This is a genomic window from Methylocella tundrae (genome assembly GCF_038024855.1).
Lineage (GTDB): Bacteria > Pseudomonadota > Alphaproteobacteria > Rhizobiales > Beijerinckiaceae > Methylocapsa > Methylocapsa tundrae.
In genome coordinates this window covers 1249641-1477437 of the sequence record NZ_CP139089.1, presented here as the reverse complement: position 1 = coordinate 1477437, position 227797 = coordinate 1249641, and the positions used below count along the sequence as shown (strand labels likewise).

At 61.1% G+C, this 227797-nt stretch carries 218 protein-coding genes, 3 tRNA genes and 11 pseudogenes (2 of these 232 only partly in view); 136 read left to right on the top strand and 96 right to left on the bottom strand.

The annotated features are described in order from the left end of the window. The 4 genes from rbbA to SIN04_RS09365 all read right to left on the bottom strand — a co-directional run. Nucleotides 1–2336, bottom strand: the 5' portion of a protein-coding gene (gene rbbA, locus SIN04_RS09380; protein WP_134488582.1) for a ribosome-associated ATPase/putative transporter RbbA. It extends 415 nt beyond the left edge of the window; 2336 of the gene's 2751 nt are visible here — the first part of the coding sequence; it begins with the start codon at nt 2334–2336; its stop codon lies off the left edge, out of view. Continuing rightward, the gene (locus SIN04_RS09375; protein ID WP_134488580.1) at nt 2333–3421 is read right to left on the bottom strand and encodes an HlyD family secretion protein; all 1089 of its coding nucleotides are present in this window, start codon (nt 3419–3421) and stop codon (nt 2333–2335) included. Before SIN04_RS09375 ends, rbbA begins: the two co-directional genes overlap by 4 nt. Nucleotides 3422–3635: 214 nt before the next feature. Next, the gene (locus SIN04_RS09370) at nt 3636–4487 is read right to left on the bottom strand and encodes an SDR family NAD(P)-dependent oxidoreductase (protein WP_244605745.1); all 852 of its coding nucleotides are present in this window, start codon (nt 4485–4487) and stop codon (nt 3636–3638) included. Nucleotides 4488–4494: 7 nt separating this feature from the next. Beyond that, entirely contained in the window at nt 4495–4719 is a 225-nt protein-coding gene (locus SIN04_RS09365) for a hypothetical protein (protein WP_134488576.1), read from the bottom strand. 67 nt (nt 4720–4786) lie between these two features. Here SIN04_RS09365 and SIN04_RS09360 point away from each other — a divergent pair, with 67 nt between their 5' ends. Further along, on the top strand, nt 4787–5371 hold the full coding sequence (locus SIN04_RS09360) for an NnrU family protein (protein ID WP_134488574.1): 585 nt from the start codon (nt 4787–4789) through the stop codon (nt 5369–5371). 111 nt (nt 5372–5482) lie between these two features. After that, entirely contained in the window at nt 5483–7639 is a 2157-nt protein-coding gene (glgX, locus tag SIN04_RS09355) for a glycogen debranching protein GlgX (protein ID WP_197731957.1), read from the top strand. Nucleotides 7640–7651: 12 nt separating this feature from the next. Here the strand turns inward: glgX and SIN04_RS09350 are convergent, their stop codons facing one another. After that, entirely contained in the window at nt 7652–8545 is an 894-nt protein-coding gene (locus SIN04_RS09350; RefSeq protein ID WP_134488570.1) for a LysR family transcriptional regulator, read from the bottom strand. 93 nt (nt 8546–8638) lie between these two features. Here SIN04_RS09350 and SIN04_RS09345 point away from each other — a divergent pair, with 93 nt between their 5' ends. Together SIN04_RS09345 and SIN04_RS09340 are read left to right on the top strand one after the other, a co-directional pair. Next, nucleotides 8639–9046 carry a CidA/LrgA family protein gene (locus SIN04_RS09345; protein WP_134488568.1) on the top strand — a complete coding sequence of 136 codons (408 nt, stop codon included), beginning with the start codon at nt 8639–8641 and terminating at the stop codon, nt 9044–9046. A gap of 24 nt (nt 9047–9070) precedes the next feature. Next, on the top strand, nt 9071–9778 hold the full coding sequence (locus SIN04_RS09340) for an LrgB family protein (protein ID WP_134488566.1): 708 nt from the start codon (nt 9071–9073) through the stop codon (nt 9776–9778). Nucleotides 9779–9902: 124 nt separating this feature from the next. On the opposite strand, the gene SIN04_RS09335 is transcribed toward SIN04_RS09340, so the two are convergent. From SIN04_RS09335 to SIN04_RS09325, 3 genes are all read right to left on the bottom strand, one after another. Beyond that, nucleotides 9903–10259, bottom strand: coding sequence for a DUF952 domain-containing protein (locus SIN04_RS09335; RefSeq protein ID WP_134488564.1), 357 nt, complete (start codon nt 10257–10259; stop codon nt 9903–9905). A 64-nt stretch (nt 10260–10323) separates the two neighbouring features. Continuing rightward, nucleotides 10324–12054, bottom strand: coding sequence for a lysine--tRNA ligase (locus SIN04_RS09330; RefSeq protein ID WP_134488562.1), 1731 nt, complete (start codon nt 12052–12054; stop codon nt 10324–10326). 146 nt (nt 12055–12200) lie between these two features. Further along, a complete protein-coding gene (locus SIN04_RS09325; protein WP_134488560.1) occupies nt 12201–13670 on the bottom strand; it encodes a cryptochrome/photolyase family protein in 1470 nt (489 codons plus the stop codon). Nucleotides 13671–13822: 152 nt separating this feature from the next. Here SIN04_RS09325 and guaA point away from each other — a divergent pair, with 152 nt between their 5' ends. After that, a complete protein-coding gene (gene guaA / locus SIN04_RS09320) occupies nt 13823–15427 on the top strand; it encodes a glutamine-hydrolyzing GMP synthase (protein WP_134488558.1) in 1605 nt (534 codons plus the stop codon). A 315-nt stretch (nt 15428–15742) separates the two neighbouring features. Then, nucleotides 15743–16999 (top strand): tyrosine-type recombinase/integrase, encoded by a 1257-nt coding sequence (locus SIN04_RS09315; RefSeq protein WP_134488556.1) that lies wholly within the window; start codon nt 15743–15745, stop codon nt 16997–16999. Nucleotides 17000–17098: 99 nt separating this feature from the next. On the opposite strand, the gene SIN04_RS09310 is transcribed toward SIN04_RS09315, so the two are convergent. The 7 genes from SIN04_RS09310 to SIN04_RS09280 all read right to left on the bottom strand — a co-directional run bounded on the left by SIN04_RS09310 (nt 17099) and on the right by SIN04_RS09280 (nt 21236). Then, entirely contained in the window at nt 17099–18004 is a 906-nt protein-coding gene (locus tag SIN04_RS09310; protein ID WP_134488554.1) for an alpha/beta fold hydrolase, read from the bottom strand. Nucleotides 18005–18022: 18 nt separating this feature from the next. Next, a complete protein-coding gene (locus SIN04_RS09305) occupies nt 18023–18463 on the bottom strand; it encodes a DUF1330 domain-containing protein (RefSeq protein ID WP_134488552.1) in 441 nt (146 codons plus the stop codon). Then, nucleotides 18460–19128, bottom strand: coding sequence for a DUF2239 family protein (locus SIN04_RS09300; RefSeq protein WP_134488550.1), 669 nt, complete (start codon nt 19126–19128; stop codon nt 18460–18462). The genes SIN04_RS09305 and SIN04_RS09300 overlap by 4 nt, the downstream gene beginning before the upstream one ends. 165 nt (nt 19129–19293) lie before the next feature. Beyond that, nucleotides 19294–19632 (bottom strand): TfoX/Sxy family protein, encoded by a 339-nt coding sequence (locus tag SIN04_RS09295; protein ID WP_134488548.1) that lies wholly within the window; start codon nt 19630–19632, stop codon nt 19294–19296. An 8-nt stretch (nt 19633–19640) separates the two neighbouring features. Next, nucleotides 19641–20006 carry a nuclear transport factor 2 family protein gene (locus tag SIN04_RS09290; RefSeq protein ID WP_134488546.1) on the bottom strand — a complete coding sequence of 122 codons (366 nt, stop codon included), beginning with the start codon at nt 20004–20006 and terminating at the stop codon, nt 19641–19643. Beyond that, the gene (locus tag SIN04_RS09285) at nt 19996–20544 is read right to left on the bottom strand and encodes a TetR/AcrR family transcriptional regulator (protein ID WP_134488543.1); all 549 of its coding nucleotides are present in this window, start codon (nt 20542–20544) and stop codon (nt 19996–19998) included. Before SIN04_RS09285 ends, SIN04_RS09290 begins: the two co-directional genes overlap by 11 nt. Nucleotides 20545–20693: 149 nt before the next feature. Then, the gene (locus SIN04_RS09280; RefSeq protein WP_134488541.1) at nt 20694–21236 is read right to left on the bottom strand and encodes a TetR/AcrR family transcriptional regulator; all 543 of its coding nucleotides are present in this window, start codon (nt 21234–21236) and stop codon (nt 20694–20696) included. Between the two features lie 89 nt (nt 21237–21325). Between SIN04_RS09280 and SIN04_RS09275 the strand changes: the two genes are divergently transcribed. From SIN04_RS09275 to SIN04_RS09265, 3 genes are all read left to right on the top strand, one after another. Next, nucleotides 21326–22849 (top strand): MFS transporter, encoded by a 1524-nt coding sequence (locus tag SIN04_RS09275; RefSeq protein WP_244605743.1) that lies wholly within the window; start codon nt 21326–21328, stop codon nt 22847–22849. Between the two features lie 23 nt (nt 22850–22872). Then, nucleotides 22873–23427 carry a GNAT family protein gene (locus tag SIN04_RS09270; RefSeq protein WP_341264391.1) on the top strand — a complete coding sequence of 185 codons (555 nt, stop codon included), beginning with the start codon at nt 22873–22875 and terminating at the stop codon, nt 23425–23427. Nucleotides 23428–23631: 204 nt separating this feature from the next. Further along, entirely contained in the window at nt 23632–24165 is a 534-nt protein-coding gene (locus SIN04_RS09265; protein WP_134488537.1) for a GNAT family N-acetyltransferase, read from the top strand. Between the two features lie 325 nt (nt 24166–24490). On the opposite strand, the gene SIN04_RS09260 is transcribed toward SIN04_RS09265, so the two are convergent. The 3 genes from SIN04_RS09260 to SIN04_RS09245 form a co-directional block, all read right to left on the bottom strand. Next, the gene (locus tag SIN04_RS09260) at nt 24491–24967 is read right to left on the bottom strand and encodes a GyrI-like domain-containing protein (protein ID WP_423136024.1); all 477 of its coding nucleotides are present in this window, start codon (nt 24965–24967) and stop codon (nt 24491–24493) included. 742 nt (nt 24968–25709) lie between these two features. Continuing rightward, nucleotides 25710–26366 carry a response regulator transcription factor gene (locus SIN04_RS09250; RefSeq protein ID WP_134488533.1) on the bottom strand — a complete coding sequence of 219 codons (657 nt, stop codon included), beginning with the start codon at nt 26364–26366 and terminating at the stop codon, nt 25710–25712. A gap of 46 nt (nt 26367–26412) precedes the next feature. Further along, a complete protein-coding gene (locus tag SIN04_RS09245) occupies nt 26413–27804 on the bottom strand; it encodes a histidine kinase (protein ID WP_134488531.1) in 1392 nt (463 codons plus the stop codon). Nucleotides 27805–28227: 423 nt separating this feature from the next. On the opposite strand from SIN04_RS09245, the gene SIN04_RS09240 reads away from it, so the two are divergent. The 5 genes from SIN04_RS09240 to SIN04_RS09220 all read left to right on the top strand — a co-directional run bounded on the left by SIN04_RS09240 (nt 28228) and on the right by SIN04_RS09220 (nt 34854). Next, entirely contained in the window at nt 28228–30126 is a 1899-nt protein-coding gene (locus SIN04_RS09240; RefSeq protein WP_341264390.1) for a methanol/ethanol family PQQ-dependent dehydrogenase, read from the top strand. A 123-nt stretch (nt 30127–30249) separates the two neighbouring features. Further along, nucleotides 30250–31995, top strand: a complete 1746-nt coding sequence (locus SIN04_RS09235; RefSeq protein ID WP_134488529.1) for a quinoprotein dehydrogenase-associated putative ABC transporter substrate-binding protein — start codon at nt 30250–30252, stop codon at nt 31993–31995. Between the two features lie 81 nt (nt 31996–32076). Further along, nucleotides 32077–32640, top strand: coding sequence for a c-type cytochrome (locus tag SIN04_RS09230; RefSeq protein ID WP_134488527.1), 564 nt, complete (start codon nt 32077–32079; stop codon nt 32638–32640). Nucleotides 32641–32644: 4 nt separating this feature from the next. Beyond that, entirely contained in the window at nt 32645–33889 is a 1245-nt protein-coding gene (locus SIN04_RS09225) for an ABC transporter substrate-binding protein (protein WP_341264389.1), read from the top strand. Continuing rightward, nucleotides 33871–34854 (top strand): PQQ-dependent catabolism-associated beta-propeller protein, encoded by a 984-nt coding sequence (locus SIN04_RS09220; protein ID WP_134488525.1) that lies wholly within the window; start codon nt 33871–33873, stop codon nt 34852–34854. The genes SIN04_RS09225 and SIN04_RS09220 overlap by 19 nt, the downstream gene beginning before the upstream one ends. 25 nt (nt 34855–34879) lie before the next feature. Here SIN04_RS09220 and SIN04_RS09215 read toward each other — a convergent pair whose 3' ends face one another. The 5 genes from SIN04_RS09215 to SIN04_RS09195 all read right to left on the bottom strand — a co-directional run bounded on the left by SIN04_RS09215 (nt 34880) and on the right by SIN04_RS09195 (nt 41731). Beyond that, nucleotides 34880–35500, bottom strand: coding sequence for a response regulator (locus SIN04_RS09215; protein WP_134488523.1), 621 nt, complete (start codon nt 35498–35500; stop codon nt 34880–34882). Then, nucleotides 35497–36858 carry a sensor histidine kinase gene (locus SIN04_RS09210; protein ID WP_341264388.1) on the bottom strand — a complete coding sequence of 454 codons (1362 nt, stop codon included), beginning with the start codon at nt 36856–36858 and terminating at the stop codon, nt 35497–35499. Before SIN04_RS09210 ends, SIN04_RS09215 begins: the two co-directional genes overlap by 4 nt. A 167-nt stretch (nt 36859–37025) precedes the next feature. Continuing rightward, nucleotides 37026–39440, bottom strand: coding sequence for a TonB-dependent receptor (locus SIN04_RS09205; protein ID WP_134488517.1), 2415 nt, complete (start codon nt 39438–39440; stop codon nt 37026–37028). A gap of 527 nt (nt 39441–39967) precedes the next feature. Next, nucleotides 39968–40312: a hypothetical protein gene (locus SIN04_RS09200; RefSeq protein ID WP_134488515.1), complete on the bottom strand. Its 345-nt coding sequence runs from the start codon at nt 40310–40312 to the stop codon at nt 39968–39970. A 63-nt stretch (nt 40313–40375) separates the two neighbouring features. Further along, nucleotides 40376–41731: an IS701 family transposase gene (locus SIN04_RS09195; RefSeq protein ID WP_423135984.1), complete on the bottom strand. Its 1356-nt coding sequence runs from the start codon at nt 41729–41731 to the stop codon at nt 40376–40378. A 130-nt stretch (nt 41732–41861) separates the two neighbouring features. On the opposite strand from SIN04_RS09195, the pseudogene SIN04_RS09190 reads away from it, so the two are divergent. Both SIN04_RS09190 and SIN04_RS09185 read left to right on the top strand, forming a co-directional pair. Next, nucleotides 41862–42615, top strand: a pseudogene (locus SIN04_RS09190) (IS5 family transposase). A gap of 70 nt (nt 42616–42685) precedes the next feature. Next, entirely contained in the window at nt 42686–44041 is a 1356-nt protein-coding gene (locus SIN04_RS09185; RefSeq protein WP_423135984.1) for an IS701 family transposase, read from the top strand. Between the two features lie 334 nt (nt 44042–44375). On the opposite strand, the gene SIN04_RS09180 is transcribed toward SIN04_RS09185, so the two are convergent. The 3 genes and pseudogenes from SIN04_RS09180 to SIN04_RS09170 all read right to left on the bottom strand — a co-directional run bounded on the left by SIN04_RS09180 (nt 44376) and on the right by SIN04_RS09170 (nt 45546). Further along, nucleotides 44376–44774, bottom strand: a complete 399-nt coding sequence (locus tag SIN04_RS09180; protein ID WP_341264387.1) for an EF-hand domain-containing protein — start codon at nt 44772–44774, stop codon at nt 44376–44378. Nucleotides 44775–45030: 256 nt separating this feature from the next. Next, nucleotides 45031–45167 (bottom strand): annotated as a pseudogene (locus SIN04_RS09175) (IS6 family transposase); the annotation flags it as partial. 73 nt (nt 45168–45240) lie between these two features. Next, nucleotides 45241–45546: a trypsin-like peptidase domain-containing protein gene (locus SIN04_RS09170; protein WP_134488511.1), complete on the bottom strand. Its 306-nt coding sequence runs from the start codon at nt 45544–45546 to the stop codon at nt 45241–45243. A gap of 223 nt (nt 45547–45769) precedes the next feature. Here SIN04_RS09170 and SIN04_RS09165 point away from each other — a divergent pair. Further along, nucleotides 45770–46902, top strand: a protein-coding gene (locus SIN04_RS09165; RefSeq protein ID WP_322847426.1) for an IS3 family transposase whose coding sequence is annotated in 2 segments (ribosomal slippage) — nt 45770–46034 and nt 46034–46902 — 1134 coding nt in all. Because the reading frame shifts where the segments join, the coding sequence is not laid out codon by codon here. Nucleotides 46903–46980: 78 nt separating this feature from the next. Here SIN04_RS09165 and SIN04_RS09160 read toward each other — a convergent pair. Then, the gene (locus SIN04_RS09160) at nt 46981–47496 is read right to left on the bottom strand and encodes a hypothetical protein (protein ID WP_341264386.1); all 516 of its coding nucleotides are present in this window, start codon (nt 47494–47496) and stop codon (nt 46981–46983) included. 376 nt (nt 47497–47872) lie between these two features. Here SIN04_RS09160 and SIN04_RS09155 point away from each other — a divergent pair, with 376 nt between their 5' ends. The 16 genes and pseudogenes from SIN04_RS09155 to SIN04_RS20250 form a co-directional block, all read left to right on the top strand. Beyond that, nucleotides 47873–49696, top strand: a complete 1824-nt coding sequence (locus SIN04_RS09155; RefSeq protein WP_423136023.1) for a methanol/ethanol family PQQ-dependent dehydrogenase — start codon at nt 47873–47875, stop codon at nt 49694–49696. A 142-nt stretch (nt 49697–49838) separates the two neighbouring features. Further along, nucleotides 49839–50753 carry a methanol oxidation system protein MoxJ gene (gene moxJ / locus SIN04_RS09150; RefSeq protein ID WP_134488505.1) on the top strand — a complete coding sequence of 305 codons (915 nt, stop codon included), beginning with the start codon at nt 49839–49841 and terminating at the stop codon, nt 50751–50753. Nucleotides 50754–50777: 24 nt separating this feature from the next. Next, nucleotides 50778–51368: a cytochrome c(L), periplasmic gene (gene moxG / locus SIN04_RS09145; protein ID WP_134488503.1), complete on the top strand. Its 591-nt coding sequence runs from the start codon at nt 50778–50780 to the stop codon at nt 51366–51368. A gap of 71 nt (nt 51369–51439) precedes the next feature. Then, nucleotides 51440–51742, top strand: coding sequence for a methanol dehydrogenase (locus SIN04_RS09140; protein WP_134488501.1), 303 nt, complete (start codon nt 51440–51442; stop codon nt 51740–51742). 168 nt (nt 51743–51910) lie between these two features. Beyond that, complete coding sequence (locus SIN04_RS09135) at nt 51911–52942, top strand: AAA family ATPase (RefSeq protein WP_134488499.1); 1032 nt, start codon at nt 51911–51913, stop codon at nt 52940–52942. Beyond that, the gene (locus tag SIN04_RS09130; protein WP_134488497.1) at nt 52939–53787 is read left to right on the top strand and encodes a DUF58 domain-containing protein; all 849 of its coding nucleotides are present in this window, start codon (nt 52939–52941) and stop codon (nt 53785–53787) included. Before SIN04_RS09135 ends, SIN04_RS09130 begins: the two co-directional genes overlap by 4 nt. Nucleotides 53788–53791: 4 nt before the next feature. Further along, a complete protein-coding gene (locus SIN04_RS09125; RefSeq protein WP_166795890.1) occupies nt 53792–54736 on the top strand; it encodes a nonribosomal peptide synthetase MxaA in 945 nt (314 codons plus the stop codon). After that, nucleotides 54733–55761 (top strand): vWA domain-containing protein, encoded by a 1029-nt coding sequence (locus tag SIN04_RS09120; RefSeq protein WP_341264385.1) that lies wholly within the window; start codon nt 54733–54735, stop codon nt 55759–55761. Before SIN04_RS09125 ends, SIN04_RS09120 begins: the two co-directional genes overlap by 4 nt. Continuing rightward, complete coding sequence (locus SIN04_RS09115) at nt 55758–56396, top strand: MxaK protein (protein WP_244605739.1); 639 nt, start codon at nt 55758–55760, stop codon at nt 56394–56396. Before SIN04_RS09120 ends, SIN04_RS09115 begins: the two co-directional genes overlap by 4 nt. Next, nucleotides 56396–57427 carry a vWA domain-containing protein gene (locus SIN04_RS09110; RefSeq protein WP_423136022.1) on the top strand — a complete coding sequence of 344 codons (1032 nt, stop codon included), beginning with the start codon at nt 56396–56398 and terminating at the stop codon, nt 57425–57427. Before SIN04_RS09115 ends, SIN04_RS09110 begins: the two co-directional genes overlap by 1 nt. Further along, nucleotides 57427–57960 (top strand): SRPBCC family protein, encoded by a 534-nt coding sequence (locus SIN04_RS09105; protein WP_134488495.1) that lies wholly within the window; start codon nt 57427–57429, stop codon nt 57958–57960. Before SIN04_RS09110 ends, SIN04_RS09105 begins: the two co-directional genes overlap by 1 nt. After that, nucleotides 57926–58930: a cytochrome D1 domain-containing protein gene (locus SIN04_RS09100; RefSeq protein ID WP_134488493.1), complete on the top strand. Its 1005-nt coding sequence runs from the start codon at nt 57926–57928 to the stop codon at nt 58928–58930. Before SIN04_RS09105 ends, SIN04_RS09100 begins: the two co-directional genes overlap by 35 nt. 1 nt (nt 58931) lies before the next feature. Next, nucleotides 58932–59453 carry a hypothetical protein gene (locus tag SIN04_RS09095; protein WP_134488491.1) on the top strand — a complete coding sequence of 174 codons (522 nt, stop codon included), beginning with the start codon at nt 58932–58934 and terminating at the stop codon, nt 59451–59453. Beyond that, entirely contained in the window at nt 59450–60937 is a 1488-nt protein-coding gene (locus SIN04_RS09090) for an ATP-binding protein (RefSeq protein ID WP_134488489.1), read from the top strand. The genes SIN04_RS09095 and SIN04_RS09090 overlap by 4 nt, the downstream gene beginning before the upstream one ends. Before the next feature lie 12 nt (nt 60938–60949). Then, on the top strand, nt 60950–61588 hold the full coding sequence (locus SIN04_RS09085) for a response regulator transcription factor (protein WP_134488487.1): 639 nt from the start codon (nt 60950–60952) through the stop codon (nt 61586–61588). A gap of 512 nt (nt 61589–62100) precedes the next feature. Further along, nucleotides 62101–62487: pseudogene (locus SIN04_RS20250) on the top strand (LysR family transcriptional regulator); the annotation flags it as partial. A 66-nt stretch (nt 62488–62553) separates the two neighbouring features. Here the strand turns inward: SIN04_RS20250 and trbF are convergent. From trbF to SIN04_RS09070, 3 genes and pseudogenes are all read right to left on the bottom strand, one after another. Further along, a pseudogene (trbF, locus tag SIN04_RS09080) lies at nt 62554–63060 on the bottom strand (conjugal transfer protein TrbF); the annotation flags it as partial. Nucleotides 63061–63062: 2 nt separating this feature from the next. Continuing rightward, nucleotides 63063–64301, bottom strand: a complete 1239-nt coding sequence (gene trbL / locus SIN04_RS09075) for a P-type conjugative transfer protein TrbL (RefSeq protein ID WP_341264384.1) — start codon at nt 64299–64301, stop codon at nt 63063–63065. 92 nt (nt 64302–64393) lie between these two features. Further along, the gene (locus SIN04_RS09070; RefSeq protein ID WP_134488485.1) at nt 64394–64669 is read right to left on the bottom strand and encodes a hypothetical protein; all 276 of its coding nucleotides are present in this window, start codon (nt 64667–64669) and stop codon (nt 64394–64396) included. Nucleotides 64670–64931: 262 nt separating this feature from the next. Here SIN04_RS09070 and SIN04_RS09065 point away from each other — a divergent pair. Together SIN04_RS09065 and SIN04_RS09060 are read left to right on the top strand one after the other, a co-directional pair. Further along, nucleotides 64932–66064 (top strand): IS3 family transposase gene (locus SIN04_RS09065; RefSeq protein WP_322847426.1). Its coding sequence is split into 2 segments (ribosomal slippage): nt 64932–65196 and nt 65196–66064, totalling 1134 coding nucleotides; the frame shifts between segments, so codons are not numbered across the junction. 489 nt (nt 66065–66553) lie between these two features. Then, on the top strand, nt 66554–66781 hold the full coding sequence (locus SIN04_RS09060; RefSeq protein WP_134488483.1) for a hypothetical protein: 228 nt from the start codon (nt 66554–66556) through the stop codon (nt 66779–66781). Between the two features lie 579 nt (nt 66782–67360). Here the strand turns inward: SIN04_RS09060 and SIN04_RS09055 are convergent. Further along, nucleotides 67361–68493, bottom strand: a protein-coding gene (locus SIN04_RS09055; protein ID WP_322847426.1) for an IS3 family transposase whose coding sequence is annotated in 2 segments (ribosomal slippage) — nt 67361–68229 and nt 68229–68493 — 1134 coding nt in all. Because the reading frame shifts where the segments join, the coding sequence is not laid out codon by codon here. 90 nt (nt 68494–68583) lie between these two features. Here SIN04_RS09055 and SIN04_RS09050 point away from each other — a divergent pair. Further along, nucleotides 68584–69066, top strand: a complete 483-nt coding sequence (locus SIN04_RS09050) for a hypothetical protein (protein ID WP_341264383.1) — start codon at nt 68584–68586, stop codon at nt 69064–69066. A gap of 45 nt (nt 69067–69111) precedes the next feature. Here SIN04_RS09050 and SIN04_RS09045 read toward each other — a convergent pair whose 3' ends face one another. From SIN04_RS09045 to SIN04_RS09035, 3 genes and pseudogenes are all read right to left on the bottom strand, one after another. Beyond that, nucleotides 69112–70074 (bottom strand): IS1595 family transposase, encoded by a 963-nt coding sequence (locus tag SIN04_RS09045; protein WP_134488479.1) that lies wholly within the window; start codon nt 70072–70074, stop codon nt 69112–69114. 56 nt (nt 70075–70130) lie between these two features. Continuing rightward, entirely contained in the window at nt 70131–70382 is a 252-nt protein-coding gene (locus SIN04_RS09040) for a hypothetical protein (protein ID WP_134488477.1), read from the bottom strand. A gap of 138 nt (nt 70383–70520) precedes the next feature. Next, nucleotides 70521–70956, bottom strand: a pseudogene (locus SIN04_RS09035) (conjugal transfer protein TrbE); the annotation flags it as partial. Between the two features lie 59 nt (nt 70957–71015). On the opposite strand from SIN04_RS09035, the gene SIN04_RS09030 reads away from it, so the two are divergent. The 5 genes from SIN04_RS09030 to SIN04_RS09010 all read left to right on the top strand — a co-directional run bounded on the left by SIN04_RS09030 (nt 71016) and on the right by SIN04_RS09010 (nt 75985). Continuing rightward, entirely contained in the window at nt 71016–71369 is a 354-nt protein-coding gene (locus SIN04_RS09030) for a hypothetical protein (RefSeq protein WP_134488475.1), read from the top strand. Between the two features lie 16 nt (nt 71370–71385). Beyond that, nucleotides 71386–71823, top strand: coding sequence for a 3'-5' exonuclease (locus SIN04_RS09025; RefSeq protein ID WP_341264382.1), 438 nt, complete (start codon nt 71386–71388; stop codon nt 71821–71823). 823 nt (nt 71824–72646) lie between these two features. Further along, a protein-coding gene (locus SIN04_RS09020) for an IS3 family transposase (RefSeq protein ID WP_341264381.1) occupies nt 72647–73836 on the top strand; the annotation gives its coding sequence in 2 pieces (ribosomal slippage) (nt 72647–72905 and nt 72905–73836; 1191 coding nt in all). Between the two features lie 29 nt (nt 73837–73865). After that, the gene (locus SIN04_RS09015) at nt 73866–75122 is read left to right on the top strand and encodes a tyrosine-type recombinase/integrase (RefSeq protein WP_134488471.1); all 1257 of its coding nucleotides are present in this window, start codon (nt 73866–73868) and stop codon (nt 75120–75122) included. A gap of 287 nt (nt 75123–75409) precedes the next feature. Then, nucleotides 75410–75985 carry an enoyl-CoA hydratase/isomerase family protein gene (locus tag SIN04_RS09010; RefSeq protein WP_244605738.1) on the top strand — a complete coding sequence of 192 codons (576 nt, stop codon included), beginning with the start codon at nt 75410–75412 and terminating at the stop codon, nt 75983–75985. 203 nt (nt 75986–76188) lie between these two features. Here SIN04_RS09010 and SIN04_RS09005 read toward each other — a convergent pair whose 3' ends face one another. Both SIN04_RS09005 and SIN04_RS09000 read right to left on the bottom strand, forming a co-directional pair. Further along, complete coding sequence (locus SIN04_RS09005; protein WP_166795886.1) at nt 76189–76602, bottom strand: GNAT family N-acetyltransferase; 414 nt, start codon at nt 76600–76602, stop codon at nt 76189–76191. 84 nt (nt 76603–76686) lie between these two features. After that, the gene (locus tag SIN04_RS09000; protein WP_134488467.1) at nt 76687–77340 is read right to left on the bottom strand and encodes a TetR/AcrR family transcriptional regulator; all 654 of its coding nucleotides are present in this window, start codon (nt 77338–77340) and stop codon (nt 76687–76689) included. 82 nt (nt 77341–77422) lie between these two features. On the opposite strand from SIN04_RS09000, the gene SIN04_RS08995 reads away from it, so the two are divergent. After that, entirely contained in the window at nt 77423–78157 is a 735-nt protein-coding gene (locus SIN04_RS08995; RefSeq protein WP_134488465.1) for an SDR family NAD(P)-dependent oxidoreductase, read from the top strand. A gap of 84 nt (nt 78158–78241) precedes the next feature. Here SIN04_RS08995 and SIN04_RS08990 read toward each other — a convergent pair whose 3' ends face one another. After that, a complete protein-coding gene (locus SIN04_RS08990; RefSeq protein WP_134488463.1) occupies nt 78242–78625 on the bottom strand; it encodes a putative quinol monooxygenase in 384 nt (127 codons plus the stop codon). Between the two features lie 11 nt (nt 78626–78636). Then, nucleotides 78637–79472 (bottom strand): annotated as a pseudogene (locus SIN04_RS08985) (oxidoreductase). Between the two features lie 121 nt (nt 79473–79593). Between SIN04_RS08985 and SIN04_RS08980 the strand changes: the two are divergent. The 5 genes from SIN04_RS08980 (at nt 79594) to SIN04_RS08960 (ending at nt 83002) form a co-directional block, all read left to right on the top strand. Next, nucleotides 79594–80247 carry a TetR/AcrR family transcriptional regulator gene (locus SIN04_RS08980; RefSeq protein ID WP_134488461.1) on the top strand — a complete coding sequence of 218 codons (654 nt, stop codon included), beginning with the start codon at nt 79594–79596 and terminating at the stop codon, nt 80245–80247. A gap of 22 nt (nt 80248–80269) precedes the next feature. After that, nucleotides 80270–80806, top strand: a complete 537-nt coding sequence (locus SIN04_RS08975) for a GNAT family N-acetyltransferase (RefSeq protein ID WP_134488459.1) — start codon at nt 80270–80272, stop codon at nt 80804–80806. A gap of 211 nt (nt 80807–81017) precedes the next feature. Beyond that, complete coding sequence (locus SIN04_RS08970; protein WP_423136021.1) at nt 81018–81140, top strand: hypothetical protein; 123 nt, start codon at nt 81018–81020, stop codon at nt 81138–81140. Between the two features lie 24 nt (nt 81141–81164). Beyond that, entirely contained in the window at nt 81165–82124 is a 960-nt protein-coding gene (locus SIN04_RS08965) for a helix-turn-helix domain-containing protein (RefSeq protein ID WP_244605737.1), read from the top strand. Nucleotides 82125–82252: 128 nt separating this feature from the next. Next, a complete protein-coding gene (locus SIN04_RS08960) occupies nt 82253–83002 on the top strand; it encodes an SDR family oxidoreductase (protein WP_134488453.1) in 750 nt (249 codons plus the stop codon). Nucleotides 83003–83549: 547 nt separating this feature from the next. Here the strand turns inward: SIN04_RS08960 and SIN04_RS08955 are convergent. Next, complete coding sequence (locus SIN04_RS08955; RefSeq protein WP_244605947.1) at nt 83550–83816, bottom strand: helix-turn-helix transcriptional regulator; 267 nt, start codon at nt 83814–83816, stop codon at nt 83550–83552. Between the two features lie 482 nt (nt 83817–84298). Here SIN04_RS08955 and SIN04_RS08950 point away from each other — a divergent pair, with 482 nt between their 5' ends. Beyond that, complete coding sequence (locus tag SIN04_RS08950) at nt 84299–84652, top strand: DUF2958 domain-containing protein (protein ID WP_134488451.1); 354 nt, start codon at nt 84299–84301, stop codon at nt 84650–84652. A 78-nt stretch (nt 84653–84730) separates the two neighbouring features. Here the strand turns inward: SIN04_RS08950 and SIN04_RS08945 are convergent, their stop codons facing one another. Continuing rightward, nucleotides 84731–85627, bottom strand: coding sequence for a LysR family transcriptional regulator (locus SIN04_RS08945; protein ID WP_134488449.1), 897 nt, complete (start codon nt 85625–85627; stop codon nt 84731–84733). A 169-nt stretch (nt 85628–85796) separates the two neighbouring features. On the opposite strand from SIN04_RS08945, the gene SIN04_RS08940 reads away from it, so the two are divergent. From SIN04_RS08940 to SIN04_RS08915, 6 genes and pseudogenes are all read left to right on the top strand, one after another. Beyond that, nucleotides 85797–86147 (top strand): DUF4260 domain-containing protein, encoded by a 351-nt coding sequence (locus tag SIN04_RS08940; RefSeq protein ID WP_341264380.1) that lies wholly within the window; start codon nt 85797–85799, stop codon nt 86145–86147. 302 nt (nt 86148–86449) lie between these two features. Further along, a pseudogene (locus SIN04_RS08935) lies at nt 86450–87100 on the top strand (ParB/RepB/Spo0J family partition protein); the annotation flags it as partial. A 131-nt stretch (nt 87101–87231) separates the two neighbouring features. Further along, a complete protein-coding gene (locus tag SIN04_RS08930; protein WP_244605736.1) occupies nt 87232–88623 on the top strand; it encodes a type I restriction enzyme subunit R domain-containing protein in 1392 nt (463 codons plus the stop codon). Between the two features lie 8 nt (nt 88624–88631). Beyond that, nucleotides 88632–89357 carry a M48 family metallopeptidase gene (locus SIN04_RS08925; RefSeq protein WP_166795885.1) on the top strand — a complete coding sequence of 242 codons (726 nt, stop codon included), beginning with the start codon at nt 88632–88634 and terminating at the stop codon, nt 89355–89357. Nucleotides 89358–89571: 214 nt separating this feature from the next. Beyond that, on the top strand, nt 89572–90135 hold the full coding sequence (locus tag SIN04_RS08920; protein ID WP_423136003.1) for a type IV toxin-antitoxin system AbiEi family antitoxin domain-containing protein: 564 nt from the start codon (nt 89572–89574) through the stop codon (nt 90133–90135). Then, complete coding sequence (locus SIN04_RS08915) at nt 90125–91048, top strand: nucleotidyl transferase AbiEii/AbiGii toxin family protein (protein WP_134488443.1); 924 nt, start codon at nt 90125–90127, stop codon at nt 91046–91048. Before SIN04_RS08920 ends, SIN04_RS08915 begins: the two co-directional genes overlap by 11 nt. A 427-nt stretch (nt 91049–91475) precedes the next feature. Here the strand turns inward: SIN04_RS08915 and SIN04_RS08910 are convergent, their stop codons facing one another. From SIN04_RS08910 to SIN04_RS08895, 3 genes are all read right to left on the bottom strand, one after another. Beyond that, complete coding sequence (locus SIN04_RS08910; protein ID WP_134492383.1) at nt 91476–91826, bottom strand: hypothetical protein; 351 nt, start codon at nt 91824–91826, stop codon at nt 91476–91478. Nucleotides 91827–91972: 146 nt separating this feature from the next. Further along, nucleotides 91973–92179 (bottom strand): DUF1778 domain-containing protein, encoded by a 207-nt coding sequence (locus SIN04_RS08905; RefSeq protein WP_244605946.1) that lies wholly within the window; start codon nt 92177–92179, stop codon nt 91973–91975. A 266-nt stretch (nt 92180–92445) separates the two neighbouring features. Continuing rightward, nucleotides 92446–93102 (bottom strand): SDR family NAD(P)-dependent oxidoreductase, encoded by a 657-nt coding sequence (locus SIN04_RS08895; protein WP_134488441.1) that lies wholly within the window; start codon nt 93100–93102, stop codon nt 92446–92448. Between the two features lie 217 nt (nt 93103–93319). Between SIN04_RS08895 and SIN04_RS08890 the strand changes: the two genes are divergently transcribed. Continuing rightward, a complete protein-coding gene (locus SIN04_RS08890; protein ID WP_134488439.1) occupies nt 93320–93526 on the top strand; it encodes a hypothetical protein in 207 nt (68 codons plus the stop codon). A gap of 410 nt (nt 93527–93936) precedes the next feature. Beyond that, nucleotides 93937–94365: pseudogene (locus tag SIN04_RS08885) on the top strand (transposase); the annotation flags it as partial. A 9-nt stretch (nt 94366–94374) separates the two neighbouring features. Here SIN04_RS08885 and SIN04_RS08880 read toward each other — a convergent pair. Beyond that, nucleotides 94375–95141: pseudogene (locus SIN04_RS08880) on the bottom strand (IS5 family transposase). A 516-nt stretch (nt 95142–95657) separates the two neighbouring features. Between SIN04_RS08880 and SIN04_RS08875 the strand changes: the two are divergent. Further along, nucleotides 95658–98528, top strand: coding sequence for an AAA family ATPase (locus SIN04_RS08875; RefSeq protein WP_134488436.1), 2871 nt, complete (start codon nt 95658–95660; stop codon nt 98526–98528). Nucleotides 98529–98707: 179 nt separating this feature from the next. Here SIN04_RS08875 and SIN04_RS08870 read toward each other — a convergent pair whose 3' ends face one another. The 7 genes from SIN04_RS08870 to SIN04_RS08840 all read right to left on the bottom strand — a co-directional run bounded on the left by SIN04_RS08870 (nt 98708) and on the right by SIN04_RS08840 (nt 106612). Next, nucleotides 98708–100825 (bottom strand): xanthine dehydrogenase family protein molybdopterin-binding subunit, encoded by a 2118-nt coding sequence (locus SIN04_RS08870; protein WP_134488434.1) that lies wholly within the window; start codon nt 100823–100825, stop codon nt 98708–98710. Further along, complete coding sequence (locus SIN04_RS08865; RefSeq protein WP_134488432.1) at nt 100822–101811, bottom strand: FAD binding domain-containing protein; 990 nt, start codon at nt 101809–101811, stop codon at nt 100822–100824. The genes SIN04_RS08870 and SIN04_RS08865 overlap by 4 nt, the downstream gene beginning before the upstream one ends. A 3-nt stretch (nt 101812–101814) precedes the next feature. Continuing rightward, nucleotides 101815–102306, bottom strand: a complete 492-nt coding sequence (locus SIN04_RS08860; protein WP_244605735.1) for a (2Fe-2S)-binding protein — start codon at nt 102304–102306, stop codon at nt 101815–101817. 85 nt (nt 102307–102391) lie between these two features. Continuing rightward, the gene (locus SIN04_RS08855; protein ID WP_197731954.1) at nt 102392–103552 is read right to left on the bottom strand and encodes a HoxN/HupN/NixA family nickel/cobalt transporter; all 1161 of its coding nucleotides are present in this window, start codon (nt 103550–103552) and stop codon (nt 102392–102394) included. A 31-nt stretch (nt 103553–103583) separates the two neighbouring features. Next, on the bottom strand, nt 103584–104615 hold the full coding sequence (locus SIN04_RS08850) for a DUF4331 family protein (protein WP_134488430.1): 1032 nt from the start codon (nt 104613–104615) through the stop codon (nt 103584–103586). A gap of 27 nt (nt 104616–104642) precedes the next feature. Continuing rightward, a complete protein-coding gene (locus tag SIN04_RS08845; protein WP_134488428.1) occupies nt 104643–105464 on the bottom strand; it encodes an alpha/beta fold hydrolase in 822 nt (273 codons plus the stop codon). Between the two features lie 98 nt (nt 105465–105562). Continuing rightward, nucleotides 105563–106612 carry an alpha/beta hydrolase gene (locus tag SIN04_RS08840; protein ID WP_134488426.1) on the bottom strand — a complete coding sequence of 350 codons (1050 nt, stop codon included), beginning with the start codon at nt 106610–106612 and terminating at the stop codon, nt 105563–105565. A gap of 501 nt (nt 106613–107113) precedes the next feature. Between SIN04_RS08840 and SIN04_RS08835 the strand changes: the two genes are divergently transcribed. After that, nucleotides 107114–108091: an AraC family transcriptional regulator gene (locus tag SIN04_RS08835; protein ID WP_134488424.1), complete on the top strand. Its 978-nt coding sequence runs from the start codon at nt 107114–107116 to the stop codon at nt 108089–108091. 166 nt (nt 108092–108257) lie between these two features. Here the strand turns inward: SIN04_RS08835 and SIN04_RS08830 are convergent, their stop codons facing one another. Continuing rightward, nucleotides 108258–108881, bottom strand: a complete 624-nt coding sequence (locus tag SIN04_RS08830; RefSeq protein WP_134488422.1) for a sensor histidine kinase — start codon at nt 108879–108881, stop codon at nt 108258–108260. Nucleotides 108882–108959: 78 nt separating this feature from the next. Here SIN04_RS08830 and SIN04_RS08825 point away from each other — a divergent pair, with 78 nt between their 5' ends. Beyond that, nucleotides 108960–109529 carry a hypothetical protein gene (locus tag SIN04_RS08825; RefSeq protein WP_166795884.1) on the top strand — a complete coding sequence of 190 codons (570 nt, stop codon included), beginning with the start codon at nt 108960–108962 and terminating at the stop codon, nt 109527–109529. A gap of 581 nt (nt 109530–110110) precedes the next feature. Here SIN04_RS08825 and SIN04_RS08820 read toward each other — a convergent pair. Beyond that, on the bottom strand, nt 110111–110866 hold the full coding sequence (locus SIN04_RS08820; RefSeq protein WP_134488420.1) for a LysR substrate-binding domain-containing protein: 756 nt from the start codon (nt 110864–110866) through the stop codon (nt 110111–110113). A gap of 26 nt (nt 110867–110892) precedes the next feature. Beyond that, nucleotides 110893–111111, bottom strand: a pseudogene (locus SIN04_RS08815) (transposase); the annotation flags it as partial. Nucleotides 111112–111197: 86 nt separating this feature from the next. Between SIN04_RS08815 and SIN04_RS08810 the strand changes: the two are divergent. The 3 genes from SIN04_RS08810 to SIN04_RS08800 all read left to right on the top strand — a co-directional run bounded on the left by SIN04_RS08810 (nt 111198) and on the right by SIN04_RS08800 (nt 113506). Further along, nucleotides 111198–112757, top strand: a complete 1560-nt coding sequence (locus tag SIN04_RS08810; RefSeq protein ID WP_322847415.1) for an ISL3 family transposase — start codon at nt 111198–111200, stop codon at nt 112755–112757. 75 nt (nt 112758–112832) lie between these two features. Further along, nucleotides 112833–113030 (top strand): VOC family protein, encoded by a 198-nt coding sequence (locus tag SIN04_RS08805; protein WP_341264379.1) that lies wholly within the window; start codon nt 112833–112835, stop codon nt 113028–113030. After that, entirely contained in the window at nt 113027–113506 is a 480-nt protein-coding gene (locus SIN04_RS08800; protein ID WP_134488418.1) for an EVE domain-containing protein, read from the top strand. The genes SIN04_RS08805 and SIN04_RS08800 overlap by 4 nt, the downstream gene beginning before the upstream one ends. A 163-nt stretch (nt 113507–113669) precedes the next feature. Here the strand turns inward: SIN04_RS08800 and SIN04_RS08795 are convergent, their stop codons facing one another. After that, nucleotides 113670–114398 carry a hypothetical protein gene (locus SIN04_RS08795; protein ID WP_341264378.1) on the bottom strand — a complete coding sequence of 243 codons (729 nt, stop codon included), beginning with the start codon at nt 114396–114398 and terminating at the stop codon, nt 113670–113672. A gap of 4 nt (nt 114399–114402) precedes the next feature. Continuing rightward, nucleotides 114403–115071, bottom strand: a complete 669-nt coding sequence (locus SIN04_RS08790; protein WP_134488414.1) for a hypothetical protein — start codon at nt 115069–115071, stop codon at nt 114403–114405. An 88-nt stretch (nt 115072–115159) separates the two neighbouring features. Here SIN04_RS08790 and SIN04_RS20245 point away from each other — a divergent pair. After that, nucleotides 115160–115399: pseudogene (locus tag SIN04_RS20245) on the top strand (transcriptional regulator); the annotation flags it as partial. Nucleotides 115400–115581: 182 nt separating this feature from the next. After that, the gene (locus tag SIN04_RS08780; protein ID WP_134488412.1) at nt 115582–115932 is read left to right on the top strand and encodes a c-type cytochrome; all 351 of its coding nucleotides are present in this window, start codon (nt 115582–115584) and stop codon (nt 115930–115932) included. A gap of 297 nt (nt 115933–116229) precedes the next feature. Here the strand turns inward: SIN04_RS08780 and SIN04_RS08775 are convergent, their stop codons facing one another. From SIN04_RS08775 to SIN04_RS08765, 3 genes are all read right to left on the bottom strand, one after another. Next, nucleotides 116230–118677: a S8 family peptidase gene (locus SIN04_RS08775; protein WP_341264376.1), complete on the bottom strand. Its 2448-nt coding sequence runs from the start codon at nt 118675–118677 to the stop codon at nt 116230–116232. After that, entirely contained in the window at nt 118583–119665 is a 1083-nt protein-coding gene (locus SIN04_RS08770) for an AAA family ATPase (RefSeq protein ID WP_134488410.1), read from the bottom strand. The genes SIN04_RS08775 and SIN04_RS08770 overlap by 95 nt, the downstream gene beginning before the upstream one ends. Nucleotides 119666–120151: 486 nt before the next feature. After that, nucleotides 120152–120430, bottom strand: coding sequence for a hypothetical protein (locus SIN04_RS08765; RefSeq protein ID WP_134488408.1), 279 nt, complete (start codon nt 120428–120430; stop codon nt 120152–120154). On the opposite strand from SIN04_RS08765, the gene SIN04_RS08760 reads away from it, so the two are divergent. Then, nucleotides 120430–120966, top strand: coding sequence for a hypothetical protein (locus SIN04_RS08760; RefSeq protein ID WP_134488406.1), 537 nt, complete (start codon nt 120430–120432; stop codon nt 120964–120966). The genes SIN04_RS08765 and SIN04_RS08760 overlap by 1 nt on opposite strands. Before the next feature lie 14 nt (nt 120967–120980). Here SIN04_RS08760 and SIN04_RS08755 read toward each other — a convergent pair whose 3' ends face one another. The 9 genes from SIN04_RS08755 to SIN04_RS08720 all read right to left on the bottom strand — a co-directional run bounded on the left by SIN04_RS08755 (nt 120981) and on the right by SIN04_RS08720 (nt 130032). Further along, nucleotides 120981–122249: a phage major capsid protein gene (locus SIN04_RS08755; RefSeq protein WP_134488404.1), complete on the bottom strand. Its 1269-nt coding sequence runs from the start codon at nt 122247–122249 to the stop codon at nt 120981–120983. 60 nt (nt 122250–122309) lie between these two features. Continuing rightward, entirely contained in the window at nt 122310–122864 is a 555-nt protein-coding gene (locus tag SIN04_RS08750; RefSeq protein ID WP_134488402.1) for a hypothetical protein, read from the bottom strand. 787 nt (nt 122865–123651) lie between these two features. After that, complete coding sequence (locus tag SIN04_RS08745; RefSeq protein ID WP_134488400.1) at nt 123652–125295, bottom strand: DNA primase family protein; 1644 nt, start codon at nt 125293–125295, stop codon at nt 123652–123654. Continuing rightward, the gene (locus SIN04_RS08740; RefSeq protein ID WP_134488398.1) at nt 125296–126468 is read right to left on the bottom strand and encodes a DUF7146 domain-containing protein; all 1173 of its coding nucleotides are present in this window, start codon (nt 126466–126468) and stop codon (nt 125296–125298) included. A gap of 116 nt (nt 126469–126584) precedes the next feature. Continuing rightward, complete coding sequence (locus SIN04_RS20240; protein WP_134488396.1) at nt 126585–126881, bottom strand: helix-turn-helix domain-containing protein; 297 nt, start codon at nt 126879–126881, stop codon at nt 126585–126587. 15 nt (nt 126882–126896) lie between these two features. Beyond that, a complete protein-coding gene (locus SIN04_RS08735; RefSeq protein ID WP_166795882.1) occupies nt 126897–127553 on the bottom strand; it encodes an ArsR/SmtB family transcription factor in 657 nt (218 codons plus the stop codon). A 110-nt stretch (nt 127554–127663) separates the two neighbouring features. Beyond that, the gene (locus tag SIN04_RS08730; protein ID WP_341264375.1) at nt 127664–128842 is read right to left on the bottom strand and encodes a tyrosine-type recombinase/integrase; all 1179 of its coding nucleotides are present in this window, start codon (nt 128840–128842) and stop codon (nt 127664–127666) included. Between the two features lie 148 nt (nt 128843–128990). Then, a tRNA-Ser gene (locus SIN04_RS08725) sits at nt 128991–129080 on the bottom strand. 166 nt (nt 129081–129246) lie between these two features. Continuing rightward, the gene (locus tag SIN04_RS08720; protein WP_134488392.1) at nt 129247–130032 is read right to left on the bottom strand and encodes a TIGR01458 family HAD-type hydrolase; all 786 of its coding nucleotides are present in this window, start codon (nt 130030–130032) and stop codon (nt 129247–129249) included. Nucleotides 130033–130350: 318 nt separating this feature from the next. Between SIN04_RS08720 and SIN04_RS08715 the strand changes: the two genes are divergently transcribed. Further along, complete coding sequence (locus SIN04_RS08715; RefSeq protein WP_341264374.1) at nt 130351–131445, top strand: sensor histidine kinase; 1095 nt, start codon at nt 130351–130353, stop codon at nt 131443–131445. Between the two features lie 45 nt (nt 131446–131490). Here the strand turns inward: SIN04_RS08715 and SIN04_RS08710 are convergent, their stop codons facing one another. Beyond that, the gene (locus SIN04_RS08710; protein ID WP_341264373.1) at nt 131491–132903 is read right to left on the bottom strand and encodes an APC family permease; all 1413 of its coding nucleotides are present in this window, start codon (nt 132901–132903) and stop codon (nt 131491–131493) included. A gap of 329 nt (nt 132904–133232) precedes the next feature. On the opposite strand from SIN04_RS08710, the gene SIN04_RS08705 reads away from it, so the two are divergent. The 32 genes from SIN04_RS08705 to SIN04_RS08550 all read left to right on the top strand — a co-directional run bounded on the left by SIN04_RS08705 (nt 133233) and on the right by SIN04_RS08550 (nt 153483). Next, nucleotides 133233–133481, top strand: coding sequence for a twin-arginine translocase TatA/TatE family subunit (locus SIN04_RS08705; protein WP_134488383.1), 249 nt, complete (start codon nt 133233–133235; stop codon nt 133479–133481). A gap of 38 nt (nt 133482–133519) precedes the next feature. Then, a complete protein-coding gene (gene tatB, locus SIN04_RS08700; protein WP_134488381.1) occupies nt 133520–134158 on the top strand; it encodes a Sec-independent protein translocase protein TatB in 639 nt (212 codons plus the stop codon). A gap of 138 nt (nt 134159–134296) precedes the next feature. Continuing rightward, the gene (gene tatC / locus SIN04_RS08695) at nt 134297–135082 is read left to right on the top strand and encodes a twin-arginine translocase subunit TatC (RefSeq protein WP_174512624.1); all 786 of its coding nucleotides are present in this window, start codon (nt 134297–134299) and stop codon (nt 135080–135082) included. A gap of 95 nt (nt 135083–135177) precedes the next feature. Then, nucleotides 135178–136524 carry a serine--tRNA ligase gene (serS, locus tag SIN04_RS08690; protein WP_341264372.1) on the top strand — a complete coding sequence of 449 codons (1347 nt, stop codon included), beginning with the start codon at nt 135178–135180 and terminating at the stop codon, nt 136522–136524. A gap of 399 nt (nt 136525–136923) precedes the next feature. Beyond that, the gene (gene rpsL / locus SIN04_RS08685) at nt 136924–137295 is read left to right on the top strand and encodes a 30S ribosomal protein S12 (protein WP_012589627.1); all 372 of its coding nucleotides are present in this window, start codon (nt 136924–136926) and stop codon (nt 137293–137295) included. An 81-nt stretch (nt 137296–137376) separates the two neighbouring features. Next, a complete protein-coding gene (gene rpsG, locus SIN04_RS08680; RefSeq protein ID WP_134488379.1) occupies nt 137377–137847 on the top strand; it encodes a 30S ribosomal protein S7 in 471 nt (156 codons plus the stop codon). Between the two features lie 37 nt (nt 137848–137884). Then, nucleotides 137885–139960 (top strand): elongation factor G, encoded by a 2076-nt coding sequence (gene fusA, locus SIN04_RS08675; RefSeq protein ID WP_134488377.1) that lies wholly within the window; start codon nt 137885–137887, stop codon nt 139958–139960. A 41-nt stretch (nt 139961–140001) separates the two neighbouring features. After that, a complete protein-coding gene (tuf, locus tag SIN04_RS08670; protein WP_134488375.1) occupies nt 140002–141192 on the top strand; it encodes an elongation factor Tu in 1191 nt (396 codons plus the stop codon). A 129-nt stretch (nt 141193–141321) separates the two neighbouring features. Then, on the top strand, nt 141322–141630 hold the full coding sequence (gene rpsJ / locus SIN04_RS08665; protein WP_026606368.1) for a 30S ribosomal protein S10: 309 nt from the start codon (nt 141322–141324) through the stop codon (nt 141628–141630). A gap of 84 nt (nt 141631–141714) precedes the next feature. Then, a complete protein-coding gene (rplC, locus tag SIN04_RS08660) occupies nt 141715–142443 on the top strand; it encodes a 50S ribosomal protein L3 (RefSeq protein WP_134488373.1) in 729 nt (242 codons plus the stop codon). Further along, a complete protein-coding gene (rplD, locus tag SIN04_RS08655; protein WP_134488372.1) occupies nt 142440–143060 on the top strand; it encodes a 50S ribosomal protein L4 in 621 nt (206 codons plus the stop codon). The genes rplC and rplD overlap by 4 nt, the downstream gene beginning before the upstream one ends. Then, entirely contained in the window at nt 143057–143368 is a 312-nt protein-coding gene (locus SIN04_RS08650; protein WP_134488370.1) for a 50S ribosomal protein L23, read from the top strand. The genes rplD and SIN04_RS08650 overlap by 4 nt, the downstream gene beginning before the upstream one ends. Nucleotides 143369–143395: 27 nt before the next feature. Continuing rightward, on the top strand, nt 143396–144235 hold the full coding sequence (gene rplB / locus SIN04_RS08645) for a 50S ribosomal protein L2 (protein WP_134488368.1): 840 nt from the start codon (nt 143396–143398) through the stop codon (nt 144233–144235). A gap of 2 nt (nt 144236–144237) precedes the next feature. Beyond that, on the top strand, nt 144238–144516 hold the full coding sequence (gene rpsS / locus SIN04_RS08640; protein ID WP_134488366.1) for a 30S ribosomal protein S19: 279 nt from the start codon (nt 144238–144240) through the stop codon (nt 144514–144516). A 1-nt stretch (nt 144517) separates the two neighbouring features. Further along, on the top strand, nt 144518–144904 hold the full coding sequence (gene rplV / locus SIN04_RS08635) for a 50S ribosomal protein L22 (RefSeq protein ID WP_134488364.1): 387 nt from the start codon (nt 144518–144520) through the stop codon (nt 144902–144904). A 9-nt stretch (nt 144905–144913) separates the two neighbouring features. Next, nucleotides 144914–145630: a 30S ribosomal protein S3 gene (rpsC, locus tag SIN04_RS08630; protein WP_134488362.1), complete on the top strand. Its 717-nt coding sequence runs from the start codon at nt 144914–144916 to the stop codon at nt 145628–145630. A 31-nt stretch (nt 145631–145661) separates the two neighbouring features. Beyond that, complete coding sequence (rplP, locus tag SIN04_RS08625) at nt 145662–146075, top strand: 50S ribosomal protein L16 (RefSeq protein WP_134488360.1); 414 nt, start codon at nt 145662–145664, stop codon at nt 146073–146075. 11 nt (nt 146076–146086) lie between these two features. Then, nucleotides 146087–146299, top strand: coding sequence for a 50S ribosomal protein L29 (rpmC, locus tag SIN04_RS08620; protein ID WP_134488358.1), 213 nt, complete (start codon nt 146087–146089; stop codon nt 146297–146299). Between the two features lie 64 nt (nt 146300–146363). Then, entirely contained in the window at nt 146364–146603 is a 240-nt protein-coding gene (gene rpsQ / locus SIN04_RS08615; protein WP_134488356.1) for a 30S ribosomal protein S17, read from the top strand. 108 nt (nt 146604–146711) lie between these two features. Next, a complete protein-coding gene (gene rplN, locus SIN04_RS08610; RefSeq protein ID WP_026606357.1) occupies nt 146712–147080 on the top strand; it encodes a 50S ribosomal protein L14 in 369 nt (122 codons plus the stop codon). Next, the gene (gene rplX, locus SIN04_RS08605; protein WP_134488354.1) at nt 147080–147397 is read left to right on the top strand and encodes a 50S ribosomal protein L24; all 318 of its coding nucleotides are present in this window, start codon (nt 147080–147082) and stop codon (nt 147395–147397) included. Before rplN ends, rplX begins: the two co-directional genes overlap by 1 nt. After that, nucleotides 147390–148112 carry a 50S ribosomal protein L5 gene (gene rplE / locus SIN04_RS08600; protein WP_134488352.1) on the top strand — a complete coding sequence of 241 codons (723 nt, stop codon included), beginning with the start codon at nt 147390–147392 and terminating at the stop codon, nt 148110–148112. Before rplX ends, rplE begins: the two co-directional genes overlap by 8 nt. Nucleotides 148113–148153: 41 nt before the next feature. Continuing rightward, complete coding sequence (rpsN, locus tag SIN04_RS08595; protein WP_134488350.1) at nt 148154–148459, top strand: 30S ribosomal protein S14; 306 nt, start codon at nt 148154–148156, stop codon at nt 148457–148459. A 12-nt stretch (nt 148460–148471) separates the two neighbouring features. Beyond that, nucleotides 148472–148870 carry a 30S ribosomal protein S8 gene (gene rpsH, locus SIN04_RS08590; protein WP_134488348.1) on the top strand — a complete coding sequence of 133 codons (399 nt, stop codon included), beginning with the start codon at nt 148472–148474 and terminating at the stop codon, nt 148868–148870. Between the two features lie 24 nt (nt 148871–148894). Then, a complete protein-coding gene (rplF, locus tag SIN04_RS08585; RefSeq protein WP_134488346.1) occupies nt 148895–149428 on the top strand; it encodes a 50S ribosomal protein L6 in 534 nt (177 codons plus the stop codon). A 27-nt stretch (nt 149429–149455) separates the two neighbouring features. Then, nucleotides 149456–149818 carry a 50S ribosomal protein L18 gene (gene rplR, locus SIN04_RS08580; RefSeq protein WP_134488344.1) on the top strand — a complete coding sequence of 121 codons (363 nt, stop codon included), beginning with the start codon at nt 149456–149458 and terminating at the stop codon, nt 149816–149818. Between the two features lie 141 nt (nt 149819–149959). After that, nucleotides 149960–150529: a 30S ribosomal protein S5 gene (rpsE, locus tag SIN04_RS08575; RefSeq protein ID WP_134488342.1), complete on the top strand. Its 570-nt coding sequence runs from the start codon at nt 149960–149962 to the stop codon at nt 150527–150529. An 11-nt stretch (nt 150530–150540) separates the two neighbouring features. Beyond that, nucleotides 150541–150750, top strand: coding sequence for a 50S ribosomal protein L30 (gene rpmD, locus SIN04_RS08570; protein WP_134488340.1), 210 nt, complete (start codon nt 150541–150543; stop codon nt 150748–150750). 26 nt (nt 150751–150776) lie between these two features. After that, nucleotides 150777–151265: a 50S ribosomal protein L15 gene (gene rplO / locus SIN04_RS08565; RefSeq protein ID WP_134488337.1), complete on the top strand. Its 489-nt coding sequence runs from the start codon at nt 150777–150779 to the stop codon at nt 151263–151265. Between the two features lie 173 nt (nt 151266–151438). Next, complete coding sequence (locus tag SIN04_RS08560) at nt 151439–151576, top strand: hypothetical protein (RefSeq protein WP_166795880.1); 138 nt, start codon at nt 151439–151441, stop codon at nt 151574–151576. Beyond that, nucleotides 151577–152905 (top strand): preprotein translocase subunit SecY, encoded by a 1329-nt coding sequence (gene secY / locus SIN04_RS08555; protein ID WP_341264371.1) that lies wholly within the window; start codon nt 151577–151579, stop codon nt 152903–152905. Continuing rightward, nucleotides 152902–153483, top strand: a complete 582-nt coding sequence (locus tag SIN04_RS08550) for an adenylate kinase (protein ID WP_134488335.1) — start codon at nt 152902–152904, stop codon at nt 153481–153483. The genes secY and SIN04_RS08550 overlap by 4 nt, the downstream gene beginning before the upstream one ends. Before the next feature lie 93 nt (nt 153484–153576). Here SIN04_RS08550 and SIN04_RS08545 read toward each other — a convergent pair whose 3' ends face one another. Then, on the bottom strand, nt 153577–154164 hold the full coding sequence (locus SIN04_RS08545; RefSeq protein ID WP_134488334.1) for an NAD(P)H-dependent oxidoreductase: 588 nt from the start codon (nt 154162–154164) through the stop codon (nt 153577–153579). A gap of 297 nt (nt 154165–154461) precedes the next feature. On the opposite strand from SIN04_RS08545, the gene proS reads away from it, so the two are divergent. The 4 genes from proS (at nt 154462) to SIN04_RS08525 (ending at nt 159352) form a co-directional block, all read left to right on the top strand. Beyond that, complete coding sequence (gene proS, locus SIN04_RS08540; protein ID WP_134488332.1) at nt 154462–155784, top strand: proline--tRNA ligase; 1323 nt, start codon at nt 154462–154464, stop codon at nt 155782–155784. Beyond that, nucleotides 155781–157052, top strand: coding sequence for a lipoprotein-releasing ABC transporter permease subunit (locus tag SIN04_RS08535; protein ID WP_134488330.1), 1272 nt, complete (start codon nt 155781–155783; stop codon nt 157050–157052). The genes proS and SIN04_RS08535 overlap by 4 nt, the downstream gene beginning before the upstream one ends. Nucleotides 157053–157054: 2 nt before the next feature. Next, complete coding sequence (locus SIN04_RS08530) at nt 157055–157738, top strand: ABC transporter ATP-binding protein (protein WP_134488328.1); 684 nt, start codon at nt 157055–157057, stop codon at nt 157736–157738. Nucleotides 157739–158395: 657 nt separating this feature from the next. Continuing rightward, nucleotides 158396–159352 (top strand): GNAT family N-acetyltransferase, encoded by a 957-nt coding sequence (locus SIN04_RS08525; RefSeq protein ID WP_134488326.1) that lies wholly within the window; start codon nt 158396–158398, stop codon nt 159350–159352. A gap of 11 nt (nt 159353–159363) precedes the next feature. On the opposite strand, the gene lipB is transcribed toward SIN04_RS08525, so the two are convergent. Beyond that, nucleotides 159364–160083 (bottom strand): lipoyl(octanoyl) transferase LipB, encoded by a 720-nt coding sequence (gene lipB, locus SIN04_RS08520; RefSeq protein WP_134488324.1) that lies wholly within the window; start codon nt 160081–160083, stop codon nt 159364–159366. 224 nt (nt 160084–160307) lie between these two features. Here lipB and SIN04_RS08515 point away from each other — a divergent pair. Further along, a tRNA-Leu gene (locus tag SIN04_RS08515) sits at nt 160308–160392 on the top strand. 53 nt (nt 160393–160445) lie between these two features. On the opposite strand, the gene SIN04_RS08510 is transcribed toward SIN04_RS08515, so the two are convergent. Further along, nucleotides 160446–161417, bottom strand: a complete 972-nt coding sequence (locus SIN04_RS08510; RefSeq protein ID WP_244605732.1) for a polysaccharide deacetylase family protein — start codon at nt 161415–161417, stop codon at nt 160446–160448. A gap of 120 nt (nt 161418–161537) precedes the next feature. Here SIN04_RS08510 and mgtE point away from each other — a divergent pair, with 120 nt between their 5' ends. Continuing rightward, entirely contained in the window at nt 161538–162953 is a 1416-nt protein-coding gene (mgtE, locus tag SIN04_RS08505; RefSeq protein WP_134488322.1) for a magnesium transporter, read from the top strand. 9 nt (nt 162954–162962) lie between these two features. Here mgtE and SIN04_RS08500 read toward each other — a convergent pair whose 3' ends face one another. From SIN04_RS08500 to SIN04_RS08490, 3 genes are all read right to left on the bottom strand, one after another. Continuing rightward, the gene (locus SIN04_RS08500; RefSeq protein WP_134488320.1) at nt 162963–164423 is read right to left on the bottom strand and encodes a multicopper oxidase family protein; all 1461 of its coding nucleotides are present in this window, start codon (nt 164421–164423) and stop codon (nt 162963–162965) included. A gap of 68 nt (nt 164424–164491) precedes the next feature. Further along, the gene (locus tag SIN04_RS08495; RefSeq protein ID WP_134488318.1) at nt 164492–165826 is read right to left on the bottom strand and encodes an AAA-associated domain-containing protein; all 1335 of its coding nucleotides are present in this window, start codon (nt 165824–165826) and stop codon (nt 164492–164494) included. Nucleotides 165827–165835: 9 nt separating this feature from the next. Continuing rightward, the gene (locus tag SIN04_RS08490; RefSeq protein ID WP_134488316.1) at nt 165836–167572 is read right to left on the bottom strand and encodes an ABC transporter permease; all 1737 of its coding nucleotides are present in this window, start codon (nt 167570–167572) and stop codon (nt 165836–165838) included. A gap of 680 nt (nt 167573–168252) precedes the next feature. Between SIN04_RS08490 and SIN04_RS08485 the strand changes: the two genes are divergently transcribed. Next, nucleotides 168253–168999 carry a GH25 family lysozyme gene (locus tag SIN04_RS08485; RefSeq protein ID WP_134488314.1) on the top strand — a complete coding sequence of 249 codons (747 nt, stop codon included), beginning with the start codon at nt 168253–168255 and terminating at the stop codon, nt 168997–168999. A gap of 400 nt (nt 169000–169399) precedes the next feature. Here the strand turns inward: SIN04_RS08485 and lhgO are convergent, their stop codons facing one another. The 4 genes from lhgO to SIN04_RS08465 all read right to left on the bottom strand — a co-directional run bounded on the left by lhgO (nt 169400) and on the right by SIN04_RS08465 (nt 175801). After that, the gene (gene lhgO, locus SIN04_RS08480; RefSeq protein WP_134488312.1) at nt 169400–170596 is read right to left on the bottom strand and encodes an L-2-hydroxyglutarate oxidase; all 1197 of its coding nucleotides are present in this window, start codon (nt 170594–170596) and stop codon (nt 169400–169402) included. A gap of 110 nt (nt 170597–170706) precedes the next feature. Further along, complete coding sequence (locus SIN04_RS08475) at nt 170707–171876, bottom strand: acyltransferase family protein (RefSeq protein ID WP_134488310.1); 1170 nt, start codon at nt 171874–171876, stop codon at nt 170707–170709. Nucleotides 171877–172016: 140 nt separating this feature from the next. Further along, complete coding sequence (locus SIN04_RS08470) at nt 172017–173510, bottom strand: hypothetical protein (protein ID WP_341264370.1); 1494 nt, start codon at nt 173508–173510, stop codon at nt 172017–172019. A 323-nt stretch (nt 173511–173833) separates the two neighbouring features. Continuing rightward, the gene (locus SIN04_RS08465) at nt 173834–175801 is read right to left on the bottom strand and encodes a hypothetical protein (RefSeq protein WP_341264369.1); all 1968 of its coding nucleotides are present in this window, start codon (nt 175799–175801) and stop codon (nt 173834–173836) included. Between the two features lie 482 nt (nt 175802–176283). Here SIN04_RS08465 and SIN04_RS08460 point away from each other — a divergent pair, with 482 nt between their 5' ends. Further along, nucleotides 176284–177867 carry a 2-isopropylmalate synthase gene (locus tag SIN04_RS08460; RefSeq protein ID WP_134488302.1) on the top strand — a complete coding sequence of 528 codons (1584 nt, stop codon included), beginning with the start codon at nt 176284–176286 and terminating at the stop codon, nt 177865–177867. A 95-nt stretch (nt 177868–177962) separates the two neighbouring features. Here the strand turns inward: SIN04_RS08460 and SIN04_RS08455 are convergent, their stop codons facing one another. After that, nucleotides 177963–178979 (bottom strand): phytanoyl-CoA dioxygenase family protein, encoded by a 1017-nt coding sequence (locus SIN04_RS08455; RefSeq protein WP_134488300.1) that lies wholly within the window; start codon nt 178977–178979, stop codon nt 177963–177965. A gap of 235 nt (nt 178980–179214) precedes the next feature. On the opposite strand from SIN04_RS08455, the gene SIN04_RS08450 reads away from it, so the two are divergent. Then, nucleotides 179215–179290: transfer RNA gene (locus SIN04_RS08450), tRNA-Lys, on the top strand. Nucleotides 179291–179712: 422 nt separating this feature from the next. Here SIN04_RS08450 and SIN04_RS08445 read toward each other — a convergent pair. Continuing rightward, nucleotides 179713–181098, bottom strand: a complete 1386-nt coding sequence (locus SIN04_RS08445; RefSeq protein WP_134488298.1) for a hypothetical protein — start codon at nt 181096–181098, stop codon at nt 179713–179715. A 294-nt stretch (nt 181099–181392) separates the two neighbouring features. On the opposite strand from SIN04_RS08445, the gene SIN04_RS08440 reads away from it, so the two are divergent. Next, nucleotides 181393–182130 carry a carbonic anhydrase gene (locus SIN04_RS08440; protein WP_244605731.1) on the top strand — a complete coding sequence of 246 codons (738 nt, stop codon included), beginning with the start codon at nt 181393–181395 and terminating at the stop codon, nt 182128–182130. A gap of 183 nt (nt 182131–182313) precedes the next feature. Here SIN04_RS08440 and SIN04_RS08435 read toward each other — a convergent pair whose 3' ends face one another. From SIN04_RS08435 to SIN04_RS08415, 5 genes are all read right to left on the bottom strand, one after another. Beyond that, on the bottom strand, nt 182314–183300 hold the full coding sequence (locus SIN04_RS08435; RefSeq protein ID WP_134488294.1) for an aldo/keto reductase: 987 nt from the start codon (nt 183298–183300) through the stop codon (nt 182314–182316). 199 nt (nt 183301–183499) lie between these two features. Then, complete coding sequence (locus SIN04_RS08430) at nt 183500–184684, bottom strand: glycosyltransferase (protein WP_134488292.1); 1185 nt, start codon at nt 184682–184684, stop codon at nt 183500–183502. Nucleotides 184685–184994: 310 nt separating this feature from the next. After that, nucleotides 184995–185333 carry a hypothetical protein gene (locus tag SIN04_RS08425; protein ID WP_134488290.1) on the bottom strand — a complete coding sequence of 113 codons (339 nt, stop codon included), beginning with the start codon at nt 185331–185333 and terminating at the stop codon, nt 184995–184997. A gap of 48 nt (nt 185334–185381) precedes the next feature. Further along, complete coding sequence (locus SIN04_RS08420) at nt 185382–186377, bottom strand: bifunctional riboflavin kinase/FAD synthetase (RefSeq protein ID WP_244605730.1); 996 nt, start codon at nt 186375–186377, stop codon at nt 185382–185384. 153 nt (nt 186378–186530) lie between these two features. After that, nucleotides 186531–187448, bottom strand: a complete 918-nt coding sequence (locus tag SIN04_RS08415) for a TIGR01459 family HAD-type hydrolase (protein ID WP_341264368.1) — start codon at nt 187446–187448, stop codon at nt 186531–186533. Between the two features lie 408 nt (nt 187449–187856). Here SIN04_RS08415 and SIN04_RS08410 point away from each other — a divergent pair, with 408 nt between their 5' ends. From SIN04_RS08410 to SIN04_RS08385, 6 genes are all read left to right on the top strand, one after another. Next, nucleotides 187857–188561 (top strand): hypothetical protein, encoded by a 705-nt coding sequence (locus tag SIN04_RS08410; protein WP_134488286.1) that lies wholly within the window; start codon nt 187857–187859, stop codon nt 188559–188561. Between the two features lie 155 nt (nt 188562–188716). Then, nucleotides 188717–189361 (top strand): molybdenum cofactor guanylyltransferase MobA, encoded by a 645-nt coding sequence (mobA, locus tag SIN04_RS08405; protein WP_134488284.1) that lies wholly within the window; start codon nt 188717–188719, stop codon nt 189359–189361. An 87-nt stretch (nt 189362–189448) separates the two neighbouring features. Then, on the top strand, nt 189449–189781 hold the full coding sequence (locus tag SIN04_RS08400; RefSeq protein WP_134488282.1) for a rhodanese-like domain-containing protein: 333 nt from the start codon (nt 189449–189451) through the stop codon (nt 189779–189781). 515 nt (nt 189782–190296) lie between these two features. After that, entirely contained in the window at nt 190297–190638 is a 342-nt protein-coding gene (locus SIN04_RS08395; RefSeq protein ID WP_341264367.1) for a septal ring lytic transglycosylase RlpA family protein, read from the top strand. Nucleotides 190639–190870: 232 nt separating this feature from the next. After that, nucleotides 190871–192634 carry a 30S ribosomal protein S1 gene (rpsA, locus tag SIN04_RS08390; protein WP_134488280.1) on the top strand — a complete coding sequence of 588 codons (1764 nt, stop codon included), beginning with the start codon at nt 190871–190873 and terminating at the stop codon, nt 192632–192634. A 201-nt stretch (nt 192635–192835) separates the two neighbouring features. Next, nucleotides 192836–194134, top strand: a complete 1299-nt coding sequence (locus SIN04_RS08385) for an Hsp70 family protein (protein ID WP_134488278.1) — start codon at nt 192836–192838, stop codon at nt 194132–194134. Nucleotides 194135–194138: 4 nt separating this feature from the next. Here SIN04_RS08385 and SIN04_RS08380 read toward each other — a convergent pair whose 3' ends face one another. Further along, complete coding sequence (locus SIN04_RS08380; RefSeq protein ID WP_134488276.1) at nt 194139–194375, bottom strand: hypothetical protein; 237 nt, start codon at nt 194373–194375, stop codon at nt 194139–194141. 105 nt (nt 194376–194480) lie between these two features. Beyond that, nucleotides 194481–195365 carry an alpha/beta hydrolase gene (locus SIN04_RS08375; protein ID WP_134488274.1) on the bottom strand — a complete coding sequence of 295 codons (885 nt, stop codon included), beginning with the start codon at nt 195363–195365 and terminating at the stop codon, nt 194481–194483. A gap of 396 nt (nt 195366–195761) precedes the next feature. Here SIN04_RS08375 and rsfS point away from each other — a divergent pair, with 396 nt between their 5' ends. Further along, nucleotides 195762–196076, top strand: coding sequence for a ribosome silencing factor (rsfS, locus tag SIN04_RS08370; RefSeq protein ID WP_341264366.1), 315 nt, complete (start codon nt 195762–195764; stop codon nt 196074–196076). 13 nt (nt 196077–196089) lie between these two features. Beyond that, nucleotides 196090–196572 (top strand): 23S rRNA (pseudouridine(1915)-N(3))-methyltransferase RlmH, encoded by a 483-nt coding sequence (gene rlmH / locus SIN04_RS08365; RefSeq protein ID WP_134488270.1) that lies wholly within the window; start codon nt 196090–196092, stop codon nt 196570–196572. Between the two features lie 45 nt (nt 196573–196617). Here rlmH and SIN04_RS08360 read toward each other — a convergent pair whose 3' ends face one another. Beyond that, complete coding sequence (locus tag SIN04_RS08360) at nt 196618–197205, bottom strand: hydrolase (protein WP_341264365.1); 588 nt, start codon at nt 197203–197205, stop codon at nt 196618–196620. A 109-nt stretch (nt 197206–197314) separates the two neighbouring features. Here SIN04_RS08360 and SIN04_RS08355 point away from each other — a divergent pair, with 109 nt between their 5' ends. From SIN04_RS08355 to SIN04_RS08340, 4 genes are all read left to right on the top strand, one after another. Then, nucleotides 197315–197956, top strand: coding sequence for a TetR/AcrR family transcriptional regulator (locus tag SIN04_RS08355; RefSeq protein WP_134488268.1), 642 nt, complete (start codon nt 197315–197317; stop codon nt 197954–197956). 73 nt (nt 197957–198029) lie between these two features. Next, on the top strand, nt 198030–199418 hold the full coding sequence (locus SIN04_RS08350; protein ID WP_341264364.1) for a murein hydrolase activator EnvC family protein: 1389 nt from the start codon (nt 198030–198032) through the stop codon (nt 199416–199418). Continuing rightward, nucleotides 199415–200758 carry a S41 family peptidase gene (locus tag SIN04_RS08345; protein WP_134492366.1) on the top strand — a complete coding sequence of 448 codons (1344 nt, stop codon included), beginning with the start codon at nt 199415–199417 and terminating at the stop codon, nt 200756–200758. Before SIN04_RS08350 ends, SIN04_RS08345 begins: the two co-directional genes overlap by 4 nt. A 352-nt stretch (nt 200759–201110) precedes the next feature. After that, nucleotides 201111–201605, top strand: a complete 495-nt coding sequence (locus tag SIN04_RS08340) for an RNA pyrophosphohydrolase (protein ID WP_423136020.1) — start codon at nt 201111–201113, stop codon at nt 201603–201605. Between the two features lie 170 nt (nt 201606–201775). On the opposite strand, the gene infC is transcribed toward SIN04_RS08340, so the two are convergent. Beyond that, nucleotides 201776–202303: a translation initiation factor IF-3 gene (infC, locus tag SIN04_RS08335; RefSeq protein WP_134488264.1), complete on the bottom strand. Its 528-nt coding sequence runs from the start codon at nt 202301–202303 to the stop codon at nt 201776–201778. A gap of 193 nt (nt 202304–202496) precedes the next feature. Then, nucleotides 202497–203720, bottom strand: coding sequence for a glycosyltransferase (locus tag SIN04_RS08330; protein ID WP_134488262.1), 1224 nt, complete (start codon nt 203718–203720; stop codon nt 202497–202499). A gap of 116 nt (nt 203721–203836) precedes the next feature. On the opposite strand from SIN04_RS08330, the gene SIN04_RS08325 reads away from it, so the two are divergent. After that, complete coding sequence (locus tag SIN04_RS08325; protein ID WP_244605944.1) at nt 203837–204661, top strand: alpha/beta hydrolase; 825 nt, start codon at nt 203837–203839, stop codon at nt 204659–204661. Between the two features lie 79 nt (nt 204662–204740). Continuing rightward, a complete protein-coding gene (gene rplS / locus SIN04_RS08320) occupies nt 204741–205190 on the top strand; it encodes a 50S ribosomal protein L19 (protein WP_134488258.1) in 450 nt (149 codons plus the stop codon). Nucleotides 205191–205239: 49 nt separating this feature from the next. Here rplS and SIN04_RS08315 read toward each other — a convergent pair whose 3' ends face one another. Then, on the bottom strand, nt 205240–205641 hold the full coding sequence (locus tag SIN04_RS08315; RefSeq protein WP_341264363.1) for a VOC family protein: 402 nt from the start codon (nt 205639–205641) through the stop codon (nt 205240–205242). Between the two features lie 135 nt (nt 205642–205776). Between SIN04_RS08315 and leuC the strand changes: the two genes are divergently transcribed. Continuing rightward, nucleotides 205777–207183, top strand: coding sequence for a 3-isopropylmalate dehydratase large subunit (leuC, locus tag SIN04_RS08310; RefSeq protein ID WP_341264362.1), 1407 nt, complete (start codon nt 205777–205779; stop codon nt 207181–207183). Nucleotides 207184–207378: 195 nt separating this feature from the next. Here the strand turns inward: leuC and SIN04_RS08305 are convergent, their stop codons facing one another. Further along, nucleotides 207379–208296 (bottom strand): anti-sigma factor family protein, encoded by a 918-nt coding sequence (locus SIN04_RS08305; RefSeq protein ID WP_134488256.1) that lies wholly within the window; start codon nt 208294–208296, stop codon nt 207379–207381. 13 nt (nt 208297–208309) lie between these two features. Beyond that, nucleotides 208310–208912 (bottom strand): sigma factor-like helix-turn-helix DNA-binding protein, encoded by a 603-nt coding sequence (locus tag SIN04_RS08300; protein ID WP_134488254.1) that lies wholly within the window; start codon nt 208910–208912, stop codon nt 208310–208312. A gap of 208 nt (nt 208913–209120) precedes the next feature. Between SIN04_RS08300 and fabI the strand changes: the two genes are divergently transcribed. Together fabI and SIN04_RS08290 are read left to right on the top strand one after the other, a co-directional pair. After that, nucleotides 209121–209969: an enoyl-ACP reductase FabI gene (fabI, locus tag SIN04_RS08295; RefSeq protein ID WP_134488252.1), complete on the top strand. Its 849-nt coding sequence runs from the start codon at nt 209121–209123 to the stop codon at nt 209967–209969. 254 nt (nt 209970–210223) lie between these two features. Next, the gene (locus tag SIN04_RS08290) at nt 210224–214309 is read left to right on the top strand and encodes a Pls/PosA family non-ribosomal peptide synthetase (protein WP_341264361.1); all 4086 of its coding nucleotides are present in this window, start codon (nt 210224–210226) and stop codon (nt 214307–214309) included. A gap of 28 nt (nt 214310–214337) precedes the next feature. On the opposite strand, the gene SIN04_RS08285 is transcribed toward SIN04_RS08290, so the two are convergent. Together SIN04_RS08285 and SIN04_RS08280 are read right to left on the bottom strand one after the other, a co-directional pair. After that, entirely contained in the window at nt 214338–215033 is a 696-nt protein-coding gene (locus SIN04_RS08285) for a uracil-DNA glycosylase (protein ID WP_134488250.1), read from the bottom strand. Then, entirely contained in the window at nt 215030–215650 is a 621-nt protein-coding gene (locus SIN04_RS08280) for an NYN domain-containing protein (RefSeq protein WP_134488248.1), read from the bottom strand. The genes SIN04_RS08285 and SIN04_RS08280 overlap by 4 nt, the downstream gene beginning before the upstream one ends. A 588-nt stretch (nt 215651–216238) precedes the next feature. On the opposite strand from SIN04_RS08280, the gene rpoZ reads away from it, so the two are divergent. The 11 genes from rpoZ to SIN04_RS08225 form a co-directional block, all read left to right on the top strand. Beyond that, nucleotides 216239–216634, top strand: a complete 396-nt coding sequence (gene rpoZ, locus SIN04_RS08275; protein ID WP_134488246.1) for a DNA-directed RNA polymerase subunit omega — start codon at nt 216239–216241, stop codon at nt 216632–216634. A 541-nt stretch (nt 216635–217175) separates the two neighbouring features. Beyond that, the gene (locus SIN04_RS08270; RefSeq protein ID WP_134488244.1) at nt 217176–219386 is read left to right on the top strand and encodes a RelA/SpoT family protein; all 2211 of its coding nucleotides are present in this window, start codon (nt 217176–217178) and stop codon (nt 219384–219386) included. Between the two features lie 192 nt (nt 219387–219578). Further along, a complete protein-coding gene (locus SIN04_RS08265; protein ID WP_134488242.1) occupies nt 219579–220331 on the top strand; it encodes a pyridoxine 5'-phosphate synthase in 753 nt (250 codons plus the stop codon). A 14-nt stretch (nt 220332–220345) separates the two neighbouring features. Beyond that, the gene (gene acpS, locus SIN04_RS08260) at nt 220346–220789 is read left to right on the top strand and encodes a holo-ACP synthase (RefSeq protein ID WP_134488240.1); all 444 of its coding nucleotides are present in this window, start codon (nt 220346–220348) and stop codon (nt 220787–220789) included. A gap of 354 nt (nt 220790–221143) precedes the next feature. Then, on the top strand, nt 221144–221938 hold the full coding sequence (gene lepB / locus SIN04_RS08255) for a signal peptidase I (RefSeq protein ID WP_134488238.1): 795 nt from the start codon (nt 221144–221146) through the stop codon (nt 221936–221938). Further along, entirely contained in the window at nt 221939–222652 is a 714-nt protein-coding gene (gene rnc, locus SIN04_RS08250; RefSeq protein ID WP_134488236.1) for a ribonuclease III, read from the top strand. Then, nucleotides 222649–223584 (top strand): GTPase Era, encoded by a 936-nt coding sequence (gene era, locus SIN04_RS08245; protein ID WP_134488234.1) that lies wholly within the window; start codon nt 222649–222651, stop codon nt 223582–223584. Before rnc ends, era begins: the two co-directional genes overlap by 4 nt. Before the next feature lie 144 nt (nt 223585–223728). Further along, complete coding sequence (locus SIN04_RS08240; RefSeq protein ID WP_134488232.1) at nt 223729–224613, top strand: YicC/YloC family endoribonuclease; 885 nt, start codon at nt 223729–223731, stop codon at nt 224611–224613. 103 nt (nt 224614–224716) lie between these two features. Next, complete coding sequence (gene gmk, locus SIN04_RS08235; protein ID WP_134492364.1) at nt 224717–225328, top strand: guanylate kinase; 612 nt, start codon at nt 224717–224719, stop codon at nt 225326–225328. Nucleotides 225329–225802: 474 nt separating this feature from the next. Continuing rightward, the gene (gene rfaD / locus SIN04_RS08230) at nt 225803–226783 is read left to right on the top strand and encodes an ADP-glyceromanno-heptose 6-epimerase (RefSeq protein ID WP_134488230.1); all 981 of its coding nucleotides are present in this window, start codon (nt 225803–225805) and stop codon (nt 226781–226783) included. Nucleotides 226784–227136: 353 nt separating this feature from the next. After that, nucleotides 227137–227797 carry the 5' portion of a glycosyltransferase family 9 protein gene (locus tag SIN04_RS08225; RefSeq protein ID WP_341264360.1) on the top strand. The gene runs 434 nt beyond the window's last position, so only the first 661 of its 1095 coding nucleotides appear in the window; its start codon is at nt 227137–227139; its stop codon lies beyond the right edge, outside the window.

Here is a 227797-nt window from a genome sequence, read left to right as displayed (position 1 = left end):
ACCATCGAAACGGCGACATAAGGAAGCTGCTTGCCAAACAGGAACTCGAATCTGCTGGTCGGCGTCGAGCGGAAGTTGGCGATGGAGCCGGTTTCTTTTTCGTGAACCACTGCGACTGCCGACATGATCGCGGGGATCAGAATCAACATCAAAACGATGACGCTCGGAACCATGGCGTTGACGCTCTTGAAGGCCTGATTATAGCGAAAGCGCGTTTCGATATTAACGCCGCCTACATAGGCGGTCGACAAGCCATTGGGGCCAAGGCGCTCCACTATTCGGTCCTTCGCATATCGAAGGGCCAGTCCCGAGACATAGCTCCTTGCGGTCTCGCCGCGGAACGGCATGGAGCCGTCGATCCAGATGGCGACGTCAGGCGAGCGCAGGCTTTCGAGATCGCGGCCGAAGCCTGGGGGAATTTCGATCGCGAGCTGCAGCTCGCCTTTTCTGAATCGATCCTCCATTTCTGCCGGGGATTGGATTGGAGGCTGTTCGGAAAAATATCGCGATCCTGAAAAGCTTTCGAGGAGGGTGCGGCTCTCGGGCGTGCGATCCTGGTCGAAAGCGGCATATTTCAGATTCTCGACATCGAAGGAAATGCCGTAGCCAAAAGCGAACATCAGGATGAACGGGCCGATAAAAGCGAAGATCAGCCGGATCGGATCACGCAACAGCTCCATGGTCTCCCGGCGCGCATAAGCCCAAAGCCGTCTGTAATCGAACCTCTTTGAGCGGCCTGCAAAAGGCGCCTCGATCGGCGGCGCGACAGGCGCGGGCGGCGAGGCGTCTCGCGCGCGACCGGATCCCGCGGCATCGACGAGATAGCCGATGAAAGCGTCTTCGAGCGAGCTGGCGGCGCGTTCTTTGACGATATCGGCCGGCGTTCCGACGGCAAGCACTTTGCCCGCGTGCATGAGCGAGATTCGATCGCACCGCTCGGCTTCGTTCATGAAATGGGTGGACAGAAAGATCGTCACCTTGTCGTCGCGTGAGAGGTCGATCAAGCTAGTCCAAAAGGCGTCGCGCGCGATCGGATCGACCCCCGACGTCGGTTCGTCGAGGATAAGGATCGCCGGCCGGTGCAGCACGGCCACGGCGAGTTGCAACCTTTGCTTGATGCCGAGGGGAAGATTATCCGGCTGCTCGTCCGCCGCGTGCAGCAGATCGAAGCGTTGTAGAAGTTGCTCTATGCGGCCTTCTATTTCATGATCCGGCAAATGATAGAGATGGGCGTGCAGATAGAGGTTTTGCCGGACGGTGAGCTCGCTGTAGAGGGAAAAGGACTGAGACATATAGCCGACATGGCTACGCATTTCCATGTCATTGGAGCCGATCGGATTTCCAAACAGCTTCGCGGACCCTTCGCTTGAAGGCAAAAGCCCGGTGAGCATTTTCATGGTGGTGGTTTTTCCGCAGCCGTTCGAACCGAGAAAGCCAAAAATCTCGCCGGGCGCGATGCGGAAGCTGACGTGATCGACAGCGACGAAATCGCCGAAACGGCGGGTTAGTCCCTCTGCTTCGATCGCGGGAGACTCGTCATCGCTTGCGGGGCGCGGCCGCACCACGACCTTGTGATGCTGGGCGCGCTTTTGTTCTGGAAGAAGGGCGATGAAGGCCTCCTCCAGCGAACGCTCGTGGGTTTGGGCGAGAATCTCCTTTGGGGCGCCTTGCGCGATGATTTTGCCATCGTCCATGGCGGCGAGCCAGTCGAAGCGCTGGGCCTCCTCCATATAGGCGGTCGCTACGATGACGCTCATGAGCGGACGCCGCGCCCGGATCGAATCGATGAGGTCCCAGAACTGGCGGCGCGAAAGCGGATCGACGCCCGTTGTCGGCTCGTCGAGAATGAGAAGATCTGGATCATGCATCAGCGCGCAGCAGAGGCTGAGTTTCTGCTTCATGCCGCCGGAGAGCTTGCCGGCCGGGCGGTCTTCGAATGGATCGAGGTCCGTCGCCTGCAAGAGTTCGGCGATGCGCGCGCGGCGCTCAGGCTCGGATTGCCCGAACAACCGCCCGAAGAAATCGATGTTTTCGAAGACGCTGAGCGTTGGGTAGAGATTGCGACCGAGCCCTTGTGGCATGTAGGCGATGCGCGCGCAATTCGCCCTGCGATGGGCGGCGTTCGCCATGTCTCCATCGAAGATGATGACATGACCGCTCTGAATCTTTCGAACGCCGGAGGCAAGCGCGAGAAGCGTGGATTTGCCGACGCCGTCCGGCCCGATCAGTCCCGCCATGCAATGAGCCGGAATATCGAGGCTCACATTGTCGAGCGCAACAGTCGCCGCATATTTGTGCGACACATGATCGAGCCGTGCGATAGGGCCGTTCGTCATTGCGGAAGCTTCACGGCGAGATCATTGGGCCACGCGATGCTCGGGCTGAGGCGCACAACGCCGATGCCGCGAACGCCCGTCTTCACCTGCCGACGATATTTCTCCAGCACTTTTGGATCGATCTGAAGTTTCACCCGGAACATCAATTTCTCGCGCTCCTCATCGGTCTCGACGCTCTTTGGTGTGAACTGCGCGTCTGTCGCAACGAAGCTGACCGTCGCGGGGATAACATATTCGGGAACGGGATCGGCGATGATGCGGGCGTCGTCGCCAAGAGCGAGCCTGCCGGCGTCCGCAGCGGGCAGGTAGATCGTCATATAAACATCATTGAGGTCGAGGATCGTCAGCACGCGCTGTCCCGGCAGGATGACCTCGCCGGCGCGGGCGAGCCTGTATTGCACGCGTCCGCTTCTTGGCGAGATAAGCACCATATCGACCAAAATGGCCTGGTACCGATCGACGTCGGCCTCCGCTGATTTGATTTGAGACTCGGCCTGGTTGCGCTGGTCGGTGGCGGCGTGAAATGCCGCTTCGGCGACTTCGAACCTGTTACGCCGCTGATCGTAAATTTGTCGGGTTATGTTCCCTGAGTCGAGGAGGTTCGTCCCGCGCTCCAGATCGGTTCTTGCGAAGGCCAGATCGCTGCTGCGCTGGACAATGAGCGCCTCGGCCGCCGCCAAAGCCTGCTTTGCGCCCAGCACCTGAGCCTGCGCGCCCCTCAGCTGGGCTTCGACTTCCGGCGAAGAGATCGCGCCGAGGACTTGTCCAGCCGTCACTTCATCGCCTTCGTCTACGTTCAGCGTCGTGAGCCGGCCGGGATATTTCGCCGCCACGTCCACCTGCGTCGCTTCGATGCGCCCGTTCGATTTGACAATGCCTTCGGGCATGGTGCGGCCGCGCAGGCGCGAGATGAGGGTTTGCAGCGCCGATTCGGCCCGTTCGATTGGGTTTTTCTGCACCGATTGCGCCTCCGCGGAGCGAATGAGCTGGACTTCTTCTGAAAACGAAGCCAGAGGGGCCGACAGGGGCAAGGCGGCTGCGAGGAGCAGGGTCGCCAGAAGACGGCCGGGCAGGCGAACGGGCATGAGAGGTCTCCTCCGGACAGGCCGGACGTCAATGAAAGCGAATGGGCGGCGCGTTCTGCAATTCGATCATAGCCGGTTCCCCCTTGTCGAGCGTTGAGGCTAATCAGCTTCTCCCCTTGCGACTGGGAGGACGAGCCGCGCCGATGGGTGGCGAGCGTGCGTTTTAGATAGCTACGCCGGCGTGACGCAAGTTGCGCTGGCAATTCCTCGCGCGTCAGCGGCGCTCGCTCGAGATGGCGAGACTGGTCACGGCGTCTACGAGGCGATCTGGCGCGAGAGCCCGGCCAATCGGACCAAGAGTTGCAATCAACCCCACGTTGTAGCGCGTGCGCGGGCGTCTCGCCGTGGCCGCCCTGAAAACCACCTCGGCGACCTTGTTCGCGGTCATGACTCCGAGGCCGCGGGGTGCAAGGAATGCGCGCATTCGCCGCGCAAGATTTCTTTTGAAGTGCCCATAGGGGCCATCGGCTCCAAGGTCCGGGATGGTCCTCAGCAGCGTCGCTTCGAATTGCGTCGCGATCGGCCCCGGCAAAACGTTCACGACATCTATGCCGAAGGGTTTTACCTCGGGGCGCATGGCGTCGGCGATCGCCTCGAGCGCAAATTTGGCCGCGTGATAGGCCCCGCCGCCCATGACGCTGACGCGTCCGGCGACAGAGCTCACATTGACGATGCGGCCTCGGCCGGCGCGTCGCATCGAAGGCAGGGCAAGCTGCGACAGCCGCATTGCGCCGAGCACATTGGTCTCGAACTGGCGGCGCATATCGTCGAGGGATATTTCCTCGATCGGACCATATTGGCCATAGCCGGCGTTGTTGACGAGAACGCCGACGGCGCCGAAGCGGTCTTCAACGGCGGCGATCGCGGCGCGGCGCGCGGCCTCATCCGTGACGTCGAGGGCGAGCGTGTGGCAGCCGAGCGCGCGCAGCTCTTCGAGGGCGGCGAGATTTCGCGCGCTTGCGAAAGTCTCAAAACCCGCCGTGCGAAAGGCAATCGCGGCGGCGCGACCAACGCCGCTTGAGCAGCCCGTGACGAGAACGGGCCCGATGTCAGATGCACTTCGCATGAGGCGCTTAAACCAGCATTGACGCATTCCAAGCAATCAGCGCGATCATGCGCCTGATTTCCTGATGAAACCAGTCGCGCTTCCGGGGGCGACCGGCGCGGTCAAAACGAAAACGGGTCAATGAAGCAGGGTTCGATCCAGCGCTCGCCGATAAATAACGCGTGATCGTCGCCGCGATTCCATGATAGCCGTCGCACGTTTCGCAAATTACAATCGGCGAGAACGCATCCATGCAGGAGGCGATTGCCGCGGGCGCGTGCTATCCTTGCGCGCTGCATTATCAAGCGAGCGGGGCCAGCATGCTAGTTATGGTTTTGGGAATCGTCGTCTTTCTCGGCGCGCACACCCTCACGACTTTTCGTGAGACGCGGGAGGATCTGATCGGACGCTTTGGGAAAGCGCCCTATAAAATCATCCATTCGGTGGTTTCGCTGATCGGTTTCGCGCTTATCATCTGGGGTTTCTCCCGATATCGCGCGGAAGGGCTGATCCCGGTTTGGACTCCGCCCGGCTGGACCCGCCACCTGACCATGACGCTGATGTGGTTCGCCTTCGTGGCGCTGGCGTGCGTCAATCCCGCGCCTGGAAAAATCAGGGGCTGGCTGCGCCACCCCATGCTTGTCGCCATCAAGATCTGGGCCCTCGCGCATCTCCTCGCCAATGGCGACTTGGGCGGCATGCTGCTGTTTGGTTCGTTTCTCGCCTGGGCCGTTTTTGATCGCGTCGCGGTCAAGAGGCGCGGCGATTTCGGGGCGCCTCGTTTGGCGTCGTTCACACGCGCCGACGCCATCGCGCTGATCGTTGGAACGGCCGCCTATGTGGCGATGATCCTGCTGCATCCCGTGCTGATCGGCGTCCCGGTGATCGGCGCGCCCGTCGGCTGAGCGTCAGCGGGCCCGGCGCGGCGGCCTGCGCACGGCAGACGCGCTCGCGGCATGAAACTCGCCAAGCGTTGCGGCGTTACTGCGAGGCATCAGTCAGTCAGGAGACGGAGCATGCCAAAGGCTCTGAAAGATCGCGTCCGCGAGGGCCTTCCCTATCCGATCGGCGCCTCCTTTGACGGCAAGGGGGTCAATTTTGCGCTGTTCTCCGCAAACGCCACCAAGGTCGAGGCGTGTCTTTTTGATTCCGGGGGAAACACCGAACTCGATCGGGTGGCGCTGCCGGAATATACCGATCAGATTTTCCACGGCTGGCTGCCCGACATCGGACCCGGGCAAGTCTATGGCTATCGCGTTCACGGTCCCTATGAGCCGGATGCCGGACATCGTTTTAATCCCATGAAGCTGCTGCTCGATCCCTACGGCCGCGCCCATATGGGCGACCTCCAATGGGATCCGGCGGTGTTTGGCTATATCCTTGGCCACCCCGACGAGGACCTTTCCTTCGATGAGCGCGATAGCGCGCCCTTCATGCCGAAGTCGATTGTCGTCGATCCCAATTTCGATTGGCATGGCCAGCCGAGGCGCAAGCCGATCGCCTGGGACAGAAGCGTCATTTATGAGCTGCATGTGCGCGGCTACACCAAGCTTCATCCGGAAGTTGAGGAGCATCTACGCGGCACCTATGCGGGGCTCGGGGTAGCGCCGGTGCTCAACCACATCAAGTCGCTCGGCGCGACATCGGTCGAGCTGTTGCCGGTGCACAGCTTTATCAATGACGACTATCTGCTGAAAAAGGGCCTCGTCAATTATTGGGGTTATAACACGATCGGTTATTTTGCGCCTGATCCGCGTTACGCTTCCGATCGCGCCAACTGCCTGCGCGAATTCAAGGAAATGGTGTCGCGCTTCCACGAAGCCGATCTCGAAGTCATTCTCGACGTCGTCTACAATCACACGGCGGAAGGCAATGAGCGTGGCCCGACGCTCTCGTTCAAGGGCATCGACAACGCCTCCTACTACCGCCTGCATCCCGACAACAAGCGGCTCTACGTCAATGACACGGGAACCGGCAACACGGTCAATCTGTCGCATCCACGCGTCATCCAGATGGTCACAGACAGCCTGCGGTATTGGGTCAACGAGACCCATGTCGATGGATTTCGCTTTGATCTTGGCACAATCCTCGCGCGCGAGCCTAACGGCTTCGACAATCAATCCGGATTTTTGAAATGCTGTAGCCAGGACCCCGTGCTCGGCGCGGTTAAGCTCATCGCCGAGCCGTGGGATTGCGGCCCCGGCGGCTATCAGGTCGGCGAATTTCCGCCCGGCTGGTCCGAGTGGAACGATAAATTTCGCAATACCGTCCGCGATTTCTGGAAGGGCTCCATGCCTGCGGCCGAACTTGCGCCGCGTCTTCTCGCCTCGCCGGCCGAATTCAATCATCAGGGGCGCAAGCCCTGGGCCTCGGTCAACTTCGTCACGGCGCATGACGGGTTCACGCTGAATGATGTCGTCACCTACAACGAAAAGCACAATGACGCCAATGGCGAGGACAATAAGGACGGCGCGAGCGACAACAGGTCGTTCAATTATGGCGTCGAGGGGCCGACCGACGATCTGGAAATCAACGGGATTCGCGCTCGCCAGATACGCAACATGCTGGCGACGCTTCTGCTCAGCCAGGGTTTGCCGATGATTGTAGCCGGCGACGAATTCGGCCGCACGCAGAACGGCAACAACAATGCCTATTGCCAGGACAATGAAATCTCCTGGGTCAATTGGGAGTTAAAGGCAAAGGGTCAATCGCTGATCCGCTTCGTCAGCCGTGTCAACGCCCTGCGTCAGCGATTCCCGATTCTGCGCCGCGGCCGGTTTCTCACCGACGCCTATAATGAGGAGCTCGACATCAAGGAGCTGACCTGGGTCAACGCCGGCGGCGGCGAGATGGCCGAGGGCGATTGGGACGCGGCGCAATGTTTCGGCCTGATGCTCGACGGGCGGGCCCAGCCGACGGGCATCCGCAAACGCGGCGAGGACGCCACCATTCTGATGATCTTCAACGCCTGGCATGACGTGGTCGAATTCACGCTTCCGAGCCAGTCGGCCAGCAATCAGCATTGGACCCTGCTTATCGACACGAACCTTCCCGAAGAGACGGTCGAGAAGGAGGGCGAAACCTTCCGTTTCGGCCAGGCTTACGCCGTGACGGGACGCTCGTTCCTTCTGTTCGCGCTTGTGCCGGACGCCGGGCGCGCCATCGCGGATTGAGTTCGCCGCGGGTCAGATCGGCGGAGCCTCGCCTTTTGCTTCGCGCGCCAATGCGAGCCACGCGCGCGCGGCGGGCGAAAGAAAGCTTCCGCGCCGCCATGCCAGCGCCATGCGCCAGTCCGTTCCCGGCTCATCGAGCAGGATGCGATGGACCGGCGACGTCGTGCGCTGTTCGGCGATGAGCCGCGGCAGGAAAGCGACGCCAAGACCCGCTGCGACAAGCTCGATGATGAAGTCGATCTGGGCGCTGCGGGCGGCCACTTTCGGCGCAAATCCATGCCGCCCGCAGGCGTCGAGGATGACCTGATTGAGGGCGAAGCCGGTCTCAAAAAGGATGAAAGGCGAGGCCTTCAGGCTGACGAGATCAATCGTGTCACGGCCGGCGCCGGCGTGGCCGTCGGGCAGAAGCGCCATCAGCGGCTCCCGCCGCACGTCCTGCCAGTCGAGGTCCTCCGATACGGGGAGCAGGGAGGCGGCAAGTTCGACCTCGCCCGTGGCCAAAAGTTCTTCGAGGCGTTTGCTGCCCTGCTCGATGAGGCGGATGTCGATGCCGGGATATCGCTTGCGGTAGATCGCAAAGAGGGGCGCGAACAAAAGGCTGCTTCCGACGGGCGGAAGCCCGAGCCGCAGCACGCCGCGCTTCAGGCCGCGCAATTCATCGAGTTCCGCCATCAAATCGTCGCGCAGGGCGAGCATGGCGAGGGCGCGGCGATAGACAATTTCCCCGGCCGCCGTGATCTCGCTGCGATGGCCGATGCGGTCCAGCACTGCGACGCCGAGCTCGTCTTCGATCTGCTTCACCGCTTTGCTGATCGTCGGCTGCGTGGCGTTCAAGGCCTTGGCCGCCGCGGAAAAACCGCCCTGGCGAACGACTTCGACAAAGGCGCGCAAGGTCCTAAGCTCCATACGAATTCCATTTCAGAATGAATGTCATGCGACTAATTCATTTTCGTTATGATGCAGTGCAATGTAAACTGGCTTTGATTTGGAGATCCAGTCATGCATTTGCGCAAGGCTTTTATTCGCATCCGATATGCATTTCATCGCAGCCGGCTTTTGCAGCTTGGCGTTCTGATGGCATTCTGGGCCTTGGGGCAGGCAACCGTTCAGCTCGTGCATCTGCCAGTGCCGGGCGGCGTCGTCGGCATGGCGGCCGTGCTGGCTTTGCTGCTGACGCGCCGCATGAACATTTGCAGCGTCCGTCGCGGCGCCGAATGGCTGCTTGCCGAAATGCTGCTGTTTTTTGTGCCGGCCGTGATGGCTCTGCTCGACCATTCCGAATTCCTTGGCGTTCTCGGCCTGAAGCTGTTGATCGTGATCTTAACTGGCACTTTGTGCGTGATGGCGGCGACCGCCCTCACCGTCGAGATGTGCGCGCGCTGGACGATGCGGCGCGTCGCCGAATAGGGCGTCAGCAAGGCGGCTTTCACCATGTGGCCTATTCATTCACTTGCCCTTGCGGCTTTCTGGTCGTTAGCGACGGTCGGCTTCTATCTTTGCGCCCGCGCCATCTATCGGCGTTGGCCGCGCTGGTGGCTGTCGCCGCTCGTCGTGACGCCGGCGGTTTTACTGATCCTCGCGCTGGCGCTCCATACCGGCTATGGCGATTATATTCGCGGCACCCACTGGATCGTTATGATGCTCGGACCCGCGACTGTCGCCTTCGCCATCCCGATTTATGAACAGCGGCATGTGATCGCCCGCCACTGGCCCGTTCTCGTCATTGGCGTCATCATCGGCAGCGGCACGGCGATGGCCACCGCCTGGGCGATGGCGAGCGCGCTCGGCCTTTCGGATCTCTTGCGCCTTAGCCTGCTTCCCCGCTCCATGAGCACGCCGTTCGCCATGGCGGTCGCGGGGGACATAGGCGGCTCGCCGGATTTGACGACCGTATTCGTCCTCCTGACCGGCATATGCGGCGCGGCTCTCGGCGAATTGATGCTGAACTGGCTGCCGCTGCGCTCCAGTCTTGCGCGCGGGGCGCTGTTGGGCATGGGCGCCCATGCCGCCGGAACCGCCAAAGCACGCGAGATCGGACAGGAAGAAGGATCGATCGCAGGGCTGGTGATGGTGCTGGCGGGGCTCGTCAACGTGCTGGCGGCGCCGATTCTCGCCTACGGGCTCAAAGCCGCGTCGTGACTTTGCGGAAAGGACGCAGCTTTGATACACGAAAGCGCGTTGAGGAGGCTTGAGAGGCCGTCTCGAAAGATGATTTCCGGGTTCAAAGCGCCCTCATGCGGAAAGACGCGTCTTTCAAGCTCCCTCAGCGCACCGGCTTTTCGAGCAGGCCGGAAAAGTCGTGGCCTCCGCCGGGGCGGGGCGGTAGCGCCTTGACCGAGACCACGGCGTCGAGCGGCAACGGCGCGTAAAGATGGGGGAAGAGGGCGCCTCCGCGCGAGGGCTCGAAGCGCAGTCCGTCGCCGAGCCGCTTGGCGTCGACCGCGATCAGCACGAGGTCGAAGCGCCCGCCAAAATGTTTCAAAGCGGTTTCCTCGGCCTGCTCGGCGGTCGAGAAGTGAATGAAGCCATCTTCGAGGTCGACAGGCGCGCCGTCGAAACGGCCTCTGTCCTGAGCCTGACGCCATAGCGCCGCTGGCGCGATCTTATAAATCAGTTCCATGTCTGAACTTTCGTCTGCGCAGGGCTGCGCCCGCAAGAGAATCGGCCGCGCGCCCGGGAATGCTTTATCTTTGCGCCACAAAGTCGGCGTGCTGCTGCATGAGGGCGCCATTCAGCGCATCCGCGAGCAATTTGCGCGTTTCGTCGACGCCGTAGAGGGCGACGAATGAGCCAAAGCGCGGGCCGCGGCTTTCGCCGAGCAGGATGGCGTAGAGCATGTTGAAAAAATCATTCGAGACGCCAGGGCGTTCCGGCGTCGCGCCCTTGGCCTTGAGATCCTGATAGCGCGGAATGGCCCGCGCCACATCGTAAAGGGCGGTCTGGATCGCTTCCGCGCTCGCATCCTTTGGCAGCGCCGCAAGCATGTCCGCGAGTTTGGCGAGCGCGTCCCGCTCGACATCGTCGGGCGCGCGGTAATTCTTCGCGGGGCGTACGAAATCCCGGAAATAGCGCACCGCATAAGCGACGAGCCTGTCGAGGCGCGGATGGTTTTCGGGCGAGGCGCCGGGCGCATAGCGGCGCAAAAATCCCCACAGCACGTTGGGGTCTTCGCTGTTCGCCACGGCGGCGAGATTCAAAAGCATGCCGAAGGTGATCGTCGCGCCGTGATCCTTGCCGAGCGCTTCTGGAGCGGGCGGCTCGCCCGAATGAATGTGCCAGACGGGATTGCCAAGACGCTCCTTCAGCGCCTGGCGCGGATAGGCGTCAAGAAAGCTCAGATAATCATCGACCGCGCGCGGAATGACGTCGAAATAGAGGCGCTTCGCCGCCGTCGGCTTTTGATACATGAAAAGCGACAGGCTCTCGGGGCTTGCATAGGTCAGCCACTCCTCGATGGTGAGGCCATTGCCCTTCGACTTCGAGATCTTCTGGCCCTTGTCGTCGAGGAACAATTCATAGTTGAACCCCTCCGGCGGGCGGCCGCCGAGCGCCCGGCAAATTTTCCCCGAAAGCTTGACGGATTCGATCAAATCCTTGCCGGCCATCTCATAATCAATGCCGAGCGCGAACCAGCGCATCGCCCAATCGGCCTTCCACTGGCATTTTACGCGCCCGCCGGTGACTTCCGTCTCGACTTTTTCATTCGTTTCCGGATCGAGATAAACGATGGTCCCGCGCGAGACGTCGCGTTCGATCATCGGCACCTGAAGCACTTTACCGCTGCGCGGACTGATTGGCAGGAAAGGCGAATAGGTCGCCCGCCGATCCGGGCCGAGCGTCGGCAAGATAATGTCCATCACATCGTCATAGACCGCCAGCATGCGCAGCAGGGTCTCGTCGAAACGGCCGGATGAATAGTAATCCGTTGAACTCGCAAATTCGTAGTCGAAGCCGAAGCGGTCCAGAAACGCGCGCAGCCGCGCATTATTGGCGGCGCCGAAGGACGGATATTCATTGGAGAAAGGATCGGGAACGCGGGTCAGGGGCTCGCCGAGATGCGACGCGAGCATCTCCTTGTTCGGCACATTGTCCGGCACTTTGCGGAGCGCGTCCATGTCGTCGGAAAAGGCCAGCAGCCGCGTCTTGACGCTGTCCCCGGTCAATAAGCGAAAGGCGTGGCGAACCATGGTCGTTCGCGCAACCTCCCCAAATGTTCCAATATGGGGCAGGCCCGACGGACCATAGCCGGTCTCGAAGAGGACTTCGGACTTGCCTGACGCATTGATCCTCTCGACGATCTTGCGGGCTTCCTCGAATGGCCAGGCGCTTGCCTGTTGCGCGCCTTGCAGGACGTCCGCGGCAATCTCGAGCGCCGCGGCCTGCGGAGTGGCAAAAGAATCGGCGCCGGAAGGCATTGGAGCATCCTTGAAATGCGGAGGATCGCGGGCTTTGCCGCCGCGCGCATCCTTGCTGCCAGATTGCGCGCCATCCCGCAAGCGCGCCGGGGGAGGCGGTTCAGGGTCCCGCCTTGCCGCCCGCTCGCATAGCATAGGTCATCGGCTCAACGCCGCACCGCCTCAAAAGCCTTGAGCGCCCGGTCACGGCCGTCCGCGAGATCCACGACCGGCTTCGGATAGGTCTTCCCCAATTCAACACCTGCCTCCCGCAAAACCGCTGCCGGCGCCGCCCACGGCTTATGAATCCATTTATCCGGCAATGCGGCGAGTTCTGGAATCCAGCGCCGGACGTAATCGCCTCTTGGATCGAATTTCTCGCCTTGCAGCACTGGATTGAACACCCGGAAATAGGGCGCCGCATCCGCGCCTGAGCCCGCGACCCATTGCCAGTTCATCGGATTATTGGCCGGATCGGCGTCGCAGAGCGTGTCCCAGAACCATTCCTCGCCGATCCGCCAGTTGACCAAAAGGTGTTTGACGAGAAAGGAGGCGGCGGCCATGCGCGCGCGATTATGCATGAAGCCGGTCGTCCATAATTCGCGCATGCCGGCGTCGACCAGAGGATAGCCGGTTTGGCCGCGGCGCCAGGCTTTAAGCTCGCGCAGGGGCGGATCGCGCCAGGGCATGGCGTCGAAGCGGCGCTGCAGATTGGTCGTCGCGGCATTCGGATGGCTGAAAAGCACATGATAATTGAACTCGCGCCAACCGAGTTCGCCCAAAAACTTCGACGCGCCAGCCTTAAGCTCCGGGCGCTCCGCTTCGGCCGCGCGGACCGCGGCGAAAATCTGCCTCGGGCTGATTTCGCCAAAACGCAGATGCGGCGAGAGGCGCGAGATGGCGTCGTCCGCCGGTCTGTCGCGGGCGCTCGCGTAAGCCTGCAAGCCGTTCGCGAGAAAATCGCCGAGGCGCTTTTGCGCGCCCTTTTCGCCCGGCCTCCAGTTCGCACGCAGCCCAGCCGCCCAGTCGCACCTTTTGGGAAGCAGCCCGAACTCGTCGAGGCTTTTCCTCTTTGGCGCGCCGCGCGGGTAGGGCGACGCAAGGATTTTCTCGGGCGCGTCGAGCGGCGCGCCCGCGTCGGGCAGAGCGAGGGCGGCGCGCCAATAGGGCGAATAGACCATGAAGCTGCCCCTCGCGCCGCGCTTGACCTCCCAGGGTTCGTGCAAAAGCTGGCCGTTGAAGCTTTGTGTCTTGACTCGCGCCGCGATCAATCGCGTTTTCAGCACCGTGTCGAGCGCGATTTCGGCGCCGCCATAGCGCCGCGTCCAGAAGGCCGCGCTGGCGCTGGCGGCGCCTGCAAGGGCCGGCAGAATGTCTTGCGCGCGTCCTCGGAAAAGATCGAGGCGGCCGCCTTTTTCGGAAATCTCCTCGCCAAGCGCCGCCAAAGAATGATGCAGCCACCAGCGCGAGGCGCCGCCATGAGGCCGAAAGCCCTTGCTTTCTTCATCAAAAATATAGACGCAGAGGAGAGGCGCGCGTGCTGCGCCGGCCGCCGTCAGCGCCTCATTATCGGCGAGGCGCAAGTCGTCGCGAAACCAGACGATGGAAGGCCCTTGCTTTTGCGCGCCGCGCGTCATTCTTGTTTCCGATCCGACGTAAGCTCCCATTCATGACCTGAACGGACCATCAGCGCCATGGTTTCAACGACGATTGTCATTACATGTGAGGCGCGGCTTGCGCCCTGGGCCTCGATCGCCTAATCGAATTTTTTGCCGCAAGAGGACGCTGTATGGCGCAGGATAAGCTCCACGAAACGATTGTTCGCCACCACGACAAAGTGCTGATCGTCGATTTCGGCTCGCAGGTTACGCAGCTCATCGCGCGCCGCGTGCGCGAGGCGGGCGTCTATTGCGAGATCGCGCCCTTCCAATCGGCGGAGAAGGCATTCGCGGAGCTCGCGCCGAAAGCCGTGATCCTGTCCGGCGGCCCAAGCTCCGTCCTGGAGGATAACTCGCCGCGTGCGCCAAATTCTCTTTTTGACGCCGGCGTGCCGGTCCTCGGCATCTGCTATGGCGAGCAGGTCATGGCGCAGCAGCTTGGCGGCAAGGTCGTCGCGGGGCACAGCCACAGCCGCGAATTTGGCCGCGCGGAGGTCGAAGTGCTGCGCCCAAGCGCGCTCTTTGATGGCGTCTGGCAGGAGGGCAAGAGCTATCCTGTGTGGATGAGCCACGGCGATGCGGTGAGCGAATTGCCGGCGGGATTTGCGCCCATCGCGACATCGCCGAGCGCGCCGCTGGCGGCGATCGCCGACGAGGATCGCAAATTATACGGCGTGCAATTCCACCTCGAAGTCGTGCACACCCCGGATGGGGCGAAGCTGATTTCCAATTTCGTGCATAAGGTTGCAGGTCTCAAGGCCGATTGGACGATGGGCGCGTTCCGGCAGGAAGCGATCGCCTCGGTCCGTGCGCAGGTCGGCTCCGGCCGCGTGCTCTGCGGTCTCTCCGGCGGCGTCGATTCGGCGGTCGCCGCGGTGCTCATCCATGAGGCGATCGGCGAGCGCTTGACCTGCGTCTTCGTCGATCATGGCCTGTTGCGGCAGGGCGAGGCCGAAGAGGTCGTCAGCCTCTTTCGCGGCCATTACAATATTCCGCTCGTCCATGTCGAAGCGCAGGACCTCTTTCTCGGCGCGCTGACCGGCATTCGCGACCCGGAAGAAAAGCGCAAGATCATCGGGCGCCTTTTCATCTCGGCCTTCGAGGCCGAGGCGAAGAAGATCGCCGCCGACGGGCGCGGCGCGCCGGAGTTTCTGGCGCAAGGCACGCTCTATCCGGATGTGATCGAGAGCGTGTCGTTCAGCGGCGGCCCCTCGGTGACGATCAAGTCTCACCATAATGTCGGCGGCCTGCCTGAGCGCATGAACATGAAGCTCGTCGAGCCGCTGCGGGAATTGTTCAAGGACGAAGTGCGCGAGCTCGGACGCGAGCTCGGCCTGCCCGAAGCCTTCGTCGGCAGGCATCCGTTTCCGGGGCCTGGGCTCGCGATCCGCTGTCCCGGCGGGATCACGCCGGAAAAGCTCGAGATTTTGCGTCAGGCTGACGCCATCTATCTCGACGAGATCCGCAAGGCGGGGCTCTATGACGAAATCTGGCAGGCTTTTGCCGTGCTGCTGCCAGTGCAAACCGTCGGCGTGATGGGCGATGGGCGCACTTACGAGTTCGTCTGCGCGCTTCGCGCCGTCACCTCGGTCGACGGCATGACGGCGGATTTCTATCCCTTCGGCATGGGGTTTCTCGGCCGCGCGGCGACGCGCATTATCAACGAAGTCAAAGGCGTCAACCGCGTCGTATATGACGTGACCTCAAAGCCCCCCGGCACAATCGAGTGGGAATGAAATGATGTGGTTCGCAGCGTTTCGCGAACTATCACCACATCGCCATAACTAGCTGAAATCAAATAAAAAGTCAAGCATTCACTATCGGAGTCTATCGCCGTTAAGCGATGGGCTCTGACGGTGTGCGCGACGGTAGGCGTTCTTAGCTGTCAGCCGGATTTTTGCCCTACCGTCAGGCCAAAAACCGAAGCGCCCCGTTAAAAAGCAGGCTAATTGACTGATATGTAATGATTATTCTCATCGATTGACGGTATCGAATTTGACGGTAAAATTGACCTCGAAAAAGGCGTTTCGATCGTCAACGAGGCCGTTCTCATGCTCACTGACATGGCCATCAAGAGGCTGAAACCAAAGGATAAATTATACAAGGTGGCCGATCGTGACGGTATGTATGTTTCCGTCGCCACGACAGGCCAAATCACCTTCCGGTACGACTACCGTCTGAACGGCCGCCGTGAGACGCTGACGATCGGGCGCTATGGCGCCGACGGCGTCACGCTCGCCGACGCGCGCGAGCGCTGCATCGCCGCCCGCAAGCTGGTGGCGGAGGGACTTTCCCCCGCGCACGAGAAACAGCGCGACAAGCGGCGCAAGGCCATGGAGCGCAGCTTCGGCGCGGTGAGCGCCTTATGGATCAAGGAAGCGCGCATGGCGGAAAGCACCCGCTCGATGCGCAAGGCCATCCTCGATCGCGATATTCTCCCTGCCTGGAAGAACCGCCTTCTGACCGAGGTGACGCCGGATGATCTGCGCCAGCTCTGCGCCAAGGTGAAAGAGCGCGGCGCGCCGGCGACCGCTATCCACGCCCGCGACATCGTCAAACAGATCTTCGCCTTCGCGATCCTGCACGGCGAGAAGGTGCCGAACCCGGCCGACGAGGTCGGGCCAGCCTCGATCGCGACCTTCCAGCCGAAGGATCGGGCGCTGTCGCCAGCCGAAATCAAGATCATGCTGCAGCAGGTCGAGCACGTGCCGACCCTGCCGACCATCCGCCTAGGCCTGCGCCTGATCCTGCTCACCATGGTGCGCAAGAGCGAACTGACCGATGCCGTCTGGGACGAGGTCGATTTCGAGAACGCCGTCTGGACCATTCCGAAGGAGCGCATGAAGCGGTCGAAGGCGCACAACGTCTATCTGTCGCAACAGTCGCTCGACATCCTGATTGCCCTGAAGACCTGCGCCGGCAACTCACGCTATCTGCTGCCTTCCCGCTACGACGCCGATGCGCCCATGTCGCGCGCGACCTTCAATCGCGTGACCACGGCCGTCGTGGTGCGGGCGAAGAAGGAGGGGCTGCCGCTGGAGCCGTTCACGGTCCACGATCTGCGCCGGACCGGCTCGACGCTCTTGAACGAGATGGGCTTCAACAGCGACTGGATCGAGAAGTGCCTCGCCCATGAGGACGGGCGCTCGTCACGCGGCGTCTACAACAAGGCCGAATACGATCCGCAACGCCGGCACATGCTCCAGGAATGGGCCGACATGGTCGATGCCTGGGTGAACAGCCAAAAGCGTGCGCCGATGCTCTTGCCGGCATCGATGCCGTTTATGGGGATTGAAAGTGTGTCGTGACCGGATGCATGCGCCGCATATGTCAGTGGACAGCGGCCGATGAAAACGCGATCGGAATAGAGCGGCGCGGCGGTGTTCGGCGATCACGAGCCATGTGCGTTACCAGATGTTCGGCGGTGCCCTTCTCGCCACACGGTCGATGGCATCCGCGACCGTGCGATGCAGCGCGGCCGGCAGGTGGTGTCCCATGCCGTCGATCAGCATGAGTTCGGCGCCCGGGATCGAGGTCGCAGTATCCGCACCGCAGGCCGGAGGGATCAGCGGATCGTCGGCTCCATGGATGACGAGCGTCGGCACGCCGATGGTGGCGAGTCGCGCGCGACGATCGCCGGCCACGGCCATGGCGGCGATCTGCCGTCCGGTACCGCCCGGATCATAGGCGCGCCTGACCTCCTCCAGAACAAGGACACGATGCGCCGCCTCGTCGACCGGATGGCCTGGGCCGGCGATGCGGCGCGCGAAGGCGAGGCTGTGCGCCAGAAATCCGGCCTCGTCCGAGACCGGATCGGGCGCGGGGTGCATCATCATGGCCATGACGTCCGGCTCGGCTTGCGGAAGGGCGGGATTGCCGGTGCCAGACATGATCGAGGTGAGGGACAGGACCCGTTTGGGATGCTCGCTCGCCATGATCTGCGCGATCATGCCGCCCATCGACAGGCCGACAACATGCGCCCGATCAATGGCGAGGGCATCCAGCAGGCCGATCGCGTCGGCAGCCATGTCGTGAAGGGTATAGGGAACCTCCGGCCGCCGCCCGGCCATGAGCGCGGCGGCCAACGCGCTGAAGTCTGGTGGGGGGCAGTGGCCAAAATGCGTCGAGCATCCGGCGTCGCGGTTATCGAAGCGGATTACACGATAGCCGCATGCCGCCAGTTCCTCACAGAACGGGACGGCCCAACGGATCATCTGAACGCCCAACCCGGCGATCAGCAGGATCGTCGCATCGGCCTCGCGGCCGAAATGATCCCAGGCCAGATCGATGCCGTTGGCTTTCACGATGTTCATGGTCGCGCTTTCTCCGGATCAGGTCGGGAACGGCAATTCGGCGAGGGGAAGCAGGCGTGAGTCCTGTAAGGCCGCGGCGCGATGGCCGAGGCCCGCCAGATAGGCGTCATGGCTCGCGAAGGCGAGGAAGGCGGCGACGCTCGTCTGGCGGACCAGCATCGCCCTGTCCCATCTCTCGCCCTCCGGGCCGATCAGGAACGGCCCGCCGGCGCCGAGAAACACGACGTCGCCGCCGCTCACGCGCAAGAAGGGCAGCGTGTGCCTGAAATACCGATCGAAGGCTTCGGCGCCGCTGATCGGCGCGGCAGGCGCGAGGTCCGGATGGGCTGTGTAATCGGCGACCTCCCGAAACCGCAGCAGGTTCAGCATGACGACGGGACCTTCGAGGCCGCGCTGCACGAAGAGCCGGCCGGCGCTCTGCGTCGGTTCGAGGTGCCCGATGCCGGCGGGCGCGGTCATGGCGTTTCCTTTCGGTCGCTCTCCGAGGTCGGGGCATCCGGCGCGCCGAACGCCAGCCGCAGGGCGTGCGCGCGGATGTCGTGCGGCCAGTCGGCGATGCGGTGTTCCAGTCTCAAGCGATCGTTGGCGAAGAGCGCGCGTGTCGCTTCTTCATAGCCGGGCAGGTCGCCCGCAATCGCCTGCATGAAGTGATAGGCGGCCTCCTGCGCCGCCCGTCGTGCCTGCCGCTCCCCGCCGTTGCGCCGGGCGTCGTCCACCAGCCGTCTCAAGACGGCGGAGGCGCCGCCCGGCTGGGTGGCAAGCCAGTCCCACTGCTTCGGCAGCAGGGTCACCTCGCGGGAGACGACCCCCAATTTAGGCCGCCCCCGGCCGCGCGCTTCGGTGCCCTCGTCCTTCGCAGGCTCGGCCGGCTCGGTTGCCGGAGGTCGATGGCGTCCGACGAACGTCTGAGGCGGCCGAGACAGTCGTTCGATAATCTCGGCCGTGCTGCCCCTCAGGTCGAGATCGACGACGTGGCCCGTCGTGTCATCGAAGACGAGGATCGCGTTCGGCGATCCGCCTTCGGTCGCGGTCTTGACGGCGAGAGCGACCTCGACCAGCGGGCCGGCGAGCAGCAATCGGTGGCCTTCGAAGGCCGTACAGGGTTTTGACAGCAGGTCTGACATTGAGCGCGCACCGGAAAGACAACGGCACATTATTACCCGGATCAAAATTGTCGTCAATATTACCCGGATGAAATTACACTCAAGTCCGACGTCACGCACGAACCGCTGCGACCTGCACTGACTTGCCAGACTGTCTTGAGGTGGCTCCACGTTTGGCCATGCGGATCATCGGCGATGAACCGAGCGGGCGGCCCTGAGCGCATCCGCTGCCCAGCCGGACAAGCCTTCGGGGTCGTCGAGGATCTCGCCTGGCGCCTCGTAATAGGCCGCGACCGTCACCTGCCCGGAGGCGCCGGCGTAGGTGAACGGCGCGCAGCCATGTCGTTCGAAGGCGCCGCGATTGACCTCGTCGGCCTTGAGATAGAGGACGCCCTTCATGACGAAGCCGAACTGAACCCCATAGGCCCGCAGGCTCGCGCCCCCGAAATACCGGTGCACGGAAATCGGGCCGAGCCCTTCGATCCTGGCGGCGTACTCCTCTGCAAGCGCCCGCTGCGACGTCATGTCAAGGCTCACGCCATGGGGGCTGACGACGTCAGCGGGAAGAACCCGCTGATCTCCTTCAGGCGCCCCTCGGCATCGTGATGGGCAAAGCTCGCACCGAGTTGCAGCACGGCGCCATCCACATTCTGGAGCGCCCATCGGGCGAGAGACCGGCCGTTGTGCGCGATCACCTGGGTGATCCGGAAACGGCCGCCCGGCACGCTCTGCTGGAAGCCGGTCATGTAGTCGGACAGCGCGGCCCGGCCCCTCAGCGGACCGTTCGGATCGCAGTAGCTGGCGTCGTCGGCGAGGCATTCCTTCAACTCGCTGTCCCGCCGCGCCGGGTCGGACGACCAGATCGCGGCATAGCGGGACCAGAGCTCTTCAGCATCCATGGTGCTTCTCCAATGTCTCGAAATGCTGCGTGATCATCGCTTCGAGCGTGGCCTTGTCGTAGCCGGCCCGGATCAGAACGAGGATGCCCTGATAGAGCGCGAGCAAGGCGACGGCCTCAGTGTCGTTGCCGCCGAGACGATCGGCGAAACAATCGCGGAGGACGGCGAATCCCTCGGTTACGAAACCAGGCTGATCCTTGCGGCCGAATTCGACCGCGCTGTTGGTGATCAGGCAGCCGGACGAGCCTCCGTCCGGCTCACGCAGGAGGGACAGGAACAGCCGCCGAAGGCCCGCGATGCCCGCGCCCTCGGGCGCATGATCCTCAATACGGCGGGCGAGGACCGTCCGGTTGTAATGGGCGGATGCGGCCTCGAAGAGGCCCCGCTTGTCGCGGTAGCTGTTGTAGAGGCTTCCGGAGGTCAGGCCGGTCGCCTCCTCCAGATCGCGCACGGAACTTGCTGCGAAGCCGCGATGGCGGAACACGTGCATCGCCCCGGTCAAGAGACGGTCTTCGTCGAAGGTGCGTGGCCGGGCCATTTCCGGGGCCTCCATTTCACAACGTTCATTTTATAATACACGTTATGAAATGAGGTCAAGCCCCTTCGCGGAGGGAACAGGTCCGTTCCCGCCACGGCCGCGGGGGACGACCGTCTTCGTCTTCGCTCCAGACTGTGTCTGATGCCGGCTTATCTTCTCTCCAGCAGGCGCTCAAAGACGCTCTCCACGTCGTCCAGAAAGGCGCTCCATTCGCAGTCTTCATCTATGCCGGTCATGCGCAGCAGGAAGAGGCCCTCGACTGCCAGCAGCGCGACCCTAGCCGCCTGCGCATCGCTCGCTCCGCCGCTCAGGCGCTCGAACATGGATCGGTACCACTGGCGGGTTTCAATGACGTTTTGCGGGTTCTGGATGTAGGCAATCATCAGCCCGGCCATTTTGGCGTTCATGGCCGCCTGCGAGCTGCGCATGACCTTGATGTAGTTTCGGACGAGATCGGCCGGCGGAACGCCGTCCATTCCACCGAGCAATTCGTCGAACTGATGCGTCCATCTCTCGATCAGCGCGCGAACCAGATCGTCTTTCGATGAGAATGAGTACTGGACGCCACCCTTCGAGATGCCGGCTGCCCTGGCCAAGGCATCGATTGTAAGGCCGGCTGCGCCTTCACTGCGAACGATCCCGTCCGCGATTTCGAGCAACCCCTCACGCGTGATCGTCGGCTTTCTGCCCAAATCGTCGCTCCTTCACCGCCGACGGCTATTGAAATCCATACGTATGTATTTATATCAGCAAACGCAATCCTTGTGCAGGGGAATGGTGAATGATGTCGTCCGCTTCTCTCCCGGCCAACCGCTGGCTTGTCCTCGTCGCCGTCATGCTGGCCTTCCTCCCGGTGGTCCTCGACATGACGATCCTGCATGTCGTCATCCCGACGTTAACGCAATCGCTGAATGCGTCGGGCACCGAAGTGCTGTGGATTATCGACATCTACCCGCTACTGATGGCAGGGCTTCTGGTCCCGATGGGCACACTCGCAGACCGGGTCGGCAACCGTAAAATCCTGCTCATCGGCCTTGTCACCTTCGCAGTCGCCTCGGCATGGGCCGCCTTTGCCCAAAGCCCCGCCATGCTGATTGCCGCGCGCGTGCTTCTGGCTCTGGGCGGATCGATGATCATGCCGTGCGTGCTGGGCCTAATCCGCAAGACCTTCGAAGACGACGGCGAGCGCGCCATGGCTCTCGGCCTTTGGGGCATGGTCGGAGCCGCCGGCGCCGCGGTCGGGCCGCTCGTCGGCGGCGCTCTTCTGGAGCACTTCTGGTGGGGCTCGGTATTCCTGATCAATGTGCCGGTCATGCTGGTGGTCGCGCCGGCCTGCTATGTCCTGCTCCCGCGCGTCGAAAAGACGACGCCCGGAAAGTGGGCGATCGGCCAGGCGCTGCTGCTGATCGTCGGCATGATATCACTCGTCTATGGCATCAAGGCCGGGTTCGGCGGCAAGCAGCCTCTACCGATCATCGTCCTCGTCATTGGCGTCGGCATTGCGGCTCTGACACTGTTCGTACGCAAGCAGCTCCGTTCGTCCGAGCCGATGCTGGACCTGTCGCTCCTGTCTCATCCCGCGATCGTCGCCGGCCTGATCATGGCCGTCGTCGCATCGGGCGCGCTGGCCGGCGTCGAGCTGACGCTGGCGCAGGAACTGCAATATGTGCTGGGCAAGACGCCGCTCCGGGCCGGCATCTTCATGATCCCCATCATGGCGGCGGCAGCCGTGGGCGGCCCGGTCGCGGGCTATCTGTCCAACCGGTTCGGATTGCGGCTGGTCGCCACACTTTCGCTTGTGATTTCGGCGGGTGCGCTGGTGTTTCTCGCGCAAAGCGACTTCCACGATCCGGGCTTCCTTGTTCCGTTCGCGCTTGCCATTCTCGGGCTTACGCTCAGCATCGGACTAACGGCCTCGTCGATCGCCATCATGGGGTCCGTCGATGCGAGCAAGGGTGGCGCGGCGGGCTCGCTGGAGGCGACGGGTTATGAGCTGGGCACCGGCCTCGGGATCACCCTGTTCGGCGTCTTCATGTCGAGCGCGTTCAGCCGCGCCATCGAACTGCCCTCCAGCCTGTCGCGGGCTTTGGCCGAACAGGCTTCGCGCACGATCGGCGATGCCTACATCGTCGCCAGCGAGCTTCCGGGTGAGCAGGGGGCGGCATTGATCGAGGCAGGCAAGGCCGCCTTTACCCAAACCCACGCGGTCCTGCTGACGACGGCTGCCGCGGTGATCGCGGCGCTGGCGGTCGTGGTGTTCTTCACCCTGGCCGGGTATCGCAGACTTTCCCGTGCGCATCATTGACCGCCTTTTGAAGAGGTCCGGACATGCAGATCATTGAAACCGAGCGCCTGATCCTCAGGCCCTTCCGGGAGGGCGATGCAGCGGACCTCTTCGCGTATCTGCGTGCGCCCACCGCCCCGTGCTTCCTCTCGCTCAAGCTCGCGGACCTGGCCGAGGCGGAGATCGAGGTCAGGAAACGCGCCATCGACGAGGGCAGCGTAGCGATATGCCTGAAACAAACCGGTCAGCTCATCGGCGATCTGTTCGGCGGCGGCGGAGATGATGAGGAAGACGGAACTGCCTCGGTCGGCTGGCACCTCAACCCGCAATTCGGTGGCCAGGGATATGCGTTCGAAGCCGCCAGGGCGCTGTTCGACCATCTTTTCCGGGCAAACGGCTTTCGCCGGATTTATGCCTATGTCGAGGACCACAACAAGCCCTCGCAGCGCCTCTGCGAAAAGCTCGGCATGCGCCGGGAAGGCGTGTTCGTTGAGTACGTGTCGTTCACCAAGGACGATGCGGGTATTCCGATCTACGAAAACACCATGCAATACGCGATCCTGCGCCGCGAGTGGTTGTCTGGTGTTCCAGCAATTTGACAAGCGCTTGGCAGGGCCGGCATCGCAGGCGCCGAGACGTCGGGCTATGGTGTATAAGCGGCGGTGATCGGCAGGGTGTGTACGCCACCTGGTGGTGATGCGGCCATCGGCGGCAGTCGGCGGCGATTGGGTTTTTGCGGAGCAGAGAAGCGCCGACGCCGATCGAATTCTTCAGGCGGGATTGTGGATCACGAGAGAGGCTGCATGGACGCTATTGAAACGGAGCGGCTTGTACTGAGGAATTTTCGGACGGGGGATGCCGCCGATCTTTTCGCCTACTTGAATGAACCCAGGGCGAGTTGTTTTCTTTCTATGAAGCTCGAGGACATGGGCGCTGCGGAAGCAGAGGCGGAAGAACGAAGCCGAAGCGATGAGTACATCGCCGTCTGCTTGAGAAATTCAGGCAAGCTCATCGGTGACCTGTTCGTCGTGCCCGAAGAGGACACGTTTTCGGTCGGGTGGAATTTCAATGCGGATTTCAGTGGAGCCGGGTTTGCTTTCGAAGCCGCCCGAGCGCTATTTGCCTATCTGTTCACAGTCAAACACGCTCGTCGCCTCTATGCCTACGCAGAGGATCATAACATCGCGTCGCAGCGTCTGTGTGAAAGATTGGGGATGCGGAAGGAAGGGCTGTTCATGGAGTTCGTGTCGTTCGAAGCTGACGACAACGGGGAGCCGATCTTCGAGAATACGATGCAGTACGCGATCCTTCGAAAAGAACGGGAAACGCAGCAGTGAGTCGAGACTCACTGATCCCGCCGCCATTCCATCAGCACCATGCCGCCTAAGCCGCGGTCAGAAACCAGACCTAAGAGGAGAAACGGCAGCAATCGGCGGTAAGCCGTTCGCTTGATCGGCCGTTTTGGCCAAGATGGCGGGCCGCGCCAGAACCAGATGAGAACTACGTCTACGCTATAGCCCCCTAAAGCCACACGGTATGGGTTCCGGCACAAATTGACTCAATCTATCGGCGCTATCTGCCATTCTACAAACGGCCGGGTCTGGTGGGCAACGGCCTGTCCGCGTCTGGCGATCGGAAGGGACAGGCCGCCGTCAGAGAGCGCTATTTCAACGGCAAAAACAGTTCCGCGACCGCCTCATGCTCCGGCACCTCCGGGAAGAAGCTCAGCCGCTGGCAATAGATCGGGAAGTCGCGTGCTTCCTCGCCGCTGGCCGGCAGCCAGTCGCGATAGAGATAGAGTGCGGCGGGCTCCAGATTGTCGGTGTAGCCGACGACGCGCAGCACCGCACAACGTCCGCCGGGGATCTCGCCTTCTTTGATCTCTTCGCCGTTCGCCGCGATCGGTTGATCGGTCCCGACACAGAGGTCCACGCTGTACTCGGCAGGCGGCGCAGGACGTCGCTCGGAACGCCAGGCTTCCACTTCGCTTAGATCCCAGACCACGCATCGGGTCGTAAGGGCAAAGCGGCGGGGGAATTCGCCGCGCTGCTCCATCTCGTAAATAGTCGAGTCGGCAAGCGGCACGATCTGGCGTAGCTCGCCGCGGCGGATGGTCCGTTTGATGGATTGCTCGGGCATCGCGGCCATGACGGTGTCTCCTTGATTGGCGTCTGATGCCGATGGAAACCGATAGTCGCTGGCCCTGGAAGACCTGAGTTGAGTGCGTAGGGCTGTGGGGTGTACTGGCGTAGGAATCGGATGGATGCCTGCGGTTGACCGGGCGCTCAAGGAACGGCGGATGCAAGTTCGCCTCCTTGCCAAGGTTGGGGTCGAGGGTTCGAATCCCTTCGCCCGCTCCGAAATCTCTTAGAGATTTCAAGTAGATAAAAAGCGGCCCTTCGGGGCCATTTTGCTTACATTGCTGCCTTCAATCGACAATGTAAGCTTCCTGTAAGCACGAGAAAGCGTGGGGCCGGATATGGCAGCGGGCTTGCGGATGTGTTTCAGACGCGAGTGCCGCGGTTCCAAGTGCCGCGTAGGAGCCCGAAAGCAGCCGAAACTGCTCTTCTCGCCAGCTCACACCTGTTGAGACAATGATGGATGGGACGTAGATAGGCGCGATTGCGCGTGCCCTTCGTAGCGGAGAAAAGCCGGTCGCCGCGGCGGCGTGAGCTTGACAATGTTGTCAGGGAGGAATTGGCTGGTCGGGAAAAACCCTTCCGGGAGTGGTTGCGGCCTGGGTCCGCGCAACGCCGCAGCGAATTTTGGAAAAACCGACATCGAACAGCTGCTCCTTGACCCAGCTCCGTCGCGCTGCAAGACGCCAGATCGCTAATACCATATTGTGACGATCGGATAATCGGCTGCGCCAGTGCGCAGTTCACGTCGCCGTCTTGACGATCGCAGTGCTTGATCTCAGCTCCACGGCGAATTTGATCAAAGCCGGGGTCGTCGCCAGTCCGAGCTTCTGCTTGATGACTGTGACGGTATTGGCGACAGTCTTGTAGCCGAGCGGAAGCCGAGTGGAGATCTCGGTCAGGCTTTTGCCGTCGCCGAGAAGTTTGACGATCTGCTGTTCCCTGTCACTCAAACAGCGCAGAGGGTCGTTGACCGGCGTCACGTTGATCATTGCCAGCGTCTGCGCAACAGCTTGACCGAGATAGACTGATCCGGCGCGCACCCTGTCGATCGCCTGGAGGATCGTGTTCGGATCGTCATTCTTGGTGATATAGCCCCTCGCGCCTCTTTCCAGCGCGAGCGTTACAAAGTTCGGCGCCTCATACATGCTGAATATGATGACCCTCGTCGGCGGATTGTCGTCCATCAGCTGTTGGATGATGTCGAAGCCGCTGGCGTCGGGGAGGCCCACGTCGAGGAGGATGATATCGGGAGCGAAGGCGCGGTTTAGCGCGAGGCCTGCCGTCGCGGATGAGGCTTCCCTGACCGATATGTCGGCACGGCGACCGAGAATGCGCTGACAACCGTCCGACACGATCGGGTGGTCTTCGATCACCAGCACCTTGACCTTGTCGCTCATATTTCCTGATCCTCGCGATTGCAAATCTTCGCCGCTAATTTGGCGTCTAGGCAGATGCGGTTAAAGGTATGATGGCCTCGACGAGGGCCCCCGCGCGCGATCCGCCGCGGACGTTCAGGCGTCCGCCAGTCTTGCGGATCCGTTCGCTCATTCCGAGCAGACCGAAGCCAAATCGCAAATTCGGCGGCAAGCCGACGCCATCGTCCTCGATTGAAACATGCATGCTGATCTGCCCGTCAGCCCCGGCCGGACGTCCGTCTCTCAGGTGAAGCCATCGCATGGCGATGCGAACGGAGCGCGCCTTCGCGTGACGCGCGACATTTGTCAGGCACTCCTGCACCATGCGATAGGCCGCGAGGCTCACGTCTTCGTTGAGGAGCGGGCTCTCCAGAGGAAGATCAACGTCGCAGGCGACATCGCGATGGGCCGCGCGCCACTGGTTGACGAGGTCGCCGATCGCGTCGACGAGCCCGATCTGATGCAGCGTCAGCGGGCGAATGCGCTCAAGAATTCGATAATTCTGTTTCTGGATCGTATCGACAAGCGACGAAATAGAGGCCGCCCGCGTGACGATTTCCTGCATCCGCTCCTCGCTGGAATCCGAGGTTGCATCCTCGATGATGCAGGCGGCGGCGACCCTGATGCCGAATAGAGAGGCGCCGAACTCGTCGTGCAGTTCGCGCGCTAGCTCCTTGCGCTCGGATTCCTGAATGGACATCAATCGATCGATCAAAAGATGATTGTCGGCCTCGGTGCGGGCGAGGCCGCGCGCCAGCCTGTTGAACTGCTCGCCGATCTCGCGCAGTTCGGCGATGCGAATCTCATCGAGATCGTCGAATTGCCCGCGTTGCAAACGGCTCAAGCCGTCCATCAACTCATTCAGGGGCTTGAGGGTCTGCCGCGCCGTCAATGCGATCAATATCACGATCGATATTGAAATCGCGCCGAGCAGTCCGGTCAGGAAGATGAGGCTTCCCCAGATCTCGGCTGCTTCATCGGATGGCCTCGTCGACATGACGAGCTCGCCGCGCGTCCGGCCATTGATGACGACAGGATAAGATTTAAGCGGCTTTGCGGCTTGGAATAGATTCAAGAACCAATCCGGGGCCAGCGAAGGAGTCGCGCGTCGCGGCGGCGCGTCGCGCCGATCTTCAGGGTCGGCGATATAGCTGACCGAGATGTGTCTGACCCGCGACCGTTCGAGCTGCAACTGCTTCAGCGAGGCCTCGGGATCGGAGGAGGCGCCGACGTTATCCAGCGCATATTCGATGAGAACGCTGCCGAGACTGACGCCGGACGCGACTTCAGAATCGATGCGGCCCTTTGCGTTGGAGAGCGTGACAAAAATGGCGATGACGATGCCAAATCCCAGAAGGACTGACGGAATCAGAATGAGCCGGGTCCGCAAAGAGGCGCGCGCTCGAAGAAAATTCGACATCTTTCACTCCGTCCCGGCCGGTCGACGACAACCACGGCGCCAAACATCATGAGGCATTTCATGGGACTCTAACAGCAAGAAAAACTCCCGATATGCCGTGACATACTCCAATACAATTTAGCAAAAAGCAGCATATTTCAGCTTACGTAACGCTGAAATTCAGAAACGTCATTATTGCCGGATCCATATCAGGGCGCCGCTTCGTAATCATACATGCAGAGTCGTCTGCGGCATGCCGATGAACTGCATTCAACTGGAGAACGGGAAGTTTTTCCCGCCATTTCGGGAATTCCATATCTATCGCCGAAGCCCCATTTCGATATGTTGCCTACGCAACAAGATCGAGACGCAGCGTTGGCGCCGTCGGGCGTCAATAATGATGCGATCCCAACGATCTCGTGATCAGGACCGGGAGGGACATAGATGAGTTGGCGGAAACATTTGCTGTGCCAGGCGGCGCTTGCCGTTTTGGCGATAGCCTCGCTTTCAGCCGTCGGCGCGAGGGCGGGCTCGGACGAGGAGATCGTCCGGAATAGCAAGAACCCGGACCTCTGGCCGGGCATGGGGCAGAATCTCGCGCTTCAGCGCCACAGCGATCTCAAAGATCTGAACAAGGACAATATCGGCAATCTGCAACTGGCCTGGTCGCAATCGACGGGCGCCTTGCGCGGTCACGAAGGCCAGCCTGTTGTCGTCGACGTCGACGGTAAGCCGATGATGTTCTTCGTCAGCGCATGGCCGAACATCGTCCAGGCGCTCGACCTCAGCAATCCCGACAATCCCGTGCAGGTCTGGTCCTACAATAAAGGCACGGACCGCGATCTCTCCGCCGTGCCGCGCGCCTGTTGCGACGTGGTAAACCGCGGCGTCAATTATGCCGACGGAAAAGTCTTCTTCAACACGCTTGATGGTTTCCTTATCGCGCTCGACGCCAAGACTGGCAAGGAAGTGTGGGTCGTCAAGCACGCCTTCCCCGAGCACGGCGAAACCGTGACGAACGCGCCGCTGATCGCCAAGGACAAGGTAATCGTCGGGTTCGGCGGCGATGAATTCGCGGCCCGCGGCCGTCTCGAAGCTTATGATCTCGCGACAGGAAAACTGGCTTGGAGCTTCGAGAGCAACGGGACCGACAAGGACGTCGGCCTGACGCCCGACACCAACAAGGCGCATCCGGAACATGGCGTCTACGGCAGCGATATCGGCCTTTCGAGCTATCCGGGCGATGAATGGAAGCGCGGCGGCGGTTCGCCCTGGGCCTGGTACAGCTACGATCCGGAACTCGGCCTTGTTTACGCCTCGACTGGAAATCCGGGCAACTGGAGTCCGACGACGCGTTGCGGCGCCGACACGCAAGAAGAGTGCAATTCCGGCAAATGGGACAACAAATGGTCGATGACCATTTTCGCGCGGAAAGTCGATACGGGGGAAGTGGTCTGGGCCTATCAGATGACCCCGTTCGACCAGTGGGACTATGACGGCGTCAATGAGAATATTCTGGTCGATTTTCCGAATGTCGACGGGAAGCCGGTCAAGGGCCTGGTTCACTTCGACCGCAACGGCTTCGCCTATGTCCTCGACCGTACCGACGGCAATCTGCTGCGCGCCAATAAATTCGTCACGGTCAACTGGGCTGAGAAGGTCGACCTGAAAACCGGCCGTCCCGTGAAAGTGCCGGAACATTCGCCGTTCAAGATCGGCGTCAATACGCAGGCATGTCCATCGGCCATGGGCGGCAAGGACCAACAGCCAGCCTCGGTCGATCCGAAGGATCCCACCAATTTCTATGTGCCGACCAATAATTGGTGCATGGAGGACGAGCCGCAGGCCCGCACGCATACGCAACAAGGCACGGTCTATGTCTTCGCGAATGTCTATATGTATCCAGAGAAGCCCGGCGTCATGGGCAAGCTCAAGAAGTTTAATGTGCTGACCGGAAAGACGGAGTGGGAGATTCCCGACGCCTATCCGAACTGGAGCGGCACGCTCAACACGGACGGCGGCCTCGTGTTCTACGGCAGCCTCAACGGCGACTTCCGCGCCGTCGACCGCGCCACCGGAAAGGTTCTTTGGCAGCGCAAGCTCGGCTCTGGCGTCATCGGAAATCCGATCGCCTACAAGATCAAGGGGCACGAATATGTCTCCGTCCTCTCGGGCATCGGCGGCTGGATCGGTCTGCCGGCGGTCGCCGGACTCGATCTCGACGACAAGTTTGGCGCGATCGGTTCGACGGCTTTGACGAAGGTCGGTGGGTTCAACAAGATTCCGCAAGGCGGGACGCTCTACACGTTCCGCGTTCCGGATAAGGCGGCGTCTACTCAGTAGCGCATTCCTTTCCTCCGCCGGACTGACACCCTGCAGCGTGCCCCAACTCACCGCAGGGTGTCTTTTTCATTGTCGGCGCTGGACGCGCTGCCTCCATCGACCCTGGTTGAGCGAGCCGTAAAAATGAAGACCGCAATATGTTCGTCACTGATCGGCATTTTGATGACGCCCTTGCTTGCAAACGACGCTTTCGCCCAGGCCGCGCCTAACAACAAAGCCTTCGAGGAGTTCACGCAAATCGAACGCGACGCCGCGAGATCGGCTGCGCGCAAAGCGCATTTCTCTTCGTTCCGCGTTTGTGGCGATCCCGGCAACATGCCCTTCTCCAACATCAAAGGAGAAGGCTTCGAGAACAAAATCGCGGAGGTCGTCGCCAAGGCGCTCGGGACCAGCGTCTCCTATTTTTGGCGCCCCTATATCGAGCGCGGCATGACGCGGCAAACTTTCGACACCAACGACTGCGACATCCTCATGGATGTGCCGGTCGGCTATGAGTCGGCGCTGACGACCGCTCCTCTCTATCGAACGACCTATGTCCTCGCCTCCCGCGCGGATCGCGCCTACGATTTCAAGAGTCTGTCTGATCCGCGGCTTAAAAAGCTTCAGGTCGGGGTCTATGAACTCTCGGCGTTGCGGCAATCGCTGGCGGATCACGGCATCGTCAGCAATGTTCATGTGCATGAAGTCACCCACGACGGCGATCTCGTGGAGGAGCACCAGCCCTGGTGGCAGGTCCAGGAGGTGGTCGACGGCAAGCTCGACGTCGCCGCTGTGTGGGGACCATTCGCCGGATGGCTGAAGGCAAAGGGCGCCCCGCTGACGCTGCAGCCGACCAATCTGTTGGATAACGTCATTCCTATGGAGTTCGAAATGGCCATCGGCGTTCGCAAGACCGACGCGATCGAGAAATACGCGATCGAGGACGCCCTGAACGCCCATAGGGAGGAAATACGCAAGATCCTTGAAGACTATGGCGTCCCGCTGGTCGAATGCGCCAATTGCCTCGTCTCCGGGCCCGTGAGGGCGCATGGCATCTATACGGCGCCAACCGTCTCGGCCGAAGAAATGACCAGGCTGCGCCGCGAACATCCCGTGGTGACGCGCGAGCGGCTCGATGGCTGGCTTGCCGATGGCGCCGATGTCGATCGCGAATTCGATGATGCAATCCTCGCCGCTGATAATGACCGCGTCGCCTATCTTCTGACAAAGGGGGCCGACATCAACAAGAAAGATCCGCAAGGCTATACGCCTTTGGCGGCGTCGGTTCGCCTCGGATCATTGTCGACGACGCTATTTCTTCTCGATCATGGCGCGCGCGCGGAGGATCCCGACGGCGACGGGTGGACGCCGCTTCTGCACGCTGTCCTGCGTAACGATGCGCCAGCGATCGAGGCCCTTCTCGCACGCGGCGCCAGCGTCGAGACGCCGGCGCCTGGCGGCTACACGCCGCTTTCCATCGCGATCGAAGAGAAGAAATACGATGCGGCCAGGTCTCTGATCGCCAAAGGAGCTAAGATTGACGAGCCCGTCAACGCCAAGAGGCTGACGCCGCTCATGATCGCCGCTAGCGATCCGCCACCGAGGAGCGCCGCCGCGAAGCTGACGCAAGGCTCGAACTCGATCGACGTCGCGCGCGAACTTCTTGCGAAAGGGGCGAATGTCAACGCCGCAAGCGCCGAAGGCGTGACTCCCCTGATGATCGCCGCCGCCCGCGACAATGCGCCGATGGTCGGCCTTCTGCTCCAGGCCGGGGCGAAGGCCGATGCGCGCGACGCAGCCGGCGAGACGGCGCGCGACGCAGCCGCGAAGAATGAAAGCGGATCGGCGACGCGCTTGCTCGATCTGTTGGCGAAGTCGTCGACTAAATGAAGCTCTTCGCATTGGCCCGTAGGACCTGTGACGTCCGCTCCCGGCCTGGTAAATCTTCCTGCAAATAATGGAATCGAATAGATGATGAGAAGGGCGCTGATTATCGCCGCGGCTTTGATGGCGGTTTGTGGAACGGTTGACGCCGATTCGTCAGGCGGGGCGCCCACCGGGGGCCCTGCCAACCAGCGCCAACCGTCGGCGTCAGATCTTTCGAAAAGCCCCTCCGCTTTGCTTCCGAAGTCGCCGGTCACGGGGAAGTCGCCGATTGACGTCGTGGCGTCCGGTCCGCTCGCAACAATCAACAATCCATTTACGGGGCAGGCCGATAAAATCGAAGCCGGAAAGGCGGCGTTCCAGGGCAAGGGCTGCCCAGGCTGCCACGGAGGGAACGGCGGCGGCGGCATGTGTCCCCCTCTTACGAACGACGTGTGGGTTTACGGCAGCGACGACGATACGCTGTTCCGGCTTGTCACGCTTGGCTCGGAAGGCCTGCAGAAAAAGGGATTCGTGCGCATCGGCATGGAGAATATCGTCGGGCCGATGCCGCCGTTCGGCGAGCTTATCAAGAGCGACGAGGAGCTGTTCGAGATCCTCGCTTACATCCGTTCGCTCTACAAAGGGGCTCCGAACCGGATCAACTGGTGATCTCATGCATCGCAACCTCAAAAGTGCGGCGGGAGCGGCGTTTGCGCTGTTCTGGCTGCTGGCGCTCCAGCCGCTCTCCTCTGCTTCCGCCGCGGCGGTCGCAGAAGGCGCGGCGGCGCCATCGGGCGTGGCCCCGCTGACAATCCTTTATCTCGCCGGGGATTATCCCAAGGCGCAGTATCTGTCCCTGCTGCAAACAGAACCCGATGATGATGGCGAAGCGGGCGCGCGCCTTGCCTTGAGCGAGATCAATTTGACCGGCAAGTTTGTCGGGCGCCAATATGCAATGGACGTCGTGCATCTGAAACCCGGCGCCGTCGTCGCCACCGAGGCGAAGCCCTTGCTCGCCCGGTATAGCCTCGTGATCGCCGATTTGACGGCGCCGGATCTTCTTGCCGCGGCGAAAACGCCGGAAGCGAAAGACGCCATCATCCTCGACATGCGAACGAGCGAGGATTCCCTGCGTCAGGAGCAGTGCGCGCGAAACATCTTCCATCTGCTGCCGAGCACCGCGATGCGGGCCGACGCCCTCGCTCAATTTCTCGTGGCGAAGGGCTGGCGCCGATGGCTTCTCCTGCGTGGCGCGGGGGGGGCGGATGCGGCCTTCGCCGACGACATTCGTCTTTCCGCCGCGCGCTTTGGCGGCAAGATCGTCGAGGATCGGCGCTATGCTTACGATGCGGGATCGCGCCGGGTCGATACCGGCTATCAGCAAATCCAGACGCAGATGCCGCTGGCGACGTCGAACGCGCCGCCCCACGATGTGGTTGTGGTCGCGGATGAGGCCGACCTCTTCGGCGACTATCTGCCCTACAACACGTTCGAATCGCGCCTCATCGCCGGCACGCAGGGGCTCGTGCCGGTCGCCTGGCACCCGGCATATCAGGAATATTCCGCGCTGCAGATGCAACATCGCTTCGAGATCGCGGCTCATCGTCCGATGACGGAGCGCGATTATGCCGGCTGGCTCGCTATTCGCACGATCGGCGAAGCCGTGATTCGATCCGGCAAGACGGACACGAAAAGCCTCGGCGATTTCCTGCGCGGGGATGATTTCGGAATCGCGGCCTTCAAGGGGCAGGCGCTTAGCTTCCGTAGATGGGACCAGCAATTGCGGCAACCCGTGCTCCTCGCAACGCCGCTGATGGTCGTTTCGATGTCGCCGCAAGAAGGCTTTCTACATCCGAAGTTCTTGACCGATACCCTTGGATATGATGAGCCGGAAACCAGATGTCGATTTACACAATGAGGCTGGCGTTCGCCTTCATAGTCATCGCGGCGCCAATGGTCGACGCCAGCACCGCTCGCGCCAGCCAGATCTTCGTGTCGAACGAGCGTGACAACACGGTCACGGTGCTGGACGGTGCAACTCTATCCATCGTCAAGACGATTCCGGTCGGCGTTCGCCCGCGCGGCATCGTCATCACGCCGGACCATCGCGAGGTTCTGGTCTGCAACGGGGATTCAGGCGACATCTCCGTCATCGACGCAGAGCGGCTCGAAGTCTCACGCACGATGGACTCCGGCCCTGATCCAGAAACCCTTGCGCTGTCGCCGGATGGCGACATCATCTATGTTTCGAATGAAGACGATTCGATGGTGACGATGCTCGAACGGGCGAACGGGACAGTCCTGGCGAAGGTTCCGGTCGGCATCGAGCCAGAAGGTCTCGCCGTCAGCGCCGACGGCAAGACCGTCGTCGATGTCTCCGAATCGACCAGCATGGCGCATTTCATCGACGTCCCGTCGAGGACCGTCGTCGCCAATGTGCTCGTCGACACGCGCCCGCGCGTCGCTGTGTTTTCGCCGGACGACAAGGATGTCTGGGTGACGTCGGAAGTCGGCGGAACCGTCGCGATCATCGACGCCGCCACCCATAAGGTCAAAGCGAAGATCGGCTTCGAGCTGCCCGGCGTGCGCAAGGAGCTGATCTCGCCGGTCGGCCTGCGATTTAGCCGCGACGGCAAGACGGTCTTCGCCGCGCTCGGCCGCGCCAATCGCGTCGCGGTCATCGATGTGGCGAGCTTGAAGGTGGTGAAATATTTGCTCGTCGGCGACCGCGTCTGGCAGCTCGCGCTCAGTCCCGACGGCAAAACGCTTTACGCCTCGAACGGGCTTACCAACGATCTCTCGGTCATCGACGTCGCCGCGTTGAAGGTGCTGCGCTCCGTGCCGGTGGGACGCTTGCCCTGGGGTCTCGCGATCAAGCCGTGACCGGCCCGGCGCCTGATGCGAGGCGTCAGCTCGCATGCATCTCGACAGCGAGCCGGATCAGATCGCTCGTGTGCTGGACCAGAAGCTTGTGTTTGATCGTGGTGCAGGCGTTGGCGACGGTCTTGTAGGAGATGCCGAGGGTGTCGGCGATGGCGGAGAGGTTCTTGCCTTTGGCCAGTTGCCGCATGATGTCGAGTTCGCGCGCCGACAGCGCCTTTGCGGGATCTTCGGAGCCGAAGACATTCAGCGCGAGATCGGCGGCCAGTTCTCGCTCGACGTAACGGCCGCCGGCCATCACCTGGCGAATCGCTTCGACGAGTTCCTCGGCGCTGGCGCTCTTGCTGATATAGCCTTTCGCGCCCGACCGTAGCGCGCGCGCCACATAGAGCGCCGTCGTATGCATCGAAAAAATCAACACCCGCACGCGCGGATCCTCGATCAGAAGGCGTTTCAAAAGATCGAGCCCGCCGGCGCCTGGCAGGTTGAGATCGAGGATGACGACATCGGGGCGTTCCGCGCGAAACATCAAGAGCGCTTCCAGCGTCGTCCCGGCCTCGAGCAGGACGACCGCGTCGACGAAGACAGAAAGCAGGCGCCTGACCCCTTCACGGACCACGATATGGTCGTCGACCAGCAGGAGCTTCATGTCAGGCCACCCGCCTTGTCGCGTTCAATGGCGCGCTCCCTCGACGGCGGCGGAAGCTCCGCCTCCACGATCACCCCCCGGCCGCCGGGCCGATTGCGAACGCTGACGGCGCCGCCGACGGCGCGCACCCGCTCCCTCATTCCGGCAAGCCCAAAACCATTCGTCGAACGATCGTCCGGGAAGCCCGAGCCGTCGTCCTCGACGGTTATCAGGATGTGCGATTCCGCCATTGCGACGCTGACGTCGACGGTCGACGGATCGCCGTGCCGGATCGCGTTGCTCAAGCTCTCCTGGATGACGCGGAAGGCGATCGAGTCGAGCGGAGCGTCAACCTGGTTTTCGGTCACCTCCACGTTGAAGCGCACCTCGGGGCGCCGAGCCTTCCAGAACGCGACGAGATTGTCGATGGCTCCGGCGAGGCCAAGGTCAAGCAGCGCATCCGGCGCAAGGCGACGCAACACATTCCGCAAATGCTTCTGCATATGGCGAACCGCCTCGGATATGGCGTCTGCGCGAGGGCCGGCCCTGCCGCCCGCGCCGGTCTGGAGAAACTGCCGTATCATGGCGGCGTCCGCACCAACCGCGAAAAGAAATGGCGCGACCTCGTCGTGCAGATCGCGCGCAAGCTCCGCGCGTTCCTCCTCCTGCAAGCTCAGAATCTGCTCGTGGAGGACACGGTTTTGCGCGCTCATTTCCTCAAGCCGCGCCGCCATGCCGTTGAAGCCATGTCGAAGCGGCTCCAACTCGCGATAAGGCATTGGCCGGATCCGTGTCTTATAGTCGCCCTCGCCGATGCCCAAAAGCGCGCTGCAGACAACTCTTAAGGGCTGTAAGGCGCCCCGGATCGTCCAGAAGACGAGCCCAAGCACCATGCTGAAGAAAACCACCATGATCGTCAGCAGGAGCCGAAGATCGCTCCAGGCTTCGGCGACCTCGTTATGGGCGTCGGACTCGAGCGCGACGGTGCCGACGGAACGAAACGCGGCAGGTAGATCAAGGTCCGCCTGCAGGGGCGGGGCTGCAGCGACAAGGCGGTAGAACCAGTCGGGCGCTGGATCCTCCGGGCGAAGCAGCTTGGATTGCGCCAGTATCCTTCCATCGGATGCACGAAGAGTCGCCCGAAGGTGGCGGTCTCCCGTAAAGTCATCGACGACGAGCCGCAGGCGCTTGGCGGGGTCGATCGCCTCTTCGCGATCGTCGACCGCATTCCCCGCCGTATGAACGCCAACAGACAACGCGGCCTGCATTTCCGTGCGGATCTTGTCCAGCACATGCTCGTAGGTGAGCGCTGAGCCAACCAGAAGGCTCAGCAAAAGCACAAGCGTCATCGACAGGACAAGGCGGCTCTGGATCGACACGAGAACCTCCGTCTTGAGGCCTGGACGAGGCGGCGCGCCCGGATCCGGGCGCGCCGATAAAGGGAAACAGGCCAAGCATGTTACAACGCGCATCTTTCCACGGGAAAGAGCAGAAACAAGTCATCGATAGCGCCGCCTTGGCGAAGCGAAGCCGCTTTCCCCATAGCCTAGAAAGTCACCTTTACACCGGCGTAAAGCGAGATCGGCTGCGCCACGGTAATCGCTCGCGCATTGCCAGCGCCACCATTCGCAGGATTGTTGTTGAACAAGGTTTGATTTACGTTTCCGCCGGTCGTGTCAGTGCCGTAGAAGGTCCCGAATGTGGCGTAATGGTTGTTCGTCACGTTGTTGATCAAACCAAAAATCTGAACGTTCTCGTTGACCTGATACGTGCTGCGGAGGTTGACGTAGTAATAGGCCGGAAGCTTTTGTTGCTGGTTGGCGTCGTCGCCGACGTAATATTGGCTGCCGACCAGCACGGTCTCGGCGGTCACTTTGAGCTGAGGCGTCACGGCGTAGGTGACGCCGAGCTTGGCGAGGTTGCTTGGAATGCCGGGGATGCGATCGCCGGGTTTGACAAAGATATTCCCGTTAGCATCGGCGGATGGGTTGTTTGGCGAGGAAAACGTGGCGGAGAATTGGTAGGTCGCGTCGACGTGGGCATAGTTGGCGTAGAAATTCAACGGCCCGTAGTTGTATTGGAGGCCAAGTTCGGCTCCCTGCCGCAAGGTTTCGGGAACATTGGTGAAGAAGCCCTGTCCGGAGATCTGGCTCGCCTCGTTCACGATATCGTTGGTGCTGACGATATGGAATACGCCGGCATTATAAATCAGCGTGCCGTAGCCGTTTGGAATGACCAGCGTACCGCGGGCGCCGCCTTCCCATGTGTGCGAAACGACCTGCTGGAGCGGCGGGTCGGAGACCAGCGCCGTCTCGAGAACGCAGGGTAGGGAAGGATTGGAGCACTGGCTCTCAAGCGGCGTCGGCGCCCTGTTCGCTTCCGAATAGCCGCCATAGAACGTCAATGCGGGCGAGGGTGTGTAAGTGAAGCCAATGACCGGATTGATGCGGCTATAGGAGTTGTTCGTGTTATTGTCCGGCTGCTCTCCGCTCGCATCGGAGAGGCCTATATTGGCGACGTTGTATCGTGCGCCGGCGGTGACCGCGAACTCATTTGTTATGTTCAGGGTGTCAAGTGCGAAGACGCCGAAATAGGTGGCTTGCGCATGGACCCAGACAGGGGCGAAGCCGACATTGCCTTGCGTTTGAAGGATCGCTTCCGAGCCAGGAAATCCGAGGTAGAGGTTTTGAAAATTGGGATCGAGGACGCCCAGCGTCGTTGTCGACGAGAAATGCGTGTAGCTTTGATCGACGCTGCCGCCGACGACGAAATAGTTGTCGTGACCGAGGATCTTCTCCTTGTCCGTGAGCTGCTCCTGCGTGCCGAAGGTCGATGTGTGCGTCGCGGTGAACGCCGTCGTTCCATAGGGGAAGCTGTCGCCGAGGTAGGGGATTGGCTGGCCGTGGTTCGTGAATTGGTAATCGTTCGGATTAGCGCCAGCGAACCCGGTCGTGGGCAAGCACGCATTTCCTGGCGTTCCCCCCTGATCGCCGCAATCGGCGATGTCCGCGTCGTTGCCGTCGATATGATATTGGTCGAACTGCCGGAAATAGAAATTGCTGGCGAGCGTCCAACTCGGCGTGAGGTCGAATCGGCCCGTGATCTGCGCCAGACCAGACTGGTTGTTGGTCGTCTGAGGAGTCGTGAAAACAGAATTGTACTGTTGGTTAACAAGGACCTGAGGCGTCACGCCCTGAACGCCAAGCCAGGTGCGGCTGAAGGCGCCGATCGCGTGGACCTCGGAGTCTTGGGTGCGGTAGCCGATGTCCACGTAGGCGCGCTGGAGATTTTGCGCTCCAAAGGGCCGATATCCATCGTCGCGCAACGCGTCGGTGGCGAAATAGACGCTGTAGTCGCCGTATTGCTTTCCATATTGCAGAGTGCCGTAGACCCGGCCGTAGGATCCGCCCATCAGAGAGGCCTCGCCGCCCTGATAGGTGAAGCCGTTCTTCATCGTGAAGTTGAGGGCGCCGCCGAGCGCATTTAGGCCGAAAATCGGGTTGTTTGTATAGACGTCGGCGCGATTGATCGCGATCGGCAAGATGAGATCGAGATTGACGCTGTCGCCAAAAGCCTCGTTGACGCGCACGCCATTCTGGTAGATCGCAAGCCCCTGTGCGGTTCCCGATATGCGGGACGCATCAAAACCGCGGTAGAAAAAGTCGGGGGAAAGATCCGTGCCGTCGACATTGATGCCGATCGCGGCCGGAACGTGATCCGTCAGGGCGTCGGTTACGGCCGGCGATTTCTTGTCCTCGAATTGCTGTCCCGTCACTGTGGATATGAATCCCGGCACCTTGTTGCGGTCGATGCCGCTAGCGCCTGGAATGGGCGTCGGAGATACGACATCGACCTCGGGCAGGGCCACGCTCGGGATGTCCTGCGCCCGCGCCGCATGAATGAAAACCGCGTTTCCAAGCACAGTCGCGGCCACGAATGACCAAGCCCTGCGAATTCTCATGGGATTTCCCCCGATCGGAGTTGAGGCGCTGTCGCCAGTCATCGACCGGCCTGGCTCAAACGCATGATTTGTCTACAACCGGGAAGAGTAAGAGCGGCGGCGGAGAGAGCAACTACAAAAATGGATGCCGTCTAAAAAACGAGGCCAGGGTTGCTTCAATGTCACAGGCATCGATGGTTGCTGTGATATTTTGTATTTATGTCTGGACATTTTCTACCTTCACGTAGACTTTTAACCTTGGAAACTCAGATCGTTTCCAACAGGTCGTTCCGAAAACCGGGTTTGAATTGGCTTAAATCTCCGACCCGGTGCGGTCACATACAGCCGCATCCTGGCGTGCAGGCCCGGCGGAGCGCCTCAGTAGAGTTGCCCGACTCGACTCGATCGCAAATAGCGGGGCATTGCATCGAGCCGCTTAGGGCGCACAAAAATGCTCGGAACCCTGCTCACTTGGGTTGACGGCGAGCGGCCTCGTAGGCGCCATTCCTTACGTCATAGTCGTTAGGCCTCGTCGGCAGCATCAAGCCTCACTTCGAACAGTCAACAAGATCCCTGTCTTCGATCGAAAACACCTGGCCCGCTTCGACAGAGAGGTTTTTCGCTCGGCAAATGCGGCCGCCCGCAAACCCGATCTTGGCGTCATACTGGTCGGTTTCCACATCGGCGACTTTCAACCGTTCGTCATGATCCACTTCGGCATCCTTGTCGTTCAGACATTGATTTTCGCCGAATTGTTCCGTGCCCGCAGGCGCAAGGCGGAGTTCTTTCACCGTCGATGAGGTGAGGTTCCAGAACCGCGTCGGTTTCCCGGCGCCCAGCGCCGGCGCGATGGAAACCAGCGTGACTGCTATTGTGAGTTTGATTAGACGCATGTTCGACCCTTCGACTTTTCGTGCCCCATTTTGCCCATACTGCCGCGGATCGGTTTACTAGCACTACTTTGGCGGAATTAATTCTGAGTACGCCTGAAGCGCATTCGGCAATGGGGACATCGGTGGTAGATTTGCTTTGGCGATAGCGCCTTGATGACGGCGCGTCGAACCGCCGGGAGGGTCGGTTGCGGCGGCCCGTGAAGGATTCTTTTTTTCCCGCGTCGCCTGCTTGAGGCGCTGATGCTGAAGGAAGGCGTAGGCGATCATGGTCATGAGCGCGTGCCGGTGCAGCCCCCGCCATGATCGTCCTTCGAAATGATCGAGGCCGAGTTCCTCTTTCATCTGCTGATGCCCCTGCTCGCAGACCCAGCGCGCTTTGATTGCGGCGGCGAGCCTCTTGAGACTGACCTTGGCCGGCAGATTGGCGAGATAATATTTGCGCTCGCCGGATGAGCGCCATTCGCCGACCAACCACGCCTCCTCGCCCGGCATGTGCTGTTGGCCCTTGTCAAGGATGCGCTGAGGCGCCCCGTCCGCGATGCGAATGCGCAGGGCGGCGAAGCGGGCGCTCAGGGGACCTTTGACGCCACGCCGCCAACTGACTTTCCTCCATTTGGCCTCGACCAACATCGTCTCGGCCGCGACCGAGAGCTGATCGGGGATCTGGTTCTTGCGCGGCCGGCCGCGCCCCGCCACAGGGAAGATCAAGGAAACGCCGGCGGGATAGACCTTTTGATGTTTGGGAACGCCCACGGCCCAAACAAGCCCGCGCGCGCTGAGCCCCTGGCGGAAGGCGGCGGACAGGCCGTAGCCAGCGTCGGCGAGAACGGCGCCAAAGCGGACGCCTTGAGCCGTCAGCCGGTCGATCTCTTGAAGCGCGATCTCCGGCTTGGTGAGTGGCCTTTGAGATGCTTCGGGAACGCCGGCTCTCGCCATGCGGAGCGGATCACTCGTCCAGCTCTCCGGCAGGAACAGCCGCAAGCCGACGGCGATCGGAACTTCTTGACGCGCCAGCGTCAGGGAAACCAGGGTCTGGCAATTGGCTCTCTTTCCGAGCATGGACGCATATTGCGGGGCGACTCCGACCGAATGCTCGCCCTTCTTGGGCAGGCTCGTGTCGTCGATGACCAGAAAGGCGTCGGACGCGCCGATGAGCCTATCCGCTTGCTTCGCCAATTCCGCCTCAAGCGGCGCGCTATCCCACAGGCCGTCCGAGATGAAATGATGCAGCCGGTCGTAACGATCGGGCGCCATGCGCGCCGCCATCGGCTCGATGCTCTTGCGTTCCCCCGGCCCAATCAGCCCCGCCACATATAAAGGGCACATCTGCCGCCGCTTCTTGTGGCCAAGTTTCTCAACGAACGGCTTCAACCAATCCGTCAGCGCCGCATTCCAATCCGCCATCACTCGCGCTCCCATTGGAGCGCAAAGCCTTGCCAATCAAAGTAACCAATCCGTTAATCCGCCAAAGTAGTGCTAGGGTCGGGACTCATAAAATGGTTGGCATGAGGAGGGCGATGTGATTCACGGCTTCCGAAGGGAGGCAGCGATGAATCAGGACTATTTTTGGCTTACGGACCGGCAGTTTGCGAAGATTGCGCCGCATCTGCCAACCGATACCCGCGGCAAGGCGCGCGTCGATGATCGCCGGGTCATCAGTGGGATCATTCATGTTTTGAAATCGGGCGACCGCTGGATCGACGCGCCGCCAGACTATGGGCCGAAGAAAACCCTTTATAATCGCTATGTTCGCTGGGCCGCGAAGGGCGTCTGGGTCGATCTGTTCCACGCGCTTGCTCAAGCGGGCGGCCCGCCTGTGCAGGTTCTCATCGATTCCTCGGCGGTGAAGGCGCATCGATCGGCCAGCGGCGGCAAAGGGGGGAGAAAAATCAGGCCATCGGGCGTTCGCGCGGCGGACGCACGACCAAAATCCACGCCTTGACCGATGCGGCCCGTCGCCCGCCTTCATGCTGACCGGCGGCCAGGTCGCCGATTGCACGGCGGGCGCGGAACTGCTGGCTCGGCTGCCCGCCTGCGAAATCCTGCACGGCGACAAGGGTTACGACAGCGATGCCATCCGCCGGCAGGTTGAGGACGCCGGCGCGATGCCGAACATTCCGCCAAAGGCCAATCGCAAATGGAAGAACTGCTTTTCGCCTTTCCTCTATCGCAACCGCAACGCCATCGAGCGCATGTTCTGCCGCCTCAAAGATTTCAGGCGGGTGGCGACGCGCTACGACCGAAACGCCGTGAACTTTCTCGCCGCAGTCTGCATCGCCGCAACCGTCAGCTATTGGTTATGAGTCCCGACCCTAGCACTACTTTGGCGGATTAACGGATTGGTTACTTTGATTGGCAAGGCTTTGCGCTCCAATGGGAGCGCGAGTGATGGCGGATTGGAATGCGGCGCTGACGGATTGGTTGAAGCCGTTCGTTGAGAAACTTGGCCACAAGAAGCGGCGGCAGATGTGCCCTTTATATGTGGCGGGGCTGATTGGGCCGGGGGAACGCAAGAGCATCGAGCCGATGGCGGCGCGCATGGCGCCCGATCGTTACGACCGGCTGCATCATTTCATCTCGGACGGCCTGTGGGATAGCGCGCCGCTTGAGGCGGAATTGGCGAAGCAAGCGGATAGGCTCATCGGCGCGTCCGACGCCTTTCTGGTCATCGACGACACGAGCCTGCCCAAGAAGGGCGAGCATTCGGTCGGAGTCGCCCCGCAATATGCGTCCATGCTCGGAAAGAGAGCCAATTGCCAGACCCTGGTTTCCCTGACGCTGGCGCGTCAAGAAGTTCCGATCGCCGTCGGCTTGCGGCTGTTCCTGCCGGAGAGCTGGACGAGTGATCCGCTCCGCATGGCGAGAGCCGGCGTTCCCGAAGCATCTCAAAGGCCACTCACCAAGCCGGAGATCGCGCTTCAAGAGATCGACCGGCTGACGGCTCAAGGCGTCCGCTTTGGCGCCGTTCTCGCCGACGCTGGCTACGGCCTGTCCGCCGCCTTCCGCCAGGGGCTCAGCGCGCGCGGGCTTGTTTGGGCCGTGGGCGTTCCCAAACATCAAAAGGTCTATCCCGCCGGCGTTTCCTTGATCTTCCCTGTGGCGGGGCGCGGCCGGCCGCGCAAGAACCAGATCCCCGATCAGCTCTCGGTCGCGGCCGAGACGATGTTGGTCGAGGCCAAATGGAGGAAAGTCAGTTGGCGGCGTGGCGTCAAAGGTCCCCTGAGCGCCCGCTTCGCCGCCCTGCGCATTCGCATCGCGGACGGGGCGCCTCAGCGCATCCTTGACAAGGGCCAACAGCACATGCCGGGCGAGGAGGCGTGGTTGGTCGGCGAATGGCGCTCATCCGGCGAGCGCAAATATTATCTCGCCAATCTGCCGGCCAAGGTCAGTCTCAAGAGGCTCGCCGCCGCAATCAAAGCGCGCTGGGTCTGCGAGCAGGGGCATCAGCAGATGAAAGAGGAACTCGGCCTCGATCATTTCGAAGGACGATCATGGCGGGGGCTGCACCGGCACGCGCTCATGACCATGATCGCCTACGCCTTCCTTCAGCATCAGCGCCTCAAGCAGGCGACGCGGGAAAAAAAGAATCCTTCACGGGCCGCCGCAACCGACCCTCCCGGCGGTTCGACGCGCCGTCATCAAGGCGCTATCGCCAAAGCAAATCTACCACCGATGTCCCCATTGCCGAATGCGCTTCAGGCGTACTCAGAATTAATTCCGCCAAAGTAGTGCTAGGGAAAGCGCTGCCCGCTGGATTGGGGCGTTGGAAGTGCCGGCACGAGGGCGGCTGTAGCCTTTTTTGCGGACCTCCTTGGCGGCGAAGGCGCCTCAGTGGGTGGGTCGGTGGCGGGAGCCCCGCGCCTTTTGACGGGCAGCGGGGCCAGCTAGAAAAAGCTATCGAATCGCGATCGTTGGGCCTTGAAGCAATTCGGGGGTGCTATTCAAGGGGGGCGAACTGACTCGATCCCAACGGGTGTCAGTCCAAGTCGGCCCCGGGTCGAGGTGTTGGAACCCGGATACCCTTCCTGCCTGTTCACCCGAAGCAAAGCCTTTCGAGGGTTGATTACTGAATCAATCCGAGAAGCTTTTGCCCGGCCGGCGTCGCAAATTCGGCGGCGTCCACCGTCCCGTCGGCATCCGGATCAGCCGCCTTGAAGGCAGCTGCGATCGCCGCCGCATATTCGGCCTTGTCTATTGTGCCGTCCTTGTCGGGATCGGCGGCCGAGAAGTCTATGAGGACGCTTTTCGCCTCTTTGGCGTCAAGCGTACGGTCGCCGTCCGGATCGAGTGCTGCGAATTTGTGGGCGCCAGCCGCCTGCGCTTCAGAGAGGCTGACGGTGCCGTCATTGTCAGGGTCGAGCGCCTTTATATTCGCCGTGGCCGCGAAGGCCGGGAGCGCGACGCAGGCGGCGCCGAGCGCCACCAGTGAGGCATATGTGGTAATTCTAAGTGACACGGCCATCTCCAATGTGTGTTTTTCTTAAGGGAAGCGACATAACGCCCGAATTAACAGGGGCGAATCCCCTAAATGGGCTATGTTTTTAGATAAACTCCCCATTAGTCAGTGAATGTTTCCACGGCCTGCGGCATCATTCTGCGTGCCAACGTTTGTTGGCAATCTTCACGGGACTGTATCCCAACTATGAGAGGCATTATGACATTGGCCAAGAATAGATGACATTGGCCGAGAATAGGCGATTTTCGAGCTGATTTGGCTATTCATTGCTGACCATCAATCCGCGCTCAGGCAGGAGATCCTCGACATCCCGGTAGCTTAAGGTCAACCGGAGGAAGAGCCAGCATGCCGGATGATTTCGGACGGAAATCGGCAAGGGGCATGGGAAATGGGCCGCAGCGTAAAAACCAGCACAGTCGATCGTTTAACGAGCCAGTGTTGATGTCCGCGCAAATGCGTCCCAGCGGCGCCATCAGGGACGCGCGTTGACTTTTTGCATGATCGCGTCGAGCAGCTTGCCTTCGATCAAAATCGCAGAGCCGTAGTGCAAACCGATGTCGAAGGCGAGCCGGCGATTCATGTCGAGCGACGCGCTCTGCATCGCGACGAGATGACCGGCTTCGTCGAAGAGTCCGGACCCGGAGCCGCCATATCCATCGTTACAATCATGACGGACGCGCCGGATGCCATCCTCGCTCGGCGGATCTATCTCATGGATGGCGCAGGCCTCGATGCTACTAGGTTCCGCAAAATTGGCGTGGCCTGCGGGTGAGACCATGGTCACCTCCACGATCCCGCCGCCGGTCGCGAGCGAGGGAGCCGTGGGAATAGGCTACGGCGCTGCGATTCCATCGACGGGTTCCTGCAAATGCGCGAGCGCCCAATCGTCGGTGATGTGAAGGCGCTTTGCATTGTCAGAGCTGGCTCGGGGAATCTGGACGGATCGATAAGTAGCTTTTCCGCCTGACAGCGGCGATGATCGTCGCGCATCAGGAGAGATTATGACCAAACGACCGCGCCGGAACCACACGCCAGGTTTCAAGGCCAAAGTGGCTCTAGCCGCCCTGAAGGGCGAGAAGACGCTGACTGAGCTAGCGCAGGACTTTGAGGTTCATCCGAACCAGATCAGGGACTGGAAGTCGCAATTGCTTGAAGGGGCGGCCGGGGTTTTCGGCGCCGACGCCACGAACGTCCAAGCCGCGCCGGTGGATTTGAAGGCGCTTCACGCCAAAATCGGCGAGTTGGCATTGGAAAACGATTTTTTGGAAGGCGCGCTCATCAAGGCCGGCATGCTGAGCGCAAAGCGATGATCGACCGCAATCACGATCTTCCTATCTCCCGTCAGGCCAAGATCCTAAATATCAGTCGCGGCAGCGTCTATTACAAACCTCGCCCGGTATCGGCCGAAGACCTCGCGCTGATGCGCCGCATCGACGAATTGCATCTGGAATTCCCGTTCGCGGGCAGCCGGATGTTGCGGGATTTTCTGAACCGCGAGGGCGTCGCCGCGGGCCGCCGCCATGTCGCCACGCTGATGAAGCGCATGGGCATCGAGGCGATTTATCGCCGGCCAAACACGTCAAAACCCGCGCCAGGTCACAAGATTTACCCGTATTTGCTGCGCGGATTGAAGGTCGATCGCCCGAACCAGGCGTGGGCGATGGACATCACCTACATCTCGATGGCGCGCGGCTTCGTCTATCTCGCCGCGGTCGTCGACTGGTTCAGCCGTCGCGTGCTCAGCCACCGCGTGTCAATCACAATAGAGGCCGATTTCTGCGTCGAAGCGGTGGAGGAGGCGTTGGCGAAGTATGGCAAGCCGGGGATTTTCAATACGGATCAGGGAAGCCAGTTCACCAGCGAGGCGTTCACCAGCGTGCTGATCGCCAACAAGATCGCAATCAGCATGGATGGCAAGGGCGCCTGGCGCGACAATGTTTTCGTCGAGCGCATCTGGAAGTCGGTCAAGTACGAAGAGGTTTATCTGCACGCCTATGACAGCGTCGGCGTGGCGCGCACCTCGATTGCCCGATATCTAAACTTTTACAATCGGCGGCGCCCGCATTCGAGCCTTGACCGACGCACGCCGGACGAGGCTTATTTCGAACCGACGCCCATCTTGGCGGCGGCCTGAATTTTCCGCCGCCGGGTGCTGGATGCGACTGCGGCCGGGCTTCGCCCTCCCTGCGTCACACCCAACACCCGGCGCCCTCTAACGAAAGCAACCCGGCGGAACGCCACTTATCTTTCGCGGAAAACTGTTTAGACAACCCGAGCCAGCTCTGTCCGGCACGCCGAGCTCAAGGCTGTCTGATGAGAAATCGTAGTTTCTGCCGGCGATCTGGAAGAAGCATTCGTCTATCGTGCGCGTCGCTTCGGCGTTGGGGTCACGGAAGATATGGGCGTTCATCATGACGAGGCGCCGGCTTCCGATCAGCCATGACGCGGCGGCCTTGCGGGGAACGCCCGCCTCGTCGCGGCAAAACAGCACTCCCGCGCCGGGATAGCGACGATAGTCCTCGCTGGTCATCGGACGCCGCCTGTCGTCCGGATACAGCGCCGCCGGTTGGATTATAGCGGCCCGAGACGAAGCCTCGGTCATCGCCGCGCCGAAGCCGCCGATAGAGACGGCGCCTATCGCAAACAAAACGAACATTTTCAGCGAGCGCGTTCGCATCACAAAATCGCGATGCGGCGCTCCTGCCGCGCTTCGCTGTTCCTGTTTCATCGGGTTCGCCTTTCAGCGCGGCGGAGCTTGATGATCGGACTGATAAAACCACAGCCGGACGTTGCTTCGCAACGTTGGAATACGACTTGGCGCGCAGTCAAACATCGGGAGAAATATCCCGGGCAGATTGCCGGATTATCCCAATCTTTTTGCGAGGAACGCCTACTGACAGCTTAGTCCGCAAATGACTATGAATACGCGCCCCGGTTGACGGGCAAAATGAAAGCAAGTCGCCGAGGCGCCGCCAATCGGCGCCCGGCAGACGAACTGGACTGATCAGCAAATCCAGGCGTCGTGAAAAACAGTGGGGAGGTTCGCTTACATGAACAGGCTTTTACAGAATGTCTCGTTTGCTGCGCTTTTCGCGGCGGGAGCGATGGGATTTGCCGGCCTCGCGATCGCCAATGACAAGCTCGATCAGCTGTCGCAAAGCGACGAAAACTGGGTCATGCCCGGCAAGAATTACCACTCCGACAATTTCAGCAAGCTGACCCAGATCAACGCTGACAATGTGAAGGATCTGAAGGCGGCGTGGTCGTTCTCGACGGGTGTCCTCAATGGTCACGAAGGCGCTCCGCTCGTGATCGACGGCACAATGTATGTCCACACGTCTTTCCCGAACATCACATACGCGCTCGATCTCGACAACCCGACGAGGATTCTCTGGCAGGACAAGCCGAAACAAAATCCAGCCGCCCGCTCGGTCGCCTGCTGCGATCTCGTCAACCGTGGTCTCGCCTATTGGCCGGGCGACTCAAAAACGCCGCCACTGATCCTCAAGACGCTGCTCGATGGGCATATTGAGGCGCTCAACGCCAAGACCGGCGAACTTGTCTGGAAGATGGAGAACTCCGACATCAAGGTCGGCTCCACGCTCACCGTCGCGCCCTATGTGGTGAAGGACAACGTCCTCGTCGGTTCGTCGGGCGCCGAGCTTGGCGTGCGCGGCTACGTCACCGCCTACGATGTCCACGACGGTGAGCAGAAATGGCGCGCCTATGCGACCGGCCCGGACAAGGATCTCCTGCTGGCGGCCGACTTCAACATCCATAACCCGCAGTACGGCCAGAAGGGTCTTGGCCTCGACACCTGGGAGGGCGACGCCTGGAAGATCGGCGGCGGAACGAACTGGGGATGGTACGCCTTCGATCCCAAGACCAATCTGATCTACTTCGGCACAGGAAACCCGTCGCCGTGGAACGAGACGATGCGCCCTGGCGACAACAAATGGACGATGACCATCTTCGGGCGCGACGCTGACACAGGCCTGGCGAAATTCGGCTATCAAAAGACCCCGCATGACGAATGGGACTACGCCGGCGTCAACGTCATGATGCTTTCCGAGCAAAAGGACAAGGACGGTCAGGTTCGCAGCCTGCTGACCCATCCCGATCGAAACGGAATCATCTACACGCTCGACCGGACCAACGGCGACCTCGTTTCGGCCAACAAGATCGACGACACGGTCAATGAATTCAAGTCCGTCGACATGAAGACCGGACAGCCGATCCGCGATCCGGAATATGGCACGCGGATGGATCATCTGGCGAAGGATATCTGCCCTTCGGCGATGGGCTACCACAACCAGGGCCACGATTCCTATGACCCTCAGAAGCAGCTCTTCTTCATGGGCGTCAACCACATCTGCATGGACTGGGAGCCCTTCATGCTTCCTTATCGCGCAGGTCAGTTCTTCGTCGGCGCCACGCTGAACATGTATCCCGGCCCGAAAGGCGACCGGCAGAACGCCGAGGGGCTTGGTCAGATCAAGGCCTACAATGCGATCACCGGCAAGTTCAAGTGGGACAAGATGGAGCGCTTCGCCGTTTGGGGTGGCACGCTGGCGACAGCCGGCAACGTCGTCTTCTACGGAACGCTCGATGGCTTCATCAAGGCCCGCAACAGTGACACAGGCGAACTTCTCTGGAAGTTCAAGTTGCCGTCCGGCGCCATCGGCTACCCGATCACCTATACGCGTAAGGGCGTACAATATATCGCAATCTATTACGGCGTTGGCGGCTGGCCTGCCGTAGGCCTGGTGTTCGATCTTCAGGATCCAACCGCCGGCCTTGGCGCGGTGGGCGCATTCAAGCAGCTCGCCAACTACACCCAGCAAGGAGGCGGCGTGCTGGTCTTCTCGTTGAATGGCAAAGGCCCCTACGACGATCCGAACGTCGGAGAGTACCAGTCCGCCAACTAGCTTCCGTCCCGCTCCAGGGGCTCTGCAATGAAACGTAGCCTCCGCTGACATAAGGGTCGGCGGAGGCGAGCGGCGGCCTCTTTGTCCGGAGCGAGACATGCTTTGTTTTTCTTCAACCCGACAACTACTGGCGGATAGCATCATGTCGCGATCGGCGCCTTCTGTATTCGCTACGGCCTCCGCCGTCGCATCTTTCCGCGCTCTTGTTCTTTCCGGCGTCGGCGCGCTGTCCTGCGCTTTCGGCGCCGCGGCGGCGCCGCAGGCGGATCCTTCCCCGGGGCAGGCCGCCGCGCAGGCGGCCGATTCCGTATTGCGCATTTGCGCCTCAGCCAATCAGCTTCCCTATTCCGCGAAGGACGGGTCCGGGTTCGAGAACAAAATCGCTGCGATCGTCGCGAAAGCGATGGGGCGCGAGCCTGTCTTCGTCTTCGCCGACAAGCCGGCGATCTATCTCGTCCGGGACTGGCTCGACAAGAACAAGTGCGACGTCGTCATCGGGCTCGACGCCGGAGACGCGCGCGTCCTTGCGACCAAACCCTACTACCGTGCAAGCTATGTTTTCGTGACTAAGAAAGACCGTGGCCTCGCGATCAACTCATGGAACGATCCGAAGCTCAGGAGCCTTGGCCATATCGTTGTCGATTTCGGCTCGCCCAGCGAGATGATGCTCAAGGAGATCGGCGCCTATGAAAATGACATGCCCTACCTCTATTCACTGGTCGGTTTCAAGGCTCCGCGCAATGAATACGTCCAGATCCCGCCGGAGCGCATGATCGGCGAGGTTAAGAGCGGCGGCGCCGATATGGCGGCGGCCTTCGCGCCGGACATCGCGCGGTATGTCAAAGGCGATTCTTCGCTGAGAATGACGCCCGTCCGGGATGACGCCACGCGCGGAGGAGGCGAAAAGCTGCCGCAGCAGTACGATCAAGTGATGGGGGTCCGGATTGGCGACACGCAACTGCTGTCCGAACTGGACGACGCCCTCGTGCGCGCGAATGCTGAGATCAAAGCCGTGCTGAAGGACGAGGGCATCCCACTCGTCGACGGCTCCAAATGACTATCGCAATCAAAACTACTCGGGATGAACGTGGTGAAACCTACAACTATCGTCGGTCTGCTTTTGACCGCATCAATCGTAACTGTCTCTTTACGCGTCATTGCCGAGACTCCGATTCCGCCGACAGCTCTGGACTTTCGAAATACAGTAACGGGAGCGCCGCTGGATTTATCGAATGCACAGCCGGAGGGGCGCGACACGCCTGGCGTGAAGGCTTTTTTCGAGACCGGCGTCGATCCCTATATCGACGACAAGAGCTGCCTGAAAAAGGGAGAAACTGTATTTCTGACGGCATGCTCCGGCTGTCACGGAGAGATTGGCGAAGGAAAGATCGGCCCTGGTCTTAACGATGATTATTGGACCTATCCGAAGAATGTGACGGACCAGGGTCTATTCGAAACCATCTTCGAGGGCGCCACGGCGCAGATGGGACCGCACTCAGATCTCACTCTGGAGGAGATACTGCAGGTAATGGCTTGGGTGCGTCATCTCTACAAGGACGACGTAAAGAACGCGCCCTGGCTGAATGCGGCGCAGAAGAAGAATTATACGCCCTATAAGCTGGGCGAGAAATTCGCGGACGATGCGCCAGGCATGTGCGCGGATAAGAAGTAACGCCCGATCAACAAGAAGCGGAAACCGCCAGACAGCGTCGCAGATCCAACCACCAATGGAGGAAAAGACTCATGAAGATCACTTGCATAACCGCTGCGCTCGGCCTCGCCGCTTTCGCCGCCGCCGGCATGGCTGCTCCCGCCTCCGCTTATGACGGCACCAACTGCAAGGCGCCCGGCAATTGCTGGGAGCCGAAGCCCGGCTACCCGGCAAAGGTCGCCGGCAGCAAATACGACCCAAAGCTCGACCCCACCGAAGTCGCCAAACAGGATGCGTCCGAGCGCCAGATGGAGGCGCGCAACGCCAAACGCGTCGCGAACTTCCGCAAGACCGGCAAGTTTGTCTACGAAATCGACAAGATTTCCGAGAAATGAGCCGAAAATCCGCCTCACGATATCGCGAACGCCGCTCACCCGGACGAGCGGCTTGACTAGGCCGCGGTCCGGCGGGATTTGCGCTCCCTCCTCCCCGATATGCCGGACCGCGGCTCTTTGTCTTTCTTTAAAGACGTTGATGACAAAAGAACTCCTGAGCAAATGCCTATGAACGATGCTCTCTCCGTCGCTTCGATGCTGAGCAGCTGGCGCGCCGCCGCGCTTGATCTCGAAACCTGCATCGGGCAGGTCGTTATCGGCCAGACGCGCGCGATCCGGCTGATGATGATATCGATCTTCGCGCGTGGACACGTGCTCCTCGCCGGCGACGTCGGGGTCGGGAAGACGACGCTTTTGCGCGCCGTCGCGCGTGGCATCGGCGGCGCCTATGAGCGGGTCGAGGGCACTGTCGACATGATGCCGAGTGATCTGCTCTATCATACCTATCTCGCGGACGACGGGCGGCCGCGGGTCGAGCCCTCCGCAATGCTGGGCAAGGCCGAGGAACTTTCCGTTCTCTTTTTCAATGAGATCAACCGGGCTCGCCCGCAGGTGCATTCGCTTCTTCTGCGGCTGATGGCGGAGGGCAATGTCGCCGCCTTCAATCGCGTCTACCAGTTTCCATATGTGCAGGTCTTCGCGGACAGGAATCGGGTCGAGAAGGAAGAGACATTCGAATTGCCGGCCGCCGCGCGCGACCGGTTCTTCATGGAGATCCCGGTCGAGGCGCCGACCGACGTTGAAGTCCGGCGCCGGCTGATCTTCGATTCGCGCTATCACGACGCGGACGCGCTGCTAGCCTCGATCGAAACACCCGCGCTCGACTATCAGACCCTCGTCTCCGCGGCGCCGATCATTCAAAAAAGCGTCCACACGAGCAAAGCCATACAGGACTATGTCGTCCGTCTGTGGGAGGCGACGGTGCGGCCGGACGCGGCCGGGATCGAGCTTGCGTCGATTGACGTTGAGCGGCTCGTGCAGGGCGGCGCCAGCCCGCGCGGCTTCGCCTTCCTCGTTCGCGCGGCGCGGGTGCGCGCCTGGTTCGAAGGGCGCGACATGCTGGTGCCGGAAGACGTGCGCGACGTCTTCGTCGAGACCATGGCGCACCGCATCTTTCTCGACCCCGTCTACGAGCTGCGGCGCGAGCAAATCCTGCGCGATCTCTGCGCCGCCGTACTCACCATCGTGCCCGCGCCATGACTGGCGGCCAGGATATCGCCTACCGGCCGCGCGGTCGCATTTCCGGCGTCAGGTTCGGCGCCCACCCAAGCCCCGGCGCCGGCGCGCTTGGCGCCTTCCGTGATCATGTTCCCTTCATGGCCTACCCCGATGCGCGGCGCATCGACGTGCGCGCGACGCTGCGCGATCCTTTCGGCAACACTTTCGTGCGCCGCTTCCAGCAGCGCGCGTCGATCGATCTTTACGCGCTGGTCGATCTGACGGGATCGCTCGCCTATCAGGGCCGCGCTTCGAAGATGGACCTGATAACCGCGCTTTGCGTCGCGCTCGCCCGCTCAGCGACGCGGACGGGCGATCGCTTCGGCCTCATCGGCTGCGACGCCGGCGTGCGGCCTGATTGTTTCATTCCGGCGACAAAACGGCGAAGCGTCGCCGAGGAGGCGGCGGCGCTGCTCGGGCGCGCCCGATGCAAAGGAGCCAGCGCCGCCGGCCTGAGGCAAGCCGGCGAGCGCCTCGCCGGCGCGCGGAAGATGGCGTTTCTCATCTCGGATTTTCTGCTTCCGCTCGGCCTCTTGCGAGAAGTCTTCGAGTCACTCGCGCAGCATGACGTCATTCCGGTCATCGTCGGCGACGCCTCCGAGGATGTTGATCTGCCGTCGTTCGGATTGATGGAGCTGGCTGATCTTGAAACAGGCGCTCGTCGCCTCGTGTTCATGCGGCCGGAACTGAAACGGCGATGGTTAGAGGCCGAACGCGAGAGGCGCGCGGAGATCGCCCGCTTGGCGAGACAGTTCGGCCGGACGCCGGTGCGGATCGCGGACGCTTTCGATATCGATGGCTTCTCGCGCGACCTCTTGAAGGCGTGAATCGATGCATTGGCGCGCATCGATCCCCCGCCTTCTATGCATGCTCGCTCTTCTCTGCGCGGGCGCCCGCGCAGTCCGCGCGGACGAGACGCCCGGCGTCGTCAAGAGCATCACGATCCGCGCGCCGCGCGATGTCGGCTTTTTCGCAGGCGATCTCGTCGAGGCCAACATCGATCTCATCGTCGCGGCCGGAGCTGAGATCGAGACGGCGTCTTTGCCGCATCCCGGCCCGATCGACTATTGGCTCGACCTGCGGAGCATCGATGTCGAGAAGCGCACTGAGGGTCCGAACTGGCGTTACACGCTGAAGCTTTTCTACCAGAATTTCTACGACGCGCTCGACGCCCGCCCGCAGGAAATCCCGGCCTTCTCCGTGGCGTTCACAATCGGCGGGACGACGGTGAGCGCGGATGTTCAGGCCTGGACCATCGGAGTCTCGGCGCTGCGGGAGGTCGCGCCTCCCGTGAAGGAAGACCCGAAGGACTACATGCGGCCCGACCGGGCCGCGCCGCTTATCAAGGTTGCGCCACTCTGGCGCGCGACGGGCGCGGCCGCTTTCGCCGCTGTCCTCGCCCTCGCCGTCCTTGCCTACGACCGGGCCTGGTGGCCGTTCCGCGCGCCCAAAGCCCGCCCGTTCGGGGACGCCGCGCGCCGGCTGCGCCGGCTGCGCGGGCGCGGCGTCGAGGAAGCTTATATCGAAGCCCTGCTCATCCTTCACCGGGGCATTGACCAAACCGACGGCCGGCGCGTCCTCGCCGATGACGCGGGCGCTTTCCTGCAGCGACATCCGGTCTTCGCGCCCATGGGCGATAGCCTCGCGCGATTCTTCGCGGCCTCGCGCGAAGCCTTCTTCAAAAGCCAGCCGGACCGTTCGCGCAGCGATCTTCCCTTCGGCGCCCTTGAGACATTCGCGCGCAAGATGGCCGCGGCCGAACGGACGCGCTCATGAGCATCGGCGTCGATCAGCCCCGGGTCCTGGTCCTGCTGGTTCTGGCCGCGGCGCCCTTTGTCTTTTCCGCTCAGCGGGCCTCGTTCGTCGGTTCCGTCGCGGCGGCGCCCGCGGACCTCCTGTCCACCGCGCTGCGATGGATCCTCCGCTTTTCCGGCGCGCTGGCCATAGCGCTGATCGTCCTCGCCTTGGCCGGCCCCTACCATGGCGGCGAGACCCTCAGCCGGGTGGGAGAGGGCGCTCAGGTTGTCATTCTGCTCGATCGCAGCGGCAGCATGAACGACACCTTCGCCGGGCGCACACCGGAAGGCGGAGCCGAATCCAAGGCCGCGGCCACCAAGCGGATCCTGCGCGATTTCGTCGGCCGGCGGCCTCACGATCTGTTCGGCGTCGCCGCCTTCTCAACCTCGCCGATCCTTGTGCTGCCCCTAACCGATCATCGCGACGCGGTGCGGGCCGCGATCGACGCCAGCGATCGGGCCGGCCTCGACTACACCGACATGGCGCGCGGACTGGCCATGGCGCTCTCCATGTTCGCAACCGACAGGGCCGACGAGCACCATGTGATCCTGCTCGTCTCGGACGGCGGCGCCGTCATCGAATCGCATGTGCAGGATCTCTTGCGCGCCGAGTTCCGCAAGTTCAGGACCGATCTCTACTTCCTGTTCCTGCGCACCGCCGGCAGCAAGGGCATGTTCGACCAGCCGGAGCCGGGCGAGAACTTGCCTCAGGCCATGCCGGAGCGCTTCCTCAACCTGTTCTTTCAGACGCTCGACATTCCCTACAAGCCGTTCGAGGCCGAGAATCCAGAGCAGGTCGAGGCTGCGATTCATGAGATAGACAAGCTCGAACGCCATCCGATCGTCTATACCGAGCGTCTGCCCCGCCACGACCTAACCGGGCCGGCCTATGCGCTCGCCTGCCTCTGCATTGGCCTTCTGGTCGCGGCGAAACTTGCGGAGACGCCCCTCGTCCCGCGCCAGCGTTCGTCGCGGACGGCTGGCGCGGCGAAAGCGCCGGGATGAGCCTCTCCTTCAATCCTGTGGCGTCGAGCCGGGCGGATCGAGCGCGCCGCGCGGATTGGCGTCGTACGGCGGCGCGTTTTTGGGGCCAGTCGCGCCCGCATCTTCTGATGCTCCTGCCGATCGCATTCGCGCTCATTGCGCTCAGCCTCGTGGGCATGGCGCTCCGCTTTGAGGCCGCCAACGCAACAATCAGGGCCTTGAAGGAGAATCATGACGTGGCCGTCGCCATAGATTCGCCGCCCGAGATTTTGCTGGCGCGAATCGAATTCCTGCTTGGCCATGACCGGGTCGACGAAATTCAGCCGTATGTCGAAGCGCTCGACAAGACAGGTTCGGATGCGCTGAAAGCCATCGCGCACTACGATTTCGCCAACGGCCGCCTGCGGCAGGCGTTCGAACTCCTGACGCAGGGCAAGCTCGACGCGGCCGGACCTTTTGTCGTCCTCTCGCGTCAGGAATACCGCCGCGCGCTGGCTTTGGCCCCAGGCGACTGGGACGCTAAATTCAATCTCGACGTCGCCTCGCGGCTCATCCGCGATTTCCCGGCCTTCAGGCGCACGATTGGCGATGCCGTGAAGACCGATCGCAAAAAGATCTGGACCGATATTCCGGGAAAGCCGGAGGGTCTGCCGTGATCCGCTTCTTCGGCGAGAGCGCGGCGGGCGGCGGCGCTCGCATCTGGCGCGAGAACCTTGCCGATCCCCGCGCGCTTCTGTTGCTCGCCGCCCTCGCCTTGGGGCTTGCCGCGATCGTCCTGCCACCCGTTCCGGCGACGCGCGAGGGCGTGGACATTCTGGCCGTCGTCGACATCACGGGCAGCATGAATACGCGCGACTACAAGCTCTACGGCAAGCCGATCAGCCGCCTCGCCGTCGCCAAGGCGGCCCTGAAGGATCTCATCGCCAACCTGCCATGCCCCAGCAGGCTGGGACTCGCTCTCTTCAGCGAACGCACACCTTTTCTGCTGTTCGAACCAATCGACGTTTGCCGCGACTATGGCGCCGTCGCGGGCGCGATCGATTCGATCGACTGGCGGGAGGCTTGGGAAGGCGACAGCCATATCGCATCGGGCCTCTACCGGGCGATCGACATGGCGAAAGACCTGAACAGCAACCTCATCTTCATCACCGATGGCCAGGAGTCACCGCCGCTTCCCCTGTCCGGCGGTCCGCCGTTTGACGGAAAAGCGGGCGAGGTTCGCGGCCTGATTGTCGGGGCAGGCGGCTACGCGCTGGCGCCGATCCCGAAATTCGACGACCGCGGAAACGAGACCGGCTTCTGGGGCGTTGACGACGTGCCGCACGAGAGCCGCTTCGGGCCGCCGCCCACCGGCGCCGAAAGCCGGCCGGGCTTTGAGGCGCGCAACGCGCCGTTCGGCGCCATGGCGCCCAAGGGGACGGAGCATCTCTCCTCCGTCCGCGAGCCTTACCTCAAGTCTCTCGCTGACGAAACGGGCCTTGCCTACGCGCATATGAACGGACCCTCCGGTCTCACCGAAGCGCTGGCGCCGGTCGCCACGCGGCGCGCAAGCCTGGGCTTTATCGATCCGCGCCCGGTCGCCGGCGCCCTCGCGCTCGCGGCGCTTCTCGCGGTCTATGTGTTTTTTCCCGTTCGCGAGCGCCTCCGGCGCGCACGTGGCGGCTTTCCACTGCAAGGAGCTTTATGATGCGTTTAAAGGCAGTTTTCCACGCCATGAGTTTTGTCGCGGGTCTTGTCGCCCTGACGACGCTCGCGCAGGCTCACGGGCCGACGCCGCAAAAAATCGACGAGGCGATCGACATCAAGGCGGATCCCAAGGCCGTCTGGGCGATCGCCGGCGATTTCGCCGGGATCTCAAAATGGAATTCCGAACTCAAGGCCAGCGAAGGCTCGAACGAAAAGCGGGTCATCACCTTCAAGAACGGCGAGCAGCTCGAAGAGGAAGTCGACGAATATAACCCGCAAGGGATGACCTATTCCTACCGCATGCTAAATCCGAACCTGAAAGCAGCGCCGGCGAGTTCCTATTCGGCGACTCTCGTGGTGACGCCGGGCGGGGACGGCGGCAGCCACGTCGAATGGTACGGGCGCTTCTATCGCGGCGACACCGGCAACGAGCCACCGGACGAGTTGAATGACGAGGCTGGACGGGAAGCCCTGACGAAGCTCTTCAAGGCGGGGCTCGATGGCCTCAAGGCGAAGGCCGAAGGGCATTCATGACATGCGCATGGTCGCGGCCGCATTGCTGGCGTTCGTCATGTCTGCGACGCCGCAGCATGCGCGCTCTGGCGAAGCCGGGGCGGGCGACCGGCTCGCGGTCGTCAGCCAGGATGACGGATCGGTGGCGGTGATCGACCCGCGATCGAACAGCGTCGTTGCCCGCACGAAACTCGGCAAGGGGCCGGCCGGGATCGCCGCGTCTCCGGACGGCCGGCGCCTCTATGTGACCCGTCCCGATGCAAACGCGATCGATGTCGTCGATGCCGAAACCTCTACCCTGTTGCGCAGCCTGCCGTTCAAGGGCGAGCCGTTTGGAATCGCCGCGGCGTCCAACTCGCTCTACGTCTCGGACTGGGTGAATGACTTGGTGATGCGTCTTGACCCCGATTCCGGCGCGCAGACTGGAGCCGTCGCTGTCGGCAAGAGCCCCGCCCACATGGCGCTCAGCACGGACGGCCATCGCCTTTACGTCGCGGATCGCGAGAGCGGCGATGTCGCGGTCATAGATGCGGACGCGATGCGCAAGATCGCTTCGATCCCGGTGGGCGAGGCGCCTTTCGCCCTGGCGCTGGCCCCCAACGGCCGTTGCCTTTACGTCGCCAATGTGCGCAGCAACGATCTTGCCGTGATCGACACCGGGCGTTTAGAGCTGGTCGCGCGCGTCGAAGTCGCGATGCCTTACGGCGTCGCGGCGACGCCGGATGGCGCCTATGTGCTGGTAACGAACCAGCATCAGGACGCGCTTTCGATCGTCGATGCGCGAAGCCTCGCGGTGGTTGGCGCCATTGCGGTCGGACGCTATCCCGAGGGTGTTCTCACAGGGCCTTCCGGCCGCGCCTATGTCGCGAACTGGTTTTCGGGCGATGTCTCGGTCGTCGATCTCGCGCGGCGCCGCGAAATTTTCCGCATTAAGGTCGGCGAAGGACCAAGGAGCTTCGCGCTGCTGCCCCACTCCTTGGCGAGACCCTGACATGCCTCGCTTGACGCGCCGGTGCCTTGGTGGCTCATTGCTCATGCTGCTCGGCGCCGGATCTCTGGCTGCGTGCGGCGACGAAGCCGACGAGCCGCAGCGAAAGATTGTTTCGGTCAACCAGCCGGCGCAACTGCCGAAATGGCTGACCGTAAAGGATGTGATCGAACCATCGCTCTGGTTGCGCAGCCGGGAGGTCGGGCGCCTGGCGCTGCCGAGCGACCCCGAGGTCGATCGCCTCCGCCGCGCCATGCATCAGGCGACGCTTCGTTTTTTCGAGGAGCCGCGAATGATCGCCAATCGCACCGCCCAGACGGCCGACATGCTCGCCGAGGCGCACCAGCCCGAGCGCTACGTCGACATCATGACGGGGATGGTCGACGTCGCCGACGCCACCGTGTCAAAAAAGGCGTATGGCGACATGGTGCAGCACTATCTGAACCTGCGCAAAGAAGGCATGGATCGGACCGCGGCTCTGGATAGCCTTACCGCTTCCTACAAGGCAGAAAACAGTCAGAAATGATAACGCCAACCTCCATCGGCGCCGAGGCCGCGCCAGACCGGCGCGGGCGGGTCGCCGCGGCGCCGGCCATCCGGCGCGGGCGGTTCGACGCGCTGCGGCGGCTGTTTTCCCTGCGTTCGCTTCGCACGCGCCTCGTTCTCGGCGTTCTGGCGATCGATCTCGCGGCCGCGGTCTTGACAGGCGCCGTCATTATCCTCAAAGCAAGGACGGCGACCAAGCTCGAAATTGCATCATCGATGCAACTCGCCGAGCAGGTCGTCTCGGACAGCATTCGCCTCCTTCAGGACGCGCCGGCCCCCTTGTTGCTGCGGAGCATCGACTTGCATTTCCAGTCGATTCGCCACGTCAAGATTGAAGTGGCGGATGCCGCGGGGCGCCCGGTCCTGTCCGCGATCAATCCAGACATGCGGGCAAGGCAGGACGCCCCCGATGCGCCCGCCTGGTTCAGCTTCCTGATCGCGCCGCCGGTCGAGATCAAGAATTTTCCCGTCGTCATTCGGGATCAATCGATCGGCGTCGTGACAATCAGGTCGGTGCCCCGGGACGAAATCGGTGAAGCCTGGAACTATGCCTATGCGCTGATCGTCACGACCTTTTGCCTGAACATCATTGTGCTCGGCGCGCTGTTTCTCTTTTTCGGCCGCGTACTGGCGCCGCTGCCGCGTCTTGTCGCGGGCCTCAAGGATCTCGAAACCAAGAACTACGCGGTGCGCCTACTGCGCCCTTCTCTCATCGAACTCGCGACCATCACCGATCATTTCAACAAAGCGGCGGAGGCGCTCTCGGCTGCGCATGACGCCAATCGCAATCTTACCCGCAAGCTCCTGACCGCTCAGGACGACGAGCGGCGCCGCACCGCGCTCGAGCTCCACGACGAAGCCGGCGCCTGTCTTTTTGCTTTGGAAGTCAACGCCACCTCGATCCTGAACATGACGAAGCGCCTGCCAGACGGCGCGCGCATCGGCGAGCGGGCGCGGGACGTCGTCGCGCTGGTCGAAACGGTGCAGGGAATCAACCGCCGGGTTCTCGATCGCCTGCGGCCCATGGCGCTCGGCCAGATCCCGCTGAAAGAGTGCCTGATCAAACTCCTCGTCGATCTCGATGGCGGCGATGGCGGCCCGGCGATCGACCATGCGATCGGAGATTTAAGGCCGAGCTATGGGCCGCTCGTCGATCTCACCATCTATCGCTGCGTCCAGGAAGGCCTACTCAACGCAATACGCCACGCGCATGCAAACCGGATCACGATCGCGCTTAATGAGCGCGATGAGGCAGGGCGGTCCTCGATTGTGATCGGCGTCCGCGACGACGGCATCGGCCTGCGGCCGCCTTTGCGCGCGGGCGTCGGCCTTTCAGGAATGCGCGAGCGGGTCGAAGCCCTCAGCGGATCGTTTGAAATCAACAGCGCGCCGGGCGGCGTCATTCTCGCCATCGCGCTTCCGCTCGACCTTGCCGAAGCGCCCGACGGCCCGACCCTCGACTAACCGCACCTATCCATGACCAGCGTTCTCATCATCGACGATCACCCAATGGTGTTGCAAGGCTGCCGCCGGGTCCTTGAGGACATGGGGATCGGCCGTCTTTACGAGGCGACGACCGTGGTCTCGGGCTATCGAGCCTTCCTTCGCCATCATCCGGACGTCGTCATCGTCGATCTGACCTTTCAGGGAGACGATCTTGGCGGCCTGTCGCTGATCCGGCGCATCGCCTCCTCCGACAGGAAGGCGCGCATCCTTGTTCTCAGCATGCACAATGATCCCGCGATCGTGTCGCGCGCGCTTGAAAGCGGCGCATTGAGCTATGTCTTGAAGGATATGTCCTCGTCGGAGTTTTCGACGGCGTTCGAAAAGGTTCAGCTCGGCGAGGCGCATCTCAGCCACAGGCTGGCGATGCAGGTCGCCATGTTGCGCTCAAAGGGAAATGATTCAGCGACGAAAGATCTCACCAGCCGCGAGGTTCAGATCTTGTCGCTCCTGGGCAAGGGCAACAGCTACGACAAGATCGCCGCGAAACTTGGAATCAGCTACAAGACGGTGACGAATGCATGCTCTTCAATACGGGCAAAGTTGAAGATCAATACGCTCGCCGAGTTGATCCGCTTCGCGATCCATAACGATCCCGAGCGCAGCTCTTGAGACGAGCGCCTCGCCCGGCTCTGACCGCATCCGCCGTGGTTCTGGCGGGCGCCGCCGGGACGATCGGATTCGGCGTTTGGAATGGCGACCACGTGGCGACTCATCTGGCTCCAGCCGTCGAGCCTTGGTTCCTGCGCGCCGGTCAAATCAAAACTTGGGCCAAATGCGGAAGCGACGCCGAACGCCTTGCGTGTACAAAGGCTGGCATCTTGCTCTTCATCGGTGCCGCATTCGACGCTGGCCTAAATTCGTTCAGAAAATGATGTGGTGATACTGTTCTCCTGAGTTTTCCGAGGGCGACCGCGAAAACCTCGGGATTCGCGATCATGTTGCCTTGGCCACGTCGCAGCTAGACATCTTCCGAGTCTTGCGTGGAGCCGGACATTTTTGTTTGGGAAAAGGCGGAATAATCAGGAAATATTTGAAAAATATTTCAGCATTTTTCTCAAACAGGTCGCCACTGTTTTGCCCTCATAACCCTGTCAACCTGCAACTCTTGTGCTTACGCACAAATGATAGTGGGGAGGCTGTTGCTTGGTCAAACTCGTGTCGATCTCTCAGGCGCTTCTGGTAGCCGAGCATCTCAGCTTCAGTCGGCGGTCAGCCGGCGGGTGCGGGCGCTGGAGGACAAGCTCGGCGTTTCCCTGTTTGAGCGCGACGCGGGCGGCATCCGGCTGACAGAAGCCGGGCGCCGGTTTCTCGACCGGTCGCGTTCGGCGCTGGCCGAGATCGATCACGCCGTGAAGGGCGCCGCCAATGCGGGGTGCGGCGCCGAGGGCGCGCTACGGATCGGGATCCTGTCGTCGCTGTCTGGCGGGTTCGTGCGCGAGTTGCTTCGCGCCTATCGCGAAACGCATCGGGCGATCGCCATCGATATCGTCGAGGGCTGCGCAAGGGAGCACCTCGCGCGGATCAGCGAGCGTCTGCTCGACATTGCTTTCGTCACCGGGGCTCCTTCGGCGCTACGAGTCAGGCGAGGCGCGAATGACGCTGGAGACTTCGACGGAGATCTGGACCTTGCCGAGATTGGCGAAGGGATCGTTGGTCCGCGCGAAGTCGTTGAGCGCCGCCGCGCCGCGATCGGTGGTGAAGTCGTAGGCCCGCAGCCATTGCTGGCGCAGGATGATCGGATCGGCCGGCAGGCCGCGCACATCCTCGATGAAGCGCGCGAGGTGGTAGGCGATCTGCGGATCGGTCGCCTGATAGTCTGCGCTGGCGGATGCGATCGCCTGAGCCTGGCCGAGCTTGTCGATCTGCACCACCCAAGGCGTGATCGTGCCGCTTGCCGATTGCCAGATGAGACCGCCTGCGAGGCACCCTGAAAGGATCAGGGAGCCGAAGGCCATCAACCGCCAGTTCCTGGCCTGAACACGGGCCGAGCCAATCCGCTCGTCCCAGACCTGGGCGGCTTTCTGATAGGGCGTCTCCGGCTCAGGGGTTCGCCCGTAGCGCACGGATGGTCGTCGGAACATGCTCATTCCCCTTCGGAGAGATCGACGGACGCGCCGCCGCCGCCGCCATCGCCGGACTTCACCGCGTGGCTGGCCGTGGAGGCGCCATGGCTGATGGTTTGCGAGCGCCTCATGCGCTTCACCCACTCGGGCGGCCCGGCGGTCGCCGGGGAACCGGCCGAGGACGCGCCGCCGCCAGCCGCTTCCCCCGTCACGGCCCGGCCGCCAGCTTCGAAGCTCGACTTGAGGTTGGCGGCGGCGCGGCGCAGCGGGCTGATGATCGTGTCCGCGCCGCCCGAGAGGCCGGCGGTTGCAACGCCGGCGAGCGCCGCGCCGCCACGGGCGGTTCCCGCGATGGCGCTTCCTACGAGGCCGGCGCCGCCCGCGGCGAGACCGGCTCCAGCAACGACGATGCCGCCGGCTGCGAGCCCCGTGCCGACCGCGGCGCCGGCGCCGAGCTGCGGTTCACCCGAAACGATGCCGTTGGCGATGCCGGGTCCGAAGATGCCAAGGCCGAGCAACGAAAGCGCCGCGAGCACGATCGCCATGGCGTCGTCGATCGAGGGCTGCGCGCCGCCGAAGCCCGCCGTGAACTGAGAGAACAGCGTCGAGCCGATGCCGACGATCACGGCGAGCACCAGCATCTTGACGCCAGAGGAGACGACGGCGCCAAACACGCGTTCGGCGGCGAAGGCGGTCTTGCCGAAGAGGTCGAAGGGGATCAGCACGAAGCCGGCGAGCGTCGTCAGCTTGAATTCGATCAGCGTGACAAAAAGCTGGATCGCGAGGATGAAGAAGGCGAGCAGCACCATCGCCCAGGCGAACAGCAGCACCACGATCTGAATGAAGTTCTCAAAGAACGACACATAGCCCATGAGGCCCGAGATCGAGTCGAGGATGGGTCGGCCGGCGTCGAGACCGACCTGGGCGATGCGGCCGGGGCGCAGAAAATCCGCTTCCGCCAATCCGGTTCCCGACGCCCTCAGGCCAAGACCGGCGAAGCTCTCGAAGACGATGCGGGCAAGGTTGTTCCAGTTGCCGATGAGCCAGGCGAAGACGCCGACGAACAGCGTCTTCTTGACGAGCCGCGCGATGATGTCTTCATCCGCGCCCCAGGACCAGAAGAGCGCGGCCAGCGTCACATCGATCGCGATCAGCGTGGTGGCGATGAAGGCCGCCTCGCCGCCGAGCAGGCCGAAGCCTCTGTCGATGTATTGGGTGAAGACCGCAAGGAATCGATCGATGACGCCCGTGCCGCCCATGGCTATTGCGCCCGCTGGCGATCGACCGCTGGTTCCCGATCAGGGTGATAGCGGGGGCTTGAGCCCGTTTTTTTCGGGTCGGTTCCAGAATTTTAAGGTTTTTTGTGCTTGGCTTTCCAAGCAACAATTAAATTGCTCGCGACACGGCTCGTACGTTCGACGATAGTCGGCACACCCATGGTGACACTTTCTACGCGTGATAGATAGTTCGCAATGCGCTCCTGCGAGGCACCGGCTTCAAGGAGCTCCATGAGTTGTGGGATATAATCATCATATTCATCGTCGGGAAGGAGTTCATTACATATGATCGGCTCCCAGTCCCTCAGCAAGACGGCGCGGATGAGCATGAAATCAGAGGTATGTGCCATTTACTTGTCCTCAGAATGCACGCGCTTGAGAATGTCGATCACGCCCTGTTTGAAATTCGAAGAGCTGTAATCGGTGACAACCCGACCGTCGTCATCTAGGACGACGGCTCCGTGATCATTCAGGTAGTAGAATCGACTGTTCGATTGGCGTGTGACTAACAAAGGATTCGCGATAATAGAGCTGGCTCGGGGAATCTGGACGGATCGATAAGTAGCTTTTCCGCCTGACAGCGGCGATGATCGTCGCGCATCAGGAGAGATTATGACCAAACGACCGCGCCGGAACCACACGCCAGGTTTCAAGGCCAAAGTGGCTCTAGCCGCCCTGAAGGGCGAGAAGACGCTGACTGAGCTAGCGCAGGACTTTGAGGTTCATCCGAACCAGATCAGGGACTGGAAGTCGCAATTGCTTGAAGGGGCGGCCGGGGTTTTCGGCGCCGACGCCACGAACGTCCAAGCCGCGCCGGTGGATTTGAAGGCGCTTCACGCCAAAATCGGCGAGTTGGCATTGGAAAACGATTTTTTGGAAGGCGCGCTCATCAAGGCCGGCATGCTGAGCGCAAAGCGATGATCGACCGCAATCACGATCTTCCTATCTCCCGTCAGGCCAAGATCCTAAATATCAGTCGCGGCAGCGTCTATTACAAACCTCGCCCGGTATCGGCCGAAGACCTCGCGCTGATGCGCCGCATCGACGAATTGCATCTGGAATTCCCGTTCGCGGGCAGCCGGATGTTGCGGGATTTTCTGAACCGCGAGGGCGTCGCCGCGGGCCGCCGCCATGTCGCCACGCTGATGAAGCGCATGGGCATCGAGGCGATTTATCGCCGGCCAAACACGTCAAAACCCGCGCCAGGTCACAAGATTTACCCGTATTTGCTGCGCGGATTGAAGGTCGATCGCCCGAACCAGGCGTGGGCGATGGACATCACCTACATCTCGATGGCGCGCGGCTTCGTCTATCTCGCCGCGGTCGTCGACTGGTTCAGCCGTCGCGTGCTCAGCCACCGCGTGTCAATCACAATAGAGGCCGATTTCTGCGTCGAAGCGGTGGAGGAGGCGTTGGCGAAGTATGGCAAGCCGGGGATTTTCAATACGGATCAGGGAAGCCAGTTCACCAGCGAGGCGTTCACCAGCGTGCTGATCGCCAACAAGATCGCAATCAGCATGGATGGCAAGGGCGCCTGGCGCGACAATGTTTTCGTCGAGCGCATCTGGAAGTCGGTCAAGTACGAAGAGGTTTATCTGCACGCCTATGACAGCGTCGGCGTGGCGCGCACCTCGATTGCCCGATATCTAAACTTTTACAATCGGCGGCGCCCGCATTCGAGCCTTGACCGACGCACGCCGGACGAGGCTTATTTCGAACCGACGCCCATCTTGGCGGCGGCCTGAATTTTCCGCCGCCGGGTGCTGGATGCGACTGCGGCCGGGCTTCGCCCTCCCTGCGTCACACCCAACACCCGGCGCCCTCTAACGAAAGCAACCCGGCGGAACGCCACTTATCTTTCGCGGAAAACTGTTTAGACAACCCGAGCCAGCTCTGTAAGTCTCGGGTCTTTCTCGGTTGCGTGAGAATTGCCCCACGTAACGCCGTGAACCGCCCATTGGCGGTGCTGTGCCACCGCCGCAAAGCGGTCAATTAAATCAAGCGCCGTGGCCCTCTGGGCGTCTGTAAAGCGGCCCTTCTTGATAGAGGCGCGGAAAACCGCAATCCTACGTTTTGTGCTTAGGGGCCTTTGATAAAGCGGATCGGGGAATGCTTTTTCGAAGAATCTAAGGCAAGCATCAAGGGCGTCTTCGGCGCACGCCCAAAAATATACGAAACGCCCAGTGTGGAAATATATATAATCGAGCTTAATCGGCCTGCGCGGGAAATAGGGCATGTCTGGCGCCAAATCTGACGACGGAAAACATAGTCATAAAGCAGCCAAGCCTGAGTCGCCAGACTCTGAAATCCTCCCCGACGCATGGGAGCGCTTCGAGCGTGCCGTTGACGTTGTGATTAAGAGCGGGCCGCAGCATAAGGCAGCGGGACCGCGCAACATTACGAAGGACGGGATTAAGAAAAAAAGCAAAACTGGATTAAGGGCAACGACGCGCGAGATCTGAGGTCGTCAAGGCAGTTCAGTGATGATAAATTCCCCATAATGTGAGGGGAATATGTCAGAGCCGTTATTCGAGCCGATCCCAATTCGATATACTGGGTTATATGCCGACGAGCATTTTGTTGACGGGGCGCAATTTGGAAGGTCGATAAGCGGCATTAGCAGGCTTTCAAATAGTATATGTCATTTCGTTTTTTCATCTGAAGTGACGCACGACCCGCGCTCATATAAAGTTAGATTTTTCGTTGGCCCCAGCAAAGAAAATGGGTATCTACAAGAATATTTGCGCTAGTAAACAATGGTCAAATGGCTGTATTCAGCCCGATTATAATTGGCTCTGCAAAATTTATTACAGAATCAATCTTCGATGCGATTGTCAAAATCGCCGCCGGAAGGAAGAGCGAGGCTACGGTGGCGTTAGAAACAATTCGAGAGAGCTGGCTCGGGTTGTCTAAACAGTTTTCCGCGAAAGATAAGTGGCGTTCCGCCGGGTTGCTTTCGTTAGAGGGCGCCGGGTGTTGGGTGTGACGCAGGGAGGGCGAAGCCCGGCCGCAGTCGCATCCAGCACCCGGCGGCGGAAAATTCAGGCCGCCGCCAAGATGGGCGTCGGTTCGAAATAAGCCTCGTCCGGCGTGCGTCGGTCAAGGCTCGAATGCGGGCGCCGCCGATTGTAAAAGTTTAGATATCGGGCAATCGAGGTGCGCGCCACGCCGACGCTGTCATAGGCGTGCAGATAAACCTCTTCGTACTTGACCGACTTCCAGATGCGCTCGACGAAAACATTGTCGCGCCAGGCGCCCTTGCCATCCATGCTGATTGCGATCTTGTTGGCGATCAGCACGCTGGTGAACGCCTCGCTGGTGAACTGGCTTCCCTGATCCGTATTGAAAATCCCCGGCTTGCCATACTTCGCCAACGCCTCCTCCACCGCTTCGACGCAGAAATCGGCCTCTATTGTGATTGACACGCGGTGGCTGAGCACGCGACGGCTGAACCAGTCGACGACCGCGGCGAGATAGACGAAGCCGCGCGCCATCGAGATGTAGGTGATGTCCATCGCCCACGCCTGGTTCGGGCGATCGACCTTCAATCCGCGCAGCAAATACGGGTAAATCTTGTGACCTGGCGCGGGTTTTGACGTGTTTGGCCGGCGATAAATCGCCTCGATGCCCATGCGCTTCATCAGCGTGGCGACATGGCGGCGGCCCGCGGCGACGCCCTCGCGGTTCAGAAAATCCCGCAACATCCGGCTGCCCGCGAACGGGAATTCCAGATGCAATTCGTCGATGCGGCGCATCAGCGCGAGGTCTTCGGCCGATACCGGGCGAGGTTTGTAATAGACGCTGCCGCGACTGATATTTAGGATCTTGGCCTGACGGGAGATAGGAAGATCGTGATTGCGGTCGATCATCGCTTTGCGCTCAGCATGCCGGCCTTGATGAGCGCGCCTTCCAAAAAATCGTTTTCCAATGCCAACTCGCCGATTTTGGCGTGAAGCGCCTTCAAATCCACCGGCGCGGCTTGGACGTTCGTGGCGTCGGCGCCGAAAACCCCGGCCGCCCCTTCAAGCAATTGCGACTTCCAGTCCCTGATCTGGTTCGGATGAACCTCAAAGTCCTGCGCTAGCTCAGTCAGCGTCTTCTCGCCCTTCAGGGCGGCTAGAGCCACTTTGGCCTTGAAACCTGGCGTGTGGTTCCGGCGCGGTCGTTTGGTCATAATCTCTCCTGATGCGCGACGATCATCGCCGCTGTCAGGCGGAAAAGCTACTTATCGATCCGTCCAGATTCCCCGAGCCAGCTCTGAGAAATGGCCAGCAATGACAACGCGATCACTAGACAGCTGCTTAATGGGCAGTTGCAAAACCAGCAATGGCTACAATCAATGGTTGAGAAGCTGGCCGACGAGGGGCGGGCATCGCTTCGCGATGTGGCCGACCCTGTTGGCAGGTCAGTACGAATGATTAGGGTCGGCGACCGGCCGCGCGCATTACCTATAGATGAGCCTGTCGCCGAAGCTCTACGGTCAAGAGGCGAGTTGACGGTCGGCGAAAGTCGTGAATACCGGGTTCGATTAGAGGGCGTGTTTAAAACAAACGGCGCATGTAGGGTAAGACTGCTCGATCTAGACAAGATCGTTGTCGGGAAAATCACCGACCCCTCGGTGGGGTCGGCTGGAAATGTCTATACAAGGGCGCTGAATGATGGCGCCGAGTTGATCGTCGTAGCGAAGCCGACAATGAAGGACGGCAATATCAACCGCCTTTTTATCAGCGATGCTCGTGCGGCCTAACGGTGCCATTTGGATCGCCAGCGCAAAAAGGCGCGGGCTTGCCTCCTAACGTGAAACGGCCTCGCCGGCTTGGTTAGGCCGTCGATAGGTCAGCCTCTTTCCAACAATGCCCTTCGCCAGAATTTCGGCGCGCTCCACATCATTGATGCCGAGCGCGGCGCGGGTGCTGTAGCGGAAATCGAACTCGGCCAGATAGCGGTGCAAATGGCGCTCGCCGCAATGCTGATAAACACCCTTCATGCCACGCTTGAAGATTGAATAGAAGCCCTCGACGGTGTTGGTCGTGATGACCTTTTCACCTTCATAGCGGCCATATTCTTTATCTTCGTGGCGCACGGTGTCATGGCTGGCGTAATCGCCATCCTTGTTGAGGAATTTATACCAGCTTGCCGAGTCGGTCATGACCGCGGTTTCCTTCGCGACATTGGCGCGAATGATCGGGATAAGGGCTCCAATGCTGGTTCCGTCAACGTGCCAGCTACGGGCCGCGCCGCCGCGCTCTACCAGAGTAAGGACGGTGTTGCGGAACTGGCTTCCGCTCATGCCTTTGCGGGGCGGTGAGCCTTCCTGACGGCCAATAATGGTTTCGTCGATCTCGACTGTCTTGCCTTCACCGCCTAGGGGCGACAAGCCGCCGGTGCGCATAGCTTCACGCAAGCGATGCGTCATGAACCACGTCGATTTATAGCTAATGCCAAGCATGCGGTGCATTTGATGCGTACTCATGCCTTTCTTTGAACTGCAAAGAAGGAACAGGGCCGCAAGCCATTTAGTCAGCGGTATCTTGCTGCGCTCGAAGACGGTTTTGATCGTTACCGTAAATTGCTCGCGGCATTCCGCGCACTGGTAGAGACCGGCGCGGTGAGCTTTGCCTTGGAGAGATTTGATGCGGGATTGGTCAGCATTGCTGCAATGCGGGCATGTCGGACCATTCGGCCAAATCCGTGCTTCGAGCCATTCGCGGGCTTTAGTTTCGTCGTGGAAGATGGGGTTTGAAAGGTCAGACATGTCTTTGTCTCTAGAACGATCCGCCGAAGAAGATAGGCTCTGGAAATTGCTGGACGTTATGCTTCTTGAGGCCCAAACCCTTCGCTTAAAAGAAGGGCACAAAGCTCGCGAGCGCACGTTGCGTTCATTAGGAAAGGACCCTGATGCTCGGTGTCGTCAGCGAGTAACAAGACAAACGAATCGATGGCCGTTCGCTTGCCAGCAAGGCTGAGGATTTCGTCGCCGCGACCGTACGCTTCTGCCGCGCGCCCGATTGTTGCCTCAGTTATGGTTGGGCGAAATCTTTGAAAATCATCTTCGTCCGTCATGGCTAGCTCCTACGCGCAAAATGATACGCCTGGTAGCTGCTTTGTCAAGGTTATAATCGCCCGGTTTTGTCAAAAACAAACCATGAACAAAAATGCGAGGGAAATGTGTGCGAGAGCGTTCCGCGCTCATTCGGCCGCTCAACCCGCGCCGCGCAGCCGCAGCCAGTTGGACGCAAAGCCCACGCGGCCATGCTCGGCGAGCACATGCTCGATGGCGGCTTGATCCGTCTTCGAGGATGCGGCCGTAAAGGCCAGCGCGACCTCGCCGAGGCCCAGCTCGAACAGCCGGTTGCCGCGCCGCGGGCAGTAATAGTCGCGCTTCGGCGTCGCGCGGGGCGAGGATCTCGATCTGACGATAGTTGAGGCCGAAGCGGCGATAAATGGCGGTGATCTGCGGCTCGATCGCGCGCGCGTTCGGCAGGAAGAGGCGCGTCGGGCAGCTTTCGATGATGGCGGGCGCGATCGCGGAGCCGTCGATGTCGGACAGCGACTGGGTGGCGAAGACGACGCTCGCGTTCTTCTTGCGCAGGGTTTTCAGCCATTCGCGGAGTTGGCCGGCGAAGCCCTCGTCGTCCGCAACTCACTAAGCTGACGGAGTTGTTCGCGCGGGCCCACGGCAACCAGGGCGGCCCGATGATGGGGCACCTGCGCTGCGGGACGACCAAGTCCGACGACGGCAGCCTGGCGCTCGAAGACCTAGGGGCGATCCCGGACCTCGCGGCCGGCGCCATTGGTGAGTTTACGGATGTGCTTGATCGCGATGGCGCTGGGCCGCTGGCAGGCATCCTTCAACGTCTTCCCGTCGGCCTGACGTGGAAGACTCGAATGATCATGCCTTGGCTCTTGCGGGAAGTATCGGCACTGATGCGGATGACGTGCATTATCGACGGTGCGCCTGGGTCGCCAAAGTGGCGAGCGACGATCCCGCGCTGGTACACGGTTGGCGACTCGCTAAGCCTTCTCGGGATTCCCAGCCAGCGTTTGTAAGAATCGATCTGGGCGCGTGGTTGATGCGCTCCGGTATGACCCGGGACGTTTCGCGACGGCCGACGCATGGCACGACCACGCGCGCGGACTGCTCGCACCGCTGTTACCGACCGGCGGGCGGTCGATCAATCAGCGGTTCCGTCGCAATGCCGATCTCGCTAAGGCGCTATCCTGGGCACCGCCGAGTGGGCACTGCGCCCGCACCATCCATAGCGTGAAGGGCAGGGAGTTTCCGGCGGTTTGCGTGGTGATGTCGTCGCGCACAGCCAAGGGTATTCTCGACTATCTGATGACGGGCGCTCCCGCCGCCAGCAGCGAGGAGGCCAGAAAGATCTACGTTGGCGCCTCGCGCGCGCAACGGCTGTTGGTGATCGCCGCGCCGAAGTCTCAGGCGGCACGCTTGGCGAGCCTTTTCCAGGCGACAGGCGCGACGGTCTTGCCTGTCGCTCTGTAGCGGCGTTGATGGTGGCGCACACTGTTCAATGGAGCCCTGGGACGAGGATCGGCGCTGGTCAGGCGCCACAGCATCACGGGCCTGGACCCGACGTCATGTCGGCCGGCCTGGACATCTCTGCTCCTGACGGTAAAATTGTCAGAGTGGGAGGCAAATTGCTGTATGTCGTCGCCGCATCTTGAGTAACACATTGATTCAACACGACGTTTTGAGTTTCTGACGGTATTTTCGTCGTCCTTCGGCGCTTCATCTCGTCATCGATAGACGCGCGAGGTTTGCCCCGAAAGGACGATAGTTGGCGATTGAATGCGATAGGAGGATTTTGCGGAAAACCGAATTTTCCCAATGAAAACAACAGCCAGAATTTTTGACGGTATGGCTGATGGGAAATGTGCGGTGTCTGGACGGTTTTCCAAATAAAAACAGACCCTTACGGGTCTGTTGAACAATAATGATGTGGTTCGCGGTGTTTCGCGAACTATCGCCACTTCGTCATAACTAGCTGAAATCAAACAAAAATGCAATCACGCACTATCGGAGCCTATCGCCTTGAAGCGATGAGCTCTGACGGTGTGCGCGACGGTATGCATTTTTCGCCATCCGCCGAATTTTCACCCTACCGTCAGGCCAAAAGCTGAAGCGATCCGCTAAAAGTCTGTCTAACTGGCTGGTATATAATGACTATTCTCATCGATTGACGGTATCAAATTTGACGGTAAAATTGACCTCGAAAAAGGCGTTTTCGATCGTCAACGAGGCTGACCTTGCCCCCTGAGGCTTATCCGGTTTGAAGTTTGCTCTGGCCCATGATGAGGACCGGAGAATGAAGCGCAGCCGTTTCAGCGAAGAGCAGATCATCGGGATATTGAAGGAGCACGAGGCCGGGGTTTCGGTAGCCGATCTGTGCCGCAAGCACGGCGTCAGCGACGCGAGCATTTATAAGTGGAAGGCCAAGTACGGCGGCATGGATGTGTCGGAGGCCAAGCGGCTGAAGACGCTTGAGGACGAGAACACGCGGCTGAAGCGGCTTCTGGCGGACGCTATGCTCGACAATGCGGCGCTGAAAGATCTTCTTGGAAAAAAATGGTGACGCCCGCTGCCGAGCGAGAGGCCGTCGCGCATCTTCGATCAGCCTTCGAGATGAGCGAGCGGCGGGCGTGCAAGGTGATCGACTGCTGCCGGATGACGGTTCGCTACGCGACGGCCCGCACGGATGACGGCGCCCTGCGCGAGCGGATGAAGGCCATGGCGCACGAGCGCCGCCGGTTCGGCTATCGCCGCCTGCATGTCCTGCTGCGACGGGAGGGCTATGTGGTCAATCACAAGCGACTGTTCCGGCTCTATCGAGAGGAGAAGCTCGCCGTCCGGCGTCGTGCCGGGCGCAAGCGGGCGATCGGGACGCGAGCGCCGATGCTGATCCCCTTTGCCCCCAACGACCGCTGGTCGCTGGACTTTGTCTCGGATCAGCTCATCGACGGACGCCGCTTCCGCATTCTGGCGGTCGTCGACGATTGCACCCGCAAATGCCTTGGCCTGGTGGCTGATACCTCGCTCTCCGGCCTGAGGGTCGCACGGGAGCTGGATCGTCTGATCCATGAGCACGGCAAGCCCAAGATGGTGGTCAGCGACAACGGCAGCGAACTCACCTCGAACGCGATCTTGCGCTGGGCGGACGACAGTCTGGTGGCCTGGCATTACATCGCGCCAGGCAAACCGGTTCAGAACGCCTTCATCGAGAGCTTCAATGGGCGGTTGCGGGATGAACTCTTGAATGAGACGCTGTTCCGGTCGCTACCGCATGCCAGAGCCATGTTGGCGGCCTGGCGAGACGATTACAATACCAGGCGACCTCACTCTCGCCTCGGCTGGCGCACCCCGGCCGAATATGCCGCAACCTTCGAACCACAACGGGTGCAGGCGCGGCGCTCGATGGTAGGCTCCGCGCCTGCGCCCGTTGCTCACCCCGCTCAAACGAGCATCACAATCCGCCGGAGCGAACTCAAAACTGGATAAAACTTGGGGGCAAGGTCAAGGCCGTTCCCATGCTCACTGACATGGCCATCAAGAGGCTGAAACCAAAGGATAAATTATACAAGGTGGCAGACCGTGACGGTATGTACGTTTCCGTCGCCACGACAGGCCAAATCACCTTCCGGTACGACTACCGTCTGAACGGCCGCCGGGAGACGCTGACGATCGGCCCCTACGGCCCCGATGGCTTCACGCTCGCCGACGCGCGCGAGCGCTGCATCGCCGCCCGCAAGCTGGTGGCGGAGGGACTTTCCCCCGCGCACGAGAAACAGCGCGACAAGCGGCGCAAGGCCATGGAGCGCAGCTTCGGCGCGGTGAGCGCCTTATGGATCAAGGAAGCGCGCATGGCGGAAAGCACCCGCTCGATGCGCAAGGCCATCCTCGATCGCGATATTCTCCCTGCCTGGAAGAACCGCCTTCTGACCGAGGTGACGCCGGATGATCTGCGCCAGCTCTGCGCCAAGGTGAAAGAGCGCGGCGCGCCGGCGACCGCTATCCACGCCCGCGACATCGTCAAACAGATCTTCGCCTTCGCGATCCTGCACGGCGAGAAGGTGCCGAACCCGGCCGACGAGGTCGGGCCAGCCTCGATCGCGACCTTCCAGCCGAAGGATCGGGCGCTGTCGCCAGCCGAAATCAAGATCATGCTGCAGCAGGTCGAGCACGTGCCGACCCTGCCGACCATCCGCCTAGGCCTGCGCCTGATCCTGCTCACCATGGTGCGCAAGAGCGAACTGACCGATGCCGTCTGGGACGAGGTCGATTTCGAGAACGCCGTCTGGACCATTCCGAAGGAGCGCATGAAGCGGTCGAAGGCGCACAACGTCTATCTGTCGCAACAGTCGCTCGACATCCTGATTGCCCTGAAGACCTGCGCCGGCAACTCACGCTATCTGCTGCCTTCCCGCTACGACGCCGATGCGCCCATGTCGCGCGCGACCTTCAATCGCGTGACCACGGCCGTCGTGGTGCGGGCGAAGAAGGAGGGGCTGCCGCTGGAGCCGTTCACGGTCCACGATCTGCGCCGGACCGGCTCGACGCTCTTGAACGAGATGGGCTTCAACAGCGACTGGATCGAGAAATGCCTCGCTCACGAGGACGGACGCTCATCGCGTGGCGTCTACAACAAAGCGGAATACGAACCGCAGCGCCGGCACATGCTCCAGGAGTGGGCCGATATGGTCGATGCCTGGGTGAACAGCCAGAAGCGTGTGCCGACGCTGTTGCCGCCGTCAATGCCGTTTATGGGGGTTGAGATGGGGGCGTGATAGTGCGCTCGCCGTATATATTGGCGGACTGCGACCGTCGAAAACACTATCGCACTGCTGATGCAGTGAACGATTCGGGTAGAGAGTCTCGGATGGCGCCGCGACAGTGAGCGGTGTCTGCCGTCCAAGTGCGACTGTCGCCTTTGGTCGATGGGCGCGGTGAACGATGCGTCGATGGGCAACCCCGTAGTCGCCCTTGCCCATCGCGATGACAGCTGGAGAGATTACGGTCGGGCGGAATGGCGCTCCGCCATATAACGTCCAGGCGAGGTGCCGAGCGCCTTGCGATGGACGGCCTGAACCCCTTCCAGGCTTTCGGCGAACTGATGCGGGCGCAGCCGCAGGTGACGATCATGAAATTAGCCGGCATTGCACGCGGCGGCGGAGCGGAGTTCGTCGCGGCCGCCGACATGGCCTTTGCGGCGGTGGGCCGCGCCGGCCTTGCGCAGTGCGAGGCGCTCATGGGCATCACGCCGGGCGGCGGAGCGACGCAATATCTCGGCTCGCGGATGACGCGGGGGCGCGCGCTCGAGGTGGTGCTCGGCGCCGATCTCTTCGATGCCGAAACGGCGGAACGCTACGGGTGGGTCAATCGCGCGCTGCCGGCCGATCGGATCGATGGCTTCGTCGCCCGACTGGCTCGGCAGATCGCCGCCTTGCCTGCGGGGGTGATCGCGGCGGCCAAAGCGGCGTTGCCGCCGCCGGATCTACGGGACGGGTTCGGTCGCGAGCACGCCGCCTGGGCCGGGCTGTTCGCGCAACCGGCTGCGGAGACGTTGATCCGGGGTGGCCTGAAAGCCGGAGCCCAGACCAGGGATGGTGAACGCGACCTGGAGGGGTTGCTGCGGCGCCTGTCGTTCTGAGCCGGAAGAAGCGGAATCGCTCACCGGTTGGGCTTCGACGCCGTTGCCGCCGTCGAGGCCGTTCATTGCGGCTGAAGTGGCCTTGCAATGAAGATCACTTCGACCGCATCGCTGTGCGCATCAACTCGGGTTGCGCACCCATGTCTTCAGGCAGATGGGGTGTCGCCGAGCGTCTTCCTCATGAAGACGCGTCGAAATCCGTCCTACTCGGCCCGGTCATACTCCATCCACCCGAGTTTCCGGTAGAGCACGAGGTTCTCGTGCATCAGTTCGTTCGTGAACAGCCGGATCTCGGGAAGCCCTCGCTGCCGTGCCTGTTCTTCCGCGTGGGCCAGGAGCCTGGATCCGAAACCACGGCGCCGATGGGTGGTCGATACGGCCACATTGCCGACCTCGAAATGGTCCATTGCGGATTTGAGGACCATCATGCCGACCACGGTGCCATCGAGTTCGAGAACCCAGACATCGCCCACATCGACGAGATGCCCATAATCGGCGGTCATCGGAGCGGGCGGCTTGCCTAGACGCTCGACATATTTTCCGTACGCGTCTCGAATCAACGCCTCGATCTTCCGCACGTCCTCGGGAACGGCGGCTCGCATCCTCGGTTCGGTCATGGGGATCTCTCTGACTGTCTTCATCATCCAGCGTGCGTGGCGTGGCAGGAGTTCGAAATGGGCGAATTTCGCCGGTCGCTTTACTCATCGACATCCTGGCGCAAGGGTACGCATCGCGCGCGCGCAAAGGTAGGCGCGGCACAGGATCGGCAGTTCGCGGCGCATCGCCGCCAGCTCCTGCCGTGTCGCGCCACGCTCCAGGACCGCGCGGGTTGTGCCGGCGAGGGTGGCGCGAAGGGTGAAGGCGACTTCGTCCGGCGCGTCGAAGGTGACGTCTTCGGCGCTCTTCAGAACATCACACACTGCGTTCTGGTTGCGTCGGGCGACAGTGCCGAGGAGGTCGTCCGTGTCGATCTCCGCCGCCACGGCATAGAGCGCGCGCGCGGCATCCAGGTTCTTGGTCTTGGCATCGAGATACGCTTCGACCAGCCCGTCGGAAATCGTCTCCAGCGACAGGCCGTGACACCGTGCGCGGGCCGTCGCCACGCCATCCGCTACAGCCTCGATGTGCCGCGCGAGCAGGGCGAAGAGCAATGCCTGTTTCTGCGGGAAATACTGATACATCGTGCCGACCGAGACGCCGGCCCGTTCCGCGACCCGGGTGGTCGTCAGACGCGACAGACCGTCCGAGAGCAGAACCTGAATGGTTGCCTCGAATATGGCATCGACCGTGGCTTTCGCCCGGGCCTGACGCGGCTGTTTCCGGGCCTTTATCTGTTCAAGAGACTCCCGCGCCATATGCGAATTCCAAAGCTGAAGGATGCTTCATAAAGTACGGTCAACTCACTAGCCCTTCAATGGCTTCGGGAAAGGACTTCAGATGGCACAGTTTGCCGGAAAGACGGCACTCGTCACCGGAGCCAACAAGGGCATCGGCCTGGAGATCGCCCGCCAGCTGGGCAAAGCGGGGTTGAACGTCATCGTGGCGGCTCGTGACGTGGAGCGTGGAACGACTGCCGTCCGGGTTCTCCGAGACGAGGCGATCACGGCGCGGTTTGTGCGCATCGACCTGACCGACCCCGCATCCGCGCAAGCCGCCGCCGCCGATATCGGCGATCGGGAAGGGGCGTTGACGATCCTGGTCAACAACGCGGGCATCACCGACCCTCGGGACGGGGCGCCGAGCTCGGCCGACCTCGACGCCGTCCGGCGTATCTTCGACACCAACTTCTTCGGCACGCTGGCCGTCACGCAAGCCATGCTGCCGCTTTTGAAGAAATCTGCCCCGGCGCGGATCGTCAATCTCTCCAGCGGCCTCGGATCTCTCTCGCTCCACGGTGATCCGGACTGGGAATACGCCCCCTACAAGCTCATCGGCTACGCTGCCTCCAAAGCGGCCGTGAACATGCTGACGGTGCAACTCGCCGCCGAGCTGCGCGACACCGGCCTCAAGGTCAATTCCGCCGATCCCGGATTCACGGCGACCGACCTCAACGGTCACAGGGGACGGCAGACCATCCCCGAAGGAGCCGCAGAGGCCGTTCGCTTGGCCCTGCTCGACGACGACGGTCCGACGGGCGGATTCTTCGCCACCGCGGGTCGCGAACCCTGGTGAGCGGCTCGAGGCGGCACGCGCACTTCGGGAGCATCGCCCGACGGCGGCCCGTGCCGCCGCCGTCTCCCTCCGGGCGACGAGGGTTCAGTCCGGGGCCGCTGCGTAGGGGTGGGCGGCGATGCGCATCGGCGGTTCGGCCAGAAGCCCGAGGATCTCATCGCGGAGTTCATCTGCGAGCGCGCTGGTCTCGTAGCCGACCTTGGCCGCATCGGATCTGAACACTTCGATGTTCCAGAGCACGTCGGGATCGCCGTCCTCGCGGAGAATGATGAAACGGTCGGAGGCGCCGGACTTCGCCATGCCCATCGTGGCCAGTTCGAACAGTCTGTCGCCGGCTCCGGGCTTGGCGCGCATCCTGATGATGTAGGCGGGTTGGGCCTGCAGGGTCATGCCGTCTCCTTCGGGTTGGATCGAACCGTCATTCCAGATGCGGAACAGGCCGGACGTCGGGCATGAACGATGGTTCATGCCCGCACCGGTTATGCAAAGTCGGTTGACCGCGAGACCGCTTCCCATTCCGCGATCTCCGCTCTCATCGCCGCGATCTTGTTCTCGACGAGCCCGAGGGCGTCGGCGCCGAGATAGAGCCGCACCGGCGGGTTGTCGGATTCAACCAATTTCAACAGTGCCTCGGCCGCCTTGGCCGGATCGCCGGGTTGCCTGCCGCTCTTCGCCTGACGGGCGGCGCGGATCGGGTCCATCACGGCATCATAGTCGGCGATGCTGCGGTCCGTGCGGACCATCGACCGGCCCGCCCAATCGGTGCGGAACTGGCCGGGCGCAAGCGCCGTCACATGAATGCCGAGCGTCTTCACCTCCTTGCCCAGCGCCTCGGAAATGCCTTCGAGGCAAACTTGCTGCCGCAATAATAGGTAATCCCCGGCATGGTGATGAAGCCGCCCATCGACGTGACGTTGACGATGTGGCCCGAGCGGCGCTGCCGCATGCCCGGCAAAACCGCCTTCATCATCGCGACAGCCCCGAAGACGTTGACGTCGAACTGCCGCCGGATGTCGTCGAGGGGCGACTCCTCCATGATGCCCTCATGGCCGTAACCGGCATTGTTGATCAGCACGTCGATCGGGCCGACGTCGCGTTCGGCCTTGGCGACCGCATCGGGAATCGCGCCGAAGTCGGTCACGTCGATCACGATGGCATGGGCGCGGCTCGGCGCCTGGGCCGAGAAGTCCGCCGCCGCCTCGCCATTGCGGACAGTGCCGATGACATGGTGTCCGGCCGCCAGGGCGCCAGCGGCAAAGGCCTTGCCGAGACCCGAACTGACACCGGTGATCAGGAAGATTTTCTGCTTGCTCATCTGCTGTTCCTTGCCGATGGAGGTCGCCGACGGCGGAGCGGCCGTCAGGGAATCTATATCGTGATATCTAATTTATATCATGATATAGATTTTTCAACAGTCAGATTCGAGAGACGGACGCATGACCGATGACACGTCGCCGCTGCCGCTCCGGGAGCGGAACCGGCAACTGGCCCGAGACGTCGTGCTGGACGCCGCCGAGCGGCTTCTCCAGGCGAGCCCCAGCGCGGAATTTTCCATGCGGGCGCTGGCGACGGAAGCTGGGGTCGGATTTGCGACGCCGTTCAACCATTTCGGCAGCAAGAACGCGATCATGCAGGCCCTGTCGTCGCGGGTGATCGACCGCATGGCGACGCGCTTCCGGGAGCAGTGCCCGCAGGGCGACGCCGTCGATCGCGTGCTCGCCATGGGGAGGATCAGTGTCGGCGTTCTCTTGGAGAAGCCGGACGTCTCCAAGGCGGTCGTGGGATCGCTCGGTGTCGCCGGCCCGAGCCCGAGTGCGGTCCTGCCCCAATCCGAGGCGCTCTGGTCCCTGGCCCTCGGCGATCTCTCCGCGCTGCCCTCGGATATGCCGATCTTGCTGCGCACCGTCCTGCCGCAACAGCTCGCCTTCACCTTTCGCGGCTGCGTGTCCTTCTGGATTGCCGGCGAACTGACCGACGAGATGTTGGAAACGGCCTTTCGAACCGGCGCCCTAGCTGTTCTTCTCGGCTTTGTGGGCCCGACCCGGCGGGCGGCGTTGATGGCCCAAATGGGTCCGCCGCCGGCGCCCTGACGGAACGAGACGAGGCGGAGCAATGAACACTGTCGAAACCGATCGGCTGATCTTGCGAAATTTCAAACAGGGTGATGCGGCCGATCTGCTCGCCTATTTGCACCGGCCCAGGTCGAGTTGTTTCTTCTCGCTCAAACTGGAAGATCTCGCTGCCGCAGAGGCGGAAGTGGCAACGCGGAGCGGCAACGACGAGCATATCGCCGTGTGCTTGCGAAGCTCCGACAGGTTGATCGGTGACCTGTTCTGCATCCATGAGCCTCCTGACACCTATTCCGTCGGCTGGAATTTCAACGCGGATTTTGGCGGCGCCGGTTACGCCTTCGAGGCTGCGCGTGCCCTCTTCGAGCACCTGTTCTCCGTCGAGCAAACCCGGCGCCTCTACGCCTATGTGGAGGAAGACAACGTCGCCTCGCAGCGCTTGTGCGAAAGATTGAGGATGAGGCTGGAGGGGCTGTTCAAAGAGTTCATATCCTTCGGGGTGGACGACCAAGGCGTCCCGAAATTCGAAAACACGATGCAATACGCCATCCTGCGGAAAGAATGGACGGCGTGGCGATAGCTGGGAGGAACCAGGCGCGGATCGTACGGCGAACACGCTTTTGCGCCCGAAATTGTCGGCCGATCGACGTAGGTCATGATCCGCACCGCCCGGGTTTTGCCGCGCGCGTCCGATGAAAATGCTTGGCCGTTGCGTCGGTTGAGGTCATCGCCGGTTGCCGAATGGTCGGTATGATGAAGCACGCGGTCGCCGGGAAAGTGCCCACCAAGGGGTGACCCGAGGTTCGTCCAACCGTTTCCAATATTGGGTCGGCACGGAGTTCGTCGATGGTGCTCGCTACAGAACTGAACGATATCATCGTTGTGGGCAACTGAAATACGATGAGGAAATTTGAATACGTAATGCAAGGAAGGCGATATTGGCTTTGACTGAACCGTCGACCCCGTCATTTCTCCCTGAACGGACCTCCCCGATCGGGCTCGAAGCCCATATCAGTGGGACCACGTTGATCAGCGGCGACGGACCGGCGTGGAAAGACGTCTTCGTGCAGGTCTTCTCCCGCAATCGCGTTCAGCAGCCTTTCCTGGTTCCCGCCGTTGTCGAGCCGCTCATCGTCTGGGTCATGTCGGGCAGTGCCACCGTCGAAGAAAGAGATCTCGGAGGTGAATGGCAAGCGAGCCGCGTGAGTGTCGGCGATTTCTTCCTGACGCGATCACCTGTTCCCTATGAAATGCGATGGCAGGCCGACGGCGATCGGCCATTCCAGGTGATGCATCTCTATGTCTCCATCCCGCTGTTCGAAAAGGTCGTGCGCGAGATGCAGGGCAAGGCCTACGGCAACGTCACCTTGAGGGACGTGTCGGGTGATCGCGACACGACGATCTCGCATGTCCTGAGCCTCCTTCACGGCGAATTGGTCGCCGAAGGCGGCGGCAGCGCATTGTTCGTCGAAGGACTGGCGCAGAGCCTGACCGTGCATCTCGTGCGCCACTATGGAATTGCGGATACCGAAGCGCGGGCCCAAAACGCCTTGCCCGGCTCGAAACTGCGGCGAGCGATTGCCTTCATGGCCGCCCGGCTCGATCAGCCCTTCGATCTCGACAGGCTGGCGCGCGAGGTGGGCATGAGCGAATTCCACTTCAGTCGGCTCTTCAAGACGTCGACCGGGGTCCCGCCTTCGCTGTATTTCATCCGGCGGCGTGTCGCCAAGGCGCAGAAACTTCTGCAAGAAACCGACACCCCCATCATCGAGATCGGAATGACCGTCGGCTACTCCAGCCCGAGCCATTTCGCACAGATCTTCCGCCGAGAGACGGGTCTCTCGCCGACCGACTATCGTCGCGGCCGAGGCAATTCGAGCCTCCCGACAGCGAATTGAGCAAAATCCCGACAGGCTCGGCAAGGCGCCGAGAGAGGGAAGAGCCGGGGTTTCATAGATGTCTCCCTGTCGAGCGTGAACGCCGTCCCACTCCTGGGACGGCTTCGCCCGCCACAAGGAGACGAGCCGTGACCAACATCAACGGAAAAGTCGCACTGATCACCGGTGCATCGAGCGGCATCGGCGCGGCCGCGGCGCTGAAGCTGGCGGCTGCGGGCGTCAAGGTCGGCATCGCGGCCCGGCGCATCGATCGCCTCGAAGCCCTGAAGGCCGACATCACGAAAGCGGGCGGCGAAGCGTTCGTGATCGATATGGACGTGGTCGATCCGGCCTCGGTCGAAGCCGGCGTCGAGAAACTGATCGATGCCTACGGCTCGATCGACGTTCTCTTCAACAATGCCGGTCTGATGCCGCTTTCCGACGTCGACCAGCTCAAGACCAGCGAATGGCACCGCATGGTCGATGTCAACGTCAAGGGCTTGCTCAATACGACGGCGGCCGTGCTGCCGCAGATGATCGCGCAGCATTCCGGCCACATCTTCAACACGTCCTCGATCGCCGGGCGCAAGGTCTTCAAGGGGCTGTCGGTCTATTGTGCGACGAAGCACGCCGTGACCGCCTTCTCCGACGGCCTGCGTATGGAGGTCGGGCAGAAGCACAACATCCGCGTCACCTGCATTCAGCCCGGTGCCGTCACCACCGAGCTCTACGACCAGATCACCGATGCCGGCTACCGTCAGCAGATGGAAGATCTCACCAAGCAGATGACCTTCCTGCAGGGCGCGGATATCGCCGACACGATCCTGTTCGCGCTCCAGGCGCCGGCCCATGTCAACGTTGCGGAACTCTTCGTTCTGCCGATCGACCAGGGTTGGTGAGCGCGTGACCCGTCCATAGCGGAACGCCCATCCACTCGTCGTTGACGGGAAGATGGGGGATCAAGGAGCCGCACCATGAATGAATTGCCAGCATCGCAGGCTCATCGCTTGGCGCGATCAAGATGCACGGCTTTCAAGGTTTGGCGGCTTTACACAGCCAGATCCGGTTCTCATGCTTGGCGCCCGCTGGCGCTCGTGCTCGGTGGCTTGTATGACGTGGCATCGCGCTACACCGCAATCATTGGGCCAACAGTGTGACTCAGCGTCGAACGGTGCCCCTACCGCTAATTAAACCCAAGAAATTGGACGAATATCATATTCTTGCAATTGGTGAGGGGGCGCGATCGGCGCTGATCGTGACCCCACACCAATAGATGAACTCGGCGTGTTTACAATAAACTGCCGAGATCCATAGTGGGGTCATTCTTTGGAGTCGGTTCACAGGGTAGAGACTATTCGGGGTGGCGGGCCGCGAGGGATTGGAACTTCTACGCACAAGCGGTTCCTCTTCCATTGAGATGAAGGAAGGCGTTTGCGTCGGCGCCTCTCAAACCCGATGAAGAGGTGTCTTGACCGGCCGCGTGCGCCGTTGGCGAACATCCGGCGCTGGTGCTTTGCGCACGATATCTGCCTCCGGCGCGCGGCGTCGTTCGACGAGCCAGATCTCGACCTCGGCCAAATCCCAAACCACGCAGCGCGGCGTTAGGAAGAAGCGCTTCGGGAATTCGCCGCGCTGTTCCATCTCGTAGATCGTCGTGTCCGCCAGTGGCACGATTTTGCGAAGCTCTGGGCGACGGATCACGCGCTTGAGCAGGCTGGCAGGTGGCTGAAATCGCCTGGAGGCGCTCTCGACAGGCTCGTTGGCGGGTGGCTGCGCTGCGTCGGAGGCCAAGGCCGCATCTTCTCGTGAAATCGTCTGATCGCGTCTCATGTCGATCGCCTTCGATCGCTGTGGAATGACTACGGCCAAGGTGACGTGCACTGCCTGTATATTGAAGACCTCTGACTTGGGCGTGCGAAAATCGGCGGCCATGGCGAAAGATTCGGAAGGTGATCGCGGGTGACACCATGCCCCCTTGCTGCCGGAAGCTCCCGGGTGTGTCGCCTGTTTGCGTGTGCACTGCCTGTGGCCTTCGATGTTTCCCTCTCGACGAGATCCGGCAACGCTGGCCGCCGCCGCGGCGCGGTCAAGCCCGGCCCGCACCAGACCGAGGAGGGCCTGACCGCGCCGCTCAATCGCGCCGGCCGAACGCCTCCTCGCCCTCGATCGGAGGGTGACATCGAAGGGAGGCCGACATGGCCGAAGCGCTCATCACCGACGAACTCTATGCCCGGCTTCTCGCCAATGGCGCTCGCAGTGCCGCCGGCGAGGACATCGATCCGCGCCCCGTCGTCAAGCTCTTCACACCGGACGCTGGCGCCACCTGGCTTCTCACCGAAGCCGATCCCGAAGACCCCGACCGTCTGTTCGGCCTCTGCGATCTCGGCCTTGGCGAACCCGAACACGGCTATGTCAGCCTTGCCGAAATCCGCTCCGTGCGCGGGCGGCTCCGGCTTCCGGTCGAACGCGACCTCCACTTCACGGCCGAGTATCCGCTGAGCTGGTACGCTCGGCGCGCCCGCCAATCCGGCAGGATCGTCACCGACTGACGATCGCAATCGCGCCCCGTCTTCGGGCGGGGCGCGGAATTGTCGAACGACGAAATCCTGTGATCGCCACGTGTTTCTTCAGCTTGGGGTGTTTCCGTCTGCGGGCCGGATATAGCTCTTCAGCTCGGCGTATAGCGCCGCCATGGCAGCCTGCATAAGTGCCGACGATTTGAGATCGGGATGCGTGACCAGCCAAACCTCCATCTTGTGATCGAGGTCGGGAAGCACACGGACGAGAGCGGGCTCCCGCATTGCGAGCGGCACCTGCAGGACGCCGACACCCAAGGCCGCGCGCACGGCCGCGATCTGCGCCACATCGCTGTCGGTCGCGAGAACGAGGCTCTGGTTCAGGCGCGCCTCGTCGATCTCCAGCGCGTCGGCCAAGGTGCGGCGACGATCCTGACCGATGAGGTTCGGTGCGGCGAGCAGTTGCTCCCGCGATGAGGGAACCCCGTGCTCGGCGAGCCAGCTTCGATGGGCGTAGAACCCGACCTCGATCGTACCGACACGCCGGGCGACGAGGCTTGTCTGCCGCGGACGAATCATGCGCACGGCGAGGTCCGCGTCGCGCCGGAGGATATCCGTTTCGCTGTCCGACAGGATGAGTTCGAACGTCAGACCTGGGTGAAGGGTGCGAATGCGCGCCAGCATCGACGGCAGCACCTCGATCCCCATGACCTCGCTCGCCGACACCCGCACCGTCCCCTGCACGCTGCCCACGCGCTCGGTCACGAGACGGGCGATGGCGCCGATTGATGCTTCGATCCGGGTGACCTCGGGCAATATCCTTTCGGCCAACCCCGTCGGGAGCAAACCGCGGGTCGAACGCGTGAACAGCCGGCCTCCCAACTGTTGCTCCAGCTCTTCCAGATGACGGCGGGCTGTCGGATGCGTGATGCCGAGCGTCCGCGCCGCCGCCGACAGGCTGCCGCTTCGGGCGATTTCCAGAAAGGTGCGGTAGAGGCCCCAGTCCATTGCGGTTCACTTCATAAAAATCCGTACAGTTAATAAAGCAAATGAATCAATTTCGTTCAAGCTAGAGACAGGACATGGTGCTGCCATGACCCAAGGATTTCCCACGTCACGACCTATTTCGACCAAACCATCACCAGACGCCGTTTCGCGCACACCGGCAGGCGTGTTGGTGCTGCTGCGACTCGAGAATCTTGCCGTGGCGATTGCGGCCGTGCTGGCTTTTCGATCGGACGGCGGCACTTGGTGGCTCTTTGCCGTCCTCTTCCTGCTGCCCGATCTCTCCATGCTCGGCTATCTCGCCGGCCCGTCGATGGGCGCGCGTTTCTATAATCTCGCACACACCTATGTCACACCCGCCCTGGTCGCCGCTCTGGGTTGGGCGACGGATCATGGATTGTGGCTGCAGGTCGCGTTGATCTGGTGCGCCCATATCGGCGTCGACCGGACGCTCGGCTTCGGTCTGAAATATGCGACCAGCTTCGCCGACACCCATCTCGGCCAGCTCAGACGGCGCGGCTGAAAGCGCCGAGGTGTCTGGCTTCGCATTTCTGATCTCACGTTGCTCACAACGGCGACTTTGCTTGGGGGCTCAGCCCCCTGGCGCGGCACAAGGGATCGCTGACGCTCGGCCGGGACGGTCTCCCCAGCCTTCCGCGCGGATGCGTGCTTGCGCACTCTCGCCAACATTTCGATCCGCTTGTGCAGGCCGGGTGGTCCCCCTCCGTCCCGTCCGCCCTTGCCCCTTGCTCCCCCCGGTCTCGCCGACGGGCAGGGTTGCAGCGCAGCGCTGCGCTTCAACCCAAGTCCATGAGGATCAAGACCATGACCGACACTATCGAGACGACCGCTACGGCTTTCGAAGCCCCCGCCGCCGAGAGCGGCGCGGTGCTGTTCGTGCCACTGAGCAAGTTGAAGAAGTCGCCCCGCAACGCCCGTAAGACCCCGCACAGCGAAGCCCATATCGAGGCGTTGGCGGCCAGCATCGCCGCCAAGGGGATGCTGCAAAATCTGGTGGTGAAACCGGAAGCAAACGCCGAAGGCGAGCCGACCGGCTATTATTTCGTCACCATCGGCGAAGGCCGCAGGCTGGCGCAGGTGCTACGCGTGAAGCGCAAGCAGATCAGGAAGACGGAGGCCATCCGCTGCGTTCTGGATACCGTGAACGACGCGACGGAAATCAGCCTCGATGAGAACGTCACCCGTGAGGCGATGCACCCAGCCGACCAGTTCGAGCGGTTCCGCGAGCTTGCGGACAATCGCGGATGGGGCGCGGAAGAGATTGCCGCCCGGTTCGGTGTCTCCGCCCATGTCGTGCGCCAGCGGCTTCGCCTTGGCGCGGTCAGTCCGAAGCTGATGCAGGTCTATCGCGACGGCGGCTTGTCGCTCGACCAATTGATGGCCTTCGCCATCACCGAGGACCATGCGCGGCAGGAGCAGGCTTACGAAAACCTGTCGTGGAACCGCGAGCCTTCGATGTCGGCCAACACTTCCTGGCCAACTTCAAGGGAACCGGGCTGAAGGGACAACTCGCGGCGTCCTCAAAGAGAGCGGCGATCCTGCTCAAGAAGCTGTTCGATGAATTTGGCGTCGTTACGACCGAGGTCGTGATCTCCGCGCCGGAAATGCGCGAAAGCGAAGACGAGGTCGATGAGGCCGACGACGATCTCGTCCGCACGTTCTGGCGTAAGATGATGGAGCGGTACGGTGGCGAGGACGCCTATAACCGTACCATCGTCGAGCAGTTCAAAGGGCCCGCCGATCCGGACATCATCATCGTCGTCGACAAGTTGCTCACCGGCTTCGACGCGCCGCGCAACACGGTGCTCTATGTGGCCCGCCGCCTAAAGGAACATGGCCTGTTGCAGGCCATCGCGCGGGTCAACCGCGTTTTTGACGAAGACGGTGCGCCGGATAAGCCCTTCGGCTTCATCATCGACTATACGGGCGTCCTCAAGGACCTTGGCGATGCGCTTGCCAGCTACGATGCGCTCCAGGGCTTCAGCCCAGAAGATATCGCCAGCAGCGTGTTGGCTATTCGGGATGAGGCGAACAAAGTGCCGGGCGCTCATGCCGCCTTGCTCGATGTGTTCAAATCCGTTTCCAACAGCTTCGATGCCGAAGCCTACGCTCGCCTCTTGGCCGACGAGGAGATCCGCGCTGAGTTTTATGTACGCCTATCGGCGTTCTCCCGCGCCTTTTCTGTGGCGCTTGCCTCTCCAGCCTTTATCGAGGCGACGAAGCCAGAGCTGCTTAAGCGATGGAAGGACGATCTCGGTCGGTTCGTTTCATTGCGCGCCGCCGTCAGCCTTCGCTATGCCGAGCGCGTGGACTGGCGAGACTATGAGAAACGTATCCGCCAGTTGCTGGACCGGCACGTCATCGCGCGCGACGTTCTCACGCTGGTCGAGCCGCTGAATATCTTCGACGATATCGCCATTGAAGGGCGACGGCAGGAAAAGACGGAAAGCGATGCGTCGGTTGCCGACACGATCGCGCATCAGCTGACCCGTTCGATCGAGGAAAAATGGGATGAAGATCCGATCTTCTTCGAAAAATTCTCCAAGCTCGTTCGCGATACGATTGCCGATTTCCACAAGGGGCGCATCACCGACCTGACCTATCTATCAAAGGTCAGGGAGTTACGCGACAAGGTTCAGACACGGCAGGATGAAACCGATCCGACCCCGGCGCGCCTTCGCGACGATGGTCACGCTCAGGCTTTTTGGGGGTTGGCGAAGCGCAATCTGGAAAGGGTCGGTGTTGATGACGTCGAACTGGCCGCCGATATCGCGCTGGAGATCAGTCGGATTGTGCAGAAGCGGCGCAAAGTCGGCTGGCAATATGATCGTGATGTCGAGAACGTAATTCGAAACGACATTGACGATTTCTTCTTTGAGGAGCTGCGCGGCCAGCGCGATATGTTGATCGATCCTGCCATTCTTGATGGTATCGTCGACGATGTGCTGGCATCGGCTCGCGTGCGGCTGGCGCAATGAGGACGACTATGACCGGTCGCCCGGCAAACGAGCAGATCGAAATTTGCTGGGGTGAACGTCGGGTCATCGCGGAACTCCTTCGCACGGATAGGCGTGCTCTCCGGATCGACGTTCGGCCGACGGGCGAAGTCGCTATTTTTGCGCCTGCGGGTGAGGAAATCGACGAAATACAGAGCAGAGCGCGCCGGAAGGGCGCTTGGATATTCGCTCAGATTGACACGATTTCCCAAAGGCCGAAGGTCACACCGAAACGCAGGTTCATTTCCGGCGAGACGCATCTTCTGCTGGGTCGACAATATCGGTTGTCGATTGAGCAATCTGACGATCCCCTTGTTCGGCTCGAAGGTGGGCGCTTGGTGATATGCGCCCGAGCGCCTGACGACCAGCCCCATTGCCGGCGTCTGCTTCAGACGTTCTATAAGCTCCGAGCGCGCGAGGTATTCCGGCAACGATTTGAAATCGTTGTGGAGCCATTCGTTCGTAAGGGCTTGAAACGGCCTTCCCTCGTTATCCGGCCGATGTCAAAGCGATGGGGGAGCTTCACCCCTGGCGGGCGGGTTGTGCTCAATGTCGACTTGGTGCGGGCAAGTCCCCGATTGATCGACTACGTGATCTGCCACGAACTGGCGCATGCGTTCTACCCGGATCACGACGAGGGATGGCGTGCTTTGCTTGAGACGATGATGCCCGATTGGGAAGAACGAAAAGAGAGGTTGGAGGCAGCCCTCCGGTAGCGGCAGTGCGCCAGAACGGAGTCGGAAGAGGGCATCCGAAGCTGGCCGGCGCAGCTCTAGGCTGGTTCACCTTGGGCAGCCACTTTGGATTGCCCTTTCTCGGAAATGTGATAAAACCTCTGCTATCTTTGGAATTTGCCAAGGAAACATCACGGCGTTGACCCAGATGGACTCCCAGCGCGCTCAAGCGCTCAAGCTGCTAAAGGCGTGCCCGATGATGCGGCTGAAGGACTTTGCCGCCCACGGCATCGGCCCGGAAACGCTGGCGCGTCTTGTCCGGGACGGGGCAGTCGTTCGCCCCGCGCGGGGCCTCTACCAACTCGCGGATAGCTCGGGCAATGCGGCGCGTATTCTGGCAGAAGCGTCGGCCCTCGTTCCCAAAGGCGTCATCTGCCTGATCTCAGCGCTGCAATTCCACGAGCTGACGCTCCAAATGCCTTCGGCCGTTTGGATGGCTATTGATCGCACCGCCTGGCGTCCCAAGATCGACTATCCGCCCATTCGCTTCGTACGCTTCACCGGGTCCTCGCTGACGGACGGTGTCGAGCGACACTCCATAGAAGGCATCGAGGTGGCGATCACAAGTCCAGCGCGGACGATCGTCGATTGCTTTCGCTATCGGGCGAAAGTCGGACTGGATGTCGCTCTGGAAGGCCTGCGTGAGGGACTTCGACAGCGGAAAGTCACGAGCGACCAGCTCTGGACCTATGGGACGAAGGGAAAGGTCTGGTCGACCATGAGGCCTTATGTGGAAGCGACGGTAGCCGATGGCACATGAGCCAAGAAAAAACGTCGGTGCTTCGGTCCGGGCTCGTCTGCTCGACCGGTCTCGTGTCAAACGCACGGACTTTCAGATTCTGCTGACGCGCTATGCGCTGGAACGGCTTCTGTATCGACTGAGCCTGTCACTTCATCGCGACCGCTTCATCCTGAAAGGTGCGATGCTATTCGTAACCTGGGTGGCAGATCCTTTCCGGCCTACACGCGATCTCGACTTTCTCGGCTATGGCGAGAACAGCCCGGAGGCGATCGGAGAGGTCTTTCAAGAGATCTGCGGGCAGCCGGTCGATGACGACGGCGTCGTATTCGACATCGGCGCTATCACCGCTGTTCCGATCCGGGAGGATGTTGAATACGGCGGCATCCGCGTGCGCACCTCCGCGACGATCGCAGGCGCCCGCATTCCGATCCAGGTCGACATCGGTTTTGGTGATGCCGTCACGCCGGGACCGGTCGAGATCGTGTATCCGCCACTGCTCGACGCGCCAGCGCCCCACCTTCGCGCCTATCCCGTGACGACCGTGGTCGCCGAGAAATTCCAGGCGCTCGTCCTGCTCGGCATCGCAAACAGCCGGCTGAAGGATTTCTACGACCTCTGGCTGATCGCACAGACATTCGAATTTGACCGGGCATCGCTTGCAGAGGCCGTCCGCCAGACCTTTATGCGGCGCGGAACCATGCTTCCAATCGAGAAGCCGACCGGCCTGAGTGATGCTTACGCTGAAGCCTGGGGGCGCCAGTGGCAGGCCTTTTTGGGACGAGAGCGTATGGCCGCGGCGCCGGCGGAGCTGGCTGTCGTTGTCTCCGACCTCGCAGAATTTCTGCTTCCCCTGATCGAGCCTGCTGAAGGGGACGAGCGTTGGAAGCCTAGTGAAGGTTGGAGGGCATCGGATGCCGGCCAAGATGCGTAGCCTGGAGGGCAGCGAGCAATGCGCGCGCGACAGAATCGGTTTCGCCACGTATCGCAGTCAATCGCGGACGTTTTCGACCGGCTCCAGCTATTTCTCCTGCACTTCGTATATAATACGAACGAAGAGATTGACGCCGCGCACCGCGCCACATTTATTGTGGAAAATCAATTGCGTGTAATTCTGACGGTATATCTGACGGTAAACGTCGATTTATCCGCCTTACACTCATCGAAAATTCAAATACTTACCACTTCGGTTGATCATCTCATGGAATGATCAATGAGCTATCCGGTAACCCTCTATTTTTCCAACGCTATTTCCCTCCAGAGCCCTCCATGATATCCCACGCCCGTCACTCCATTCCCATATCATGTCGTTGGGACCGTTCCGCCGTCGATGACGTATTCGGTACCCGTGATGGACGCAGCTAGTCCTGAGACCCAGTCATAATCGGCATGATATCAACGCCATCGCCAGGGAAGATCGTGAAGTGCGGGTGTCCCTCAAAGAGACGCGCGGCGGCGTCGATGTTTTCGGCCTGGACGACGATGTAGCCGCAGATTGCATTCTGCGCGTCGCTGACGCCGCCTTTGGTTACCCGCTTCGTCTTGCCCACCATGCCGCCTGTATCGGGAAACGACGCGGCATTTGCCTTTTCCCAATTCGCCCATTGCTTCAGGCCGTTCATGTCGGCCGCCTTCTGCTCGGCTTCCGGCATTGCGCGGAAGCGGGCGAGGTCTTCGGGCTTCATGGTGTAGACAGCGAGGAAGCGAGGCATGGCGTATGCTCCGTAAGCGTGTCCGATCATCGTGACCAGACTGAGCCTTAAGGTATCGATCGAGCGGCTCAACGCGACTATCAAACCCCGAGCGATCATGGATGCCGCTGAGTGGATCGACACGGAGAAGGTTGTGGGAGAACAGCTTAGTGATCCAGGTTTCGAATATGGCGTTGCGCAGCCGTTTTGAGACGCGCCGGCAGCTCCCGCGGCTGGAGGATAGCTTCGGCAAATGCGCGACTTTCCTCCGCCGCAAGCCGAATCATCCGCATGTCTTCGATAGCGCGGACAGCGGCCTCGTGAACGCTACCGATCACGAAGTCCGACAGCGAGAGCAGCCCATCCAGGAACAATCCTGCCGAAGGGGCAACACGCTCCTGTGTAAACAGCGGACGCATCCGCACCTTCATTACGCAGCGACGACGCCCAAAGCTCAAGCGTCGTCTCGATCGATGCCTCCCTCCATCCATCACCTTCGAATCGCGATGGCACATCGATTCAGAGTCGAAATACGAATGCAACTGTAATGCTAAGAGGGATCGCAGAAGTCATAATGGAACTCCTTTTCTACGAGGAGCTGATCGGCGCGCTGGGGCCGCGATCAGTCGTTTCCTGGTTCTCAGCCGGCGGGCGTATATACCGTCTCCACCTGCCACGAACCGGCAGGCTGGCTGTGCAGTTGCCAGAACTGTTCGGCGACGGCATTGGCGTCTTTGCTGTTCATGACAAGGCCTGCGACGGTAACGGTCGCGACATGGACGCCTCTTTCCTGGAAGGGCTCGAAGATGCCTTGCGCCAGCGCGCGAATACCTGCCTTACCGATGCTCAGAGAGAGATAATCCGGGTGCGGCTGAAGGCCGAAGCCGCCGCCTGTGAACAGGATGGAGCCTGAGCCGCGTGCGATCATGTTGGGCCCCGCAGCCTGCGCAGCGACCATGGCGCCACCGATATTGACGGCGAGATCATAGTTGAACGTCTCGCGCGGTTGATCTGCCAACGTGGCCTTTCGCATCGAGGCCGCATTGAAGTGCAGAACATCTATCCCGGCGAACTCGCTTTCAACTTGAGACACGAGCGCTGCGACGCTCGACGGTTCAGCTGCATCGACCGTGCGTACTTCGACCTTATGGCCCTTCGCCTCGAGCTGCCCCGCAAGCTCTTTCGTCTTGGTCTCGTTCCGGGCGCTCAAGATGATCCGGAACCCTTCGCCGGCAAACCGCTCGGCTGTCGCAAGGCCCATACCCGGACCAGCTCCAATGCTAAGAAACGTTTTCATAATCTACCTCTCCTCGACAATGGGATAGCGATTTCTGGATCGGCCCACGGAGCGTCCAATTCCTTCGCGCCTCGCGAGGCGCGCATTGCCGATTCCACCTCAAGCGGCGGAGCGGGCTGTTGATAGGGTCTCGATAATAATTCGGGCGAATTCTTCCGGCCTTTCCAGCGAAGCAATATGGCTCGCGTCCTTGAGGATCCGTCTCAATGGCCTGTGCATGAGCCATCGCCGGCATAGCCGCCAGAGCCAGGCCAAGTCCGAGAGCAAAACGCAATCGGCGCTGACACGCCTGACCGATCGTTCCGTCGGGTTCGGTCGGCTGGTCGTGGCCGCCGATAGCTATGAAGTTGAGGTGAAACCGTCGACCACCGTCGATAATTTCGCCGATAGAAAGCTCCTCTCCAACAATATCGACTGGTGGTGAATTAACGGTCAGACCTTTCTCCATCGGTGGCAACTCGAGTACAGCTTCAGCCATCCAAGCATTGGTGACCTCTGTGCACTAAGCGAAATGCTGCGCGGGGTCTTTTCAAATCCATGCGTGATATTTCAAAATTTTGCTCTTTTTGAACGTCGCCTTCGACAGGACCGCGCCACATTCCTCCGCCTCGGACGTGCAATCGATCGCATATGCGCACCGCGCATTTTTACAGCTTCTTGCTTTTTCGTCGGCCGTGAACAACGGCTAGGCGGCTGAACGTGAGTCTGTTTTTTGGGTCTTGCGCGATTTGAAATTGTAGGATTTTGCGGCCTGGGGGTCAGCAACGTTACAATTTCGGTTTTGGATTTGCTTGGGCCGCGAGCCATGATTCCCTAGCTGCATCGGAGGGACCGATGCGGCCGAAGCAACACGCGACGACGGGACCAGGCGATCTGTTCCGGGCCAGACTCGATCAGATCATCAACATGCGCCACGCGTTGATGCAGCTCGCAGGCAAGCTCGACTGGGCGTGGGTCGATGGCGAGATCGCGCCGCTCTACAGCGACCAGGGCCGACCCGGGATCGCGACCCGCTTCGTGATCGGGCTGCTGCTCAAGCACATCTACGGGCTGTCCGACGAAGGCGTCTGTGAGCGCCGGGTGCATGACCCGTATTTCCAGTATTTCACCGGGGAGGAGTTCTTCCAGCACGAGTTCTTGCATGAGCGCTCGAACCTCAGCCATTGGAGGAAGCGCCTGGGCGACAGACTGGAGCTGCTGCTGGCCGAGAGCCTGCGGGCAGCGCATGCCACCGGCGCGCTGCGGACGAAAGACCTAGGTCGTAGTGACGATTTACCTTAGCACTATGGCGATAGCGGCGAGGAGAACGAAGCCTCGGTAGTTGGCGATGAGCTTGTCGTATCTTGTCGCGACCCGTCGAAACTGCTTCAACTTGTTGAAGAAACGCTCGACGAGATTGCGCTCCTTGTAGAGCGCCTTGTCGTAGTGGAGCGGCGCGCGGCGATTGGCTTTCGATGGGATGACGGGTTTGGCCCCGCATTCGAGGACAGCCTGGCGCAAGTGATTGGCGTCATAACCCTTGTCGGCGATGACGGCTTCGGCCTCGAAGCCTTCGATCAGGGCGTGCGCCTTGGTGATGTCGTTGCGCTGGCCTGGCCCGAACAGCAGGCGGACGGGATTGCCGAGCGCGTCGGTCGCGGCGTGGATCTTGGTGCTCAGGCCACCGCGAGATCGCCCCAAACCTTGGGCATCCGCCCCCCTTTGGCGATTCTTGCGCCGGCAGCGTGCTGGTGAGCCCGCACGATGGTTGAATCGATCATCAGCCATTCGAGGTCGGCTTCGGTGGTGAGCGCTTTCAGAAACCCATCCAACGCGCCTCGCTCGATCCAGCGGTAATAGCGTCGTTTCACCGCTTGATGGTCGCCGAAGCGCTCGGGCAGGTCGCGCCAGCGCCCGCCCGAGCGGGCCATCCATAACAGCGCATCGACGAAGCGCCGGTTATCACAGCGCGGCCCGCGCTGACCGGCCCTGCCGCCCGGCACGAGGTCGCAAAGCCGCTCCCATTGATCGTCGCGTAGCGCATCGACATCCCGAATCATCAGAGCTGATCTCCAAAAATCAGCCTTGAATCATGGAAAACGACCGCCGAGAATCCCTCCAGCGAGGAATTCGTCACTACGATCTAGCGCGCGTCACGATCGATGCCACCGTGCAGCGTGGCGCTTGAAGAGGCGGCGCAGTGAAGCTTCCGACGTCTCGATCCCGATCTCCTTCTCGCACTTGGCGACGATCGCCTCCAGAGTCAGGTCCGGTTGGGCGCGGGTGATCTGCAAGAGCCAATCGGCGTGCGGCTCCAGCGGCGAACGAGACTTGCCGCCGCGACGCGCCAGCCGCCACCACTCGCTGCCGCAGATCTTCTGAATGCGCCTTGGCCATCGCTGCCTCCAAATCGGAGACAGCAACGAATCACGATCCGGCCCAGACCGGAAATCGCCAGGGCCCTTCGAAGCTTGTGAGGCGGGCGTTGGCCGCCGACTTCTGGCGACCAGTTGATCCCGCGCCCGTTTATATCCCGCCTGTCTCGCGATATGCTGATCTCGTGAGGATGCGAGACGATGGCACGGCGCTCAAGCAAGGCAACTGCATCCGGACGGCGGCGGCAAGGCGTCGGCGACACAGCACGCGGAACGCTGCCGGATTTCCAGGGGCGCGAGGCTGATATCGCCCGTATCGAGAAGCTGATAGACCACGTCCGGGATGGTGGCACAGCTCTGCTCATCAGCGGCGAAGCTGGGATCGGCAAGACGACACTGCTGGAGATTGCGCAGGCCCTCGCCAGACAACGTGGGTTTCGTGTGTTGCGCATGTCGGGGGTAATCGCCGAGGCGCATCTGCCCTTTGCTGCCCTCCAGCAGGCGGTGGCGCCGATCTTGCGGCAGGCCCAGAAGCTGCCGCCGCGGCAGCGCGCGGCTTTGCTCGCGGCTTTCGGCCTGGGCGATGACACGGCGGCGCCGGATACATTCCTGGTTGCCCTGGCGACGCTTACTCTCCTGACGGAGAGTGCGGCGCGCAAACCCATCCTGCTGGTGGCAGACGACATCCAATGGCTGGATCAACCCAGCCACGACGTGCTCTCGTTCATCTCTCGTCGGCTAAGTTCCGATCCGATCGTTCTCTTGATGGCGGTGCGGAACGATTCGGAAGAAGCTCTCCCACATTGGAGCGTCCCGCGGCATCAACTATCAAGGCTCGACACTGCTGCCGCAGAACGTCTGCTGGACGCCGAGGCACCCGATCTGCCGCTTGATCTACGGCAGCGGTTTTTGGACGTGGCCGCGGGCAATCCCTTGGCACTGGTCGAGTTGCCGCGCGGCGAGCGCAGGCTAGAGACAGGCGGATCGCACTGGGTTCCGCTGACCGATCGCCTGGAGCGCGCTTTCTTCAGCCGGGTCTCCGGCCTCCCGACGGCCACCCGCGCGCTGCTGCTGATCATCGCAGAGAATGACAGCCGATCCCTCCGCGAGGTATTGGACGCAGGCGAAGTGCTGCTTCACGAAAAAGTGAGACTTGACGCGCTGGCGCCGGCGGTGTCGGCAATGCTGATCGAGATTGCCGCGGGAGAGGTACGTTTTCGGCATCCCCTCGTCCGATCCGCAATCCACCAGGCATCCAGCCCGGTGATGCGTCACAATATCCATGCCGCATTGGCCCGGGTCATCAAAGACGAACCAGATCGTCAAATATGGCACCGGATGGCATCGGCCATCGGACCTGATGAGGCTTTAGCCGCGGAGCTCGACGCCGCCGCCGCGAGATCGCAACGGCGGGGCGCGCTTGCGACGGCGATCACCGCGCTGGAGAACGCGGCGCGGCTGAGTGGTACGGCCCTGTCAAGAAGCGAACGGCTGCTGCGCGCAGCCGAGCTCGCGGCCGAACTGGGCCAACCGGAAACGGTGGAGCGCTTGCTGCGAAACGCCGATCTGGATCGGCCACCGCTGCGGGTGCGGGCCCAAGTCGCGTGGATTCGCGAGATGAGCCAGCCCCTGACCGTCAGCGACCTTTCGCGGATTTCCGCGTTGGTCGGCCTTGCAGCCGACGCCCGTGCCGACGGTGCCAATGATCTGGCGCTCGACCTGCTGTGGCGCGCCGTGCAGCGCTGCTGGTGGAGCAACGTGGGCGATGCCGTGCGCGAGAGCATACTCGCAGCAGCCGGTGAACTCGGATTACCGAAGACAGACGCGCGCCTGATCGCGATCCCCGCCTATGCCGGGCCGCTCAAGCACGGCGGAGACGTATATCGGGAGCTGCAGGCATATCCCGCGACGGGTGTTGCGGACCCGATGGCGGCACGGATCCTGGGGCTGACGGCCAATACCATCGGCGCATTCGATTTCGGCGTCCGTTGGTTGACCGAGGCGAGTACGGCATTGCGTGAGCAGGGGCGCCTCGGTGAGCTGGCGCGCGTGCTCTTCTCGCGGAGCTTTGCGGAGACCGAGACAGGCGACTGGATGGGCGCCCTGAGAAGTTCCGCGGAGGCGATTCGGTTCGGAGAAGAAACAGGACACGCGATCTGGGTCGCCGCGGCGACGATTGTGCAAGCGAGACTTGCTGCCATGCGGGGCAACTTCGAGGCCGCGGAGGCCCACGCAGTGCAGGCCGAGCGGCTGGTGCTATCGCCAGGCTCCAGTTTCTGGCTGGCCATGCTGGAGAATGCGCGCGGCATTGCCGCGCTCGGCGCCGGTCGGCCGGCAGAGGCTTACGAGCACCTGCAGCGTGTTCACACGCCCGGCGATCCGGCCTTCAACACCAGCCTGCAGTTCTACTGGCTCGCGGACTACGTCGAGGCTGTCGTGTCCTGCGGTCAAGAAGCGGCCGCCGCCTCGATCATCGAAGAGGTGGAGCGGCATTCCGCACCCATGGCTGTGCCGTGGGTCCAGATGATGCTCTACCACGGCAAGGCCTTGCTTGCCTCGCCGAACCGCGCGGAGATGTTCTTTCAGCGCGGTCTCGGCGCCGCCGCACAGAACTGGCCGTTCCTGCGCGCGCGTCTGCTGCTGGCCTACGGTGGATGGCTGAGGCGGCAGCGCCGAATTGCCGAGGCACGCGTACCGCTGCGGACAGCGCGGGAGGTGTTCGATGCGCTAGGCGCCTCACCGTGGAGCGAGCGAGCGCGCCAGGAACTTCGCGCGGCCGGCGAAGCAAGTCGCCCGCGCGCCGAACTCATCCTCGACGCGCTGACGCCGCAGGAACTGCACATCGCGGAGCTTGCGGCCGGCGGGCTTTCCAACAAGGAAATAGGCGCCCGGCTGTATCTGTCGCACCGAACGGTCGGCTACCACCTGCACCGGATCTTTCCGAAACTTGGGATTACGGCCCGTGCGGGTCTGCGCACCGCGCTCGATCGCGCAACACAGGCTCCCGATCGGCCCGACCGGTCGTCGCAGCGGCCTTCCGACAGAAGCGGCACCACCACATCCGCCCGATAGAGTGCATGTCGTTCGGACGGAATCGCACATATTCCGCTCGTCCCCGCACACACAGGGACCCAGTCCTTGCAAGAAAAGCAAGAACTGGATTCTCGCTGTCGCGGGAATGAGCGGAGATCGGGTCGACCCAATCGCAATACGCGGCGCCCGGACATCCTTCGGCGCGCCGGGGCAGGCGATCAATTTTCGGCCAGAAGCTTCTCCGGCAGGATCGGCAGCTCACGGATGCGCAGCCCGGTTGCATGGAAGACCGCATTGGCGACCGCCGGGGCGACACCGACCACGCCGATCTCCCCGACGCCCTTGCCGCCAATAGGGCTTGCTGCCTCGTCGAACTCGTCCACCCAGACTGCATCGACGGCTGGGATGTCGGCATTCACCGGCAATGGGACTCCAACGAGGTTTTTCGAAAGGAACCGGCCGAGGCGCGGCTCGAATACCGAGGCCTCCATCGCCGCCATGCCCCAGCCCCAGATCATGGCGCCGATGAGCTGGCTCTTCGTCGTCCGCGGGTTCAGGACGCGGCCGACCGAGTAGCTGCCGAGCATTCTGCGCAGGCGAAGCAGGCCAAGCGCGCGGTCCACGCCCACCTCCACGAACACGGCGCCCCAGGTGCGCATCGCCGTCGGCGAGGCGCCGCCATCGATTTCCAGTTGCACGCCCTCGCCGGGGCTGAAACGGCCGAGCGCGGCCTCGGACTCGCGGCCCGACCGGCGTAGCAAAGCGAGCGGATCAACCTCGCCGAGCGAGGCGCGGATCTGACGGCAAGCATCGAGCAGAGCGGCGCCAACGCACATTGCGCTCGCCGAGCCGAATGTGCCGCAGGCTTCCGGCAGGATCGAATCGCCGTTGCGGATCTCCACTCTGTCGGGCGGCAGGCCGAGCGCATCGCCGACAAGCTGCGAGAAGATCGCGAACACGCCGGTGCCGATATCGTTGAACGAGGATTCGAGCAGGGCGGTGCCGTTCGCGCGCAAGGTCACGCGGGCGGCGGCAGGCAAGCGGAAGGACCCCATGGTCGCGCTCGCCATGCCCCAGCCGACCATCCAGTCTCCGTCGCGTTCAGCTCGGGCCGGACGGCGGCGCCAACCGAAACGCTCGGCGCCGAGCGCATAGGCCTCGAGCAGCTTCTTGGATGACCACGGCTTGCCGCTGACCGGGTCCACGTCGGCATGATTGCGCAGCCGCAGCTCCAGCGGATCCATGCCGAGCGCATGGGCCAGTTCGTCCATCGCGCTTTCGAGCACCCACATCCCGGAAGCGCCTCCCCCCGGTGCGCGCAGGGGCGTGGGCGCGCCAGCCGTGATCTCCTCGACGCGCTCGTGAGTTTCCAGCGCCGGCACGGCGTACATCGCTCGTCCGGCCTGGGTTGCAGACTCGACGTAATCCTCGGTGGAGGACGTCACGTTGACCGAGTCATAACGCAGTGCCGTGAGCCTGCCGTCAGGCGCGGCGCCGAGTTCGATCCGGTGATGCGTCAAAGGCTGATAGCCGGTCATTGTGTACATTTGGGCCCGTGAGAGCACGAGTTTGACCGGGCGGCCGGACACGCGCGCCGCCGAGGCCGCGAACAGGGTATGCCACTTCGGAAAGCCCTTGGAGCCGAAGCCGCCGCCGGTGTGCGGACACATCACCCGCACCCGCTCCGGCGGCAGACCGAGCGCCATCGCCAGCATCTGCCGCGTGCCGGCAGTCCACTGTGTGGCGTCATGCACGACGAGATTTTCGCCCTCCCACCAGGCGAGCGTGGCGTGCGGCTCCATTGCATTGTGATGCCGCGATGGCTGCGCGTATTCGGCAGCGATCCGATGGGTCGCTTGGGAGAATCCGGCCGCGATATCGCCCTTGGCGGCATCGACTTCGGTGAAGATGTAGCCGCTGTCTGACGCTGGCGGGCGGGGATTGGATTGGCCCGGCGCCTTTACCTCGGCCGGCGCGATCGTGACGCGCACGCGGTGCGCTGCGGCCTCCGCCTGCTCGAGCGTTTCGGCGAGCACGATCGCCACCGGCTGACCCTCGAAGCGAATGGTGTCGTTCTGCATCGGAGGCAGGCTGAACATTAGCGGCACCGGAACGGCGGTGAATTGCGGCAGATCCGCTTGCGTGAGAATGCGGACGACGCCTGGGCTGTGCGCCGCCTCTTCAGTGGCGAGAGACGTAAGCTGGCCCGCCGCTGGGGCCGTGACGAGCACGGCGTGGAGCTTGTCCGGCCGGTCGAAGTCCGCCGTATAGCGCGCGGCGCCGGTGACTTTGATGCGTCCGTCCGGGCGCGCGAGGGGTTGGCCGACCGCGTTCATGGCGTCATCTCCGCGACAAGCCGGATGGCCCTGACCACGAGGTTGCGACCGAGCGCGATCTTGTAAGCGTTGTGGGCGAGCGGCCGGGCTTCGGCAAACCCGCTTTCCACTGCCGCGGCGATTGCGGCAGCGCCGGGCTGAAGCCCCGCAAGCGCCTGTTCCGCACCCGTCAGGCGCCACGGACGCGCGGCCACTGACCCGAGCGCGACGCGGGCGCGCACGATCCGCCGCCAGACATCGAGATCGAGCGCGAGCGCGACCGAGACCGTCGCATATTCGTAGCTCTCGCGTTCGCGGATCTTGATATAGGTTGAGCGCGGCGCTGAACCCGGAATCTCGATGGCGGTGATCAGCTCGCCCTGCTCCAACACCGAATCCCGATCCTGCCCCGCATCCGGCGGAAGATAGAATTCATTGATCGGAATGCGCCGTCCGCCCGTGCCGCGTTCCGTGATCACTGCGGCGTCGAGCGCCGCAAGCGCCACCGCGGGATCGGAGGGATGGGTCGCAACGCATGTATCGGACCAGCCGAAGATGGCGTGGCGGTCATTGAGTCCGTCGCGAGCGGCGCAGCCCGAGCCCGGTCGCTTCTTGTTGCAGGGGAGCATCTCTTCGGCACGGAAATAGGGGCATCTCGTCTTCTGCAGGAGGTTGCCGCCGATCGTCGCGAGATTGCGTATCTGCGCAGAGGCCGCGCTCAGGATCGCCTGGGACAGCACCGGAACCCGCGCCACGACGACCGGAGCGAGGGCAACATCGTTGAGCCGCGCGAGCGCGCCGATGCGCAAGCCTCCGTCTGGCAATGTCTCGATCGCGTCAAGGCCAGAGAGGTGCGCGATGTCGAGGATGCGGGCGGGCGTGGCAATTTCGAGCCGCATCCAGTTCAAGAGCTCGGTGCCGCCAGCAAGGAACGCTGTGCCCGGCTCCCGACCCGCAGCCAATGCCTCGGAGACGCCGGCGGCCCGCGCATAGGTGAAACCCTGCATGGCTCAGTCTCCCGCGGCCTGACGGACCGCGGCGACGATCTGCGGATAGGCGGCACAGCGGCAGAGATTGCCGCTCATCCATTCACGGATTTCCGCATCGGACCTCGTGTGCCCCTCGGCGATGCAGGCAACCGCCGCCATGATCTGACCCGGGGTGCAGAAGCCGCACTGGAAGGCATCCTGGTCGACGAAGGCTTGCTGGACCGGATGCAGCATATCTCTCTCGTCGGCCAGCCCTTCGATGGTAGTGATCTCGCGTCCGGCGGCGGCGGCGGCCAGCACCAGGCAAGCATTCACCCGCCTTCCATCGAGGTGCACGGTGCAGGTGCCGCACTCCCCAAAATTGCACCCCTTCTTCGTTCCAGTGAGTCCGAGATACTCGCGCAATGCATCGAGCAGCGTGACGCGCGCATCGAGCGAGATTGAATGCTCGCGGCCATTGACATTCAACGTTAGATCCAACTGCTCGCGAAACTTCATTCGGCCCGTCAGCATTTCGAACCTCCATTCGCATTCAAGGCGACTTTGACCCATGATCTTACCTATATGCAAGGCATCGTCAGAGTTATCTTGCGGAACGTCACGCCTTCTCATCTCGGGACACATGCAGCGCAATCGGCGCGACCGCATGAGCGAAGTCGCCGCGCCGCAGCGATCCGCCGTCTGGTCCAGCGCCTCTGCGCTTGCGTAGCGCGACAGCGACGGCCCATATCGCAACGAACAGTCCGAAAATAATAAAGCCTATTGCGTTGAGATCGACGCCCCTGGCCCAATTCCAAAATGCGCCGTCGAGCTTCAACTTCTCCCCAAGCAATGCCGCGATTTCGACCGTCCCGATAATCAAGGCCACAATGATGGAAAGGCCCGTAACGACGAGATTGTAATAAATTTTGCGCTCAGGTTTGGCGAGTGCCCAGCGGTAAGTGAAGCTCATGAAGACACCATCGATCGCGTCCAGGAGCGACATGCCGGCGGCAAAAAGAACCGGCAGGCAAAGAATGGCGTACCAGGGTAAACCGGATGTGGCCCCGGAGGTCGTCAGCACCAGCAATGCAATTTCGGTTGCCGTGTCGAAGCTCAGGCCGAAGAGCAAGCCGACGAAATACATCTTGTACGGCTTGTCGACGATTCGCATCGCCGGCGCCACGAGACGGCTCATGAAGCCGCGGCTCTCGAGCGCGCCGCCGATCGACGCCCCGTCGTGATGTCCCGCCCGAACCTCGCGAAAGGTCCGCCAAATCCCGACAAAGATGACGAGATTGAAAGCGGCGATAACGTATAGGAACCCGCTCGAAACGATGGTGCCCGTTAGGTCCGCGAAATTGTGCAGCCACGAATAGTCGTCGAGCAGCCGGTCGACGGCGCCACGGACGCCAAGAGCCAGCAGCAAGGTCAAGGCGAACACAACGCTTGAATGACCGAGCGAGAACCAAAATCCGACCGATAAGGACGGCCTTGCGTCGTGCGCCAGCCTGCGCGTCGTATTGTCGATGGCGGCGATGTGATCGGCATCGAAGGCATGCCGAATGCCCAGCAGGTACGCGGCGATGCCGATCCCGATGCCGAAGGCCTTGCCGCCGACGCTCAAATGCTGCGGCACGACGATGGCGAGCAGGACGAGCCAGCCGACAATGTGGAGCGCGGCGACGACAATGATCATGCCGGTCAGGCTTCGCGCGGCATCGGCCTTGTTGTCCCAACGCGGGCGCAACCACGATGGGTAACGGCGACTGGCGATCATTGACATAAGCCCGATGGGTCGCATCCTGGGTTCATGCGACCGTTGGAACATACGGGAACGCCGCCCGCGGCTTCGACGTCACCGACTCTTTGCCAATACCGAGGCGAACAGGAGCGTTGGCGGCGATCGAAAACATGACATCGGGAGCGTTGTCGGTCAGCGACCTGCCGTTCCATTCGGCAAAGCCGAACACGGCCGGCGTGCCGACCTCGTAGGGGAGGATGTTCGGCAAGAATCGCTGCGCCACCTTCTCGCCATAGGCCCGCGGACTCTCCGCGGTGCCGGTTGCGGACACGACGCCGGCGATGGCCTTTACAATGGTCTCGCCGTAGGTTGCGCGATCGTCGGCCGGACGGCCCGCGTCCAGACGATTGCCGAGATCTTCGTTGTACTGGGTGAACAACGGATGGATCATCGGCAGGCCGACGCGGTTGATCGACCGCCATCCGCCCGCGTCGGTGGCAAGGGTCGCCACCGCCCACACGCCGATCCGTTTGCCGCCCGAGCCGTTGAGCAACTCGGTGTCCGGAACTTCGAGCACAATCGCGTAGACCGTGTGCCCGGCGAAAAGGTTCTTCGCCTTGCTCGGCGTCCAGTCGCCGAGATTGATCGGCGTGCCGTCCTGGAAGGCGTGACCGACGGCATGCAGCACGTCCGGCTCGATCCAGAATGGGTCACCGGCTTTGCCGGCCCAGACGAGCACGCCCGCAGGCGTGGTGGCGGTCTCGCCGGTAATGCCCCGGGCGATGACAGAGCCGACCGCATGCGGATCGGCAGCGTCGGCGCCTCTGATCGACCGGAGGACGAAGCGCTGTCGGCCATCGGCATCGCGTTCATCGAAGGTGAGACGGTAGGTAAGCTCCTCGATGGCGTCGCCGTCGAAGTCGACTTTGAATTCGTACATGCCTTCCGGGTGATAACCCGGCGCCGGAATATCGCCGGCAATGGAATGGCACACATTGATGACGAAGACCGTTCCCGTTTCACCTTGGAAAGCATAGAGATCGGTGATGTCGAGACGGACGTCCTCGCGGGCGATCGGCGAATCTAGATGGTGCGACATGGGTAGTTACCTTGAGGTATGGCTTGCTCAGTTGCGAATGAAGGCGAGGAGCGCCTCGTTGATGACGTCCTTGTGGGTGGTGCACATGCCGTGCGGCGCGCCCGGGATCACCTTGAGCTCCGCCTTCTTCACCAGCTTTGCCGACAGCGCACCGGCATCGGCGAACGGCACGATCTGATCGGCGTCGCCGTGCAGGATCAGCGTCGGCACGTCGATGTTCTTGAGGTCGTCGGTCTGATCGGTCTCCGAGAAGGCCTTGACGCAGAAATAGGACGCCGGAAAGCCACACATCATGCCCTGAAGCCAGAACGACTGCCTAACGCCGTCGGAGGCCACGACGCCGGGCTTGTTGTAGCCATAGAAGGGGATACTCAGGTCCAGCCAAAACTTGGAGCGATCAGCCACGATGCCGGCACGGATGTCGTCGAACACCTTGAGCGGCAGACCGCCCGGGTTGTTCGCGGTCTTGAGCATCAGCGGCGGCACGGCGCCGATCAGCACCGCCCTGGCCACGCGCCGCGTGCCGTGGCGCGCGATGTAGCGGGCGACTTCGCCGCCGCCGGTCGAGTGACCGACATGGATGGCGTCCTTGAGATCGAGCTTCGCCGTGAGCTCGGCGAGATCGTCGGCGTAGGTGTCCATGTCGTTGCCCTGCCAGGGCTGAGTCGATCGGCCGTGGCCGCGCCGGTCATGGGCGATGACGCGATAGCCGCGCGAGCCAAGGAAGAACATCTGATCCTCGAAGGCATCGCCGCAGAGCGGCCAGCCGTGGCTGAACACGATCGGCTGACCCGCGCCCCAGTCCCGATAGTAGATTTCGGTGCCGTCTTTCACTTTGACGAATGGCATTGCAAAGCCTCCTTCAATCTTGAGCTCGATCTAGGCTCGGCGTATTCCGGCCGGCGGCGCAGGCGTGGCGCTTGCGCCGCTGCTTCGGAAACGGTCGGTTACTGAGTGGCGGTTTGTACCGTGAGATGATCGCGAATGCCTTCGCTCGCCTGATGCAGCGCCGCTTTGACTTCCGGCAGGCCGCGCAGCGCGTTCAGAGCCACGAAATCGTGAATCATCCCGTTGTAGCGGACCGCCGTCACCGCGACGCCCGCGTCCTTGAGTTTGCGTGCGTATCTTTCACCATCATCGCGGAGCGGATCGTTCTCCGCGGTGATCACCAGCGCCGGCGGTAGACCCTTGAGCTCCTCCTTGCTCGCCCGCAGCGGCGACACGTAAGGAAGATTGCGCGTCTTCTCTTCCAGTGCGTAAAGCTCCCAGCCATAGGCCATGAACGTGCGGGTCAGAAAGCGGCCCGTACCGAACTCACGATAGGACGGCGTATCGACGCTCGCGTCGGTCGCCGGAATCAATAGTACCTGGTAGCTGATCTTCGGACCGTGGCGGTCTTTCGCCATCAGCGCGAGCGCTGCGGTCATGTCGCCGCCCACCGAATTGCCCGCGACCGCGATGCGGCCGCCGTCGGCGCCGAACTCGCTCGCGTGTGCGGCGATCCATTTAAGCGCGGCGTAGGCCTGGTCCATCTGCGTCGGATAGCGCGCGGCCGGCAGCGACGTGTATTCGACGAAAACGCCGACCTGGCCCGACTCGACGACGAGGTCGCGCAACAGCCGCTCGTGATTGGCGAAATTGCCGATGATCCAGACGCCGCCGTGGATGAACAACAGCACGCCCGGCTTCGCCGCCGGGTGCTCCGACGTCATGATGTAAAGCTTCACCTCCTGGCCGTCCTGATTGATCGTCCGGTCGGTGACTGTCACGCCGGACATGTCGACCGGCGTCTTGTTTTGCAGCGCGGTGAAGATCTCTTGTGGCTTGGGTTGCGGAAGCCGCCAGAACTGCGAGCTGTCCTTGTTGATCTCGTCGAGGAAAGCGCGCACCTGGGGATCGATGCGGTCGTCCGTTGCGGGATTGGGTGCCGCGAGGACCGGCGGCGCCAGCAGCGCCAGGCCGGCGATCAGCGCGGCCAGTTTTGCGATGGGACTCATTGACATGTTCCTTGTCGGTGGGAAGTGGTCCGGGCTGCGAATGCTGACCGCCACATGACAGTGGCGCGGAGCCGCAAAGCGGCTGACGCCCGAGATCGACGATCGGCCAAGCTCGCTTTCGCCATTCTGGTCCCCGCGTCGTGCAGCCAGCGATGGCGCCATTGGTATATTCAGCCGGCGCCTTGGTCTTTTCTGTTCGCGCCACGTTTTTCTCGGAATAGCCGCGCTGTTCTCGTCGCGCGGCCGGTGACCACCTGCACAGGTTATTTCCAAGAATAGGACTTATATCCTGCTCACGCCCGTACGCGGCGCTTGCGCCCGCTAAAAGTAAGCAGCTCTGAGCGGCTGGTCATCTGACCGGTCATTTGACAGAAGCGACGGTTTTTCTCGCCGCATAGCCTGCGATCTCCGAAAGCCAACGAGGCGTTGCATAGCGAAGCGGACAAATGGGCATGCCATCAGGCAACACCGCGCAGTCCGCGCACTATCAGGAGTCAGACTGTGAAACCGGAACACCAATATTCAGATGCTCTCGGCACGCCATATCTGGCAATACCGCGGACATCTTCTTCTCGCAGCGCGACTCGACCCGCCGGGACAACCCCGCCCACGGTCAACGAAGTGCGGATTTTCGACGCCGATGTGCTCGTGAAGCGCTCCGAAGAATGGGCCGGCGGCAAGGCTGTGCTGGTCGACCGCCAACCGCGCGCCGAGTTGACGAAATTTGCCCACTGCCTGAAACGGCACACGATCGCGCTGCACGTCGAAGGCGCCAACACATCCGCAACCCTGAAATATGACGACGGCAAGCAAAGCGTGACGGGCAGCACGGTGGGCCAGGTCATGCTCATTCCGGCAAGGCATCACCTTGAAGGCTTTGCCGATTACTCATCGAAAGTGCGGCACCTGCTGCTGACGCTCGACCCGCAAATGCTCGATCGCGAATATGACGACACAGCCGACTTTGACACTCTGGATTTGCCCTACCGGCCGAATCTCAATGACGGCGTGATCGCCGGGCAGATGCGTGTGCTGCAGAGCGAGCTCGATCGGCCGGGGCCGCTCAGCCGCCTGTTTGTGGAAAGCCTGTGCTGCGAAATCGCGGTGCGCTCGCTGCGGATCTGTACCAGGCGGGCGCCTATGCGCATCAGCAGCGGTCTCGCGCCGCGACGCCTGCGCCTGGTAAAGGACTACATCGAAGCCAATCTCTCCAACAGTATAACGTTGGCGGACCTCGCTGCCATCGCCAATGTGAGCTGCTCGCACTTCTCGCGCGCCTTCCGCGCATCGACCGGCATCGGCGCGCACCGATATATAGTCCGGCAGCGGATCGAACAGGCCAAGCAACTGCTGACCGAGGGCAAAATGTCGATCGCTGAGATCGCCCTCGCCGCCGGCTTCGGCAACCAGAGCCACCTGACGACGCGCTTCCGTCGCGAAGTAGGTACGACGCCGGCGCGGTTCAGGAATCTGGCCTGACGGCGGGCTTTCGCCACTCCATCGAAATCAAGAGACCGAGCGCCGGAGGCGTTTCGCCTTGAGAAACAACGCTTGCGGGCTGTTGCTCCGTGGCGGCGCGTGGTCGCGACAACAGTCTCACGCGGGCCGCCGGTTGCCGCAACGACTCGCACGGCGCCGCGGCTAGTTAGTCATTAGTGTAGACGGGAAAAGTAACGATCGATACCGAGCCTTGGGCACCAAATTGTTGGGAGAAATTGCCGTTCAGACTCTCCGCCAACGATCTGACGATCTTTAGCCCGCCATGCGGCCGCGCTTTGCCCGAATTCCTGCCGTTGTCGGACACGATGCACATTGCCACGCTCTTGTTCTCGATCAGCTCGACGCGGATCGTCCCGCCCTGGCCGCTGAAGGCATGACGCGCAGCATTGGTGATGAGCTCGTTCACGATCATGCCAAGCATCCAGCAGCGCTCGGACGCCAGCGCCATCGGCTGGGCGGCAATCACGATCTTGATATTCTGGCTTTCCAGTTTCGAGCGGCTGACCGCATGGCACAGGCGGCAAAGGTAGTCCGCGACATCGACCGAAGTGCCCAGGTCCGGCATCTGCAGCGCCCGGTGGACGCGGGCGCAATGCTCGAGGTGCTGCTGCACATTGCCCAATACGCTCTGCACTTGTTGGTCGCCACTGCGCGAGGCCGCGAGCGAGACCATGTAGACCGCCGAGGCGAACTCGTTGCTGATGCGATGCGTCATCTCGCGCATGAGCAAACTAGCGTCGGGCAAGGTCGGTTTCACGAGCACGTTCATTGCCACCCTCCAGAATTAGACGTGGGCCTCCTGCCATTCGCATTACCAAAGCAAATTTGGAGGTCGATCGATATCATTTTGCTGCTCGTTTTTTCCGCTTCCTGTCTTGTTCGCGGCCTGATTTTGCAACGTGTTGGCTTTGGCTCAGCTTCGCCGCCGCCCGATCGCGCTTTCGCTGCCAGCCTTCCTCCTTGGCACGCTCGGCGTCGGCCGGAATGTGCTTTTCTCCAGCTTGACCGCCTCCGCCATCGAAACGCCGAGGGCTTCAGTTTCGGATTTGAACTGCTCCGCCCCTCGCCCGCGACCGGTTCAAAGCCCCGGACGGAGGCTGCCTGGACAATCCGTGGCAGGATGACCGCAAGTCTGCTTCACTTTCTTTCCGACGGCCTTCTTCGCCCACCAGCCAAGCGGCGGATTGAGGATGCCATGCTTTCTGCAGATTTTGTGGAGTGCGACGTGAGCGATTACGAACTCCGTCGCCAAGTGCGCCATCGGCTTGGACCAGACGAGTTCGTAAAATTCTTCACGCGTGAAGACTCGGGCAACGACCATCCCTTCCAGAACGCACACGCCGCCAGAGGTGCAATTGAGGTGCTGCTACTGCACGGCAGCCTAATCTGCGCGATGTCCTCGCCACACAAGTCCTGAAACACGCCGGGTCCTATGAACAAGCTAGCAGCCATCCAGGACAGGCCGGTTGTTCTCGCGAAGCACTACGGGCGGTTCCATAGCAAGCGACCAGCGCGATCGCTAAGGATCGATTACAAGTGACATCTATCGATACGTTTCAGTCGCCAGTTGTACGCTGCTCTATCCCCGAGTATCCGTCGGCACGCCCCCGTCACTCCCACTCGATTGTTCTGAAGCATCATAACGCGTTGATCCATCGATGAAAATCGTTCCGCTGACGACGAAGAGCCGTATTCCGGATCCGTCAGAAATTCTCGCTCTTGAATTCAAAGGAGAATTTCGGCGATTCGCGATTTGCTCGGTTTCAAAGACTCTCGATATCGGTTGGTCTATTTTCCTCGGAGTTCTCCGCAAAAGCGGCGTGTCCAGCCTGCCAAAAAGACCGTCAGCGATGGTGAAGTCCGTCGCCGTCAGTAGTGTGGCCCTCGCGCCGGTTGCGATACGGCGCAACATTCGCGGATTGAACGACGCCGCTTCAAGCGATCGCAGCTCGGCTTCCGACCGGATTACGGCAAGCGTCGCCGGCGACGTGCCGGGCGTCAGTCGCGCGATACGGACAGCCCCGCGAGAAGTGGAGCGTACGCGGCGAGCCTGCGGGATACGAACTCCGTGAAGAGCCGCACGCGCTTCGTCTTGCGTGTCTCCCCCTGCGTGAGAAGCCAGAGCGTTCCATGCATGTGCAGGTCGGTGCCCGGCACCCTCACCAGTAGGGGGTCGGCATCTCCGACGAAGCACGGCAGTGTCGTCATCCCGAGCCCTTGCCGTACAGCAACGATCTGCGCCTCGGCGTCCGTGGTCCTGAATGGAACCCCCGTGGTGCGAACCTCACCCTCGCTGGCCCAATCCGGGATGCCATGAAGGCTTATGACGATCCACCGGATGGGATCAGGCGCGCCCGCACGCCACGCGGCTAGCCGATCGCGGGACATGTAAACGCCGCCGAAGAAGTCCGGCCCCTTCAGGCCGTGAAGATTGAGCGGCAGGGTTTTGCGGTCGTAGACGACGCGGATCGCGACGTCGGCCTCTCGGTTGGTCAGATTTGCCAGCTCGCCGGACGACAAGATTTCCATCTCGATGTCCGGATGCAGACGCGCGAAATCGGCGAAGTCCGGCATGAGCAGGTGTGTCGCGAGGGGCGGTGCCAGCGTCACCCGCAGAAGCCCGCGCACGCTCTGGTCGCGCCCGAAGACGCGCGTCTCCAGCAGGTGCGACGACACTTCCATCTGGTCCGCGAACTCGAGGACCTCCTCGCCCGCAGCCGTCAGGCGGTAGCCCGAAGGCAGCTTTTCGAACATGTGCACCCCGAGGCGTTCCTCGAGTTGAACACGCCAAGCCGGCTCCAGCGGATAAAGCGGTTGTAGATCGTCTTATGCGGGCCGTAGTCCTTCGGGGCGTCGCGCCAGCGCAGTCCGTTGCGGATCACGAAGATAATCCCCGAGATCACACGCCGATCATCGACCCGCGCAACCCCATGCGACAGCGGAAAGTAAGGTTCAATACGGCGCATCTGCGCCGGCGACAGCCAAAACAGATCACTCATTGTCGATTTCCGCCGAGAATTGGCTCTGACTCATATTTGCTGCGGTTCGCCGGGACGCTCTTGCTGATTCGTCGGAGGAGCTGTGAATGGGTCAGCAATTTCAACGCGCCAGCCTGGCGCCAGATGGCTTTGCAGTTGATGGTGTCACGGTGGAAGGCGCCCGGGTCCAGATCCGGTTGCGGTCCCTTCGGCCGTTTGGTCATTGTCCAGATTGCGGTCGAAGAAGCGGCCGGATTCAGAGTCGGTATTTGCGCCGCCCCGCCGACCTTCCCCTTGGCGGCCGCCAAGTCGAACTGATGGTTATTGCGCGACGGTTCTGGTGCGACGCGGTTTTGTGCGGTCGGCGCATCTTTTGCGAACGATTTGAGACTGGCGTCCTTTCCCCATACGGCCGGCGCACCGGAAGGCTTGAGACTATCGTCCATCATCTCGGTCTGGCCTTGGGTGGCAGACCTGCGGCGGCTTTCGCCCTTCGCTTGATGATGCCCGTCAGCAACGACACGCTTCTGCGTGTCGTGCGTCGCCGCAGCACCCAGACCGATGGCGCCGAGCTTACGGTCATCGGCATTGACGACTTCGCGTTTCGTCGAGGACAGACCTATGGAACGATCGTCTGCGATCTTGAGCGCCGTCGCCCCGTGATCTTGTTGCCAGATCGGGCGCTGGACACCTCTCGGGCGTGGCTGGCTGAGCGGCCTTCAATACTTACGGTCGCCCGGGACCGGGGCGGCGGTTACGGCGAGGCCATCGCCAAAGCCCTGCCGCACGCTGAACAAGTCGCGGATCGTTGGCATCTCCTGGAGAACTCGAGCCGGGCCTTTCTCGATGCGGTTGGCAAATCCATGCGGCAGATCAGAAAGGCCATCGGCAGCAGCGTCATAGATCCCAAGCTTCTCACCTGTGCTGAGCGCCTCCAGTACCAGGGATATCTGCGTCGGCAGGAGACAAATGAGGCCATTCTGAAAATGTCGAAGCAAGGCGCCCCAATCAGGCAAATCGTGAGGGAGACGGGACACAGCCGCAAGCTTGTTCGCGACGTCCTGCGCGGCCAGCGGACGGATGTCTTCCGGACAAAGCCCAGTTCGCTGGATAGCTGGTCGCCCTGGCTGAATGAGCGCTGGGAGAAAGGGGAGCGCAATGCGCTGGCGCTTTGGCGCGAAATGCGTGTGGCGGGCTTTTCCGGGCGAAGCGGCGTGGTGTCACAATGGGCGCAACGCAGACGCCTTGCGGAAAAGGCAGGTCAAAACGCGCTGGCGCGAACGCCGTCAGCTCGGATCATCGCCCGTCTAATGACGTCGGCACGTGACGACCTGACAAAGTCTGAAGCCATTCTGGTGGCGGCCATTGAAGGAAATGTCCAGGATCTGGTTGTTGCTCGCGAGGCCATCATGGAGTTCCAATCCATGATCCGATCAAAGGCGGCCGCCAAGCTGGACGCGTGGCTCGAAGCTGGGAAGGGAACCCTTGTCGGATCTTTCGCCAATGGTGTCGAGAAAGATCTGGCCGCCGTCCGAAATGCGATCATCTCGCCCTGGTCCAATGGACAGACGGAGGGGCAGATCACTCGTCTGAAACTCATCAAACGCCAGATGTACGGGCGCGCCAAAATCGATCTGCTTCAGGCGCGACTGATCGGCGCGGGGTAGCTGATCGCCTTCAGCAAAAATGCGTCAGAGCCAGTTCTCAGTGGAAATCAACACTTCGCAGTAAGAAAGCCTTTGGTGGACCTGGACGCAGCTCAGGGGAGACTGGGCTGGGGCATTGCTCTGTGGTTTGGCTGTGATGACGCCGATGCGCTGCATGAGGAATTGAAGGCGGCAGGAATAGCCATCGCCTTTCCGCCGAAGGACGGTCCGTTCGGCCGGTATTTCGCGTTCCGTGATCCGTTTGGCTACACGATCACGGTTCATACCGCATGACGCGCTACTGGATTGGTGTTGCGAGCCGCGATCATGTCAAGGCGGCAGAGACTGGCGGGTTTTGCCAGTTCTGCCACGGGCGCGAGGCCCGCGTTCGCAAGCTCTCGGCTGGAGATGGCGTGGTCTATTATTCGCCACGTGAACGCATGGGTGAGGGCGCGCTAATTCGCGCCTTTACGGCTATCGGACGGGTGCGACCGGGTACAGCATGTCATGCCGAACAATCCGGATGCTTCCACCCCTGGCGTCGCGATATCGACTATCAGCCTACAAAAGAAGCGCCGATCACCCCTTTGCTCGGCCAGCTTTCCTTCTCGCGAGAGAACCAGAATTGGGGATGGCTGATGCGTCAGGGCTTCTTCGAAATTACGCAGGCGGACTTCGACACGATCGCGATCGCCATGGAATACAGATTCCCTTCGCAGCAGTCGATCAACAGTCAGACCAACGGCGCCATTCCAACTGAAATCGGATAAAAGAGGAAAATCGGCGGCTCTCGACGGCAATTCGTTCGCGAAACGAGACCTTTTGGGCACTGTGGCGGAAGAGGTGTCCCCCAAAGAAGTCAAGTATGATACTGATATATAGATAGTTTTTTAAAAACGGTTTTGTTCCATCCTAGTTTCAATCCTAGCCGATTTAAGCGCGTGAGAGCGGGTCGATCTCGTAGAGTGTTGCCGCGTTCATCGGCGGCCATTCGCTTGGGAAGCGCCAACCGCCATTGCGATCGAGGGGCGGCGTTCGGCCGGTCCGCGCCTTGACGAAAGCCCACCAGGCGTCGCCTTGCGGCGAATCGCGCTTGACGTGGAAGGTTTGCGATGGCGCCTCGCGCGGCGAGCGCGAAGGCGGCCGCAAGATGCGCTTGGCGTCGGCGTCGCGGCGCATGAACCGCCGCAAGGTCGCGTGCCAATCGGACCGCAGCGCCTTCTCTCCGACAGCCTCGGCCGCCCAAAGCCGCAGATCCTCGATCGCCCGCCGGATTTCCTCGCCGCTCAGCCCCTCGGCCGCGCCGAAGGCCAAGTCTTCCGCGCTCGGCTCGAAATCGGCCGGCAGGCGGCTTGCCGGCGCGGGCGCGCGCTCCCCCGAGGTTAGGGGGTTATTTTCTTTAGGGGGTGTGGGGGATTTTTCTTTTAGGGGGGAAGGAGGTAACGCGCTGTCACGCCGTGACATGCGTGACGCCTGAGCCTCAGTGCGCCGGCGTTCGCGGCAACGCTGCTGCCGGAGCCTTGCAGCTTCGCGCAGCCGCGCCAGGCGCTCTTCGCGTTCGCGCTCTTTGGCGGCTTCGAGCGCCGCCACGGCCGCCGCGATCTGTTCGGCCGTGCAGCCTTCCTTGACAAGAGCCACCGCGATCGGCCCAAAGGTCGCCATCAGATCACGCCTCCAGCGGCCGGCCTGCGAAGGAACGGAGCAGAACTTTCACGTTGTCGCCCCCAATTTCGTCAACGCATTCGACGAGATATTCTGCTTTTACGCTGGTATCTTCGACCGAGGCGCATGGGAAGCCGCATATCTTGAGCAGAATATTGAGGGCGTCTTCGACAGCCTCTTCGGCCGCTGTCTCGGCCGCCGCGAGCCCCGAGCTCTCGCGTAAACCGCTCATCTCCGACAAAAGTGTTTCGAAATGCTCGATTTTGTCGCGGCGCAGCTCCTCGAACATTTCGTCGAATCGGCGGCGCATAGCGGGCGACGATCCCATCTTGATCAGCCTGAACTCGCGCAGCTTTTCGTTTTCGAGGAGATCAAGCAGAAGCGTAAGGGTGCTCTCGGGATGATTGACGTTGAAATCAACGCCATCAATATCGAAGATCTTGCAAGCCCTCTTGAAGCGCTCCAAGGCTTCGTCTTCGTGATCCCAGGCCCTTTTGCGGATACCGACGGCGCGCCGATGCGTTTCGATCAGGTTGAGCAACTCGGGCGAGACCGCCGGCGCGGCGACGGCGTGAGACAGCGCGCCAAAGACGGCGCCGGCCGATCCGGCGGCGAGGAACAGGCGGCGATTTGGCAAGCCGATAGCGGCTGCCGGAACATAGGTGTTCGGCATTGAAGTGATGTCCTATTGGTATGTCAGCGATCTAGTGATATGCTACGTATCACATGGATACTCTTTGATCAATAGGCGATCATACGATATGTCAGATATCACAGGGGCACAGATGCGGGCCGCAAGGGCGCTAGTTCGTTGGCGCGCTGAAGACCTCGCGGAGGCGTCAAAGATTGGCATCGCCACGATTAGGCGAGCGGAAGGTACGGATGGCGCGCTCTCGATGACGCCGGCCAATCAAGCCGCCATCCGCGCCGCCCTCGAAGCCGCTGGCGTGATCTTCGTCGAGGAAAACGGCGAAGGACCAGGAGTGAGGTTGAAAAAGCAGGCGCCAGCCGTCGCCGAGCTAACCGAAACAATTCACGCCCTGGACGAGAAAATCGCCGCGATAGACGTCGAAGGCGAGCCAAGCCCCGAGATCGGCATGAACCGCCTCAAAAAGGCGCTCGTTCAGAACGAGCAGACAAATCTCAAAAACCGGCGCACCAGTTTAAGGAAGGGGAAGCCGAAATGACCCACGGAATCCGATCGATGATAAAATTCAACTCATTCGCAACGACTCTTCTGGCCTTAATCGCCGCCTTGTCGAATGCTAGCGCCCAAACGGCAGATCCAGCCGTCGGCCGGCGACTTGCCAACGCAGTCTGTAGCGCTTGTCATCAGGTCGGCGCCGTTCCAACGCCGCAACCCATGAACTCGAAGGCTCCTAGCTTCCTCGACATCAGCCACATGCGTTCCACAACCGAACTCGCCATCAAAGTTTTCCTTCGGTCCTCCCACCCGACCATGCCGAACATCATACTGAACCAAGAGGAAACGGACTCCGTCGCGGCTTACATCGTTGGTCTCGCAAAGAATTAGGCCGCAACCGCCCGCCGCCGGCTTTTGGAGCGCCGGACTTTGGCGATAATGCCGAATCGGGCAAGCGTCAGGCTCCGCAAAGCCAAGCCGTGAGCCTCGTTGAGAACGAACCAACCAAACTTACCGCGGCGTGGCTCATCGCCGTCTCAAACGGCGCCATGGCGGTCGGCGTGATCTACGTCGAGGAAAGCGGCGAGGGGCAAGGCATCAGGTTGAGAAAGGCTGAGCTCGACAAAGGAAAATTAGGAAGTCAAGGATGGCGACGGCACCCGAGCGCGCCAGCGGGTGACCCGCTGCTCACACGGCATTCTGAATGAGGTTGAGATTGTCGATCGCCGTTTCCACCTCGGCATAAAGGTTTGCTTCGGCAACACCAGCATCAATCTCGACAATCAACGCAAAACGCGCGGAGTGCTGCTCGGGGTCAGGTACCATCTTGGTCTTCCACCATCCGGCAACAGGATGAACGGCAAGGATGTTGCGGCGAGCAAGATCGGAAGCTGGGCAAGTCAGCTCGTCGACGTGGATTGATCCGACGTTGCGGCGATTGCTACCGAATGCCCAACCGTCATCTTCCTCGACCGCCGGATCTTCATGTTGATCGGAGATTTTACTTATCCTAGCTATGAATTCAGGCCTTCCTTCGTCCGGCCGGTTCAACTTGAAGCGCAAATTGTGTGACGCGTAGCGGAATTTTGAACCGCGCATAGGCTCGGAAGGATTAGGCTGGATAAAAGTGCTCAGCGCCACTCTCAGTGTGATCGGCGTGTTTGTGAGCCTGCGCAATTCTTCAACTGGCCAAGGAAGCTCAAAAAGCTTCATTTCATTGTTGGTATGCACAGCGGATTTTTTGGACTTACGGTATGGCGTGATCTTGTCTTGTACAATCAGCGTTAAGGCGTTGGACGCGCTCCTGCGCGCCCGCTCCATATCGGGTACACCATAGCCGTAGCGCTGAAATAATGGAGCGTAATCCCCTTTCGACGGTTTCGGCGACAGATGGCTACGCATCTGCGGCGTCCAGCGTGCGGAGGAAACGAAGAGCGCGCGAATGGTTTCGGGCCAAATCTCTGGGTACTCGGACCAAAGCTCTGTGATTGCTCGCGAAGCCAGCGCCATTGCGCCACTGGTCTCGCCGCAACTTGAGAAAGCTCTCATCGGATACTGGCGGTCGGTCGTCAGCAATGCCAGGGCGGGATGCTTCATCGGCGGCGGAGATCCGCTAAGTACCCAATTACCACCCTCGAAAACGACATCCGGCTTGATCGGCCAATGGCGCGACCAGCTCGCAGTTCGAGAAGAAGGGGATAGATCGCCAGCTGGAGCGAAAGGAACGCCCGGCTCTCCAACTGGAATAACAGACTTTTGCGTATAGGCGCCTACGCAAATCGCATTCCAAGCGTGAGCCGGTGACTCTATTTCGTTATCAAGATGATGACAGACCGTCAGGTAGTCACTATTCCCAAAAAGATTTTGATTGGTGTTGCCAGCCGAAATAAGCATAAGACGCCGGATCTTCTTTTGCCCCGATGCTCCAGAGGTCAGCTGGTCGATTTCGCTCGACCAGGAAGTCGGGGCTCCGTCGTGTGGCGTATCTTCCTCGGTGGTGCTTGCCATTGCGAACGTGCGCCGACGGCTGCTCGTTGCTTCCACTGCATTGATTGCAGCGCGAGTCGTTGCTCCCAGCAAATGATGTGGATTATGCCCCGCATCCGGTATGATCTTCACCGATTCTAATCGATGCTGGATATGGATCGGCAACATCGTTTGAAGCGCAATGGTCAAATCTCCGTAGAGCGACAGGCCAGCCATTTGGGTCCCATGACCATGAAAGTCCTCCACTGACCAAGCAGGATCGGCGGCATGGCGATCGTCGACGCTCAGGGCCGGAGCTATAAGGGGATGCGCGCGGCTGACACCTCTGTCAAGAAGGGTGACGACGCCAGACTCTGCGGCAATATCGAATTTTGTGGAGCGTAACAAAGTGTCAACCCACTCTGTTTGTTCCTCGATCTCCATGGCGTCAAAGTAATCTGCAGTGATGGTTGGGGCAGCAAGCGCTCGAACGCCGCCAAGTCTGCGTACCGCGAGCGCAAGAGCATCTCGAGTAGCGGTCGCGATCACAACGATGTCTTCTGGAAAATCTAGGCGATCTGCGCCAATTGCGACACCGTATTCGGCGGCAGACGCCATGAACGCAGCCGCCGCTGCCTTATCCAGCCAAAGTTCCCAGGCTGCTATATTTTTTCCGTCGGGAAACCTTACATCGGGACTACGCCATAATGTGCGAAGCCCTGCTTCGACGATGGCGCCGATGCTCTGCACCAGATTTGCATTGCAAGGCCGCCCCTCGGAACCATCCTTATTCGGCCGATTTTTCTCAGCAAAGTCTTCGATCTTTTGACGCAGCTTACCTAGGCCGTCGACCGAAGCGAAAACTGTTGCCTTTGGGGGCTCGTTGTCTTCGAGCCTGCCAGGTTGGACATTTAGAAGAGTGAGGCCACTCGCATCTAAACCGCTCGTGATCATAACTTCGCCGGAACGGCCCTGCACATCGAGATAGATGCCCGGCCGCCCATCGTGCTTTATCTCCGGAAGATGATCGAGAGCCTGTAACAGCGCCTGGGCGTGTGCCGCGCGATCGGCAACATCATTTGGTCGCTTTGTTCTCGGATTGCCTTTTGGCTTGAAGACTTGATGTTGCCCTAGGCCGTTTACGATGAAGTGTCGGCGATCCCGCGGCATTAACAATTGTCCCTATTCCTTGCAATGAGCAACGGCGTTCGAGGGAAGCGATCGCGGCCGATGTCTCAATAAGGCTTGAGTTATCCAGCACCGCTCTCCGAGCAGCATCTTCCGCCGCGGCTACAACATCAGCCGTCGACAAACCCCGCGCATACTGAGTGACCTTGGACCAATCTACTCCATTTACGTCGAAGCCGTGCAGACGACGACGCATGGCTTTCTCAATAGCGGGGGAATTGGGCATCTCGTACGGAAGTACCAGATCGAAACGTCGAAGAATGGCGCGATCAAGAATCTGCGGAAGATTTGTCGTCGCAACTACGATCGAAGATCCCGTATCTTCGTCCAGGAATTGTAAAAACGAATTGAGGATACGCCGAGCTTCGCCAACATCATTTTCTGAGCCACGTGTCGCCGCGAGGGCATCAATTTCGTCGAATAGATAGACACCCCGGGTCGTGCGGATGGCATCGAAGATCATGCGAAGTTTTTGCGCCGTCTCGCCCATAAACTTCGTTATCAAGCCATGCAGCAGGACAGTAAAAAGAGGAAATCGAAGTTCGCCAGCGAGCGCGGCCGCGCTCAAAGTCTTACCCGTCCCCGGCGGCCCGGCAAGTAGCAGCCTCCTCCTTGGTCGAAGGCCTTTCTCTTCCAGTCGTTCCGTCATGCGCGTTTCGGTGACGATATGGATGAGCTCATCTTCCAGATGAGCCGGCAGGATTACGTCACCAAGACGTGTCGTCGGATAGCTTGCTCCCAGCAAGCCCGTAAGGTCTCCGCGCGGAGCCGTGATCGGCGTTGGTTTGATCCGGTCAACTTTGGCAGGGGTTTGACTCGCTTCGGCCCATTGGCGGAGTTGTTCAGCTAGGCGCTTGTGGCCCTTTTGCTCCTCGGCGGCGGCGAGTTGCATCGCAAGATCGAAGAATCGCTCCTCGTTCCCTTCAGCATGGCTCCTTATGAGCCCTATCAGCTGCTGAGCCGAAGCCATCGCGAGAGTCCTCGTAATCAATTATGCCGCAGCAGCGACCAAAACGCTGTATGTATAGAAATCTGCAAAAGGCGAGGGTAAAGGTTGGCTTGGCAAACTGCGCCGGACGCGAATCTCTCCTGGACGCGTTCCACCGCGTCCCGAATTGTTACATTTATACGTCCCGCAGTCCAGCGCGCCGATTTCCGCTCGATCGCGGCGCAATGCCAGCACCGCCGAGTTGCGCGATCTCGGCGCAGATGCAAGAGATGACGCCAGCGTTCCGGGCCTCGCGAGGCTCTTTCCCCCGCGTCGCCCGTATGCCCCGACGCGTGGCGCGTATGCGCATAGGCTCAGAGATCGAAGGCGCCTGCGAGCGGTGTACACGTCGCGGAGTGCCGCGCCGACCTGGTCGAGCAGCTGCGCGGCCGCGCGTATTTCCCAAGTGAGCAGCGATCACGCACCCTCGCAATTAGCCTTCAGGAAGCCCACAGGCAGCCGTTCATTTCAAATCGAACCTTGTGCCATAGCGCGGCCGCGCGTCGCTTCGCCGCGATAGTGAGCATCATAGAGCCGCAAGCGCTGGGCCTGCCGGCGACGCGAGCTTTCGAGCGCCGAAGGGTCATAGCGCAGCTCGACGCCGTTGGCGCGTAGCGCGCCGATTTTCACGATGATCGCTGCGCCGCTTGTCCCGAAGCGCTCGCCGAGCAGGCTTGCGGGAACGCCCGCATTCCACGCGCGAACCAGCCTCGCCTCCATACCCTTGTCCCAAACGAGCTTGCTCATTGCCCGGCCTCGTTCGCCCCACCGAGGCCGGCCTCTGGAAAGTCGGCGAGGCCGCCCTGAATGAGTTCGAAGCGCGGAGAGGCTGGCGCAGCCTCGGCGTTGAAAAATCGCTGCACCTCTTCAAGAAAGACCTTGTCGAGAATATTATCGCTCTCGCTCATCCGCGCAATAAAGCGCGCTTCCATGCTTTTCAGGAACGCCTCGATCGAGCTCTTGAAATCCGCGTCGCAGCCATTCAGCACTTTGAGCGTCGCCCCGAGCACGGCGTGGTCGACCTCTCTTTGGATCTGGAGGCGGGCAATTTCCCCGTGCAATTTATTGATGAGGGAGAACACGCTACGCAAAGCGAATTGATCTGCTTCGGCGCTCATGCCGTTATCTCCTTGCCCCTGCGGCGCTGCATTGAAAAAGGCGCGGCGGTCCTCACAAACCGCCGCGCCCGATGCGCCGAACGCTGGCAACCCAAGCCCAGCGGCTCCGGCGCTATGGCGCGCCTGGCATCAAAGGAAGGAAAAGAACCCAAGATGACGGTGTGACGCGCCAATCTCGATTAGGTGGCGCTGTTCGCCAAATATTGAATCGACGCATTGGAAGCATCGACCAGGCGACCGTCAGACCGAGCAAAGCCCAAAAATCCGATCTGGCCTTTCGACGTGTAGGCGCTATCCGTAAAGCGCAGGATGATCATGCTCATCACATCACGAATGATATATTTCGAAAAATCGCCAAACAGGATCGGCTTGGCGTTCGCCGCCATCGACGGCATGTCCTGGTTGATGACCAGGCGCTTGCCGAGCAGGGTGTCGAAGCCCTGATCGCCGCCGAGCGCGCCGCTGGTCGACGGCAGCCATAACGGGCGCCCATTTCCGTCCTTCAGGAGCTTGACCTGCTTGAAGGTCTGGTCATTCATTTGGAACGCGCAGTTCTGGCTCACGCGATATGCAGGATCCAAGGCGTGAAAAAGGTTGACCAGACCGTCATAGGTTACGCTCGTTGCGTTGCCCGTTGGCATGGTGTAGCCGAGCGACGCCGCAGTAAGAGCGCCTTGTGGTTGGTTTACACCCGTTCCGATGGTGAAATATGTGTTCATGCCGCGCGCGAGGCGCGTCGCCATCGCGGTCATCACAAGCGATTCGACGTCGACCGCCGCGTCCTGTAAAACCTCGAACGAGACGGGAATGATCTTTGACGAGAATTTCCAGGCGTTCAACGTCGCGACGCCGAAAGCCATGTCGCCGTTTGACGCCGGCATGTTCTCCGCGACGAGCTCGCCGGAGCTCGCCGTGTCGTCTGTCGTCGGCCAATTCAATGGACCACCGCCTGACGTTGGCAAGATTGTCGCGACGTCGCGCATGCCGCCGAAATATTTCAGCTTTTGCAACACGGTCGGCATGACAATCGTCGGAACGATATAGCCGCCGGCCGTCAAGGTTCCTTCGGCGATGTTCATGACGCGTCCGCAGTTGCCCGGCGCGTCAGCCGATACGAGCGCGCGATCTTCCGGCGACAGGCGCTCCATGCCGAAGCGCAGCGCATTTGAGAACGCCTTGCGCGCTGCGTTGATCTGATGCGCGTTTTCGTCCGTCGACCGGCCGTTGTAGACGGAGAGATCGCCGGCGCGCTGTTCGAGATTGTCCGATAGCGTAGTGACTCTTTCGATGTTGTGGATTTGATTATCGATGGGCTCGATTTTCGCAAAAAGCTCGTCGCATTCGTTCGCGTCACGCTTCGTGTACGGCTGTTTATTAGTCAGCGCCTTTATCTGCTCCGCGATGGCGTAGCGTTCTTCGCGGAGGTCTTGAAGGGAACGTCGAGACATTTGATTTTCCTTCGATGATGGCTGGCATAGCCGTGGAAACAATGGAATTTTCGGGCTGGCTCACCATTCGCCCTTGCGGCGGCGCGACTCGGCGGAAAGGGCGCGTTCGGCCTCGGCTTCGAAGGCCGCGAGGGGAGCGTGTTCGAGGGTCAGATATTCGGCTTGCGGATAGGCGGCGTAGGCAAGGAAGCGGCCCGGAAACGTCGCGGCGCCGGCGTCAATCAGCGCCGCTAGACGGTCGCGTGTTTCGACGGCGGTGTGATAGGCGATGAGGAAATCGTTTTGCGCGCGCTTGTAGGCGTCATAGACGGCAACGAATTCGGCTTCCGTGCTCGCGCGCCGCGCCTCTTCGGCCTGGCCGCGTAATGCCGGGAGCGCGAGCTGGCGACGCTCGATCGTGCGGTTCGCGTGAGCGATGGCGACGTCGACAGCTTCGATCTCTTCGTCTGTCGCGTTGCCGGCGAACAACGCGGCGCGGCGGCCGATGAGAGCGTCGCGCTCGGCGATGGCCGCGAGCCGCTCGGCGTCGACGCGCGCCAGCGCGGTTTCAGCGGTCTCTGCCGGCGCGGCCGAGTTGATTGCGGGCGGCGCGGGCTTTGAGAAAGGCTTGCTCATGGTTTTCCTCTGCGGGTTTTGCGAGCGCGGCCGGCGTCGAAATCGGCCGTCGCCGCCGCTGTGAGGGCGCGCCGTCTTTCGCGCAGCAGTCGGCGAAACTCGGCTCTGAGAGCGCGCGGGGATCGCGCCGGCTGCGAGAACTGGCTCATAAATTTGAAGTAACGCCACGCGGGATTGTCACACAAGTTCATTGGATGATCGGCTCTATTGTCGATTGACAAGCTTGCACGGCTTGTTATGCGAGGCAATAGCCGCAACCGTTGTTTGCTGGCGTCTCGCTATACTCTGTTATTTTGTTTGCTAATGGTTGCTGACGGTTTTTAGGCGTCCGATTTTTTTTTTGATTTTTGCGCCCTTTGCGCGAAGCGCGCTTAGATTGGCTACGCACAACAGCTTAGGTCCGGATCACCGCGAGCCGTTTCGGCGGCGCTGCGCCAGGCGCTCAAGTGATTGAGCCGAAGTTGGCGAGCAGGCAGTTGGCGGAGCATCGCCCGGATTCGCGTAAGAATTCGGACGATTTCAGCGCGTGTTCTGTTTATCGCACGCATCGTTCTATAAAAAAAAACTTTCTGAGAATATCGCGGGATTTTCTCGGCTATTGAGCAACCGGTCTAAGGCGTCGGCCTCTCAAGGTTTTGGTACCCCCCCTGGGGCCGTCATTGGTCAACATGAAAGCTCGATCAGAGCCGCCGTGGCGTCCGAGGTTCTTGTCCCTAAAGGCCCGAAATAGGATCGAAACGCTTCGATCCTCCCAAAAATGGGAGGATTGGGAGGATGCGCCTGGCGCTCAGTCGTCGTCGGCTTCTTCGTCCATATGCGCGCCGGCGGCTTCGGCAAAGTCAGTGACGCCCTTCGTTAGTTCGATATCGAGCCACAGGGCGTTTCCGCTCTTCTTTTGCGCGAGGCCTCGCTCTTTAAGCGCCGAGCCGAGGCCCTTGGCGGTCCATGGCGTCTCGCCGTTGGACTTCGCCCAAGCCGTGAAGACATTATGCATGTCGGTCGCCTGCACGCGCTTGCCAAGCGCCTGGCGCGTGCAGGCTTCAAGGAAGCGACTCAGCGGATCGCTGTCGGATCGATAGTCCGCCGTCGCGGTCGCGACGCTGCTTGGAATGCGCAAGCCGCTGTCTAGCCATAAACACAGACCGTCGAGAAGCCTGTTGAGAATGCCGGAGGCCTCAAGCTGTAGTTTTTCCGCCATCCTCCGATCGCGCTTTTCGGGCGGCAGATAAACGCCCCACGGCACAAGCAAGAGCCGATTCCAAATGCCTTCGTCGGCGCCCGTGATGCGTGGGCGATAATTGCCTTGCATGGTCAGTTTTGCTTGCGGCGTGAAGGCGAAATATCCCTTGTTGAGATGACGCGCCTTGATCACGTCGCCGCCGGAAAACAATTTGATCAGACCTTCGTCCAAGGTCGCGCCTTTTTTCGGCTCCGACGTCGTCAACATCCTGACGCCCGGCAAGCCGGCAAGATCAGGCGTCGCCTGGCCGCCAGCTCGGGCGCGCCCGCTGTCAAGGAAACTTTCGATCGGAATGGAGTCGGCATAGTCGCCAGCGACGAAGGACATCGTCTTGACCCACACCGATTTGCCATTCCGCCCCTTGCCATAATGGAAGGTGATTCTCTGTTCGCTGGTATCGCCAGTCAGCGAGAGCCCGGCCCATTGATCGAGAAAAATCTGCATGTCGCGCCCGCCATGCTCGTCCGGCGGCTGCACCTCATCCAAGAAACGATCGTAGCGAGGGCAGACGGCGTCCTCATCGTACTCTACAGGCGAGATCTTGGTGATGTAGTCGGCCGGATCATGCGGCTTGAGAACGACATAAGGTCCATCGTCGCGCGGGGCGATATGCAGCGTTCCGTTGGCCACATTGATTTTCATTTTGTCCGCGTCGAGATCGCCAACCGCAATGGCCATCATGGAATCGGCGCGCTTCGAGATCGACGCCATGCGGCTCGCGGCTTCCGAGTTGCGTCCCCACGCGACGATCTTATCAGACAGCAGCGTTTCTTTGCCTTTGGCGTCCACAAAGACAACGTCTTGACCCGATTCGCGCAAGGCCCTGGCTTCGTCCTGGATCGCGCGCACGGTCATATGCTCGGCGCGTTTCACAACCTCTTCGGCGCCGTCGCGCGCCCAGCGCCTACCGTCCCAATAAAGCCAGCCAATGTCGGGACAGTAGCGCAGATCGTCTTCATGGCGCGCCTTGAATCGTTCGGCGTTGCCAAGATCGGTCAGCGGAAAACGCGCGAGACGAAGGTCGATGCTTTCGGCGTCCGATATGCGGGCGCGCTCGCCGCCGGCAGCGGTCTCTGCCTTTCCTTCCCCTTGCGCCGACTCATCGTCATCGATCGCCTCGCCCGCGCGGCCAGGAAAGGCGAGAATCTCCGCGCTCCGAGCGGCTGCAACGATATCGTTCGGATCGGCCATTCAGGCGCAGGCCTCCGCGGCGGTTCGAAGCGAGGCGAGCCTCATGTCGTTGAAGTCGCGTCCGGCCGTCGCCATGAACAGTCGAATGACGAGCCAGGGATATGCCCTCGAAAACCGCTTCCCCGCTCGCTCGAGCGCCATCCGCGTAAAGAACGGCTCGCTGTCGCCGTCGCCCAACAACCACAGATCGTCGACGCTGCGCGCGATCGGGATCAACGGAAAAGCAGGATCATCTTTCGGCTCGTTATTCGGGACGAACAGCCGCCGCTCGACGCCGTTGCGATCGGCCTTTTTCAAGGTCGGATGCGGGATGCGTCCGGCCGCCGGCCCGCATAGATTGCCGAGGTCGACCGCCGCCCGAAACTCTGCGCCTTCGAGCAAGGGATCATTGGCCTCGCGCATGGCGCAGTAAACCGAGAGCACCGTCTCGATTCCCTCGCCGAGAAAGAGACGGCGCGCAGGCTTGCAATCGCCAGGAAAATCGGAGCCGTCGCGGCCCTTGACCAAAAGGATCGCGCCGCCCTTGATCGAGCCTCGCGCCTTTTTTGCCGGCAGGATCTCGCCAGTCTCAGGATGGACGATCAGCGCCTTGCCTTTGGGCTGCGCGAGATCGATCCAAGTCCGCTGCACGCCGGAAAAGCGCCCGCTCGCGCCCTCGATGGCCGCGATCAGCGCCGGGCCGAAATGAATGATCTTGCCGCCCTGGTCTTTCGGGCGATCCCATAGCGGCGCGTTGGCGTGAAACCGTAGCCGCGCGCCGGGCGGCGCTTCAACGCCGCGCAAGCCCAAATAGGCTTCCGCCATCGTGCCGGCGATCGGGGCCGCGCTTGTCCAAAGCTTCCAAGCCGCCCAACGTTCGCGCTCGCGGAAGCGCTGCGCGGTTTTGGCGTCATCCTGTTCGCGCCGCTCAAAGTCTGCGCGCGCCCTTGCAAGCCTGTCTTCGCGCACGCGGCGCTCTTCGTCGCTTTCAGTCGATCCCCGGCCGGGTGGAGGCTCGCCAAGCACGGTCTCCACGGCGACGAGGAAAGTTGAGCCGTCGATATGCTGCGCCAGGGCGATGGCGTCGCCGCCGATTCCCGAGGCGCGGCAATTCCAGACGTCTTTCTTGAAATTGACCGCGAAGCGATCGCGGCCGCCACAGCCAGGACAAGGCACGCCGGCGTCGCCGAGCATGCTGCGCGTTAAAAGGCCTCGGCGCTCAAGCTCGCTGTGCACGGTGCGACCGCGGCCTTGAGCGATCCATTGTTCAAAGGAAAGAGATTGCGCCGGCATGGCGGGAGGCGTGCGCGCTAAATAGTCGGAAGACTACGTAGGAATCGATGGATTTCATCGATATGAACCAATGTCCGACCTCGAATTTTGGTCGCCTTCAGCTCATTGTTCTTTATCAACGCATAGAATGTGTTTCTGCCAATGCTCAGCAATTTCAATACTTCGACAACCGAATACAGCAGTTTAATCGGTGGAATGACCGGCTCCGAAATGCTCGATGCCGATGCTTTCAATAGCGTCCGTAGTTGCGGATTGGCAAAATTATTCTGTCTTCGGTCCGAGGAAACCTCGGCCCGGATGCACTTATTGAGCATTTTTTGATCCTTACCTTATTTTCGAAGTAATTCAGCTACAGCTATGATTGTATTTTCGCTGAATGAGCGCTTTTGCGTCAAATCCCCGTAGAATTTAGGCGTAGTACTATGTCCTTTGAGCTCATCAACATTTTGAGATGATCTTTTGTCGTACGGGATCGAAGAATATTGCGCGCCCTCTAGGTTTTTTCCCGACTCTTCGAAGAATCTAAGCATTGCGTTAGAGCCGGGGCTTAAGAAACTAATCTCTATAAAACGCTTGTTGGCAGGTAAATGTGCACGCGCTTCCAGTAGAGATCCATCGGCAGCGGCTTGGATTAACGCCGCAAAAACCTGTCCAAAAGTATGTTTGGCTGGCAGCGCTTGCAGAAGCGGAATCGGTACGGTTGTCCATTTCCCAAAGATCGGATTTTTCCCGCCAAACGTAAGAACAACCGGAAGCGCAACAATTTCGGTCACAGTTTCAATGGCGTTTTTCAGGGCGGAACTGCCGGCTACGGCGATCAAAAGGTTAGCCGCATCTTGAGTCGTCATTTTTGCCGAACCTCGCCCGCGACCAGCCTTGCTAACAAGGCCCGCTTCCCGAAGTGCGCGATAGTGAGACGATACAGTCGCTTCAGGCACACCGAGTGCTCTCGCAACACTCTCGATTAGATTACTCGGTGTCGCCATTGCTCTTGCCCTCATCCGTTTATCGGAAATTATAGCCGATAAAAACGCATGTCAAGAACATCGGAGATTTTATCCGATAAACGGAGCTGGCCCGTTGTTAACCCGCGACATTAACTGGCCCCGCAAAACGCGGCCCAATCGTCCATAAGCGCCCGCCGCTTTTCCAGCGCATCGCCGCGCCGATAGGCTTGCTCTGCTTTGTCGCCGATCTGGTGAGCGAGCGCCGCCTCGGCGATCTCGCGGGCATAGTGCGTTTCTTCGCCGGCCCAATCGCGGAAGGCCGAGCGAAAGCCGTGCGCGGTCACGCCATCGGCCTTTAGCCTGCGAAGCGTCATATCGAGCGCCATATTCGAGAGCGACTTGCCCGGCTTTTGGCCCGGAAAAACGAAGTCACCGATTTTGAACTCGGCGATCGCGGCCAATAGTTTGATCGCCGCTTCCGAAAGAGGGATTCGGTGCTCGCGCGCGGCCTTCATACGGCTTGCCGGCACCGTCCAGATCCTCGCCTCGAAATTGACCTCGGGCCATACGGCGCCCAGCACCTCGCCACTACGGGCGGCCGTCAAGATGACGAGCTCAAGCGCGCGGGCGCCCATGCCTTCCGCTTGGCGCAGCCGGGCCAGAAAGGCGGGGATTTCCTGATATGGCATCGCCGCATGATGACCGCGCGAGAGCTTTGCGGGCTTCGGAAGCAGCATTTCCAAATGTCCGCCCCAACGCGCGGGGTTCGGCGCGCGATCGTCGATATGGCCGGCGACGCGGGCCGAATCAATCACCGCCTCAATGCGCCCGCGCAGCCGGCTGGCCGTTTCCGGCTTGGTGCGCCAGATTGGTTGCAAGGCGCGTAGAACGTCCTGCGTCGAGACGTCCGCCACGGCGATCGGCCGCAAGCTTGCCGCATAATGTTCAAGCGTCATGCGCCATTGCGCCTTGTGCTTTTCGTTGCGCCAGCCGGATTCCTTTGATGCGAGCAACGCATCAGCCGACTCGCCAAAGGTGACGCGCGCCGCATTGGCGCGTCGCTCGGCCGCGCGAGCGTCGAGAGGATCGATCCCTTTAGAAAGCGACTCGCGCATGTGGCCGGCGAGCTCGCGCGCCTGAGCGAGAGAAACGAGATCGCGCGATCCCAGGCCAGCCTCGCGCTGGCGTCCATTTCGCATCCACATGAAGGTCCAGCGGGCCGCTCCCGAAGCGTCGACGCGCAGATAGAGATTGCCGCCGTCCGCATGGCGGCCGGGTTCCGCTACGGTCGCGCAGAATCGCGCCGATAAGAGATGAAGCTTTGCCACTCAAGCACTCGGTTTCCGTCCTAGTGCTATCCTAGTTTCGAACAGTGCTTAAGGCAAATTCTGACAAACATGTGTAAATGAGATATTCGTCAAGCCGTTGATTTTTTAGGTTGTTTCGGTCATTGACAAACAGTCTCAAACATGCCGGTGGCGGAAGAGGTGGGATTCGAACCCACGGTGGGCTTGCACCCACGGCGGTTTTCAAGACCGCTGCCTTAAACCACTCGGCCACCCTTCCGGCAATCATGACGACCCGTCCGACGACGCACGGCGAAGCTTCGTGTCTATACGCAGAACCGCGCGCGATTCCAACTGTCGTTTTGCAGGCGGCGGCGCCTGACGCAGAATGACCGTGAGCGGCGCCGGAGGTGGAGGTCAAGCGTCATAGCGCCCGAGCCGGTTCATCAGCCAAACATCCATTCGACCGCGGCCTTAAGATCGGCGACGACGGCCGTCGGCGGAGTCGGTAAATGCGTCTCCTGGCCGGGCCTATATTTGCCGGTGCGCACGAGGATTGCCTGAAGGCCGGCCGCCATAGCGCCGCCGACGTCGGCTTCCGCATCGTCGCCGATCATGACGACATGCTCCTTTGGGCGCCCCATGCTCTCGACGGCGAGCTTGAAAAAGGCGGGGGAGGGCTTGCCGAGGACCGTCGCGGTTTTCCCGGATCCATATTCCAGCGCCGCGACGAAAGGACCGGCGTCGAGGCTGAGCTCACCGTCGCTGTCGAGGAAATTCCGATTTTTCGCGAGTGCGAAAAACTCGGCGCCATGGATAAGCTTCCGGTAGGACTTGTTCAAATTATCATAGCTGAAGCAGTCGCCCGCGTCGCCGATCACGACGGCCTCGACGCTGCCTGGCGGCAAACCGGCAAAATCCTCGCGAAGGTCCGGGTGCACGATCAGCAAGGGCGCAAGATTTTTCTGCGCCAGCAGATTGCGTGCAATGCTTGCCGGCGTGAAGATGTCCTCGGTTGCGACCTCGAGTCCAAGGCGCATGAGATCCTCAACGATGACGCGCCTTGGACGGCGCGTCGTATTGGTGACAAACTTCAGCGGCACGCACAATTCCCGGATATGGGCGATTGCGTCGAGCGAGCCCGCAAGAGCCCTGGGGCCAACGCAGACAACGCCGTCTATATCGAGGAGAACGCCTTTGACGGCTTGCTCGGGCTTCTTCACCTGTGACACTTGATCTTCGCTTTCGTTCGACAGCGTGCGTAATTATGCAGCAATGGCGCCGCCATCAAAGTGAGCCGGCGGCCGGCGCGCCGCGAATGAAAGCCCGCATTCGCGAATTTTCTGCTATTATTTAAGTCGAGAAGCATCGAAACTGCATATCGTTCTGAAAACCGGACGCCGGTTTTCCAACGAAAACAATTCGAAATCGGCGGCTCCCTCAGCAAGGTTGCGTTGGCGCCACAGCGCAACCTTGCTTAGAGTCGTTCAAGGCGGCGTTCCCGGCTCAGCTTGCTCCGCGACTTCCGATAGAGAGTTTTCTTCCGCGCCATGACCAAAGACGACGACAAGGCCGAGCAAATCGAAAACCTGCTCACGACGCCCGATTTGGCCGGGGCGCTTGAAAGCGAGCAATTCCGCCGCTTTCTCGATCAGGTCCCTGTCGCTCTTATCGTTTCCGAGATGGCGGAGGGCGAACGCATCGTCTACGTCAATCCAGAGTTTGAAAAACTGTCCGGCCAAGCTTTCGGCGAGGTGGAAGGCAGGCCTTGGGGCGTTGTGCGCGGCCGCGCGCTGGGTGGCGACCCCGCTCGGCTTCTCGGCCAGGCCATCATTGAAAACAGCGATCATGTCGGCTCGTTCATGATCGAGCGCCCCGACGGCGAAGAGGTCGCCGTCGAGGCTTATTCGAACACAATCGAGGACGAGGCTGGAACAACTGTGTTCAGGCTCGCCGCGCTCGTCTGCGTCCATATCGACCGCGATGGCGCGCGCGAAGAATTCGAGCGGCAATTGCGCGAGAAGGACACCGCCCTGCGGGAAATTCAGCACCGCGTCCGGAACAATTTGCAGATGATCACAGCCTTAATCCGCTATGAAGCGAAGACCGCCAGCGCGGACGCGGCAGGCGGCTCTTTCGATAAAATCGCCGGCCGCATCGAGGCGCTGCAGCTGCTTTATAATTCACTCGGCGACGATCAGCCTGGCCAGGAGGTCGATCTTGGCGCCTATCTCACCCAGATCGCCTCGGCCGTCATGCGCGCTCACGCAACAGAGGGCGTGCGGCTGGACCTCAAGGTCGACGCCTATCCTGTCTCGGTCAACGTCGCCATGCCGACCGGCCTTGTCGTCAATGAGCTTTTGACCAACGCCCTCAAGCACGCATTTCGAGGGCGCGAGCAAGGCACCATCTCGTTGCAGAGCCTCACGGACAGCGAGGGGTGCCGCGTCGTGATCGCCGATGACGGCGCTGGCCTGCCTGAAGGCGATGAATGGCCAAAGCGCGGCAAGCTCAGCGCCTTGATCGTCCGTTCGCTTCGCGAAAACGCCAAGGCCGCGCTGACGGTCGAGTCGAGCCCTGGCCGCGGCATGCGCGTCACCATCTTCTTTACACGCGCCGCCGCCACGCCAGAAGCCGCGGCTTGATCGCGGCGCGGCGGAAATGCTCCGCCGCGCTTCATTGTCTTTCGTTTACTCAGCCGCCACGGCCGTAGCTGGAGAGCCAGCCGCGGCCGCAGCCTCCTCGAGATCGTTTTCTATGCCGAGCAGGGTGTGGGGCGCCCGCGCCTTCAGCACATAGAACCAGGCAACGCCGAGCAGCATGTAAACAAGGAATCCGTAGGGGAGCAGATTATAGGGATAGGGCGGCGGCGGATACAGGCTGCCGACGAGGGACAGCGCCATCAGCGTCGCGCCGACGGCGCCAATGACCGTATCGCGCGTCGTGAGTTCGCCGGTTTTCTTGAGGTAGACCGGAGCTGCGATCGAGACCAGAAAATAGACAACGATAAAGCCATAAGAGGCGATCGTGCCGTACCAGCCGAAGGTGTCGACTTCGGAATTTCCGCTGAGCAGCGCGACCAGCACGAAATTGACGACCGCCCCGATCGTCACGGCGACATGGGGCGTCTTGTGTTTTTGATGCGCGAGCCCGAGAGACCTGTGCAAAATCTGGTAGCGGCCAAGCGAGAACAGGGTGCGGCCGAAGGCGTTGATCGACGCAAGGGCGCAAGCGAAGCTGCTGATGGCGGCGCCAAAATAGACAAGGGCGATGATCCAGGCGCTTTGCCCGGCGAGAATGTCGCCGAGCGGCGCGCCGCTGGCGCCGAGCTTCGTCGCATCGTCCTGGAACCCTTGCGTGATGACATAGGTCGTGAACACGAAGAAAAGTCCGGCGGACAGCGCGGTCCATTGAATGGCTTTAGGGATTACGCGCTGAGGATCGCGCGCCTCCTTGCCGAGCGAGGCGGCGCTCTCGAATCCGACATAGGAGAAAATCGCGAAGACGATCGCCTGAAGCGACTTGCCGAGATCGGCTCCCTCGAGGCTGAATTGCTTGACGTCGGGAGCAAAGCCCACCTGGGCTAGCGCGGAAACGCTGACGATGAGGATAATGGCGACGGAAATTGCTTCGAGCGTCAGGCCGACCCGCGACGACAGGCGAATGTCGCGGAACGCGAACCAGAGCGCCAAACCCGACACCGCGAGATAGATAATGATGCTCGGCGGCGCCGCGCCGATCTGCAGCGTCGTCAATAGGGTCTTGATGAAAAGCGAGGTTGCGATGGTCAGCGCCATCGCAGTGAAGAGATAAGCCGCTAGCATGGACCAGCCGGAGAGCAGCCCGTAGGACGGCCCGAGCGAACGGGAGACGTAGACGAAGAATGAGCCGGCGGCGGGAATCCGCTTGGCGAGCTTGCCGACATTGAGACCGACGATCAGCAGAGCGATGGTCGCCGCGATATAGACCAGCCAGGACGCTGTTCCCGCCATGCCCGCGACGACCGCGACGGCAAGGGCGGGAGTCAGCGTCGGCGAGACATTGGCGACCGACTGGCCGAGTGTCTCGACGAAGGAGAGACTATCTTTTCGCAATTCAGACATGGAAGCCTCGCAGCTTGGTTTCCTAAAAGTGAAAAAAACTTCTTGGCAATCCATGTGCCACCGCCTGCTGCGGGATTTGGGAATAATAGTTGCTTCGAGGGAATGTTCGGAAAATGCGGCCCACAAACACGGGTGGCGGTTTTGGGCGCGCGCATCGAGACGTCATGTGCGCTCAAAGCTGCGCCATTTGCTTAAGAACGAGGCACAAGATTAAATGCGACGCCTGAATTTCCTCACGGCCTTCCTTGTTTTTGGACCGGGGGCGCCATAAGTTCTGCGCTTAAACGCGCGCCTGGCGCCGGCGCGCTCTCATTCAAGGGGTTTTCGCCATGGGCGGTCTTTCCATCTGGCATTGGCTTATCGTCGGGGCGGTCGTGCTGCTGGTGTTCGGCGGTAAGGGCAAAATTTCCGACATCATGGGCGATGTCGCCAAAGGCATTAAATCATTCAAGAAGGGCCTTTCGGAAGACGACGAGAAGGCTGAGGCCCAGCGGGCCGGCGAGGCTCCGTTGCGGAGCATCGACCATCAGGTCGCTGGCGATCCGGCGAAGGTCTCGGAGACTCGCAAGGTCAGCTGAGCCGAGCCCCTGCGAGCAGATTCGAGTAACCGTCCCGCATGTTCGATTTCGACGCTGGCAAACTCATCATCATCGGGATCGTGGCGCTGATCGTCATCGGGCCCAAGGAGCTGCCGCGCGTGCTGCGTCAGCTTGGGCAGGCTGTCGGCAAGATGCGGCGGATGGCGGCGGAATTTCAGGGCCAGTTCATGGAGGCGATGCGGGAAGCCGACATGGCCGACGTCAAGGCTGACGTCGAAAAGCTCGCCCAAAGCGCCAAGGTCGACATTCCATTCAACCCTCTCGCCGATATTAAGAATGAGCTCAAGGGCGCGATCGACGGCGCCGCGCCGGCCGCCAAATCCAGCGCCCTCCCAGTGGCTGATCCCGCAGCCGCCCAGGCCTTGTCCCCGCCAGGCTTGCCGGCTGCCTCTGATGGCTCCGGGCCGGCGCTGAAGGAGCTGGATCTGCCTGTATCGCCGGAAGGCCCGCACGAGGGCGCCGGCGCGGATCAAAAGGGCCAGGAAGGCTCGAAGGCGGGAATAGACGCAGAGATGCAGGCTCTGGCGACCGCTCTCAAGGCTGAAATCGAAACCGCGCCTCGCCCCGAGCAGCCGCACGCCGGGCAGCCGCATGTCGAGGGCGATCATTCGGCGGCTCCCCTTCGTCGCGACCCATCGCTGCAAGACAATGCGTGATTTCGAGAGGGCGCAAGCGCTCGATCTCCCGAGGGCGCGGACCAGGCCGCCGGCCGCGTCGCGCCGGCTCCCCGTGGGTCTCCGGCCGGCGTCCGCCAACCAACTGCCCAAGCAGCAGCCTACAAAGACGAGCCTTCGATGACCGACGCTGATATCGAGGCCAGCAAAGCCCCGTTGATGGAGCACCTGATCGAGCTGCGCTCGCGGCTCATCAAGGCGGTGGCGGCTTTTCTCGTGATGTTTCTCATCAGCTTCTTTTTCGCCAAGGACATTTATAATGTTCTTCTGGTGCCCTTTGAGCATGTCGCGGGCCCTGACGCGACACTCATTTACACGGCGCCGCAGGAGTATTTCTTCACTCAGATTCGCGTCGCGATTTTCGCCGCCGCCTTCCTCTCCTGTCCGGTGATTTTCGCGCAAATCTACGCCTTTGTGGCGCCGGGGCTTTATAAGCATGAGCGCAAGGCCTTCGCTCCTTATCTGATGGCGACGCCGATCTTTTTCGCCCTTGGCGCTTTGCTCGTCTATTTCGTCGTGATGCCGAACCTGCTGCATTTCTTCATCGGCATGCAGCAGGCAAAGGAACCGGGCAGGGCGCAGATCGAGCTTTTGCCGCGCGTCAGCGAATATCTCTCGCTGATCATGACCTTGATCTTCGCCTTTGGCGTCACCTTCCAGCTGCCGGTCGTTCTCACGCTTCTCGGGCAGGTCGGAATTATCGACTCGGCCTTTTTGCGCGACAAGCGGCGTTATGCCGTGGTGCTCGTCTTTATTATTTCCGCTGTGCTGACGCCGCCCGATATTTTTTCGATGCTCGCGCTTGCGGCGCCGGCTCTGCTTCTTTACGAGCTGTCCATTGTGGCGGTGGGGATGATCGAAAAGAAGCGCATGACCCAAAGCGCGGGGCAGGCGCCGGGCGCTTAAGAACACTGCGCATCCCCCAGCCCTCATGGTGAGCGATAAGGGAGCCGCAGCCTTCGCGCCCGCATCATGGCGTTTGTTACGCTGGAAGAAATTCAATGTACGATATCAAATGGATTCGCGACAATCCTGAGAGTTTTGACAGGGGTCGGCAGAGGCGTGGCCTCGAGCCCTTGGCGGGCCATCTTCTGGCGCTTGATGACGCGCGCCGCGCGGCGATCGCCCAAGCCCAGGCAGCGCAGGAGCGCCGCAACGCCGCCTCGAAGGAGATCGGCCAGGCGATGGCGGCCAAGGACTCGGCCAGGGTGGACGTCTTGAAGGCTGAGGTCGCCGAACTCAAGACGCGGCTTGCCGACTTCGAATCGGAGGAACGCGAGGCGACCGCGGCGCTCGACAAGGCCTTGTCCGAGATTCCTAATCTGCCGCTTGAAGAAGTCCCTTTCGGCAAGGACGAAAACGACAATCCCGAGCATCACGTCTTTGGCGAGAAGCCGAAATTTTCGTTCAAGCCGAAAGAACATTTCGAATTGGGCGAAGCCTTGGGCCTGATGGACTTCGAGACCGCGACGAAATTATCCGGCGCGCGATTCGTCGTGAACAAGGGTCCGCTGGCGCGGCTGGAGCGGGCGCTCGGCGCATTCATGCTCGATCTGCATACGGGCGAGCACGGTTACACGGAGGTCAATCCGCCGATTCTCGTTCGCGATGAGACCATGTTTGGCACCGCTCAGCTGCCGAAGTTTGAAGAAGACCAGTTTTGGGCCGTCTCCGGAGAAAACTTCAGCCCTGACGAGAATGGCGCGCTTGGCCTTCTCGATGCGTTGCGACGTAATCGACTCGGTTTGATTCCGACGGCGGAGGTTCCGCTCACCAATCTCGTCCGCGAATCGATTCTGGACGAAAAGCAGCTCCCGCTCCGCTTCACCGCCTGCACGCCATGCTTTCGCGCCGAGGCGGGCTCGGCCGGGCGCGACACGCGCGGCATGATTCGCCAGCACCAGTTCACTAAGGTCGAACTCGTGTCGGTCACGACGCCAGAGCAGGGGCTTGCCGAGCATGAGCGCATGCTCTCCTGCGCCGAGGAAGTGTTGCGGCGCCTTGGCCTTCCCTATCGCGTGGTGACGCTCTGCACCGGCGATATGGGCTTCGCCTCGCAGAAAACCTATGACATCGAGGTCTGGCTACCGGGGCAGGACCGCTATCGCGAGATTTCGTCCGTCTCCGTCTGCGGCGACTTCCAGGCGCGGCGCATGAATGCGCGTTACCGGCCGGAGGGCGCGAAAAATACGCGATTTGTCTTTACGCTCAACGGCTCGGGCGTCGCGGTCGGGCGCGCGCTCGTCGCCGTTCTGGAGAACTACCAGAATGAGGACGGCTCGATCACCGTCCCGGACGCCTTGCGGCCTTATATGGGCGGCCTGACGCGTATCGAAAAAGCGCAATAGCTAAAGAGAGATGAATTTCATGCGGAAAGGGGTTGACGGGTCAGGTGGACCTCACTAAGTTCCGCCCACCTCAGACAGGCAGTAGGCTTTTACGTTTCGGGGACGTCTCGTCCTGAACCCATTGAAGCCTAAACGCTGTCGGATCCAGCGACTGTAATGTCACAATAAAGATCCTCTGTGCGATTCCTTGCGGATTCGTCTTGGGTCGACGAGAGGCAAGACCATGGTTTGCCGTGGTCCTCTGCGTGAACCCAGCGCCGAAAGCCTTAAGCGGCTATTGGCGCTGATTTTTTCGCGTTTTTGCGTGCCGGTCGGCGGGCAAAGCGGGGATTCTGGCGATATCGCTACCTCGGCAAGGGCAGAATGGCTCTTGCCTCTAATTGTTTGGAAAGACGAAGCATGCCGACGATCAGTCAATTGATCCGCAAGCCGCGACAGGAAAAGACCTACCGGGAAAAGGCCCGCCATCTCGGCGCCTCCCCGCAGAAGCGCGGCGTCTGCACGCGCGTCTACACGACCACGCCGAAGAAGCCGAACTCGGCGCTTCGCAAGGTCGCCAAGGTGCGCCTCACCAACGGTTTCGAGGTCATTGGCTATATTCCGGGCGAGGGCCACAATCTGCAGGAGCATTCGGTGGTGATGATCCGCGGCGGCCGCGTCAAGGATCTGCCCGGCGTGCGCTATCACATCCTGCGCGGCGTGCTCGACACGCAGGGCGTCAAGAACCGCAAGCAGCGCCGTTCGAAATATGGCGCGAAGCGGCCGAAATAATCGGGCTTTCGCGTAAAGCACCATAGCCGGCCTTGCATCTTGGCCCCATTTAGAAATTGAAGTTGGACGGAGCGTAACGATATGTCTCGCCGCCATAGCGCCGAAAAGCGGGAAGTCATCCCGGACGCGAAATTCGGGGATGTCATTCTCACGAAGTTCATGAATTCGATCATGTACGACGGCAAAAAGTCGGTCGCCGAGGCGATCGTCTATGACGCCTTCGACATCATCGAGCAGAAGACCCGCGGCGAGCCGCTCGTCGTTTTCAAGCAGGCGCTGGAAAATGTCGCTCCGGCGATCGAAGTGCGCTCGCGCAGGGTCGGCGGCGCGACCTATCAGGTTCCGGTCGAGGTCCGCATGGAGCGCCGTCAGGCGCTGGCCATCCGCTGGATCATCACCGCGGCCCGGGGGCGCAACGACAAGACCATGGTGGATCGCCTCTCGGCCGAACTGATGGACGCCGCCAACAACCGCGGCAACGCGGTCAAGAAGCGGGAAGACACGCATCGTATGGCGGAAGCCAACCGCGCCTTCTCGCATTATCGCTGGTAAAGAATTTTGAGCGTTTCGCGCTTGAAGGGAATTGAATATGCCGCGCAGCCATAAAATCGAGGACTACCGCAACTTCGGCATCATGGCCCACATTGATGCGGGCAAGACGACGACGACGGAGCGGATCCTCTATTATTCCGGCAAATCGCACAAGATCGGCGAAGTGCACGACGGCGCTGCGACCATGGACTGGATGGAGCAGGAGCAGGAGCGCGGCATTACGATCACCTCCGCCGCGACGACCACCTTCTGGAATGGCAAGCGCCTCAACATCATCGACACCCCTGGCCACGTCGATTTCACCATCGAAGTCGAACGTTCGCTGCGCGTGCTCGACGGCGCGGTATGCGTGCTCGACGGCAACCAGGGCGTCGAGCCGCAGACGGAAACCGTATGGCGTCAGGCTGACAAATATCATGTTCCGCGCGTCGTGTTCGTCAACAAGATGGACAAGATCGGCGCCGATTTCTATCGCTGCGTCGACGAGATCAAGACCAAGGTCGGCGGCCGTCCCGTCTGCATCCAGTTGCCGATCGGCTCCGAGTCCGATTTCAAGGGAATTATCGACCTTGTCCGCATGAAGGCGGTGGTGTGGGAAGACGAAGCGCTTGGCGCCAAGTACCATGACACGGAAATTCCGGCCGACCTTAAGGAAAAGGCCGAAGAATACCGCCATATCCTTCTGGAAACGGCAGTTGAGCTCGACGACGATGTAATGTCTGCCTATCTGGACGGCGTCGAGCCCGATGAAGAGACGCTGAAGCGCCTCATTCGCAAGGCTGTGCGCTACATTACCTTCATTCCGGTCCTGTGCGGCTCCGCCTTCAAGAACAAAGGCGTGCAGCCTTTGCTCGACGCTGTCGTCGATTATCTGCCCTCGCCAATCGATCGCGAGGCGATCAAGGGCGTCGACGTCGACACCGGCGAGGAAGTTCTGCGTATGCCGCGCGACGAAGATCCTTTCTCCATGCTCGCCTTCAAGATCATGGATGATCCTTTCGTCGGCACGTTGACCTTTGCGCGCGTCTATTCGGGTCATGTCGAGTCGGGCACGACCGTCATGAACTCGACCAAGGACAAAAAAGAGCGCATCGGCCGCATGCTGCTGATGCACGCCAACAATCGCGAGGACGTGAAGGAAGCCTATTCGGGCGACATCGTCGCGCTCGCCGGCCTCAAGGACACCCGCACTGGCGACACGCTTTGCGACCTCGGCAAGCCGGTCATTCTGGAGCGCATGGAGTTCCCCGAGCCTGTCATCGAGATTGCGATCGAGCCCAAGTCCAAGGCCGATCAGGAAAAGCTCGGCGTCGCCCTGGCGAAGCTCGCGGCGGAAGATCCCTCGTTCCGTGTCTCGACCGATCAGGAATCCGGCCAGACCATCCTGAAGGGAATGGGCGAGCTTCATCTCGACATCAAGGTCGACATTTTGCGCCGAACCTACAAGGTCGACGCAAATATTGGCGCGCCGCAGGTCGCCTATCGCGAACGTCTGACGAAGCGCGTCGAGATCGATCATACGCACAAGAAGCAGACGGGCGGCACGGGTCAGTTCGCCCGCGTCATCATTGTCTTCGAGCCGAATGAAGCAGGCGCGGGCAATATTTTCGAGTCAAAGATCGTCGGCGGCTCGGTGCCGAAGGAATTCATTCCCGGCGTCGAGAAGGGCATCAATAGCGTTATGGGATCGGGCGTCCTCGCCGGCTTCCCTGTCGTTGACGTCAAGGCGACATTGATCGACGGCGGCTTCCACGACGTCGATTCGTCGGTGCTCGCCTTCGAGATCGCCGCCCGCGCGGCCTTCCGGGAGGCGCTGCAGAAGGGCGGCTCCGTGCTGCTCGAGCCGATCATGAAGGTCGAAGTGACGACGCCGGAGGATTATACCGGGTCGGTCATGGGCGATCTGCTCGGACGGCGTGGTCAGGTGCAGGGACAGGACATGCGCGGCAACGCGGTCGTCATCAATGCGATGGTGCCGCTTGCGAACATGTTCGGCTACGTCAATCAACTGCGGTCCTTCAGCCAGGGCCGCGCCAACTACACCATGCAGTTCGACCACTATGAACAGGTCCCCGCGGGCGAAGCCGCGAAGGTCCAGGCAAAATACGCTTAAGCGGCGAGCCAAGCGCTAAGAGATTCTAGAGGAGCCATACGATGGGCAAGGAAAAATTCCAGCGGAACAAGCCGCATTGCAACATTGGCACGATCGGCCATGTCGATCATGGCAAGACGTCGCTGACGGCTGCGATCACCAAAGTCTTGGCCGAGTCTGGCGGAGCGGTCTTCACGGCCTATGATCAGATCGACAAGGCGCCGGAAGAGAAGGCGCGCGGCATCACGATCTCGACGGCGCACGTCGAATACGAGACCAAGAACCGCCACTATGCGCATGTCGATTGCCCCGGCCACGCCGACTATGTGAAGAACATGATCACGGGCGCGGCGCAGATGGATGGGGCGATTCTCGTCGTCTCCGCCGCTGACGGTCCGATGCCGCAGACGCGCGAACACATCCTGCTTGCGCGTCAGGTCGGCGTTCCGGCGCTCGTCGTGTTCATGAACAAGGTCGACATGGTCGATGACGCCGAGCTTCTTGAGCTCGTCGAGCTCGAAGTTCGTGAACTGCTGTCGAAATATGATTTCCCCGGCGACGACATTCCGATCACCAAGGGGTCGGCTCTTTGCGCGCTCGAAGGCAAGCAGCCTGAAATCGGACATGACGCCGTGCTCAAGCTGATGGAGACCGTCGACGCCTATATTCCGCAGCCGGAGCGTCCGATCGACCAGCCGTTCCTTATGCCGGTCGAAGACGTCTTCTCGATCTCTGGCCGCGGCACAGTGGTGACCGGCCGCGTCGAGCGCGGCATCATCAAGGTTGGCGAAGAAATCGAGATCGTCGGGCTGAAGCCGACCGTCAAGACCGTCGTGACCGGCGTTGAAATGTTCCGCAAGCTGCTGGATCAAGGCCAGGCCGGCGACAACATCGGCGCGCTGCTGCGCGGCACCAAGCGCGAGGACGTCGAGCGCGGCCAGGTGCTCTGCAAGCCGGGCTCTGTGAAGCCGCACACCAAGTTCAAGGCTGAGGCCTACATCCTCACCAAGGACGAAGGCGGCCGTCATACGCCGTTCTTCACGAACTACCGTCCGCAGTTCTATTTCCGCACGACCGACGTCACCGGCGTCGTCACGCTGCCCGAGGGCACGGAAATGGTCATGCCGGGCGATAACGTCACCATGGACGTCGAGCTGATCGTGCCGATCGCGATGGAAGAGAAGCTGCGTTTCGCTATTCGCGAAGGCGGCCGCACCGTCGGCGCCGGCGTCGTCGCCTCGATCACCGAGTAACGATTGCGGACAAGACGATAAGTCCCCGGGCTGGCGGCTTTGCGCCGTCAGCCATGCGGGGGCGGCATGGGACAGGGTTAAAGCCGGCGAACCGGATATTTCCGACGCGGGCCGACAGGGATTGAATTGATGAACGGCCAGAATATCCGCATTCGCCTCAAGGCATTCGATCATCGAATCCTGGATTCTTCGACGAAAGAGATCGTCTCGACGGCGAAGCGGACGGGCGCGCAGGTTCGTGGACCCATTCCGCTGCCGACGAAGATTGAGAAGTTCACTGTGAACCGTTCGCCGCATGTCGACAAGAAGTCGCGCGAGCAGTTCGAGATCCGGACGCACAAGCGCGTGCTCGATATCGTTGATCCGACGCCGCAAACGGTGGACGCTTTGATGAAGCTCGATCTCGCCGCCGGTGTCGACGTGGAAATCAAGCTTTAGCGCAAGCGGGCTGTTGCAAGAGACGAATCCCCTCGCTTGGCGGCCAAATGGCTGCGTCATGCTTGGGACTTGAAGGATTGAACCATGCGGTCAGGTGTCATCGCACAGAAGCTCGGCATGACTCGCGTTTTCAGCGACGTCGGCGAGCATGTGCCGGTCACGGTTTTGAAGCTCGACGGCTGCCAGGTCGTCGCGCACCGGACCAAAGAGCAGAACGGCTACACGGCGCTTCAGCTCGGCATTGGCCGAGCCAAGGTGAAGAACGTGTCGAAGGCGGAGCGTAGCCGCTTCGCCGTCGCGAAGGTCGAGCCGAAGCTTAAGCTCGCCGAATTCCGCGTTGAGGAAGATGCGCTGCTTCCGGTCGGCGCGGAGATCACGGCGGATCATTTCGTCGTTGGTCAGTTTGTCGATGTGACGGGCACGAGCATCGGCAAGGGCTTTGCCGGCCCGATGAAGCGGTGGAACTTCGGCGGCTTGCGCGCAACGCATGGCGTGTCGCTGTCGCACCGCTCGCATGGTTCGACTGGTGGCCGTCAGGATCCCGGCAAGACCTTCAAGAACAAGAAGATGGCCGGACATTTGGGGACCGAGCGGGTAACGACGCTTAATCTTCGGGTTGTCCAGCTCGATATCGAGCGCGGATTGATCCTGGTCGAAGGCGCGGTGCCTGGCACCGCCGGCGGCTGGATCTATGTGCGCGACGCTGTGAAGAAGGCGCTTCCGAAAGACGCGCCGAAGCCTGGCAAATATCGCCTGGCCGAAGGCGCCGTCGAGGGCGATGTCGCCGAGACGGGGACGGGAGCGGAATCGTGAAGATCGACATTACCTCTTTGAACGGCGAGGCGGCCGGGTCGATCGACCTTGACGATGCGATCTTCGGACTCGAACCGCGCCATGATCTGATCGCGCGTATGGTCCGCTATCAGCTCGCCAAGCGGCGGGCTGGAACGCACAAGACCAAGGGGCGGGCGGAAATCGCGCGCACCGGCAAGAAGCTCTATAAGCAGAAGGGCACTGGCTCGGCGCGACACGGCTCGGCGCGCGTGCCGCAGTTCCGCGGCGGCGGTCGCGCCTTCGGTCCTGTGGTGCGCTCCCATGCGCACGACCTGCCCAAGAAGGTGCGGGCGCTGGCGTTGAAGCATGCGCTGTCGGCAAAGGCGCAGGATGGCGGGATCATCGTCTGGTCGGAAGCCGCGGTTCCCGATGTGAAGACGAAGGGCCTCAAGGCCAGCTTCGCCAAGCTTGGCCTGACCAACGCCCTGATCATCGACGGCGCGGAGCCTGAGGTGAATTTCGCACTCGCCGCGCGCAACATTCCTCAAATTGACGTGCTGCCCGTGCAGGGCATCAACGTCTACGACATTCTGCGCCGGGACAAACTCGTTTTGACCAAAGCGGCGATCGACGCCTTGGAGGCGCGTTTCAAATGAGCAGCTCGAAACTCGCGCTCGATGCGCATCATTACGACGTCATCCTCGCGCCGGTGATCACCGAAAAAGCGACGCTCGCCTCGGAAGCGAACCAGGTGATCTTCAAGGTTCGCCGGACGGCGACAAAGCCTGAGATCAAGGCGGCGGTCGAAAGGCTGTTTGACGTCAAGGTGACCGGCGTCAATACGCTGATCCGCAAGGGCAAGAAGAAAACGTTCAAAGGAACGCGGGGCGTTCAGTCAGACGTGAAGAAGGCGGTTGTGACCCTCGCTGACGGTCACAAGATCGACGTCACGACTGGTCTTTGAACTTTAGGATTTTAGGGATTTGCGCCGATGGCACTGAAGACGTTCAAACCGGTCACGCCGAGCCTTCGCCAGCTCGTGATCGTCGATCGCAGCGACCTTTATAAAGGTAAGCCGCTGAAGCAGCTGACCGAGGGCAAGTCGTCGTCGGGCGGACGCAATAACAATGGGCGGATCACCGTTCGCTTTCGCGGCGGCGGTCATAAGCAGAGCTATCGGATCATCGATTTCAAACGCCGCAAGCTCGACGTGCCGGCGAAGGTTGAGCGGATCGAATATGATCCGAACCGCACGTCGTTCATCGCGCTGGTGCGCTATGCGGACGGTGAGCAGTCCTACATCATTGCGCCGCAGCGGCTTGCGGTCGGCGATGAGGTGATCGCCTCGGCGCAGACGGACGTGAAGCCGGGCAATGCGATGGCGCTCGCCAACATGCCGGTTGGAACGATCGTGCATAATGTCGAGATGAAAATCGGCAAGGGCGGCGCGATGGTTCGTTCGGCGGGCACCTTCGCGCAGGTTGTCGGCCGCGACCAGGGCTATGTCATCATCCGGCTGAATTCGGGCGAGCAGAGGCTGATCCACGGCCAGTGCTTCGCCACTGTCGGCGCGGTGTCGAACCCCGATCATATGAACGCCTCGGTTGGCAAAGCGGGACGCAGCCGCTGGCTCGGCCGGCGGCCACACAATCGCGGCGTGACCATGAACCCAGTCGATCACCCGCATGGCGGCGGCGAGGGACGCACTTCGGGCGGTCGTCATCCGGTGACCCCATGGGGCAAGCCGACCAAGGGCAAGAAGACGCGCTCGAACAAGTCCACAACGAAATTCATCGTGACCTCGCGTCACAAGAGCAAGAAGAAGGGCTGATCATGGCTCGGTCGATCTGGAAAGGCCCGTTCGTCGACGGTTATCTGCTGAAGAAGGCAGACGCCTCTCGCGCTTCGGGACGCTCCGAAATCATCAAGATCTGGAGCCGGCGCTCCACCATTCTGCCGCAGTTCGTCGGGCTGACGTTCGGCGTTTACAATGGCCACAAGCATGTCCCCGTCATTGTGACCGAGGAAATGATCGGCCATAAGTTCGGCGAATTCTCTCCGACGCGGACCTTCCACGGCCATGCGGCGGACAAGAAAGCCAGGAGAGGCTGATATGTCCAAGGAGAAAACGCAGCGGGCGCTGAAAGACAATGAGGCCAAGGCGGTGGCGCGCATGTTGCGCGTCAGCCCGCAGAAGCTGAATTTGCTTGCCCAGCTCATTCGCGGCAAGAAGGTCGACCGGGCGCTGGCCGATCTGCAATTTTCGCGCAAGCGCATCGCCTTCGACGTCAAGAAGACGTTGGAGAGCGCGATCGCGAATGCGGAAAACAATCATAGCCTCGATGTCGACGATCTCGTCGTCGCCGAGGCCCATGTCGGCAAGGCTTTGGTGATGAAGCGGTTCAGCGCGCGTGCGCGCGGCCGGTCGGGCCGGATCGAGAAGCCGTTCTCGCATCTGACCATCGTGCTGCGCGAAGTCGCCGCTGCGGCTGAGGCCTGAGGAGAGAAGATGGGACAGAAAGTCAACCCGATCGGCCTTCGGCTCGGCATCAACCGGACCTGGGATTCGCGCTGGTTCGCAGGCAAGGGCGAATATGGCAAGCTCCTGCATGAGGACATGGCGATCCGCGAGGCTCTGATGAAGACGCTGAAGCAGGCCGCCGTCTCGAAGATCATCATCGAGCGTCCGCACAAGAAGTGCCGCGTGACGATTCATTCCGCTCGCCCCGGCGTCGTCATCGGCAAGAAGGGCGCGGACATCGACAAGATCCGCAAGCTCGTCGCGAAGATGACGGACAGCGAAGTCCTCATCAACATCGTCGAGGTGCGTAAGCCCGAGATCGACGCGACCCTCGTCGCGGATTCGATTGCGCAGCAGCTCGAGCGTCGCGTCGCCTTCCGGCGCGCCATGAAGCGCGCAGTGCAATCGGCGATGCGCCTCGGCGCGGAAGGCATCCGCATCAATTGCTCGGGTCGCCTCGGCGGCGCTGAAATCGCGCGGCTTGAATGGTATCGCGAGGGCCGGGTGCCGCTGCATACGCTGCGCGCGGACGTCGATTACGGCACGGCGACGGCTCATACGGCCTATGGCACATGCGGCATCAAGGTCTGGATCTTCAAGGGTGAAATCCTGGAACATGATCCAATGGCTCAGGACAAGCGATTGGCCGAGCAGGACCACGGCGGCGGCGGCGAGCGGCGCCGGCGCGATCGCGACGCCGCCTGAGCGCGACTGAACATCTGAGAGTTTTTGAATCATGCTGCAACCCAAGCGCACCAAATTCCGGAAAGCCTTCAAGGGCCGTATTCACGGCGCCTCGAAGGGTGGTTTCGAACTGAACTTCGGGCAGTTCGGCCTGAAGGCGCTCGAGCCCGAGCGGATCACCGCGCGTCAGATCGAGGCGGCTCGCCGAGCCATGACGCGTCACATGAAGCGCGCCGGCCGTGTTTGGATCCGCATCTTCCCGGATGTGCCGGTCTCGAAGAAGCCGACTGAAGTGCGCATGGGTAAGGGCAAGGGCGCGCCTGAGCTTTGGGCGGTTCGCGTCGCGCCGGGCCGCATCATGTTCGAACTCGACGGCGTTCCTGTCGATCTCGCGCGAGAGGCGCTGCGGCTCGCCTCCGCGAAGCTGCCGATCAAGACGCGCTTCATCCAGCGCATTCAGGAATAAGGGGAGCGGTCATGAAAGCGACACAGCGTTTGTCCGATCTCAAGGTCATGTCCGGCGATCAGCTTGAGCAGGAGATTTTGAACCTCAAGAAAGAGCAGTTCAATCTCCGCTTCCAGCGCGCCACCGGGCAGCTCGAAAACACCGCGCGCGTGCGGGTCGTTCGCCGCGACATCGCCCGCCTCAAGACGATCGCTGCGCAGTTGCGGAGCGGGGCCGTAAAATAGGCTTGCTGAAATAGGCTTGCGCCGCGGGCTCCGCCCGGTCGGAAAAGAACAGGTTTGAAAGACTATGCCGAAGCGAATTCTCCAGGGCGTCGTCGTGAGCGACAAGCAGGAAAAAACCATTGTCGTGAAGGTGGAGCGTCGATTTACGCACCCGCTCTTGAAGAAGACGGTGCGGCGGTCGAAGAACTACCACGCGCATGACGAGACAAAGGCCTTCAAGGTCGGCGACACGGTGTCCATCGAGGAGACCAAGCCGATCTCTAAGCTGAAACGATGGATCGTCGTGCCGACGGAAAACGCCTGAGGCTTTTGAGATTGCTCTTTAGACGCTAAGGAGGCGGGCCTCCTTCAGACGTAGTCCGCGGCGTGGTTGACGCTCCGGAAACCGTTCTGACAAGAAAGGTATGAAACGATGATCCAGATGCAGACGAATCTCGACGTCGCGGACAATTCCGGCGCGCGCCGCGTGATGTGCATCAAGGTGCTCGGCGGCTCGAAGCGGAAATATGCCGGCGTCGGCGACATCATTGTCGTGTCGATCAAGGAGGCTATTCCGCGCGGCCGCGTCAAGAAGGGCGATGTCATGAAGGCGGTCGTTGTGCGCACGGCGAAGGACATCAAGCGCGCCGACGGTTCGGTGATCCGCTTCGATTCCAACGCTGCGGTGCTGATCAACAATCAGTCGGAGCCGATCGGCACCCGCATCTTTGGGCCGGTGCCGCGCGAATTGCGCGCGCGCAACCAGATGAAGATCATTTCGCTCGCCCCGGAGGTGCTGTAATGGCCGCCAAGATCAAGAAGGGCGACAAGGTCGTCGTCCTGGTCGGTCGCGACAAGGGCCGCTCGGGAGAGGTGCTTAAGGTCATTCCGAAAGAGGATCGCGCCATCGTTCGCGGCGTGAACCTGGTAAAGCGCCATCAGCGGCAGACTGCGAGCCAGGAAGCCGGCATCGTCTCGAAAGAGGCGACCATTCATTTGTCGAACCTCGCGATCGCCGACCCCAAGGATGGCAAAGCGACGCGGGTTGGCTTCAAGATTCAAGATGACGGCCGCAAGGTTCGCGTGGCGAAACGGTCGGGAGACGTGATCGATGGCTGATTCCAAAGCAGGGAAGGGCGGCAAGGGCGCCGCTCCCAAAGGCGGCAAAGACGCCAAGGGCGCAAAGAGCGTTGCCCCCAAGACCGTTGCCAAGGGCGGCGGCGAGGGCGGTGGGCGTGAGCGCGCAGCTTATGCGACCGCTTCGGCGGCGGATCTTGCCTCGCCGAAGGATTACGCGCCGCGTCTCAAGAAGCATTACGACGAGGTCGTGCGCCAGCAGCTCACCGAGCAGTTCGGCTACAAGAACCCGCTCGAAGTGCCGACAATCGAAAAGATCGTCCTGAACATGGGCGTCGGCGAAGCAGTCAACGACACCAAGAAGGTGACGCTGGCGGCGGCGGATCTCGGTCTGATCGCCGGACAGAAGCCCGTCATCACGCACGCCCGCAAGGCGATCGCGACCTTCAAGGTGCGCGAAAACATGCCGATCGGCGCGAAGGTCACTTTGCGCAAGACGCGCATGTACGAGTTTCTCGACCGTCTGGTGACGATTGCGCTGCCGCGCATTCGCGACTTCCGCGGCCTGAACCCGAAAAGCTTCGATGGCCGCGGCAACTACGCCATGGGCATCAAGGAACACATTATTTTCCCCGAGATCAATTATGATCAGGTGGAAAGCATCGTCGGCATGGACATCATCGTCTGCACGACGGCGAAAACCGACGACGAGGCGCGCGCCCTGTTGCGCGCATTCAACTTCCCGTTCCGGCAGTGAAACACACTCGTTTCAGACGCGGCGACCAGGGGTAGAGGTTTATGGCTAAGAAAAGCTCGATCGAGAAGAACAAGCACCGGATCAAATTGGTGAAGCAGTATGCCGACCGGCGGACCCGCCTCAAGGCGATCGCCAATGATGAAAGCCTGAACGGCGAGGAGCGCTTTGCCGCGCGCCTCAAACTGTCCGAGCTGCCGCGCAATTCATCCGCCGTGCGCATCCGCAACCGCTGTGAAGTCAGCGGTCGCCCGCGCGCCTTCACACGCAAGATGAAGATGTCGCGCATCGCGTTGCGGGAACTGGGGTCGCAGGGCCTCATTCCCGGTCTCGTCAAGTCGAGCTGGTAGGAGGGACGGATCATGGCTGTCAACGATCCGTTGGGCGATATGCTCACCCGTATCCGCAACGCGCAGATGCGTCGCAAAGGCAAAGTGCAGACGCCAGGCTCGCGCCTTCGCGCGCATGTGCTCGACGTGCTGCAGTCTGAAGGTTATATCCGGGGCTATTCGACGACCGAATATGGCAACGGCCGCACAGAGTTCGAGATTGAACTCAAATATTTCGATGGCCTTCCGGTGATCCGGGAGATCCAGCGCGTGTCGAAGCCCGGGCGGCGCGTTTACGCCGCCGTCGACGCCATGCCCCGCGTGGCGAACGGCCTTGGCATCACGATCATCTCCACGCCGAAAGGCGTGATGGCTGATCATGCCGCTCGCGAAGCCAATGTTGGCGGCGAAGTCCTTTGCAAGGTCTTCTGACCGAAAGACCGAGGAATTTAAGTTATGTCTCGTATCGGAAAGAAGCCGGTCGTCATTCCCTCCGGCGTCACGGCCAAGATCGAAGGGCAGTTGATTTCGGTGAAGGGCGGCAAAGGCGCGTTGTCCTTCGCCGCGCCTGACGACGTCAGCGTTGTTTTGGGCGACGGCGGCATCGAGGTTGCGCCGCGCAACGAAACCAAGCGGGCGCGAGCCTTATGGGGCATGACCCGCTCCATGGTGAATAATCTCGTCACTGGCGTCTCGAAAGGCTTCGAGCGCAAGCTCGAGATCACCGGCGTCGGCTATAAAGCGGCGGTTTCAGGCAAAAACCTGCAGCTCTCGCTCGGCTTCAGCCATGATGTGAGCTTTCCGATACCGGAAGGCATCGCCATCGTCGCGCCGAAGCCGACGGAAGTGTCGATCACCGGCATTGACAAGCGTCAGGTCGGACAGGTCGCCGCCGAAATACGCGCTTTGCGTCCGCCGGAGCCCTATAAGGGCAAGGGCGTCAAATACGCCGGCGAATTCATCTTCCGCAAGGAAGGCAAGAAGAAGTAATTTCGAGCTAAGGATCAGGAGCCAGTCATGGCAAAAGACAATGTGGCCACAGCCCGTCGCCAGGCGCGCGTCAGACGCTCGCTGCGCGCGCGCGCTTACGGCAAGCCAAGGCTTTCGGTCTTCCGCTCGTCGAAACAGATCTATTGCCAGATCATCGACGACGCCGCCGGCCGCACGCTGGCGGCCGCCTCGTCTCTCGAGAAGGCCAATCGCGAAAGCCTGAAGACCGGCGCCGACGTCGAGGCGGCGAAAGCGATCGGCAAGCTGATCGCCGAGCGCGCGGCCGCGGCCGGGGTCAAGGAAGTCGTGTTCGATCGCGGCTCTTACATGTATCACGGGCGCGTCAAGGCGTTGGCCGAAGGCGCGCGCGAAGGTGGTCTTAGCTTCTGACGGGTGATCCCGAAAAGTGCTGACTTTTCGGATGAGGTCATGCGGCGAGGCGATGAATGCCAGGACCGGAGCGAGCGGGACGCAATTGGCGGCCGCGCGACAGTGACGGATAGGAAATTGACGTGAAGATGGAACAAAGACATGGCGCGTGAAGGTGAAGGCGGCCGTGGCCGCGACCGCGAGGAGCGCGACAGCGAATTCATGGACCGCCTGGTCCATATCAATCGCGTCGCCAAGGTGGTGAAGGGCGGCCGCAGGTTCGGCTTCGCGGCGCTCGTCGTCGTCGGCGACCAGAAGGGTCGCGTCGGCTACGGTCACGGCAAAGCGCGCGAGGTGCCGGAGGCGATCCGGAAGGCGACCGAATCGGCGAAACGCTCTCTGATCCGCGTGCCTCTGCGTGAAGGCCGGACGCTGCATCATGACGTCAACGGGCGTCATGGGGCAGGGCGCGTGGTGCTGCGCGCGGCTCCCGCTGGCACGGGCATCATCGCCGGCGGTCCGATGCGCGCCATTTTTGAGACGCTCGGAATGCATGACGTCGTCGCCAAGTCGCAGGGGTCCTCGAACCCCTACAACATGGTGCGCGCGACCTTCGACGCGCTGACCCATGAGGATTCCCCGCGCGCTGTCGCGGCGCGCCGCAATCTCAAAGTGTCCACCCTTCAGGCCCGCCGCCAAGGCGGCGAAGCCGAAGCCGTCAGCGAAGGGTGAAGGAGCCGATGATGACCAGCAACGCCCAATCCGGGTCCGCCGCCAGGGTTACCCTGGAGCAGACCAAAAGCCCCATTGGACGGCCCGCGGAGCAGCGCGCGACGCTGAAGGGCCTCGGGCTCAACAAAATCGGCCGCCGCTCTTCGCTCGAGGACACCCCGGCGGTGCGCGGCATGATCGCGAAAGTCGCTCATCTCCTGCGCATCGTCGAAGGCGCTTGAGGCCGCGGCCGGCTAAGGACACTGACATGAAACTGAATGACATTTCCGACAATCCCGGTTCGTCGAAATCCCGTATGCGCGTCGGACGCGGCATCGGCTCCGGCAAGGGCAAGACCTGCGGGCGCGGCGTCAAGGGGCAGAAGGCCCGCACAGGCGTGGCGATCAAGGGTTTCGAGGGCGGTCAGATGCCTTTGCACCGGCGGTTGCCCAAGCGCGGCTTCTGGAATCCCTTCGGAACGGATTACAACGAGATCAACATTGGCCGGATTCAGGAAGCGGTCGAAGCGGGCAAGCTCGACCCGGCGACTGCGATCACTAACGAAGCCCTGATTCAGTGCGGCCTGATCTCGAAGCCCCGCGACGGCGTGAAAATCCTCGGCGTCGGCAAGCTTGAGGCCAAGCTGTCGTTTGAGGTCGCCGCCGCGTCGAAAAGCGCGGTCGCCGCGATTGAAGGCGCCGGCGGCTCCATTCGCCTGTTGAAGGCCACGGCCGAGGCTCCCGCCGACGCTGGCTGAGCCGTCGCAGCGCCTTCGGGCGTTCGCCGCGAGCTTCTCGCAGAACGCAGGAGGCCGTGACAGGGCTCTGGCGACCTGTTCGCAAAGCTTCGCGGAAGGGCTTTTGCTCCTTTCGCGGCTGACCTATAAGGAAAGCGTCGGCGTCCTGATGAGGGGTCGCGAGCGAGGTGACGGTGGCGCATCCCCGGCGGCGATCCTACATTGACGCGGAGCCGCTGGACGCCTCCCATGTGCGCATCCGTGAATTCCCGGCCCGGGCGCCTGGCCTCAATATGAGCATTCCGGCGCTTGCGGCGCCTGAGGAGCACTGAATGGTATCGGCGGCAGAACAGCTTGCGGCAAACGTCAATTGGAGCGCGTTCGGCAAGGCCGAGGAACTCAAGAAGCGCATCTGGTTCACTCTCGGCGCGCTGATCATCTATCGGTTTGGCACCTATATTCCCCTGCCGGGGATCGACCCCGCCGCGTTCGAAGCAAATTTCACCGGCAACAAGCAGGGCGTTCTCGAACTTTTCAATATGTTCGCGGGCGGCGCCGTGCAGCGCATGGCGATCTTCGCGCTGAACATCATGCCCTATATTTCGGCCTCGATCATCATTCAGCTTCTGACTTCGGTATTTCCGACGCTGGAAGCCTTGAAGAAGGAGGGCGAATCCGGGCGCAAGGTCATCAACCAATATACGCGCTATCTGACCGTGGTGCTGGCCGCATTCCAGGCCTATGGCATTTCCGTAGGGCTCGAGAGCCAACCGGGCGTCGTCACGGATCCCGGTTTCTTCTTCCGCATCTCGACCGTGCTGACGCTGATGGGCGGCACGATGTTCCTGATGTGGCTCGGCGAGCAGATCACCTCGCGCGGCATCGGCAATGGTTCGTCGCTCATTATCTTCGCCGGCATCGTCGCGGCTTTCCCTTCCGCCATCGTCAACACGCTTGAACTTGGCCGGCAGGGCGCCATTTCGACGGGCGTGATCATCGGCGTCCTCGCGATGTCGATCGGCGTCGTCGCCTTCATCGTCTTCATGGAGCGGGCGCAACGCCGGTTGCTGATCACCTATCCAAAGCGCCAGCAGGGCAATAAGGTCTATGAGGGACAGACTTCGTTTCTGCCGTTGAAGCTCAACACCTCGGGCGTCATTCCGCCGATTTTTGCCTCTTCACTGCTGTTGCTGCCGACGACGATCGCGAATTTCTCGCAAAACCAGTCCGGCGTCGTCGCGATCATCTCGAGCTATCTCGGCCATGGCCGGCCGCTCTATATGGTCGCCTATGTGGCGTTGATTGTATTTTTTGCATTCTTCTATACGGCCATCGTGTTCAATCCGGTGGAAACCGCCGATAATCTGAAGAAACATGGCGGCTTCATCCCCGGAATCCGTCCGGGCGAGCGCACGGCTCAATATATCGACACGATCCTGATGCGGATTACGGTGATTGGCGCGGCCTATCTCGCGGTCATCTGTCTATTACCAGAAATGCTTATTTCCTACGCGGCGCTTCCGTTCTATTTTGGCGGCACTTCGCTTCTCATCGTGGTGAGCGTGACGATGGACACTGTGGCTCAGGTCCTTGGCCATCTGCAGGCGCATCAATATGAAGGCCTTGTCAAAAAAGCAAAATTGAAGGGGAGACGCAGATGAGGCTTGTATTTCTTGGCCCGCCAGGGGCCGGGAAGGGGACGCAATCGTCGCGTCTGCAGGAAAAATACAAAATTCCTCAATTGTCGACCGGCGATATGCTGCGCGCAGCAGTCAAGGCCGGGACGCCGATCGGCCTCAAGGCGAAGGCGGTGATGGATGCGGGGGAACTCGTTTCGGATGAAATCGTGGTTGGCATCATCGCCGATCGCATCGACGAGCCCGACGCCAAGGCGGGCTTTATCCTCGATGGTTTTCCGCGCACGGTGAAGCAGGCCGAGGCGCTCGCGAAAATCCTCCATGGCAAGAACATGGATCTTGATGCGGTGATCGAGCTCAAGGTCGACGACAAGGCTCTGCTCGCCAGAATCGAGAATCGGGCGCAGGAATCCATCACCAAAGGAGAGGCCGTTCGCGCCGACGACAATCCGGAGGCGTTCAAGAAGCGGCTCGAGTCGTATCATGCCCAGACCGCCCCGGTCTCGGCGTTTTACGCAGCGACGGGCGCTTTGCAGGCGGTTGACGGCATGGCGCCGATCGATGAAGTGTCCGCTGCGATCGAGCGCGCTTTGCAAGGCTGATTCGGTTCGAAACGCCAATTGATGAAAGCGGGGACGGCGGGGCGCCGAGAGGGCGTCCGGCTGACTGCTGGCGCGTCCATTTCGCGAGGCCGCTCAAAAGCGCTGAAAGGCCTGTTCGAGACGGTCGAGAAAGACGCTTCCCTTTGCTGGCGTAAATCGATCCATATTATGCAAGGTCAGCATGCGGAACGTCGCTTTCGGGCAGATCCAGGGTTTGACGCCGCGCGCGATCTGACGGCGGACCGGATCGCCCATGACGAGGCGGGCGGCCCACCAGGGCGCGCCGGTCGAACTCACCACCCAAAGGGCGTCGATCTGCGTCAGCAGCGGGGTGAGCCCGCCGCCCGGCGCATGCGTGAAGGCGAGGCCCGGGGCCAGAACCCGATCGAAAAAGCCCTTCAGGATCGCCGGCGCATCGAACCACCATTGTGGAAAGACCAGCACGAGCTTTTGCGCCAGCCGCAGCCGGTCGGCGTAACCGGCGACGGCGCTGTAATCATGCGGCGCCGTGAAATAGGCCCGGCGTTCGGCGGCGGTGAGCCGTGGGTCAAAATTATCCGCGTAGAGGTCGATCAGATCGACCGCCAATCCGCGCCGCTCCAGCGTCGCTTTCACGCGCGCGGCGGCGGCGTGGGTGAAACTTTCCTCTAGCGGATGGGCGACGACGATCAACGCGCGCATGGGCGGCCTCTGTTCACGGCGATAAGCCCCTCGAGCGTAAGCGCCGTTTGCAAAAAGTGAATGCCGATCTTCCCATTAAAGTGATACGAAATCTCAGGCGAAAGTCGGACTGACGGTAGGGCATGCCGCCGAAAGGCGGAAACCGACATAAAGTCTTCCTTGTTGATGAGAGCCGGATGAACGGGCGTCGAGGCGATTTGGCCGCCGCGCTTGCGTTTGCGCCTTTGCCTTTCGGCGGCGCGCGTCCTAAACCTCGTTTTCCATTTTGCCCGCTCTCAAGACACGTGTCCCTGATCCATGCGCCTTTCCCGTTATTTTCTGCCGATTCTGCGCGAAACGCCTAAAGAAGCTGAAATCGTCTCGCATCGTTTGATGCTTCGCGCCGGCATGATCCGGCAGGAAGCCGCCGGCATCTATACCTGGCTGCCGCTCGGCCTTCGCGTTTTGCAGAAGGTCACTGAGATCGTGCGCGAGGAAATGAATCGCGCCGGGGCGATCGAGCTGTTGATGCCGACGCTGCAGCTTGCGGACCTTTGGCGGGAGACCGGCCGCTATGAGGCCTATGGGCCGGAAATGCTGCGGATCAAGGACCGGCACGAGCGCGAGCTGCTCTACGGGCCGACCAATGAGGACATGATCACGGCGATTTTTCGCGCTTATGTGCGCTCCTATCGCGAATTGCCGAAAATCCTCTATCATATCCAATGGAAGTTCCGCGACGAGCAAAGGCCGCGGTTCGGCGTCATGCGGGGTCGCGAATTCTTGATGAAGGACGCTTACTCCTTCGATGTCGACGAGGCGTCGGCGCGGCTCGCCTATCACCGTATGTTCGTCTCATATCTGCGCATCTTCGCGCGCATGGGCTTGCGCGTCATTCCAATGCGCGCGGAAACCGGGCCGATCGGCGGCGATCAGAGTCATGAATTCATCATTCTCGCCGAAACCGGCGAATCGGCCGTATTTTGTGACGCTGGCGTCTTGGAATTGCCCGTTCCCGATGAGACCGTCGATTACGACGGCGATTTGTCGCCCATCGTCAAGCAGTGGACGAGCCTCTATGCCGCGACCGAGGACGTCCATGACGAGGCCCGTTTCGAGCGCGAGACGCCGGAAGGCAGGCGCATCCACACCCGCGGCATCGAGGTCGGACAGGTGTTTTTCTTCGGCGACAAATACTCAAAGCCGATGCACGCCATGATCACGGGGCCCGACGGCGTCGAGCGTCCGTTCCAGGGCGGCTCTTATGGGGTCGGCGTCTCGCGTCTCGTCGGGGCGCTGATCGAGGCCAACCATGACGAAGCCGGCATCATCTGGCCGGCGTCCGTCGCGCCGTTCAAGGTCGGGCTCGCCAATCTGAAAGTCGGCGACGCCGCCGTCGACGCTGCCTGCGCAAAAATTTACGAGGCCCTCGAAACGGCGGGCGTCGACGTGCTCTATGAGGACAGCGACGAGAGGCCGGGCGCGAAATTCGCCAAGCTCGATCTCATCGGCCTGCCATATCAGCTCATCGTCGGCCCCAAAGGCCTGGCCGAAGGAAAAGTCGAGGTGAAGACGCGGGCGACCGGGGCGCGCGAGTCGCTGAGCGTCGACGAGGCGATCTCACGTCTGACGCTCGCATGATGCGATCCTCACCCGGCGGCGCGCGGCCTTTCGCGGCGTTTGAATGGATGGTCGCGCTGCGCTATCTGCGCGCACGACGCTCAAGCGGCTTTGTGTCCGTCATCGCCGGTTTTTCTTTCGCGGGAATCATGCTCGGCGTCGCGACCCTGATTGTCGTCATGTCGGTGATGAACGGATTTCACAAGGATCTGCTCGACAAGATTGTCGGCATCAATGGCCATATTTTTCTGCAGGCCGCCGATTCGCCGCTGACCGATTATGATGAAGTGTCGCGCGAAGTCGCCGCCATTCCGGGGGTTCAGCTCGCCATTCCCATGGTCGAAGGACCCGCCGCGGTCTCGACCACCAGCATGGCCTTCGCCCTCGTTCGCGGCATTCGAGAGGCTGATATCAAGCGCCTCCCGGGCATCGCCGGCAATGTCAAGTTTGGCGCGCTCGACGGCTTCGACAAGGCTGGCGGCGTTGCGATCGGGCAGAGGATCGCGGAAAATCTCGGACTGCGCGTCGGCGACAAGATCAAGGTGCTGATCGCCAATGGGCCGCAGACGCCCTTTGGCGTCGCTCCGCGCAGCAAGGTCTACCCCGTGACTGCGATTTTTCAGATCGGCATGGCGGAATTCGATAATCTTTTCGTCTATATGCCGTTGCCGGAGGCGCAGGGCTTCTTCAACAAGGACAATGAGGCGAGCGTCATCGAAGTCTTCCTGAACAGGCCCGAAGATCTCGACGCGGTGCGCAGCAAGATCGACGGGACGGTGACGCGTCCGATGATCATGACCGACTGGCGCGAGCGCAACCGGACATTCTTCGACGCGCTGAACGTCGAGCGCAACGTCATGTTCGTGATCTTGACGCTGATCGTCCTAGTCGCCGCGCTGAACATCATCTCCGGCCTTATCATGCTGGTCAAAGACAAGAGCCACGACATAGCGGTGCTGCGCACGATGGGCGCGACGCGCGGCGGCATCATGCGGATCTTTCTCATCACCGGAGCCTCCATCGGCGTCGTCGGCACATTCGCTGGCTTTTTGCTCGGCCTTCTCGTCGCCGGCAATGTCGAGACGATCCGCCAGCTCCTGAACCATCTGCTGCACGCCAATCTGTTTCCCGCCGAGCTATATTTTCTGTCGCGCCTGCCGTCGGTGGTCGATCCTGTCGACGTGCTGACTGTCGTTGGCATGACATTGGCGCTTTCCGTCCTTGCGACGATTTACCCGTCCTGGCGCGCCGCAAAGCTCGATCCGGTCGAAGCGCTGCGTTACGAATAGCGATGTCCGCCCCGGCCCTCTATCTGGAGAAGGTTGAACGCCGCTACGATCAGGCGGGCGCGCCGCTCGACATTTTGCGCGGCGCCGATTTCGGACTGTGGGCGGGCCAGTCGGCCGCCCTGATCGCGCCCTCCGGCGCTGGCAAATCGACCTTGCTGCATATCGCGGGCCTGCTCGAGCGTCCGGACGCGGGCGAGGTCTATATCTCAGGCGTGCCAACGGTCGCTATGGCGGATGAATCCCGCACCGCTCTGCGGCGCAGCGAGATCGGATTCGTCTACCAGTTTCATCATCTGTTGCCGGAGTTCTCCGCGCTCGAAAATATCATGCTGCCGCAGATGATCGCCGGACATTCGCGCAAGGAAGCGCGGGAGCGAGCCACCCAGCTTCTGGATTATCTCGGTCTTTCGGCGCGCGCTGACCATCGGCCCGCGGAGCTTTCGGGCGGCGAACAGCAGCGCGTCGCGATCGCAAGGGCGGTGGCGAACGGGCCGGGGCTCCTGCTGGCGGACGAGCCCACGGGCAATCTCGATCCGAAAACCGCCCATCACGTTTTTGAGGCCCTCGACGCCATCGTCAGGGCGACTGGGCTCGCAACCTTGATCGCGACGCATAATATGGAGCTCGCGGACCGCATGGATCGCCGCATCACGCTGCGGGACGGGCTTCTGGTTGAACTTCCATAGAGCGCATTGCTCATTGTCCGGCCCGAGGGTTGTCAGCTCGTCATACTGAGGACCCATAATGCTTGGCTTCTGGCGTGCTTGCGCAGACCCTCGGAATGTGTCGAAATACGCAGACCTACTCTGGAGCGCGGTGTATCAACCAGTCGCCGATCGGACCAAAAGATTTCACAATTCGATTGGAGTCGCGTCAGAGGGCAAAAAAAACGGGCGGCCGCGAGCGAGTGGGGCCTGGTTCTCATGCGGCGGGTGGATCAGCCGGCACTGCAATCGGCCATTTTGCGATAACTCTTCTGAATAAACAAATATTGATAGGACTCTGCGCGGGAGCGTTTCTCTTTGATCCCTGTCGATCCGGCGTTCAAGGAAAAGCGTGCTACAAGGTAAACGGAGATTCAATGCGTTGGGACATTCCTCTGAATCCTGGGCGTCGTTCATAGGCCCGCCTGGAGGAAGACTTTCAGAGAAATGCTTCATTGAGGCAATGGATTGGGACTTACTTAAGCTCCGATTTATGCGAGCAATTGATTTGCATGTATCTTCTAAGGCTGTATTTTTTTAATAGAAATTGAAAGAATAGATTGTATACTAAGGGGGTTAGTGTGCACTGTAAATTTCCTCCTAAAACTATTTCAATTATATTGACGGGAGGAATGCCCGATGGAACATGTTTTTCCAGCGCCAAAAGTCATGATCGATGAGCTCGCGCCGACCATTTATCATGAGAAATGGTGGCTCGATATTGCCACCGGCGGTCGATATGAATGCGTCGAGGTTATAACCAACGGCAAACGCGTCGGCTGGCTGCCCTATTTCATGAAAAATAAATTCGGGCTGAAATTCAGCGTCCCGCCTGGTATGACCCATGTTCTCGGACCCGCCATCGACGCTGGCGGCGGAGACGCGGACGCCCAAGCCTATAATCGCACCGCCATCACGCGCGAACTGATCGCCAAGCTGCCGCCCGCCGCCATCTATAATTATAAATGCCAGCGCGACGTGACCGACGTCATCGCCTTTCAGCAGGAAAAATTTGCGACCTCCGTCCAGTTCACGCAGGAACTTGCGCCAAAATCGGCTGACGCCATCTGGAGCGGCATGCGCAAGAAGAAACGCAGCCAGATTCGCAGGGCGCAGGAGATCTTGAAGGCGTCAACGATCAACGATCCTGAACTTTTCTGGCGCTTCTACGAGAAGAACGTCAGCGAGCGGGGCCTGCCAAATCATTATAAAAAGGATGCTGTCCTCGCCTGCGCCGAACAGTGCCTGCTGCGCCAGCGCGGGCGCATTTATGCGGCAAGAGACAAGGACGATCGTCTGACCGCCGCGATCTGGTGCATCTGGGACAAGACGTCGGCCTATTATTTCATGACGACGCGCAGCTTGGACGCCCATGATGGAGCCGTGAGCTCTCTGCTCTGGGAAGCGGTCCAGGATGCAATGCAACTTGGTCTCGTTTTTGATTTCGACGGCATAAGCAGCAATGAAAGCGTCGCCTTTTACGCCGGATTCGGCGGCCGTTTGACGCCGCGGTACATTGTGACGCGCACCTCGGGCATCGGGCGACTGGTCTGGGATCTCAAGGAAGCGCGCCGCGCCAATCGCTATCTTTGCTGATTCGCAAAGCACTAAATTCGAAGGATCGGGCCGAAAATCGCTTCGAATTCGCGCGCCAGAATCGCGTCGACGTCGCTCATGGCGATCGGAAGGCCAAGATCAACGAGGCTCGTCACGCCATAATGCGCCGTCGCGATGCCGCACGGAACGATGCCGGAAAAATGCGACAGATCGGGCTCAACGTTCAGGGAAACGCCGTGGAACGACACCCAGCGCTTGATGCGGATGCCGATCGCGGCGATTTTGTCCTCGGCGATTTCGCCGCCCAGCCCACGCGGCTTGTCCGGCCGCGGCGTCCACACGCCGACCCGATCCTCGCGCCGGCCTCCTGTGACGTTAAAGGCGTCGAGCGTCGCGATGATCCAGCTCTCGAGGGCCGCGACAAAGGCGCGGATGTCGGGCCGGCGCCGCCTGAGGTCGAGCATCACGTAAGCGACCCGCTGGCCGGGTCCGTGATAGGTATATTGGCCCCCCCGGCCGGTCTTGTGCACAGGAAAGCGCGCATCGACGAGATCGGCCTCTTTCGCCGACGTTCCCGCCGTATAGATCGGCGGATGTTCGAGGAGCCACACTTGTTCCCGCGCCTCGTCGGCGGCGATTGCCACGGCTCGCTCCTCCATGAAGGCGAGCGCAGCCGCGTAGGGCGTTAGTCCGCCGGACACACGCCATTCGACGGGCGCGCCGTCCGTCCGCTTCCATGAACCTGTTTCCAGCCTGTCGCGTGAGGTCATGATTCGTCAGGCCTGCTTGTCTTTCCATATCGTCGCGGGATCGGCCGGAAAACGGCGCGCATTGCGATTATGCTCTGCACGATCCGGGGCCGGGAGTCTGCACTTTTTGCGCCTTCTCACGCGATCGGCGGAAATCCCCAACGCGGCCTTGCCAGCGGCCCACGCATTTGTTAGACGACGCGCCTGCCCCGTGCGGAGCTTCTTGCTCACAAGCACGGTTATCCGCGGCCATGGCGGAACTGGTAGACGCGCTAGCTTGAGGTGCTAGTCCTGAAAGGGGTGGAGGTTCGAGTCCTCTTGGCCGCACCAATCTTTTCGCGCTCTTGAGCGCGATGACGACGCCAAAGCAGGCGTCGTTTTTTTTAAGGGCGCGCTGCGCCGGAGCCCTCGGGAATTTGCGGAATCGCGGCTTTTCCCGCGCCGCCTTTTCCCGCTGCGCCGCGGCTTTTTTGCGCGGATTCCTGCGAAAAAATCTGCGAGATGATCTTTTCCGTTTCGGACGTCCAGCCGGAGGGGGCAGGGCGCAGCGGCGGCGGATCGTCGCCCTGCTGGATATGCACGATATGGAAGCCGCGCTGCTTCAATTCGCGCAAGAGATCCGGCAGCATCGCCGCGGTTTGCGCCTTGATGTCATGCATCAAAAGGATGCCGCCCTTCGTCTGCTCGAGCCGGGAAAGGATAAGGGCAAGCTCGGCCTTCGGCGACATCGGCAGCCAGTCGGAGGCCCAGACATCGGCGCCGAAGATTGCGATATTGCGCGAGGCGAGCCAGGCGTCGAGCTCTGGCGTATCGGCAAAGCCGGGAAATCTGAAGAATTTTACGCGCGGCTCCGCGCCGGGCGCCCCATAGGCGGCCTTGTCGTCGGCCGCAAAGCCCCTGTCGATATCCACTTTGGCGGCGGCTTCGCTGAGGCGGCGCAGGGTCGCGGCCGGATGCGAAAACGTATGATGGGCGACGCTATGCCCTTCGGCGATTTCGCGCCGCACCAGGCGCGGGAGGCTTTGCGCATTGCGGCCGATGAGAAAAAACGTCGCCTTGACGCATTCGGCGGCGAGAGCGTCCAGCACCTTGGCGGTCGAGCCGCTGGCCGGGCCGTCGTCGAAGGTCAGGACGATTTCATGGTCGGCGAGCGCGAGCGTCCTCGGATAGGTTTTGAGGCCGGCTTCAAATCCGCCCTGCGTGTTCAGGGACAAGGTGCGGCTGACGCCGAGCTTGTCCGGCCCGCAGGCCCCGACAGAGGGCGGAGCCGCGGCCGCCGCCGCGCCCATCCATAGACCCACCGCGAGACAGCTCGCGCGCGGCGCGCCCGCTCGCAGCATCTTGCCCGCGGGCATTGTGCGCCTCCACATGAAACTCAAGCGCCGCCCGGAGGTTTCGGCTGCTTGTCGATTTGCCAGATCATAAAAGCACTCTATGAACCAGATTGCACAGGCTGACGAGGATCGATCGCGGGCATGGCCGATATGGAAGAGCAGGACCTCATCGCCGCCGGCTCCGCATCGATCTACGATGAAGATGGCGGCTTCAAATCGGAATTTCTCGATAAAGTGAAGGCGGCGCTCGCGGCCGGCGATGCTGAGGGCGTCGTCGAGCTCGCCGGCGCCCTGCACGAGTCCGATCTTGGCGCGCTTCTCGTCGCGCTCGATTCCGATCAGCGATTGAGGCTGGTCGAATTGATGGGGCCGCACTTCGACTTTGCCGCGCTGACCGAAATCGACGCCAATATTCGCGACGAAATTCTTGAGGAATTGCCGAACCGGGCCGTCGCCGAGGGCGTGCGCGAACTCGAGAGCGACGATGCCGTGACCCTGCTCGAAGATCTCGAGCCGGAGGACCAGGCCGAAATTCTGGGCGCGCTGCCGCCGATTGATCGCGCGCAATTGCAACGCTCGCTCGACTATCCGGAGCATTCGGCCGGCCGTCTGATGCAGACGACCTTTGTGACGGCGCCGCCCTATTGGACGGCGGGGCAGGCGATCGACGTCATGCGCGACGCCGATGAAGCCGACCTGCCGGACTCATTCTTCGAGATATTTATCGTCGATCCGGCGCACCGGCTACTCGGAACGCTGTTCCTCGACACATTGCTGCGCGCCAGAAGCACGGCCTTGCTCCAGGACATCATGTCATCGGACCGCCGCCGGGTGGAAGTGACCGAGGATCAGGAGGATGTCGCCCGTGTCTTTGAGCGCTACAATCTCATCTCGGTCGCCGTCGTCGACGAGGGCGAGCGTCTTGTCGGGGTCATCACCATCGATGACGTCGTCGACGTCATACAGGAGGAGGCCGACGCCAATCTGAAGGCGCTCGGCGGCGTCTCCGAATCGGAAGAGCTTTCCGATACCGTCTGGTGGACCACCAAAAGCCGCTTCGTCTGGCTCTTCGTCAATCTGATCACCGCCTTCGTCGCGTCCGCTGTGCTCGGGCTGTTCGAGGGTTCGCTGCAAAAAATGGTGGCGCTCGCCGTGCTCGCGCCGATCGTCGCGAGCCAGGGCGGCAATGCGGCGACGCAGACGATGACGGTGGTGGTGCGCGCCCTGGCGACAAGGGAACTGTCGCATTCCAACGCCACGCGCGTTCTTTGGCGCGAGATTCTGGTCGGAGCCTTGAACGGCGCCGCCTTTGGCGTTCTGACCGGCGTCGTCGCCGGCTATTGGTTCGGCCTTGCCGGAATAGGCGTCGTCATCGCGCTCGCCATGTTGACCAACCTTGTCGCGGGCGCGCTCGGTGGCATTTTGATCCCGAGAATCCTTGATCATTTCGACATTGATCCGGCGGTCTCATCGAGCGCCTTCGTCACCACGGTGACGGATGTCGTCGGCTACGGATCGTTCCTTGGCATTGCGACGCTCTGGTTCAGCCTTGGATGAGCTATTGGCTCAGACGTAGCGGATCGTCGTGAACATGCCGGCCTCCATATGATAGAGCAGGTGGCAGTGGAGCGCCCACCAGCCGGGATTGTCTGCGTCGAAGGCGACCGTCACCGTCGTCTTTGGCGGCACAAGCACGGTGTCGCGCATCGCGCCGGCAAACCTTTCGCCGTTGATGTCGACGACCTGAAAGAAATGGCCATGCAGATGCATTGGATGCGACATCATTGTCCTGTTGACGAAGACGAGCTCCACCCGCTCGCCGGCGAAGACCGGCAAGGGCGGCGTGTCCTTCGTGTAGGCGACGCCATTGATCGACCATTGATAGCCTGACATGGCGCCCGTCAGCTCCAGCCTATGCACCCGATCCGCCTGCTGCGCCGCCAGAGGATCTTCGGCGCGAAGCCGGCTTTCGAGATCGAAATCGAGCGGCGCCGAGGCTTGATCCGCAAGCTCCGGCGCGCGCCGGACTTCGGCGTCGCCCGCGACGAGAATGACGCCGGTCTGGCTCCGATCTCCTTCGAGGATCGCCAGAATGGGATAGGCGCCCGGTCCTTTCGGAAATATCAGGCCGATGTCGAGCCGCTGCGCCGGCGCGATCGGAAAACGCCGCGCCCGGATGGGCGCGACGGCGTGCCCGTCGACGGCGACGAGATCGCCTTCGATCTGTCCGAGATCAATATGATAGGCGCTCATTGCCGAACCATTGATGATGCGCAGCAGCGCCATCCCGCCAGCCTCGACCTTCGTGACCTCGGGGTCCGCCAGCGTGCGGCGGTTGGCGAGAAATGCGTCATATTTGACGTCATTGAGGTCGGGCTTTGCGTCGCCGCCCATCTTCATGTCCGGCTTATCGGCCATGCCGGCGCCCATAGACATGCCGCTCATGACGCCCATGGCGGGCTTGCGCAGCCCCGCATAGATCTCCTCCGGCGGCGTAAAGCTGAAATCGGCGAGTTCGATGATGATTTCCTGCTGCTTCGGCGCCTGAGGATCGCGGATGATCAAGGGCGCGGACATCAGCAGCTGCTCCTGCAGTCCCTGATGCGAATGCATGAAGAATGTCCCGTCGAATGTGAGCGGGAAGTCGTAATCGGCGGATTCGCCCGGCGCGATCGGCGGCGAAGAGATGCCGGGCACGCCATCCTGTCGCCACGGCGGCTTCAGCCCATGCCAGTGAATGAGGCTCGGTTCCGAGAGGTGATTTTCGACGCGCACGCGAAAAGCCTTGCCGACTTCCGTCTCGACGCCAAGCATGCCGCCCGGCTGACGAATGTCCAGAATGGAAGCAGCCTTGCCGTTCACCTCGATGTCGCGGCGCTCCAGCCGCAGGATCGTCGGCTGCGGCTCGCTTGTTTGCCCGCGTGCGAAAGATGTCGCGCAGGTCGCAAGCGAGCCGCCAAGAAACGCGCGCCGGGAGAACATATCGGTCGTCCCTCTGGAGCAGAACGCATTTAAGCGGAATTGCATTCCGCTCTTTAGGGCTTGTTTTAATCCATACTGGGGATGAAAAGTCAGCAACTTTTCGGGATCATGCTCTATTGCGGATTCTCGAGGCTCAGCGTTTCCGAGCTCTCATCATAGGCGAAGACCTCGCCGTACCGGCCCCAGGTGATGACGCTTTTGAGCGTCTGCTCGGCATATTCCTCGGACATGTAATCCTCGAGCTCCCCAAGGAAACGGGTTGCTCGCGCGGTATGGCTCGGGCGCTCTTCCAGCACCGCCTTGATGCGCGCTGCGAGCGGCAGATAGGCGAGCAGATGATCGCCGAAAAGCTTTTTGCGGGCGTCGGTTTCAAGGTCGGCGAAGCGCGCGCCGGCGGGGGTCAGCTTGATGTCGCCTTCCTCAATTTCGGCGAAGCGCAGCAGTTGCAGGGTTTCGCCGACGGGGAACAGCTCGTCGATCTCCATTTGCAGGCTGTCGGCGAGCGCCGGCAGATCGGCGCGGCCATGATAGGGTTCGGCGGCGACTTCTTCGATCATGCCGGCGAGGGTGTTGGTTGAGACTTGAGGCAAGGCCATCGCAAAGCCAAGGCCTGGAAAGGTCCCCTCGCGGCCGGGAGAGACAGGCTCGGGACGCTTCGTCATCAGCGCGTAGATCTTGTCGACGAGCTGGCGGAATTCGGGATCGAGGCGATTGCGCGGATGCTGTAGCGTCACCGTGATCTCGGCGGCGATGCGGCCCGGATTGGAGGCGAGGACGATGATGCGATTGCACATCAACACCGCCTCTTCGATATTATGCGTCACCATCAGGATTGATTTGATCGGCATGCGCCCTTCGACCCAAAGGTCGAGAAGATCGGTGCGCAGGGTCTCGGCGGTGAGGACGTCGAGCGCCGAAAAGGGCTCGTCCATCAACAAAATGTTCGGATGCACGACAAGGGCGCGGGCGAAGCCGACGCGCTGGCGCATGCCGCCCGAGAGCTCCTTTGGAAAAGCGGATTCGAAACCATCAAGGCCGATGAGGTCGATCGCCTTCAGAGCGCGCCGCCTTGCCTCCTCCTTCGGCACTTTTCGAGCACGAAGGCCAAGCTCCACATTGGCGAGCACGGAAAGCCACGGGAAAAGCGCGAAACTCTGGAACACCATCGCCACGCCGTCGACCGGCCCCTCGACCGGCGCGCCGAGATAGCTGACGTCGCCGCTGGCCGGTCTGACAAGGCCGGAGACGATGCGCAAAAGAGATGATTTGCCGCAGCCGGAGCGTCCGAGCAGGCCGACGATCTCGTCCTCTTTCAAAGAGAGCGAGACATTGTCGAGAACGGCGGGACCCTGCTCGCCCGATCCGGTCTGATAGTGCTGGCTGACGTTTTTGACTTCGAGAAGCGGTTCGCGGGTTCCGAGCGAGGTTTTTGCGGCGGCGTCAAGCATGCGGCATCCTTAATCCAAACGCAGGCGGCGTTCGGCCAGACCAAACAGAGGCCGCCACAGCAGCCGGTTGAACAAGATGACGAAGACCGACATCACGGCGACGCCGAGCACGATCTTCGGGAAGTCGCCGTCCTCGGTCGCCTTGGCGATATAGGCGCCAATGCCATGCGCCGATATCGTCTTGTCGCCCCACTTCACATATTCGGCGACGATCGCGGCGTTCCATGAGCCGCCGGAAGCCGTCAAGGCGCCGGTCACGTAAAACGGGAACACCGCCGGGATGATGACGCTCTTCCACCAGTCCCAGCCACGAATGCGAAAACCCGCGACGGCTTCCTTGAGATCATTCGGAAAGGCCGAAGCGCCGGCGATCACATTGAACAGAATGTACCATTGCGTGCCGAAGACGATAAGGGGGCTGAGCCAGATGTCGGGATTGAGCGAAAACCTCAAGATGAGGACGACGGCGATGGGAAAGATCACATTGGCCGGAAAGGCTGCGAGGAATTGCGCCAGCGGCTGAACTTTTTCCGCGATCCGGGGCCGAAGGCCAATCCAGACGCCGACAGGAACCCAGACGATCGTCGCAAGAATCATCAAGATGATGACGCGGAGCATGGTGAAACATGTGTATTCGACGCTGACCCAGAAATCGCTCCAGCTCAGTTCAGTGCTCACATATTGGACGATCTGACGCCCCGCCCAAAGGATTACCGCGGCGATCGCGAGCAGCCAGACTATGTCGATGATGCGGCTCATGAGCGGATTTGCCGCGCCCGGGCGAACCGCCGCTCGCGGCCATTGCAGGCGCAGCAGAGCGATGCTCTGGAAAAGCTGGGCCGGCGGATGCGTCAAAGCGCGGAGCCAGCGCGTGCGCGCGAACATTTGCGCGACCCATGATCGCGCCTCGACCTGGCCGGCCGAAAGTTCGACGCGAAAGCGCGATCCGAAGGCGACAAGGGGGCGAAACAACAATTGGTCATAGAGCAGGATGACGACGGCCATGGCGACGATCGCCGCGAAGACGGCGTCTATCCGCTTCTGTTCGATGGCGAGGGCGAGGTAGGAGCCGATGCCGGGCAATTTGATGGTCGTGTCGCCAACCGAGATCGCCTCGGCGGCGACGACGAAGAACCAGCCGCCCGACATCGACATCATCATGTTCCAGATGAGCCCCGGCATGGCGAAGGGCGCGTCCAATTGCCAAAAACGCTGCCACCCCGAAAGCTGGAACCCCTGCGCCACCTCGTTCAGATCGCGCGGAACGCTGCGCAGGGACTGATAGAAGGAAAACGCCATGTTCCAGGCTTGCGAGGTGAAAATGGCGAAGATGGCCGCGCACTCGGCGCCGAGAATGGAGCCCGGAAACAACCCGAGAAAAAAGGTCACCGTGAAAGAGAGAAAGCCGAGAATAGGAACGGACTGGAGAACGTCGAGGATGGGAATGAGGACAAGCTCGGCGCGACGGCTCTTGGCGGCGAGCGTCGCATAGATAAAGGTAAAGACCAGCGAAAGTCCCATCGCTGCGAACATGCGCAGAGTCGTGCGCAGCGCGTAATAGGGCAAAAGCGCATAATCAAGCGAAGTGACCGTCGATTCCGGCGCGGCGATCGGCAAAGTCAGGCCGCTCGAGAGATGCGCCGCCGCGATGAAGGCGGCGAAGATCAGCGCAAGGGCGAGCACGTCATATTGATTGGGCAGCGCTCTGCGGCCGAGCGACGTGAATGCGACAAACTGGGAGAGCATAAAAGACTTTCGCGGACGAGGAAGAGGGCGGGCGGCGCGAATTCAGACGGAGGACAGGGGCGCCATCGCCTCCGATGGACAGCGCGCTCTTATGGACTTTCCGCGGCCGATTCAAATGAACATAAATCCGGCGCGGCTCACCTCAAGCGGCGCGCGCCTGCGGATGGATCGTGCAGTTGAGCATGTCGTATTTGTATGAAATTTCAAAGACCGCAAGCCATTTCACGGCCGAGTTTTTGTCATCTGGATCGAGCTTGCCCGCGGTCTGAAGCTTCTCGCAAAATATTGCGCGGCCAAGGGCGCGGGGGAGAACTCGCACGGCTCGCCGCGCCGGAGAAAACCATAACCCTTGACCGTTCCGCGGCGCGAAAAAGGCGGGAGCGCCAGCGCCAAGCAAGCGTAAAGTTGGAAACAAGGTAAAGGACGGCTTTTGTCTCTCGCGTCGCCGCCGCGTCCAGGAGGCTGGGCTCCTTCCCCCTTTTGTTGGGGGTCGAGAATAATGAAAAGAGGCGCTCCAGCAGCAAGGCGATTGCCATTCGATGGCGGCCCGGCGCCGCGGGCGGGCGGCTTCGTCGGCGCCTGACTGTGAAATTGACTCCGCGCCGCCGTTTTTTCGACTTGTTAACGAGGCTTTACTAAACTTCAGCTAGATTGATTGCATTGAATTTGGCTTAGGCATTATGCGGCAGCTTTCCTTTTCCTTCTTTGCGCTCGCGCTCACGCTTCTCGTCGCTGGCTGCGCCGGCGGCGGCCTTGGCGATGATCCGTTTCCGAGTCCGTCGGATTACGAAGTCTACGGCATCGACGTCTCCAAATATCAAGGCGACATTGATTGGGACAGCGTGCGCGCCTCGGGCGTTCAGTTCGCCTGGATCAAGGCGACGGAAGGCGGCGATCACGTCGATGAGAAATTCGCCCGGAACTGGGCCGCCGCGAAAGCCGCCGGCATCCCGCGCGGCGCCTATCACTTTGCCTATTGGTGCCGGCCGGCGGAAGAGCAGGCGGCCTGGTTCACCGCCAATGTGCCGAACGATCCCGACGCCTTGCCGCCCGTTCTCGATGTCGAGTGGAACGGTCAATCAAAGACCTGCCCGAGAAAGCTGCCGCGCGAAGTGGCGATTGCCGAGATGAAGACAATTCTCGCGGCGATGGAGCGCGCCTACGGCAAGCGGCCGGTCATCTACACCTCGGTCGATTTTCACCGCGACGTGATGCAGGGCGAGTTCAACGATTATCCGATCTGGGTGCGAAGCGTGAAATGCCATCCGGCGCTGAAATATGGCGCGCGAAAATGGCGCTTCTGGCAGCATACGGCGGAAGGACATGTCGCCGGCATCAAGGGCTATGTGGACCGCAACGCCTTTAACGGCACCGCCAAGGATTGGCGTGTCTGGCTTGCCGGCGTGTCGGTCGCCTCGCGCGCCTGATCCGCACGCGCGATGATTCCGCCACGATGATTCCGCATCGGATTGATCACGCCAGTTATCCTTCGCTTCAGGCGAGGATTTGAGCAGATCCCGTTCGAATGCAGGCGTGTCTTTATTCGGCGCACAGCGGAGGGGGTTGATCGGATGCAAAAAGAAGGGCCGCCCGATAGGACAGCCCTTCCATTGTCACACCGCGGTGCGCGATGCCTGATCACCTTAGGAGGCGAGAACCTCAAAGGCGCGAGTCCAGGTCCGGGCCCGCAGCATGAGACAATGAGACACTGGATCACCTCCTTCCGTTACGTTGAAGATGAAAGGAATATAGCCGCGAAGAAGCGATTCGCCAATGGCGCGTTTTGCCTCCCGGGAAATATCTGTTGAGGGCGGTGAAAGTCATTCGTCATTTGTCGCGCTCTAAAATTTTCGACGCGATGACGCGGCCGATCGGAATCGCCGACGTCGCCGCTGGAGAGGGAGCATTGCAGACATGCAATGTCCTCGCTGTTTCGGCGAAAAGGAAATCATGGGCAAAGCTGCCGTCGCGCAGCACAGCCTGCGCCCTGATTCCGGCGACGGCCGGCTCAAGATCCTCGATCGTGAGGCTCGGACAATATTTGCGGCATTCCTCGAGATAGGCCCGCTTCGAAAGCGCGTTTCTGAATTCTCTCAGTCCCGATCGCCAATGAGGACGAATGGCGCGCCAGAATCCTGGAAAGGCGACAAAGGAAGCAACGTCACGCGCCTCGAAAGAGAATTTTTGATATTTCTCCCGCGCCAATCCAAGCACGGCGTTCGGGCCGACGATGACGCCGCGGTCCATGGTGCGCGTCAGGTGAATGCCGAGAAACGGCAGCTCGGGGTCGGGTATCGGATAGATGAGCGCATTGATCAGTCCGGCGCGCCTTGGGTTCACGGTATAATATTCGCCGCGGAACGGCACGATCTGGTGACTGATCGCGACGCCCGCCATTTGCGCGATGCGATCGGCTTGCAGGCCGCCGCAAACGATGAGCCTTCGCGTCCTGAAAGTCTGTGATCGCGTCGAAACCGAAACCGCGTCGGCCTCTTCCTCGATGGCGACGACCTCGGACGACAGCTCCACATTGCCGCCCGCGGCTTTGAAATCATCCGCCAGGGCGGTGCTGACCCGCTTGTAATCGACGATCGCGGTGGCGGGTACGAAGAGGGCTGCGAGGCCGACGATATTCGGCTCGCGCCGCGTCAGCTCCTTCGCGTCGATACGCTCGACATCGATGGCGTTCTCTCGCGCGCGCTCGTAAAGGGCTTCCATGCGCGTGAGTTCGGCCGCGCTGGCGGCGACGAGCAATTTGCCGCAAGTCTCGAACGGAATGCCGTGCTCGGCGCAGAAAAGCTTGGTCGCCAGCGCGCCGTCCCGGCACAAGCGCGCCTTGAAGCTTCCCGGCGCATAATAGATGCCGGAGTGAATGACGCCGCTATTATGTCCGGTCTGATGCCGCGAGATGGCGGCCTCCTTTTCAAACAGGACCATCGCGGCGCCCGGACGCGCCTTAGCGATTTCGCGCGCGGCGGCGAGGCCGACAATGCCGCCGCCGATGACGCCATAATCATGGATCATGCGGATTGGTTCTCATCTATCGCTGTGGGGACTGCGGCGCGGGCCGCGATTTGGCGTAATCGCCTGCATCGAATCTCAATTCCTGGCGGCTTGTGCGGCGGATCGGCAGGTCAAAACCCGTCGATAAATGCGAAGAATGAATTGGAGGCCTTGATTGCGAATCGCTCGACATAGCGAAATGCGAATGCGGCGAGAAGACTCGCGCTGATGGTCGTCAAGATGATGAGATATGCTCCTGGACGAGTGACGACGCCATCCGAAAACATGCGCAGGACAAGATAGGACTGTAGCGACACGATGATCGGGAAATGAACGAGATAGATCGGAAACGATAACTCGCCCAAAAAATGGGACAGACGATTATCGAACACGCTTCCCAGCCAGTTCGAGCTATAGATCGCAAAAAGAAAAAGCGCCGCCGCAAAACTCAGCCGATGAGCGACGCCCGCTTGCGGTATCGGGAGCATCGGATAGATGGTCAATCCGAGCCCGACATCTAGCACTATGAAGAGAGCGATCCAGTTTGCCGCGGGATGCGCGGCAAAACGTTTGAAAACGCCAGACACCCGCATTTCGCCAAAAATCATCCCAAAAAGAAAACACATAAGCAGCGGGCTGAAGACAAGCATAAAAGCTCCCGTGACGGCGTAAACTGCCCATCTTTGCGCCGCGGTTCGGGTTACAAAAAGAGTAAGAAAAACAAACCCTGATCCAAATAATTCGAAACTCATAGTCCATAAAAACGAATTATATGATAGTTCTTTAGAGTAATCAAAATATACTCCGTAGAGTGAATAGGACAAGAAGGTTCGAATGTTGGGTTCAAAGCGCAGGAATTGTCCAAGCCAGTCCTCGCGATTGAGCAGGCCCGCTGCTTGATGAGAAAATATCAGGTTTGCCTTCATCAGGCAGAATACGATAAAGCAGGACGCGATAATCGGTATCGTCAGACGTACATAGCGTTTGATCGCAAGCTTGCGCACTATATTGATGTCATTCCGAACGAAGTATCCGTGCGCCAGAACTTCTCCGGATAAAACAAAGAATACAGCGACGGCAAAGCCGCCGTTCAGAATAAAACCCAGCCAATCCGACCCAAGCTCGGGCACTTTATGGGCGAACATTTCATGGGCGACGTGGAAGAAAAGAACCTGTAACGAAGCCCACCCGCGGATCGAATCGAGCAGATGCAGACGAAGCTTTGGCTTGGCAAGTTTCTCTGAAGGCGCTGATGTGTTCGAGATATCTTTTTGATCAACGTCGTCCACGGCACTGACCATGTAAGGCACCTTCTAGAAACGATTGCGGACGGACAACAACGTCTATGCTTTTGTCCCATGCGGCCGCTATTGCGCGATCTTGCCCTCGCGTTTGCGGCAATGCTCTGCCGTCGTAATGGCGATTAGATCGCTCGCGTGGCTCAACTCGGGGTAGACGAGGCGATTGCAAGCGGATGGCGCCGGGTGGAATGACGAAAGAAGACAAAGTATATTCCGGTTAGAGCGACCAATAAAACTGGAATTTCTCTTGTTAGAGCAACCATGAAACCGTTCGACAGCCATTCGATCATGCCCGTTTGCAAAATTGTGAACAAATATATGCTTAGAGGGAGAGGCATGCGGAAGCTTGAAATACGCGCAAAGGCAAGAAGCACAGGAAGAATGAATATTATTGGATAGGCTATGAAACCGGGCCATCCCCAGGTCGCCAGCCCTTCCATTGGCAGGCCGAAATTAATGTAAGTAATGTAGGGAGGCTGCAATATGCCGACTTGCCAGCCCATCCAGTCGCCCAAATTCGCGTCCTCTTTAACATAGCCTAGAAAGCCCGGCATGATGTCAGACAGACTTCGTTTGATTGCCGTGCTTCCAATGAGTGCTCGCGTTTTGGTGCCACTATAGACCGCGTCGAGCAATCCGATAAAAGAGAGTCTGTTGCCAACGTTCGACCGATCCCCATAGTAGTCATAAGGCGGCTCGTCTTTTATATCTTCGAGAGCTGTATATTTTGCTGTATCGTAAATTGTCTTACGAAAATTGGAATCGAATGTGGCTTTCACCGCGGTGTCCAAAGCCAGCTGAATAAATTGCAGCTTTGGCATTCTTTGCATGCGAAGGTATAGTGTCATTGGTGACAAGAAGTACATAAAAAATGCTAGGAACAAGGCACCGATCACAATATATCGAAAGTGTATTACACGATAAATGAAGGCTATGACGACTATGGCGATGACGCCATTCAAAAATGCGCCGCGCGCATTCAGCGCGATAACGATAAGAAGAGTTGCGGCCAGCATGGCTAATAGCCGTGGAGAAAATAGGGTGCGCCGACCGGACTTTTCGATGGCGTAAGCCGCTTCGGCGATCAAACCCAAATTGCTCAGGCTCGCCAGCGACGACACGACGATAAATAAAACTCCAGCGCTGGCAGTGCCATTGCTATCGGTCGCTCCGACAATGGCGTAGCTTATGGTGCCAATGACAAAACAGATAAGGGCCAAACGGCGCAAGCTCTTTGGGTCGTTGGGAAAGGGAAACAATGTCTTTCCCGGATCAAAGTGGCGTGCAGCCAATATGACCGTTGTAGTAATAGCCATAAGAAGCAGAGCCCACGCGTAGGAGGCGGTGGGATCCAGGAGATTGCTTTGTAGCGGCTGGCCGTACAGAGTCTTTATAACTAAAGCTGCGCCTATATAACGAATGCTGAATAATATCGAAAACATTGCATAAAGGTCGCGACCGTATATATACAATGGAATAAATGTAATCGTGATCCCGGCGGCGCTCATAAAGACAATGAGCGGATCGGCTCCTAAGTATAACTGGATAAATTCGAAAACGCACGTCACGCCCAAGGGAATGGCGATCGGAACTCGTGTCGATTTTAGGTCAATCGAACCGATGTAATTTGCCAAAGGAGAGCCTTCTCTTTCGATCCCGCTGAGCCAGGCTGTAAGTCGCCGAGTGGCCCACTTTTCCTAGCGCGGACGACGTCTCCGGCGCCAGGGTCATGGATAGCTTCTATCGTTCGCGATTGAATGCACGTCCGCCGTACAGAACTCTTTCCGGCTCTTCTTAACACGAAATTCCGTTCTATGTCTTTAATGCTTTCGCGATGCAGCAGAACCGCTGCTGGGCTTAACGGAGGCGCCCCGACGGTGCGGGCCGAACTCCGTTTTGGTTTCGTTGGGCGACAGACGCATTGGCGTCGCTGCAAAGGGCGGCGCAATGATCCCCGTCACGGCAATTTTTCTATGATCACCCTATAGGCTTCGGCCACTCGCCGCCCCCATTCGTCATATCCGCAATCGGTGAGATGGGGGCCGCCGCTGCTCACGTCGAAAATGGCGTTGCCGGCTTTCGAGCCGCTCATATGGGCGGTGGCGCACGTGCCGTCCGCGACCGTCTGCCTTCCGGCTCCCATGATGAAGGGATATTGCGGAGGCTTCAGACTATTGTTTTGAATGAAATAGGTCAGATGATCACCGGCGCGTTGCAACAGCGTCACCGCGTTCATGAAAGCCGTCTCATATTCGACGGCGATGGCGAGCGGGTAGGGCGCATAATAGGGAAGACCGCCGTGCGCGCCCGCGTTCCCGGAGATGGTCAGTTGCGTAGGATTGGACACGCTCGAGACCGGGTAGACGACATTATCAATGTCGATCGTGGTCATTCCGGTCAGACCAAATCTGTCACCCCCGCTGAGCGTCACCACGGAATTAGCCGCATCGGTCGTGCTGACTGTTCCTTTGAGGTGGTTGTCTGATCCCCAGGCCGACCCGACCCCGATAATCAGCGCGTTCGGATACTGCGATCTGATGTCCTTGAGCAGCGCGAGCGCAGCCGTCTGCAGCGCCGCAGGGGTAAAGGACGGGTCGCCCACTTTCGTGTCATTGATCGGGGCCTCTATCAAAATGACCTTTGGCGCCCCCCTGAAATGAGCGTAGCGCTTCAAATCACCGATAAAATGGCCCGCATAATTTGTCCCGTATGAGGAGGATGGAGCGGCGGGATTGAGGATGCCCGTCGCTCCGATGGCGAAGGTCGCATAATCGGGAAGGCCGACGAGATATCTGAAGCGGTTTCCCCAGCCCATGGCCTGGCTCGACGCCGTCGTCGCAACGGAGAGGCTGCTCCCGACGAGCGCTATCCCGAAATTGTCGGACTCGGCCGGGTAGAAAAGGCTGTCTGTTGGTCCGACGGCGACGCCGGCCAACCCATTGGCGCTGGAGAACTCGACTTTGATTTTGCGGAACTTCCTGCCGCCCGAGTTGGTGAAGTCCAACTGAAGATAAGCAGGATTATCCCAGATTATATATTTTCTGACAGGTGAGACATAGCTATCATCTACAATAATATTTATTGCTGAGCTATTGCCGAGTGCAAACTCAATTATATTTGCCTGTGATAAAACAGTAAAAGATTGATAGTTGCACTGAATATCAAGCCCGCTATCGCCCAGGATCGTCAGGTTTCGCCCACAACCCGCGCCGTTAGCATTCGGGGCGACGTTCGGTCCTGCCACCGTCGCCGTCGCATTCTGTACGAAAGGCCAGCCGCCCTCGAACCGCACGGCGCCAGAATTATCTGGAATCAGAGCGTTGGCCGGCAGCCCTTGCGTCGCGCCATAGAAATTTGTCAGCGAAGCGTTATGACCAGCGGCGTTCGTCGCCACGGGCGCCGTTTGCGGCCCGACATATTTCCAGACGATCGTGCCGTCCATGATTGCGGACGAAAATCCTGTTGGGCCGGCGCCGCTCGTTGCCGGAAGGCCCGCGATGACGACCTCGTAGACGCTGCCGCCGTTGGAAACCTGATCTCCAGCAGCCAACCCGACATAAACCCAGGAGACGCCTCCGTCGCTATAGTAATAGTTACGACTTGTTGACGTTGGAGCGCCATTCGAGCCAGTCGTTCCACCCTTGAACGCATAATAGACATTTCCGCCGCTGGAGTAGAGCGCCCCGGCGGCCACGGGCTTTCCGCTCCCCGGGTATGCGCCAGCCAGCGGCAGCCACGCTTGCCCGCCGATCAATTGCGGCCGTTCGACCGGATTGTTGTTTCTTGCCGCCGCCGCCAATCGGCGAAGTTGCGCGCCGAGCGTCTCCGTTTGTGAAAAATCACGAGAAAACTCCCCCGCGGAGACAGCGTCGCAGCTGATAAAGACCAATGCGACAAAGGCTAGAACTGACTTTATACAGGTCATTTCTTTGCAATTCTCCGCTCGGCGGAGCGTCGTCGACGCTCCTGTTATCATCCGCTCCTGTCGGGCCGGCGCATCATCAACGCGTCACTATTATCGAACGAATTGCGCAAGGTCTCGAAGACCCTTGCGCGCCGGTCTCACGATTACGCGAACGCAGGCCCTAAGCTTCTGCGAAGTCTTCGTCCAGAGCGTCAGCACGACGGCCCGCAGGGCGCAATCATCGTTGCTTGCTTTTTCGAACCGGCTGCTCTAGTTTTGCGGCTCGCTTCGATACGAAGCGCCAGCTCACAATGAGATGCCGCGTGCCTTTCGTTTTTGACTTTCCGCTAGTGAACAACGCAGGGAAATTCCCGGCGTCCTGCGGAGCTTTGCTGGCGAGCGGCCTTCTTCTGCTTACCCGCCCCTGAGGGCCGGCCGGGCGATGCGCCTGGGCGCTCAGGGGTCGCGCCATAGCTTGAAGACCACCCTTTCCGGATAGAGTCATGACCGAAACAAATCATATCTCACGTGTTGAGACAGCGCGTCCGAATTCTGAATCTGTCGTCATTTTCGACACGACCTTGCGCGACGGCGAACAATCGCCCGGCGCCACCATGTATCTCGAAGACAAGCTGCAGGTGGCGGACGTTCTCGACGCCATGGGCGTCGACATCATAGAGGCGGGTTTCCCGATCGCGTCCATCGGCGACTTCGAGGCCGTATCGGCCATCGCCGAGCGCGCGAAGAACGCCGTCATCGCCGGTCTCGCCCGCGCCATAGAAGCCGATATAGCGCGCTGCGGCGAAGCTGTTCGCAAGGCGCGCCGGCCGCGCATCCACACCTTCGTCTCGACCTCCCCCATTCATCTGCAACATCAGATGAACAAATCCGAAGAGCAGGTGCTCGAGATCATCGGACGCACGGTCGCTCAGGCGCGCAATCTCGTCGACGACGTCGAATGGTCGGCGATGGATGCGACGCGCACGCCGATCGAATATCTCTGCCGTTGCGTCGAGGCGGCGATCAGGGCCGGAGCGACGACGATCAACCTCCCTGATACCGTCGGCTATGCGCTGCCGGCCGAATATGAAGCCATGTTTCGCACCATACGCGAGCGGGTTCCGGACGCCGACAAGGCCATTTTCTCGGTCCATTGCCACGATGATCTCGGGCTTGCCGTCGCAAATTCGTTGGCCGGGGTCGCCGGCGGCGCGCGGCAGATCGAGTGCACCATCAACGGCCTCGGCGAGCGGGCCGGCAACGCCGCGCTGGAAGAGGTCGTCATGGCGCTGCGGGTGCGCGGCGACGCCATGCCCTATCACAGCGCGATCGACTCGACGATGCTGACGCGAGCCTCGAAGCTGGTCTCCGCGGTGAGTTCATCGCCCGTGCAATACAATAAGGCGATCGTCGGACGGAACGCTTTCGCGCATGAAAGCGGCATCCATCAGGACGGCATGCTGAAGAATGCGCAAACCTACGAGATCATGACGCCCGCGAGCGTTGGCGTGAGCAAGACCTCGCTTGTGATGGGCAAACATTCCGGCCGTCACGCCTTCAAGGATAAGCTGCGCGAACTCGGCTATGAGCTGGGCGAGAATGCGCTTCACGATGCGTTCGTCCGCTTCAAGGATCTGGCTGACCGCAAGAAGATCGTCTACGACGAGGATCTGATCGCACTTGTCGACGATGAGATCGTTCATGCGCATGAGCGGATCAAGCTCGTCGATCTGACCGTCTTCGCCGGCACCAAAGGTCCGCAATCGGCCGCATTGACGCTGGAGATCGACGGAGTCCGCGTGACGCATCAGGCGACCGGAAACGGGCCGGTGGACGCGATCTTCAACGCCATCGTCGCTTTGGTGCCGCACAACGCCGTGCTCGAACTTTATCAGGTTCACGCGGTGACCAAGGGAACGGATGCGCAAGCGGAAGTTTCGGTGCGGCTCGCGGAAGACGGCAAGACCGTCACCGCGAAAGGCGCAGATCCTGACACGCTCGTCGCCTCGGCAAAGGCCTATATCGCGTCTTTGAACAAGCTGATGGTCAAGCGCGGCAAATCTCAGCCTGGCGTCCTTGCAGGGTAATGCCTCAAAAATCGAGTGATGGGGCATGATGTCGGCGGAACTTTGCATTTTCCGCCAATGTCATTTCGCTCGCTTTGCTCGCGTTCCAACGGCTTTTACCGGGTGAGCGTCTTTATCGCTAATTTCTTGAGCGCCAGAATTGGTTTGGGGAATCTGCTTTCAGCCGCGAGAATCGCTCTATTCTTAAGAGAGACTTGGTCTTTTGGGTGATTTACATTCATCCCGTTGATTTTCTTCAAATGCATCGGCTTGATAATTGACTGGAATTGCAGAAGCCGATGCGATTGAGGAATGTAGTGGCTTGTGAATGATCGCCTCGAAAATGCGGGTTGCGTCGTTTCGAGGCTCCCATGGATGGTCTTCGCGTTCCACAAAAGCACGTCGCCCTTTCCCATAAATGGCGCGCGACACTCAAATCGACGCTCTTCGATGAAGCGCCGCACGGTTTCTTTGTAACGGCTGTGGTTGAACGCGATGTCGTAATGGCGGCCGTTCTTGACGATGTCGGAGACGTGCGACCGTGGATAGATGAAAAAGCGCCCGGCGCCCGGCCTGATGTCCTCTAGGGCGATCCATGCGCCGACCATTGCGCCGATCTTTTCCGAATCAAGATAATAGCTGTCTTGATGCGCCCAAGTCGCCAGATTGCCTTCGAAATACATGGATTGAGCCATCTTGGCAGGCTCGCCGTAGAACGTCCGCAGGATGGCCTGCAGCTTCGTCGACGTCACAATATCTGACCCCAACTTGCGAAATTGCGGGAAAGAGACGGGGTCGATGCTCTGAATGTTCTGGATGGCGTTCAGCATGAATCCGCTTTTGTCGAAGACATGACGCTCGGGATTCGACGTTTGCTGGCGATAGATGAAATTGTTTGAAGGCTTGACTTCTTTCTCAAAGGCCTCGTTCGCAAGATCACAGGCTTGCGGATCAATCAGACCGCGAATGACTACATATCCTTCCGCCTCATAGTAAGAGCGAATGTCTGTTGCATCAGGCGCGAAATAAGGTGAATCGTCGATCAGCCCCACCGGCGTAGTCATCGTCTGGCCTAGTGGATCTTTGATCTCGTACCGGTTTTGTGCTTCACCGGAAGGAGCTTGCTTCTTCATGGCGGTTCCAGATCTTCCGGAGGCATTTCTTTTGCTTTGGTTTTCTATCAATGAAATGGAGAGGAGTTTTTCCCCGCACCCACAAGCTTAAGAAATGTGGCAGGGCGCGAAAGACCCAAACAGGGCTTTTTGATCCAGTCGACAATGACGCTGGACAGTCCGGATGACATTTGCTAGATGCGGTGACCGCTTGGCTTTGGAGGCTCCCGCTTTCAAAGGAGCAAATCGGTTTGATGGGCGCATAGCTCAGTTGGTAGAGCAGCTGACTCTTAATCAGCGGGTCCACAGTTCGAGCCTGTGTGCGCCCACCATCAAATCAAAGACTTCGGTAAAGCCAGTCCGTGCGGCCAAACGCTATCCTGTTTATGTATCAATCGGACAACAGCCGCGGCGTTTCCGGCAGCCTCGCCCAGGCGGCTTTCACTTAAATGATCACGGCCGCCATGCGCCGTCCAACGCAGCGGGGACAGTCGGCTCGGCGCGCCCGACCACGGCAGGCTCTCGACGACAATGTCGGAGCATAGGAGCGCCTCTTGCTGGATTGCCGCATCAGCTTGCCGACGCCGCAATCGGGACGCCGGAGCTTCCCGGCGTCTATCCATTCTTTGGCAAGGCGCCTGCGCTGCTTCACGCGCACGGAAGCGAACGGAAAGATCACCGGCGTCTTGTCAATGCCGGACAGCCCCAAGAGGTTGCTCGAAGCCCCTTGTTCCGCCGATCGTTGCGAGGCCGTTCATGGCGCCCGCGCGCCGCACAGCGTCCCGTTGATTTGACATTGCGGCGTGATCTGTAGCCTTTCCTGCTTTGCGTTCAGCTTCGCAATTTCCACTTGCGTCTCTGCGTCGATGTCAACGCCCGCGTTCGAACAACCACAGACCTGGCTGGCGCAACAGCTGCACCCGTCGGCCAGCTCGAGAGCCAGAATCGCCTCGATCCCGCTCTGTTCCGCAAGGTTGCCACACGCGTTCTTCAACAGGTTGGCTTTTTTCAGCGGATTTGGCGGCGGTTGTGTTGTTTGCCCAATTCCGAGGGTCGTGCACAGCGCGGCGTCGCAACTATAGGCGACCTGGACGCCCTTCGAAGTTGGCGTGCTTGTGCCCTGGCGAATGCTGTTCTTGTAGCTTTCGCATACCTGCTTGCAAAGCGCGCTTCCCCTTGAGACGGGATAGCTGGTCGTAGGAGAGTAGAGCGGGCAACCCTTGCCGCCCGCCATGTCCGGCAGGCAGCCGGTTGCCGGAGGACTGACGGGGGTGGGGTTGGCCTTGGGATCGTGGGCGGCTGACCACACATATTGTGGTTGCGCCGGTGCGTTGGGTGCGTGACTGGCCTTTGGCGTCAACGCGTTTGCGTCGCACGGCTCCCCAACTTGCCCGAGTTCGAACGGCCCATCGTACACGGGACACTTGCATTGGACGAGTTCTTCGCCCGCGCTATCGAACTTTCCGGTATGATAGCAGGGGGCCGTCATGCATCCCGCATATTTCCCGGCGGAGCATTTCGTTGATCCGCTGGGGTAGTCTCCGCTCTTGACCGGCGAAAACACCGAGATGAGCTCTGCGGTGGGGATGACCGCATTATGATTGGCCGCCTTACAAGCCGGAGCTTTGTTCCAGGCCGTGTTCGCGACGATCGGCTGGCGCGGATTGCAATTTGCGCCGCCGTGACCGCAGACGGCGATTGTGCTCAAATAAAGATCAAGATTTAGGATGCCATTAATATCGATGAAATAGGGCACGTAAGGCGGATATTCTTCGGTGGTCAGTCCATAGCATGTGCAGTCCGCTGTTTTGCCGTCGGCGGACAGCGTGCAGGGCAATGGTGGATTGTAGGATGCGCCGCTTGTGGGTACGGGAGTGCCGATCGCCGGACCTGAATAGTAGCACAATGCATAGGAGAACGTCCGCCCGACCGGCGGTTTGCAGGCTAAGAAATTTTCCGTTTTAAGCAGAATATCCGCGTAAGCGGGGCCAAAAGGTGTTGTATAAACGTCGTTGAAGCGGAAAGACTGCGCGGATACGCCAGCGATGCTTACGCAAGCTATTACGGCAAGAAGAAACAATAAACAGAGCGGGCGATACAGCCACGGAAATAGATCGAGAGTCCGACCGTCAGTCTGCATCGCTTCACCCCACCGCAATGGCTTATCGCTAGTCGCTCTTGATATATATGTCAAAAAGATAGATCATATTTATCATCCGATTTCTCCGGTCGGTGAACGGTTCGTTGCATAGGGTCATGCATCGCCGCCTGGGCGTGGCGATCCGCCGATGACGGAGACGCCGCGGCGATGTCGTTCAACGGGGCGCCTCGCGCCGGATTGTGTTGAGCCGTCTTGCCTTTCCAAAAATCGTCGATACCATTCCTCGAACACAGCTTTGACCGTTTCGAGTCGATTTCGATGGAGCCGCCAGCCGTGACCCTTCTCCATCCCTTACAAAATGCGTCAAAACCGTTCTGCGGCTGCGCCGCCTGCGCGCCGCTCCAGCCGCGCCGGCGGTTCCTCAAGGAGTCGATCGCCGCTATGGCGCTGGCGGCTGGCGGCATGAGCCTGTTGTCTTGCCGGCCGGCGGCGGCGCAGACGACGCTGCGGCCGGACGAGGCTCTGAAGGAGCTGATGGACGGCAACGCCCGTTTCGTCGCGGGCGAGCTGACCTCCTTCGATGACGATCTCCACATCCTCAAGAGCAATACGATCGACAAGCAGGAGCCGTTCGCTGCTGTGTTATCCTGCGCCGATTCCCGGGCGCCGGTGGAGTTGCTGTTCGACCAGAGCATCGGTCATGTTTTCGTCGCCCGGGTCGCGGGCAATATCTGTACGCCGGAGATCATCGCGAGCCTTGAATATGGCGCCGGCGTATTGGGGACGAAGGCGATCGTCGTGCTTGGCCATTCGGACTGCGGCGCGGTGAAAGCGACGGCCGCGGGCAAGGCTGTTCCCGGCCAGATCAGCGCCCTTTATGCCCCGATTCGTCCGGCAGTGGATCGCGCAGGCTCCGACCTCGAAGCCGCCATCAAGGCGAATGCGCAAATCCAGGCGGGTTTATTGCGAACCGCCTCACCCTTGATCGCCGGTCTCATCAAGGACAATAATGTCAAAGTCGTCGCCGCCTATTATAATCTCGCCGACGGCAAGGTTTCGCTGCTGCCGTAAGCGGCGACAGGGCATGATGCGGGAAACAGGAACGCGACCCAGAGTCGTCCGCTCTCACACCTAGAGGATATTCCGATCAGATCGGTTCGATCTGATCGACAAGAATATGCTCAAGCTTTTGAATCTGGAGCGATTTCTGATCGATCGAATGACTCCATTCGATCGGAGAGCGCTCTCGGCGGCTTAAAAGTGGGGCGGCATCTTGGCGGCCGGCGAAGCGAGAACGGTCTTGTTGACGAACTCCACGACATCCGTGCGCGGCGCCCGCGAAGCCCTCGCACAGTTCAGTTCGATGTGCGCCGGCTGAGACATGGCGACGACAACGACGCCCTTCGGATTATTGCCGAAAGCATAATCGATCAGAATTTCGCTTGCCATGAATGGCGGACCGTAGGCGAGTTGGGACGCAAGCGAGGCGAGACGGCCGCCATCGCCGACCAGCAAATGGGACAGGCGCTCATAGGCTCCGCCGCCAAAGGCGCTCTGAAGAACAAAAAACGCCTCCGCGGCGCTCGGCGGCGTCGAACGAACGCGCTCGACCGTCCGGTGAAAAGGATTGCTGCGGAACTGAACGATCGCGAAGATCGGATGCGCGCGCGCCGCCTCGATCGCGTCGGGATCGCCGATGATCGACAGGCATCGGACATAGCCCTTGTCGACGACATGCTGGAGCGCCGCGAGGATCGCCGGATTTCCGCAGTCCTCAGGCGTCGGATCCTGCAGCGCGAGCACATCGATATAGTCGGTTTGCAGGCGCCGCAGACTTTCGACGACGGAGGGTTCGATCGACTCCGCGCGCAGCGGCTCTCGCTGCCTAATTAATTTCATCCTGCCGAAGGCGAGTGCGGATATTCCAGGAAAGGCGTTTAAGGCGCTTCGCTTAATGGCGCCGATGAAGTGCATGACCGGCGACAACGAGGGGCGGGCAACGCCGATACGGGTCGATACAACAGCCCGGTCGCGGCGCCCCGACAGAAAATGCCCAAGGATCGTCTCTGCCTCGCCATCACCATGGGGAGGCGCGACGTCGAACCAGTTGACGCCGCGCTCGAAAGCGTAATCAAGCACACGCCGCGATTGCGCCTCCGACATGCGCGATCCAAGCGAGGCGCAGCCAAAACCCAATACGGAAACATCTCGACCGAGGCCTGGACAGACGACGGTTCTCATGTGCGGCTTCCCCCCTTAAAGGGTCGCAACCAATTTTCTAAAGGTCGGACAAAGCCCCGCTACGTGTCAATCCCGATTACGATTGAGCTTCGTCCCGCGCGCTGCTCTTTTGGAGGCCGGGACAAGGCTTGCATAGAAAGCAATATTGCGCCGCCGGGGCCGGTTTAAGGGCGTCGAAGCTGAAATATCAAGAGGCGGCTCAGGACGTGCGAAACGCCTCGATCAGCTGGGGCGCCATTGTCGCGATATCGAACTTATCGACATAGGCGTTCCGCGCTCTCGCGCTCATCTCCTGCTTTTCCTGGGCCGAGAGGCTTACGAACTGATCGAGGAGACGGGTAATTCCATTCAGATCGTCGTTTTCGATGAAGCCCGCGTGATATTCGGCCACTTCCCGCCAAGTCGCCACACGAAAGGTGGTCAGAACGGGCTTGCGGCAGGCGAGAGCTTCCGCGACGACAATGCCGAAGTTTTCCTGATGCGAGGGCAGAACAAAGGCCTCCGCGGCGTGGAAGGCGCCCCATTTCAAATCGCCCTTCAGCATGCCCGGCCAATGGATGCGGCTCGCGACGCCCAGTCTCGCCGCCGTCTCCCGTAATTTAGCGACCGAGCCGACTGAATCGGGTCCGGCTATGACAAGATCGAGATCGGGATCCTTCGCCGCGATTTTGGCGAAGGCCTCGACAAGCAGATCACAGCCCTTCTTGGGATGAATCCGGCTGAGGAACAGAATGTATCTGCGATCGGCGACGCCCGGACAGGCGGCGCGGAACATCTTGACCTGGGCCTCCGCATCGCCGGGCGCGTCCACGATGCCGTAAGGCACGACCCGGCTCTTGGCGCGATAGGGCCAGAAGGATTTGGGCGCAAGCGCCCGTTCTTCCTCTGAGACGAACATCACGGCTGTGGCGTTGTTGACGAGACGGCCTTCGCTGACCCACCACAGAAGCTGCTTGAACAGCGCCTTCAGCGGCGAAACCCTGTTGAAATAGGGATCGAGCATCCCGTGCGTATAGACGAAATAGCGAGCGCCCGTTTCTGCGAGCGCTCCCCGCGCGGCAAATGACGTGAAATTCCACAGCCCGTTGATGATAATTGCGTCATAGCGCTTGATGTTTTCTTTCAGCCAGGGCGAAAACTCCGGGCTGTAACCATGCCGCAGCCAGGGGATTTTCTTCCGCCAGGACTGATATTTTGGAGTGCTGACGCCCATTGGATAGACAGGCACCGGACAGGATTTGACCCAGGGATCATCGGGCATGTCGAGAGATAATATTTCGCGATCGCATCCCTGCTGTCTCAGGATCGGGGCGGAGGTGAAAATGCCCTCGATCGGACCGCCGGAGACCGGATTTACGGACGGTATGATGTGCAATATGATCATAGAGTACTATCCGTTTGCCGGATTGAATTGGATGAGGCTGTCCGGCAGTCTGGCCGCAAACAGATTTCGCGGCCGCGCCTGATTACAAACACCCCGATGAGTTTGTACACGAACTCCCGGTTTGAAGCAATGCCTGCAGCCTTCTACGTTGGCGGCAAAGTCTTCTCCGGCGAGTATATAGGGGGCAGGCATCGAAAGCCGACAGAATGATGACCCTGAGGCGTCACAGTCATGATCATGCATAAGCCAATATGCACATGATACTTGCCTTAAGATTGAACTATTACTTCTTGCGGATTGTGCCTGATCCTCAAAGTAAGTCGAAATCTGTTTCGTCGAGTAAAGCCTTCACTGAAAGGGAGATCGACAGCCCTCCTGGAAATGGCCGCCAGGCTCTTTTGATGGATTTAGCAGGCTGGTCGCCTGCCGCCGCCTTCGAACTCCCAAAGTGCGCTACGCAAGTTTCATGCATATTCCAGTGTTGGGCTTTGTTAGGCCGCGTCGCTACTTTCGACATTTCGCCGGACACGCAAAGAAAATACTTTTTCAAAGCTTCTCGCCGGATGACGAAATTAGGTCCAATTGCGAGACCCGTCTGATTCATCGGGTATGCCGCATCGTGGGCCGCCTTGAGTTTGACGATTTCCACCGGCCCTTCGGCGGGCGGCCTGAAAAAGGGAACACGCCGGAGGGCGTTTCAGCCCTTTGCAATATCAACTCGAAGCATCTGTTTGGCCTGCTCGGCATCCGCCGCGATCTGCGCCTTCAGCGCGTCGAGGGAGGAAAACTTCTCCTCCGGCCTGATCCAGCCAATGAAAGACACTTCGATCGTCTTGCCGTAAAGATCTTCGGAAAAATCGAACAGATAGGCCTCGAGCAGCGGTGAGCCATTGTCGACGGTCGGGCGGCGGCCGAAGCTTGCGACTCCGCTGTAGAGCGCATCGTCAACCTCGACGCGAACGGCATAGATGCCGTGGCGCAGGCGGCAGCTTGGCTCGGGCAAAAGATTGGCGGTGGGGAAGCCGAGCGCGCGGCCGAGCTTTTGACCGTGCAGGACCTCGCCCATGATGGAAAAGGGATGCCCGAGCAAATGGGCCGCATGTTCGACGTCGCCAGCCTCGAGCGCCGCTCTGGTCGCCGTCGAAGAGGCCGCCTCGTCGGCCTCGCTCCCGACGGCGCTGACGCGCTCGACGATCTCGACGAGGAAGCCGTGGCGTTCCCCGGATTGTTTCAGAAAAACCGGCGTGCCTTTGCGCCCCGCGCCAAAATGGAAATCATAACCAGCGACCACCGCGCGCACGCCAAGGCGGCGCAGCAATATCTCGGCGATGAATTGTTCGGCGGTGAGACTCGCCAAAGCGGCGTCGAAGGTGATGACGATCATCCCGTCTATGCCAAGCCGCTCCAGCGATTTTGCCTTCGCCTGCATCGGGGCGAGGCGGAATATGGTCTTTTCGCCGCGAAAGAAATCGGTCGGATGGGGCTCGAAGGTCAGCACGGCGCAAGGACGGCCAAGTTTCTGCGCCAGCGCCTCGGCCCGTCGGATGACCGCGACATGGCCGCGATGGACGCCATCGAAATTGCCGATGGCGACGACGGCCCCTTCAAGCCCCGGCGGCGGCGCGGCGGGGTCGGTGGCGAGAACGAAATTTTTGGAGGGGCGGGGATCGGCCAATGAGTCAGACCACCTCAATGCGCTTGGGCTCCCGCGCGCCTGCGCCGGGGGGACGGCCGCGCTCAACCCGAAACTGCGACATATGCGTCAAAGGCGCGCCGCTCCAAAGAGGCGCGAACCTGCCGCGAGCGCCAGTCTTCGTCAAGTTCTTGAGCGCTTTCACCTTCGCTCCTACCAAATGAGTCTCGTGATCGCGGCGGTTGGGCGCAGGCCCGCCGCTTCGACGAACTGGCGTAGCGCCGCGACGTCGAGTTCGTCGACTTCCTCGGCGCGGCGGTGCACTTCATCGCGGTGCAATTCGTCGCGGTGCAATTCGTCGCGGTGAATGCCTGATGTGACAAGGAGGCTGTCGAAACCCTGCTCGGCGGCGCCGCGAATGTCCGTGCGCATGGCGTCGCCGATGGCGAGCACGCGCGATCGCCTGACCTTGCCGCCTCTCGCAGCGTTGGCGAGATCGAGCGCCCGCTCGTAGATCGGAGCAAAGGGTTTGCCGGCCTGGATGACCTTGCCGCCAAGGCGCTGATAGCGATCGGCGATCGCCCCCGCGCAATAGGACAAAACGCCGTCGACCTCGACCACGAGATCCGGATTTGCGCAAAGAAAATCGAGGCCGCGCTCGAAGATGCGTTTCAGCCTTGCGTCATAATCCTGCGGCGTCTCGCGCCAGAAATCGATGAAGCCGGTGCAAAGGACGAAATCGGCGCTTTCTATCGGCGCCTGGCGCGGCGCCTCGCCGCGCAATGCGGCGACCTCCTCGAAGAGACCTGTTTCCTCCGCCGCGCCAATATGGAACAGGCTCTGGCCCGCGCGCTCCATGAGAAGCGAAACAGTCACGTCGCCGGATGATACGATGGCGTCGTATGCTTCACCGCGGCCGCCGAGCTCGGCGAATTGCGCGGCGACGATGCGGCTGGGCGCCGGCGAGTTCGTGATCAGAACGACCGCCCCGCCTTTAGCGCGAAAGCGCGACAGCGCCTCCGTTGCGGCGTCGAACGCGACGGCGCCATTGTGAACGACGCCCCAGACATCGCTCAAAACGACGTCGTAGCCTTCCGCGAGTTCGCTCAAGCCGGCGATCAGTCGAGGCAAATCCAATCATCCTTTGCGGGCTTCGAGCGCCCGGCCATAACGTATGATCTCACGGGGGGCCGAATGCCGCTTCGCGTCAAATTGTTGCATCGGGCTAGGCTCGTCCGCCCGGACAGTCAAGCTTGTGGCGCACAGCCTTGAGCGCCACAAGATAAGCAATTGTTCAGCATCTGCTCGATTAAGCCAAAGCCTGCGCTTAAACTGTAGCCTGACATTTGTTGATATGTTTTATTGCATAGTCGCCTGCGTACCCGGGTGTTCCTTGCGTAAATCGCGTATCAGCGGCGTGACGTTCAACGCGCGCCTGTCCTTGGCCTTGTGAGCGTGGGCTTGCCCTTTGCGCGCGCTTTGGCCGTTTGGCTCCTTGTCATTCTGGCGGCCGGCGGCGCGTCGGCGGGAGCCTGGCTAATGCCGCCAGGGGAGGGGCAGATTATTGCCGGCGCGGCTTTTTCAGGCTCGAGCCGCGCCTTCGATTCGCACGGCCATCTGATCCCCGTGCCGTCCTACGACAAATTTGAACTTGGGGCCTATATCGAATATGGCGTCATCGATTGGCTGACCTTGGTGGCCTCGCCCGCCTATGACCGGATCCGCCAGCCCGCGCCCGCCCTTTCTTACAATGGCGCTGGAGAAAGCGCGATTGGCGGCAGAATAGGGCTTTATCAATCGGATGGGCTCGTTGCCTCGCTGCAGGCCGTCTTGCTCACCCCCGGCGCGTCCTTCAATAGCGCCATCGAGCCACGCCGCGCGGGTTCGATCGACCTGCGTGGAATGATTGGCTCGAACTTTACGATCGGGTCCGCCCCGGCCTTCGTCAGCGCCGAAGGGGGCTATCGGTTCTTTGCGCAATCCCAGCCGGGCGAATGGCGTCTCGACCTCACTTTTGGCGTGCGCCCAATCGAGAAAGTGCTTGTCTTATTGCAAAATTTTGGCGCTCTCCAGACCGGGGCGAGCGCCGCTTTTCCGAGATCCTTGTGGGACAAGCTGCAGACAAGCCTCGTCTACGATTTTACCCCGTCTATTTCGGGCCAGATTGGCGCATTCTTTACGGTAGCGGGCGTCAATACGGGGCGCGAGCTTGGTCCGCTCGCTGCGCTCTGGTATCGCTTCTGAACCGCGGCGCCGTTTTCCCGATCGTCCGGATCGACTTGGTCCAATATAGCCGTCTAACTCTCATATAGAATATGAGAGTTAGACCGTAAATGCCGGAACTAAAGCGAATGATTGCGTATGAATCTTCACTCCAAGCTGCCTAACGAGCTTGCCAAATGACTGAGCGCTGCTTCGGGATACTGCTCGCTGGCGGGCGCGCCGAGCGCATGGGCGGAGGCGACAAGCCGCTGCGGCGGGTTGGCGGGGCGTCCATTCTGGAGCGCGTCATCGCGGCGATGGCGCCGCAATGTGATGGCCTTGTTCTGAACGCCAATGGCGATCCCCGCCGATTCGCGGCCTATGAGCTTCCCATCGTCGCCGATGATGCGCCCGGCTTCAAAGGACCGCTCGCCGGCATTCTCGCCGGCCTCGACTGGATCGCGGCGAACCGTCCCGATGTCGCTCTCGCCGTCAGCGCGCCAACCGACACGCCCTTCCTGCCTCTCGATCTTGTGAGACGGCTCAAGGTCGCGCGGAGCGATGCAAAGGCGGATCTTGCCTGCGCGCGTTCGGGAGGGACGGCGCACCCTGTCGTCGCGCTCTGGCCCGTCGCGATCCGGGAGGATCTGCGCCATGCGCTCATCGAGGAGGATGTGCGCAAGATTGATCGTTTCACGCAACGCTACAGCCTTGCCTATGCCGATTGGGCGGCGGCGCCTGTGGATCCCTTCTTCAATGCGAATGAGCCGGCGGACCTCGCCGCCGCCGAGGCGATCGCGGCGGCGGCCGAACAGGAAAATTCTCCTCTTCCCGGCAAATAAAATGGAATTTATAAGCCGTCCGTAACAGGACAACTATCATGTCTTTACAGAATAGACGCGGGCGCGACAGGCGCGGAAGGGTTCGTCATGGTGCTGACGCCAGGCAAGGTTGAAAATATAGACATCGAGGAATTGAAACTCGGATTGGCCGACGGCTCCATTCTGCTCGTCGATGTCCGCGAACCGAACGAATTCGTCGCCGGCCACATTCCAGGCGCAACGCTAAATCCGCTGCAAAGTTTTGATGCGTCGAGGCTTCCGGATGTGCCGGGCAAGCGCGTCGTGCTGTCCTGCCGTTCCGGCAAGCGCTCGCTGACCGCCCTCGACCTCGCCCGTCTGTTCGGCCGCGGCGACGTTTGCGCCCATTATCCGGGCGGCTTTCAGGAATGGTCCCAGCGCGGTGAAAAGGTCGAGATCTGAGAGCTCGATGGCTCGAGCTATTCCTCTTCCGGGAAAAAATCTTCGTCGATCAGGATCACGCGCTGCATGAGATGCTGGACGTAATCGGCCTCGGCTTTCCTGAAACTTGTGCGCGATCTTGGCGCCATCAAGATGGTGGCGGCGCAAATGAAATTTGGAACTCGGCGACTTTATTAAGACGAGGCCGTTCCGGCGACGGCGAGGGTCAAGCGCCTTCAATGCGCTGATTGCCCCGAACTTTATCTGGCCGAAATCGCGCCGCGATCCTGTCCAAAGTCCCAAATCCGTCTCTTCTCAACTGCTGCGAGCATAATGTCGTCCGAAAGCGGGCCTCCGCTTTTTGGCGTCATGCTCCAGGGCGCCATGATTCGACCTCTCAAACCCGGAAAAAGCTTAACGAGGCCAAAAAAACATCGTTGTGTGGCCACAATCGAAATATATCTGCCCGGCATCGATCATAATTAAGGGTAGATGCATTGAGATGTATACGTATAATCGCATTAATGGCTCCGTGTATGTTGCAATTGACGACCTGTATTGCTAGCGCAAATGATGAGTATCTTATTACAGCATCATATTATTCATCAGGCGCTGTGACGGCGTCGGGGGAACGCTTCGATCAGGATGGTTTTACTGCCGCGAGCAGAACTCTGCCATTTGGCACGCGGCTTCAGGTCACCAATCCCGCGACTGGCCGTTCAGTGATCGTGCGCATCAACGATCGCGGCCCGTTCGTCCGCGGGCGCGGCCTTGACCTCGCGAAGGGGGCGGCGGAAGCTCTTGGGATGATCTCGGCCGGCGTTGCAACTTTGAAGATTGCCCGCCTGACCAGCGAGGAAGCCTCCAATTCGCCATGACCCCAGGCGCTCGATTCGGCGCGCGCCGAACGATTGCCGCCGCGCGCCCCTTGCCGCGGGGCCTGCGGCTTGCTAGATAGGCCGCTTAACCTGCTTTTTACCGCCGTCTCGGCGCCGGCCCGCTTTCGAGCGGTGGTCCTTAGCTCTTGAAGCAAAGGATGCCGGCGGCAAAAAGCGCAACCAACCCTAAAACCACCGGCGCTGCCCGAGATTCGGGCATCCAGGAGACCACATGGCATCAACTTCCACCTACGCGCCCTCGCGCGAGGATTTCGCGGCGCTTCTCGACGAAAGCTATGGCCAGAACGAGGCTTTCGAAGGCTCCGTCATCAAGGGCATCGTCGTTGCGATTGAAAAAGACGTCGCCGTCGTCGACCTCGGTCTGAAGACCGAAGGACGCGTCGCCCTCAAGGAATTTCAAGGCCCCGGCCGCGAAGGCCCGCCCAAAGTCGGCGATGAAGTCGAGGTCTATCTCGAGCGCATCGAAAACGCGCTCGGCGAAGCCGTCATCTCGCGCGACAAGGCCCGCCGCGAAGAGAGCTGGGTCAAGCTCGAAAAGGCTTTCGAGAAGCAGGAAAAGGTCGAAGGCATCATCTTCAACCAGGTCAAGGGCGGCTTTACCGTCGATCTCGACGGCGCCGTCGCCTTCCTGCCGCGCAGCCAGGTGGATATCCGCCCAATCCGCGACGTCACCCCGTTGATGCAGGTGCCGCAGCCCTTCCAGATTCTCAAAATGGATCGCCGCCGCGGCAATATCGTCGTCTCGCGCCGCACCGTTCTCGAAGAATCCCGCGCCGAGCAGCGCCATGAGATCGTCGCCAACCTCGAAGAAGGTCAGGTGATCGAGGGCATGGTGAAGAACATCACCGATTACGGCGCCTTCGTCGATCTCGGCGGCATCGACGGCCTTCTGCATGTCACCGACATCGCCTGGCGGCGCGTCAACCATCCGACCGAGGTGTTGACCATCGGGCAGACGGTTCGCGTCAAGATCATCAAGATCAACCACGAGACCCACCGCATTTCGCTCGGCATGAAGCAGTTGCTCGAGGATCCGTGGCAGGGCATCGAGGCGAAATATCCGGTCAACGCGCGCTTCCAGGGACGCGTCACCAACATCACCGACTACGGCGCCTTCGTCGAGCTCGAGCCCGGCATCGAAGGCTTGATCCACGTCTCGGAAATGTCCTGGACAAAGAAGAACGTGCATCCCGGCAAGATCGTCGCGACGAGCCAGGAAGTCGACGTGCAGGTGCTCGAAGTCGATCCGGTCAAGCGCCGCATCTCGCTCGGCCTCAAGCAGACGCTGGCGAACCCGTGGGAATCCTTCGCGGAAAAATTCCCGATCGGCTCCGAAGTCGAGGGCGAGGTCAAGAACAAGACCGAATTTGGTCTGTTCATCGGGCTCGACGGCGATGTCGACGGCATGGTCCATCTCTCCGATCTCGACTGGAAGAAGCCCGGCGAACAGGCGATCGAGGACTACAAGAAGGGCGATATCGTCAAGGCCAAGGTGCTTGACGTCGATATCGAGAAGGAGCGCATTTCGCTCGGTGTAAAGCAGCTCGCCTCCGATCCGTTCGCCGCCAAGCCGAGCGAAGGCGCGGCCGGCAAGACGGGCGAAGACGCCTCCGATCTCAAGAAGGGATCGGTCGTCACCTGCGAAGTGCTTGATGTCAAGGATGGCGGCATCGACGTCAAAATCGTCGGCAGCGACTTCACCGCCTTCGTCAAGCGCAATGAACTCGCGCGTGACCGCGCCGACCAGCGGCCGGAGCGTTTCGCGGTCGGCGAGAAGGTCGACGCCCGCATCACGCTGTTCGACCGCCGCGCCCGCAAGGTCTCGGTGTCGATCAAGGCGCTCGAAGTCGCCGAGGAGAAGGAGGCCATTGCGCAATATGGCTCCGCCGACTCCGGCGCTTCGCTCGGCGACATTCTCGGCGCGGCGCTGCGCGCCCGCGAAGAGACGCCGAAGAAGAAGTCGTCCGACGAATAATCTTTAAGAGGGCAGCTTCAAGCATACTCCGATCAGATTGGTTCAATCTGATCGGTGAGGAATATACTGAAGCTTCTGAAGCGGGAGCGGTTTCTCAGGTCAAATGGCTCCATTTGATCGGAAAGCGCTCTCCCCGCCCACGCATAGCAAGCCCGTGCGAAACATTTTCGCGCGGGCTTTTTTTCGCCGAGAGGGTTTTTGATGTCAGGCGCGAATATCGGTCCGCTTGTTGGTATTGGCGTCGACTTCGGCACGACGAACAGCGTCGTCGCGCTCGCTTTCGAGAGCGGTCATGTCGAGAGCCTCACCTGGCCATCGGCTTTCGGGGCGACGGACACTTTCCGCACGGCGCTGATGTTCTGGCGCGAGGGGCGCAAAATCGCTCACGCGGCGGGGCCAAGCGCCATCGCGCGCGCCATTGCCCAGGAAGGTGAGCAGCGCTTCATTCAGTCGATCAAGACCTACCTTGCGAGCCGCCTCTTCAGCGAGACGCGGCTTTACGGCGAGCGTTTCACCATCGAGCGGCTGATCGCGGTGTTCCTCACCGCTCTTTTCGACAATGACGGATTGCGCGGCGCCGGCGGTTTTTCGGCGCGGCCGGCGGTGATCTCAGGGCGCCCGGTGGTTTTCGCGGGCGAAACGCCGGACGAAGCGCTGGCTGTCTCGCGGCTGCGGACGGCCTATGATCTCGCTGGCGTCACGGGCGTCGAACTCGCCTTCGAGCCGCTTGGCGCCGCCTATTGGTATGCGCGAAAGCTCGACCGTGAGGAGACCGTCCTCGTCGCCGATTTCGGCGGCGGCACCAGCGATTTTTCGGTGCTTCGCTTCGCTCGCCAAAATGACGGATTGACGGCGAAGCCGTTGGCGCATAGCGGCGTCGGCGTCGCCGGCGACACCTTCGATTATCGCATCATCGATCATGTCGTGGCTCCAAAGCTCGGCAAGGACACGTTTTATCGCTCTTTCGAAAAGAGGCTGCCGATCCCGGCCTATTTCCACGCCGCCTTCGCGCAATGGCATCAATTGTCCTGGCTGAAGACGACGCAGACGCTCGGCGAATTGCGCAAGCTGATCCAGAGCGCGGAAGAGCCCCGCAGGCTTGAGGATCTGCTGATCCTCATCGAACATGATCTTGGTTTCGAGCTTTATCGCGCCGTTGGCGACCTCAAGGCGAAATTATCAGCTCACGACGAAGCGCGTTTCCTGTTTGCCCGCGAGGGGATCGAGATCGAGGCTGACGTGAGCCGAAAAGATTTCGAGGGCTGGATCGCGGAGGATCTGGAAAAGATCAGCGCGGCGATGGACGAGGCCATCGCCGCGGCCGGGTTGACCGCCGCCGGCATAGATGCGGTGTTCTTGACCGGGGGCACATCCTTCGTGCCGGCGGTGCGCGCGCTGTTCACGCGGCGCTTCGGCGGGAAACGCGTGCATATCGGCGACGCGTTCCAGTCGGTCGCGTCGGGGCTCGCTTTGATCGCGGCCGATCGGGCGGGGGGCTGACGGTTTAGCGCCAGCGGCAGACGCGGCGTCCTCTATGCCACCAGCACACTCTGCGGCGGGGGCGGCGGTGAACGACGACGACGGTTTTTTCGATGAGGTTTTCTGTGGGAGCGTCGAGCTCCTTGCCCATCATGAGCGGCGCGGCTTCCGCGAGCCCTGGCGTCAGGGCCAGTCCAAAGGCGGCGACGGCGGCGCCTCCCAGCAGCGTCCCGAGCATCGCGCGGCGATCCATGGCTGTCATGTGCTTCCTCCCAGAAAAACATCGGTCTAACGCAGTGAAACTAACGTCGGCGCCAGTGAAGTCCAGCCCCGCATCGCTCGGGGCGGCTACTCAGGCTTTTACGCCTCATCCCATCCTCCCGCGCGCCCAATCCCCGATCCGCGCAATCGCCTCATCGGCCTCTGGAAATAATCCGGCCCAGATCGGATAGACATGCTGCATCCCGGCTGCGACGATCGCCGTGGCCTCGCCGCCCGCCATTCCCGCTTTCCGCACAAGGAATATCGTGTCATCGAGCAAGACTTCGTCGCCGCCGACGAGGCAGAGGATCGGCGGCAGGCCCGATAGATCGGCGGACAGGGGCGAGGCGAGCGGGTGGCGCGGATCGGCGCCGCCGAGATACCAGCCGGCCATCTCCAACAGGCTTTCGCGCGTGCAGGTGATGTCGGCCGAGGCGCGGCTGGCGAAACTCTCGGCCTCGCAGGCAAGGTCCGTCCAGGGGGAAATCAGGGCGATCCCGGCGCAGGCGGGCAGGCCGGCGTCGCGCGCGGCGACGATGGTGGCGAGGGCCAGTCCGCCGCCCGCCGAATCGCCGGCGACGATCGTCCTTGCGGGGTCCGCACCCTCAGCCAGCAGCCACTGATAGGCGCGCAGCGAATCCTCGACAGCGGCGGGGAAGGGATGCTCCGGCCCGACGCGATAATGCGGGACCAGCGCGCGCGCTTCGCAGGCGAGCGCCAGATGTCCGACCGTCTTGCGCCGCGACTTTGGCGAGCCGAGCACATAGCCGCCGCCGTAAAGATAGAGGATCGCGGCGCCCTCGCGCGCCTCCGGCGGCTCGGCCCAAAGGCCGCCAACCTCGGGCGCCGGGGAGAAAGCGACGCCGCGCGGCTCCGCCGTCATGCTCTCCGCGCGCTCGCCGGCGCGACGGCGCATGTCGAGCGGCAGTTCGAACTGCTTTGGGCTATTGGCGATAAAGGTCCAGAACTGCTGCGCCTGGCCGCTGATCACGCGGCGGCTCCGCACAAAAAATGCAAAATGAAGGCGGCGATCATGGAAAGCCCTCGATGCTCCGGCGACGTGCGAATCGCCGCGACGAGGCGGCGCGGATTCTCTTTGGCGCCAAACCGGGCCGGCGTGAAGGCTATCGGGCGAACAGGGCTTAACGGCGCAAAGGCTTCAGCATAGCGGGGACAAAATAATGCCATTTGCAAAAACAGGGAATCTACGCCATGTTTTCCGTACGTTCGGCGGTCATCATCTCTTCAACTCTTCCGGCCGGCGCTTTTTTATTTTTAAGAGGATCGCACCCTGATACCCACGATTTCTGGCGGAACGGCGCCTCAGCCGATTCATCAACTTCCCGGTCTTTCTGGATCTGAGGCCGGGACCCTCGTGCGGACTATCTTGACGGCTCTCGATGACTTAAAGGCCGAGGACGTCGTCTCAATCGACCTGCACGGCAAAACCACCCTCGCCGACGTCATGATTATCGCGACTGGCCGCTCCAACGTTCATGTCGGAGCGATCGCCGAACGCGTCATCAAGGCGTTCAAGGACGTCCAGGCGGCGCCCCGCGCCGAAGGATTGCAGGCGGGCGACTGGGTTCTGATCGATGGAAGCGACGTCATCGTCCACATCTTCAGGCCCGAGGTGCGCCAGTTCTACAATCTCGAAAAGATGTGGGGCGTTGGGCGTCCCGGCGAGTTGCGCGCCGGCTGACCGCGCTTAAGAGGTGCGCCTCGTCCTGTTTTGCGTCGGCCGCTCCAAGGCCGGCGCCGAGAGGGAGTTGGCGCTGCGCTACATCGAGCGCGCGAACGCCGCTGGCCGGGCGATAGGCTTCGCAGGCGTAGAGCTGCGCGAACTCGATGAGAGCCGTGCGCGCAGGCCAAATGATCGGAAAGCCGACGAGGCGAAGGCGATTCTCGGCGCTCTGCCGCCGGGAGCGGAGCTTATTGCGCTCGACGAAGGCGGAAAACTGCTGCCGAGCCGGGAGTTTGCTTCGCATCTCGGCAAGCGCCGCGATCAGGGCGCGCCCGCTTTGGCGCTGGTCATCGGCGGCGCGGACGGCCTTGGCGCGGATGTCCGCGCGGCGGCCTCCCTCACCCTCTCCTTTGGTCCGATGACCTTTCCCCATCAATTGGTGAAGATCATGGCGGCCGAGCAGATCTACCGGGCGATGACGATTCTCGCGGGCCACCCTTATCATCGCGATTAGAGACGGCGCCGAAAAGCTACGGATTTTTCGCATCCACATCGTGCGTCAGGCGAGTTCGCCGCTGGCGCCGGCGAAAGTGATGTCCCGGCTTTGAGCCACCCGGGCGATGCGCGGAAAGATATGCCGGATCGCCATATCGTGCAGTTCCGCCGATATGCCGGCGCAGGCGTCTTCCACGAGGACGACCTCATAGCCATGCTCCCAGGCCTGGCGCGCCGTCGATTCGACGCCAAAGTTGGTCGCAACCCCTCCGAGCACAATCGTCCGGACGCCGCGCCGCCGCAGTTGGAGATCGAGCTCGGTGCCGTAGAAGGCTCCCCATTGCCGCTTGATGATGACAATGTCGGTTGGTTGAGCGAGCCCTTCCGCGAGCGTGCTCCAGTCAGCAGGCAATCCGCCTTCCGGACGCGCCATCGGCTGATCGACGCGCGGCGGCGGCCTGTCGGCAAAGTCTTCAGCAAATGCGACGCGCAGCAGAATCACCGGCGCGCCAGCTGCCCGGAAACGGCCGGCGAGAGATTTGCCCGTGGCGAGCGTCGTCGTTCCGGAACGCGGCTCAAGAGGCATTCCGACAATGCCGTTTTGCAGGTCGATCAGAACGAGAGCGGCGGCGCGGAGATCAAAATCGGGCATTTGACGTCTTTCTTCGAGGCGGCGGCTCCCGGCGGCGCGGAGCGCGCAAGGTGACGGCCGCGCAATGCGATGATATGCGAGGATGAATTCGTAAAACGGATAGTTGAGGATGTGCTCGCAAAAGTCAACGGCCGCAATGGCGCTCGAACCAAAGCGGTCGCGCGGCAAATTGCGCGTGGCCGCGATCATGGACGCCGGCGCCGCCGTATTTACCGAGAAGGGCTATGACGGCGCCACGATGAGCGAGATCGCGGCGCGGTCGAATACCGCCATCGGCTCGCTTTACCGCTTCTTTCCGACCAAGGATGTGCTCGCCGACGCGATCCTCAGCCGCTACTGGGCGCTTCTCAAAGAATCACTCGACGGCATCGTCGAGCGGGCGCCGAAGCTCTCGCCGGATGCGATCGCGGACGCCCTCGTCGACCTCATGCTCGACCTGCGATCCGATCGGTCCGCCGCGGTCGCGCTTGTCGATGCGCGCAGCGAGGCCGCCGACAAGCGCTCGACGGTGCGCAACAGCATACGCGAACGGCTCGCGACGCTGCTTGTCGCCGCCACAACAACCTTGCCGGGGGCCGAGGCCGAGCGCATGGCGGCGGTGCTTCTCCACCTTTTGAAAATCGCGCCGGTGGTCGCCGAGGAAGAAGCCGGGGCCGGGCAGGAGGCGCTCATCGCAGAGGCGCGCGAACTCGTCCGGCTTTATGTCGGCCGGGCGTTCAGCAAGGCGGCGGCGCTCTCGCGCGATGCCTGAACACCGCGATGTTGCAGGATCCGCCGCGCTTCGGCCATGTTCCACCTTGAGTGTAGCCGGCTTGAGAGCGACAGTGATTCATCGAATTTTGCCTGACCGCGGCGGCTTGGGCGCGAAGAGAGCGGCATCGCTGGCGCTCGTGGTCAGCCTTTTGTCTTTTTCGCCGCGGGCCCTCGCGCAAGCCCCGCCGCAAGACCCGCCGCCCCAAACGCAAAAATCCGACAGCGCCGATGCGTTGAGCGGGCGCCGGCTCGAACTGCGCGGCATGCAGGACACGATCGAGGCCTCGCAGGAGCAACGCGCCAAAATCGAAGCGGAGGTCGCCTCGATCCGCACCGATCGGGCGAAGCTTTCAACGGCGCTGGTCGATCTCGTGCAAACAATCGACGGCCGCGAGCGCAAGATCAGCGAGGCGGAAGCAAGACTTGATACGCTGACCGGAAGCGAGGAGGCGATCCGGCGCTCGCTCGCCAGCCGTCGCCAGGTCATCGCCGAGATTCTGGCGGCCCTGCAGCGGATGGGACGCAAGCCGCCGCCGGCTCTGCTCGTCGCTCCAGAGGACATGCTGGCGGCGATCAGAACGTCAATGATGCTGGGTTCGGTGCTTCCCGAGATGCGCGCCGAGACTGAAGCGCTCGCCTCCGACCTCTCGGATTTGTTACAATTGCGCCGTTCGATCGCCACTGAGCGCGATTCACTTGCCGGCGACGTCGAGAAACTCGGCGTCGATCGGCAGCGTCTCGCCGCTCTGATCGACGCCCGCCAATCCGCGCTGGCGGCGGCGGAAGAGGCGCTGGGCGCGGAAAATGCGCGCGCGGCTGAGCTTGCCAAACAGGCTGCAAGCCTTAAAGATCTGATTGCCAGAATGGAGACCGAGAATGCCGCCGCCGCCCGCGGGGCGGAGGCTGCGCGCAAGTCTGACGAAGCGCAGAAGGCGGCGCAGGCGGCGGCGCCGGAAGCGCAGCGCAAGCTGGCGATGGCGCCGTTCAAGGATCCTGCGCGGCTCGCCCCGGCGAGCGCTTTCGCGGATACGAAGGGGTTGCTGCCGCTGCCCGTAGCGGGTTCGCTTCAGCGCGGCTTTGGCGCGCCGGACGGCTTTGGCGGCGCTGAGAAGGGCATGTTGATTGCAACGCGCCCGCAGGCGGTTGTCGCCTCGCCCTGCGATGGTTGGGCAGCCTATGCTGGGCCTTATCGCACCTATGGACAACTCTTGATCATCAATGCGGGGCAGGGTTACTATATTATTCTTGCAGGGATGGATCGGATCAACGTAAACGTAGGGCAGTTCATTTTGGCTGGGGAGCCGGTCGCGGTGATGGGCGACGGATCGGCGAAGACGGCTGCGGCTATAGCTATCGGGGCGGCGCAGCCTATCCTTTATATCGAGTTTCGGAAAGACGGGGCGGCGATCGATCCGGGCCCATGGTGGGCGAAGCCGGAATTGCAAAAGGTTCGCGGATGATGCGGAAGGTTTCACTGGTCATGCTTGGCGCCGTTCTTGGCGCCTCGGTTGTTACGCTCGGTACGCAGACGAGAGTGTTTTCGGATGGCATGGCGCGTGCGGCCGCGTCCGATACCTATCGAAATCTCAATCTCTTCGGCGATGTCTTCGAAAAAATCCGTTCCGATTATGTCGAAAAGCCGGACGAGCAGAAGCTCGTCGAGGCCGCGATCAACGGCATGCTGAGTTCTCTCGATCCGCATTCGAGCTATATGGACGCGAAAAGCTTCCGCGACATGCAGGTGCAGACGCGGGGTGAGTTCGGCGGTCTCGGCATCGAGGTGACTCAGGAAGACGGCCTCATCAAGGTTGTGACCCCGATTGACGATACGCCCGCCTCTCGCGGCGGCATCCTGTCGGGCGACATCATCTCCGCGATCGACGGGGAGAATGTGCAGGGTCTGACCCTCAACCAGGCCGTTGACAAAATGCGCGGCGCTCCGAACACGGCCGTGACCTTGAAAGTGCTGCGCGGGCCGAACAAAGATCCCCAGGACATCAAGCTGACGCGCGCCGTCATTCAGATCAAGTCGGTTCGCGAGCACCAGGTCGGCGATGATATCGGCTACATCCGGATCACCCAGTTCAACGAACAGACCGGCGACGGCGTCGTTGACGCCATCAAGAAATTCCAGACGGATATCCCGGCTGATAAGTTCAAGGGTTATATTCTCGATCTGCGCAATAACCCGGGCGGTCTCCTCGATCAGTCGATCGCGGTTTCCAACGCTTTCATCGATCGTGGCGAGATTGTTTCGACGCGCGGCCGCAACGCCGACGAGTCGATGCGCTATAACGCTCATCCCGGCGATCTTTCGAAAGGCAAGCCTCTGGTGGTGCTGATCAACGGCGGTTCGGCGTCGGCCTCCGAAATCGTCGCCGGCGCCCTCCAGGATCACAAGCGCGCGACGATCCTCGGCACGCGTTCTTTCGGCAAAGGTTCAGTGCAGACGATCATTCCGCTCGGCCAGAACAATGGCGCCGTGCGGTTGACGACGGCGCGGTATTACACGCCGTCCGGCCGCTCCATTCAGGCGAAGGGCATTGAGCCCGACGTCATCGTGCTGGAAGACGTTCCAGACGATCTGAAAGGCAAGGACGACACCAAGGGCGAGGCTTCGCTCAAGGGTCATCTGAAGAACGGCGATGATGAGAAGGGCGGATCTCAGGCTTATGTTCCGCCGAACGAAAAGGATGATAAGCAGCTCGCCGCCGCCGAAGACATTCTGCGCGGCGTGACGAAGACCTCGAGCAAGACGACGACGCAACCGGCCGATGAAGCCGAGAAAGTCCCGAATTAAGCCCGGCCGCGCGTTTGGCATGACTGGGAAAGCCGTGCGGTTCTGAAAAGCTCGGCGGCACGACAAAAAAGAAGCGGGATGGTTCAGTTTCGATCATCACGCCAGTACAAGAAGGAGCGCGATTTGCTGATGAAATCGCGCTCCGGACCATATGACGGGAGCGTTCAACATATTTGAAGCTGCCTGCGGCCGGGCTTTCGACTTCAAGCGTCGCGCCGTTAGACGCAGGCGCCCTAGCGCAGGTTAAGACCTCGCAACGAGCGGCTCAGGTTCGACGCGATCCCTCGGGCTTGATGAGAGGCGAGGTTATCCAGTGACGCAGTTTGGGAATTATCGTCCGTGCGTCGGCATCATGTTGCTCAACCGCGACGGGCTCGTGTTCGTCGGCCGCAGACGCTCGAAAAGGCCGCTCGAGCAGCCGCGCGTCGGCCATGAATGGCAAATGCCGCAAGGGGGCATCGACCCCGGGGAGAATCCCTTCGACGCCGCTATGCGGGAGCTGCGCGAGGAGACCAACGTGTATTCAGCCTCCCTTCTCGCTGAATCGCCCGACTGGTATACTTACGATCTCCCCGAGGAATATTCGAGAAAGTCGTGGAAAGGCCGTTTCCAGGGGCAACGCCAGAAATGGTTCGCCCTGCGCTTTGAAGGCGATGACGGCGAGATAGATATCGACAATCCGGCCGGCGGCCAGAAGCCGGAATTCGACGCATGGCGCTGGGCTCCGATCGACCATCTTGTCGATCTGATCATTCCTTTCAAGCGTCCCGTCTATGAGAGGGTGGTCGAAAGTTTCGTCCACCTCGCAGCGCCGGCGTCAGCCTCGGCGGGCGAACGCGACAGTTAAGCCAAATCGGCTCTTTGTGGCGGCGGGTCGTTCGCGCTGACCGAGCGGCGACAGACATGAAAAGAGCGCCGGGATGGCGCTCCGACGCTGCCCATGCGCCGAGATGACGCTCGCTTCTTTGAGCGCGGAATCGAGTCTGTTTGGAAGCGGGGCGAGGGCCCCGCTCGCGCTTATTTCGGCGCGAGCACCATGACCATCTGGCGCCCCTCCATTGACGGTTCGGCTTCGACTTTGGCGATCGTCCCGGTTTCGGTTTTCACCCGCTCCAGAAGCCTGAAGCCAAGATCCTGATGGGCCATTTCACGGCCGCGAAAGCGGAGCGTCACCTTGACTTTATCGCCCTCTTCGAAGAAGCGCCGGACGGCCTTCATCTTGGTGTCGTAATCGTGCTCGTCGATGCCGGGACGGAGCTTGATTTCCTTGATCTCGACGATCTTCTGCTTCTTCCGGGCCTCGGCCGATTTCTTCTGCTCGAGGAAGCGGAACTTGCCGTAGTCGAGAATCTTGCAAACGGGCGGATTTGCGGTGGGAACGATCTCGACGAGATCGAGGCCGGCTTCATCAGCTGATTGCTGCGCTACGAGCGTATCGACGACGCCTCGATTTTGGCCTTCGGCGTCGATTAACTGAATTTCACGGGCGCGGATGTCGCGGTTGATGCGTGGCCCGTCCTTTTGCGGGACCGGGGGTGCTTTCATCGGACGGCGAATGGCGTTGTCTCCTTCATGGTGATTGATCAAATCCAGACTGGACGCGAAACCGCCTATGGCCGCATCAATGAATGGACTCAAAATAAAACATCGGTTCATTACCCGACGAAGTCAATGCTCGCCACGTAAAGTGGCGCTTTCGTCTGCGCATTATTTAATCAGACCAGCAAAAAATGTCTTATCAGCCGTCGCCGCGCGCCGCCGCATAGGCGCTGAGAGTCTGCGATCGCAGCATCTCGATGGAGAACTGCGATTCGATGTGAGCTCGCGCCCGCAAGGAAAGCCGATCGCGCGCCGTCGCGCCAAGGCTTAAGGTCTCGCTCAATGCATGGGCGAGCGCCCGTTCGTCAGGGAGCGTCCGCCAGCCGGTCCGGGCGGTTTCATCGACGCCGGGCGGCGCGAGAATGGTTTCTGACGCGGCGCCCGAGGCTCCGACGATCACAGGCGCTCCCATTGCCTGCGCCTCGAGCGCAAGTCCGGCAAAGGCGTCGGGGTTGGTTGAAAGCGCGACCACGGCCGACGCCGCAAGCAAGGCGGCGGCCCGGTCGGGGCCGATCTCGCTGCGCCGCATCACGGATTGCAACCCCGCCTTGGCGATAGCGGCGTCAATTTCCTTGGCGAAGGCGGCGCCGGGCTCGTCGCAGGCGATAATGAATTTCGCTTCGCGCAGAAGCGTCGCGGCGGCATCCTGGCTGGCCAATCTCAGAACCGCCTCGATCAGGCTCTTATAGCTGCTCGAGGCGCGTGCGCCGGCCGCCAGCAACACCACGCGCTCGTCGGGCGCGGCGCCCCAAAGCCGCCGCACGGCCTGGACTCTCGCCGGCGCAACGGCCTTCGGCACAAAAACGCGGCAATCGACGCCGCCGAGGACAACGTGAACCCTGGCTTTGGCTGCCGGATAGAGATTGACGATCAGGTCCGCGGTATGGGCCGAATCGGCGATGATCGAATCGCCCCGCGCCATGATCGAATTATAGCGCAAGGCGAGCGGTCCGCCGCGCGCGTAAAACCCCTGGAAGCTGGTGACGAACGGCGTCTTGATGAGGCGCGTTGCGCCATAGGCGACCCAGGCAGGGGCGCGCGAGCGCGCATGAACGATGTCGACGCGCTCGGATTTGATCAATTGCGTCAGGCGGCGCACGTTCAGCGCCATGCTCACGGGGTTTCTCGCATCGGCGGGAAAGCGCGTGAAGACGCCGCCCTTGGCCTGCAGCTCGCTGACGAGGGCGCCGCCGCGGCTGGCGACCAGCGCATTAGCGCCGACGCGGCTCAGAGCACTAGCGATGTCGATCGCCGCGCGGGCGACGGGGCCGGGCTCGAGGTCTGGAACGATCTGGAGCACGGTGACGCCCGCCAGCGGGTGCGTCGCCCTGTCACGAAATGGTGAGCTTGAGCCTGATGACATTAAACGTGACTGCGTTCAAAGAACAAAGGCTGCAAAGCGGAACCATAATTCTCGATACAACCGGAAGAATCGAGCATAGACGGGCGCGTCGGGTGGTGGAAGAGCAGGCTTTGCAAATCGGGATCTTGGCGCCGGGGGAGCCGCAGTTTCTTCATGTCGGGGAAGGGGCGAAGGCCCGGCGCATCGCCTTTTTGCGGCGCGCCGCTTCCGCTAGCGATGGCGCGGGCCTTGTGTGGCTTGGCGGGTTTCGCTCCATCATGCGCGGCGAAAAGGCGAGCTATCTCGATCGCGCGGCTGGCGAGGCCGGAAGAGCTTATGTGCGCTTCGACTATTCCGGCCACGGCGAGTCGGAGGGGTGTTTCGAAGATTCGACGATCGGTCTCTGGCTGGAAGAAGCGCTGGCCGTAGTGCGCGCGCTGACCGAGGGCCCGCAAATTCTTATTGGATCGTCGATGGGCGGCTGGCTGGCGCTTCTCGCTGCGCGGGCGCTTTTCGCGGCTGGCGAGTCCGCGCGTCTGCGTGGGCTCGTGCTGATCGCGCCGGCTGTGGATTTCACGGAGAAACTGATCTGGGACAGGATGCCGGCGAAGGCGCGGGCGGCGCTGAAGGCGAAAGGGGTCTGGCCTCGACCATCGCGCTACCGGCCCGAGCCCGATCCGATCAGCCGCGGACTCATCGAGGAAGGTCGCCGCCACCTTCTCCTTGACGCGACGATCCGCAGCCATTGCCCCGTGCATATCCTGCAAGGCATGCAGGACGAGGATGTGCCCTGGCGTCACGCCCTGACCTTGATCGAGCACATGCATGGCGACCCCGCGACCTTGACGCTGATCAAGGATGGCGACCATAGGCTGTCGCGCCCGGAAGATCTTGCGCGGATTTGGGCGGCTGTCGAGGGAATGGATCATCATCATCTCGACAACGCCGCCTCTGTCGTGTAGAGACCACCCCTTCAATTGAAAACAGCGCGTCAAAACGCTCGCCGGAAAAATCCGGCGGAAGGACAAGGTCTTTACTCAAATGAACATCATCGCCGAACTTGAGGCCGAACAGGCCGCCAAACTGCTCGCCGGCAAGACAATCCCGGAGTTCCAGCCGGGCGATACGGTCGTCGTCAACGTCAAGGTGAAGGAAGGTGAGCGCACCCGCGTGCAGGCCTATGAAGGCGTCTGCATCGCCAGAACCGGCGGCGGCCTCAATGAGAGCTTCACGGTCCGCAAGATTTCCTACGGCGAGGGCGTCGAGCGCGTGTTTCCGATTTTCTCGCCGAATATCGAATCAATCAAAGTGATCCGCCGCGGCAAGGTCCGCCGCGCAAAGCTCTATTATCTACGCGATCGTCGCGGCAAGTCGGCCCGCATCGCGGAAAAGATGGAGTCTCCCGCCGCCAAGGCCGCCCGCGAAACGGCGAAAAAGGAAGCCAAGGCCGCCGCCAAGGTCAAGAAGGATGCTGCGCCCGCCGCCGAGTGAGGTTTTTGCAGGCTCCGGGTCGCTCGCGCGGCCCGGGCCAGGTGGAAAACTACTTTAACGGCCCGTTCAAAATCCAGCGATGGCCGAAGGGGTCGCGGAAAGTCGCGAACCGCGTTCCCCAGAATGATTTGGTCGGGCTGGTCTCCGCCTTGCCGCCAAGGCTCGTGGCCTTGGCGAAAACATCGTCGACCTCCTTCGCCGTTGCATATTCGAGGCTGACGGACGCCGTGACGAGTTCGCCCGGCATTGGCATGCGGGTATGGCCAAGCTCGGGGAAAGCGTCGGCGAGCATCACCGAGCCTCCATTGATCGACAGTTCGCAGTGCATGATCCGCAGCCCGTCGAACGCTGGCATGATCGACTTTTGCGTGGCCCCGAAGACGGTGGTGTAATAGGCGATGGCGGCAAGTGCAGGGGATACCGTTAAATAGGGCGCAACCGACGGGCGCATTAGGTCCTCTGCTCCTATATAGCAATCAAAGATCGAGGGCAGGGTACTTCCCTGCGACAGATCTTGCGAGTAAGAACTGCCGTCTTCAGCACTTTTTTTCAAAAGCGCGCATCCGGCGCATCATAGGTTCGTCAAATGGCACATCCGCGTACGCTTTACGACAAGATCTGGGATGATCATCTGGTGCATCAGGCTCAAGATGGTTCGGCCCTCATTTATGTCGATCGTCACCTCGTCCATGAGGTGACCAGCCCCCAGGCCTTCGAAGGCTTGCGGCTGAGCGGACGCCGCCTTCGCGCGCCGGAAAAGACGCTCGCCGTCGTCGACCATAATGTTCCGACGACCGACCGCTCGAAGGGCATCGACGACCCCGAAAGCCGCGTTCAGGTGGAGCAGCTCGCGCTCAACGCGAAAGAGTTCGGCGTCGAATATTTCAACGAACTCGATCCGCGTCAGGGCGTCGTTCATATTATCGGCCCCGAACAAGGGTTTACCTTGCCGGGCGCAACCATTGTGTGTGGCGACAGCCACACGTCGACGCATGGCGCTTTCGGCGCGCTCGCGCATGGCATCGGCACCTCCGAGGTCGAGCATGTGCTGGCGACGCAGACCCTGATCCAGTCCAAGGCGAAGAATATGCGCGTCACCATCGACGGCGTTTTGCCGGACGGCGTCAGCGCGAAAGACATTGTGCTGGCGATCATCGGCGAGATCGGCACCGCCGGCGGCACCGGCCATGTCATCGAATACGCCGGCGAAGCGATCCGTTCGCTCTCGATGGAAGGCCGTATGACGGTCTGCAACATGACCATCGAGGGCGGCGCGCGCGCCGGTCTCATCGCGCCTGACGAAAAGACTTTCGCCTATCTCAAAGACCGGCCGAAGGCGCCGAAGGGCGCGGCCTGGGACGCCGCCGTCGCTTATTGGAAGACCCTGAGCTCCGATGAGAACGCGCATTTCGATAAAGAGGTGCGGCTTGACGCCGCCAGCCTGCCTCCGATCGTCACCTGGGGCACGAGCCCGGAAGACGTCACCGCGATCACGGGCGAGGTGCCGCGCGCCGATCAGGCCGCGAGCGAGAACAAACGCGCCTCGATCGCGCGCGCTCTCGATTATATGGGCCTGAAGGGCGGTGAGAAGATCACCGACATCGCGATCGATCGCGTCTTCATCGGCTCGTGCACCAATGGCCGTCTCGAAGATCTGCGCGCCGCAGCGAAAGTGATCGAAGGCAAGCATATTTCGTCGCGCGTCAATGCGCTCGTCGTGCCAGGCTCCGGCCTCGTCAAGCAGCAGGCTGAGGCGGAGGGCCTCGACGTGATCTTCAAACAGGCGGGATTCGAATGGCGCGAACCTGGCTGCTCCATGTGTCTTGCCATGAATCCCGACCGGCTCGCCCCGGGCGAACGCTGCGCCTCGACGTCGAATCGCAATTTCGAAGGGCGTCAAGGTTTTCGCGGGCGCACCCATCTGGTTTCGCCAGCCATGGCTGCGGCGGCGGCGATCGCCGGCCATTTCGTCGACATTCGCAACTGGAATTAAGCGGGCCGCTGCACTGTGGAGAGCGATTGTCTCATCTGTCTGAATGAGAAAATCGCTTCCATGTTAGAAGCTTATCGTATTTTGTTAGGGCGATGCCTTATCCGCTTCTGAAGACAAAGGCTCGGATCGCCTCTGGATTCTAAGGGCTTCGCGAAAGAAATCGCGGGCTGCTTTTGGAGCGGCGGCGGCGGGCTTTCACCGCGCGTCGAAAGCCGCGACCTCGGCGCTGACGCGATTGGCGAGCTCTCGCAATTTCGCCTCGGGAACGGCGCCGGCGAGCGAGTAGACGGCGTCCGCCTGGCGCCAGCTAATGACGCTTGCGCCGCCATTGCCTGGGAATTGGCCGGATATATGGAAACCCGGCGCGCCGCCGTTGCCGTCGCGCGCGACGCATAACGCGAAGGGCGGCTCTGCCGCCTTGGCGTAAAATAGGCACAGCATGCTGTCGGCTTCAGGGCCTGCGAGCCCCGGGGCGGCGCGAACGCCGACGAGCGTCAGGCCCGCCGCTGAGAGATTGGGAATGACGAGCGTGTTTTGATTCGGCGCGAGGGCTGGTTTGCCCGCCGCTGCGCTGGATGAGTTTGCTATCCTTGACGGCTTGAACGCCGAGAGAGCCGACAGCGTGCGCTCGGCCAGGCCTTTGTCGGCGGCCGGCGCGTGGATGTTATCCGAAAAGGGCGGCCCATGAAGACGATCGGCGATGAATATGCCGGCAAACGCCGTGATTGCTCCTGCCGCGAAGGCTGCGAGCGTGGATCGCCGTTTGAACAGGCCGGACTGTATCGCAGCGGCGGCCGCACGCCACCCCGACGAATCTGAAGCGCTTTGAGAGCCGTTCGCGGGGTGATCGGCGCTCGCCCGAAGCAAACAGAAGAGGGTTCGTTTACGGGCGGGACTCGGCAGCAAAAGGGAGGGCGGCGGCGACTCGGCCTCGACCCGCGCGAAAGCCGCGCGCATGATGTCGCCCTGACGCCGCCAGCTGTCGACGCGTTCGACGTCGGCGGGCGAAGAGGCGAGAAAGGCCTCGACGGCGCGACGTCGCTCAGGCGGAATTTCTCCATCGACGAAGCCATGAAGGTCTTCGTCGCTGATCGGAGGCAAAGAGCCGCTCACGCCAGGGCGCCTTCTATTTGACCACCCGCAGATGGGTCGGGCGGGGTTTGGCCCGGGCGGGAAGGCGTCCCTGCAGGTTTTTCGGCAGTCTTTCGCGGGCCCTCGAAAGACGCGCGATCAAAATGGGGCGGGAGATTTTCAGAATTCGCGCCACCTCGGCATAGGTGAAGCCTTCAAGGCTGACGAGCAGCAGCGCTTCCCGCTCCTCCAGCTTCAGCGCCGACAGCGCGCTGGAAAGATTGTCGTTTGAGATGAAAACGTTGGCGAGCTTATCGGGCGCATGCAGATCAGTCGCGTACGAACCGCCTGTCTTGATGAGGGCGCTGGAGCCATGGGCCGGAGCGCCGAAACTCGGGGCTCCGGGGCCCGCGACGCGATGATGCTCGCGATGCGTGTCGACCAGAATGGAATAGGCCAAAAGATCCGCGTCCGGCGCAGTTTGCGACAACCCTGCGTCCAGCGCCCGCCGCAAGACGCTGCCGACGAAGGCGTCGGCGATCTCGTTTGGACCTGGATGTCCGGCGACGAGGGCTCGCGCATAGCGGCGCAGCCGCGGCGCAAGCAAATTCAGATCCTCTCGCAAACCCACTTCGCGCTCCATAGCCCACGCCAACATGGCGCTTCCGACTCTTCTCCCATCACACAAATACTAATGCCGGTCGCGCTTTCTGGCTATGGACGAAATAAATTTTGATTGTCCAACCGCGAGCTTCAGCAACTTCCGCGTTCGCGAACCTTGCTTTCAAGAAGGATAGTCCTTAAACGCGGCTGACACAGCGGCCGTTCCATCGATCGCATTCCTCATTATCACATCCGGATCGAGAATGACGCAACCGGAAGCATTGACCCATGCTGTGACGCGATCCGGCATTCTGGCGGGCAAACGCGGCTTGGTACTTGGGCTCGCCAACAATCGCTCAATCGCCTGGGGCATCGCCAAGGCGGCCTATGAGGCCGGCGCGGAACTTGCCTTCACCTTCCAGGGAGAATCACTGGAAAAGAGAGTCCGGCCCCTCGCGGCCGAGTTGGGCGGCATTGTGCTTGGCCATTGCGACGTCACTGACGCCGCGACGCTCGACGCGGCCTTCGCGGAAATCGAGCGGAGTTGGGGAAGCCTTGATTTCATCGTCCATTGCGTCGCCTTTTCCGACAAGGATCAGTTGACCGGCCGCTACGTCGACACCACGGCCGAAAATTTCAGCAACTCCCTGTTGATCTCCTGCTACTCCTTTACAGCCGTGGCGCAACGCGCCGAAAAGCTCATGGCGCATGGCGGCTCGATGCTGACCTTGACCTATTACGGCGCCGAAAAATGGATGCCCCATTATAATGTGATGGGCGTCGCGAAGGCGGCCCTCGAGGCGAGCGTGCGTTACCTCGCCGCCGACCTCGGCGAGAAGAATATCCGCATCAACGCCATTTCGGCCGGTCCCATCAAAACGCTCGCGGCCTCGGGGATCGGCGATTTCCGCTATATCCTGAAATGGAACGAATATAACGCTCCGCTCCGGCGCTCTGTAACCATTGAAGAAGTCGGCGAAAGCGCCGTCTTTTTGCTGTCGCCAATGGCGCGTGGCGTCACCGGCGAGATTCTCCACGTCGACGCGGGCTATCATATCGTCGGCATGAAAAATCCGGCGGCCCCCGACATCGCCGCTCTCGGCAAGGACTAAGAGGCGGGCGCGCCGCCGCCGCCCGTTACGCTGACGCTTGGAGAACTGGACGTTTGCCGTTCATGCCTCATTCAGGCTAGACTCTCACATTAGGAGTACAACAACTCGAAGCGCGAGCCTGCCTGGAAACCGGCGGCGTCGCGCGATCGAGGGAGCACCGCCTGTCCGGCGTCGCCAGCGTTTCAATGCACAATATGCGCAATCGAAATTTGGAACTGCTTCACTTTTAAATGCCATGGAAGAGTTCCGGCGCAATGACTGAAACAGGATCGAAGATGTCGCTTGGCGCGGCGACCGCGAAGGCCCTCTTTCCTCGCAGTGAGAGCCTCGAAGAGCTAGGCTGGCGCTCCGTCCTGCGCGGCCCGCAGGCGCCTCACCTGATTCGCGACGAATTGCTGAGTGAAATCTTCGCCGCAACGGTGGCGGCTGATCCGGACGCCGTCGCACTGGTGACCCGTGACGGCAAACTCTCTTATGGCGAAGTCGACGCCAAAGCGGAGGCCATCGCCCGCGGGCTTGTCCGCAAAGGGTTGCGCCCGGGCGATGTGGCGGGCCTCTGGATGGCGCGAGGCCCCGATCTTCTGATCGGTCAGCTCGCCATCGCCAAGGTCGGGGCGGCGTGGCTGCCATTCGACGGCGACGCGCCCGTCGAACGAATCGCCGTCTGTCTTGACGACGCCGAAGCGAAAGCCATCGTCACCTCGCCGGATTTCGCCGAAAAGCTCGGCGAGCGCATGCCATGTCCGAGCTGGACGTTTCGCGATCTTATTGATCCTTCCGATGCGAAGAGGGTCGACGCCCGCGCGCTCGGCGCGACGCCCGATTCGCCCGCCTACCTCATATATACCTCGGGCTCGACGGGAACGCCGAAAGGGATCGTCATCTCGGGGCGCAATATCTGTCACTATTTGCGCGCCGCCAACGAGGTTTACGGCCTCAGCGCCAGCGATGTCGTCTTTCAGGGCGCCTCGGTCGCCTTCGACCTGTCGATGGAAGAGATCTGGGTTCCTTATCTCGTCGGAGCGAGCCTCTTTGTGGCGACGCCCGAGGTTTTGGGCGAAGCGGAAAAATTGCCCGAGATTATGGAAGCGAATGGCGTCACGGCGCTCGACACGGTGCCGACTCTTCTGGCCCTTTTGCCCCGCGACGTCTCCACCTTGCGCATCATCATTCTTGGCGGAGAGGCCTGTCCTCCGGCGGTCGCCAACCGCTGGTGCAGGCCAGGGCGCCGGATTTTCAATTCCTATGGTCCGACCGAGGCGACGGTTGTCGCGACAGTGGCCGAAGTGACGCCGGGGACGCCTGTCACCATCGGGCGGCCGATCCCGAATTACTCGTGCTATGTCGTCAATGATCAGCTGAATCTGCTGGAGCCGGGCGTCGAAGGCGAACTCCTTATTGGCGGTCCGGGCGTCGCGAGGGGCTATCTTCGGCGTCCCGAGCTGACGGCCGACAAATTCATCGCCAATCCTTTCACCACCGAGGCGGACGATCCCGTGCTCTATCGCTCCGGCGACGCCGTGGCGATCGACGAGAACGGCGAACTTCTGTTTCGCGGCCGCATCGACGATCAGGTCAAGGTGCGCGGTTTCCGCGTCGAACTCGGCGAGATCGAGGCCAAGCTCGGCGACATTGAGGGCGTCGCGCACGCCGCCGTTGTGTTGCGCAGCGATCACGGCATCGAACAGCTCGTGGCCTTTGTCGTGCCCGTGCAGGGCGAGGTACTCGAAACGCGCGTTTTGCGCAGCGCGCTGCGCGCGAGCCTGCCGGCCTATATGGTGCCCTCGCGCTTCGAGACGATCGAGACAGTGCCGAAGCTGTCCTCTGGCAAGGTCGACCGCAAGGCCTTGAAGCTTATTGCCCTGTCCGAAACCGACGGCGGCGACGCTCAGGAAGATCCGCGCACGCCAACGGAAGCGAGCCTTCTCGCCGCCGCCAAAGACGTGCTGCCGCCGCAGGCGATTCCTTTCGACGCTGATTTCTTCACCGATCTCGGCGGCCATTCGCTGCTGGCGGCGCGATTCATCTCAATCGTCCGCAAGACGCCGGCGCTCGCCCGCATCACCTTGCAGGATGTCTATTCGGCGCGCTCGCTGCGCGCGATCGGCGAACTGCTCGACAGCAAATGGGCGCATCTCGCGGGGCCCGAAGATCTCGGCTTTTCTCCGCCGCCCCTGCTGCGACGCTTCCTCTGCGGGCTCGCGCAGGCCGTCGCCCTGCCGGTCATCCTTGGGCTTGTCACCGTGCAATGGCTCGGCGTTTTCGTCAGCTACATGCTGCTGACCGGCGCCGACGCCACGCTGGCCGAGGAAATCATCTCGCTCGTCACCGTCTATATGTGCATTAACATTGCGACGGTCGCGATCGTCATCGCCGCGAAATGGCTCATCATCGGGCGCACCCGGCCGGGGCGCTATCCATTATGGGGCGTCTATTACTATCGCTGGTGGCTCGCCCGGCGCTTTATGGGCCTGATCCATATCAAATGGTTCCAGGGCTCGCCTTTCATGCGCTTCTATTTGCGCGCGCTCGGCGCCAAGGTCGGTAAAGACGCGATGATCGGCGAGGTCGACGCCGGCGCGATCGACCTTGTCTCGTTCGGCGCCGGCGCGAGCATCGGCTCGATCGCCAATCTCGCCAACGCCCGCGTCGAGGGCAATGAACTCGTCATCGGCGCGATCACGATCGGCGATGAAGCTTATATCGGCTCGTCCTGCGTGATCGAAGAAGACGTCGTCATCGGCGCAGGCGCGGAAATCGGCGATTTGACATCTGTGGGTTCGGGCGGTCGCATCGGCGCCTGGGAAAGCTGGGACGGCTCGCCCGCGCGCAAGATTGGCGTCGTCGACCGGACCGAACTTGACGCGCCTTCGACGGCGTCCAAACCGCGCAAATTCATCATGGCGGGCGTTTACCTCATTTTGCTCCTCGCCATTCCGCCGCTCGGTCTGCTGCCGATTTTTCCGGCTTTCTGGGTATTCGACAGAATCGACGATATGGTCGGCATCGCCGACATCGACCGCACGCTTTATATGGCCTCGATTCCGATCATGGCCTGGCCGACCGCATTCGTGATGGTCCTCGTCACGGTCGGCTTCATCGCGGCCTGCCGCTGGATCATTCTGCCGCGCGTGCGGGAAGGGCGCTATTCCGTCCATTCCTGGTTCTATCTGCGCAAATGGGCCGTCACCTTCGCGACCGAGATCACGCTCGAGACGTTGTCCTCGCTTTACGCCACGGTCTATATGCGCGCCTGGTATCGTCTGATGGGCGCCAAAATCGGCAAGGACGCCGAGATCTCGACCAATCTCTCCGGCCGTTATGATCTCGTCGAGATCGGCGAGAAAAACTTCATCGCCGATGAAGTCGTGCTCGGCGATGAGGAAATCCGCAATGGCTGGATGTTCCTGCGTCGCGTCAGGACAGGGCCGCGGGTTTTCGTCGGCAATAGCGCGGTGGTGCCGACAGGCAGCGACATTCCGGCCAACGCTCTCATCGGCATCAAATCGAAACCGCCCGCCAACCATCTGATGAATGAAGGCGACACCTGGTTCGGTTCGCCGCCGATCAAACTGCCCGTCCGCCAGAAATTCGACGCCGGCGGATCGAATTGGACCTATGAAGCGCCGCCCTGGAAGAAATTCCTGCGCGCCTGTTTCGAGGCCGTCACGATCTCCATGCCGACCATGCTGTTCATTACCTTCGGCACCTGGGCGGTCGAATGGTTCAGCGCCAGCGTGCTCGATGGCGATTACGCTCTTGTGCTCCTCCAGTTCACCGTGTCTTCAATCGCCATCTGCCTCGCCCTGACGATTGTCGTCATCGTGCTGAAATGGCTCACCATGGGACGCTATGAACCGATGGTGCGGCCGATGTGGTCCTGGTGGGCGATGCGCACCGAGGCCGTCGCCGTGATCTATTGGGGCATGGCCGGCAAGGTGCTGCTCGACCATTTGCGCGGCACGCCTTTCCTGCCCTGGATGATGCGCCTGTTTGGCTCGAAATTCGGGCGGGGCGTCTACATGGACATGACCGACATCACCGAATTCGACTGCGTCAGCGTCGGCGACTTCGCCTCGCTGAATGCGATATCGGCTTTGCAGACGCATCTTTACGAAGACCGCGTGATGAAAGTCGGCCGCGTCGTCATAGGCGCCGGAGTCACGGTCGGCGCTGGCTCGACGGTTCTTTACGATACCTATGTCGCAGATTACGCCAGGCTTGGGCCTCTGACCTTGGTGATGAAGGGCGAACAAATCCCGCCGCATTCGGAGTGGGTGGGCGCACCCGCCGAGCCGAAGGCGTCCTCCGAGATTCTGATTGAGAAAGAAGCGGCCTGAGGGCAGCCGCGCCGCTTTTTTTGAAAGCCTACCCCAACTCGTCGATCCGGCGTCGCACCGCCGCGAAGACCTCGCGAAACATCAAAGGCGTCAAAACGCCTGTGTTGGTGTTGTAACGCGAGCAATGATAGCTGTCGAAAAGACGGACCGGCGCGCCCTCCGGCCACCACAGATCATGCGTCGCGCCATGCGCGAATGCGAAGGAGGATAATTTCATCCCCGCTGCGCGCAGGACCGACTCATGCGCCACGCGGCCGAGCGCGACGATAACGCGAAGCTCGGGGCGATCCTCGATCGTCGCCTTAAGAAAGGGCCGGCAGGCCGCGATTTCCTGAGTCGTCGGCTTGTTTTGGGGCGGCACGCAACGTACGGCGTTGCTGATGGCGCAGTCCCTGAGGCGCAGGCCGTCGTCTGCGCTGGCGCGATAAATCCCTTCTGCGAAACCAAATTCGAGCAGGGTGGCGTAAAGCAGATCGCCGGCGAAATCTCCGGTGAAAGGACGTCCCGTCCGGTTGGCGCCTCTAAGTCCGGGCGCCAGCCCGACGATGAGCGCCCGCGCAATGGGATCGCCAAAGGTGGCGACCGGCGCGTTATGCCACGTCGGCTCCGCGACCCGGACGGACTGACGGAAAGCGACAAGGCGCGGACAGCGGGGACAATTGGGGCCTGGCTCGCTTCTGGCGTGACGCGACGGCGATTGGAGAGCCGAAGTGTCCGCGCTCACTCCAGACGGTCGTCCGCCAGTGCCGAATCGAACTGTTCGACCGGCGCAGTCCGGCGATCCTGAGCCGGCCTATGCTGCCGCTCGCCCCGTTCGCCGGAATCACGCCCGATTTTCGCGGCGAGATGGATGATGTCGATAAACTCATCCGCTTGTCGGCGCAGTTCGTCCGCCACCATCGCTGGCTGGGTGGCATTCGTCGAGACGACGGAGACGCGCACGCCTTTTCTCTGGACGGCTTCAACGAGGGAGCGGAAATCGCCGTCGCCGGAAAACAGCACGATATGGTCAAGATGCTCCGCCATCTCCATCGCGTCGACGGCGAGTTCGATATCCATATTGCCCTTGACCTTACGGCGGCCAAGCGAGTCCACAAATTCTTTGGCTGGCTTCGTCACGACGGAATAGCCATTATAATCCAGCCAATCAACGAGCGGGCGAATGGAAGAATATTCCTGATCTTCAACCAGAGCCGTATAGTAGAAAGCCCTGATCAGTTTGCCTCTACTTTGAAATTCCTTTAATAGACGCTTGTAATCGATATCAAATCCGAGCGTTCTAGCCGTCGCGTATAGGTTGGCGCCGTCGATGAAAAGCGCTATTCGCTCCTGGTCAGCCATATGTGTACTCTTCAAAATCATTGGGTTCCGTTTTTTCGCTCATTCGAACTCAGATCCTGAGGCAAAATTCAAAAATGCTCGGCGTTTTTTTATACGCGCCTAAGTAGGCGTAATTCAATTATTGAGGCGTGTGAAGGGTTCCCACAAAATTTAATAAAAATTGATGAACCCAGACCGAATTTTCTTAACGGGCCGCTTAAGCGCCTCGACCATTTGTCGGTAGGTCTATTTCGCGCATGAAGCGCAAAAATCGGCTTCTTTGAACGGCTTTTAGGAAAAAAATCACCGGCGAAGAGAGCCGCGCCCTTTGTTTATACCTCTAAATAGGGCGTTAACACTACACTCCAATGGTCACGCACGGTCATTGTTAATCATTTCGTCGCCCGAGCTTAAGCATACGCACGATCATGACCAAATCGCGTCCTAAACGACAAAATATTTTTATTTAAGGCCCATAATGAGGCTTTCGTCCAGCGCGCCTGTTCCGCTTAAGGTTGTCCTATCAAGATTGCGCTTGCCACCGGTGCGCGTTCGGGGATAGATCAACTTTAATCCCCAAATTGTCTCGAACGAAGGAGCGAGCGTTCTATGGCCCGCGTCACCGTTGAAGATTGCGTCGACAAGGTCGAAAACCGGTTTGAGCTCGTGCTCCTCGCGAGCCATCGGGCGCGCATGATCGCAGCTGGAAGTCATATCACGGTAGACCGTGATAATGACAAGAATCCCGTCGTGTCTTTGCGCGAAATTGCCGATTCGACTTTGACGCCTGACGATCTCAAGGAAGATCTCATCCAGTCGCTGCAGAAGCATGTTGAGGTGGATGAGCCCGAACTCGAGGCGGTGCCCGCCCTGTCGTCGGCGCAGCAGGACTCGCGCTCCGACGCCGCCGGAGACATTCAGTTCGACCGGATGACCGAGGAAGATCTCCTGCGCGGCCTCGAAGGGCTCGTGCCTCCGGCTGAGACAGAGGACGAAGGCGAGTAGCGCTCGCCACCGGCCGCGCCGCGCGAGTCGCTAAAGAAATCTCCCAGGCTTTTACAGCGCGCGGCCGCTGCGAAGAATGTCGCACGGGCGTCATAAACTAATCCCCGTGGACCCGCCCGGTTTGCGGCCGCGAAGATGATCAACGCCCGTTTTCGTGACAGTTGCGTGACGAACAGTTCTGGCTGAGCTGGAGGCGGAGGGTCTGGTTGTATCTGCCCCGGTTGTTCCGGCGCGGCCTCAGAGACGGCCGGCGGACGCAGAAGAGACAGGCCTCCGTCTCCTTCAAACCTGCGGGGCGCCTCCACAATCGCGCGACAAAACAGGCGCTTGTCGCCGCTCTTTCCAGATTTTTGCCAAGACTGGACATGTTTTAAGATATATTGTTTGAGAAACACGCGTTGTGTTCGGCTCATCGGGAACAGCAAAGCCTGCGCCGGCGCTCATTGCTCGGCAGCGTTGGGCGCGACGGCCGGCTCGATACGCCGATTCTCCGATACGCCGTCTTTCCTCATTGCTTCAACGCGACGGGTCCGTTCGAACCATGATGCGGCAATATGAACTCGTCGACCGGGTGCGGCGGTATAATCCGCAAGCCGACGAAGTATTGCTCAACCGCGCCTATGTCTACGCCATGAAGGCGCATGGCGCGCAGAAGCGCGCGTCCGGGGACCCTTATTTTTCGCACCCGCTCGAAGTCGCCGCAATCCTGACCGACATGAAGCTCGACGATGCGACGATCGTCTCCGCCGTGCTGCATGACGTGATCGAGGACACAGACTCGACGCGGGAGGAAATCGACCGGCTGTTCGGCCCGGATATTGGCCGCCTGGTCGATGGTCTGACCAAGCTGAAAAAGCTCGATCTCGTCTCGAAACGGGCGGCGCATGCGGAGAATTTTCGCAAGCTCCTGCTCGCCGTCGCGGAAGACGTTCGGGTGCTTCTCGTCAAGCTCGCCGATCGCCTTCACAATATGCGGACGTTGCATTTCGTGCCGGCGGAAAAGCGCGCGCGCATCGCTGAGGAAACGCTGGATATCTATGCGCCCCTCGCCGGCCGCATGGGCATGCAGGGCATGCGCGATGAGCTTGAGGATCTTTCCTTCAAGCATCTGATGCCGGACGCCTATGCGATGATCCAGACGCGCCTCGAGGATCTTCGCCAGAAGAATGGCAAGATCATTGCGACGATCGAAAGGGAGCTCGCCGACGAACTCGCCGCCCGCGGCATCAAGGCCCATGTCGAAGGGCGCCAGAAGCAGCCCTATTCGGTATGGCGCAAGATGGAGCGCAAATCGATCGCCTTCGAGCAATTGTCCGATATCTTCGGATTCAGGGTCGTCGTGCAAAGCGTCGAGGACTGTTATCGCGTCATCGGCGTCGTTCATACCAAATGGGCCGTCGTCCCGGGCCGCTTCAAGGACTATATTTCGACGCCGAAGCAGAATGATTACCAGTCGATCCATACGACGGTCGTCGGTCCCGGCCGGCAGCGCGTCGAGCTTCAGGTGCGCACGGAAACGATGCAGGACATCGCCCGTAACGGCATCGCCGCGCATGCGCTTTATAAAGACGGGGTCGCCGCGGACCGCGAGACGCTGACGGGGGAGAGCCGCGCCTATCAATGGCTGCGGCGGACCATCGAAATGCTGGCCGAAGGCGATACGCCCGAGGAGTTTTTGGAGCATACAAAGCTCGAATTATTTCATGACCAGGTTTTCTGCTTCACTCCGAAAGGCCGACTGATCGCTCTGCCGCGCGGCGCGACGCCGATCGATTTCGCCTATGCGGTCCATACCGACGTCGGCGACTCCGCCGTTGGCGCCAAGATCAACGGCTTGCACGCGCCGCTTCTGTCGGAGCTGCAGAACGGCGACGAGGTCGAGATCGCGCGGGCCGAGGGACAGGTTCCTCCCGCTGCCTGGGAGGGCCTCGTCGTCACGGGCAAGGCGCGTTCTGCGATCCGGCGGGCGACGCGCGAGGCGGTGCGTTCGCAATATGCGGGACTCGGGCGCCAGATCGTCACGCGCGCCTTCGAGCGGGCGGGCAAACCTTACGCGGAAGACAAGCTCAAGGCTGTATTGCCCCGGCTGGCTCGCGCAAGCGTCGAGGATGTCCTTGCAGCGGTCGGCCGTGGCGAGATGTTTTCCGGCGATGTCGTCAAGGCCGTCTATCCGGAATTCATGGAGGAGCGCAAGACGGCGCAAGCGCGTCCGCGCGGAGAACCCGGCTGGTTCGGCATGAAGAAGGGCGCCGGCCTCGTTTTCAAAATTCCGGGCGAGGGCGGCTATGAGCAAAATCAGAACTCCATCCCTATTCGAGGCCTGCAGGGCGATCTGCCTGTGCGCTTCGCGCCGAACGGCGGCGCCGTGCCGGGCGACCGCATCGTCGGCATTCTGACGCCCGGCGAAGGCATAACGATCTATCCGATTCAGTCGCCGGCGCTCACCGCCTTTGACGAACAGCCGGAGCGCTGGCTGGACGTGCGGTGGGACATAGACGAAGGACGGCACGAGTTCTTTCCGGCGCGCATCGTCATCACGGCGATCAATGAGCCCGGCGCGCTCGGCACGATTTCGAGCGTGATCGGCGATCACGCCGCCAATATCGACAATATCGTCTTCCGCCCACTCTCGGCGGATTTCCGCGAAATGACCATCGACCTCGAGGTCAACGACTTGAAGCACCTTAATGCGATCATTTCGAATTTACGTTCGCGGTCGGTTGTCAGCAAAGTCGAGCGGGTCAACGGCTAGGCGTCATGTAAACGCGCGCTTGCCGGGAATGGCTCGCTCCGCCGGCTCGATGTGGCCAAAGAACTCGGCGCCGATCGCGGGAGCGTCAACGCGAGCCCCAATCGTCTTCGAGGGATGCCGGAGGCGGTTTTTCGTGATAAGCGCATGCGCTCACAGCAAAAGCGCATCCAAATCAGCACAAAGCCGGCACCCATGACCCATCGTCCCCGTCTCGGCGTCAACGTCGATCATGTTGCGACCCTGCGTAATTCGCGCGGCGGCGCTTTTCCCGATCCCCTGCGCGCGGCTCTGGTCGCAATCGCGGCGGGCGCGGACGGCATAACCGCGCATTTGCGCGAGGATCGCCGCCACATCCGCGACGACGACATGGCGCGCCTCAGGCGGGAAATTTCGGCGCCGCTGAATTTCGAGATGGCGGCGACCGACGACATGGTCTCGATCGCGCTGGAGACGCGGCCTCACGCCTGCTGTCTGGTGCCGGAGCGGCGCAGCGAACGCACGACAGAAGGCGGCCTCAACGTCCATGACGGACATGATCATTTGAAGCTCGTCACGGCGGAGCTTGCGAGAGCCGGCGTGCGCGTCTCTCTGTTTATCGAGCCGGGACGCAGGGCCGTCGAGGCGGCGCGCTCGATCGGCGCGCCGGTCGTCGAATTGCATACCGGCGCCTGGTGCGACGCTCTCGCTCACGGCGAGATCGAGCGGGCCGATCATGAATTCGCCCGGATCAAGGCAGCCGCGACGCTGGCCGACCATCTCGCTATCGAATGTCATGCCGGCCACGGCCTCGATTTCATCACCGCCGAGGCGATTTCGGCGCTGCCGGAAATTGCCGAATTGAATATCGGACATTATCTCGTCAGCGAGGCGATTTTCATCGGGCTTGGGGCGGCGATCGAGCGCATGCGCGCGGCGATGGACGCCGGGCGGGCAAGGGCGGCTTGAGGCGGATTGATGCAATGATCATAGGGTTAGGCAATGATCTTTGCGACATTCGCCGCATTGAGGATTCGCTGGCGCGCTTCGGCGAGCGCTTCACCAACCGCTGCTTCACCGACGTCGAGCGCCGCAAATCCGACGGCAGGGCGGGGCGGGCGGCCTCCTACGCCAAGCGTTTCGCCGCGAAGGAGGCTTGCGCGAAGGCGCTTGGCACGGGACTGCGCTTTGGCGTCGCCTGGCGGGAAATGGGCGTCGTCAATCTTCCCTCGGGTCAGCCGACCCTGAATTTGACCGGAGGCGCTGCGAAGCGGCTGGAAACCTTGACGCCAAGGGGCTTTCGCGCCGTGCTGCATCTGACGCTCACGGACGAATATCCGTGGGCGCAGGCGCATGTCATCATCGAGGCGCGTGAAGATCCGGATGCGGTTCTGACCCCTCCCGAATCGGCGATCTACGAGGCCTGAGCCGAGGTTTCGCCGAGCGCGCCGAAAAATCTGCAACTTTTCGGCATTTGCCCGGCGCGCCCTGTACCGCCGTTTCGCTGCATGATAAGGAGCGAGGCTTCTGGCCTGGTTTCGCTGCGATTTTCACCGATTTTCGAGAGCCAGGCCGGCGGAAACGGCCTTTTCAGTCTAGAGCGCTTTCCGATCGAATGGAGTCATTCGATCGATCAGAAATCGCTCAAGATCCAAAAGCTTGAGCATATTCTTGTCGATCAGATCAAACCGATCTGATCGGAATATGCTCTAAGCGCCTCAGTTGCAGGCGAACCGTTTGGAAGGTTCGCTCCAAATTGCCCAGAAGAGAGAAAAGTTGAGATGACAGAGCCTGCGCGGTTGGACGGAAAAGGGGCTAAGCTCAAGCCCCAGGCGAAGGAAGGCGGCATTGGCGAGACGATCAAGGTCGTCGTCCAGGCTCTGCTGATCGCTCTCGTCGTGCGGACTTTTCTGTTCCAGCCCTTCAACATTCCATCAGGGTCGATGATACCGACGCTGCTTATCGGAGATTATCTGTTCGTCTCTAAATATGCCTATGGCTATTCGGATCATTCCTTCCCGTTCAGCCCCGATCTCTTCAAAGGGCGCATCATGGGCTCCGCGCCAAAGCGGGGAGACGTCGTGGTGTTCAAGCTGCCCCGCGATGGAACGACCGACTACATCAAGCGCGTGATCGGTCTGCCCGGCGACAGAATCCAGATGAAGGAAGGGCGCCTCTATATCAATGACGAACTGGTCCCCCGCACGCCGATCGCCAAAGCGCATACGGAAGATTTCTATGGCCGCGAGACCGACGTTCCGACCTATGAGGAAACGCTCCCCGGCGGCGTCAAGCACACGATCATCGAAATTCAGGGCGATACCGGCTTCAACGACAATACGCCAGTGTTCGTGGTGCCGCCGAATAACTATTTCATGATGGGTGACAATCGCGACAATTCGACCGACAGTCGTGTTTCGCCGGATCAAGGCGGCGTCGGCTATGTGCCGTTCCAAAATCTCGTCGGCCGCGCCGAGTTGATCTTCTTTTCCGTCGGCAAGGGAGAACCCGCCTGGGCGTTCTGGGAATGGCCCTGGACCGTCCGCTGGGATCGGATGTTGAAACCTGTGAAGTAGATGACGGGCCGGCAGCCGGACGTAAGCGCGCTCGAGGCGCGCATCGGGCATCATTTCGACGCGGGCGGTCTTATCACCGCCGCCCTGACGCATGTCAGCGCGGCGGCGGGCGCCAAGCGAGAGACCTATCAAAGGCTGGAATTTCTCGGCGATCGCGTCCTTGGCCTCGTCGTCGCGCAAATGCTCTATGAAGCTTTCCCGGACGCAGATGAGGGCGAATTGTCGCGCCGCCTTGCCGACCTCGTGCGCAAGGAGAGTTGCGCGGAAGTCGCGCTGGAATGGGGTGCGCAGGCCTTCGTGCGCCTCGGCGATAGCGAGAAGCAGAGCCCCGCCGTGAACACGGCGATACTCGGCGATATATGCGAATCAATCATCGGGGCGGTCTTTCTCGACGCGGGCTATGCGGCGGCGAAAGCTGTCGTCACGCGCGCGTTTGAACCACGGATGCGCTCGCCGCGCCGGCCATTGCGCGACCCGAAGACGGCGTTGCAGGAGTGGGCGCAGGCCCGCGGCCTGCCGCCTCCCTCTTATCGCCAGACGGCGCGCGAGGGCCCAGACCACGCGCCGGAATTTACCATCTGCGTCGAAATCCCAGGCTACGCGAAAGCCGAGGCGAAGGGTTTGGCGAAGCGGCTCGCCGAGCAGGCGGCCGCCGCGGCCTTCATGGCGCGTGAAAACATCAATGAATCCGGCGGCCAGAAAGGCGTGGCGTGAACGAAGCTTTGGGTGCAGGAGGCGGCGCCGACGGCGCGCAGGAGACGCGCTGTGGCTTTGTCGCCCTGATCGGCGCGCCGAACGCCGGCAAATCGACGCTGATCAATCAGCTCGTCGGAGCGAAAGTCTCGATCGTTTCGCGCAAGGTGCAGACGACGCGCAGCCTCGTGCGCGGCATCGCCATCGAGGGGATGGCGCAGATCGTCTTTGTCGACACGCCGGGAATTTTCGCGCCGAAGCGAAGGCTCGACCGCGCGATGGTGACGTCCGCCTGGGGCGGGGCGGGGGACGCCGATGCGGTCGCCCTCCTGGTTGATGCGCGCAAAGGCGTCGACGACGAGGTCGAGGCCATTCTGGCGCGGCTGCCGCAAGTCGGCGGCGCCAAAATTCTTGTCCTCAACAAGATCGATACGGTCGAGCCGCCGAAACTTCTCGAATTGGCCGCCCGGCTCAACGGCGAGCTGTCATTTGCCGACACATTCATGATTTCCGCGCTGCGCGGGCATGGCGTGCCAAAACTGAGAGCCGCGCTCGGCGCCATGATGCGGCCGGGGCCGTGGCTCTACCCGGAAGACCAGATCTCCGACGCGCCCTTGCGCTCCCTCGCCGCCGAAATCACGCGCGAAAAAATCTTCGAACGGCTGCACGACGAATTACCCTATCAATCAACGGTCGAGACGGAGCTTTGGAAAGACATGCCGGATGGCTCGGCGCGCATCGAACAGACGATTTATGTCATGCGCGAGGGCCACAAGAAAATCGTCATCGGCGAGGGCGGACGCACCATCAAGGCGATCGGCAGCGCCGCGCGTAAGGAAATCATGGAAGCCACCGAGCAGACGGTGCATTTGTTCCTTTTCGTAAAAGTGCGTGAGAATTGGGCTGATGATCCCGAGCGCTACCGCGAAATGGGACTCGATTTCCCGAAATAGGCGGGAATGATCCGAAATTCACAGAATTTCGGGTCAGATTTCCCTCGAGATCGCCCGGCTTTCCGGCGCGTAACTTGAGCCAGCCGCCGCGCGGCCCTATGTTGCGCTCAAGCCCCCGCTCCTCCAGCATTCAAGTTTAAAACAATGACAATCGCCAGCATGACTGGTTTTGCCCGGATCGCGGGCGGCGTCGGCGCCTACAGCTGGGCGTGGGAGCTCAAATCCGTCAACGCCAAGGGTTTCGACGCGCGGCTGCGTTTGCCGCCGCCTTTCGAGGCGGTTGAAGCTGACGCGCGCCGAAGGCTCGTGGACCGGCTGGCGCGCGGAACGCTTTACGCGACCCTGTCGGTCCAGCGCGAGGCTTTGAACCCGGATATCCGCATCAATCACGAGCTCCTCGGCAAGCTCGTGGCGGCGGTGGCTGACGTCGATCTTTCCCGAAATCTTGAGCCGGCGCGCCTCGATGGGCTTTTGTCCATGCGGGGCGTCGTCGAAATCATCGACGCAGCCGAAACCGAGGCTGCGATCGCCGCCGCCCGCGCGGGCGCGCTGGAAGATCTCGACAAGGCGATCCAGGCCTTGCTGGCGATGCGGCGAAGCGAGGGCGCGGCTCTGTCGTTCGTGCTGGATGCCCGTCTCGACCGAATCGACGCGTTGACGCAAGCGGCCGAAGCCAATCCGGCAAGACAAGCTGACGCGGTTAGGGCGCGGCTCGAACAAACGATTGCAACCCTCTGCGAAAGCAGCAATCTGGATCCAAACCGCCTCCATCAGGAGGCGATGATTCTGGCGGCGAAAGCCGATATCAGGGAAGAGCTCGACCGGCTGGCGACCCATCTTTGCGCGGCGCGCGATCTCCTCGCGGCTGGCGGCGTTGTCGGCCGTCGGCTGGATTTCCTTTCTCAGGAGCTCGCGCGCGAAGCCAACACGCTTTGCGCCAAATCGAACGATGCGAGCCTCACGACCATTGGCCTCGAACTGCGCGTTGAAATCGAGCAGTTTCGTGAGCAGATTCAGAACATCGAGTAGGCTGATGCATCCAGACGAGGACCGCGCGACACAGGGGACAGGCCGGAACGCGGATGACGCGAACGATCTGCCGCGACGCAAAGACGCAGGCCGGCGCGGCTTTATGCTGATCCTCTCGTCGCCCTCGGGAGCCGGCAAAACGACGCTGACCCGCATGTTGCTCCAGACCAAGGAGCTTGATCTCACGCTGTCGATCTCGGTGACGACGCGGCCGCGCCGGTCGAGCGAAGTCGACGGCATTCACTACACCTTCATCACGCGAAAACAGTTCGAGGCGCTGCGTGACGGCGGCGAACTGCTCGAATGGGCGGAGGTGCATGGCAACTGCTACGGCACACCGCGCGAGCCCGTCGAAAAAGTGCTGGCGCAGGGGCGCGACGTCCTGTTCGACATTGATTACCAGGGCACTCAGCAGGTCAAGCAAAAGACGGCCGAAGACGTCGTGACGATCTTTATCCTGCCGCCCTCGATGAAGGAGCTTCGCGCCAGGCTCGAACGCCGCGCGGAAGATCCGCCAGAGGTCATCGCCAAGCGGCTCGAGAATGCGCGCAATGAAATCCTGCGCTGGACCCAATATGATTATGTCTTGGTGAATCGCGATCTGCAAACGACCTTCAGCGATCTTTTTGCCATCCTGACCGCCGAGCGGCGGCGCGCCGTTAGACTAAAGGCGGGGATCGGCGCTTTCGTCGAAGAGCTGCTACGGGAGAGTTAAGCGAGAGGGATTAACCAAATGGGCCTGTATAGACCATGCGGAAGCCTCTAGAGAGCTGCGTTTGGGCGGTGCGCCGCATGGCTTTTGAATAGGGACATTTCGTGCTAAAAGAGCTTTGTCTGTATAGCCGTTCAAAGCGTCGGCGCGACCTTGGGCCGATCGCAAACAATACACAGTTTTCTTGAGGAAATGCTCAACGGAACCCCGCCGGCTCCCGCTTGAGGGGTTGGTGTGTCCGCGCGGCCGGGATATCCGGGCGCGCCGGCCGCTTAAGCTTTGTTTTAAGTCTGGAGTCAGTATCCTTTTGTTTTAAATGATCTTCCTTTCTGGGGGAGGCCACTCGTTCCGAAAGGCGGCTGCGCATTTTTCGAAAATTATGCTAAAGCTGAACAGGACGTACCGACTGGCGATGCTCGTCCGTCAACGCTCTTTCGCACGACCCTGACGGGCGTATCGACGTAACGGGAAGGCGCTATGATTTTTGTAACAGGCGGGACCGGGTTCATCGGCTCCAATATCGTCGCGACGCTGAACGAGCGCGGCGTCACCGACATCATCATCCTCGACTCTCTTGGTCATGAATCGAAGTGGAAAAATATCGCCAAGCGGCGCTTTTACGATGTCGTCACGCCAGACAGGATCGAGAGTTTTCTGAGCACGGCGCCGCGCGCGGAAGCGGTGTTCCATATGGGCGCCATTTCTTCGACCACCGCTTCGGACGGCGATGAAATCCTGCGCACAAACTTTCAGTTGTCCGCCAGATTATGGGATTGGTGCGCGCGGCAGCGCACGCCCTTCATCTATGCGTCCTCGGCCGCCACGTATGGCGATGGTTCAAATGGCTTTACTGACGATGAGTCGGCGCCCGCGCTCGATAAGCTTCGCCCGCTCAATCTCTATGGCTGGTCGAAACACGCTTTCGATCGCTGGGCGCTGGAGCGGGTCGCGGCGGGGATAGCGCCGCCGCAATGGGCCGGGCTGAAGTTCTTTAACGTCTATGGGCCAAATGAGTCGCATAAGGGCGACATGCAGAGTCTCGTCGCCAAAAATACCGCCGCTGTTGCGGCGGGGGAGACCATCTCGCTTTTTAGATCCCATCGCGAGGACTTTCGAGACGGCCAGCAACTGCGGGACTTTGTCTATGTCGCCGATTGCGTCGCGGTGATGATGTGGCTTCTGGAGCACAAGGACGTCTCCGGTCTATTCAATCTGGGGACAGGCAAGGCGCGCTCTTTTCTTGATCTTACTCTGGCGATTGGCGCAGCCCTGAACAAAAATGTGGATGTGCGGTATGTCGACATGCCGCTGAGCATCCGCGATCGCTATCAGTATTTTACGCAAGCGGACATGAGCAAGCTTCAGCGCGCCGGCTGCAACATTCCGTTTCATTCTCTCGAGGGTGGAGTTGCAGATTATGTTCTTTCTTATCTCACGCAATCCGATCCTTACCGGTGATGCGGAGGGAGTGGGCGACGCCCATGGGGCGTGACAATGACGCGCTTTTTTTCCCTGGTGGACTATGTTAAATTCACAATCATTAGATATCAGTTCGGTCGAGCGCATTGATGTGGCGCAAGCGCGACGCAACGGTTCAATGCGAAGAGCGGCAGCCGATGCGGCGCTTTGCCGCGTATGGCCGGCCTTGTTCCCAGAGGGAGCGACGTCGGCAAAGGCTCAATCCTTGACAGGGTTGTCACAACGCATTGGTAGTGGTCAAATTCTTGCGGCGGGATCAAGCTAAACGAAATGTGACAGTATAGTGGACGGTCGGACGTATGGGTCGGAACAACAAAAGGTTTTTGTGAATCATGTTGGATCAGGTGGACGCCGTCACAAAAAGGTGCGTCGCCGCACCTCAAAAGCCGGTCGAACGCATTCTGATCTATCGGATCGGCAGCCTCGGCGACACCGTCGTTGCTCTGCCATCTTTTCACAAACTGGCCGAAGTGTTTCCCGATGCGGAACGCTATGTCCTGACCAATATTCCCGTCTCGTCGAAAGCGGCCGCGCTCGAACTGATCCTTGGCCAATCGGGCCTGATCGACGGCGTCGTCAACTATCCAATCCAGATGCGTTCGATCGGGGATGTTTGGAGATTGTGGTCGCGCCTTAGGGCGTTTGGCGCGAAAACGCTGATTTATCTTGTTCCACGGAGCGGGCGACTGCCTGTCTTGCGCGACCTTTTGTTTTTCCGCCTTTGCGGCTTCACGCGCTTCATCGGGATGCCGCTCACAAAGACGTTGCAAGTCGATCAGATTGAAGCGGACACCGGCCTCGTTGAATATGAGTGCCACCGCCTGGCGCGCTCGATCGCCGAGATAGGCCCGACGGATCTCGATGATCCAAAAAATTGGGATTTGCTGCTGACGGAGGCGGAACAGGAGGCTGGCGACCGGGCCATCACGCCTTTCGCCGGCAATCCTTTCGTCGCCATAAACATGGGCGGAAAGGTCATCGAGAAACATTGGG

Bases quoted from the DNA above. Each gene is read 5' to 3' on its own strand.
- SIN04_RS09375 (WP_134488580.1), bottom strand. From the start codon at position 3,421: ATGCCCGTTCGCCTGCCCGGCCGTCTTCTGGCGACCCTGCTCCTCGCA.
- SIN04_RS09370 (WP_244605745.1), bottom strand. From the start codon at position 4,487: ATGCGAAGTGCATCTGACATCGGGCCCGTTCTCGTCACGGGCTGCTCA.
- SIN04_RS09365 (WP_134488576.1), bottom strand. From the start codon at position 4,719: ATGGATGCGTTCTCGCCGATTGTAATTTGCGAAACGTGCGACGGCTAT.
- SIN04_RS09360 (WP_134488574.1), top strand. From the start codon at position 4,787: ATGCTAGTTATGGTTTTGGGAATCGTCGTCTTTCTCGGCGCGCACACC.
- glgX (WP_197731957.1), top strand. From the start codon at position 5,483: ATGCCAAAGGCTCTGAAAGATCGCGTCCGCGAGGGCCTTCCCTATCCG.
- SIN04_RS09350 (WP_134488570.1), bottom strand. From the start codon at position 8,545: ATGGAGCTTAGGACCTTGCGCGCCTTTGTCGAAGTCGTTCGCCAGGGC.
- SIN04_RS09345 (WP_134488568.1), top strand. From the start codon at position 8,639: ATGCATTTGCGCAAGGCTTTTATTCGCATCCGATATGCATTTCATCGC.
- SIN04_RS09340 (WP_134488566.1), top strand. From the start codon at position 9,071: ATGTGGCCTATTCATTCACTTGCCCTTGCGGCTTTCTGGTCGTTAGCG.
- SIN04_RS09335 (WP_134488564.1), bottom strand. From the start codon at position 10,259: ATGGAACTGATTTATAAGATCGCGCCAGCGGCGCTATGGCGTCAGGCT.
- SIN04_RS09330 (WP_134488562.1), bottom strand. From the start codon at position 12,054: ATGCCTTCCGGCGCCGATTCTTTTGCCACTCCGCAGGCCGCGGCGCTC.
- SIN04_RS09325 (WP_134488560.1), bottom strand. From the start codon at position 13,670: ATGACGCGCGGCGCGCAAAAGCAAGGGCCTTCCATCGTCTGGTTTCGC.
- guaA (WP_134488558.1), top strand. From the start codon at position 13,823: ATGGCGCAGGATAAGCTCCACGAAACGATTGTTCGCCACCACGACAAA.
- SIN04_RS09315 (WP_134488556.1), top strand. From the start codon at position 15,743: ATGCTCACTGACATGGCCATCAAGAGGCTGAAACCAAAGGATAAATTA.
- SIN04_RS09310 (WP_134488554.1), bottom strand. From the start codon at position 18,004: ATGAACATCGTGAAAGCCAACGGCATCGATCTGGCCTGGGATCATTTC.
- SIN04_RS09305 (WP_134488552.1), bottom strand. From the start codon at position 18,463: ATGACCGCGCCCGCCGGCATCGGGCACCTCGAACCGACGCAGAGCGCC.
- SIN04_RS09300 (WP_134488550.1), bottom strand. From the start codon at position 19,128: ATGTCAGACCTGCTGTCAAAACCCTGTACGGCCTTCGAAGGCCACCGA.
- SIN04_RS09295 (WP_134488548.1), bottom strand. From the start codon at position 19,632: ATGACGTCGCAGCGGGCGCTTGCAGAGGAGTACGCCGCCAGGATCGAA.
- SIN04_RS09290 (WP_134488546.1), bottom strand. From the start codon at position 20,006: ATGGATGCTGAAGAGCTCTGGTCCCGCTATGCCGCGATCTGGTCGTCC.
- SIN04_RS09285 (WP_134488543.1), bottom strand. From the start codon at position 20,544: ATGGCCCGGCCACGCACCTTCGACGAAGACCGTCTCTTGACCGGGGCG.
- SIN04_RS09275 (WP_244605743.1), top strand. From the start codon at position 21,326: ATGATGTCGTCCGCTTCTCTCCCGGCCAACCGCTGGCTTGTCCTCGTC.
- SIN04_RS09270 (WP_341264391.1), top strand. From the start codon at position 22,873: ATGCAGATCATTGAAACCGAGCGCCTGATCCTCAGGCCCTTCCGGGAG.
- SIN04_RS09265 (WP_134488537.1), top strand. From the start codon at position 23,632: ATGGACGCTATTGAAACGGAGCGGCTTGTACTGAGGAATTTTCGGACG.
- SIN04_RS09260 (WP_423136024.1), bottom strand. From the start codon at position 24,967: ATGCCCGAGCAATCCATCAAACGGACCATCCGCCGCGGCGAGCTACGC.
- SIN04_RS09250 (WP_134488533.1), bottom strand. From the start codon at position 26,366: ATGAGCGACAAGGTCAAGGTGCTGGTGATCGAAGACCACCCGATCGTG.
- SIN04_RS09245 (WP_134488531.1), bottom strand. From the start codon at position 27,804: ATGTCGAATTTTCTTCGAGCGCGCGCCTCTTTGCGGACCCGGCTCATT.
- SIN04_RS09240 (WP_341264390.1), top strand. From the start codon at position 28,228: ATGAGTTGGCGGAAACATTTGCTGTGCCAGGCGGCGCTTGCCGTTTTG.
- SIN04_RS09235 (WP_134488529.1), top strand. From the start codon at position 30,250: ATGAAGACCGCAATATGTTCGTCACTGATCGGCATTTTGATGACGCCC.
- SIN04_RS09230 (WP_134488527.1), top strand. From the start codon at position 32,077: ATGATGAGAAGGGCGCTGATTATCGCCGCGGCTTTGATGGCGGTTTGT.
- SIN04_RS09225 (WP_341264389.1), top strand. From the start codon at position 32,645: ATGCATCGCAACCTCAAAAGTGCGGCGGGAGCGGCGTTTGCGCTGTTC.
- SIN04_RS09220 (WP_134488525.1), top strand. From the start codon at position 33,871: ATGTCGATTTACACAATGAGGCTGGCGTTCGCCTTCATAGTCATCGCG.
- SIN04_RS09215 (WP_134488523.1), bottom strand. From the start codon at position 35,500: ATGAAGCTCCTGCTGGTCGACGACCATATCGTGGTCCGTGAAGGGGTC.
- SIN04_RS09205 (WP_134488517.1), bottom strand. From the start codon at position 39,440: ATGAGAATTCGCAGGGCTTGGTCATTCGTGGCCGCGACTGTGCTTGGA.
- SIN04_RS09200 (WP_134488515.1), bottom strand. From the start codon at position 40,312: ATGCGTCTAATCAAACTCACAATAGCAGTCACGCTGGTTTCCATCGCG.
- SIN04_RS09195 (WP_423135984.1), bottom strand. From the start codon at position 41,731: ATGGGAGCGCGAGTGATGGCGGATTGGAATGCGGCGCTGACGGATTGG.
- SIN04_RS09185 (WP_423135984.1), top strand. From the start codon at position 42,686: ATGGGAGCGCGAGTGATGGCGGATTGGAATGCGGCGCTGACGGATTGG.
- SIN04_RS09180 (WP_341264387.1), bottom strand. From the start codon at position 44,774: ATGGCCGTGTCACTTAGAATTACCACATATGCCTCACTGGTGGCGCTC.
- SIN04_RS09170 (WP_134488511.1), bottom strand. From the start codon at position 45,546: ATGGTCTCACCCGCAGGCCACGCCAATTTTGCGGAACCTAGTAGCATC.
- SIN04_RS09160 (WP_341264386.1), bottom strand. From the start codon at position 47,496: ATGAAACAGGAACAGCGAAGCGCGGCAGGAGCGCCGCATCGCGATTTT.
- SIN04_RS09155 (WP_423136023.1), top strand. From the start codon at position 47,873: ATGGGATTTGCCGGCCTCGCGATCGCCAATGACAAGCTCGATCAGCTG.
- moxJ (WP_134488505.1), top strand. From the start codon at position 49,839: ATGTCGCGATCGGCGCCTTCTGTATTCGCTACGGCCTCCGCCGTCGCA.
- moxG (WP_134488503.1), top strand. From the start codon at position 50,778: ATGAACGTGGTGAAACCTACAACTATCGTCGGTCTGCTTTTGACCGCA.
- SIN04_RS09140 (WP_134488501.1), top strand. From the start codon at position 51,440: ATGAAGATCACTTGCATAACCGCTGCGCTCGGCCTCGCCGCTTTCGCC.
- SIN04_RS09135 (WP_134488499.1), top strand. From the start codon at position 51,911: ATGAACGATGCTCTCTCCGTCGCTTCGATGCTGAGCAGCTGGCGCGCC.
- SIN04_RS09130 (WP_134488497.1), top strand. From the start codon at position 52,939: ATGACTGGCGGCCAGGATATCGCCTACCGGCCGCGCGGTCGCATTTCC.
- SIN04_RS09125 (WP_166795890.1), top strand. From the start codon at position 53,792: ATGCATTGGCGCGCATCGATCCCCCGCCTTCTATGCATGCTCGCTCTT.
- SIN04_RS09120 (WP_341264385.1), top strand. From the start codon at position 54,733: ATGAGCATCGGCGTCGATCAGCCCCGGGTCCTGGTCCTGCTGGTTCTG.
- SIN04_RS09115 (WP_244605739.1), top strand. From the start codon at position 55,758: ATGAGCCTCTCCTTCAATCCTGTGGCGTCGAGCCGGGCGGATCGAGCG.
- SIN04_RS09105 (WP_134488495.1), top strand. From the start codon at position 57,427: ATGCGTTTAAAGGCAGTTTTCCACGCCATGAGTTTTGTCGCGGGTCTT.
- SIN04_RS09100 (WP_134488493.1), top strand. From the start codon at position 57,926: ATGGCCTCAAGGCGAAGGCCGAAGGGCATTCATGACATGCGCATGGTC.
- SIN04_RS09095 (WP_134488491.1), top strand. From the start codon at position 58,932: ATGCCTCGCTTGACGCGCCGGTGCCTTGGTGGCTCATTGCTCATGCTG.
- SIN04_RS09090 (WP_134488489.1), top strand. From the start codon at position 59,450: ATGATAACGCCAACCTCCATCGGCGCCGAGGCCGCGCCAGACCGGCGC.
- SIN04_RS09085 (WP_134488487.1), top strand. From the start codon at position 60,950: ATGACCAGCGTTCTCATCATCGACGATCACCCAATGGTGTTGCAAGGC.
- trbL (WP_341264384.1), bottom strand. From the start codon at position 64,301: ATGGGCGGCACGGGCGTCATCGATCGATTCCTTGCGGTCTTCACCCAA.
- SIN04_RS09070 (WP_134488485.1), bottom strand. From the start codon at position 64,669: ATGGCACATACCTCTGATTTCATGCTCATCCGCGCCGTCTTGCTGAGG.
- SIN04_RS09060 (WP_134488483.1), top strand. From the start codon at position 66,554: ATGTCTGGCGCCAAATCTGACGACGGAAAACATAGTCATAAAGCAGCC.
- SIN04_RS09050 (WP_341264383.1), top strand. From the start codon at position 68,584: ATGGCCAGCAATGACAACGCGATCACTAGACAGCTGCTTAATGGGCAG.
- SIN04_RS09045 (WP_134488479.1), bottom strand. From the start codon at position 70,074: ATGTCTGACCTTTCAAACCCCATCTTCCACGACGAAACTAAAGCCCGC.
- SIN04_RS09040 (WP_134488477.1), bottom strand. From the start codon at position 70,382: ATGACGGACGAAGATGATTTTCAAAGATTTCGCCCAACCATAACTGAG.
- SIN04_RS09030 (WP_134488475.1), top strand. From the start codon at position 71,016: ATGATGGGGCACCTGCGCTGCGGGACGACCAAGTCCGACGACGGCAGC.
- SIN04_RS09015 (WP_134488471.1), top strand. From the start codon at position 73,866: ATGCTCACTGACATGGCCATCAAGAGGCTGAAACCAAAGGATAAATTA.
- SIN04_RS09010 (WP_244605738.1), top strand. From the start codon at position 75,410: ATGGACGGCCTGAACCCCTTCCAGGCTTTCGGCGAACTGATGCGGGCG.
- SIN04_RS09005 (WP_166795886.1), bottom strand. From the start codon at position 76,602: ATGACCGAACCGAGGATGCGAGCCGCCGTTCCCGAGGACGTGCGGAAG.
- SIN04_RS09000 (WP_134488467.1), bottom strand. From the start codon at position 77,340: ATGGCGCGGGAGTCTCTTGAACAGATAAAGGCCCGGAAACAGCCGCGT.
- SIN04_RS08995 (WP_134488465.1), top strand. From the start codon at position 77,423: ATGGCACAGTTTGCCGGAAAGACGGCACTCGTCACCGGAGCCAACAAG.
- SIN04_RS08990 (WP_134488463.1), bottom strand. From the start codon at position 78,625: ATGAACCATCGTTCATGCCCGACGTCCGGCCTGTTCCGCATCTGGAAT.
- SIN04_RS08980 (WP_134488461.1), top strand. From the start codon at position 79,594: ATGACCGATGACACGTCGCCGCTGCCGCTCCGGGAGCGGAACCGGCAA.
- SIN04_RS08975 (WP_134488459.1), top strand. From the start codon at position 80,270: ATGAACACTGTCGAAACCGATCGGCTGATCTTGCGAAATTTCAAACAG.
- SIN04_RS08950 (WP_134488451.1), top strand. From the start codon at position 84,299: ATGGCCGAAGCGCTCATCACCGACGAACTCTATGCCCGGCTTCTCGCC.
- SIN04_RS08945 (WP_134488449.1), bottom strand. From the start codon at position 85,627: ATGGACTGGGGCCTCTACCGCACCTTTCTGGAAATCGCCCGAAGCGGC.
- SIN04_RS08925 (WP_166795885.1), top strand. From the start codon at position 88,632: ATGACCGGTCGCCCGGCAAACGAGCAGATCGAAATTTGCTGGGGTGAA.
- SIN04_RS08920 (WP_423136003.1), top strand. From the start codon at position 89,572: ATGATGCGGCTGAAGGACTTTGCCGCCCACGGCATCGGCCCGGAAACG.
- SIN04_RS08915 (WP_134488443.1), top strand. From the start codon at position 90,125: ATGGCACATGAGCCAAGAAAAAACGTCGGTGCTTCGGTCCGGGCTCGT.
- SIN04_RS08910 (WP_134492383.1), bottom strand. From the start codon at position 91,826: ATGCCTCGCTTCCTCGCTGTCTACACCATGAAGCCCGAAGACCTCGCC.
- SIN04_RS08895 (WP_134488441.1), bottom strand. From the start codon at position 93,102: ATGAAAACGTTTCTTAGCATTGGAGCTGGTCCGGGTATGGGCCTTGCG.
- SIN04_RS08890 (WP_134488439.1), top strand. From the start codon at position 93,320: ATGAGCCATCGCCGGCATAGCCGCCAGAGCCAGGCCAAGTCCGAGAGC.
- SIN04_RS08875 (WP_134488436.1), top strand. From the start codon at position 95,658: ATGGCACGGCGCTCAAGCAAGGCAACTGCATCCGGACGGCGGCGGCAA.
- SIN04_RS08870 (WP_134488434.1), bottom strand. From the start codon at position 100,825: ATGAACGCGGTCGGCCAACCCCTCGCGCGCCCGGACGGACGCATCAAA.
- SIN04_RS08865 (WP_134488432.1), bottom strand. From the start codon at position 101,811: ATGCAGGGTTTCACCTATGCGCGGGCCGCCGGCGTCTCCGAGGCATTG.
- SIN04_RS08860 (WP_244605735.1), bottom strand. From the start codon at position 102,306: ATGCTGACGGGCCGAATGAAGTTTCGCGAGCAGTTGGATCTAACGTTG.
- SIN04_RS08855 (WP_197731954.1), bottom strand. From the start codon at position 103,552: ATGATCGCCAGTCGCCGTTACCCATCGTGGTTGCGCCCGCGTTGGGAC.
- SIN04_RS08850 (WP_134488430.1), bottom strand. From the start codon at position 104,615: ATGTCGCACCATCTAGATTCGCCGATCGCCCGCGAGGACGTCCGTCTC.
- SIN04_RS08845 (WP_134488428.1), bottom strand. From the start codon at position 105,464: ATGCCATTCGTCAAAGTGAAAGACGGCACCGAAATCTACTATCGGGAC.
- SIN04_RS08840 (WP_134488426.1), bottom strand. From the start codon at position 106,612: ATGAGTCCCATCGCAAAACTGGCCGCGCTGATCGCCGGCCTGGCGCTG.
- SIN04_RS08830 (WP_134488422.1), bottom strand. From the start codon at position 108,881: ATGAACGTGCTCGTGAAACCGACCTTGCCCGACGCTAGTTTGCTCATG.
- SIN04_RS08820 (WP_134488420.1), bottom strand. From the start codon at position 110,866: ATGTTCGAAAAGCTGCCTTCGGGCTACCGCCTGACGGCTGCGGGCGAG.
- SIN04_RS08810 (WP_322847415.1), top strand. From the start codon at position 111,198: ATGGGTCAGCAATTTCAACGCGCCAGCCTGGCGCCAGATGGCTTTGCA.
- SIN04_RS08800 (WP_134488418.1), top strand. From the start codon at position 113,027: ATGACGCGCTACTGGATTGGTGTTGCGAGCCGCGATCATGTCAAGGCG.
- SIN04_RS08795 (WP_341264378.1), bottom strand. From the start codon at position 114,398: ATGGCGACCTTTGGGCCGATCGCGGTGGCTCTTGTCAAGGAAGGCTGC.
- SIN04_RS08790 (WP_134488414.1), bottom strand. From the start codon at position 115,071: ATGCCGAACACCTATGTTCCGGCAGCCGCTATCGGCTTGCCAAATCGC.
- SIN04_RS08780 (WP_134488412.1), top strand. From the start codon at position 115,582: ATGACCCACGGAATCCGATCGATGATAAAATTCAACTCATTCGCAACG.
- SIN04_RS08775 (WP_341264376.1), bottom strand. From the start codon at position 118,677: ATGCCGCGGGATCGCCGACACTTCATCGTAAACGGCCTAGGGCAACAT.
- SIN04_RS08770 (WP_134488410.1), bottom strand. From the start codon at position 119,665: ATGGCTTCGGCTCAGCAGCTGATAGGGCTCATAAGGAGCCATGCTGAA.
- SIN04_RS08765 (WP_134488408.1), bottom strand. From the start codon at position 120,430: ATGAGCAAGCTCGTTTGGGACAAGGGTATGGAGGCGAGGCTGGTTCGC.
- SIN04_RS08755 (WP_134488404.1), bottom strand. From the start codon at position 122,249: ATGTCTCGACGTTCCCTTCAAGACCTCCGCGAAGAACGCTACGCCATC.
- SIN04_RS08750 (WP_134488402.1), bottom strand. From the start codon at position 122,864: ATGAGCAAGCCTTTCTCAAAGCCCGCGCCGCCCGCAATCAACTCGGCC.
- SIN04_RS08745 (WP_134488400.1), bottom strand. From the start codon at position 125,295: ATGGCCGATCCGAACGATATCGTTGCAGCCGCTCGGAGCGCGGAGATT.
- SIN04_RS08740 (WP_134488398.1), bottom strand. From the start codon at position 126,468: ATGCTCGGCGACGCCGGCGTGCCTTGTCCTGGCTGTGGCGGCCGCGAT.
- SIN04_RS20240 (WP_134488396.1), bottom strand. From the start codon at position 126,881: ATGCTCAATAAGTGCATCCGGGCCGAGGTTTCCTCGGACCGAAGACAG.
- SIN04_RS08735 (WP_166795882.1), bottom strand. From the start codon at position 127,553: ATGGCGACACCGAGTAATCTAATCGAGAGTGTTGCGAGAGCACTCGGT.
- SIN04_RS08715 (WP_341264374.1), top strand. From the start codon at position 130,351: ATGACCAAAGACGACGACAAGGCCGAGCAAATCGAAAACCTGCTCACG.
- SIN04_RS08710 (WP_341264373.1), bottom strand. From the start codon at position 132,903: ATGTCTGAATTGCGAAAAGATAGTCTCTCCTTCGTCGAGACACTCGGC.
- SIN04_RS08705 (WP_134488383.1), top strand. From the start codon at position 133,233: ATGGGCGGTCTTTCCATCTGGCATTGGCTTATCGTCGGGGCGGTCGTG.
- tatB (WP_134488381.1), top strand. From the start codon at position 133,520: ATGTTCGATTTCGACGCTGGCAAACTCATCATCATCGGGATCGTGGCG.
- tatC (WP_174512624.1), top strand. From the start codon at position 134,297: ATGACCGACGCTGATATCGAGGCCAGCAAAGCCCCGTTGATGGAGCAC.
- serS (WP_341264372.1), top strand. From the start codon at position 135,178: ATGTACGATATCAAATGGATTCGCGACAATCCTGAGAGTTTTGACAGG.
- rpsL (WP_012589627.1), top strand. From the start codon at position 136,924: ATGCCGACGATCAGTCAATTGATCCGCAAGCCGCGACAGGAAAAGACC.
- rpsG (WP_134488379.1), top strand. From the start codon at position 137,377: ATGTCTCGCCGCCATAGCGCCGAAAAGCGGGAAGTCATCCCGGACGCG.
- fusA (WP_134488377.1), top strand. From the start codon at position 137,885: ATGCCGCGCAGCCATAAAATCGAGGACTACCGCAACTTCGGCATCATG.
- tuf (WP_134488375.1), top strand. From the start codon at position 140,002: ATGGGCAAGGAAAAATTCCAGCGGAACAAGCCGCATTGCAACATTGGC.
- rpsJ (WP_026606368.1), top strand. From the start codon at position 141,322: ATGAACGGCCAGAATATCCGCATTCGCCTCAAGGCATTCGATCATCGA.
- rplC (WP_134488373.1), top strand. From the start codon at position 141,715: ATGCGGTCAGGTGTCATCGCACAGAAGCTCGGCATGACTCGCGTTTTC.
- SIN04_RS08650 (WP_134488370.1), top strand. From the start codon at position 143,057: ATGAGCAGCTCGAAACTCGCGCTCGATGCGCATCATTACGACGTCATC.
- rplB (WP_134488368.1), top strand. From the start codon at position 143,396: ATGGCACTGAAGACGTTCAAACCGGTCACGCCGAGCCTTCGCCAGCTC.
- rpsS (WP_134488366.1), top strand. From the start codon at position 144,238: ATGGCTCGGTCGATCTGGAAAGGCCCGTTCGTCGACGGTTATCTGCTG.
- rplV (WP_134488364.1), top strand. From the start codon at position 144,518: ATGTCCAAGGAGAAAACGCAGCGGGCGCTGAAAGACAATGAGGCCAAG.
- rpsC (WP_134488362.1), top strand. From the start codon at position 144,914: ATGGGACAGAAAGTCAACCCGATCGGCCTTCGGCTCGGCATCAACCGG.
- rplP (WP_134488360.1), top strand. From the start codon at position 145,662: ATGCTGCAACCCAAGCGCACCAAATTCCGGAAAGCCTTCAAGGGCCGT.
- rpmC (WP_134488358.1), top strand. From the start codon at position 146,087: ATGAAAGCGACACAGCGTTTGTCCGATCTCAAGGTCATGTCCGGCGAT.
- rpsQ (WP_134488356.1), top strand. From the start codon at position 146,364: ATGCCGAAGCGAATTCTCCAGGGCGTCGTCGTGAGCGACAAGCAGGAA.
- rplN (WP_026606357.1), top strand. From the start codon at position 146,712: ATGATCCAGATGCAGACGAATCTCGACGTCGCGGACAATTCCGGCGCG.
- rplX (WP_134488354.1), top strand. From the start codon at position 147,080: ATGGCCGCCAAGATCAAGAAGGGCGACAAGGTCGTCGTCCTGGTCGGT.
- rplE (WP_134488352.1), top strand. From the start codon at position 147,390: ATGGCTGATTCCAAAGCAGGGAAGGGCGGCAAGGGCGCCGCTCCCAAA.
- rpsN (WP_134488350.1), top strand. From the start codon at position 148,154: ATGGCTAAGAAAAGCTCGATCGAGAAGAACAAGCACCGGATCAAATTG.
- rpsH (WP_134488348.1), top strand. From the start codon at position 148,472: ATGGCTGTCAACGATCCGTTGGGCGATATGCTCACCCGTATCCGCAAC.
- rplF (WP_134488346.1), top strand. From the start codon at position 148,895: ATGTCTCGTATCGGAAAGAAGCCGGTCGTCATTCCCTCCGGCGTCACG.
- rplR (WP_134488344.1), top strand. From the start codon at position 149,456: ATGGCAAAAGACAATGTGGCCACAGCCCGTCGCCAGGCGCGCGTCAGA.
- rpsE (WP_134488342.1), top strand. From the start codon at position 149,960: ATGGCGCGTGAAGGTGAAGGCGGCCGTGGCCGCGACCGCGAGGAGCGC.
- rpmD (WP_134488340.1), top strand. From the start codon at position 150,541: ATGACCAGCAACGCCCAATCCGGGTCCGCCGCCAGGGTTACCCTGGAG.
- rplO (WP_134488337.1), top strand. From the start codon at position 150,777: ATGAAACTGAATGACATTTCCGACAATCCCGGTTCGTCGAAATCCCGT.
- secY (WP_341264371.1), top strand. From the start codon at position 151,577: ATGGTATCGGCGGCAGAACAGCTTGCGGCAAACGTCAATTGGAGCGCG.
- SIN04_RS08550 (WP_134488335.1), top strand. From the start codon at position 152,902: ATGAGGCTTGTATTTCTTGGCCCGCCAGGGGCCGGGAAGGGGACGCAA.
- SIN04_RS08545 (WP_134488334.1), bottom strand. From the start codon at position 154,164: ATGCGCGCGTTGATCGTCGTCGCCCATCCGCTAGAGGAAAGTTTCACC.
- proS (WP_134488332.1), top strand. From the start codon at position 154,462: ATGCGCCTTTCCCGTTATTTTCTGCCGATTCTGCGCGAAACGCCTAAA.
- SIN04_RS08535 (WP_134488330.1), top strand. From the start codon at position 155,781: ATGATGCGATCCTCACCCGGCGGCGCGCGGCCTTTCGCGGCGTTTGAA.
- SIN04_RS08530 (WP_134488328.1), top strand. From the start codon at position 157,055: ATGTCCGCCCCGGCCCTCTATCTGGAGAAGGTTGAACGCCGCTACGAT.
- SIN04_RS08525 (WP_134488326.1), top strand. From the start codon at position 158,396: ATGGAACATGTTTTTCCAGCGCCAAAAGTCATGATCGATGAGCTCGCG.
- lipB (WP_134488324.1), bottom strand. From the start codon at position 160,083: ATGACCTCACGCGACAGGCTGGAAACAGGTTCATGGAAGCGGACGGAC.
- SIN04_RS08510 (WP_244605732.1), bottom strand. From the start codon at position 161,417: ATGCCCGCGGGCAAGATGCTGCGAGCGGGCGCGCCGCGCGCGAGCTGT.
- mgtE (WP_134488322.1), top strand. From the start codon at position 161,538: ATGGCCGATATGGAAGAGCAGGACCTCATCGCCGCCGGCTCCGCATCG.
- SIN04_RS08500 (WP_134488320.1), bottom strand. From the start codon at position 164,423: ATGCAATTCCGCTTAAATGCGTTCTGCTCCAGAGGGACGACCGATATG.
- SIN04_RS08495 (WP_134488318.1), bottom strand. From the start codon at position 165,826: ATGCTTGACGCCGCCGCAAAAACCTCGCTCGGAACCCGCGAACCGCTT.
- SIN04_RS08490 (WP_134488316.1), bottom strand. From the start codon at position 167,572: ATGCTCTCCCAGTTTGTCGCATTCACGTCGCTCGGCCGCAGAGCGCTG.
- SIN04_RS08485 (WP_134488314.1), top strand. From the start codon at position 168,253: ATGCGGCAGCTTTCCTTTTCCTTCTTTGCGCTCGCGCTCACGCTTCTC.
- lhgO (WP_134488312.1), bottom strand. From the start codon at position 170,596: ATGATCCATGATTATGGCGTCATCGGCGGCGGCATTGTCGGCCTCGCC.
- SIN04_RS08475 (WP_134488310.1), bottom strand. From the start codon at position 171,876: ATGGTCAGTGCCGTGGACGACGTTGATCAAAAAGATATCTCGAACACA.
- SIN04_RS08465 (WP_341264369.1), bottom strand. From the start codon at position 175,801: ATGACCTGTATAAAGTCAGTTCTAGCCTTTGTCGCATTGGTCTTTATC.
- SIN04_RS08460 (WP_134488302.1), top strand. From the start codon at position 176,284: ATGACCGAAACAAATCATATCTCACGTGTTGAGACAGCGCGTCCGAAT.
- SIN04_RS08455 (WP_134488300.1), bottom strand. From the start codon at position 178,979: ATGAAGAAGCAAGCTCCTTCCGGTGAAGCACAAAACCGGTACGAGATC.
- SIN04_RS08445 (WP_134488298.1), bottom strand. From the start codon at position 181,098: ATGCAGACTGACGGTCGGACTCTCGATCTATTTCCGTGGCTGTATCGC.
- SIN04_RS08435 (WP_134488294.1), bottom strand. From the start codon at position 183,300: ATGAGAACCGTCGTCTGTCCAGGCCTCGGTCGAGATGTTTCCGTATTG.
- SIN04_RS08430 (WP_134488292.1), bottom strand. From the start codon at position 184,684: ATGATCATATTGCACATCATACCGTCCGTAAATCCGGTCTCCGGCGGT.
- SIN04_RS08410 (WP_134488286.1), top strand. From the start codon at position 187,857: ATGCCGCCAGGGGAGGGGCAGATTATTGCCGGCGCGGCTTTTTCAGGC.
- mobA (WP_134488284.1), top strand. From the start codon at position 188,717: ATGACTGAGCGCTGCTTCGGGATACTGCTCGCTGGCGGGCGCGCCGAG.
- SIN04_RS08400 (WP_134488282.1), top strand. From the start codon at position 189,449: ATGGTGCTGACGCCAGGCAAGGTTGAAAATATAGACATCGAGGAATTG.
- SIN04_RS08395 (WP_341264367.1), top strand. From the start codon at position 190,297: ATGTTGCAATTGACGACCTGTATTGCTAGCGCAAATGATGAGTATCTT.
- rpsA (WP_134488280.1), top strand. From the start codon at position 190,871: ATGGCATCAACTTCCACCTACGCGCCCTCGCGCGAGGATTTCGCGGCG.
- SIN04_RS08385 (WP_134488278.1), top strand. From the start codon at position 192,836: ATGTCAGGCGCGAATATCGGTCCGCTTGTTGGTATTGGCGTCGACTTC.
- SIN04_RS08380 (WP_134488276.1), bottom strand. From the start codon at position 194,375: ATGACAGCCATGGATCGCCGCGCGATGCTCGGGACGCTGCTGGGAGGC.
- SIN04_RS08360 (WP_341264365.1), bottom strand. From the start codon at position 197,205: ATGCCCGATTTTGATCTCCGCGCCGCCGCTCTCGTTCTGATCGACCTG.
- SIN04_RS08355 (WP_134488268.1), top strand. From the start codon at position 197,315: ATGTGCTCGCAAAAGTCAACGGCCGCAATGGCGCTCGAACCAAAGCGG.
- SIN04_RS08345 (WP_134492366.1), top strand. From the start codon at position 199,415: ATGATGCGGAAGGTTTCACTGGTCATGCTTGGCGCCGTTCTTGGCGCC.
- SIN04_RS08340 (WP_423136020.1), top strand. From the start codon at position 201,111: ATGTTGCTCAACCGCGACGGGCTCGTGTTCGTCGGCCGCAGACGCTCG.
- infC (WP_134488264.1), bottom strand. From the start codon at position 202,303: ATGAAAGCACCCCCGGTCCCGCAAAAGGACGGGCCACGCATCAACCGC.
- SIN04_RS08330 (WP_134488262.1), bottom strand. From the start codon at position 203,720: ATGTCATCAGGCTCAAGCTCACCATTTCGTGACAGGGCGACGCACCCG.
- rplS (WP_134488258.1), top strand. From the start codon at position 204,741: ATGAACATCATCGCCGAACTTGAGGCCGAACAGGCCGCCAAACTGCTC.
- SIN04_RS08315 (WP_341264363.1), bottom strand. From the start codon at position 205,641: ATGCGCCCGTCGGTTGCGCCCTATTTAACGGTATCCCCTGCACTTGCC.
- leuC (WP_341264362.1), top strand. From the start codon at position 205,777: ATGGCACATCCGCGTACGCTTTACGACAAGATCTGGGATGATCATCTG.
- SIN04_RS08300 (WP_134488254.1), bottom strand. From the start codon at position 208,912: ATGTTGGCGTGGGCTATGGAGCGCGAAGTGGGTTTGCGAGAGGATCTG.
- fabI (WP_134488252.1), top strand. From the start codon at position 209,121: ATGACGCAACCGGAAGCATTGACCCATGCTGTGACGCGATCCGGCATT.
- SIN04_RS08290 (WP_341264361.1), top strand. From the start codon at position 210,224: ATGACTGAAACAGGATCGAAGATGTCGCTTGGCGCGGCGACCGCGAAG.
- SIN04_RS08280 (WP_134488248.1), bottom strand. From the start codon at position 215,650: ATGGCTGACCAGGAGCGAATAGCGCTTTTCATCGACGGCGCCAACCTA.
- rpoZ (WP_134488246.1), top strand. From the start codon at position 216,239: ATGGCCCGCGTCACCGTTGAAGATTGCGTCGACAAGGTCGAAAACCGG.
- SIN04_RS08270 (WP_134488244.1), top strand. From the start codon at position 217,176: ATGATGCGGCAATATGAACTCGTCGACCGGGTGCGGCGGTATAATCCG.
- SIN04_RS08265 (WP_134488242.1), top strand. From the start codon at position 219,579: ATGACCCATCGTCCCCGTCTCGGCGTCAACGTCGATCATGTTGCGACC.
- acpS (WP_134488240.1), top strand. From the start codon at position 220,346: ATGATCATAGGGTTAGGCAATGATCTTTGCGACATTCGCCGCATTGAG.
- lepB (WP_134488238.1), top strand. From the start codon at position 221,144: ATGACAGAGCCTGCGCGGTTGGACGGAAAAGGGGCTAAGCTCAAGCCC.
- rnc (WP_134488236.1), top strand. From the start codon at position 221,939: ATGACGGGCCGGCAGCCGGACGTAAGCGCGCTCGAGGCGCGCATCGGG.
- SIN04_RS08240 (WP_134488232.1), top strand. From the start codon at position 223,729: ATGACAATCGCCAGCATGACTGGTTTTGCCCGGATCGCGGGCGGCGTC.
- gmk (WP_134492364.1), top strand. From the start codon at position 224,717: ATGCTGATCCTCTCGTCGCCCTCGGGAGCCGGCAAAACGACGCTGACC.
- rfaD (WP_134488230.1), top strand. From the start codon at position 225,803: ATGATTTTTGTAACAGGCGGGACCGGGTTCATCGGCTCCAATATCGTC.